The following is a 230686-nucleotide window of genomic DNA, read 5'->3' on the forward strand; positions in this document are numbered from 1 at the left end:
CACCTGCACCACCGACACCAACGGCCTGTGCACCCGCACCGTCGAAACCGGCACCTACTACTGGCGCGAAACCACACCCCCCAACGGCTACGACCTCCCCGACCCCAACACCTTCGGCCCCCTCACCCTCACCGAAACCAACACCGACACCGGCGTACAGATCGAAGCCGCCAACACACCCACCAACCAACCCCAACCCACCACCGGCGAAGTCCGCGTCAGAAAAACCGACGCACAAACCGGCGCCACACTGACCGGCGCCGTCTTCGAACTCTGGAAGGAAACCAACAGCACACCCGGCCTCCAGACCACCGGCATCAACCCCGACACCCGACTCGACGGTACCTGCACCACCGACACCAACGGCCTGTGCACCCGCACCGTCGAAACCGGCACCTACTACTGGCGCGAAACCACACCCCCCAACGGCTACGACCTCCCCGACCCCAACACCTTCGGCCCCCTCACCCTCACCGAAACCAACACCGACACCGGCGTACAGATCGAAGCCGCCAACACACCGAGCCAGGTGCCGGGCACCGAGGGCACCATCAAGGTGGAGAAGACCGACGCCGAGAACGGCACGCCCCTCGCGGGCGCGGTCTTCGAGCTGTGGCGGGAGAGCAACGGGGTGGCCGGGCTGCAGACCTCAGGCGTCGACCCCGACACCCGCGTCGGCCAGGACTGCTCCACCGACGTCCGGGGCGGCTGCACCTTCGACGACCTCGCGCTCGGCGCGTACTACCTGCGTGAGACCGCCGTGCCCGAGGGCTACCGGCTGCCCGGCAACCCGGTCAGCGGCCCGCACGAGCTGACCGCGGCCAACGTCGAGCAGGGCATCACCGTCCGGCTCGTCAACCGGCGCGACGAGGACCACGACGGCGGTCACGACGGTGACCATGACGGCGGCCACCACGGTGGCTACGGCGACTACGGCGACTACGGCAAGGGCTACGGAGACGAGTAGCGGCACGTTCGGCACCCCTCCCGGCGCCGCCGGGGAACGCCGGCCGCGGGGCACCCGTCCCCGCGGCCGGCGTCCGCGTTCCGGCGGCCGGCGGACCCGTGCCGGCGTTCAGCGTTGCCGGTCGTGCCGGACGGCGCTCGGTGCCCCGGCGGCGGGACCGGCACCGGCGGCCGGGGTGCCGTCGACTCCGGGCCCCGGGGCCCGGGCCGTGCCGTCGCCGGTACCGCTCTCCGGGGTCCGGGAGGGACCCGTGATCCGTGTCAGGTCGGTCATGAGGGAGGCCAGCCAGGCCGTGGTCGCGTAGTAGCGGCGTGGAGCGCCGGAAGGTTCCGCGGCGAAGGCCGCCGGGGTCGGATCGACCGGCGGGATCGGCATGACCGGGGTGTCGTCCCCGGGGTCCAGCGCCGCCGAGACCAAGAGCATGCGGCCCGCCACCCGCTCCCCCAGCGCGCCGGCCGACTCCGCCGCGGCGGGACCCAGCGCGGTGAGCGGGGGCTCCAGCAGCCGGGCGGAGCCCCACAGGGTGTGGTGCCCGGCGATCAGCGTCGCCTGCCAGTCCACGACCGGCGGCGGCCCCGTCCCGCGCCGCGGTCCGCCGAGGGGCGGCGGCTCGCTCTGCAACTGCGCGTAGGCGGACTCCGCGAGGACGACGGCGTGTTGCAGCGACCGGCGGCCGGGCACCTCCGTCCGGGCCGCCGCCGTCGCGCCGCCGGCCACGGACGCGCTGGTCGCCATCACGATCTCCGCCGCCCTGCGCATGAGTTCGGCCCCCGCACGGTGCATCTCGTCATGGGCGCCCCGGGGCCAGGCGAGCACGCCGCAGACGACGCCGATGACGCTGCCGACCAGCACGTCGAGCACCCTGACCTCCGCCAGCCGCCACGTCGGCTGCGCGAGCTGAGCGAAGACGAGCGCCACGAGCACGGTGAACAGTCCCTGTGCCCAGCCCGTGCCCTTGACCGGCCCCACCGTGAAGGCGAACAGCATCCACACCGGCAGCAGGACGGCGTAGACGGCGGTGTCGGAGCCCACCAGGAGCAGGATTCCGGCACTCACCACGGCCCCGGCCAGGGTGCCCGCGAGCGCCGGGCGGATGGTCGACCAGGTCTCCCCCAGCGTGGTGCGGGTGAGGGTGAGCGTGGCCAGCATGGCCCAGAAACCGTGCGGCAGGGTGTCCAGCCCGGCCACCAGCCGGACCGCGGTCAGGGCCAGCGCCATCCGCACCGCGTTCTGGAAGAACACGGACCCGCGCCCGGCGTGGCCGCGCATCCGGTGCCACCACAGGACCGGGGCCCGGCTCCCGGCGTACCAGAAGCGGCCCGCCTGCGCCTGCGCCTGCGTCGAGGCGTGGCGGCCGTGTACCGCCAGGTCGGCGGCCGCACCCATCGCGAGCGCCGCGTCGGCGATCTCCAGCACGGCGGCGTGGCGGCGCAGCACGGCGGGCGGGAAGCCGGCGGGCCGTGCGGCCCCGGCGGGCGGGGGCGACGCGTGCGCCGGGGCGGGAGGCGGGCCGGCGGACAGGCCGGACAGCCCGGCGCGCGCCGCGGCCAGCTCCTGCTGCCGGGCCGCGGGGGACGTACCCGTGCGCAGGCAGCGGACGGTCGCCGCCGACAGCCGGGCCACGGCGTGCAGGACGGCGGCGACGCCGGGGGTCGTTCCCGGTGCCGGCTCGGTGGGAACGCCGGGGACGGTTCCCGGTACCGGCCCGGCGGGGGCGCCGGGGACGGTTCCCCGTGTCGGCCCGGCGGGCACACCGGAGGCCGTTCCCGGTACCGGCCCGGCGGGCACACCGGAAGCGGTTCCGGGTACCGGCCCGGCGGGCACATCGGAAGCTATTCCGGGTACCGGCCCGGCGGGGACGCCGGGCGGCGTCCGTGGCGGCTCGGCGGGCAGTTGCGCGAGTCTGCTGAGCAGGGTGCGGGCGGCCAGGCCGGTGTGGGCGAGGGCGCGGTCGCGCACCCCGGGTCCGGCCGGGCGTTCCGCGTCCGGCACGTCGAGCGGCCGCAGCGCCTGACCCGCGGCCCGGGCCGCACGGACGTCGGCTTCCGGCAGGGCGTGCGGGGACGCCGCGAGACGGACCGCGCAGTGTTCGGCGGTCAGGGCCGCCCGGGCGGCCCGCTCCCGGTACGGCGGCGGTCCCGGCTCGCGCAGGAGCAGCACCTCGGCGGCGGCGAACAGGAGCACGCCCGTGGTCGTACCGACCAGCCGTTCGGCGAGCGAACCGGGATCGTAGGGCGGGAAGGACGGCAGGATGTACAGGAGTTGGAGGCCGGGGGCGGCCCCGGCCGGGCGGGGTCCGCCCACGGCGGCGAAGGCCAGCGCGAAGCCGATGACCGACATGCCGACGACGGCGCTCCAGGTCCGCACCGACAGACAGGTGCCGGCGACGACCAGGACCCAGCACACCGGCACCAGGCGCAGGACCGTCCTCGCCCTCTGCCGTCCGGTGCCGGGGATCCGGGCGAGCCCGCCCAGCGCCACCACGCTGAACAGGGCGTACGTCGCCGCCACGGGGCGGCCGAGGCCGTAGCGGAAGGAGCAGAAGCCGGCTGCCGCGACGAGCGTCACGCGCAGGGCACGACGGCCGGGGGCGGCGTAGGCCGCCGGCAGCCGAGCCCCAGGTACACCCCGCACCTCTTCAGGATCACCCGTCCCGCGGCATCCGGCACCTGGGATCACGGACCGACGGCACGGTGGGGGACGGAGGGACGGCCGCGCGGCCGGACATGCGGAAGGCAAGGAGGCCACCCGCGCTCCTTGCCACTCTCAACGTATAGCGCACCGGGGGTCTTGCGGCAAGACCCCCGTCGTACCGCAGAATCGGCCGCCGAAGCCGCTCTCCGGACCCCCGCCCGCCCTGCTCGTGGTGGCGGCGCGGGCTCCGCCCGGCACCGCGCCCGCGACCGCGTACCGGCACCCGCCCGGCGCGTCCGGCACCCGGCCCGCACCACGAGAACCGCAAGAGCCAAGTACCGCAAGTACCGCAAGAACCGCAAGAACCGCGGCAGCTACGAGAACCACGAAGCCACCAACGGCCTCATCGGAGTGAATGACGTGAACCCCGCCCTGCACGCCAGTGCGTTCGACCTTCCCCAGCGCCTCGCCCCGAAGGCCGATCCGGCGTTGATCGCCGCGGACGAGGAGCACTTCGCGGCCGTCGCCGAGTGTCTCGAACGGTCGACGGCCGAACTGACCGAACGGCTGGCCGCCGAACGCAGGGCGCCCGGCGGCCGGGGCCGGCAGGCGATGGACCGGGACGCGGAGATCCACCGGCTGACCGCACGGCTGCGCACCCTGCGCCGCTTCGGTCTGGACCTGTGCCTCGGCCGCATGGTCCCCGAGGACGGCGCCGACCCCGTGTACGTCGGCCGGCTCGGGCTCACGGACAGCGCGGGCCGCCGGCTGCTGGTCGACTGGCGCACGCCCGCGGCCGAACCGTTCTTCGGTGCCACCCACGCCGACCCGATGGGACTGGCGAGCCGCCGCCGGTACCGCTGGACCGACGGCCGGGTCGGCGACTACTGGGACGAGGTGTTCACCGAGGACGGACTGGCCGGCCATGCCGCGCTCGACGACCAGTCCGCCTTCATCGCCGGCCTCGGCGCCAGCCGCTCGCCGCGGATGCGGGACGTGCTCGGCACCATCCAGGCGGACCAGGACGCCGTCATCCGGGCGGACTCGCGCGGAGCCCTCGTCGTCGACGGCGGGCCGGGCACGGGGAAGACCGTGGTCGCCCTGCACCGCTCCGCCTACCTGCTGCACTCCGACCCCCGGCTCGGTCACCGGCGCGGCGGTGTGCTGTTCGTCGGGCCGCACCGGCCGTACCTGGCCTACGTCGCCGACGTGCTGCCCGGCCTCGGCGAGGAGGGTGTGCGGACCTGCACGCTGCGGGACCTCGTCGCCGAGGGGGCCGCGGCCACGACCGAGGCCGACCCGGAGGTGGCCCGGCTGAAGTCGTCGGCGGACATGGTGCGGGCCATCGAGACGGCCGTCAGGTTCTACGAGGAACCGCCCGCCGAGGGGATGACGGTCACCACCCACTGGTCGGACGTCCGGCTGACCGCCGACGACTGGGCCGTGGCGTTCGGGGCGGCGGAGCCCGGCACCCCGCACAACGAGGCCCGCGAACAGGTACTGGAGGAGCTGCTGGCGATCCTGGCGGACCGGCACGACGGCGACGCACCGCCCGAACTTCTGCGCAGGTCGCTGCTCGGGAACCGGGAGCTCATGGCGGCCCTCGACCGCGCCTGGCCGCTGCTGGAGGCGGCCGACCTCGTGGGAGACCTGTGGTCCGTACCCGCCTACCTCCGGATGTGCGCCCCGTGGCTCGGCCGCGAGGAGGTCCGGCTGCTCCAGCGCGCGGACGCCCGGGCGTGGACGGTGTCCGACCTGCCGCTGCTGGACGCGGCGCGGCAGCGGCTCGGCGACCCGCGGGCGGCACGCAGAGCGCGACGGCGGGAGGGCGTCCTCGCCGCCCAGCGCGCACGCATGGCGCAGGTCGTCGACAACCTGATCGCGGCCGACGACGACGGCGAGGGCCTGATGACGCAGCTCCGCCGGGCGGACTTCCAGCGGAACCTGGTGGACGAGTCCGAGCTGTCCGGTGTCGAACGGGACCTGCTCGCCGGGCCGTTCGCGCACATCGTGGTGGACGAGGCACAGGAACTGACCGACGCGGAGTGGCAGATGCTGCTGCTGCGCTGCCCGTCCAGGAGCTTCACCGTCGTCGGGGACCGCGCGCAGGCCCGGCACGGGTTCACGGAGTCGTGGCGGGAACGGCTCGGCCGGGTCGGGTTCGACCGGATCGAGTCGGCCTCCCTGAGCGTCAACTACCGCACGCCGCAGGAGATCATGGCGGAGGCCGAGCCGGTCATCCGGGCCGTGCTCCCGGACGCCAACGTGCCGACGTCCGTCCGCTCCGGCGGCGTGCCCGTCGTGCACGGTGCCGCCTCGGAGCTGCGCTCGGTCCTCGACGCGTGGCTCGGCTCGCGGGCGGACGGGACCGCCTGCGTCATCGGTGATTCGTCCTACCGCGGATCGCCGAGGGTACGGTCGCTGCCGCCGGAGCTGACGAAGGGGCTCGAATTCGACCTGGTCGTCCTCGTGGACCCGGAGCGGTTCGGGGCGGGGGTGCAGGGGGCGGTGGACCGCTACGTCGCGATGACCCGGGCGACCCGGCGGCTCGTCGTCCTGCACAGCTCCTGACACCGCACCGGCCCCGAGGACGGTGGCCGCGCATGCCCTCCCGACGCGGTGACCCGGCGGTCTGCGCCGCCCGGGCCCGCACGGGCCGCCGGAGGACACTCGTGGCCGGCGTGCGAGGGTGGCGCCGGTGCGGACGGGAGTCGTCGGCCACCGGGGGCCGCCGCGCCATACTGGGGGGCCGTCCGGCCGACGCCCGGCCGAGGGGCATGGAGGGAAAGACTGTGATCAACCGGGTGCGGCAGTTGCGCAAGCAGCGGCTGATGACGCTGGAGGCGCTGGCCGAGCGCGCCGGCGTCACCAAGAGCTACCTGTCCAAGGTCGAACGCGGCCGGAGTGTCCCGTCGATCGCCGTCTGCGCCTCCCTCGCCAAGGCCCTCGGTGTCCCCCTGGACCACCTCTTCGCCGACACCGAGGAACCGGCCGAGGTCACCGTCACCCGGGCCGGGGAACGCCGGCCCCTCACCCCCGGCGACGACCCCGGCACCCGCTACGAGGGCATGGCGCTCGAAGCCGGGACCAAGAGCATGACCCCTTTCATGCTCCACCCCCCGCACGACGCCGACCACGCCCCCTTCCGCGACCACCCCGGCGAGGAGTTCATCTTCGTCCACCAGGGGGAGGTCGAGCTGATCCTCCCGTCCCGCACCATCACCCTGCGCCCCGGGGACTGCGCCTACTTCCAGGCCACCACCCCCCACAAGGTCCGCTCCCTAGGCACCGAGCGCGCCGCGCTCCTGCTCCTGGTCGCCGACGACCCAGCGCATCCGGACGCTCCGCGGGCGCCGCACTCCCGCCTTCCCTGAGCCACGAGCGCGCGTCGACGCCCGCACGTTCAGGTCTCCTGGTGATCAGCGCGCTCCGCCGTCGCCTGAGGTGTCGTCCGCGCACGCGCGGTGACACGGCCCGCCCGTCCCGAACGCCGGTCAAGTCGGGTGGGCTCGGGGCGGCTTGACCGTCCCGCACGGCTTCCGCCGTCCCGGGCACCGCTTTCGGCCATCCCCCGTGCCTTCCTTGCTCGCAGGAAACCAGGTGTCCTATGGTGAACGACGTTTCCTGAAGCGCCGCGTTCCCCGGCGCACGGACGCGGGGCCCGGCGACGGTCCGGGCTCCGGAACTGGAGCAGAAAATGGCAAGCACCCTGCGAGATCCGAAGGACGTACTCGTCGACCGCGCCCGGCGGCAGATGGACGGCCTCTTCGGCGACCTGGAGCTGACCACACGGCAGAAGGTGGCCCTCACCTGCCGTATCGCCCACGACGGCGGCCACGACTCGGGGCTCGCCGGCCAGATCAGCGCCCGCGGGCGGGAGCCCGGCACCTACTACACCCAGCGCCTGGGACTCGGCTTCGACGAGATCACCGAGGACAACCTGCTCCTGGTGGACGAGGACCTCCGGGTCCTCGAAGGCGAGGGCATGCCCAACCCGGCCAACCGCTTCCACTCCTGGATCTACCGGGTGCGCGAGGACGTCAACTGCATCGTCCACACGCACTCGCTGCACACCGCGGCCCTGTCGATGCTCGAAGTCCCCCTCGTGGTCTCCCAGATGGACACCACCCCGCTGTACGACGACTGCGCCTTCCTCCAGGAGTGGCCGGGCGTGCCCGTGGGCAACGAGGAGGGGGAGATCATCGCCGCCGCCCTCGGCGACAAGCGGGCCGTCCTCCTCGCCCACCACGGCCAGCTCGTCACCGGAGCCACCGTCGAGGAGGCGTGCAACCTGGCGCTGCTCATCGAACGCGCCGCGCGCCTCCAGCTCCTCGCCATGTCGGCCGGCACCATCAGGCCGCTCGACCCGGCACTCGCCCGGGAGGCCCACGACTGGACGTCGACCGACCGGCGCGACAAGGCGAACTTCGCCTACCACGCGCGCCGGGCGCTGCGCGGCCATCCCGACTGCGTCGACGTGGAGGCGGTCGCCGCATGCCTCTGAAGGGCATCATCGCCTACCCCGTGACCCCCTTCGACACCGCCACCGGCGAGGTCGACCTCACCGCGCTGGGCCGGCTCACCGAGGAACTGGTGGCGGCGGGGAGCCACGCCGTCGCCCCGCTGGGCAGCACCGGTGAGAGCGCCTACCTCCGCGAGGCCGAGTGGGACGCCGTGTGCGAGACCGCCGTGCAGACCGTCGACCACCGGGTGCCCACCCTGGTCGGCGTCTCGCACTGGAGCACGGAGGGCACGGTCCGCCGGGCGCGCGTGGCCGCCCGCCACGGAGCCACCGCGATCATGGTGCTCCCGCAGGTCTACTGGAAGCTGACGGAGGCCGAACTCCGGCGGCACTACGCCACGGTGGCGGCCGCCACCGACCTGCCGGTGATGCTGTACAACAACCCGGGCACCAGCGGGGTCGACCTGCTGCCGGAGACCGTGGTCGCGCTCGCGCGTGACATCCCCAACCTGACGATGGTCAAGGAGAGTTCCGGCGACGTGGCCCGCTTCCGCGCCATCCGGGAGCTGTCCGACGGCACGCTGTCCGTCTACAACGGGAGCAATCCCGTCGCGCTGGAGGCCTTCCGCTCGGGCGCCGCCGGCTGGTGCACGGCGTCGCCCTGCCTGGTGCCGCGGTGGGCCCTGGAGCTGTACGCCGCGGCGACGGCCGGGGACGACGAACGCGCCGACGCCCTCCTGGCCGAGCTGCTGCCCTTCCTGGAGTTCATCGTCGGCCACGGCCTGCCGCGGGCCGTCAAGGCGGGGCTGCGGATCCAGGACCGTCCGGCCGGCGATCCCCGGGCGCCGCTCATGCCCCTGCCGGAGGAGGAGACGGCCCGACTGGGGGCGATGCTCGGACACCTGGCGGCGCATCCCCTCGTACCGGGCGCGGCCACCGGCACCACGGCACCCGCCGGCTGAGAATCCCGCGCCGGGGCTCCGGTCCGGCGCCCGTGGTGCCGCCCGGCGCCACGGGCGGAGACCATGCCCCCGGCCACTGCCCGAGTACCGGTGGGCTCCGGGGCCTTCTGCCCGGCGGGGAGATGGCGTGCCGTCCCGTCCGCCCGGTGGACCGGCCCCGCGGCGCGGCCCGCCGGGCGGACGGGGCCGAACGGCCGATCGCCCTCGCGTCTGCCGTGCGTTCCCGGCCCCCACCGGCACACTTGACGGCCCGTGACATCCGCGACCGGAAGGGATCCCGTCCGCCCATGCAGATCGACCTGACAGGACGCACCGCACTCGTCACCGGCTCCACCCAGGGCATCGGCGCGGCCATCGCCGTGGCCCTCGCCCGGGCCGGGGCCCGGGTGGGCATCAACGGCCGGGACGAACGGCGGGTGAACGAGAGCGTCGAGGCGCTGGCCCGCCAGGCGCCCGGCGCGGAGCTGGTGCCGGTGGCCGCCGACGTCTCCCGCGACGAGGGCGCTGCCCGGGTGGCGGAAGTGCTGCCGCGAGTGGACATCCTGGTCAACAACCTCGGTATTTTCGGCTCCGCCGACCCGTTGGAGATCACCGATGACGAGTGGCGGCGCTACTTCGAGGTGAACGTCCTCGCCGCCGTGCGCCTCACCCGGCTGTACCTGCCCGGCATGACCGGGCGAGGCTGGGGGCGGATCCAGTACGTGGCGAGCGACTCGGCGGTCGTCATCCCGGCGGAGATGATCCACTACGGCATGTCGAAGACCGCGCTGCTGGCGGTGAGCCGCGGATTCGCCAAGAAGGCCGCCGGCACGGGCGTGACGGTGAACTCGGTGATCGCGGGGCCCACGCACACCGGAGGTGTCGAGGAGTTCGTGTACGAACTCGTCGACCGGGACCTGCCCTGGGACGAGGCCCAGCGCACCTTCATGCGCGAGCACCGCCCGCAGTCGCTGCTCCAGCGGCTGATCGAGCCGGAGGAGATCGCCCACATGGTCGTCTACCTCAGCTCCGAGCAGGCGTCGGCGACGACCGGCGGGGCGCTGCGCGTCGACGGCGGATACGTCGACTCGATCCTCCCCTGACGGGTCCCGGGCGCGGCGGGTTGCCCGAACGGGCACCGCAAGCACTGTCGGTGACCGGATTCACCGCGCCCCGTGCCCGGTTCCTTTCTTTAACCAACCGGTAAATCAACGGTCTGTAAAACGACGCCTCGACGGACGACCCGGATAGTAGGCAAGAGGGGTCACCAGGAGGGCTGTTGACAACGTTGGCCTGGACAGATACCGTCTCAATCTGCTATAAGCATTCAATCTTAATTCCTGTGACTCGACCAGCGAAGCTCGGGACTCGACCGGCAAATCCGCAGAACGCCTCGAATCATTCTCGGCCAGCAATTGGCCGAAACCATTCGCTCCACCCTTTCGGGCGCCCGGCAACCGTACCGGCGGTAAGCACCGGCACATCAATGCCGACCGCCATATGGACCCCCCGGTACGCGGTGAAAACGGGAGACCAGAGGATGCCACGCCTCTCGCGCGGGGCCGCCGACAGACCGCCGGCAGCCTCCCCCGCGGATGCCATGCCGACGGCCACACGCCGCCGACCAGGGGAGGAACCGATCCGGCGCGCCGCCTTTGCGGCGGTACCGCCACTCTCACAGACTTTTCACGAACCGTCGCGCGAGGCCGGCTCGTCACGCGGAATACGGGGCACGATCCGGCTCGGAGAAAGAATCCAGGGGGGATCCTCAATGCATCTTTTCGGCCGAATACGAGAACTGCAGGCTCTGACCGAGGCGTTCACCGACACCATGCGGGGAAACGGCCGACTGGTGATCATAACCGGGGGTCCCGGGTCTGGGAAGACCCAGTTGGTACATGAATTCCTCACCACGCTGAACAGCACAGACGCGCAGGTACTGACCGGTACCGCCGCCACGGCGGAACGAGATCGGCCCCTGGGGCTGGTGGGGCAATTACTGGGCAACGCCGAGGCGGAGTGCGCGATATCACACCGGGTGTCCCACGAGGTGAACGGACCGGCGGGGAACGGCCGCCCCCTCGGCTCCGCAGGGCACACCGTGCCCGACCCCACCGCGGACGGTTCGGCCGACACGCTCCTGCGCCTCGCGCAGGGTGAACGCCCCCTGGTCGTCGCCGTCGACGACGCCCACGCCATGGACCCGGCCTCCCTGCGGACACTCGTCCACCTGCTGCGCCTCGGCCGCTCCCGGCGGGTCCTCGTGGTGTGCGCGACGTCGGGCCACTTCGGCGAGGTGCGCTCGGCCGCCCACACGGAACTCCTGCGCCAGCCCCACCGCCGGGTACGCCTGGCCCCCCTGTCCCAGGCGAGCGTCGGCGAACTGCTCACCGCACAGACCGGACGGGCCCTGCCCGACGCCGTCCGCACCGCCTACCACCGGGCCACCGCGGGCAGCCCCCTCCTGCTGCACGCCCTGCTGGACGACAGCACGGGCTTCGGCCCCGAGATCGGCCCGCCCGTCGCCGGCGCCGCCTACCGCCAGGCCGTCCTCTCCCTGCTCCACCGCGGCGAGGCCGGGCACACCCGGGTGGCCCGGGCACTGGCCGCGCTCGGCCCCCTGGCCCGCACCCTGCCCGTCGCGGAACTGGCCGGGACCTCCCCCGTGGTCACACAGGAAGCCGTCGACACCCTCAACTCGGCGGGTCTGCTGGACGGTCACGCCTTCCGGCACCCGACCGGGGCCGCGGCCGTCCTGGAGGACATGGACGCCGCCGCCCGCGCGGGACTCCACGGCCGGATCGCCGACATGCTGTATCGTTCCGGCGCCCCCGCCGACGAGGTGGCGCACCACCTGTGCGCCGCCGGTCTCGTCCCGCCCCGGTGGGGCGCGCAGGTCCTGCGCACCGCCGCGGAACAGGCGCTGGCCGCGGACGACGTGGAGCGCTGCGCCGACTACCTCGGCCTGGTCCTGCGCGACTGCTCCGACGAACGCGAACGCCACGCGCTGTCCGTCGCCCTGGCACGCGCGCAGTGGCGCACCAACCCGGCGGCGGCCGGCCCCCACCTGGAGCCGCTGCGGGAGGCCGCGCTCGACGGCGGCCTGAGCATGCGGGACACCGCCACCGTCCTGCGCTACCTGCTCTGGCAGGGCGACACCGAACTGGCCGCCCGGGCCGTGGCCACGCTCGTCCGCGTCCAGTCGCCCGCCGACGCCCAGATCGTCGCGGAGGTGGAGTTCGTACGGCAGTGGTTCTACGGCGTCTCGCTCCCCGGCAAGGGCACCCCCGTGTCCGGCCTCGACCCGCGCCGCCGCCCCGTGACCGCCGACGGCGGCGGGCTGGCCGCACGGGTCGCGGTGCTCGTCGGCGGCGACGCCACCGACGAGTCCGCCGCGGCCGTCGCCCAGGCACTCCAGGGGCACCGGCTGGACCACCTGAACCTGGAGATGGTGGCGATGTCCCTGCTGGCGATCGCCCACGCGGACCGGCCCGGCCTCGCCGCCGCCGCCTGCGACGCGCTGCTGGAGTGCGCCGTGGAACGCCGGGCGACGACCTGGCAGGCCCTGCTCGGCGCCATCCGCGCGGAGATCGCCCTGCTCCAAGGGGACATGACCACCGCCTCGCAGGGCGCCCTGGCCGCCCTCGGCACCCTGCGCGCCCAGAGCTGGGGCGTCCTCATCGGCCTCCCGCTGTCGACGGCGATCTCCGCGCTCACCGCCCGGGGCGCCTGCGACGAGGCCGAGGAACTCCTCAAACACGACGTGCCCGAGCCGATGTACCACACCGTGTTCGGCATCCAGTACCTGCGGGCCCGCGGCCACCACCACCTGGCCACCGAACGGCCCTTCGCGGCGCTCGGCGACTTCGAGACCTGCGGACGGCTGCTGCGGGAGGGCAACCCCAGCCTGCAGAAGGGCATCCCCTGGCGGTCCGACCTGGCCCTGGCCAACCTGCGGATCGGCAAGGCCCGCACCGCCCGGGAGTGGGCCGAGGAACAGCTGCGGCTGCCCGGCGGCCACAGCTCCCGCGCCCGTGCCATGGCGCTGCGGCTGCTGGCCGCGACCTGCAAGCCGCACCGCCGCGCCTCGCTGCTGCGCGAGTCGATCGACCTGCTCAAGACGTGCGGCGACCGCTACGCGCTGGCCCAGGCGTACGCCGACCTGTCGGCGGCGCACTACGAGCTCGGCGAGTACGCGCGCGCCCGGCTGGTGGCCCGGCAGGCGGCGCGGGAGGCCGAGGCGTGCCGCATCGAGTCGCCGGTCGACGCGCACCTCCTGGAGGACCCGGCGCGCCCGGAGACGGCCGAGGCCGAGGGCGGCCCGGCCATCCTGAGCGACGCGGAGTGCCGGGTCGCCGGGCTGGCCGCGCTCGGGTACACCAACCGGGAGATCAGCACCCGGCTGCACGTCACGATCAGCACGGTGGAGCAGCACCTCACCCGCGTCTACCGCAAGCTGAACGTGGCCAGCCGTTCGGAGCTGCCGTCGAAGATGCTGGAGCACCGCATCCCCAAACTGTCCGACCGGTGGGCCGGCACCCACTCGTCCGCGGGCTGAGCGGTCCGCGGCTCCCCCCTCGGCGCCGCACGGCGCGGCCCCGCCGGTGACACCACCGGCGGGGCCTTGCCGAGTCCGGCCCGCCGGAGCCGGGGCCGCCCCGCCGGAAGCGGTGCGGCCCCGGCGGGGTGACGGCCCGGGACGCCCGGTGGGTGCGCCGGGCCGTCGCCGGTCCACGGGTACCGGTCTCAGTCGAGGGCGCCGAGCTCGTCGTCCAGGATGCCGAACAGTTCGTCGGCCGTGGCCGCGTCCAGCCCCGCCCCGCCGCCGTGCCCGGTCCCGGGCTCCCGCCACTCGCCGGTGCCGTCCCACCGGGCGGTGAGGGTGCGCAGCCGGGCGGCCACCCGGGCCCGCTGCTCCTCGTCCGGCGCGGCCGACTCCAGCGCGTCGGCCAGCACCGCCTCCAGGCGCACCACCTCGGCCTCGATGTCGACGAGGTCGCCGGCGGGGTCGCCGCCCAGCTCGGTGAAGAGGTGCCTGGCCAGGGCGTCGGAGGTCGGGTAGTCGAACGTGAGGGTGGTGGAGAGCCGCAGGCCCGTGTCCGCGCCCAGCCGGTTGCGCAGCTCCAGGGCGGCCAGCGAGTCCACGCCCAGGTCGCCCAGCGGGCGCAGCGGGTCGACGGCGCCGCCGGAACCGTGGCCGAGGACGTCGGCGACATGGCCGCACACCGTCTCCACCAGGAGTCGGAGTCCGTCGGCCGCGCCCAGCCGGGACAGCCGCAGGGGAAGCGGTTCGGCGGCCGCCGGGGCCTCGGCGGCCGTGCGGGCGGTGCGCCGTGCGGCCGCGGGGGCGAGACCGCGCACCAGGGCGGGGGCGTCCGCGGTGACCTGGACCCGGACCGGCAGGAGGAGGGCCCGGTCGGTGGCGGAGTCGCCGCCGGCGGCCAGCGCACGGTCGAACAGGGCCAGCGCGCGCTCGGCCGGCAGCGGCAGGATGCCGTCGCGGGCCAGCCGGCGCAGCTCGGTCTCGCCGAGTCCGGCCGCCATGCCCTCCCCCGTGTCCCACAGCCCCCAGCCCAGCGACAGGGCCGGCAGTCCCTCGGCGCGGCGCCGCGCGGCGAGGGCGTCCAGGAAGGCGTTGCCCGCCGCGTAGTTGGCCTGTCCCGCCGCGCCCAGGGTGCCGGCGGCGGAGGAGAACAGGACGAAGGCGGCGAGGCCGAGGTCGCGGGTCAGTTCGTGCAGGTGCCAGGCGGCGTCGGCCTTGGGACGCATCACCGTCTCCAGCCGCTCGGGCGTGAGGTCGCCGAGGAGCCCGTCGTCCAGGACGCCGGCGGCGTGCACCACGGCGGTCAGCGGGTGCCCGGCCGGTACGGACGCCAGCAGGGCCGCCAGTTCGGCGCGGTCGGTGACGTCGCACGCGGCGACGGTCACGGTCGCGCCCAGGGCGCCGAGTTCGTCCAGGAGGCCGGGGTCCGCCAGGCGGCCGGCGCGGCCGGCCAGCAGCAGGTGGCGCACGCCGTGCCGGGTGACCAGGTGCCGGGCCAGCAGCCGGCCGAGGCTGCCGGTGCCGCCGGTGACGAGGACGGTGCCCGCCGGGTCGAGGGCAGGCGCCGGGGCCTGCCCGGGCTCCTCGGCACCGGTCAGTTCCGGCACGTACGCGGTGCCCGTCCGCAGGACGAGTTCCGGGGCGCCGGTGGCGACGGCGGCCGGGAGGACGGATTCCGAGGCCGGGTCGCCGTCGGTGTCGGCGAGCACGAACCGGCCGGGGTGCTCGACGGCCGCCGCCCGGACCAGGCCCCAGACCGCGGCCTGCGCCGGATCGGGCGCGGCACCGGCGGGAACGGCGACGGCGGACCGGGTCAGGACCACCAGCGGCGCGTCGTCCGGCGCGTCGGCGAGGTCCCGGCGCAGGGCGTCGAGGGCCCGTACGGCGGTCGCGCGGGCCACGGCGGGCAGTGCGGCGCCGGGCTCGGGGCCGGCTGCGACGGTCAGGGTGCGGGGCGCGGGCGCGGCGACGCCGGTGGCGAGGGGCAACTCGGTCCACCGCACGCGGAACAGGTCGCCGGGCGCGGGCGCCGCCGCGTCGAGCTGCTCGGCGGTCACCTGGCGGATGCGCAGTGACGCCACCTCGGCCACCGGCGCGCCCGTGCCGTCGTACAGGCGCAGGGTCAGGTGGTCGGGGCCGTGCGGGGTCAGGCGCAGCCGTACCGCGGTGGCCCCGGTGGCGTGGAGGGTGACGCCCTCCCAGGAGAAGGGCAGGGTCATCACGGTCGGGTCCTGGCCGTCGAGCAGGTCGATGGCGTGCAGGGTGGCGTCGAGCAGCGCCGGGTGCAGTCCGAAGCCGGCGGCCGCGTCGGCGTCGGGCAGGGCGAGTTCGGCGCAGACGTCCTCGCCGAGCCGCCAGGCGCCGCGCAGGCAGCGGAACGACGGTCCGTAGTGGTAGCCCTGTTCGGCGAGGTGGTCGTAGGTGCCGCCGACGTCCACGGGGACGGCGCCCGCGGGCGGCCAGTCGGTCACGGCCGCCGGTTCGGGCGCGGTGCGCGGGGCCAGGACGCCGGTGGCGTGCCGGGTCCACTCGCCGTCGGCGCCCTCCGGGCGGGCGTGCACCGTCAGCCGCCGGTACCCGTCGGCGTCCGGGGCGGCGGCGACGACCTGGAGGTGGACGGCGCCCCGCTCGGGCAGGACCAGGGGCCGTTCCAGGGTGAGTTCGGCCACCTGCGGGCAGTGGGCGCGGTCGCCGGCCTGGACGGCCAGCTCGACGAAGGCGCTGCCCGGAACGAGTACGACGCCCGCGACGGCGTGGTCCGCGAGCCAGGGGTGGGTGGCCAGGGAGAGGCGGCCGGTCAGGGCCACGCTGTCGTCGCCGGCCAGCTCCAGGGCCGCGCCGAGCAACGGGTGGCCGGCCGGTGCCTGGCCGAGGCCGCCCGCGTCGGCGACCGCCCCCGGTTCGTCGTCCAGCCACAGCCGCCGCCGCTGGAAGGCGTAGGTCGGCAGGTCGGTACGGCGGGCGTCGGTGCCGGCGAACACCCGCTGCCAGTCGACGGGGACTCCGCGCACCTGGGCGGTGCCGAGCAGGAGCGCGAAGGTCCGCTCCTCGTCGCGGTCCCGGCGCGAGGCGGGCGCGAACACCACCCGTTCGGGGTCGGCCACGGCGTGCGCGCCCATGGCCGACAGGACGGCGTCGGGGCCGAGTTCGAGGAAGGTGCGCACGCCGTCGTCCTCCAGTGTGCGGACGGCGTCGCCGAAGCGGACCGCCTCGCGGACGTGCCGGGCCCAGTACGCGGGGTCGCACAGCTCGTCCTCGCCGGCGCGGGCCCCGGTCACGTCGGAGACCACGGGGATCGCGGGCGGCGCGTAGCGCAGTTCCCGGGCGGTCTTCTCGAACTCCGCCAGCATCGGGTCCATCAGCGGGGAGTGGAAGGCGTGGCTGACCCGCAGCCGCTTGGTGCGGCGGCCGGGGAAGGCCTCGGCCACGGCCAGTACGGCCGCCTCGGTGCCGGAGACGACGACGGCACGGGGCCCGTTGACGGCGGCGACGGACACCTCGGGGCCGAGGTGGGGCAGCACCTCGTCCTCGGTGGCGTCGACGGCGAGCATCGCGCCGCCCTCGGGCAGTTCCTGCATGAGCCGGCCGCGTGCGGTGACCAGCCGGGCGGCGTCCGCCAGGTCCCAGACCCCGGCCACGTGCGCGGCGGTCAGCTCGCCGATGGAGTGGCCGGCCAGCCAGTCCGGGCGGACGCCGTACGACTCCAGCAGCCGGTACAGGGCCGTCTCGACGGCGAACAGGGCGCTCTGCGTGTAGAGGGTGCGGTCGAGGAGGGCCGCCTCGGCGGTGCCGGGCCCGGCCCACATCACGTCCCGCAGCGGGCGGTCGAGGTGGGTGTCGAGCGCCTGGCAGACCTCGTCCAGTGCCTGCCGGAAGGCGGGGTGGGCGGCGTACAGGCCGCGGCCCATGCCCGTTCGCTGGGCGCCCTGGCCGGTGAAGAGGAAGGCGGTCCTGCCGCCGGTGGGGCGGCCGCGGACCACGGTGTCGGCGGCGGAGCCGTCGGCCAGCGCGGCCAGTCCGGCGAGGAGTTCGTCCCGGTCACGGGCGACGACCGCGCCCCGGTGGGTGAGGGCGGCGCGCTGCGTGGCCAGGGAGCGGGCGAGGTCGGGCAGCGGCCGGTCGGCGACCGCGCGCAGCCGTGCGGCCTGCGCGGCCAGGGCTTCGGGGGTGGCGCCGGAGACCACGAGCGGCAGCACCGGGGCCGGTGCCGGGTCCGGGCCGGACGCCGGTTCCTCGGCCGGTGGCTCCTCGATGATGGTGTGGACGTTGGTGCCGCTGATGCCGAACGAGGAGATCCCGGCGCGTCGCGGACGGTCCGTGGCGGGCCACTCCCGCTCCTCCGTCAGCAGACGCACCTGGCCCGCCTCCCAGTCCACCTGGGACGACGGCCGGTCCACGTGCAGCGTCCGCGGCAGCACACCGTGCCGCATCGCCAGCACCATCTTGATCACACCCGCCACACCCGCCGCCGCCTGCGTATGACCGATGTTCGACTTCACCGACCCCAGCCACAACGGCGCATCCGGCGCCCGGTCCTGACCATACGTCGCCAGCAACGCCTGCGCCTCGATCGGATCACCCAGCGTCGTCCCCGTCCCGTGCGCCTCCACCACGTCCACGTCCACCGCCGACAACCGCGCCGCCGACAACGCCTGCCGGATCACCCGCTGCTGCGACGGACCGTTCGGCGCCGTCAACCCGTTCGACGCACCGTCCTGGTTCACCGCCGAACCCCGCACCACCGCCAGCACCGGATGCCCCAGACGCCGCGCGTCCGACAACCGCTCCAGGACGAGCATGCCGGCGCCCTCGGACAGGGCCGTGCCGTCCGCCGCGTCGGCGAAGGACTTGGCGTGGCCGTCGGCGGCGAGGTTGCGCTGCCTGCTGAAGTCCACGAACGTGTCGACGGTCGACATCACGGAGACACCGCCGGCCAGCGCCAGGGTGCACTCGCCCTGCCGCAGCGCCTGCGCGGCCAGGTGCAGCGCCACCAGGGACGAGGAGCAGGCGGTGTCGACGGTGAGGGTCGGGCCCTCCAGGCCGAGCGCGTAGGCGACCCGGCCGGAGGCCACGCTGCCGAGGCTGCCGTTGCCCAGGTAGTCGCGGACGGCCTCGGGAACGCGGTGCAGCCTGCTGCCGTAGTCGTGGTACATGACGCCGGCGAAGACGCCGGTGCGGCTGCCGCGCACGGCGTGCGGGTCGATGCCGGCCCGCTCCAGCGCCTCCCAGGACGTCTCCAGCAGCAGCCGCTGCTGCGGGTCCATGGCGAGGGCCTCGCGGGGGCCGATGCCGAAGAAGTCGGGGTCGAAGTCGGCGGCGTCGTGGAGGAATCCGCCGGACCGGGTCGAGGAGTGCCCCGCCTTGCCCGGCTCCGGGTCGTAGAGTCCGGCCAGGTCCCAGCCGCGGTCGGCGGGGAAGGCGCCGATGCCGTCACCGCCCTCGGCCAGCAGCCGCCACAGGTCCTCGGGGGTGCCGACCCCGCCCGGGTAGCGGCAGGCCATGGCCACGATGGCGATCGGCTCGTCCGCCTCGCGTACGGCGGCCTCGGTGGCGGACTCCGCCTGCTCGCCGAGGAGTTCGGTCCTCAGGTGCCCGACGAGCGCGTCCGCGTCGGGGTAGTCGAAGACCAGGGTGGCGGGCAGGCGCAGGCCGACCGCGGTGCCGAGGCGGTTGCGCAGTTCGACCGCGGTCAGCGAGTCGAAACCGGACTCGCGGAAGGAGCGGCGCGGGTCGAGCACCATGTCGCCGCCGTGTCCGAGCACGGCGGCGACGTGGGTGCGGACCAGTTCCAGCAGGGCGGCGTCGCGTTCGGCCGGGCCGAGGGCGGCCAGCCGGCCGGCGAACGACGAGGCGTCCTGGCGGACGGCGGCGGTGCGGCGGGGGCGGGCGGGCACCAGGCCGCGCAGCACGGCCGGGACGTCGGCGGCGCGGCGCAGCACGGCGAGGTCCAGGCCGACCGGGACCAGCAGCGGCTCGTCCGCGGCCAGGGCGGCGTCGAGCAGCCGCAGGCCGTGCTCGGTGCCGAGGGGCCGCACGCCGGCCCGCGCCATGCGTGCCACGTCGGCGTCGGTGAGGTGGGCGGTCAGTCCGGTGCGCTGCTCCCAGAAGCCCCAGGCGAGGGAGTGCGCGGGCAGGCCGTGGGCGCGGCGGTGGGCGGCCAGCGCGTCGAGGTAGGCGTTGGCGGCGGCGTAGCCGGACTGGCCGGCGCCGTCGACGGTGCCGGCGGCGGAGGAGAACAGGACGAACGCGGCGAGGCCGAGGTTTCGGGTCAGCTCGTGCAGGTGCCGGGCGGCGTCGGCCTTGGGACGCAGGACGGCGGCGAGGCGCTCGGGGGTCTGGTCGGTGATCAGTCCGTCGTCCAGGACGCCGGCGAGGTGGACGACCGCGGTCAGCGGGCGGTCGGCGGGCGTCCGGGCGAGGAGGGCCGCCAGTTGCTCCCGGTCGGCCGCGTCGCAGCGGGCCACGGTGATCTCCGCGTCCAGGTCGGCGAAGTCGTCCGCGGCGGTGCCGCTGCGCCCGGCCAGCACCACCCGGCGCACCCCGTGCCCGGTGACCAGGTGCCGGGCGACCAGGGCGCCGAGCACTCCGGTGCCGCCGGTGATCAGCACGGTGCCGTCCGGGTCGAGGGACGGCGTGCGGTCCCCCGGGGTGGCACGGGCCAGCCGCGGCACGTGCACCGTGCCGCCGCGCAGGGCGAGTTGGGGTTCGCCGCTGGCCGCGGCGGCGGCCACCGCGGCGGCGGTGTCGCCGTCGGGGCAGTCCACGAGCACGAAACGGCCGGGGTGTTCGCCCTGCGCGGCCCGGACCAGGCCCCACACGGCGGCGCCGGCGAGGTCGGTCACGTCCTCCGTGCCGACCGCCACGGCGCCGCGGGTGAGGACCAGCAGCCGGGCCGACGCGGTGCGTTCGTCGGCCAGCCATCGCTGTACGGCGGTGAGCACCCGCTCGGTCGCGCGGTGCGCGTCGCCGGCCGGGTCGTCGCCGCCACCGGCCGGGAGCACCGTCCAGTCGGGCACGCGGTCCGGGACGTCGGCGCCGAGGACGGCGTGGTCGGGTGCCGGTGCGCCGGGCACGGGCAGGGCGGGCCAGTGAAGCCGGTACAGGTCGGCCGGGGCGGTGGCCGGGGTGAGCGCGGCCGGGTCGACCGGCCGGGAGACCAGGGCCTCCACCTCGGCGACGGGGGCGCCCGTGGGGTCGGCGAGCTGGACGGAGAGCGCCTCGTCGCCGTGCAGCCGTACCCGCAGGGCGGTGGCGCCGGCCGCGTGCAGCGAGACGCCGGTCCAGGAGAAGGGCAGCCGGGCGGTGTCCTGGGCGTCGGAGCCGAGGCCGTCGGCGTGCAGCGCGGCGTCGAACAGGGCCGGGTGCAGGGCGAATCCGCCGCCCTCACCGGGCAGTTCGACCTCCGCGAAGGTCTCATCGCCGCGGCGCCAGGCGGCGCGCAGGCCCTGGAAGGCGGGCCCGTAGTGGTAGCCGAGCGCGGCCAGCCGGTCGTAGGCGTCCTCGACGGGCAGGGGGTGCGCGCCCGGGGGCGGCCAGGCCGTGAGGTCGAAGGCGGGCGGGGCGGTGCGCGGGGCGAGCAGTCCGGTGGCGTGCGGGGTCCAGGCGGTGTCGTCCGCGCCCTCGGGGCGGGAGTGCACGGTCAGCGCGCGGTGTCCGGTGCCGTCGGCTGCGGCCACGTGGAGCTGGAGCCGGACCGCACCGCGTTCGGGCAGCACCAGCGGTGTCTGGAGGGTGAGTTCGGCCAGGTGCTCGCAGCCGAGGTCGTGGCCCGCGCCGAGCGCGAGCTCGACCAGGGCGGTGCCGGGCAGCAGGGTGGTGCCGGACACGGCGTGGTCGGCCAGCCAGGGCTGGGTGGCGGCCGAGAGGCGGCCGGTGAACAGGGTGCCGCCATCGGCGACCGGGACGGCCGCGCCCAGCAGCGGGTGGCCGGTGGTCTCCAGGCCGGCGGCGGTGACGTCACCGGTGCCGGCGGACCGGCCGAGCCAGTAGGTGTCGCGCTGGAAGGCGTAGGTGGGCAGGTCGGCGGGGCGTACCGGCAGGCCGTCGAAGACGGGCGACCAGTCGACCGGGAGGCCGGCCGTGAACGCCTCGCCCAGGGCTGCCAGGACGCGCTCGGGGCCGCCGTTGTCGCGTTGCAGCGAGCCGAGGCCGGTGACGTCGGCGCCCGCGGCGTCGGCGGTCTCCTCGACGCTGTGCAGGAGCACGGGGTGCGGGCTGCACTCGACGAACACCCCGTACCCGGCCTCCAGCAGGGTCCGCGTGGTCGGCTCGAACAGCACGCTCTGGCGCAGGTTGGTGTACCAGTAGCCGGCGTCCAGGCCGGTGGTGTCGAGCCGGGCGCCGGTGACGGTGGAGTAGAACGGCACCTCGGCGGGCCGGGCCCGCACGCCGGCCAGGTCGGCGAGGAGCCGCTCCCGGATCGACTCGACGTGGGCGCTGTGCGAGGCGTAGTCCACCGGGAGCCGCTTGGCGCGGCCGCCGCCCGCGACGATCGTCTCGCGGAGCGCGTCGAGGGCGTCGGCGTCGCCGGACAGCACCACGGAGGAGGCGCCGTTGACGGCGGCCACCGAGACCCGGCCGTCGTGCTCCGCGAGGAGCTCGCGCACCCGGGCCTCGGGCAGGGCCACCGACATCATGCCGCCGCGGCCGGACAGTCCGTCGGCGATGGCCCGGCTGCGCAGGGCCACGACGCGGGCGCCGTCGGCGAGGGAGAGCGCGCCGGCCACACAGGCCGCGGCGATCTCGCCCTGGGAGTGGCCGATGACGGCGGCGGGCCGGATGCCGTGCGCGCGCCACACCTCGGCGAGCGACACCATGATCGCCCACAGCACGGGCTGGACGACGTCCACCCGCTCCAGGGGCCGCCGGGCGCGCACGGTCTCCAGCAGGTCCCAGTCGGTGACGGGGGCGAGGGCCGCGGCGCAGTCCGCCATGCGCGCGGCGAACGCGGGCGAGGTGTCGAGCAGGTCGGCGGCCATGCCGGCCCACTGGGAGCCCTGGCCGGGGAAGACGAAGGCGATGCGGGACTCCCCCGCCGGCCTGCCGCGCACCACGTTGGGCGCGGTGCCGCCCTCGGCGAGCGCGGTCAGGCCCGCGGTGAGGGCGGGCAGGTCGGCGCCGGTGACGACGGCCCGTTCGGTCAGGGCGGCGCGCCCGGTGGCGAGGGTGTGGGCGATGTCGGGGACGGGGTCGGGGGCCGTGCCGAGGTGGTCGAGGAGGAGGCGGGCCTGGGCGGCGAGGCCCTGTTCGCCCTGGCCGGACAGCACCAGCGGCAGGGGCCCGGTCCAGGCGGGCTCGGCCGCCCGCGCCTCGGGCTCGGGGGCGGCCTCGACGATGACGTGGGCGTTGGTGCCGCTGATGCCGAAGGAGGACACGGCGGCGCGGCGGGGCTCGCCGGCGTCGGGCCAGTCACGGGCCTCGGCGAGCAGTTCCACGGCGCCCGCCGTCCAGTCGACCTGGGACGTGGGGCGGTCGGCGTGCAGGGTCCTGGGCAGCCGGCCGTGCCGCATGGCCATCACCATCTTGATGACGCCGGCGACCCCGGCGGCGGCCTGGGTGTGCCCGATGTTGGACTTCACCGAGCCGAGCCACAGGGGTTCGGCGCGGTCCTGGCCGTAGGTGGCGAGCAGGGCCTGGGCCTCGATCGGGTCGCCGAGCGGGGTGCCGGTGCCGTGGGCCTCGACGGCGTGCACCTGGTCGGGCCGGAGGCGGGCGTTGGCGAGCGCGGCCCGGATGACACGCTGCTGGGAGGGGCCGTTGGGGGCGGTCAGGCCGTTGGAGGCGCCGTCCTGGTTGACGGCCGAGCCGCGCACCACGGCCAGCACGCGGTGCCCGTTGCGGCGGGCGTCGGAGAGCCGCTCCAGCAGGAGCAGGCCCACGCCCTCGCCCCAGCCGGTGCCGTCGGCGCCCTCGGCGAAGGACTTGCAGCGGCCGTCCTCGGCGAGGCCGCGCTGCCGGGAGAAGTCGATGAAGGTGTCGGGGGTGGACATGACGGTCACGCCGCCCGCGAGGGCGAGGCCGCACTCGCCGGTGCGCAGCGCCTGCACCGCGAGGTGGAGGGCGACGAGCGAGGAGGAGCAGGCGGTGTCGACGGTGACGGCCGGACCCTCCAGGCCGAGGACGTAGGAGACGCGGCCGGAGGCGACGCTGCCCAGGTTGCCGTTGCCGAGGTAGCCCTCCACGCCTTCGGGGACCTCGGTGAGCCAGCTCCCGTAGTCGTGGTACATGACGCCCGCGTAGATGCCGGTGCGGCTGCCCTTGAGGCTGTGCGGGTCGATCCCGGCGCGTTCGAACGCCTCCCAGGCGGTCTCCAGCAGCAGGCGCTGCTGCGGGTCCATGGCGAGGGCCTCGCGCGGGCTGATGCCGAAGAACCCGGGGTCGAACCCGGCCGCGTCGTACAGGAACCCGCCCTCGCGGACGTGGGTCCTGCCGGGGGCGTCGGGGTCGGGGTCGTAGATGCCCTCGGTGTCCCAGCCGCGGTCCTCGGGGAAGCCGCCCACGGCGTCCGTGCCGGTGTCGACCAGCCGCCACAGGTCCTCGGGGGTGCCGACGCCGCCGGGGTAGCGGCAGCTCATGGCGACGATCGCGACGGGCTCCTGCGCCGCCTCGGTGATCTCGGAGTTCTGCCGGCGCAGCCGCTCGTTCTCGAGCATTGACTCGCGCAGCGCCTCGACGATCTGCTCGACGGATGTGTCCACGGTCGGTGTCGCTCCCTGCTGGCTCGGCGGCGCTGGTGACGCGGTGGAGGGTGCGCCTGGATCGGGGTGGTGGCCCGGCGCCGGACGCGGCGCGTCGTCCGGGGCCGGGGGCGGGGTCACTGGCCGCCGCTGCGGTCGAGGGCGGCGCGCACCAGGTCGGCCACGGCCATGGACTTGATGTCCAGGGCGCGGTCGGGGGCGGGCTCCGGGGCCCGCTCGGACAGCTTCAGCAGGCTGTCGAGCAGGCCGGCCTCGCGGATGCGGGCGACGGGGATACGGGAGATCAGGGTGTGCAGTTCGTCGTCGCCGCGCCCCGCCGCGCCGTCGGCGGTGTCCCCGGTGTCCGGCAGGAGCCGTTCGAGGAGGTGGCCGGCGAGCGCCGCCGGGGTGGCGTAGTCGAAGATCAGCGTGGACGGCAGGCGCAGTCCGCTGACCGCGTTCAGCCGGTTGCGCAGTTCGACGGCGGCGAGCGAGTCGAAGCCCAGCTCGGTGAAGGCGCGGCGCGGCTCGACGGCGGCGGGTCCGGCGTGCCCGAGGACGGCGGCGACCTCGGTGCGCACGGCTTCCAGCACGGTGTGCTCGTGGTCGGCGGCGGGCAGTTCGGCCAGCCGCTCCGCCAGGCCGCGAGCCTGGTCGTCGCGGCCGGGGCGGACGCCGGCGAGGGCGCGCAGGACGGGCGGGAGGTCGTCGCCGCGGCGGCGCAGGGCGGCGGTGTCCAGCCGTACGGGCACCAGGGCGGGGGCGCCGCAGGCCACGGCGGCGTCGAACAGGTCCAGGCCCTCCTCCGGGTCGAGCGCGCCGATGCCGGAGCGTTCGATGCGCTGGACCTCGGCCGCGTCGAGGGCGGCGCCCATGCCGCCGCCGGACCACAGGCCCCAGGCGAGGGAGGTGGCGGGCAGGCCGAGGGCGGCGCGGTGGCCGGCCAGGGCGTCCAGGAAGACGTTGGCGGCGGCGTAGTTGCCCTGGCCGGAGGCGTCCAGGGTGCCGGCGGCGGAGGAGAACAGCACGAAGTGGGCGAGTTCCCGGTCCTTGGTGAGTTCGTGCAGGTGCCAGGCGGCGTCCGCCTTGGGCCGCAGGACGGTGTCGAGGCGCTCGGGGGTGAGCGAGGCGATCAGTCCGTCGTCGAGGACGCCCGCGGTGTGCACGACGCTGTCGACGGGGTGCGCGTCGAGCAGGGCGGCGAGCGCGGTGCGGTCGGCGACGTCGCAGGCGACGATCCCGGCGTCGGCGCCGGCCGCCCGCAGGTCCGCGAGCAGCCGGTCGGCGCCGGGTGCCCCGGGGCCGCGGCGGCTCGTGAGCACCAGGCGGGTGACGCCGTGCCGGGTGGCCAGGTGGCGGGCGACCAGGGCGCCGAGTCCGCCGGTGCCGCCGGTGACGAGGACGGTGCCCCAGGGCCGGGCGGCCGCCGGGGAGTCGTCGGCGCGGGCCAGGCGGGGGGCGTGGGCCCGGCCGTCCCGCCAGGTGACCTCCGCTTCCCCGGAGTCGAGGAGGGCGGCCAGCGCGGCCCGGTCCGGCACCGGGCCGTCGGGCGCGGTCCGGCTGACGAGGAGGATGCGGCCGGGGTCCTCGGCCTGCGCGGCCCGTACCAGTCCGTGCACGGCGGCGTCGGCGAGGCCGCCCCCGGTGAGGACGACCAGCGTCGAACCGGCGTACCGCTCCCCGGCCGACCACTCCCGCAGGGTCTCCAGGGTGCGGGCCAGCAGCTCCCGCACCGTGCGGGGCAGTCGCGCGCCCTCGGTGTGCGGGGCGGTGGCGGGCAGGATCACCACGTCGGGCACGGTGTCGCCGAGCGTGCCGAGCCCGGTGTGCGCGGGCGCGCCGAGGCCGAGATCGTCGTCGCCGAGGACCGCCCAGGTACGGCGGTCGGGGCGGCCGGCGGTCTCGGGCAGCGGCTCGTCGGTGACGGTGTACAGGTGGCGGCGGCGCCGGGTGAGCCGGTCGGCGGTGACCGGGCGGGTGACGTACGACGCGACGGTGGCGAGGGGCCGGCCCTCGGTGTCCGCCAGTTCGATGCGGGTGCCGTCGGGGCCGGGGGTGACCCGGACGCGGGCGGCGCGGGCGCCCTGGGCGTGTGCGGTGACCCCGGTCCAGGCGAAGGGCAGCGCGAGGGCGCCGGACGGCTCGCCGGGCGCGTCGTCCAGGAGGGAGGTGACGTGCAGGGCGGAGTCCAGCAGTGCCGGGTGCAGGGTGTGCCGGGCGGCGTCCTGCTCGGTGCCCGCGGGCAGTTCGAGTTCGGCGAGGAGGGTGTCGCCGTGGCGCCAGGCCGCCCGTACGCCGCGGAACACCGGGCCGTAGTCGTAGCCCTCGGCGTGCAGGCGCGGGTAGAGCCCGGTGACGTCGAGCGGGGCGGCGCCGGGCGGGGGCCAGGCGGCGGACGCGGCCGGGGCCGGGGTGGCGCGGTCGGTGAGGGCGCCGGTGGCGTGCCGCGTCCACTCCTCGTCGGCGGGTGCGTTCTCGGGGCGCGAGTGGATCTCGACGGTGCCGTCGGTGCCGGCGGCGACCTGGAGGCGTACGGCGGTGTCCGCGTCCAGCACCAGCGGGCTGTGCAGGGTCAGTTCCTCCAGGACCGGCCGCCCGGTGAGGCGTCCGGCGTGCAGGGCGAGGTCGACCAGGGCGGCGCCGGGCACCAGGACGGTGCCGAGCACGGCGTGTTCGGCGAGGACCGGGTGGGTGGCGGTGGAGATGCGGCCGGTGAGCAGCAGGCCCCGGTCGCCGGGCAGGTCCAAGCGGGCGCTGACCAGGGGGTGGCCGGCGCCGGCGAGGCCGTGTCCGGCTGCGTCGCCGGCCGCGGCGGTGGCCGTGGGCAGCCAGTAGGGGCGGTGGTCGAAGGCGTAGGTGGGCAGGTCGGCGGGGCGGCCGGCGTACCCGTCGTACAGGACGGACCAGTCGACGTCCGCGCCGCGGGTGTGGACGGCGGCCAGGGCGGCGAGCAGGCCGGGGAGCTGAGGGGTGTCCTTGCGGGCGGTGGGGACGAAGGCGGTGCCGTCGGCGTCGGGCAGGCAGTCGGGGCCCAGGGCGGTGAGGACGGGGGCGGCGCCGAGTTCCAGGAAGGTGTCGGCGCCCTTCGCGGCGAGGGCGGCGACGGCGTCCGCGAAGCGCACGGTGTGCCGGACGTGCCGTACCCAGTAGTCGGCGGAGCCCAGTTCGGCGGCGGAGGCCGGGGCGCCGGTGAGGGTGGAGACGATCGGCACCTCCGGTTCCGCCGCCTCGATGCCGCTCATGACCTCCCGGAACCCGGCCAGCATGGGTTCCATGCGCGGGGAGTGGAAGGCGTGCGAGACGCGCAGTCTGCGGGTGGTCGGGAAGCGGGCGGCGACCGCGGTGACGGCGTCCTCGTCGCCGGAGACGACCACGGCGCGCGGGCCGTTGACGGCGGCGATCGCGCACCGCCCGTCCAGCAGCGGTGCGACCTCCTCCTCGGTCGCCTGTACGGCGATCATCGCGCCGCCTGCGGGCAGTTCCTGCATGAGCCGGCCCCGGGCGGCGACGGCGGTGACGGCGTCCTGGAGCGACCACACGCCCGCGACGTGCGCGGCGGCGAACTCGCCGACGGAGTGGCCGGCCAGCCAGTCGGGGCGCAGGCCGAAGGACTCCAGCAGCCGGTAGAGGGCGACCTGCGTGGTGAACAGGGCGGCCTGGGTGTAGGCGGTCTGCTCCAGGGTCTCGGCGTCGTCGCCGAGGACGACCTCGGCGAGCGGCCGTTCCAGGTGCTTGTCGAAGAGCGCGGCGACGCGGTCGAAGTGCTCGGCGTAGCCGGGGAAGGCGTCGTACCAGTCGCGGCCCATGCCGGGGCGCTGGGCGCCCTGGCCGGAGAACAGGTAGGCCAGGGTGCCGTCGGTGACGGAGCCGGTGACGAGCAGGCCGGGTGCCTCGGCGCCGCGGGCCAGGGCGTCCAGCGCGGTGGCGGCCTGGTCGGCGCCGGTCGCGAGGAGCACGGCGCGGTGCGGGTGGGTGGCGCGGGTGGTGGCCAGGGCCAGGCCGAGGTCGGCGGGGGCGGTGCCGGTCAGCTCCCGCAGGCGCCGGGCCTGGCCGCGCAGGGCTTCGGGCGACCGGGCGGAGACGGGGAGCGCGAGGAGCGGCGGGGCGGTGGCGGGGTCGGCGGCCGCGGGCTCCGGTTCGGTGGACTCCTCCAGGATGACGTGGGCGTTGGTGCCGCTGATCCCGAACGAGGACACGCCCGCGCGCCGGGGCCGGCCGGCCCGGGGCCACGGCCGCTGTTCGGTGAGGAGGGCGACCGCTCCGGTGCTCCAGTCGACCTGGTGCGAGGGCTCGTCCACGTGCAGGGTCTTGGGCAGGACGCCGTGGCGCATCGCCATGACCGTCTTGATGATGCCCGCGACACCGGCGGCGGCCTGGGTGTGCCCCATGTTGGACTTGACGGAGCCCAGCCACAGGGGTTCGGTGCGGTCCTGGCCGTAGGCGGCGAGGAGGGCCTGGGCCTCGATCGGGTCGCCGAGGGTGGTTCCGGTGCCGTGCGCCTCGACGGCGTCGACGTCGGCCGGGGTGAGTCCGGCGGCGGCCAGCGCGGCGCGGATGACGCGCTGCTGGGAGGGGCCGTTGGGGGCGGTCAGGCCGTTGGAGGCGCCGTCGGAGTTGACGGCGGAGCCCCGGACCACGGCGAGCACGCGGTGGCCGCTCCGGCGGGCGTCCGAGAGGCGCTCGACGACGAGCATGCCGGCGCCCTCGCCCCAGCCGGTGCCGTCGGCGGCCGCGGCGAAGGACTTGCAGCGGCCGTCGGCGGCCAGTCCGCGCTGCCGGGCGAAGTCGACGAAGGTGTCCGGTGTCGACATGACGGTGACGCCGCCGACCAGGGCGAGGTCGCACTCGCCCTGGCGCAGGGCCTGGGCCGCCAGGTGCAGGGTGACCAGCGAGGAGGAGCAGGCGGTGTCGACGGTGACGGCCGGTCCCTCCAGGCCCAGGGCGTAGGCGACGCGGCCGGAGACGACGCTGCCGAGGCTGCCGTTGCCGAGGTAGGCGGCGAGGTCCTCGGGGACGTCGGCGAGCCAGGTGCCGTAGTCGTGGTACATGACGCCGGCGAAGACACCGGTGCGGGTGCCGCGCAGGCGGTGGGGGTCGATGGAGGAGCGTTCCAGCGCCTCCCAGGACACCTCGAGCAGGATCCGCTGCTGCGGGTCCATGGCGGTGGCCTCGCGGGGTCCGATGCCGAAGAAGCCGGGGTCGAACTCGGCGGCGTCGTACAGGAAGGAGCCCTCGCGGGTGTAGGTGCGGCCCGGGGTGCCCGGCTCCGGGTCGTACAGCGCCTCGGTGTCCCAGCCGCGGTCCGCCGGGAAGCCGCCGACCGCGTCGGTCCCGTCGGCGACGAGCCGCCACAGGTCCTCCGGGGAGCGGACCCCGCCGGGGTAGCGGCAGCCCATGCCGACGATGACGATCGGGTCGTCGTCGGCCGTGGCGCGGGCGGCGGGGGCGGCGGTCGCCCGCTCGCCGGTGCCGAACAGCGTGTCGCGGATGTGGGCGGCGAGGGCCCGGGAGGTGGGGTGGTCGAAGACGAGGGTGGCGGGCAGCCGCAGTCCGGTGCCGGTGTTGAGGCGGTTGCGCAGTTCGACGGCGGCGAGCGAGTCGAAGCCGAGGTCGGTGAAGGCGCGGCCGGGGTCGACGGCGGACGGGCCGTCGTGCCGGAGCACGGCCGCCACCTCGGTGCGCACGAGGTCCAGCAGGGCGCGGTCGCGGTCGGCGGGGGGCAGCGCGGCGAGCCCGTCGTGCGCGGGCCGCGCGGGGGCGGTGCTCGCCGCGGTCCGGCGGGCGGCCGGGCGGACCAGGGTGGTCAGCAGCGGTGGTACGCCGTCGGGGCGGCGGCGTACGGCGGCGGCGTCGATCTCCACCGGCACCAGGTGGGGTGCGCGGGTGCGGAGGGCGGCGTCGAACAGCTCCAGGGAGCGTGCGGCGGTCAGCCCGGGGACGCCGTGGCCGGCGATGCGCTCGCGCGCGGTGTCGTCGAGGGCGGCGCCCATGCCGCTGTCGGTGGCCCACAGCCCCCAGGCGAGCGCGGTGGCCGGCAGGCCGAGGGCGGCGCGGTGCTCGGCGAGGGCGTCCAGGTAGGCGTTGGCGGCGGCGTAGTTGCCCTGGCCGGGGCCGTCGAGGACGGCGGCGAGGGAGGAGAACAGCACGAAGCGGGCGAGGTCGCGGTCCCGGGTCAGCTCGTGCAGGTGCCAGGCGCCGCGGGCCTTGGCGTGGAAGACCTCGTCCACCATCGCGTCGGTAAGGGTGTCCACGATGCCGTCGCGGACCGTGCCGGCCGCGTGGACGACGGAGTCCACGGGGTGGGCGTCGAGGAGCCGGCGCAGCGCCTCGCGGTCGCCCACGTCGCAGGCGGCCACGGTGACCTCGGCGCCGAGCGCGGTGAGTTCGGCGTGCAGTGCGGGTGCCGTGCCCCGGCGGCTCGCGAGCACCATGCGGCGCACGCCGTGGGCGCGGACCAGGTGCAGGGCGAGCAGGGCGCCGAGGCCGCCGGTGCCGCCGGTGACGAGCACGGTGCCCCAGTCGGCGGCGGGTTCCTCCCCGGCCGGCTGCGCGGTCAGCCGTGGTACGGCGAACCGGCCGTCGGCCAGGGAGAGTTCGGGTTCGCCGGTGGCGAGGACGCGGCGCAGGTCGGCGTCGGAGGGCAGGGTCTCGTGCTCGACGAGGACGTGGCGGCCGGGGTTCTCGGCCTGGGCGGAGCGGACCAGGCCGCGGACGGCGGCGTGGGCCGGGCTGCCGGGCGGGGTGACCACGACGAGCCGGGTGGCGGAGGTCCGTTCGTCCGTCTGCCAGGTGCGTAGCAGCCGCAGGACGTGGTGGACGTGGGCGCGCGCGTCGTCGGCGGCGGCGCCCGCCGGGCCGGGCACGCGGTGCACGACGGCGTCCGGGACGGGGCCGTCGAACAGGGCGTCGGCCCCGTCGGCCGCGCCGTCCAGGGTGGCGATGCGCAGGGGTGCGGTGGTCGCCGGTCGGGGGTGCGGCGACCACCGCACGGCGTACAGGACATCGCTGTCCGGTACGGGCCGGGAGGTCAGGGCCTCGATGTCGGCCACCGGGGCGCCGGTGGTGTCGGCGAGGCGGACGCCGATGGTGTCGCCGCCGCCGCGGGTGATCTTGACGCGGAGGGCGGCGGCGCCGGTCGCGTGCAGGGTGACGCCGCTCCAGGCGAACGGCACGAGCACCTCGGGGCGCGGCGGGGCGCCGAGGTCGGCGGCGTGCAGCGCGGCGTCGAGGAGCGCGGGGTGCAGCCCGAACCCGGCCGCGTCGGCGGCGGTGTCCTCGGGCAGGGCGACCTCGGCGTAGACGTCGTCGCCGTGCCGCCAGGCGGCGCGCAGGCCCTGGAAGGCGGGCCCGTACCCGTAGCCCTGGCCGGCGAGGTCGGCGTAGACGCCCGTGGTGTCGAGCGGCCGGGCGTCCGGCGGCGGCCAGGTGGTCGGGTCCGGCGCGGCGGCCGGGGCGGTGGCCGTGGCGGTGAGGACGCCGGCGGCGTGCTGGGTCCAGGGGGCCGCCTCGTCGGGGCGGGTGTGGACGGTGACGCCGCGGCGGCCGGAGGCGTCGGGTTCGCCGACGGCGACCTGGACGGCGACGTCCTCGTCGGGGCGCAGCACGAGCGGGGCGCCGAGGGTCAGTTCCTCCAGGGTGTGCGCGCCGGCGTGGTCGCCCGCGCGCAGGGCGAGTTCGACGAAGGCGGTGCCGGGGAACAGCACCCGTCCGGCGATGACGTGGTCGGCGAGCCAGGGCTGGGTGCGGGTGGAGAGCCGCCCGGTGAGGACGACGCCCTCGGCGCCGACGGCCACCACGGCCGCGAGCAGCGGGTGGCCGGCGGGGAGCTGGCCGAGGCCGGCGGCGTCGGTGGCGGTGCTCTGCTCCAGCCAGAAGCGGCGCCGCTGGAACGGGTAGGGCGGCAGGTCGACGCGGCGTCCGCCGAGGCTCGTGAAGTGCCGCCGCCAGTCGACGGGGACGCCCCGGGCGTGGGCGGCGGCGAGCGCGGTGAGGGCCTCGCGCGCCTCGGGCCGCTCGCGCCGCAGCACCGGCAGGAAGGCCGTGCCGGGTGCGTCGGTGCAGTCGGGGCCCATGGCGGACAGCACCGCGTCGGGGCCGATCTCCAGGAACGTGCGCACCCCGCCGTCGGCGAGCGTGCGCACGGCGTCGTGGAAGCGGACCCGGGCCCGGACGTGCTCCACCCAGTACTCGGGGTCGCCGAGTTCGGAGGTGACGGGGGCGCCGGTGACGGTCGAGACGACCGGCAGCCTGGGCTCGGCGTAGTCCAGGACGTGGGCGATCCGCCGGAACTCGGCCAGCATCGGTTCCATGAGAGGCGAGTGGAAGGCGTGGCTCACCCGCAGGCGCTTGGTGTCGTGGCCGCGCGCGGCGAGTTCGGCGGCGATGCGCTCCGCGTCGGCCGCGTCGCCGGAGACGACGACGGCGGCGGGCCCGTTGACGGCGGCGATGCCGGTGCGCTCCGTGAGCAGGGGCGTCACCTCGTCCTCGGCGGCGCGTACGGCGATCATGGCGCCGCCCTCGGGGAGCCGCTGCATGAGCCGGCCGCGGGCGGCGACCAGGATCGTGGCGTCCTGGAGGGTGAGGACCCCGGCCACGTGGGCGGCGGCGATCTCGCCGACGGAGTGCCCGGCGAGCTGGTCCGGGGCGAGGCCCCAGCTCTCCAGCAGGCGGTACAGGGCGACCTCGACGGCGAACAGGGCGGGCTGCGCGTACTCGGTGCGGTCCAGCAGCGCGGCCTCGGGGGTGCCGGGCGCGGCGAACAGGACGTCCTTCAGCGGCCGGTCCAGCAGGAGGTCGAAGTGGGCGCAGACGTCGTCCAGGGCGCTCTCGAACGCGGGGTGGGCGGCGGCGAGTTCGCGGCCCATGCCGGGGCGCTGGCTGCCCTGTCCGGTGAACAGGAAGCCGAGTTCGCCGTCGGCGCGCGCGGTGCCCGGTGTGGCGCCGGCGGCCAGGTCGTGCAGGGCGGCGCGGAGTTCGGCGCGGTCGGCGGCGACGAGGACGGCCCGGTCGGGCAGGGCGGCCCGGGTGGTGGCCAGCGAGTGGGCGAGGTCGAGGGGGTCGGCCGTGTCCACCAGGGGCAGCAGGTCGGCGGCGCGGGCCCGCAGCGCGGCCTCGCCGCGGGCGGACAGGGCGAAGGGCAGCGGTGCGCCGCCGGGCCGGAACGGGCCGTCGGCCCCGGGGGCCGCGCCTTCCGGAACACCCGGTGCTTCCGGCACGTCCGGTGCTTCGGGTGCGCCGCCGTCCGCCGGGGTCCGGCGCCGGGCGGGGACTCCGGCCGCGGGCTCCCGCGGCTGCGGGGCGTCGTCCTCCGCGGGTTCCGGCTGTTCCAGGATCACGTGGGCGTTGGTGCCGCTGACCCCGAACGACGACACGCCCGCCCGCCGGGGCCGGCCGGCCCGGGGCCAGGGGCGTTCCTCGGTGACGAGTTCCACCGCCCCGGCCGACCAGTTGACGTGCGGGGTGGGCGCGTCGACGTGCAGGGTCGCCGGTATCCGCCCGTGGCGCATGGCGAGGATGGTCTTGATCAGGCCCGCGGCGCCGGCGGCGGCCTGGGTGTGCCCGAGGTTGGACTTGACCGAGCCGAGGAGGAGCGGCGCGTCGGCCGGGCGGCCCCGGCCGTAGGTGGCGAGCAGCGCGGTGGCCTCGATGGGGTCGCCGAGGCGGGTGCCGGTGCCGTGCGCCTCCACCACGTCGACGTCGGCGGCGGTGAGGCCGGCGTCCGCCAGCGCGCTGCGGATCAGCCGCTGCTGGGAGGTGCCGTTGGGCGCGGTCAGGCCGTTGGACGCGCCGTCCTGGTTCACGGCGGAGCCGGCCACGACGGCCAGCACCCGGTGCCCGTTGCGGCGGGCGTCGCTCAGCCGCTCCAGGACGAGCACGCCGACGCCCTCGGCGAATCCGGTGCCGTCCGCGGCGGCGGCGAACGCCTTGCAGCGGCCGTCGGCCGCGAGACCGCGCTGCCGGCTGAAGGCGGTGAAGACGCCGGGGCCGCCCATCACGGCCACCCCGCCGGCGAGCGCGAGCGAGGACTCGCCCTGCCGCAGCGAGCGGCACGCCAGGTGTACGGCGACCAGGGAGGCGGAGCAGGCGGTGTCGACGGTGACCGCCGGTCCTTCGGCGCCGAGCACGTAGGCGACCCGGCCGGAGATGACGCTGTTCGCGTTCCCGGCGAGCAGGTAGGCGTCGAGGCCGTCCGGGGCCTCGTGCAGGCGGGGGCCGTACTCCTGGATCTCGGCGCCGAAGAACATGCCGGCCGGGGTGCCGCGCAGCGCCGTGGGGTCGATGCCCGCGTCCTCCAGTGCCTGCCAGGAGGTCTCCAGAACGAGCCGCTGCTGCGGGTCCATGCCGAGCGCCTCGCGCGGGCTGATGCCGAAGAAGTCGGCGTCGAACTCGGTTGCGGTGTCGAGGAATCCGCCGCTGCGGACGTAGGTGCTGCCGGGCACCTCGGGGTCCTCGTCGTAGAGGGCGTCCAGGTCCCAGCCGCGGTCCTGGGGGAACCCGGACAGCACCTCGCCGCCCTCGGTCAGCAGCCGCCACAGGTCGGCGGGCGAGGAGATGCCGCCGGGGAACCGGCAGCCGATGCCGACCACGGCGACCGGTTCGTCGGCGGGGCGGCCGGCGGCCGGTGCGGGGTGCTCACGGGACTCGGGCTCCCGGCCGTTCACCTCGGCGAGCAGCCGGGCGGCCAGCTCGTGGACGGTCGGGCAGTCGTAGGCGAGGCCGACGGGCAGGTCGAGACCGGTGTGCTCGGTCAGCCGCCGGTGCAGGTCCACCGCGGCGAGCGAGTCGAGTCCCTGGGCCGCGAAGGGGGCGGCCGGGTCGAGGGAGTCCACGGTGCCCGGCCGGGCCGCCTCGATCGCCTCGGTCACGGCGGTCCGTACCAGTTCGGTGACCAGCCTGCGGTGCTGGGACGGTACGGCCGTGGCGAGCCGCCGTGCCAGAGCTGAGTCGTGTCCGGGCCCGTTCATCCACGCATCTCCACTTTCGGCCGACACCGGTTTTCCTCACCTTTTTCCACACCGTAGTGACGGCCCCCGAAAGGCCACACCCTTAACCACCCCTAGGGGTGGGCGAGTTCGGGATCGCGGGTGCCGTCGGGGTCGTGCCGGTCGTAGGAACGGCGCACGTACGACAGGGATTCGAGCAGTTGCGCGGAGGTGATGGCCCGGGCCGGGCGTACGTCGGCGATACCGTTCAGCGGCATCTTCCCGATGTCGGCCCAGGCCAGCCGGCCGTCCGCGCCGATATAACTCCGGCTGAACCCGGCATTGTCCGGATGCAGACAGTAGGGAACGTCGAGGCGCCCTTCGGCGAAGGCCCTCAGCAGGGCCGCGCCGAGGTCGTCGTCGAGCTCCAGCACCCCGTCGACCAGCGCGGACGCCTCGGCGTACGTCTGGCTGCCGGTGCCGTCCAGCGGGGCGCGCGGGGTCCGCGCGGCGACCGCGGCCGCGTGTTCCAGGGCGGCGACGTTCTCGGCCACGGTCGGAATGCGGCGGGATTCCGCGACGGTTTTCACGATGAGCCGCTCGGAGCCGCTGGCGACGGCCAGTTCGGCCGCTTTCCCGAGCAACCGGTGGGCGCCTTCCGGCGTTTCCGGATACAGCCCCATGTACGCGTAGACGACGACGTGCCATTCGGTGTCCGGAAGGTGTCGCGCGCACAGCGCGCGCAACGCGGCCACCGCTTCGGCGTCCTGGCGCGGATCGGTCTGCTGGGCGTAGCTCACCGAAATGCTCCGGATGCCGTGCCGGCGGAAGAACAGGGCCTCCAGGAGGCTGACGGCGACGAGCAGGCTGGGCGGGCAGAGCTGGCCGAGCACACAGCCGCCGAAGGTCTCCAGGTGCGGTTCGGCGCCCGCCTCCCGCAGCCCGGCGAGCAGGGCGCAGGAGTCGGCCCAGTGGGCGACGGACTCGCGCAGCGGTACCCGGCCGTAGGGCAGGCAGTAGGAGACCGGGCCGCCCTCGGAGGCGTCGAGCCCCACGGCGGTCAGCGCCCGGAAGATGTGCTGGGGCGCGGCCGAGCCGTGCCGGACCTGTACCGGGAACCCGGGGCCGTGGATGCCGTCGAGCACCCGCAGCGTGGTGGCCGTGTCGTGGCTCGCGATCGGGTAGCCGTTGAGCGCCACGCCCTCCAGGACGGCCAGCTCGGCGGACTCCAGGTCGCCGACCCGGGTGTAGCTGTCCAGGGTGATCGTGCCCACGGTGGTCGCCGCGGCGCTCCGGGTGGCCAGCAGCCCGGCCCGCATCAGTTCCGGGCTGCTCATCCCCATCCGGGGCTGGACCACCAGGTGGCCGGCGTCGTGAGCCCGGCGCACGAACGCGCCGAACCCGACGCCGGTCACACCAGGGCCCGCTGCGGCAGCGTCGCGAGCATCCGCAGGAACGCGGCCACGCCCTCGGCGCTGTCGTCGAACACCGCGTTGTACCCGGCGGCGCGCAGCGCGGCCACCTCCGTGTCGCCGCAGGGGCCGGCGATGCCGAGCTTGCCGCCGATGACGGCGGGCACGACGGCGAGTTCGGGGTGCTCGCGCAGCCGGGTGACGGTGCGCATGCCGTCGTGGTAGCCGTGGCCGTTGACGGTGCTGACCACGATGAGCGCGGGGCGGTGGGCGAGGGCCTCGGCGATGAGCAGGTCCTCGGGGACGCAGGGGCCGAGGTTGACGACGCGCTGCCCGTGCTCCTCCAGCAGGAGCTGGAGGTAGACGAGGTTCCAGGTGTGGGAGTCGGAGATGCCGCCCGCCACGAGGACCGGCTGGTCGCCGGTGGCGGGGGTGGTGGTCGGGTAGGGGCTCATCACAGGGCCTGTCCGTGTTCGTAGGTTCGGGAGTGCTCGATGCGGGAGACGGACACCAGGCCGGCGCCGCGGACGACGATCTCGGCGGGCGCGGGCCTGCCGAGGAACATCAGGAGGCTGGCCGTGGGGCCGTAGGCGCCGGCGTTGGGCACGGTGAGTAGGTCGCCCGGGGCCGGGTCGGGCAGCGGGACGTTGCGGCCGAGCAGGTCGCCCGGGGTGCACAGCGGTCCGGCGAGGTTCGCGGGCGTGCCGCCGGTGTCCACGGACTCGTGCGGTTCGACGGACACGGGCAGGATGCGGCCGAGGCCGGACATGCCGCCGAAGGTGTTGATGCCGGCGTCGAGGACGGCGTAGCGGGTGCCGCGGCCGTCCTTGACGTTCACGACGGAGGTGAGCAGGGTGCCGCTGTCGGCGACCAGGTAGCGGCCCGACTCGCAGGCGATCCGCGGGGCGCCGCCGCGCCAGCCGGGGAAGTGCTCGTCGAGCGCCTCGGTGAGTGCGGCGCGCAGTTCGCCGTAGACCGGCCGCTCGCCCTGGACGGCGTACGGTGCCGCGAAGCCGCCGCCGATGTCGAGGAGGCGGAAGGTGACGCCGAGCTCGTCCTGGAGGGCGGCGGCGGTGGTCAGGGTGTGGCGGAACTCGGCGATGAGGCTCGCCTCGTCCTTGGCGTTGCTCAGCGGGAAGAAGTGCAGTCCGGCGATGCGGGTGCCGGGCACGTCGCGCAGCTCGGCGGCGAGGCCGGGGAGGGTCTCGCTGTCGAAGCCGAACTGCGAGGGGACGCCCGTCATGCGGATGCTGGTGGCCGCCGCGCCGGTGGCGTTGTTGACCCGGATCAGGCAGTCGGCGGTGAGGTCGAGCGCGCGCGCCGTCTCGCCGACCCGGCGGAGGTCGCCGGGGGACTCGGTGGAGAACAGGCGGACGCCGCGCGTCATGGCCTCGGTCAGTTCCTCGGTGGTCTTGCCGGGGCCGGTGTAGAGGATCCGGTCGCCGGGGAAGCCGGCCTGGAGGACGGCGTCGAGCTCGCCGACGGAGCTGATCTCGGCGCGGCAGCCGCGGGCGCCGCCGGCGCGCAGTTCGCGCAGCAGTTCGGGGTGCGGGTTCGCCTTGGCGGCGTAGAACACCTCGACCTCGTCGGGCAGCGCGGCGAACAGGTCGTCGCGGGCCGCCGCCACCCGGTCCAGGTCGTAGACGTAGGCCGGGGTGCCGAAGCGCCGGGCGAGCTCGGAGGGGCCGGTCACGGGGTGGTTCCTTCCAGGAGGCGGGCGAGCCGCTTGCGGTCGTGCTTGCCGTGCGCGGTGAGCGGCAGTTCGGCCACGACGCGGCTCGTACCGGGCACCTTCGCGGGCTCCAGCCGCAGCGAGAGTTCCTTCAGCAGGGCGTGCGGGTCGATGTCGCCCTCCACGAAGACCGCGAGGGGGCGGCCCTCGGCGGGCGGCAGGACGGCGGCGGCGCGGACGCCGGGGACGTCGGTCGCGGCGGCCTCGATCTCGGTGGTGCTCATCCGCACGCCCTTGTGCTTGAACATGTCGTCGCGGCGGCCCTCGTAGTAGAGGAAGCCGTCCTCGTCCACGTGGCCGAAGTCGCCGGTGTGCAGCCGGAGTCCGCCGTCGGGGGCGGGGCGGAAGGCGCGCGCGGTCTGCTCGGGGGCCCGCCAGTAGCCGGGCATCACGTGCGGGCCCTCGACCACGATCTCGCCGGTCTCCCAGGGCGGCAGCGCCCGGCCCTCGTCGTCCACGGCGAAGGCGCGGGTGCCGGGCAGCGGGCGGCCGACCGAGTCGGGTTTGGCGTCCTGGTAGGCGGGCGGGAGCACGGAGACGCGCTTGCACTCGGTCTGCCCGAACTGGATGACCACCTCGGCGCCGGGGAACGCGGTGCGCAGTCCGTCCGCGGTGGTCTTCGCCAGAGCGGCCCCGGTGTTGGTGAACATGCGGACCCGGGACTCCCGGCTCGGTTCGCGTTCCGCGAGGGTGCAGATCATGGTGGCCAGGGACGGCACGATCGGTACGACGGTGGCGCCGGTCTCCCGGATGCGGCGCAGCAGGACCAGGTCGGACTCGCCGTCGGCGAGCACGATCTCGCTGCCCGCGGCCGTGGTCATCAGGACCTTGTACAGGCCGTAGTCCCAGGAGATGGGGAAGCGGCAGAAGACGACGTCGTCGGGGCGGTAGCCGAGTTCCAGGTCGATGGCCTCGGTGGCGAAGACCATCCGGCCGTGCGGGCAGATCACCGCCTTGGGCGCGGCGGTCGAGCCGGAGGTGTAGACGAGGACGGCGATGTCCTCGGGGCCGACCTCGGCGCCGCCGGAGCGGGCCTCGCGGGCGCGCAGCGCGGCGATCTCCCGCCAGGCGCCGTCGAGGCCGAGGACCGGGACGCCTGCGGTGAGGCCGGTGATCCGGTCGACCGCGGGGTCGGTGACGACGACGAGGGAGGGTTCGGCGTTCTCGACGACCGCCCGCAGGTGGTAGTCCTTCATGCCGGTGTTGACGGGGACCAGGACGGCGCCGCGGCGGGCGGTGCCGTACAGCAGCGCGACCAGTTCGCGGGTGCTGGGAAGCTGGACGAGGACCCGGTCGCCGTGGCCGATGCCCCGCTCCTCCAGCCATGCGTCGACGGCGTGGCTGTGCGCGGCGAGTTCCCGGTAGGTCCAGCGGCCCGCGCCGTCGGTGACGGCCGGTGCGCCGGGGTGCGCGGCGGTGGCCTCGTCGAGCAGGTCGTGCACCCGGGCGTCGGTGCGGGGCTGCGCTGTGGGTTGACCGTTCACTGCGACTCCTGCCGCCTTTCGTGTGCGCCGTCGGCTCCTGCGGGCTGCCGCATGGCCGCGGCCCGGGAGGCGAGCTTCCTGCGGTCGGTCTTGCGGTTGGCGTTGAGCGGGAACGCGTCCAGGTGGTGGTAGGCGCGCGGGACGACCGCGGCCGGCAGCACCTCCCGCAGGTGCCGGGCGAGCCGGGCGGGCGGCACGGCGTCGCCGGTGTGGAAGACGGCCAGTTCCACGGTGGCGTCGACGGGCACCGCCACGGTGACGGCGTCCTCGACGCCCGGGCAGGTGCGGGCGGCGGCGTCCACCTCGGCCAGTTCCACCCGGATCCCGTGCACCTGGACCTGTGCGTCCTGGCGGCCGAGGTAGAGCCAGCCGCCGTCGCCGGCGCGCCGGACGCGGTCGCCGGTGCGGTAGAAGCGGTGGCCGTCGCGCTCCAGGAACCGGCCGGCGTCGTCCGCCGGATCGAGGTACCCGGTGGTCAACTGGGGTCCGGCGATGCAGAGTTCGCCCTCGTCGCCGGCGGTGGGCGCGCCGTCGGCGTCCAGCAGCAGCGTCCGGTGGCCCGGGTGGACGGCGCCGATGGGCACCATGTCGTTCAGGTACCGTCCGGGGGTCCAGCGCTGGGCGGTGACGGTGACGGTGAGCTCGGTGGGGCCGTAGAGGTTCTCCAGCGCCGCGCCCGGTGCGGCGGCGGCCCAGTCCTCGGCGTCCTTGCAGCTGAGCGCCTCCCCCGCGAAGAAGCTCCAGCGCAGCGGGGACAGCGCGCCCGGCGCGAGGCCGCCGGTGCGGCGGACCAGGGTGATGGCGCTGGGGGTGGAGAACCACACGGTCATCCGCTGCTCGGCGACGAACTCCGGCAGCCGGGCGTAGGCCCTCGCCGGTACGGGCACGACGGTGGCCCCGGCGCCCCAGGCGCAGAAGAGGTCGAACATCGCGCAGTCGAAGTTGAGGTCGAAGGTCTGCGAGAACACGTCGTGCGGCCCGAAGTCGTACCGCCGGTCGAGCAGCCCGAAGTAGTGGGCGGTGTTGGCGTGGGTGACCGGCACGCCCTTGGGCCGGCCGGTGGACCCGGAGGTGAACAGCACGTAGGCGGTGTCGGAGGGCCGGGCGGGCATGGGCGCCTTCAGGGCGCTGTCCGCGTCGAGGGGGATCACCGGCATCGGCGCCCCGCCGGACGCGCACAGCGTGGGCAGGCCGACGCCGTCCGCGTGCAGCGCGGCGAGCGCGGCCCCGCAGTCGTCGTCGGCGAGCAGCGCGCCGACCCCGGCGGCCTCGATCATCCGCCGGGTGCGGGCCGCCGGGAAGGCCGGCTGGAGCGGTACGACGGTGACGCCGCTGTACAGGCCGGCCAGCAGGGCCGTGTACGCCGTGGGTCCCTTGCCGGCCAGCACGCCGACCGGGACCGGCCCGTCGGGCAGGGCGGCCAGCAGCGAGCCGGCCAGGACCAGGGCGCGTTCGTGCAGTTCGCGGTAGGTGAGGTCGACGCCGTCGGCGCGCAGCGCGGGCCGGTCCGGGGCGAGGGCCAGGCCGCGCGCGAACCGGCCGGCCAGCGTGCCGTCCATGGTGGGGTCCACGGTGGCCGCCGTCAGCTCGCGGTGCTCTGCAGCATGCCCCGCAGGGTGTCCCACAGCACTCCGGCGGTGCGGAAGGTGTCCATGGTGAGCGCGCTGTCGAGGAAGCGGACCTGGTAGGCCTCCTCCAGGGTGCCGAGGAGCTGGACGGTGCCGAGCGAGTCCAGGCCGAGGTCCTTCAGCTCGGACTCCGGCGTCAGTTCCTCCTGCGGCGGCAGGAAGGGCAGGAAGGGGCGCAGGGTCTGTTCGAACCGGTCGTCCCACATGAGGGGCCTCCAACGAGTCGGGCGGGGGTCAGGCGGCGCGCGTGCGGCGCCGGGGGGTCATCGCCAGCCGCGGCTGTGCGGCGACGACGTCGAAGTCGCGGATCGTGCGGGGGACCCGGCCGAAGAGGCTGTCGGGCCCGGCGACGCACAGGCGGCGCACACCGGCGTCCTTCAGGGCCGTGGTGACGCTCGGCCAGTTCATCGGGTGGTCGAAGCCGTCGAGCAGCATGGTGCGCACCTCCTCCCCGGTGCGCAGCAGCCGGCCGTCCTGGTCGGCGACGACGGGCAGCTCGGGGTCGGCGAAGGAGTAGCGGGACACCACCTCGCGCTCGGCCTTGTCGCGCAGCGGGCGGAACGCCGAGGCGTGCATGGGCGGCCGCATGGTGTACAGCGGGAGACTGCCGATGCCGCGCAGCCTCTCCTGCATCCAGCTCACGCGGTGCTCGGAGAGGGAGACCATGTAGAAGCCGTCGTCGATGTGGCAGGAGATCTCGTGCCACTCCCCCGCCTCCGTCAGCTCGGCGAGGATCGCGTCGAGGCCCTCGCGCGGGGCGCGGACGAAGGAGAGGGTGACGACGTCCCGGTGCTCCTCGGCGAAGTACTCCTCCAGGCACCGGGCGATGTCGGCGGTCAGGCGGACGGCGTCGGGCAGCTTCAGGGCGCCGGTGTAGGCGAGGGCGGCCTTCTCGCCGAAGCTGGGCCCGGCGACGACGGCGGGTTCCACGCCGAGGTGCTCCCGGGCCCAGTGGGCGCAGGCCAGGCAGTTGACGAGGAAGGCGACCTGGGCGGCCTCCGAGTAGTCGCCCGGTGCGGTGCGGAAGGCGTCCACGAGGGAGTAGCCGAGCGCGTCGTCGGCGACGGCGACCAGGTCCCGGGCGATGGGGTTGGCCACCATGAACCGTCCCACCTCGGCGAACGGGACGGGGCCCATGCCGGGGAAGACGAGTGCGGTGTCGTGTGCCATGGCGGGGTTCCCTCTCGCCGGGTCTTCGCGGGTCACAGGCTCTTGAGGAAGTCGGTCAGCACCTCGCGGAACCGCTCGGGCTCCTCCAGGTGCGGGAGGTGGCTGGACTCCTCGAAGATCTCCCAGCGCGCTCCGGGGACGTGGTCGTGGTAGGGCTGGACGACGGCCGGTGTGGCCTCGTCGTGGCGGCCGCTGATCAGCAGGGTCGGCGTGCGGATCCGGTGCAGCTCGTCGACGATCGACCAGTCCTTCAGGGAGCCGATGACGTGGAACTCGTTGGGCCCGTTCATCGCGTAGTAGACGGTCGGGTCGTTGTAGATCTCCATGAAGGAGGACAGGAAGTCGCGGGGCCAGGGCGTCAGCCGGCACACGTGGCGGTCGTAGAAGACCCGCATCGCGGCCAGGTACTCGGCGCTGTCGTAGGTGCCCGCCGCCTCGTGCCGGAGCAGGGCCGCCTGGGTCTCCGGCGGCAGCTCGGCGCGCAGCCGCGCCATCTCCCGGAGCCAGATCGGGTAGGAGGCGGGCGCGTTGGCGACGACCAGTCCGCGCAGGCCGGCCGGGCCGGTCATGGCGTGCCGGGCGCACAGCGGGCCGCCCCAGGACTGGCCGTACAGCACGTAGTCGTCGGCGATGCCCAACCGGTCGACCAGGTTGGCCAGTTCCCGCTCGAACAGCTCGACGGTCCAGAACTCGGCCCCCTTGCCGGGGAGATGGGTCGAGCCGCCGTTGCCGAGCTGGTCGTAGTGGACCACGGGCCAGCCGTCCTCGGCGAGCCGGGCGAGCGGCAGCAGGTAGTCGTGGGTGCTGCCGGGTCCGCCGTGCACCGCGACGACCGCGGGCCGTCCCGCGCCGAGTTCGCCGGTCACCCGGTACCAGGTCCGGTACTCCCCGAAGGGGACGGTGCCCTTCGCGCTGGCTTCCGGGGACACGCTGATCACCTCTGCTCGGCTGCGGTACGCGGTGTCGGCCGGGGGAAGGGGCGCCGGCCGGGACTCGGGGGGCCGGTGCCGGGAGCGCTCCGCCCTGGGTCCGCAGCCGACGCTAACCGGCACCGGGGTGCCACCGGACCCCTAACCGCCCCTAGGCGGTGCCGGGCCCGGCAGGGGCTCCGGGGCCGGCCGCGGCCCGCCCGGCCCGGGCGCGGGGCCGTAGGGGCGCCTAGGGGTTGGGTGCTGGTGGGCGGCTGCCTAGCGTGCGGGGGGACGGCCGACAGCGCCGCACCGGCGCCGAGCCCGGACCCGCTTCCGGTCCGGCGCGTCCCCGTTCCCTCCCGTGCGAAGAGGACCCCATGACTGCACCTGCCGAACCGGCCGACGAGGCCGCGCCGCCGGAGTTCCCGATGCGGCGGGCCTGTCCCTTCAGCCCGCCGGCCGCCTACGCGGGGCTGCGCGAGTCCGAGCCGGTCTCCCGGGCGCGGCTGAAGGTCAACGGCAAGCCCACCTGGCTGGTCACCCGGCACGACCTGTACAAGAAGCTGCTGGGCGACGACCGGGTGAGCGCGAACCTGAAGCTGCCCGGGTACCCCCTCCAGGTGCCGGTGCCGGAGGAGGTGCTCCAGGCGGTGCCGCTGACCTTCCTGTCCATGGACCCGCCGGACCACACCGTGCAGCGCCGCATGCTGGCCCCGGAGTTCAGCGTCCGCCGGATGCGCGAACTGCGCGACCGGGTGCAGCAGATCGTGGACCAGCAGATCGACCAGATGCTCGCCAAGGGCGACGGCGGCCCGGTCGACCTGGTCACCGCCCTCGCGCTGCCGGTGCCGTCCCTCGTCATCTGCGAACTGCTCGGCGTCCCCTACGAGGACCATGCCCGGTTCGAGGAGTGGGCGTGGGCGATCATGAACCACGACATCAGCGAGGAGGACCGCGGTCTGGCCCACTACGAGCTGGACCGGTACGTGGACGGGCTGGTCACCGCCAAGGAGAGCGAGCCGGGCGACGACATGATCAGCCGGCTGATCGAGTTCAACCGGCGGACACCGGCGGTGGAGCACTCCGACATCGTCAGCATGTCCAAGCTGATGCTCGTCACCGGGCACGAGACGACCGCCAACATGATCGCCCTCGGGGTGCTGGCCCTGCTGGAGCACCCCGACCAGCTCGCCGCGCTGCGCGCGGAGCCGGAGCTGATGCCGAAGGCGGTGGAGGAACTGCTGCGCTTCTTCTCCATCTCCGACGCCGGCACCGCGCGGGTCGCCATGGAGGACATCGAGCTGGGCGGGGTGACCATCCGGGCCGGCGAGGGCATCCTGCCGCTGAACAACGCCGCCAACCACGACGAGCGCGTCTTCCCCGACCCCGACCGGCTGGACGTCCGGCGGGAGGCCCGCAGCCACGTGGCGTTCGGGTACGGCGTGCACCAGTGCATCGGCCAGAACCTGGCGCGCCTGGAGCTGGAGGTCGTGTACTCGACGCTGCTGCGCCGCGTCCCGACGCTGCGGCCGGCCGGCCCGGTCGAGGAACTGCGGTTCAAGGACGACGCCATCGTCTGGGGTCTGTACGAGCTGCCCGTCACCTGGTGACGGCGGCCCCGGCTCCGGCCGCCCGCGGTCCCCTTCCGTCACCGACCCCGTTCGAAAGGCAGTCATGACCCAGTCCGCCGATGCCGTGCCCGAGACGGGGTCGCCGCTCCAGCGGTTCCCGATGCGGCGCACCTGCCCGTTCAGCGAGCCGCGCGAGTACGCCGAGCTGCGCGCCGACAACCCCGTGGCGCGCGCCGCCCTGAAGGTGAACGGCAAGCCGACCTGGCTGGTCACCCGGCACGAGCACGTCCGGCAGGTGCTGGGCGACAGCCGGGTGAGCTCCAACCTCAAACTGCCGGGCTACCCGCACCAGTTCCACATCCCCGAGGAGATGCTGGCGCAGGTCCGCCTGATGATGCTCAACATGGACCCGCCCGAGCACTCCGCCCACCGGCGCATGCTCATCCCCGAGTTCACCGCCCGGCGGGTGCGCGAGCTGCGCCCGCGCATCCAGCAGATCGTGGACGAGCACATCGACGCGATGCTGGCCGCGGGCGGCCCGGTCGACCTGGTCACCGCCCTCGCGCTGCCGGTGCCGTCCCTCGTCATCTGCGAACTGCTCGGCGTCCCCTACGAGGACCATGCCCGGTTCGAGGAGTGGTCGGCGGCGATGATGAACCACGACCTGAGCCCGGCCGAGTACGGCGCCGCGGTGCAGGCCCTGGACGCGTACCTGGACGAGCTCGTCACCCTCAAGGAGAGCGAGCCGGGCGACGATCTGATCAGCCGATTCCTGGAGAAGAACCGTACCGAGCAGGTCGCCGACCACACCGACGTGGTGACGATGGCCCGGCTGATGCTGGTCGGGGGCCACGAGACGACGGCCAACATGATCGCCCTCGGGGTGCTGGCGCTGCTGCGCCACCCCGAGCAGACGGCCGAGCTGCGGGCCGACCCCGCGCTGCTGCCGGGCGCCGTCGAGGAGCTGCTCCGCGTCTTCTCCATCTCCGACTCGGGCACGGCCCGGGTGGCGGTGGAGGACATCGAGGTGGGCGACGTCACGATCCGCGCCGGCGAGGGCATCCTCGCCCTGAACAACGCCGCCGACCACGACGAGGCCGTCTTCCCGGACCCGGGCACCCTCGACATCCGCCGCAAGGAGGCCCGCAGCCACCTGGCCTTCGGCTACGGCATCCACCAGTGCATCGGCGCCAACCTCGCCCGGGTGGAGCTGGAGGCCGTCTACGGCACGCTGCTGCGCCGCATCCCCGGCCTGCGGCTGGCGGCCGAGCCGGAGGAGCTGCGGTTCAAGGACGACGCCATGGTCTACGGCGTCTACGAACTCCCCGTCACCTGGTGACGGCCGAACCGAACGGAGTCACCCTCATGCGTGTCAGCAGCGAGCGCGACCGGTGCGTGGGCTCCGGCCAGTGCGCGCTCCTCAGCCCGGAGGTGTTCGACCAGGACGACGACGGTCTCGTCCTCGTCCTGCGCGAGGAGCCCGCGGAGGCCCTGCGCGCGGAGGTCCTCCAGGCCGTCGACCTGTGCCCGTCCCGGTCGATCCGGGTGGACGGCTGACCCCGGCCGGCCTGGCGTGACGCCCCCGTGGGAGAGGGTTCCCCCGGGGGCGTCCGCCGTCGCCGCGCGCGTCGCCGGACCCGTCCGCGGAGGTCAGGTGAGGCGCTCGCCCCGGTCCGCCGGGTCCGCCCCCTCCTTGGAGTGCCGGGGCCGGGCGGCGGCGACCGGGCGGAGCGGCGGCCCCGCCAGGACCCGGAGACCGGCGAGTACGCCGCCCGTCACCAAGGCGGCGCGGCCCTCCTCCCGGCCGGCCGGCCTCAGCGCCGCGCCGAGGACGGGCAGGGCGACGCAGAGGGCCGCCGGCAGTGCGGCCCAGACCCAGCGGGTGCGCGGTTTCCAGCCCGTGGCATTCCCGGACTCCGCGAACGCCTTGCGTACCGCACCGCGTACCCCCCGCCGGCGTTCCTTGACGCCTCGGCCGGTCCGGAGCACGACCCGGGAACCGCGGAGCCATCGCTTCCGCATCCGGGGGCAGGCGGCCGGGCCCGCCCCGCTCAGCCGTCCTGCCCGGCGGCGGGGCGCGGTCCCGCCAGCGACTCGGCCTGCTCCGTGAAGCGGGGCAGCCACTGCTCGTAGGAGACACCGGCCAGGAGACGCAGGGCCGCCTCGGCGTCCTGGCCGACCGGGGTGTGCAGCGGGGTGCCGGGGTCGTCGGCGGCGGCGACGACCGCGCGGGCCGCCTCGGCGCAGTCGGCGGCGCCCTCCGCGACCCGGCCGAGGAACCGCGTCAGCCAGGCGTGGTCCGCGGTGTACGGACCGGACGCGGACGGCTGCTCATCTCCCTCGACGGCGACGGACTCGCGCCGGATGGCGGAGGCGAAGCTGCCCGGCTCCAGGCACACCACACGGATGCCGTAGGGCCGGACCTCCGCCGCCAGGGCCTCGCTGAGCGCGCCCAGGGCCGCCTTGCTCGCCGCGTAGAACCCGCCGTACGGGACGGCGAACGTGCGGCCGGCGAGGGAGGAGACGTTCACGACGACCCCGCCGCCCGCGGCGCGCATCCGGGGCAGCACCGCGCGGGTCACCCGCAGGGCGCCCCAGAAGTTGGTCTCCAGCAGGGCGCGCGCCTGGTCCAGATCCATCGTCTCGACGGGCCCGGTGCGGTCGACGCCGGCGTTGTTGACCAGGACGTCGACCGGCCCGTGCCGGTCCTGGACCGCGGTGACGGCGGCGGTGACCGAGGCGTCGTCGGTGACGTCCAGGCGGGGGACGTCGAGGGTGAGGTCCTCGGCGCGGGCCCGCCGCAGCAGTTCGCCGGCCCGTGCGGGGTCGCGCACGCAGGCGTGCACGCGGTCGCCGCGCCGGGCGAAGGCCAGCGCGGTCTCCAGGCCGATGCCGCTGCTGCACCCGGTGACGAGGACCGCCGTCACGCCTCGGCCGCCTTCCGCGCCAGCAGGTCCAGGACCGCCTTCTGATGGGTGGTCAGGTAGAAGTGTCCGCCCGCGAAGACGTGGAACTCGGACGAGGTGTCCGTGTGGCGCGACCAGGCGCGGGCCTCCTCCACGGTGACCTTGGGGTCGTCGTCGCCGACCAGGCTGACGATCGGGCAGCGCAGGTTCGGGCCCGGCTCGTACACGTAGGTCTCGGCCACCCGGTAGTCCGCGCGGATCGCGGGCAGTGCCATGCGGATCAGCTCCTCGTCGTCGAGGATCGCCGAGTCGGTGCCGCTCAGCTCCCGCATCTCCGCGACGATCCCGTCGTCGTCGCGCCGGTGGACGGTCTCGTGGCGCCGGCAGGAGGGGGCCCGGCGCGCGGAGGCGACCAGGGCGCGCGGGACGACGCCGTGGTCCCGCTCCAGCCGCCGGGCGACCTCGAAGCCGAGGGTCGCGCCCATGCTGTGGCCGAAGAGGACCAGGGGCCGGTCCGCCCACGGCAGCAGGACGGAGGTGACCTGGTCGGCGAGTTCGCCGATGCTGGTGGCGCACGGCTCGTGGCGCCGGTCCTGACGCCCCGGGTACTGCACGGCGAGCACGTCCACGGAGGCCGGCATGCCCGCCGACACGGGCCGGTAGAAGGATGCGGCGCCGCCCGCGTGCGGCAGGCACACCAGCCTGGCCGCCGCGTCCGGGCGGGGGTCGTAGCGGCGGATCCAGAGGCGGTCTTGCTCGGCGAGGGCGGTCATCGGGCGGGCGTTCCCTTCCTGGCGGCGGCTGCGCGGCGCAGGGCGCGCGCGGGCCCCAGCAGTCTCACGGGCGGCGGGGGCGTCCGGACACCCCTACCCGCCCCAGCGGGGGTGCTCAGGCGTTGAGGTAGGCCAGCACCGCGAGCACCCGGCGGTTGCTGTCGCTCGACGGCGGCAGCATCAGCTTGGTGAAGATGTTGGAGATGTGCTTCGCGGCCGCGCCCTCGGTCACCGTGAGCCGCTGGGCGATCGCCGTGTTCGAGCAGCCCTCGGCCATCAGCTCCAGCACCTCCCGCTCCCGTGCGGTGAGCGCGGCGAGCGGTTCGTCCCGGGCGTGACTGGTCATCAGCTGGGCCACCACGGCCGGGTCCATGGCCGTTCCGCCGGCCGCGACCCGGCGCACGGCGTCGATGAACTGCTCGTCGTCGAGGACGCTGTCCTTCAGCAGGTAGCCGATGCCGCCGGTGCCGTCGGCCAGCAGCTCGCGGGCGTACATCTGCTCGACGTGCTGGGAGAGGACGAGGATCGGCAGGCCCGGCCGCTCCCGGCGGGCCCGCAGGGCGGCCTGGAGGCCCTCGGTGGTGAAGGTGGGCGGCAGCCGTACGTCGACGATGGCCACGTCGGGGCGGTGCTCGGTGAGCGCGGTGGCGAGGTCCGCGCCGTTGTCGACCGCGGCGGCCACCTCGAAGTCGTACGCCTCCAGCAGCTGGGTGATCCCCTGCCTCAGGAGGAAGAGGTCTTCGGCGAGGACAACGCGCACGGCAGCTCCATCTCGATCACGGTCGGACCGCCCGGAGGACTGTCGATCTCCAGGACGCCGTCAAAGGATGCCAGCCGGCGGCGGATGCCCTCCAGACCGCTCCCGGCCGACACGTCCGCGCCACCGCGGCCGTCGTCGGTGACCCGGGCGTGCAGCACGTCCTCCTCGCGCCAGGCGACGACCTCCACCCGCCGGGCGTCGGCGTGCTTGAGGGTGTTGGCGAGCAGTTCCGAGACCGCGAAGTAGACGGCGGACTCGACCGGGTCGGGCAGTCTGCCGGGCAGGTCCACCACCACGGTGACCTGCAACGGGCTGGCCAGGCCCAGCGCGCGCAGGGCATCGGCCAGACCCCGTTCCGCGAGGACCGGCGGGTGGATGCCGTGGACCAGGTCGCGCAGTTCGCGCAGCGCCTGCACGGAGGAGGTGCGCGCCTGCCGCAACAGCCGCCGCGCCTCCTCCGGGTCCTGGCCCATCTTCCGGTCGACGGCGCCGAGTTGCAGACCCAGGCTGACTAGCCGGGCCTGCGCCCCGTCGTGCAGGTCGCGTTCGATGCGGCGCAGCTCGGCGGCCTGGATGTCCAGCGCGCCGGACCGGGTCTCGGACAACTGCTGGACCCGCTCGGCCAGTCGGGACCGCCGGGTCGGGCCGAGCAGGAAGCGGACGAAGTAGGCGTGGCCCCTGAGCACCAGCGGGCTCAGGAGGACCCAGCCGGTGAGCACGACGAGGGCGAGCAGCGCCGCGGCCAGGGCGGCCGGCCAGCTGCCGACCGTGACGAACGCGTACCAGCGGCCCCCGCCGCCCTCCGCGAGGGGCCGCCACAGGCCGCAGGCCAGGAACAGCCCCTCCCCCGCGTAGTACAGCAGGGCGGCCGGGACGAACCCGGCCAGGCCCAGCACGCAGTTGAGCAGCAGCCACAGCAGGTCCCGCCAGGTCGCGGGGTCGGCGAGGATCCACTTGCAGCGGCGCATCCAGCCGACGATGTCCCGCTCGATCTCCTCCGGTTCGGGCCGGTAGGGCCGCTCCACCGGGACGCCGGAGCGGGCCGCCGCGCGCCGGTTGAGGTCGCACAGCCACCGCACCGCCCGGGTGCAGTACGGCAGTGCGAGGAAGCCGAGGCCGATCACGGAGATGCCGACGAAGTAGGCCGTGGTGACGAAGAGGACGACCGACAGCAGGGCTCCGGTGGCGAGGGCCACGCCGACCAGGGTGTCCGAGGCGGCCCGGCCGAAGCGGCCGCGCCAGGTGACCGGCACAGTCTTCATGCCCTCATGCTCCCATTCCCGGGCGCCGCGTGGAGCGGGGCCGCCCCCGCCCGGGGGGAGCGGGGGCGGCCCGGTCAGGAGGTCGGTCACGTGGCCTTCACCGTGTCCACGGCGGGTTCGCGCATGCCGCGCCAGGACGGCAGCAGGGTGGCGCCGAACACCAGGACCAGCGACCCGCCGACGATCGCGAGGTAGGTGCCGACGGAGCCGGAGGGCAGGTACGAGTCGCTCTTGACGAGGCTGTAGGGGACGATGGTCGTCGCGGAGGCGAGGGTGCCGAGGACGGTGGCGACGACGGCGATCAGGACGCCTTCGACGGTGAGCATGCCGAGCACCTGGGCGCGAGTCGCGCCGGTCAGCCGCTGGAGGCCGAACTCCGCCCGCCGTTTCCGGGTGACCGACACCAGGGTGTTGACGACCGTGATCGCGGCGTACCCGACGATCATGGCGACGATGGTGTAGTTGGCGGACACCAGGATCTGCTGGATCTGGTTGTTCCGGCCCGCCAGGGAGGAGCTGTCGTCCAGTTCGGTGCCGGGCAGCCGGGCGGCCAGCGCGGCCAGGCGCCGGTGGACCTCGGTGCCGTCGCCCCGGTCGGCGCGGACCAGGAGCTGGTGCGGCAGCCCGTCGGCGGTGTGCGGGGCGAGGGTCGTCGCGGGCATCGTCAGGTACGGCTGCTTGGGGTTGTCGGCGTACAGGGCCACGACGACGGGGCGTACGGCGGTGCCGTCGCCGAGGTGCATCGGCAGCCGGTCGCCGACCCCCACGCCGTACGCGCCGGCCTTCTTCTCGGACAGGGCCACGGTGTCCCCGCGCAGGCGGGTGAGGGAACCGGCGACGGTCGGCAGGTCGAGGCTCTGCCGCACGCCGTCGGCCGAGACGCCGCGCAGGTCGACCTGGGCCGGGCCGTCCGGGCGGTCCACGAAGCCGCGGCTGGTGACGAACTCGGAGACGGCGGCCACACCGGGCGTGGCGCGCACCTGTCCGGCGACGCCGGGGGCGAAACCGCCGGTCGTGGAGTCGAGGACGTAGTCGGCGAGGATGTTGCGGTCGTAGGAGGTCCGGGAGACGTGGTCCTCGGTGGACTGCATGTAGAGGGTGCCGGTGGCGATGCCGATGAGCAGGACGATCGGCGCGACGGCGCCCGCCATGCGGACGTTGGCGGTGGCGGCGTTGCGCAGCGCGAGCTGACCGGACAGCCCGGACAGGGCCCGCACGGGCAGCCGCAGCAGCGCCACCATGGCCTTGGTGATGCCGGGGGCGAGCAGGGCGAGGCCGATGCAGAACAGCACGGAGGCGGGTCCGGCGGTGCTGGCCAGGGTGGGGCCGTCCTCCATCACGGTGGCGGTGGCGACGGCCAGGCCGATGCCGTTGACCAGGAAGAACAGCGCCAGCACCAGCCGGGGCACGGTGAACCAGCGGGTGCCGGCGGTGGCTTCGGCCAGGGCGGCGACCGGTTCGGTGCGGGCGGCGCGCCGGCCCGCGAAGCGGGTGGCCCCGGCCGCGGCCAGCACGGTGACGACGGCTCCGACGGCCATCGGCATCCAGCCGGCGTGGTAGACGATGGCCGACGACACCACGCCGCTGGCCGTCAGCACGCCGAACAGCATCCTGCCGATGGCGTATCCGGGCAGCAGGGCCAGCAGGACGGAGCCCACCGACAGGACGGCGGTCTCGGTGAGGATCATCCGGCGCAGCTGCCGCGGGGTCGAGCCGACGGCGCGCAGCAGGGCCATCTCGCGGGCGCGCTGCTGGAGGGAAAGGCCGAGGGTGGAGGCGACGCCGAACATCACGATCAGCACCACGGAGGAGCCGAAGACCGCCGCGAGGATGACGACGGTGCGGCGGCTGGAGAGGGTGCCGGGCAGCTCGGCCAGGCCGCGGCGCTCGCCGGTGAGCACCTCGGCGCGGTCGCCGACCGCGGCGCGCACCGCGTCCGCCACGGTGGCGGTACCGGTGCCGGGTGCGGGCAGGACGCCGATGGAGTCGATCCGGCCGCCGGCGAGGGCGCTGGCCTCGTCGTCGGTGAAGAACACGGCGGCGTCCGGGTTGCGGCCGCCCCGCTGCTCGGCGGTGCCGGTGACGCGGAACCGGCGGGCGGTGCCCTGGACGACGATGTCGACCGTGGACCCGGGACGGGCGCCGGCGCGGCGCGCGAGTTCCGAGTCGAGGACGACCTCGCCGCCGGCGGCGGGGGACGCACCGGCGGCGAGGGTATAGGGGGTGAGCCGGGCGGCGGCCCAGCCGTGGCCGTAGGACTCGGCCTTGCCGGTCAGCGGCGCGCCGTCCTTGAGGACGGTGGCCGGGAAGGACACGTCGGGTACCGCGGCGCGCACGCCGTCGGCCCGGGCGACCGTGCCGACCAGAGCGGGGTCGATGCGGTGACGCTCCGTCAGCGCGGTTTCCCCGTAGCTCTGTTCACCGGTGACGACGACCGGGGCGCCGGCCAGACGCTGGGGGTCGGCCGCCATCCGGACGCCGGTCTCCATCAGGCCGCCGCAGCCGATGACGATGGCGGCGCCGAGAAACATGGCGAGGAAGGTCGCGACGAAGCTCGTCCTGCGGAACTTCAGGGTGCGCAGTGCCAGGCGCCACATCAGTACCCGCCTCCCGAGTGCTGGGTCGCGGACTGCCGGTGGCCGTCGTCCTCCCAGGCGCCGAGCCGGGTCATGCGGGCGGCGACCGCGTCGGCCGTCGGCCGGTACAGTTCGCCGGCGAAGGCGCCGTCGGCGAGGAACACCACGCGGTCGGCGTAGGAGGCGGCCACCGGGTCGTGGGTGACCATGACCAGCGTCTGGCGGGCGGTGTCCACGGACTCGCGCAGCAGCGCCAGCACGGAGGCCGCGGTGCGGGTGTCGAGGGCGCCGGTCGGCTCGTCGGCGAAGACCACGGCGGGCCGGGTCACCAGGGCGCGGGCGATGGCGACGCGCTGCTGCTGGCCGCCGGACAGCTCGGACGGCAGGTGGCCGAGCCGCTCGGCCAGGCCCACGCGCTGGACCACGGTGCGGATCAGGTTCCGGTCGGGCCGCTGTCCGGCCAGTTGCAGCGGCAGCGTGATGTTCTGCATGACGGTCAGCGCGGGCAGCAGGTTGAAGGACTGGAAGATGAAGCCGATGCGGTCGCGGCGCAGCTTGGTCAGCCGGGTGTCGTCGAGGCCGGCGAGGTCGGTGCCGCCGACGGTGACCGTGCCGGAGGTGGGCTGCACCAGTCCGGCGGCGCAGTGCAGGAAGGTGCTCTTGCCCGACCCGGACGGGCCCATCACCGCGGTGAAGCTGCCGTCGGCGAAGCTCACGGTGAGCCCGCGGAGCGCGGCCACCTGGCTGTCGCCTCGGCCGTAGGTCTTCGACACGGCGTCCAGCCGTACCGCCTCCGACCGGCGGAGGTCCTGTGAAGTGTGCACTGGGGCTCCCCTATGAGATCTCGCGCTTCCCGCGCGGTGTCTGCGGTCCACATTAGGAACAGTGCGGGTCCCGGCACATTGGCATTGTCCGGCCGGTTCGAGGTAGAGGTTTCTCCACCCCGGTACGGCAGATTCCGGCAGTCGCCCGGTGAACACCGCGGCCGCCGCGTCAAGGGGGCGAAAACTTCCCCCGCCGGGATAAGGGATACCACCCCTGTCCGAATATCTGACTCCCCTTCCCGCAGATCGGTTGGCACCAGTGCCCTGCGGCCTGCGGGCGGGTACCGTCGAGGAGTCGCAAGAATCCACGGAAGATGGGAAGTCGCATGACCAGGAGGCCTGGCCCCGAGCTGACCGCGCAGGTCCGGCCCGACGGATATCTGGAGCTGTTCAGCCGGCGTACCGGCAGGCGGCACCGGTGCGGTCCACGTGGCACGACGATGTGGCTGGCGCTCCAGCGGAGCGACTGGGAGCCGGAATTGGCGGCGGACGAAATCTCGCTGCGATTAGGTGTCGATCCGGACAGTATCCGATGTGATATCGAGGCATGGGCGGCGCATTTCCACGAAGCCGCCAGGTGAACGAAGCCGCCAGGTGAACAAAGCCGCGGGGCACGGACGGCCTTTCGGCCGCCGTGTCCCGCGGCATGTTCCGCACGGCCCGGCCCGCCGGATTCCCGCTCGCGCCGGATATCCGCCCGTGCGGGAGCCGCTTCGCCGGCCCGGTGTCAGCCGGCCGCCAGGCGGGGCAGCCACGCCTCGATCGCCGCCGCGGTGGACTCCGCGCGGTCCTCCAGGATCGTGAAGTGCGTGCCGGGTACGTCGACCGGCTCGTGCTCCGCGGGCCAGGCGGCCCGCCAGTCGTCCGTCCCGGCGCCGGTGGCGAAGGACTCCTCGGGCCGGACGAACAGCACCGGCGCCGTGAGGGCGCCCGGCGGGCAGTGCTGGATGAGGTCGCTGTAGCGGCTCATCGCGGCGAGGCGCGCGGTTCCGAATCCGCCGAGGGACGACTCACGGGCCAGCATGCCGTCGAACATCTGCCGCCACAGCTCGTCCTTGCCGTCGTCCCCGGGCAGATAGGTGTCCAGCAGCACCACCCCCGCGGCCGGCTGCCCGGTCTTCTCCAGCACCTCGGCCGCCGCGTGGGCGAACTGGCCGCCGGAGGAGTAGCCGACGAGCACGTACGGCCGCCCGTCCCGGCAGGCCCGGCGGACGCCCTCGACGACCGCCTCGACCACCGCGTCCACGGTGAGCGGCAGTGGTTCGCCGGGGCCGAAGCCGGGCACCGTGGGCACCAGGACGTCGCGGCGGCCCTGGAAGTGCCGGGCGAACCGGGCGTACTGGTGGGCGCCGCCGAGCGCCATCGGCGAGGGCAGGCAGACGAGCCGCGGGGAGGCGTCGCCCCGGGCCGGCCGCACCGGGTCGGCGAGGTCGCCGAGTTCGGCCAGCGAGGAGAAGCCGGGGAGGATCCCGGCGACGGTGCGCAGCAGGTCGACGGCCTGGTCCATGCGCCCGTCGGCCGCCGCGCGCCGCACCAGTGCGCTGACCGAGGCGAGGTCGTCCGCGCCCCGGTCGTCGGCGCCCCGCTCACCGGCGCCGGCGGCGATCCGTTCGCGCAGGGCGGCGGCGAGGGCGGCCGGGGTGCGGTGGTCGAAGACGGCGGCGGCGGGCAGGGTGGTGCCCACGGCGTCGCCGAGGGCCGCGCGCAGCTCGGCCGCGGAGACCGAGTCCATGCCGATCTCCAGGAAGAGCGCGTCGGCTTCGACGTCCTCCGGTCCGGCGTGGCCGAGGATGGCGGCGGTCCGGGCCCGGACGACGTCGGTCAGCAGCGCCTCCTGCTCGGCCGGCGGGGCGCCGGCCAGCCGCTGCCGCAGGGACGCGCTCTCCTCGGGGCCGTGGGCGGCGGACACCGGCTCGGCGGGCGGTACGGCGCCCAGCGGCACGTCCGCGTCGATCCAGTACCGCTGCCGCCGGAAGGCGTAGGTGGGCAGTTCGGCACGGGCCGTACCGGGGAAGAGGACGGCCCAGTCGGGGGCGAGGCCGTCGGTGTACAGCCGGGCGAGGCCCGAGGCGAGGGTGACGGCCTCGCTCCCGCGGCGCCGGCCGAGGGCGACCAGGGTGGCGCCCTCGGTCTCCGCGCACTCGCGGGCCAGACCGGTCAGGACGGCGTCGGGGCCGAGTTCCACGAACCGGCCGGCGCCCCAGGCGGCGAGGGCGGACACGGCGTCGGCGAACCGGACCGTCTCCCGCACGTGCCGCACCCAGTGCCCGGGGTCGCGCAGCCGCTCCGCCTCGGCGAGGCGGCCGGTGAGGGCGGACACCAGCGGGATGCGGGGCTGATGATAGGTCAGTTTCTTGGCGACGGACCGGAACTCGTCGAGCATGCCGTCCATCAGGGGCGAGTGGAAGGCGTGCGAGACGGCGAGCCGCTTGGTCTTCGCGAACCCGCCGGCGGCGGCGAGCACCGCCTCCTCCTCCCCCGAGAGCACCACGGCGGACGGCCCGTTGACCGCGGCGAGCCCGACGCGGCCGTCGAGCAGCGGCCGTACCTCGTCCTCGGTGGCCTGTACGGCGACCATCGCACCGCCTTGGGGCAGTTCCTGCATGAGCCGGCCGCGGGCGGCGACCAGGGTGCAGGCGTCGTCCAGGTCGAGGACGCCCGCGACGTGGGCGGCGGCGAGTTCCCCCACGGAGTGCCCGGCCAGCACGTCGGGCCTCACGCCGAAGGACTCCAGCAGCCGGAACAGGGCGACCTCGTAGGCGAACAGGGCGGTCTGCGCGTACCGCGTGCGGTGCACCGCGTCGGCGTCGTCACCCGCGAGCACCCCGGCCAGGTTCAGGCCGACGCGGTCGGCGACGGCGTCGAAGGCGGCGGCGAACACCGGGTATCGGGCGCGCAGTTCGAGGCCCATGCCGAGGCGCTGGGCGCCCTGTCCGGTGAACAGGAACGCGGTGCGGGTCCCGGGCCGCGCCCGGCCGGTCACGGCCGTCGCGCCGGGCGCCCCGGAGGCGAGGGCGCGCAGGCCGGCCAGGAGTTCGTCGCGGCCGGTGCCGGTGACGGCGGCGCGGTGGGCGAAGGCGGTGCGCCGGGTGCCGAGGGCGCGGGCGACGGCCGCCGGGTGCAGTCCGGGCCGGTCGGCCAGGAACGCGTGCAGGCGCTCGGCCTGCGCGGGGAGGGCCTGGGCGGACCGGGCGGACAGCGGCCACACGACGGCCGGGGCGTCGGGCTCGGCGGCGTCCGCCGGCGGCCGGTCCCGCGCGGGCGGTTCCTCGATGACGGTGTGCGCGTTGGTGCCGCTGATGCCGAACGAGGAGATCCCGGCGCGCCGCGGACGGTCCGTGGCGGGCCACTCCCGCTCCTCCGTCAGCAGACGCACCTGGCCCGCCTCCCAGTCCACCCGGGACGACGGCCGGTCCACGTGCAGCGTCCGCGGCAGCACACCGTGCCGCATCGCCAGCACCATCTTGATCACACCCGCCACACCCGCCGCCGCCTGCGTATGACCGATGTTCGACTTCACCGACCCCAGCCACAACGGCGCATCCGGCGCCCGGTCCTGACCATACGTCGCCAGCAGCGCCTGCGCCTCGATCGGATCACCCAGCGTCGTCCCCGTCCCGTGCGCCTCCACCACGTCCACGTCCACCGCCGACAACCGCGCCGCCGACAACGCCTGCCGGATCACCCGCTGCTGCGACGGACCGTTCGGCGCCGTCAACCCGTTCGACGCACCGTCCTGGTTCACCGCCGAACCCCGCACCACCGCCAGCACCGGATGCCCCAGACGCCGCGCGTCCGACAACCGCTCCAGGACGAGGACGCCCAGTCCCTCGGAGAAGCCGGTGCCGTCCGCGTCCTCGGCGAAGGAGCGGCAGCGGCCGTCCGCGGAGAGGGCGCCCTGCCGGCTGAACTCGACGTAGGTGCCCGGCGACGCCATGACCGTCACTCCCCCGGCCAGCGCCAGCGTGCACTCGCCCTGCCGCAGTGCCTGCGCGGCCAGGTGCAGTGTGACGAGCGACGAGGAGCAGGCGGTGTCGACGCTGAGGGTCGGGCCCTCCAGGCCGAGCGCGTAGGCGACCCGGCCGGAGACGATGCTGCCGGAGCCGAAGCTGCCGAAGTAGTCGTGGTACATGACGCCGGCGAAGACACCGGTGCGGCTGCCGCGCAGCGAGGCGGGGTCGATGCCGGCGTCCTCCAGCGCCTCCCAGGCCCCTTCGAGCAGCAGCCGCTGCTGCGGGTCCATGTAGAGGGCCTCGCTCGGGGCGATGCCGAAGAAGGCGGCGTCGAACTCGCCCGCGTCGTGCAGGAATCCGCCTTCGCGGGTGTAGGAGCGGCCGGGGACGCCCGGGGTCGGGTCGTACAGGTCCGGGTCCCAACCGCGGTCGTCGGGGAAGGCGGTGATGCCCTCCCGGCCGTCCGCGACCAGGCGCCACAGGTCCTCCGGGGAGCGGACACCGCCCGGGTAGCGGCAGGCCATGCCGACGATCGCGACCGGCTCCCGGGCGGCGGCGGTCAGCGCGCGGTTGCGTTCCCGCAGCCGCTCGATCTCCTTCAGCGAGGCGCGCAGCGCCTCGACCATCCTGGTGTCCGGCTTCTCGGACTCGGCCATGGTCCTCTTCCTTGTCGCGGGCGTCGCGGGAGTCGCGGGCGTCGTCACAGGGCGTCGTCGTCCTCGACGAGATCGTCGAGGGCCATGCTGATCAGGCTCTCGGCGTCCATCGTGTCGATCGGCGCGGGGCCGGGGCCGCCGGGTTCCGCCGGCTCCGGCGCGGGCCGCAGTCCGGCGAGTTCCAGCAGCCCGTCCAGCAGGCCTGCGTCGCGGAGCCGGGCCACCGGGATGGCGGCGAGCGCCGTCCGGACGGTGTCGTCCTCGTCGGCGCGCGGGGCGCCGCCGGGGGTGCGCGGGGCCAGCTCGGCGGCGAGGTGGCCGGCGAGCGCGCCCGGTGTCGGGTGGTCGAAGACGAGCGTGGCGGTCAGCCGCAGGCCGGTGGCCGCGTTGAGCCGGTTGCGGAACTCGACGGCGGTCAGCGAGTCGAAACCGAGGTCCTTGAAGGGCAGTTCGTCGTCGAACTGCTCGGTGCCGAGCACCGACCGGGCCTCGTCCCGGACCAGTTCCAGCAGTCGTGCGCCGCGCTCCTCGGCCGCGAGTCCGGCCAGTTCCCGGCGCAGGGCCGAGGCGGCGGCCGGCGCACCGGGCCCGCCGCGGCGCGGTGCCCGCACCAGGGAGCGCAGCAGCGGGGCGACGCGGGCGGCCTCGCGGGGGGCGAGGTCGAGCCGGGCCGGCAGCAGGACCGGCTCGGCGCGGCCGGCCGCCGCGTCGAACAGGGCGAGTCCGGCCTCCGCGTCCAGCGGGAGCACGCCGCCGGCGGCCATGCGGCGGGCGTCGGTGCCGGCGAGCCGGTCGGCCATGCCGCCGCTGCCCGCCCAGGCGCCCCAGGCGAGCGAGACCGCGGGCAGGCCGAGCGAGCGGCGGTGCGCGGCGAGCGCGTCGAGGAACGTGTTGCCCGCGGCGTAGCCGGACTGGCCGGGGCTGCCGAGCAGGCCGGCCGCGGAGGAGAACAGCACGAACGCCGTCAGGGGCCGTTCGCGGGTCAGTTCGTGCAGGTTCCAGGCGGCGTCCAGCTTTGGCCGCAGCACCGCGTCCAGCCGCTCGGGGGTGAGCGAGGTCAGCACGGCGTCGGCGAGGACGCCCGCGGTGTGCACGACGGCGGAGACCGGGTGCTCGTCCAGGACCCGGGCGAGGGCGGTGCGGTCGGCGGCGTCGCAGGCGACGACGGTGACCTGTGCGCCGAGCGCCGTCAGTTCCCCGCGCAGCTCGTCGGCGCCCGGTGCCGCGGGCCCGCTCCGGCTCAGCAGCACCAGCCGCTCCGCGCCGTGCGCGGTGACCAGGTGCCGGGCGACCAGCCGACCCAGGGCGCCGGTGCCGCCGGTGACGAGGACAGCGCCGGAGAGACCGGCCGGGGTCCGCTCGGCCAGCCGCGGGGCGCGCACCAGCCGGGGGACGCTCACCGCGCCGTCCCGCAGCGCGAGCTGGGGTTCACCGGAGGCGACCGCGGACGGCAGCAGGCGCCGGGAGGCGTCCGAGGCGTCCAGGTCGACGAGGACCAGGCGGTCGGGGTGTTCGGACTGGGCGGAGCGGATCAGGCCCCACGCGGTGGCGGCACCGGGGTCGGTGACGTCCCCGGGACCGTTCGCGCCCCGTGTGGCCACGACCAGGGTGGTGTCGGCGAACCGGGTGTCGGCCAGCCAGTCCTGGACGCGGGTGAGCAGCGCGCCGGCGCCCGCCCGTACCGCGTCCGGGCCGGCCCCGCCGGCGTGCACCAGGAGCAGGGTGTCGGGGTGCTGTGCGGCGGCCTCGGTGAGGTCGTCGGCGACGCCGACCTCCGCGACCTCGCCGGCCAGGGCGCCGGCCAGCTCCTCGCGGCCGGGGCCGAGCACGGTCCACCGTCCGGCCTGCGGGGCCGCGGGCACCGCGAGGGGCAGCCAGTCGAGGGCGAACAGGTCGTCGTGTCCGCCCGCGGCGGCCGCGGCGATCCGCTCCGGGTCCACCTCGCGCAGCGTCAGCGACGCCACGCGTGCCACCGGCCGGCCGGTGGCGTCGGCGGCCTCGACGCGTACCGCGCCGCTGCCTGCCGGGGCGATCCGCACCCGCAGGGCGGACGCGCCCCGTTCGTACAGCCGCACCCCGTCCCAGGCGAACGGCAGGGCCAGGCGCTCCTCGGCACCCGTGCGCAGCCCGATGGCGTGCAGCGCGGCGTCGAACAGGGCCGGGTGCAGGCCGTAGCCGGCGGTGTCGGCGGGGACGGCGACCTCGGCGTACACGGTGTCGCCGTGCAGCCAGGCCGCGCGCAGGCCCTGGAAGCGGGGGCCGTACTCGGCGCCCAGCTCGGCCAGCCGCTCGTAGACGCCGTCCAGGTCGGCCGGGTGGGCGCCCGGCGGCGGCCAGGCGGTGAGGTCGGGGGCGGGCTCCGCGTCGTCGGGGCGCAGCAGGGCGGTGGCGTGGGTGGTCCACGGGTCGCCGTCGGACCCGGCGGCGTACACGCGGAAGGCGCGGGCGCCGGTCGCGTCGGGCTCGCCGACCGTGCACTGGAGGCGGACGGCGCCGTCCTCGGGCAGCACCAGCGGTGCGGTGACGGTCAGGTCCTCCACCGTGCCGCAGCCGACGGGGGCCCCGGCGGCCAGGGCCATCTCGGCGAAGGCCGTGCCCGGCAGCAGCGGCACACCGCCCACGGCGTGGTCGGCCAGCCACGGCTGCTCGGTGAGCGAGAGCCGGCCGGTGTAGAGGGTGCCGTCGGCGTCGGCGAGTTCGACGGCGGTGCCGAGCAGCGGGTGGCCGGCGGCCGGCCGGGACGGCGCCGGGTCGCCGGTCGTCCAGTAGCGGGCGCGCTGGAAGGCGTAGGTGGGCAGGTCCGATCCGTCGCGGTGGGGCAGCAGGGGCGTCCAGTCGACGGGGCGGCCGTGCACGTGGAGGGTGGCGAGCCCGGTGAGCAGGGCCTCGGTCTCCTCGCGGTCCTTGCGCAGCAGCGGTACGACGGCCGTGCCGTCGGGCAGGCACTCGCCGGCCGCGGCGGTCAGGGCGCCGCCCGGGCCGACCTCGGCGAAGTGCCGGGTGCCGGCCTCGTGCAGGGCGGTGACGGCGTCGGCGAACCGGACGGCCGCACGGGCGTGCCGCACCCAGTAGCCGGGCGTGGACAGCTCGTCGGGGGCGGCCGGGGCGCCGGTCAGGGTGGACACCAGCGGGATGCGCGGCGTGCCGTACGACACGGACGCGGCGATCTCGTGGAACTCCTCCAGCATCGGCTCCATCAGCGCCGAGTGGAAGGCGTGGCTGACGGCCAGCTCCTTGGTGCGCTCGAAGCGGGCGGCGAGCGCGCGGGCCGGTCCGGCGGGGCCCGAGACGACGACGGACGCGGGCCCGTTGACGGCGGCGATCCCGACGCCGTCGCGCAGCAGGGGCGCGACCTCGTCCTCGGCGGCGCGTACGGCGATCATCGCGCCGCCCTCGGGCAGGGCCTGCATCAGCCGTCCCCGGGCGGCGACGAGGGCGCAGGCGTCGGCCAGGCCGAGGACGCCCGCGACGTGGGCGGCGGCGAATTCGCCGACGGAGTGCCCGGCGAGCAGGTCGGGGCGGACGCCGAGGGACTCCAGCAGCCGGTACAGGGCCACTTCCACGGCGAACAGGGCGGGCTGGGTGTACTCGGTGCGCTCCAGCAGCTCGGCGGAGTCCAGGACCTCGGCGAGCGGGCGGCCGAGCAGCGGGTCCAGGTGGGCGCGGACCTCGTCGAGGGCGGCGGCGAAGGCGGGGAACGCGGCGGCGAGGCCGGTGCCCATGCCCGGCAGCTGCGAGCCCTGGCCGGAGAAGAGGAACGCGAGCCGGCCGTCGGTGGCGCTGCCGAGGGCGCCGCCGCCGGGCGTGCGGCCCTCGGCCACGGCGCGGAGGCCCGCGGCCAGTTCGCCGGGGGTGCGGCCGAGGACGGCGGCGCGGTGGCCGAGCCGGGTGCGGGCGTGGGCCAGCGCGCCGGCGAGGCGGTGCGGGTCCGGGTCCGGGGTGGCGGACAGGTGCTCCAGCAGCCGGGCGGCCTGGGCGCGCAGGGCGTCCGGGGTGTGGCCGGAGAGCAGGAGCGGCACCGTGCCGGTCGCGGGGGCGCCGGTCGGCCCGGCGGGTTCCGCGGCCGGCGGGGCCTCGATGATCACATGGGCGTTGGTGCCGGAGATGCCGAAGGAGGAGACGCCCGCGCGGCGCGGGCGGCCCCGGTCGGGCCAGGGGCGGTTCTCGGTGAGCAGGCGGACGCCCGCGCCCTCCCACTCCACGTGCCGGGAGGGGCGGTCGATGCCGAGGCTGGCGGGCAGGGTCTCGTGGCGCAGGGCCTCGACCATCTTGATGACGCCTGCCACGCCCGCGGCTGCCTGGGTGTGGCCGAGGTTGGACTTGACCGAGCCGAGCCACAGCGGGTCGTCCTCGGTGTGCTCGGCGCCGTAGGTGGCGATCAGCGCCTGGGCCTCGATGGGGTCGCCGAGGGTGGTGCCGGTGCCGTGGGCCTCGACCACGTCGACGTCGGCCGCCCGGACCCCGGCCGCCTCCAGGGCGCGGCGGACGACCCGCTGCTGGGCGGGGCCGTTGGGGGCGCTGATGCCGTTGGAGGCGCCGTCCTGGTTGACGGCGGTGCCGCGCAGCACGGCGAGGATCCGGCGGCCGTTGCGGCGGGCGTCGGAGAGCCGTTCCAGGAGCAGGACGCCGGCGCCCTCGCCGAAGCCGGTGCCGTCGGCCGCGTCCGCGAAGGGCTTGCAGCGGCCGTCCCGGGACAGGCCCCGGTGCCGGCTGAACTCCACGAAGGTGCCCGGGGTGGCCATGACGGTCACTCCCCCGGCCAGCGCCAGGGAGCAGTCGCCCTGGCGCAGCGACTGGGCGGCCAGGTGCAGCGCCACGAGGGAGGAGGAGCAGGCCGTGTCGACGGAGAGCGTCGGCCCCTCCAGGCCGAGGGTGTAGGCGACGCGGCCGGAGACCACGCTGCCGGAGCCGAAGCTGCCGAAGTAGTCGTGGTACATGACGCCCGCGAAGACGCCGGTGTCGGAGCCGCGCAGGGTCGCGGGGTCGATGGAGGCGCGTTCCAGCGCCTCCCAGGAGGTCTCCAGCAGCAGTCGCTGCTGGGGGTCGGTGACCTCGGCCTCCTCGTCGTCCATGGCGAAGAAGGCGGGGTCGAAGTCGGCGGCGTCGTGGAGGAAGGCGCCGTTGCGGGTGTAGCTGGTGCCGGGCCGGTCCAGCGTCGGGTCGTACAGGCCGTCGACGTCCCAGCCGCGGTCGTCCGGGAACTCGCCGACGGCGTCGCGGCCTTCGGCCACCAGCCGCCACAGGTCCTCCGGCGAGGCGATGCCGCCGGGGAAGCGGCAGCCGATGCCGATGACCGCGATCGGTTCGTCGGCGGCGCCCCGCCGGGCGGTGGCGGGGGCGGGCGCGGCGGCGAGGGTGCCGGTGAGTTCGCCGAGCAGGTGCCGGGCGAGTCGGGCGGGCGTGGGGTGGTCGAACACGAGGGTGGCGGGCAGGCGCAGGCCGGTCGCCGCGGTGAGCCGGTTGCGCAGTTCCACGGCGGCCAGGGAGTCGAAGCCGAGTTCCCGGAAGGCCAGGGTGCGGCCGACGTCCTGCGCGGAGCGGTAGCCGAGGATGGTCGCCACGTGGCTCTGCACGAGTTCGGTGAGGAACGGCTCGCGCTCGGCCTCCAGCAGCCCGGCGAGCCGGTCGCGCAGCGCGTCGGCGCCGCCGGCCCCGCCCGCCGCGGTGGCCGCGCCGGTGCGGCGTACCGGGACGAGGGCGCGGAACAGCGGTGCCAGTTCCGCGCCCTGCGCGCGCAGGGCGGCCTGGTCCAGTTTCACCGGCAGGACGGCGGGGGCGGCGGTGCGCAGGGCGGCGTCGAACAGGGCGACGCCCTCCTCGGTCTCCAGGGGGGCGACACCGCCGCGGGCGATGCGGGTGAGATCCGTGGCGTCGAGGGTGCCGGTCATGCCGCCGGCCTGTGCCCACAGGCCCCAGGCGAGCGAGTGCGCGGGCAGTCCGAGGGCGCGGCGGTGCACGGCGAGCGCGTCCAGGTAGGCGTTGGCGGCGGCGTAGTTGGCCTGGCCCGGCGAGCCGAGGGTGGCGGCGGACGAGGAGAACAGCACGAACGCCGACAGGCCGAGGTCCGCGGTGAGTTCGTGCAGGTTCCAGGCGGCGTCGGCCTTCGGCCGGAACACCGTGTCGAGGCGCTCCGGGGTCAGGGAGGCGAGCACGCCGTCGGCGAGGACGCCGGCGGCGTGCAGCACGGCGGTCAGCGGCCGGTCGGCCGGTACGGCGGCCAGGACGGCGGCGAGCGCGGCGCGGTCGGCGACGTCGCAGGCGGCGCTGGTCACCTCGGCGCCCAGCGCGGTGAGTTCGTCGACCAGGTCGGCGCCGGCACCGCCGCGGCTGACCAGCAGCAGGTGCCGGACGTTCCGCTCGGTGACCAGGTGCCGGGCGACGATCCGGCCGAGGGCGCCGGTGGCGCCGGTGAGCAGGACGGTACCGGCGCCCAGGCCACCGGTGCCGGACTCGGCGGTGCCGGGCTCGCCGGTGCCGGGGGCCGGGGCCGTCTCCTCGGCGGGGACGCGGGTCAGCCGGGGCACCAGCCAGGCGCCGTCCCGCAGGGCGAGGTGGGGTTCGCCGGTGGCGACCGCCTCGGCGAGCCGCTCGGCGGCGGGCTCCTGCGGGGCCTCGGCCTCGACGAGGACGACGCGGCCGGGGTTCTCGGACTGGGCCGAGCGCACCAGGCCGCCGACCGCGGCGCCCGCCGGGTCGGTGCCGGTGACCACGACGAGCGTGCGGTCGTCGTCGGCGAGCCGGTCGCGCAGCCCGGCCAGGACCGCGTCGACGGCCGCCCGGGCCTCGGCGGCGCTCACCCCGGCCGGGGCCCGCAGCACGTCCGGTGCCCCGGCGGCGGCCGTGGCGGTGGCCGCGGGCGCCGGCACCCAGTCGACCCGGTACAGCGCGCCCGCGCGGGCCGGCCGTGCCGCCTCCTGGAGGACTTCGGTCCGCAGCGGGCGCAGGGTGAGCGACTCGACGGTGGCGACGGGCGCGCCCGTGGGGTCGGCGAGGGTGAGGGAGACGGTGCCCTCGCCGGTGGGCCGGACGCGCACGCGCAGCGCGGTCGCGCCGGTGGCGTGCAGCCGTACCCCGGACCAGGCGAAGGGCAGCAGGGCCTCGTCGCCCGCCGCGTCGGTGAGGCCGACGGTGTGCAGGGCCGCGTCCGACAGCGCCGGATGCAGCCCGAAGCCGTCGGGCGCCGCCTCGGTGGCGACCTCCGCGTACAGGCCGTCCTCGGCGCGCCAGGCGGCCCGCAGGCCCTGGAACAGCGGCCCGTAGCCGAGGCCGAGGGCGGCGAGTTCGTCGTACAGGCCGTCCAGCGGTACGGGCTCGGCGTCCCGCGGCGGCCAGGCGGTGAGCGGGTCGGCGGCCACCGGGAGGGTGCCGGTCGGCGCGAGCAGTCCGTCGGCGTGCCGGGTCCACGGCAGTTCCTCGTCGGGGCTCTCCGGGCGCGACCAGACGGTGACCGGCCGGGTCGCCCCCTCGGGTGCGCCGACGGTGACCTGGAGCTGGACGGCGCCGTGATCGGGCAGCACCAGCGGGGCGTGCAGGGTGAGTTCGGCGAGGTCGCCGCAGCCGACCTGGTCGCCGGCGCGCAGCGCGAGCTCCAGGTGGCCGGTGCCGGGGAAGAGGAGCCGGCCGCCGACCCGGTGGTCCGCGAGCCAGGTCTGGGTGCCCGGCGAGAGCCGCCCGGTCAGGACGGCGCCCTCGCTGTCCGCGCGTACCATCGCCGCGCCGAGCAGGGCGTGGTCGGTGGGGTCGAGGCCGGCGGAGGTGACGTCGGCGCCGGTCGCGGTGGAGTCGAGCCAGTACCACTCGCGCTGGAAGGCGTAGCCGGGCAGCGGCACGCGGCGCGGGCGGTGGCCCTCGGCGACGGCGGCCCAGTCGACGTCCGCGCCCCGGGTGAACGCCTCGCCGAGGGAGGACAGCAGCCGGTCCCGGCCGCCGTCGTCCCGGCGCAGGGAGCCCACGGCGGCCACCGCGTCGTCGGTCTCCTGGATGCCGACGGTCAGCACCGGGTGCGGGCTGGACTCGATGAACAGCTGGTGGCCGTCGGCGACGGCGGCGCGCACCGCCTGCTCGAACAGCACGGTGCCGCGCAGGTTGGTGTACCAGTACCCGGCGTCGAGTTCGGTGGTGTCGAGCGGGCCGCCGGTGACGGTGGAGTAGAACGGCACCCGGGTGGCGCGCGGTTCGATGCCGGCGAGGACCTCCGCGAGCCGTTCGCGCAGGGTCTCGACGTGGGCGCTGTGGGAGGCGTAGTCCACGGGCAGCCGCTTGGCGCGGACCTTCTCCCGCCGCAGCGCGGCGAGGAGTTCGTCGAGGGCGTCGGAGTCGCCGGACACCACCGTGGAGGCGGCGCCGTTGACGGCGGCGACCGAGAGCCGGCCGTCCCAGGTGGCGAGCCGGGCGCGGACCGCGTCGGCGCCCTCGCCGACCGACATCATGCCGCCGGAGCCGGAGAGGAGTTCGGCGATGGCCTGCGAGCGCAGCGCGACGACCCGGGCGCCGTCCGCCAGGGACAGGGCGCCGACCGCGCAGGCGGCGGCGATCTCGCCCTGGGAGTGGCCGATGACGGCGGCGGGGACGACGCCGTACGCGCTCCAGGTGTGCGCGAGCGAGACCATCACGGCCCACAGCAGGGGCTGGACGACGTCCACGCGGTCCAGTTCCCCGCGCAGCTCGGCGGCGAAGTCCCAGTCGGTGTACGGCGCGAGCGCGGCGGCGCAGTCGGCCATGCGCGCGGCGAACACCGGGGACTCGTCCAGCAGCCGGGTGGCCATCCCGGACCACTGGGAGCCCTGGCCGGGGAAGACGAACACGGGCCGGGCGCGGCCGGCCGCGGTGCCCTCGGCGAGGGTGCGGGCGGTGGTGCCGTCGGCCAGCGCGGCCAGCGCGCCGCGCAGTTCGGCCGGGCCCGCGCCGGTGATCGAGGCGCGCTGCGGGAAGCGGGCGCGGGCGGTGGCCAGCGTCCAGCCGATGTCGGACGGGTCGAGGCCGGGGTGCGTGTCGAGGTGGCCGAGGAGGGCCGCGGCCTGCCCGGCGAGCGCGGCGGGCGTCCGGGCGGTGAGCAGCCACGGCACGGCGAGGCCCGCGGGGCGCTCGCGCGGGGGCTCGGCCGGGGCGGGCGGGGCCTGTTCGAGGATGACGTGGGCGTTGGTGCCGCTGATGCCGAACGAGGAGACGCCGGCCCGGCGCGGGCGGTCCGCCCGCGGCCAGTCCCGCTGCTCGGTCAGCAGGCGCACGTTCCCGGCGTCCCAGTCGACCTTGGTGGAGGGCTGGTCGACGTGCAGGGTCCGGGGCAGCGCGCCGTGCCGCATCGCCATGACCATCTTGATGACGCCGGCGACGCCGGCGGCGGCCTGGGTGTGCCCGATGTTGGACTTCACCGAGCCGAGCCACAGCGGGGCGTCGGCCGGCCGGTCCTGCCCGTAGGTGGCGAGCAGCGCCTGCGCCTCGATCGGGTCGCCCAGCGTCGTGCCGGTGCCGTGCGCCTCGACCACGTCCACGTCGGCGGTGGTGAGGCGGGCATTCTCCAGGGCTTCGAGGATGACGCGTTCCTGGGAGGGGCCGTTCGGGGCGGTCAGGCCGTTGGAGGCGCCGTCCTGGTTCACGGCGGTGCCGCGGACGACGGCGAGGACCTCGTGGCCGTTGCGGCGGGCGTCGGAGAGCCGTTCCACGACCAGGACGCCGACGCCCTCGCCCCACACGGTGCCGCCCGCCGCGTCGGCGAAGGCCCGGGTGCGGGCGTCGGCGGCGAGCGCCCCCTGCCGGCTGAACTCGATGAACGTCTCCGGGGTGGCCATGACCGCCACGCCGCCGACCAGGGCGAGGGAGGACTCGCCCTGCCGCAGCGACTGGGCGGCCAGGTGCAGCGCCACCAGGGAGGAGGAGCAGGCGGTGTCGACGGACAGCGACGGCCCCTCCAGGCCGAGGGTGTAGGCGACCCGGCCGGAGATGATGCTGCCGGAGCCGAAGCTGCCGAAGTAGTCGTGGTACTGGACACCGGCGAACACGCCGGTGCGGCTGCCCTTGAGGGCCTGCGGGTCGATGCCCGCGCTCTCCAGCGCCTCCCAGGACGTCTCCAGCAGCAGCCGCTGCTGCGGGTCCATGACGAGGGCTTCCTTGGGGCTGATGCCGAAGAAGGGGGCGTCGAACGCGCCCGCGTCGTGCAGGAACCCGCCCTCGCCGACGTAGGAGGTGTCGGGGCGCTGCCGGGCCGGGTCGACGATGCGGTCCACGTCCCAGCCGCGGTTGCCCGGGAACGCGGTGATGGCGTCGGTGCCGTCGGCGACCAGCCGCCACAGGTCCTCGGGGGTGCGGACGTCGCCGGGGTAGCGGCAGGCCAGGCCGACGATCGCCAGCGGCTCGTCCGCGCGCGCCGTGCCGCCGCGCCGGCCGGTCCCGCGCGGTGCGGTGCGGGCGCCGCCGACCAGGGTGGCGAGGTGGGCGGCGAGCGCCTCGGGCGAGGGGTGGTCGAAGACGAGGGTGGCGCTGAGCCGCTGGTCCAGTTCGGCGGAGAGCGCGTTGCGCAGCTCGATCGCGGCGAGCGAGTCGAAGCCGAGTTCCTTGAAGGCCCGGTCGGTCTCGACGGTGTCCGGGCGGGCGTGCCCGAGCACGGCGGCGACGTGGCCGCGGACGGTGTCCAGCAGCGCCTGGGCGCGTTCCTCGTCGCCCAGGGCGGCCAGGCGCGCGGCGAGGCCGGTGCCGGTGCCCTCGGCGGCGGCCGCCCGGCGCACCGGGCGGCCCGCCAGCGCGCGCAGGACGGGTGCGACCGCGCCGCCCTGGGCGCGCAGCGCGGGCAGGTCGAGGCGTACGGGTGCCAGGGCGGGCCGGCCGGCGCGCACGGCCAGGTCGAACAGGGCGGTGCCCTCCTCGGCCGTCAGCGCGGTCATGCCGCCGCGCGTCATGCGGGCGCGGTCGCTCTCGTCGAGGGAGCCGGTCATGCCGCCGTCCGGGGCCCACGGCCCCCACGCCAGCGACAGCGCGGGCGCGCCCTGGGCGTGGCGGTGGGCGGCGAGCGCGTCCAGGAGGGCGTTGGCGGCGGCGTAGTTGCCCTGTCCCGGGGCGCCGACGGTGCCGGCGACCGAGGAGAACAGCACGAACGCCGTGCCGTCCCCGGCGAGTTCGTGCAGGTGGAGGGCGCCGATCGCCTTCGGCGCGAGGACCGTGTCGATGCGTTCGGGGGTGAGCGAGGAGACCACGCCGTCGTCGAGGACGCCCGCGGCGTGGACGACGGCGGTGAGCGGATGCGCGGCCGGGAGGCCGGCCACGACGGCGGCGAGGGCGTCCCGGTCGGCGACGTCGCAGGCGTGGGCGGTCGCCGTGGCGCCCAGGCCGGCGAGTTCGGCGACCAGTTCACCGGCGTCGCCGGACCGGCTGAGCAGCGCGAGGCGGCGGACGCCGTGGGCGGTGACCAGGTGGCGGGCGAGCACCGGTCCGAGGCCGCCGGTGGCGCCGGTCAGCAGCACGGTGCCCTCGGGGTCGGGGGCGAACCCGGGCGCTCCCGCCGGGACGTCGGCGCGGACCAGGCGGGCGGCCCGGGCGGTGCCGGCGCGCACCGCGAGCTGCGGTTCGCCGGAGGCGAGGGCGGCGGGCAGGACGGCTCCGGCGTCCGTGCCCGGCTCCAGGTCGAGCAGCAGGAACCGGTCCGGGTGCTCCGTCTGCGCGGATCGCACCAGGCCCCACACGGCCGCCCCGGCCAGGTCCGGGACGTCCTCCCCGGCAACGCTCACCGCGCCCTCGGTGACGACGGCGAGCGGGCGCGGGTCGTCGTCCTGGAGGGCCGCGAGGGCGGTGTGCAGCGCCTCCCGTACGGCGGTGGCGTCCGTGCCCGGGACGGTGCGCAGCACCCGGTGCCCGGCGTCGGGGGCGTCGGCGGCCAGGGGCAGGGGCTGCCAGTCGAGGGTGAACAGGGCGTCAGCGCCGGTGGCGCGGGCATCGCGCAGGTGGGTGAGCGGGCGGGAGGCGAGGGAGGCGACCGTGGCGACGGGGGCGCCGGTGGCGTCGGCGAGGTCGACGGCGAAGGCGTGCGGGCCGGTGGGCACCAGGCGGGCGCGCAGCACGGAGGCGCCGACGGCGTGCAGGGTGACGCCCGCGAACATGAAGGGCAGGCGGGCGGTGTCGTCGGCGGACCCGTCGCCGAGCAGGGCCAGGGAGTGCAGGGCCGCGTCGAAGGCGGCCGGGTGCAGGCCGAAGCGGGGGGCGTCGGCGGCGGGCCGCTCGGGCAGCCGCACCTCGGCGTACACCTCCTCGCCCAGCCGCCAGGCCGCGGTCAGGGCCTGGAAGCCAGGCCCGTACTCCAGTCCGGCGGCGGCGTGCCGCTCGTACAGGCCCGCGGTGTCGAGGGGTTCGGCGTCCTCGGGCGGCCAGGCGTCCAGGCGGGTGCCCGGGGTGCCGGTGCCGTCGGTGAGGAGGCCGGAGGCGTGCAGGGTCCAGGGGTCGTCGGCGGGCAGGCTCTCGGCGCGGGCGTACACGTGCACCGTGCGGGCGCCGGAGGCGTCGGGGGTCCCGACGGCGACCTGGACGCGCACCCCGTCGTCCGGGGGCAGCACCAGGGGCACCTCCAGGGCGAGTTCCGCCAGGTGGGCGCGGCCGACCTGGTCGCCCGCGCGGACGGCGAGTTCCACCATCGCGGTGCCGGGGACGACGACCCGCCCGCCGACGACGTGGTCGGCGAGCCAGGGGTGGGTGCGCACCGACAGCCGGCCGGTGAGCACGGCGCCGTCGGAGTCGGCCAGCATCGTGGCGGCGCCGAGCAGGGGGTGGTCGGCCGGGTCCAGGCCGGCGGAGCCGACGTCGCCGACCGGTGCGGCCGTCTCGGGCCAGAACCGTTCGCGCTGGAAGGCGGTGGTGGGCAGGTCGACGGTGCGGGCGCCGGTGAACAGCGCGGTCCAGTCCACGGCCGCGCCGCCGGTGTGGAGCTGTGCCAGGGCGGTGAGCAGCGTCTCGGTCTCGTCGCGGTCGCGGCGGCCGGCGGCGGCCAGCACGGCGTCGGTGTCCGTGCCGTCGGTGGCCAGGCACTCGCGGGCCATGGCGGTCAGCACGGCGTCCGGGCCGATCTCCAGGAAGCGGGTGACGCCCTCGGCGGCGAGGGCGCGTATCCCGTCGTGGAAGCGGACCGCCTCGCGGACGTGGCCCACCCAGTAGTCGGGGGTGGCGATCTCCTGGGTGGCGAGGGTGCCGGTGACGCCCGAGACGACCGGGACGGAGGCGCGGTGGAAGGTCAGGGTCCGCACGACGGACCGGAACTCGTCGAGCATCGGTTCCATCAGCGGCGAGTGGAAGGCGTGCGACACCTTCAGCCGGCGGCTCTTGGCGAAGCGGGCGGCCACCGCCTCGGCCTCGGCGGTGTCGCCGGAGATCACCACGGAGTCGGGGCCGTTGACGGCGGCGATGCCGACCCGTCCGGTGAGCAGCGGCCGCACCTCGTCCTCGGTGGCGCGCACGGCGATCATGGCGCCGCCCTCGGGCAGTGCCTGCATGAGCCGGCCGCGCGCGGTCACCAGGGCGGTCGCGTCCTCGAGGTCCAGCACTCCGGCGACGTGGGCGGCGGCGATCTCGCCGACCGAGTGTCCGGCCAGGTGGTCCGGGGTGAGCCCCCAGGACTCCACCAGCCGGTACAGGGCGACCTCGAAGGCGAACAGCGCGGTCTGGGTGCGGGCGGTGCGGTTCAGCGGTCCGGGGTCGTCGCCGAGGACGAGGTCGCGCAGTTCGGCGTCGCCGGTCAGCGCGCAGATCTCGTCGAAGGTGCGGGCGAACACCGGGAAGCGGGCGTGCAGTTCCCGGCCCATGCCGGCGCGCTGCGCGCCCTGCCCGGTGAACAGGAAGGCGGTCTGGCCCTTGCGGACCCGGCCGAGGGCCGCGCCCCGGCCGCCCTCGGCGACACCGGTCAGGGCCGCGCGGAGGGCGTCCCGGTCGGCGCCGAGGACCACGGCACGGTAGGGGTGGGCGGTGCGGGTCGCGGCCAGGGAGTGCGCCACGTCCACCGGGTCGGCCCCGCCGGTGGCGGCGGCGAGCCGGGCGGCCTGTTCCCGCAGGCCGCGCTCGGTGCGGCCGGAGATCACCCACGGCAGCAGCGGCGGTGCCGTGCGCGGCTCGGGCTCGGCCGGTTCCGCGGCGGGGGCCTCCTCCAGGATGGTGTGGGCGTTGGTGCCGCTGGCGCCGAAGGAGGAGACGGCGGCCCGGCGCGGGCGGCCGGGGTCGTCCCAGGGCCGGTTCGCGGTCAGCAGCCGCACCCGGCCCTGGCCCCAGTCGACCTTGGTGGACGGCGCGTCGGCGTGCAGCGTGCGGGGCAGCACCCGGTGCCGCATCGCCATGACCGCCTTGATGATGCCGGCGACGCCGGCGGCGGCCTGGGTGTGCCCGATGTTGGACTTCGCCGAGCCGAGCCACAGCGGGGCGTCGGCCGGCCGGTCCTGCCCGTAGGTGGCGAGCAGCGCCTGCGCCTCGATGGGGTCGCCCAGCGTCGTGCCGGTGCCGTGCGCCTCCAGCAGGTCCACGTCGGCGGGGCCGAGCCGAGCCGCGGCCAGCGCGGCGCGGATGACGCGCTGCTGGGACGGCCCGTTGGGGGCGGTCAGGCCGTTGGAGGCGCCGTCCTGGTTGACGGCCGAGCCGCGGACGACGGCGAGGACCTCGTGGCCGTTGCGGCGGGCGTCGGAGAGCCGCTCCAGCACGAGCATGCCGGCGCCCTCGCTCCAGCCGGTGCCGTCGGCCGTGTCGGCGAAGGACTTGCAGCGCCCGTCGGGGGCGAGGCCGCGCTGCCGGGAGAAGGCGATGAAGTTGCCCGGCGTGGACATCACGGTGGCACCGCCCGCGAGGGCGAGGCCGCACTCCTTGTCGCGCAGGGCCTGGACGGCGAGGTGGACCGCGACGAGCGCCGAGGAGCAGGCGGTGTCGATGGTGACGGCCGGGCCCTCCAGGCCCAGGGTGTAGGAGATGCGGCCGGAGATGACGGCGGCCAGCACGCCGGTGCCGAGCGCGGACTCGCTGTCCGGGGTCCGCGCCAGCAGGTCCTTGTAGTCCTGTCCGTTGGTGCCGGCGAACACCCCGACGCGGGCGCCGTGCACCGAGTCGGGGGCGATCCGGGCCCGTTCCAGGGCCTCCCACGACACCTCCAGCAGCAGCCGCTGCTGGGGGTCCATCGCGACCGCCTCGCGGGGGCTGATCCCGAAGAAGTCCGGCTCGAACCCGGCCGCGTCGGCGAGGAAGCCGCCGCGGGTGACGTACGTCCTGCCGGTGGCGTCCGGGTCGGGGTCGTAGAGCGCGTCGACGTCCCAGCCCCGGTCGCCCGGGAAGTCACCGATGGCGTCGGTGCCGTCGTGGACGAGCCGCCAGAACTCCTCGGGGGTGGTCACGCCGCCGGGGAAGCGGCAGCTCATCCCGACGATGGCGATGGGTTCCCGGTCCTGGGTCTCCACCTCGCGCAGCCGCTGCCGGGTCTGGGCCAGGTCGGCGGAGACCCGCTTGAGGTAGGAGAGCAGCTTTTCGTCGTTGGTCATCGGGTGTCGCCACTCCTGTGCGAAGAGGTGGACCGCGGTGGGGCCGGGGTGTCGTAGGAGGGTCGGCTCACGCCGAGCCGAGTTCGTTGTCGATGAAGGCGAACACGTCGTCGGCGGAGGCGTCCTCCAGTCGTCCGGCGACGACGCCGGAGTCCTGGCCGAGGGTCTTGTTCAGGTCGGTGAGCAGCGACTGGAGGCGGGTGGTGACGCGGCTCTGCTCGATGTCCTCGGCGGTGAGTCCGCCGAGCCGGGCCGCGACCCGTTCGAGTTCGGCGACCACCGAGTCCACGGAGGTGTCGGCGCCCGCGAGTTCGGCGCCCAGGTGTTTGGCGAGGGCGGCGGGGGTGGCGTAGTCGAAGATGAGCGTGGCCGGCAGCGGCACCCCGGCGGCGCCGCTGATCCGGTTGCGCAGGTCGACGGAGGTGAGGGAGTCGAAGCCGAGGTCGCGGAAGGCGGTGGCCGGCTCGACCGCGTCGGCGCTCGCGTAGCCGAGGACGGCGGCGGCCTGCCCGCACACCAGCTCCTGCAGGGCGCGTTCGCGTTCGCCGCCGGTGAGGCCCGCGAGCCGCTCGGCGAAGCCGTCGGCCGCGGCGGACTCGGCGGGGCCGGCGGGGCCGCGCCGGGCCTCGGGCAGGGCGGACAGCAGGGCGCTCGGCCGGGACGAGGTGAAGGCGGGCGCGAACACGGACCAGTCGACGTCGGCGACGGTGACGGTGGTGTCTTTGCCGTCCAGGGCCCGGCGCAGCGCGGTGAGGGCGCGGCCGGGGTCGAGGAGGGACATGCCCATCGCGCGGGCGGCCGAGCGGACGGTGCCGTGGGCGGCCATGCCGTCGCCGCCCCACGGTCCCCAGGCGACCGAGGTGGCGGGCAGCCCGGCCGCACGCCGGTGTTCGGCGAGGGCGTCGAGGTAGGCGTTGGCGGCGGCGTAGTTGGCCTGGCCGGCGCCGCCGACGGTGGCGGTCAGCGAGGAGAACAGCACGAACGCCGACAGGTCCCGGTCCGCGGTGAGTTCGTGCAGGTGGCGGGCGGAGTCGGCCTTGGCGGCGAGGACACCGGCGAACCGTTCGGGGGTGAGGGCGTCCAGGACGCCGTCGTCGAGGACGCCGGCCAGGTGCAGCACCGCGGTGAGGGGGTGCTCCTCGGGTACGGAGTCCAGCAGCCCGGCGAGGGCCCGGCGGTCGGCGACGTCGCAGGCGGTGAGGGTCACCCGGGTGCCGGTCTCGCCTAGTTCGCGGACGAGGTCGGCGGCGCCCGGGGCGTCCGCGCCGCGCCGCGAGGTCAGCAGCAGGTGGTCGGCGCCCTCGGCGGCGAGCCAGCGGGCGACGGCGGTGCCGACGGCGCCGGTGGCGCCGGTGACCAGCACGGTGCCGGACGGCTTCCAGGGGGCGCCGGGGCGCGCCGGGGCGTGTTCCAGCCGGCGGCCGTAGGCGCCGGAGTCGCGGATCACGACCTGGTCCTCGCCGCCCGGGTCGCCGAGGAGCGCGGCCAGCCGGGCGAGGACCTGTCCCCCGGTCTCGGCGGGCAGGTCGACCAGTCCGCCCCAGCGGTCGGGGTGTTCCAGGGCGGCGACCCGGCCGAGGCCCCACACCCCGGCCTGGTCGACGCCGGTGACGGTGGCGGCGCTCCCGTGGGCGACGGCGTCGCGGGTGACGCACCACAGCGGGGCGGTGATCCCGGCGTCCCCGAGGGCCTGCACGAGGACGGCGGTGGCGGCGGGCGCGCCGGCGGGCGCCGTCAGGGACAGCACGCCGTCGACGGCGCCGCGGCCGGCCAGCAGCCCGGCGAGGTCGGCGCGGCCGGCCGGGTCCGGCACCGCGAGGGTGTCGACGGTGAGGCCCCGCTCGGTGAGTCCGGCGAGGACGGCCGTGGTCCACGGGTCGCCGGCGGCCGGCACGACGGCCAGCCAGCGGCCGCCGGACGCCGGGGTGGCGGGGGGTGCCAGCGGCTCCCAGGCGACGCGGTAGCGCCAGCCGTCGGCGGTGGCGTTGGCCTGCCGCTGCTCGTGCCAGGCGGCCAGGGCCGGTACGACGGCGGCGACGGACGTCTCGTCGGCGACGCCGAGCGTGGCGGCGACGGCGGGCACGTCCCGGTCCCGGACCAGTTCCCAGAACGGGTCGGCCGCGTCACCGCCCGCGCGGGCCGCCGCGGAGCGCTCGGCCTGGAGGATGGGGGCGTCCTCCCAGTGCCGGTCGCGGCGGAACGGGTAGGTGGGCAGGTCGACCTTGCGGCCCCCGGGGAACACGGCCGTCCAGTCGGGGCCCGTGCCGGTCAGGTGCAGCCGGCACACGGCCTCGACGAGGGCGGCGTCCTCGGCGCGGTCGCGGCGCTGGGTGCCGATGACGTCGGGGACGACGTCCTGCGCCAGGTTGGTGAGGATCGAGTCGGGGCCGACCTCCAGGAAGCGGGTGGCGCCCTCGGCGGCCAGCGCGGTGACCCCGTCGTGGAAGCGGACGGCCTCGCGGACGTGCCGGACCCAGTAGTCGGGCGAGGTGAGTTCGGCGGCGGGGCGGCCGGTGACGTTGGAGACGACCGGCAGGGCGGGCTCGTGGAAGGTGAGGCCCGCCAGCACCTCGCGGAAGGCGTCGAGCATGGGGTCCATGCGGTGGGAGTGGAAGGCGTGCGAGACCTTCAGCCGGGTGGACTTCTCCACTTGCGCGGCGACGGCGAGCACGGCGTCCTCGTCGCCGGAGACGACCACCGCGCGGGGGCCGTTGACGGCGGCGATGTCGACGCCGTCGGTGAGCAGCGGCACCACCTCGGCCTCGGTGGCGAGCAGGGACACCATCGCGCCGCCCGCGGGCAGTTCCTGCATGAGCCGGCCGCGGGCGGCGACCAGGGCGACCGCGTCGGCCAGGTCCAGGACGCCGGCGACGTGCGCGGCGACGACCTCGCCGATGGAGTGCCCGGCGAGCAGGTCGGGGCGGACGCCCCAGTGCTCCAGGAGCCGGTACAGGGCGGTCTCGAAGGTGAAGAGGGCCGCCTGCGTGTACATGGTCTGGTAGAGGGGCGAGGTGGCCGGGTCGGTGTCCTCGGCGAACATGACGTCGCGCAGCGGACGGTCCAGATGCGCGTCGAAGGCGGCGCAGATCTCGTCGAAGGCGGCGGCGAAGACCGGGAACGCGCCGTGCAGGGTGCGGCCCATGCCGGGCCGCTGGGAGCCCTGGCCGGAGAACAGGACGCCGAGCCGGCCGGGTTCGGGGGCCGCCGCGGCCGGGTGGCTGCCGTCGGCGACGGCGCGCAGAGCGGCCAGCAGTTCGTCGCGGTCGCGGCCGGTGACGGCGGCCCGGTGGGGGAAGACGGCACGGGTGGTGGCCAGCGTGTGGCCGACGTCGTACGGGTCGAGGTCGCCGGCGGCCGCGAGCAGCCGTTCGGCCTGTCGCCGGACGGCGTCGGGGCCCTTGCCGGACAGCACCCACGGCACGACGGGCAGCGCGGCGCGCTCGGGGGCCACCGCGTCGGCCGCCGCGGGGGGCGCCTGCTCCAGGATGGTGTGGGCGTTGGTGCCGGAGATGCCGAAGGAGGACACGCCCGCGCGGCGGGGCCGTCCGTCGGGGGTGTCCCAGGGCTCCGGCTCGGTGAGCAGCCGGATCTCGCCCGCGGTCCAGTCGACGGCGGTGGAGGGCCGCTCGACGTGCAGGGTGCGGGGCAGGACGCCGTGGCGCATCGCCATGACCATCTTGATGACGGCGCCGACGCCGGCCGCGGCCTGCGGGTGGCCCATGTTGGACTTGATGGAGCCGAGCCGGATCGGCCGGTCCGCGGGACGGTCCTGCCCGTAGGCGGTGATGACGGCCTGGGCCTCGATGGGGTCGCCGAGGGTGGTGCCGGTGCCGTGCGCCTCGACCGCGTCGATGTGGTGCGGGGCGAGCCGGGCGTCGGCGAGGGCCTGCCGGATGACGCGGACCTGGGCGGGACCGCTGGGCGCGGTCAGGCCGTTGGAGGCGCCGTCCTGGTTGACGGCGGAGCCGCGGACGACGGCGAGGACCTCGTGGCCGTTGCGCAGCGCGTCGGACAGCCGTTCCACGAGCAGCATGCCGGCGCCCTCGGCCCAGGCGGCGCCCGCGGCGTCGTCGGAGAAGGAGTGGCAGCGGCCGTCGGGGGACAGGGCGCGCCGCTCGCTGAACTCGATGAACATCTCGGGGCTGGCCATGACGGCGGCGCCGCCCGCGAGGGCCAGGGAGCACTCGCCCTTGCGCAGCGACTGGATCGCCGAGTGCAGCGCCACCAGGGAGGAGGAGCAGGCGGTGTCCATGGTGACCGCGGGACCCTCCAGGCCGAGGGTGTAGGCGATGCGGCCGGAGACGATGCTGCCGGAGATGGTGCCGCCGATGTAGTCGTGGTGCATGAGGCCGACGAAGACACCGGTGGGGGTGCCCTTCATCCTGGTGGGGTCGATGCCGGCCCGCTCGAACGCCTCCCAGGTGACCTCCAGGAGCAGCCGCTGCTGCGGGTCGGTGCCGGGCGCGTCCTTGGGGCTGATGCCGAAGAACGCGGGGTCGCACTCGGCGGCGTCGTGCAGGAAGCCGCCGTGGCGGACGTAGCTCTTGCCGGGGGCGCCGGGCTCGGGGTCGTAGATCGCCTCGACGTCCCAGCCGCGGTCGGTGGGGAAGTCGGTGACGACGTCGACGCCCTCGTCGACGACGCGCCACAGGTCCTCGGGGGTGCGCACCCCGCCGGGGTAGCGGCAGCCCATGCCGATGATGGCGACGGGCTCGCGGTCCTGCTCCTCCAGCTCCCGCACGCGGCGGCGGCTGCGCTCCAGCTCGGTCGTGGCCCGCTTGAGGTAGTCGCGGAGCTTGCCGGCCGTGGCCGAGTCTTCCATCACTGGGCTCCCAGTTCGTTGTCGATCCTGGCGAAGAGTTCCTCGTCGCTGGCCTCCCGGAAGTCCTCCGGCCGCGTGGGCGCGACGGTGCGTCCGTGGGTGTCCTGCCAGCCGCGCAGCAGCGCTTCGAGGCGGGCGGTGACACGGCCGTGGCTGCCGCCCTCGTCGGGCAGGGCGTGCAGCGCGGTTTCGAGGCGGTCCAGCTCGGCCAGCGCGGACCGGGTGAGGTCGGCCGGTCCGGGCACGAGCGCGGTCTTGAGGTGGGCGGCGAGGCCGAGGGGGGTGGGCTGGTCGAAGACGAGCGTCGCGGGCAGGGTCAGGCCGGTGGCGCCCGCGAGGAGGTTGCGCAGTTCCACGGCGGCGAGCGAGTCGAAGCCCATCTCCTGGAAGGCGCGCCCGGGGTCGACGGACTCCGGCGAGGGGTGGCCGAGCACTCCGGCGACATGGGTGCGGACCAGTTCCAGCAGGGCGCGGTCCCGGTCGGCGTCGGCGAGGGGGGCCAGCCGGTCGCGCCAGTCGTCGGCGGGCGCGCCGGCGGCGGGCGCGGGTCCTGGCCGCCGGGCGGGCCGCACCAGGCCGCGCAGCAGCGCGGGCACGCCGTCGGGCCGGGCGCGCACCGCGGCGGCGTCCAGGCGGACGGGCACCAGGACGGCGTCCTCGCCGCCGGGGCCGGCGTCCAGGGCGCGCAGGCCCTGCGCGGGGGTCAGCGGCGGCAGGCCGAGCCGGCGGAGCCGTTCCAGGTCGGCGGCGTCGATGCCGGCGCTCATGCCGCCGCTGCCGGACCACAGGCCGTAGGCGAGGGAGACGGCGGGCAGGCCGAGGGCGCGGCGGTGGGCGGCGAGGCCGTCGAGGAAGGTGTTGGCGGCGGCGTAGTTGGCCTGGCCGCCTCCGACCAGCAGGCCCGCGGTGGAGGAGAGCAGGACGAAGGCCGACAGGTCCGTGTCCCGGGTCAGTTCGTGCAGGTTCCAGGCGGCGTCCACCTTGGGCCGCAGCACCCGGTCGACGCGGTCCGCGTCGAGGGTGGCCAGCACGCCGTTGTCGACGACGCCGGCGGCGTGCACCACGGCCCGTACGTCGTGCTCGGCGAGGAGCGCGGCCAGTTCCGCACGGTCGGCCGCGTCGCACCGGGCGAGGGTGACCTCGGCGCCGGACTCCGCGAGCTCGGCGCGCAGTCCGGCGGCGCCGGGGGCGTCCGCGCCGCGCCGGCCGGCCAGCAGCAGGCGCCGTACACCGTGCTCGGTGACCAGGTGCCGGGCGATCAGGGCCCCGAGGCCGCCGGTGCCGCCGGTGATCAGGACGGTGCCGTCGGGGTCCCAGGCGGGCGGCACGCCGGGCTTGGCACGGGCCAGCCTCGGCACCCGCACCTCGCCGTCGCGCACCGCGACCTCCGGTTCGCCGGAGGCGAGCGCGACGGTGAGGGCCGCGGTGAGCGCGGGGGCGGGCTCCGGTGCCGGGCCGGCGTCGCCGTCGGCGTCGAGGAGCAGGAACCGGCCGGGGTTCTCGGCCTGGGCCGCGCGCACGAGCCCGTACAGCGGGGCGTGGCCGAGGTCGCCGGTGCGCAGCAGCACGGCGAGCCGGCGGCCGGCGCAGCGCTCGTCGTCCAGCCAGGCGCGCAGGGTGTCCAGTACGGCGGTCACCCGGGTCCGGACCAGCCCGGGCAGGTCCGGCTCGGCGTCCGGGGTGCCCGGCACGGCCAGGACCACCAGCTCGGGCACCGGGCCCGCGGCGAGCAGGGCGGCGAGTCCGGCGTGCCGGGGCGCACCGGGACCGAAGCCGTCGGGGCCGGTGTCCGCCGGGCGGCCGTCCCCGGGGCCGCTGCCCGCGAGGCCGCACACGGCGAGTGCGGGGAGGCCGGCGGCGGAGGCCGGGGCGGGGGCCGGGACGAGGTCGACCCGGTACAGCGGGTCGTCCCCGTCGGCGGCGAGCTGCTCGGCGGAGACGGGCCGGGCCACGAGGCTGCGCACGGTGGCGACGGGCGCGCCGGTGGCGTCGCCCAGGGTGAGGGTGACGGCGTCGGCGCCGGACGGGGTCAGCCGCAGGCGCAGGACGTCGGTGCCGGCCGCGTACAGGGTCACCCCGCCCCAGGCGAACGGCAGCACCGCCTGGCCGCCCGGGAGGTCCAGCAGGTTGACGTGCAGGACGGCGTCCAGGAGCGCCGGGTGCACGCCGAACGCGGCGGCGGTGGCGCGGGCGCTCTCGGGCAGGGCCGCCTCGGCGAACAGCTCGTCCCCGCGCCGCCACATGGCGCGCAGGCCCTGGAAGACCTCGCCGTAGCCGTAGCCGGTGCCGGCCAGTGCGGGGTAGAGGCCGTCCAGGTCGACGGGTTCGGCGTCCCGGGGCGGCCAGTCGCCGAGGGCGGCCGGGCCGTCCTGGTCCTCCAGGGTGACGACGCCCGCGGCGTTGCGGGTCCACGGCGCGTCGGGGGTGCCGGCGGGGCGGGACCAGACGGTCAGCTCGCGCCGTCCGTCGCGTTCGCCGCCGACGGCGACCTGTACGGCCACTGCCCCCTGCTCGGGCAGGATCAGCGGTGCGTGCAGGGTGAGTTCGTCGACGGTGCCGCAGCCGGTGCGTTCGGCCGCCTGGAGGGCCATCTCGACGAAGGCGGTGCCCGGCAGCAGTACCGTGCCGTGCACGGCGTGGTCGGCGAGCCAGGGGTGCGAGGCGCGGGAGAGCCGTCCGGTGAGGACCGCTCCCCCGGTGTCGGGCAGGTCGGTCGCGGCGGTCAGCAGCGGGTGGCCGGTGGCGCTCTGACCGAGGCCGTCGGCGTCGCCGGCGCCCGCCCCCGCCTCCAGCCAGAGGCGTTCGCGCTGGAAGGCGTAGGTGGGCAGGGCGGTGTGCCGGGCGGCGTGCGGGGCGAGGAACGCGGCCCAGTCCACGTCGGTGCCGGCCGCGTGCAGCCGGGCCACGGCGGTGACGAGGTCGCGTTCCTCGTCGCCGTCGCGGCGTGACGCGGCGACGGTCACGCTGTCCCCGGGCAGGCAGTCGGCGGCCAGGGCGGTGAGGGCCGCGTCGGGGCCGACCTCCAGGAACGCCCGGACGCCCAGCTCGTGCAGGGCGGTCACGGCGGGGGCGAAGCGGACCGGGCGGCGCACGTGCTCGACCCAGTACTCGGCCGTGGCCAGGCGGCCGGGGTCGGCGAGGGCGCCGGTGAGCGTGGAGACGACCGGGATCCGCGGCGGCTGGAAGGAGCACCGGGCGGCGGCCTCGGCGAAACCGGCCAGCATCGGTTCCATCAGCGGCGAGTGGAAGGCGTGCGAGACCTTGAGCCGCTTGCCGTTGCCGAAGCGGGCCGCGAGGGCGTCCACGGCGTCCTCGGCGCCGGAGACCACCACGGAGCGCGGGCCGTTGACGGCGGCGAGGCCCACCCGGTCGTCGAGGTACGGGGCGACCTCCTCCTCGGTGGCGCGCAGCGCGGCCATGGCACCGCCCGCGGGCAGGGCCGCCATCAGGGTGCCGCGCGCCAGCACCAGCCGGACGGCGTCCGGCAGGGAGAGCACACCGGCCGCGTGGGCGGCGGCCAGTTCGCCGACGGAGTGCCCGGCGACGTAGTCGGGGGTGACGCCCCAGGACTCCAGCAGGCGGTACAGGGCGACTTCGCCGGCGAAGAGGGCGATCTGGGCGTAGTCGGTGCGGGTCAGCAGGTCGGCGTCGGTGTCGATGACCTCGGCGAGCGGGCGCGGCAGGGCCGGGTCGGCGAGCGCGCACACGGCGTCGAAGGCCTCCGCGTACACCGGGAAGGCCCGGTGCAGGGCCCTGCCCATGCCGGGCCGCTGCGCTCCCTGGCCGGTGAAGAGGAACGCGGTCCGGCCGCCGACCGGGGTGAGCGGGGTCGCGGCGGTGAGCCCGGCGAGCAGTTCTCCGGTGTCGCGGCCGACCGCGACGGCGCGGTGCTCGAAGCGGGCGCGGTCGGTGGCCAGGGACAGGGCCAGGTCGGCCGGGCGGGCGCCGGGGTGCGCGTCGAGGTGCGCGCGCAGCCGCGCGAGCTGCGCGGTGAGCGCGGCGCGGGTACGGCCCGAGACGATCCAGGGCAGCCAGGCGCCGTCCCGCGCGGGCGGGTTGGCGCCGGCCTCGTCCGCGTCGCCGTCCGCGGCCGGGTCCGGTCCGGCGGGCGGCTCTTCGAGGATGACGTGGGCGTTGGTGCCGCTGATGCCGAAGGAGGAGACGGCGGCGCGGCGGGGCCGTCCGGTGGCGGGCCACGGGCGCCGTTCCACGGCCAGTTCGACGGCGCCCGCGGTCCAGTCCACCTGATCGGTGGGGGCGTCGACGTGCAGGGTGGGCGGCACCTCGCCGTGCCGCATGGCGAGGACGGTCTTGATGACCCCGGCGACGCCCGCGGCGGCCTGGGTGTGCCCGAGGTTGGACTTGACCGAGCCCAGCAGGAGCGGTTCCGTGCGGTCCTGGCCGTAGGTGGCGAGCAAGGCCTGTGCCTCGATGGGGTCGCCGAGGGAGGTGCCGGTGCCGTGCGCCTCGACCACGTCGACGTCGGCGGCGGTGAGTCCGGCGCCGGCCAGGGCCTGCCGGATGACGCGCTGCTGTGACGGTCCGTTGGGCGCGGTCAGGCGGCTGCTGGCGCCGTCGGAGTTGACGGCGCTGCCCCGGACGACGGCGAGCACCGTACGGCCGTTGCGCTCGGCGTCGGCGAGCCGTTCCAGCAGCAGCATGCCGGCGCCCTCGCCCCAGCCGGTGCCGTCGGCCCCCGCCGCGAACGCCTTGCAGCGGCCGTCCGGGGCCAGTCCGCGCTGCCGGCTGAAGTCGACGAACGTCTCCGGGGTGGACATGACGGTGACGCCGCCGGCGAGGGCGAGCGAGCACTCGCCGGACTGGAGCGCGCGCACCGCCCAGTGCAGGGCGACCAGGGAGGACGAGCAGGCGGTGTCGACGGTGACGACCGGGCCTTCGAGGCCGAAGGTGTAGGCGACGCGCCCGGAGGCGATGCTGGCGGCGCTGCCGTTGGCGAGGTAGCCGTCGAGGTCGTCGGGCACGGAGGCGAGGCGGGTGGCGTAGTCGTTGTACATCACGCCCGCGAACACGCCGGTGCGGCTGCCGCGCAGCGAGGCGGGGACGATGCCGGCCCGCTCGAACGCCTCGTGGGAGGTCTCCAGCAGCAGCCGCTGCTGCGGGTCCATGGCGAGGGCCTCGCGGGGGCTGATGCCGAAGAAGTCGTAGTCGAAGTCGGCGGCGTCGTGCAGGAATCCACCGGTGCGGGCGTAGGTCTTGCCGGGCCGCGCCGGGTCGGGGTCGTAGAGGGCGTCCACGTCCCAGCCGCGGTCGGCGGGGAAGTCCGTCACCGCGTCGGTTCCGGACGCGACCAGGTCCCACAGCTCCTCGGGGGTGGTGACGCCGCCCGGGTAGCGGCAGCCGATGCCGACGACGGCGACCGGGCCGTGTGCGCGTCGCTCGTTCTCGCGCAGCCGTCGCCGGGTCTCCCGCAGTTCCGCGGTCGTCCGCTTGAGGTAGTCGAGCAGTTGCTCTTCGTTGTTCACCAGCGCGCCATCCGATCGAGATCGAAGTGAGGGCCTGGGCCGCGCGGATCGCCTCCGGACGGTTTCCGGTCCGCTTCCCCTCCGTTCTCGGAGGCTAGGCAGCGGGCGACGACACGGGACACCCCTACGGCCCCCAGGGGCCCCCACGGGGGGTTAAGGGGTCGTGGGGACCAGGGGGTCGGGGCTTGGGAGCCCGGGGGGGGTGAGGGCCAGGGGAACGCTCCGCGTGCGGTACGGCGGGGGTCGGCCGCGCCGAGCCCCGCCGTGGCGCACGCGGGAGGGGACGGCGCGGGGCGCGGGTGCCGCGTGCGGGGTGCGGGGTACGGGGTGCGCGGACGCTACGGTGGCGCGGGCGACCCCCTTCTGTGTTCGCCGGCCGGTGGCGTCCTCGGCGCGCCGGGTACGGGTCGTCGCGCGGCGCGCGTCCGCCGTGCGTGTGGTCGGCGACGGGCGGGCGCGGCGGGGACGGCGGCGGACCGCGTTCTTCACGCGTGATCACGCCGGATGCCGCGGCCGGATTCGGGATCCGGCCGCGGCATCCGCCTCTCAGGGCACTCCCAAGGCCCGCCGGCCGAGTGCCCTTCATCGGCGGGCGGACACGGAGCCGAACGGGTGGTTCGCTCCCGCCGGGCCGCGGACACGGTGTGCCTCACGGGCGCGGTGGCGCGGGCGCCGTCCGACGCGGCAGCCGCGGCGGCGAGGGGACCGCGCCCGAACCCGCCCGGCGAGCAGGGTCCGTCGGCGGACGCCCGCGCCGGGGTGCACGGCCGCATGCGTACCGTGCGTGAGAGGGTGACGGGAGCAACGGGTGACGGGCGGGACGGAGCACCTCATGGACTGGCGTGGGTTCGCGGAGCAGATGGCTTCCCTGGCGCGGTCGCTGCCGGCCCAGACGTCGGTCGAGGACACCCTGCGGTGCATCACGTCGGCGGCGACCGATCTGGTGGAGGGCTGCGACGCGGCCGGCATCCTCGTGCTGCACGGCACGCAGGTGGAGTCCCTCGCGCCCACCGACCAGTTGGTCGTGGACAGCGACCGGCTCCAGGAGCGGCTGCGGGAAGGGCCCTGTTTCGACGCGGCCCGCACCCGGACGGGCGAGCGGGTGTTCCGGATCGCCGACTTCACGGACGAGCAGCCCCGCTGGCCGGCCTACTCCCCCGCGGCCCGCAGTCTGGGGGTGGGCAGCATGATGGGGTTCCTGCTCTTCACCGAGGACGAGGATCTCGGCGCGCTGAACCTCTACTCGCGCGACGCCGGCGCGTTCACCGGCAACAGCGAGACGGCCGGCTGGCTGCTGGCCTCCCACGCCGCCGTCGCGTTCTCCAGCGCACGCACCCACGCCCAGATGCGGCAGGCCGTCGACACCCGTCATGTGATCGGCGAGGCGATGGGCATCCTCATGGGCGGTCACGGACTCACCGAGGACCAGGCCTTCGACGTACTGCGCCGCTACTCGCAGGAGAGGAACGTCAAGCTACGGGAGGTCGCCCGTCTGGTGTGCGAGCAAGGCGGCCTGTGACGGGACGGCTCCTGCCCCCGTGACCGCCCGTGTCCCCCGCCGTGTTTCAGCCAGGACCCGGCTCCGATTCGAACTGGTGACCGCCGCCCGCGCGGGTCCGGTGGAGGGCGGTACGGCGGCGGCGGGCGCTCGGGGGCGCCGCCCGGGGCACGCGCCGGACCCGCCGTACTGCCTGCGGGAACGGTGGGCCGCGCACACCGTGCGGCGGAGCACGCCAAGGGCACGGCATTGCTGTCCACCCGGGGGCCGGGCAACGTTCGGGCAATGTTCGGTCAAGATCTCCGCACGGATTCCGGTGGCAGGATATCGGCGACCGTTCTCCGCCCCCCACACCACCGGATTGACGTGGCTTGTACCGGAACTGCCCACCGACCGCCCGCGGCCCGCGCGGGAGGAGTTCCAGGGCGCCCGGCACGGCTTCCGCGTCCCCGCGGGTCTCCACGCGGAACTGCGCGCGACGGCCGGCCGTGCGCGCGCCACCGTCTACGGCCTGCTGCTCGCGGCGTACGCCGTCACGCTGCACCGGGTCACCGGCGCGCTGGACCTCGTCGTCGGCGCCCCCGTGGACGAGCGCCGGGGACCCGGCGACGAGGCGCGGATCGGCTTCTTCATGAACACCCTGCCGCTGCGCCTGCGGCTGCGCCCGGGCTGGACGTTCGCGGAGACGGCCCGGCACGCGGGCGAGGTGCTCAGCGGTGCGCTGTCGCACGACGTGCCGTTCGGGGACATCGTGCGGGAGGCCGGCCCGCCCCGGCTGCCGGGCCGGACGCTGCTGCGCCAGACCGCCTTCTCGCTCCAGCCGGCCGTCGCGGGGGGCCGCCGGGCGGGACGGCTGACCGTCACCCCGGCCGCCCCGGACGACTTCGGCATCGGGGTGTCGCCCCTCGAACTCAGCCTGCACCTGCGCGAGCAGGACGGCGAGCTGCTCGGCTGCCTCGAGTACCGCACCGGCCTCTTCGACGCCTCGACCGCGGCCCGGTGGGCCGTCGCGTTCCAGGAGGCGGTCCGGCAGGCCGCCCGCGAACCGGACGCGCTCACCGTCACCGCCGCTCCGGCACCCGCATCGGCACCGGAGACCAACCTGACGGACAGTCAGCTCGCGCTCTGGTTCGGCAAGAGGACGGCGGGAGACGTACGGCTCTACTACGAGAACGTCACCGCTCTCTACACCATCGAGGCCCCGCTCGAACACGGGCGCTTCCAGCGGGCGTTCCAGAAGCTGGTGGACCACAGCGACGCGCTGCGCAGCACCTTCCACGAGGTGGAGGGCGTCCCGGTGCGCCGGGTGGCCGAGGCGGTCCCGGCCCCGGTGGAACTCGTCGACCTCGGCGGCGAACCGGATCCCGCGCGGGCCGCCCTGCGCTGGGCGCGGCGGCGCAGCGCACCGGGCCTCGACCCGGCGCGCCGCGTCTTCGACACCGCCCTACTCAGGCTGGGCGACACCCGGTTCGCCTGGTACCTCGACGTGGACCACCTGGTCTCGGACGCCTGGTCCATGTCCCTGTTCCTGCGCACCCTGTCCGCGTACTACGAACTGGACCGGCGGGGACGGCTCGCCGACGCCGTCCCGCTGCCGCCGTTCCAGGCGTACGTCGACCACGAGCGCTCACCGGACGGCGCGGTCCGGCGCGCCAGGGCGGAACGGCACTGGGCCAGGGCGCTGGCCGAACCGGTCGAACGGCCGGCGTTCTACGGCCGGGAGGACGACGCGGCGGGCACCACCCGCACCGCCCGGCTCACCGTCGACCTCGGCACCGCGCGCAGCGCCCGGCTGTCGGAGTTCACCCGCGAGGAGGGCCACACCTCGCCCGCGGTCGCCGCCCTCTTCGCCTACCTCCACCGCGTCGGCGGCGGCGAACCACTGCGCGTGGGAACACCGTTCGCCAACCGGCCCGCCGAGTTCCGCGGCACCGCGGGCCTGTTCATGAACGTGCTGCCCCTCCAGGTCAGGGTCACCGGTGACACCCCGCTGCGGCTGCTCGCCCGGGAGACGCAGCGGTCCTTCCTGGACGCCGCCCGCCACCAGGACCACGTGCCCCGGCACCGCGGCGGCACCCGCCTCTACGACGTCTACCTCAACTACCAGAACGCGGTGTTCGAGGGGTTCGGCGGCAGCGTCGGCTTCGACCTCCTGGACACCGGGCACTCGCCCGACCGGCTCACCCTCCAGGTCCGCGAGCTGCGCCGACGGCCCGGCGCACCGTCCCGCTTCGTGCTGGACTTCGACTTCAACACCGCCTGCTTCGACGACGCCCAGCGGGACCGCACCACCGGCCACTACCTCGCCCTCCTCGACGCCCTGCTGAACCGGCCCGACGACGCCGTCTCGGCCGCGCCGATGCTCTCCGACGAGGAGCTGAAGCAGCTCGCCTCCTGGAACGACACCGCCCGGTCCTACGACCTCGGCACACCGCTGCACGCGCACGTCGAGCGGCAGGCCCGCCGTACCCCCGGCGCACCCGCCGTCGTCTTCGAGGAGCGCACCCTCACGTACGCCGAACTCGACGCGGCGGCGGACCGGCTGGCCCGCCGCGTCCGCCGGGCCGCCGGGGGCCACCGCTTCCCGCCCGGCACGACGGTGGCCGTGCACATGGAACGCTCCCTGGAACTGGTCGTCAGCCTGCTCGCCGTCCTCAAGGCGGGCGGCGCCTACCTCCCCCTCGATCCGGCCGCACCCGCCGAGCGGCTGGCGTTCATGCTCTCCGACGCGGGCGCCGCACTGGTGCTCACCACCGGGGCGCCCGAGGAGGTCCCCGGCGGCGCCCCGGTCCTGCGGGTCGACCTCACCGCGCCCGCGGAACCCGAACCCGCCGACGCGGAGCCCGCACCCGCCGAAGCCTGGTCCGAGGCGGCCGTGGAGCCCGGCCGGCCCGCCTACCTCATCTACACGTCGGGGTCCACGGGCACGCCCAAGTGCGCCGTGCTGACCCACCGGGGCATCTGCAACCGCCTGCTGTGGATGCAGGAGGCGTACGCCCTGACCGCGCGGGACACGGTCCTGCAGAAGACGCCGTTCACCTTCGACGTGTCCGTGTGGGAGTTCTTCTGGCCGCTCATGACCGGGGCGCGGCTCGTCGTGGCACGCCCCGGGGGCCACCGGGACCCGGGCTACCTGGCCGAGGTGATCCGCCGGGAGTCGGTGACGACCGTACACTTCGTCCCGTCCATGCTGCGGGTCTTCCTCGCCGACCCCGCGGCCGCCCGCTGCGGCTCGCTCCGCCGGGTGATCGCCAGCGGCGAGGCGCTGCCCCCCGACCTCGTCGGGCGGTTCTTCGACGTCTTCCCCCCGTCCGCCGTCGAGCTGCACAACCTGTACGGCCCGACCGAGGCCTCCGTCGACGTGTCGGCGTGGCGGTGCCGCCCCGAGGACGCGAGGGGCCCGGTGCCCATCGGCCGCCCGGTCGCCAACACCACGCTCGACGTGCTCGACGGCCGGCTGGCCCCGCTGCCCCCCGGCATCCCGGGCGAACTGCACATCGGCGGGGTGCAGCTCGCCACCGGATACCGCAACCGCGACGAGCTGACGGCCGAGCGCTTCGTGCCCGACCCGCGCCGGCCCGGCGGCCGGCTGTACCGCACCGGCGACCTGGTATGCCAACGGCCCGACGGCGCACTGGAGTTCATCGGCCGGGCGGACGGGCAGGCGAAACTGCGCGGCTACCGCGTCGAACTCGGCGAGATCGAGGCCCGGCTCGCCGCCCATCCGTCCGTGCGGGCCGCCGCGGTGCACCTGGCCGACGACCGCCTCGTGGCGTACGTCGTGCCGGCGGACGGCACCGAGCCGCCCGGGCCGCGGGAGCTGCGCGCGTTCCTGGAGCGCTCCCTGCCGGACCACATGGTGCCGCCCGTCTTCGTCCCGCTGGCCGACCTGCCCGTCACGGCCAACGGCAAGCTCGACCGCGCGGCGCTGCCGGCGCCCGCCCCGGCCCCCGGCGCCCCGGCCGGCCCGGCGCGGACCGGGCTCCAGCGCACCGTCGCCGATCTGTGGGCCGGGCTGCTCGGGCGCGAGGCGGACGCGATCGGACCGGACGACGACTTCTTCGAGCTCGGCGGCCACTCGCTGCTCGCGGCGCGCCTCATGGCGGCGGTGGCCCGCCGCTTCGGCACCCGGCTGCCGCTGACCGCGCTCTTCGAGGCGCCCACGGTGGCCCGGTTCGCCGAGCTGATCGAGGCGGCCCCCGAGCACGCGCTGCTCCTGTCGCTGCGCGCGCCGGTCGCGCCCGCGCCGCTCTTCCTGCTGCACCCCGCGGGCGGCGACGTGATGGCGTACCGGCAGCTCGTCGCCCTGCTGCCCGGGGGGCGGGAGGTGCTGGGCATCCGCTCCCGCGCCCTGACCGGCGCGGCCGAGGCCGGCACCCTCGCCGAGATGGCCGCCCGGTACGTGGACGCCGTCCGGGAACGCCGGCCCGCCGGCCCCTACCACCTGGCGGGCTGGTCCATGGGCGGCGCCCTGGCGGTCGAGGTGGCGGCCGGTCTGGAGGCCGCGGGCGAACGGGTCGCCCTGGTGGCGCTACTGGACTCGTCCGTCCCCGGGGAGGGCGAGAGCGACCCGCTGCTGGCACCGGCCGTCGCCCTGGCGGACGCGCTGCCCGGGCTCGACGTCACCGCCCGGGACACCGCGGGGCTGCGCGAGCGGCTGCGCGGACTGCCCCTCCGGGAGCGGCTGGAGCTGCTGGCCGGCTGGGCCGAGGAGCGGGGCGCACGGATCCGTCCGGCCGAGGGGCTCCTCCGCCAGGCGGAGCTGGCCGAGCGGCACGAACGCCTGGTCCTCGCCCACCGGCCGTCCGTCGTCGACGCCCCGCTCACGCTCTGGTGGGCCCGCGAACGGCTCCGCGAGCCCCGCGCGTCCTGGGCCGCGCAGACCCGCGGCGGTGTCCGCGAGGAGGCCACCCTCCCCGGGAACCACTTCACCCTGCTGCGCCCGCCGCACGTCGCCGAGGTCGCCCGGCGGCTGGCGGCGGCCCTCGACACGTCCGAGCGAACCGTCCCCGAAGAACGACAAGGAAGTGAACATCCGTGACCTCTGCGCAAGCCAATCAGGGGACCGCTTCACCACAGACGTCCGGCCCGCCCCCGGGCACTCCTCCCCTCGCGGTCGCGGCCGGGCTGCTCACCGTCTTCCTGTGGGCCTCGGCGTTCATCGGGATCCGCGCGGCGGGCAAGGACCTCGACCCCGGCCCGCTGACCCTGGCGCGGCTCTTCATCGGCGCGGTGCTGCTGGGCGTCGTCGTGCTGATCCGCAGGGTCCCGCTGCCGCCCCGGTCCGACCTGCCGCGGCTCTTCCTGTGCGGACTGCTGTGGTTCGGCGCCTACAACGTCGCGCTCAACGCCGCCGAACAGCGCATCGACGCGGGCACCACGTCGATGATCATCAGCCTGGGGCCGGTGCTGATCGCCGTGCTGGCCGGGTTCCTGCTCGAGGAGGGCTTCCCGCGCCCGCTCGTCGTGGGCGGCGCGGTCGCCCTGGCCGGTGTGGTGCTCATCGGTTTCGCCACCTCCAGCAAGGGGCTGGAGGCCGGCGCGGGCAGCGCGCTGGCGCTGCTGGCCGCCGCGGCGTACGCGGGCGGCGTCGTCACCGAGAAGCCGCTGCTCGGCAACAGTTCGGCGCTCGTCATCACCTGGCTGGCCTGTGTCGTCGGCGCCGTGCTCTGCCTGCCGTTCCTGCCCCAGCTGATCGGCGACCTCCACCACGCGAGCGGCAAGTCGATCGGCTGGACCCTGTACCTCGGGGTGTTCCCCACCTCGGTCGCCTTCACCACCTGGGGATACGCGCTGGCCCGGTCCACCGCGGGGAAGATGGGCGCGCTCACCTACCTCTCCCCGCCCATCGCGGTGACCCTGGCCTGGCTGATCCTCGATGAGACGCCGCCGTGGCTGGCGGTGGTGGGCGGCGCGCTGTCGCTCGCCGGTGTCGTCTACAGCCAGCGCAAGAAGTGAGCGGCCCATGACGGCGGCGCTGACCGTCGCGGTCGCGGAGACGGCGCGGCTCCTCGCCCTGCCCGGGGCGGACACGCCGGTCCTGACCGCCGCGGAACACCGCCGGCTCGCCGCCGTGCGCTCCGGGCGGGCACGGGCGGACTTCCTCGCCGCGCGCCTGCTGGCCCGGCTGTGCGTGGCCCGGCGGACCGGCGCGCGGGCCCGGCACGTCGTACTGGAGCAGTGCTGCCCGCGCTGCGCGGGGCCGCACGGCCGGCCCCGCGTCCGGGGCTCCCGGTGCGCGGTCGGCTTCTCGTACGCGGACGGGGTGGTGGCGGCCTGCGCCGCCGATCACCCCGTCGGCATCGACATCGAGCGGCTGCCCGGACCGGCCGCCCGGGACGGCGCACCGGCGCTCGGCGGTGCGCGGCACTTCCTGACCCGGGGTGAGACGGACCGCGTCCGCGGATCGCCCGCGCCCCACACGGCGTTCCTGCGCATCTGGGTGCGCAAGGAGGCACTGGTCAAGCTCACCGCGCAGGGACTGCCCGGCATGGCGGGCCTCGACCTCACCCACCTGCCGTCGCACCCCGCCCGTCCGGACCGGCCGCACCGGATCGGCCGGCACCTCCTGTACGACCTGCCCGACCTGCCGTCCGGCGTGCTCGGCGCGGTCGCCGTCACCTCTCCCGGCCCTCCGGCCCGGCCCGGCTCCACCGCCGCCCGCGGCATGCAGTCGCTCACCCTCGACGACCTGATCGGCACCCTCGCATCCCAGGGAGAAGAACCATGACCGAGGTACAGCCCCAGCCCGAGAGCGTGATCCCGGACGCCCTGACCACCGTGCTGCTCGGGCACAACGCCTTCCAGTTCACCCGTGCCGGGGTCGAACTCGGACTCTTCGACCTGCTGGAGCGCGGTCCCGGCACCTCGCGCGAGCGGATCGGCGCCGAACTGGGCCTCGCCGAACGCTCCCTGGACATCCTGCTGCTCGGCGTGACCTCGCTGCGGCTCGTGGAGCGCACCCCGGACGGCTACACCAACGCCACCTCGATCTCGGCCCTGTTCACGGGCGGGCACTGGGAACTGGTCAAGGCGGTCATCGGGTTCGAGGCGTACGTCACCTACCCGGGCCTGGTCGACTTCACCGAGTCGCTGCGCGCCAACAGCAACATCGGCCTGCGGCGCTACCCGGGCGACGGCGCCACCGTCTACCACCGGCTCAGCCAGGACCCCGAACTGCTCAAGGTCTTCTACCACTTCATGGGCACCTGGTCGGCCGTGGCGAGCAAGCACCTGATCAAGTACGGGGACTTCAGCTCCTCCCGGCGCATCCTCGACGTCGGCGGCGGGGACGCGACGATGGCCATCGCGGTGGCCGGCGCCCATCCGGACGTCGAGGTGACGGTCCTGGAGATCCCGAAGGTGGTCGACCTCGCCCGCCAGCGGGTGGCGGAGGCGGGACTCGCCGACCGGGTGAAGGTCGTCGAGGGAGACATCTTCGCGGGTGACTACCCCGAGGGGCACGACACGGTGACGTTCGTGCACCAGCTCCAGATCTGGCCGCAGGACCGCATCCGCGTGCTGCTGGGCCACGCGCACGCCGTGCTGCCGGCGGACGGCCGGGTGCTGATCCTGAACTCGATGTCCGAGGACGACTACGACGGCCCCCTCATGGCCGCCCTGGCCAGCCCGTTCTTCGCGGCGGTCGCGGGTGAGGGCGGGATGCTCTACTCCTGGGAGGGCTACGAGAAGTCGCTCAAGGAGGTCGGGTTCGACCGGGTGACCCGCACCCGCTGCACCGAGGCCATCACCCCGCACGGCATCATCACGGCGGTCAAGTGACCGGGCGGGAGCTCGCCCCGGACCTGCTGGCGGACCTGGTGCGGCTGCGCGAGGACCTGCACCGGGAGCCGGAACTCGGGCTGGACCTGCCACTGACCCAGGCCAAGGTGCTCGCCGCGCTCGACGGGCTGCCGCTGGAGATCACGACGGGCACGGCACTGTCCTCCGTGACCGCCGTGCTGCGCGGCGGGGCCGCAGGACCCGGTACCGGCGACCGCCCCGTCGTCCTGCTGCGGGCCGACATGGACGCGCTGCCGCTGACGGAGACGAGCGGTGTCCCCTACGCCTCGAAGACCGCGGGCCGGATGCACGCCTGCGGGCACGACCTGCACACGGCCATGCTGGTCGGCGCGGCCCGGCTGCTCGCCGGGGCGCGGGACGGACTGCGCGGTGACGTGGTCCTCATGTTCCAGCCGGGCGAGGAGGGGCACCACGGCGCGCGGCTGATGATCGAGGAGGGGGTGCTGGACGCGGCCGGACGGCGCCCCGACGCGGCGTACGCGGTGCACGTGGCGTCCTCGATGCTCCCGGCCGGAGTGCTGCTGACGCGCAAGGGCCCGCTGCTGGCGGGGGGCGACGTGCTGAACGTGACCGTGCGGGGCCGGGGCGGCCACGACTCGCAGCCGCACCTGCTCAAGGACCCGGTCCCGGCCGCGTGCGAGATGACCCTGGCGCTCCAGACCTTCGCGAGCCGGGGCTTCGACCCCTTCGACCCGGTGCTGCTGTCGGTCGGCAGCATCCACGCGGGGACGTCGGCGAACATCATCCCGGACGAGGCGGAGCTGAGGATCGGGGTCCGGACCTTCGGGCCGGGCGCCAAGGCCAAGGTCCTCGACGGGGTGACCCGGGTGGTGGAGGGCGTCGCCGCGGCGCACGGGGTGACGGTGTCGGTGGACCACGCCATGGACTACCCGGTCACGGTCGTCGACCCGGACGAGGCGGACTTCGCGGCCGGCGCGGTGGACAGGCTGCTGGGCCCGGGGCGGCTCGTCTGGTCGCCGAACGCGCTGAGCGCCTCGGAGGACTTCTCGTTCGTCCTGAACCAGGTGCCGGGGGCCATGCTGTTCCTGGGCGCCTGCCCGCCCGACCGCGACCCGGCGAAGGCGAGCTTCAACCACAGCCCCGACGCCGTGTTCGGGCACGAGGTGCTCGGGGACGGCGCCCGGCTGCTCGCCAGCCTGGCCGAGGAGCGGCTGGCTGACCGGTGCCGGAGCGGGCCGCGCGCTCGCGGCTCGGGGTGCGGTTCAGTCCCGCACCCCGAGCCGCGAGCGCAGTTCCCGGTTCTCCTCCTCCAGTGCCACGATGCGCTCGTACACCTGTTCCAGCGCGCCGGAGAGTTCGGCCTCGGAGAAGCGGGGGGTGATGTGCTTGGCGCAGTTCCAGGCGAAGCCCTCGACCCGGACGACCACCAGCGCTTCCGCCTGCCCGTCGGTGCGTGCCTCACCGGACCGGCCGCGTACGTCCTCGAACGCGCCGGCGTCCCGGATCTCGGCCCGGCCGAGGACCTTCAGCCGGGTGCGGTGCGCGTAGTCCATGAAGAACAGCGACACCCGGTCGTTGCCGCGGATGTTCCCGGCCGTGATGTACTGCCGATTGCCGCGCACGTCGAGGAAGGCGAGCGTCCCCTCGTCCAGGACGTGCACGAAGCCCGGCGGTCCACCGCGGAACTGGATGTACGGCCAGCCGGTCTCGCTCACGGTGGCCAGGTAGAAGCCGTCCCGGGCCCCGATGAACGCGGTCTCGGCCGCACCCAGGGGATCGGCGTGCCCGGTGTCCCCGGCGAGGAGCCGCTCCATGGCGGTGACGCTCCCGCGCTCCTCCTGCACACGTCGCACGTTCCGGGTGAAGGCCACCTGGGCGTACCGGCTCATGCGCTTCCTCCATTGCAGGGAAGAACGACTCGGCGAGCGAAGAGAGACGCGGATCTCACCTTAGTTCGAATGCCCGGGGTGGCTCCACGACTTCCGTGAACACTGGATGACGGCGGTCGCGGGGCCGTACGGGCACATGTCCCGGCGGTCACCGGCGTGCCGCCGTCCCGGCCCGGCGGGTGCCGCGGCGGCCGGACCCCGGCACGTTCCGCCCCGGTGCGGTGGTGGCGATGTGCTCGACTTCGGGTACATGTGTCAATGGCCGCTGTACGGTGGGCGGGTGGGGCACACATGGTGGGCCGGTCGTCGCAGCCGGGAATCCCGGCGGCGGCGGGTGACTCACCGGGTCCGCCCCTGCGAGGCGCGACCGGCCGATACCGAGGCCGGGGTGGTCCGTCGGTCGGGTGTTTGCCCTTCACCAACGGTGAAAACCGGTCGACCCGCCCGTATCATCCAGGTGATGCACCGTCAGGAGCGGAGAGAAAAGATGCCGGAAAGCACTGCACCCGTCACGGAGTTGGCTTCCCAGTATGTCAGCCAGGTGACCCACGACCTCGAACGCAACCTCAAGGAACAAGAACGCATCACGGCCGAGATCGCGACCCTGCAGGAGCAGTTGGCGGGCCTCCAGCACGATCACGCCATCCTGCTGAACATGCAGCAGGCGCTCGGCATCGCCGCGGCGGCCGGCGGCACGATCGTGCCGCCCCCGCGCGGGAAGAGCGGTGCCGCGCCGCGCGGTGAGGGCAAGGAGCCGGCCGCGAAGAAGCCCGCGGCCGGCAAGAAGCCGGCGGCCCGGAAGTCCGCCGCGGGAAAGGCCACGGCCGGGAAGCCGGCGGTCAAGAAGGCCTCGGTCCCGAAGGCGGCGGCTCCGAAGGCTGCGGCCGCGAAGTCGGCCTCCGACGCCGGGCAGCCCACGCTCATCGAGCTGGTCCGCCGGCACCTGGGCGAGCAGAGCGAACCGCGCTCCGCCGCCGAGGTCACCGAGGCGCTGGGCCAGGCACATCCCGACCGCGGGATCCAGACCAAGGTCGTCCGGACCACCCTGGAGAATCTCGTCGCCCGCAACCTCGCCCACCGCAGCAAGCAGGGTTCGTCCGTCTTCTACACCGTGCAGGAGCAGCCGGCCGAGGCCGCGGCCGGGAAGCAGGAGGAGGGCGCCGAGGTCGCCGGATGACGCGGGGCGCCTCCCGGTCCCGTCACCGGCCCGCCGTGCCGTCGGCCCGGTGACGGGAGCGGACACACCCCGGCAGGCCGTCCGCCGGACGGCGGCACCGGCGCCGGTGCGGGTGCGAGAGAGAGGCGCTCGCCAGGCCGGCGGCACACCACCGGGCCGGTGCCGCCGCGAACGGTGGCACCGGCCCGGACGGGTGTGGCCCCCCTCAGCCGGCCGGCCGGTCCGTGGCGTCGAAGCTGGCGAAGTAGGCGGCGATCATGTCCTCGTCGGCGTGGCCCTGCGCCGCTGCCCGCTCCAGGCGCTCCGCGCTCGCGGCGGCCACGTCCAGGCGCACACCGTGCTCCTCGCCCGCCCGCACGATGAGCCGGGCGTCCTTGGCGGCCGTGGCCACCGCGAACTGGGGCGGGGTCAGCCGGTCCTCCAGGACGAGGGCCGACTTGGCGCGCAGGTACCCCATGTCGAGCGGTCCGCCGCCGATGGCGTCGAAGAAGTCCTGCGGGTCCACACCGAGTCCGCGCGCCAGGGCCAGCACCTCGCCGGCCGCGGCCGTGGCGGCGATGACCCAGCTGTTGGCGACCAGCTTCAGCCGGGTCGCGGTGCCGGCCGCGCCGTCCTCGCCGGTCCACACCGTCCGGGCGCCCACCGCCTCGAACACCGGTGTCACGGCGGCCCGGTGCTCACTCGGGCCGGCCGCGAGGACCAGGAGCTGTCCGGCCTCGGCCGGCTGGCGGGTGCCCAGCACGGGCGCGTCGAAGAAGACCAGGTCGTGTTCGCGGGCGAACGCGGCGAGTTCGTCGACGCCTTCGATACCGGCGGTGGTGGACTGCACCCAGGCGGCGCCGGAGGCCAGCGCGGGCGCGGCCTCGCGCATGACCTCCAGGACGGCCGGACCGTCGTAGAGCATGGTCAGGACGACATCGGCGCCCTCGACGGCCTCGGCGGGGGTGTCGGCGACGTGCGCGCCGTCGGCCGCGAGGGGTTCGGCCTTGGCGCGGGTGCGGTTCCAGGCACGCACGGTGTGTCCGGCCCGCACGAGGTTGCGGGCCATCGCGGCGCCCATGATGCCGGTGCCCAGAACGCTCACGGTCGGCTTGTCGGTCATGTCGTCAACTCCCTGGGAGATGCGGGGCTACGGGCGGTCCGGGCCCACCCGGGCACCCGGCCGCCGAACAGATCTTCCACCAGCCGGGCGCGCGGCGCGCACAGGCACTCCCCCGGCGTGCCGCGGCCGGCTGCCGGACACCTGACACACACCCGCTGCGGACCGGTGATCGGGCCTCCGGCTGTCCAGCGGTGCGGCACACCCGTACCGTGGCACGGTGACGACTCAAGTGATCGTGCTCAACGGCGGTTCCAGTGCGGGGAAGACCGGGATCGCGCGCTGTCTGCAGACCGTACTGCCCGGCCCCTGGCTGGCGTTCGGCATCGACGCGCTCGTCGACGCGCTGCCCCCGGCGCTGCGCGGGCCGGACGGCGGGATCGAGTTCGGCGCCGACGGCGGGGTGCACGTCGGGACGGGCTTCCGGGAACTGGAGGCGGCCTGGATGGCGGGGATCGCGGCGACGGCCCGCGCGGGTGCCGGGATCGTCGTCGACGACGTCTTCCTCGGCGGCGCGGACTCCCAGCAGCGGTGGCGCACGGCCCTGGACGGGCTGGCCGTGCTGTGGGTGGGCGTCCGCTGCGACCCCGCGGTGGCCGCCGGACGGGAGACGGCCCGGGGGGACCGGCCCCCGGGCATGGCCGTGTCCCAGGCGGTCCTGGCGCACCGGGGGGTGTCGTACGACCTGGAGGTGGACACGACCCGCGCCGAGGCCCTGGAGTGCGCGCGGATCATCGCGGCCCGCGTCGGCTGACACACCGGCACCGTCCACGGGCGGCCCCGGCTTCGTTGCCGGGCGGGCGACCGCCGCTCACCCGCGCTCCGTACCCTCCTCCCCCGAGTCTGGGCCCGCGGGCGGGCGGTGTGCATCCGGCTCCCGCGGGACGGCCGCGGGCACCGGTACGGTCGCGGCCGTCCCGGAGTGCTCCGGCCACGGCCGGCCCGCGTCGGCTGACACACCGGCACCGTCCACGGGCGGCCCCGGCTTCGTTGCCGGGCGGGCGCCCGCCGCTCACCCGCGCTCCGCGTTCTCCTCCCCCGTCCCCGGGCCCGCGGGCGGGCGGTGTGCATCCGGCTCCCGCGGAACGGCCGCGGCCGTCCCGGGGTGCCCCGGCCACACCGGCGCGGCGGACGCGCCCCGCCCCCACGGCGGCGGCACCGGGGAACCGGGGCCCGCATGCCCCGGCCACGGCGCGGGCGGCGGGAACCCGGCGGCGTAGGGGTGTCCCGGCGCGGCCTCCCGGGGCCGCGGGGCCGGGGCGGTGCGCTCCGGGCCGCGGCGGCGCAGCCACCACGCCACGGCCGCCGTGTACAGCGCGACGCCGAGGACGTCGAGCACGACCACCTGCCAGGCCGCGTCGGCCGCGGTCTCGTCGGCGGCCAGCCCGCCGACGACGGCGGCCGAGGCACCGAAGGCGAAGAGGTTGTTGACCGCGTGCAGGGCGATGGACGCCTCCAGTCCCCCCGTGCGCCAGGTCAGCCAGCCCGCGCACATCCCGAACACCACCAGGTCGGCGAAGCCCCACGGGGTGCCCCAGCCGTGGGCGGCGGCGAACAGGAGGGCCTGCGGGAGCATCGCGCCCCACGGCGAACGCAGGAAGGCCCCGGCGGTCTGCGTCAGCCAGCCGCGGAAGACGTACTCCTCGGCCGCCGCCTGCAACGGCACCAGCACCAGCAGCATGGCCAGGGCCCGGCCGAAGGCCGGCCAGCCCACCCACCCGCCGTCCGCCCCGGCGGCGTCCGCGGGCAGCAGGAGCATGCCGCCCATGGACAGCGCGACGACCGGCACGGCGGTCAGCAGGCACAACGCCAGCCAGCGCACGCGCAGTCGCCCGGTGACGGACGACACCGTGCCCGCCGGGCGCCGCCCGATCCAGCGCACGGTCAGCAGCAGCACGGGTATGCCCACGGCGATCGAGAACAGATCCGTGGCCGTCTGCGCGACGGGGCCCAACACGGGCCAGCCGTCGGCGTCCTGGCGGTATCCCCGGGCCGATCCCAGCGCCGCCAGCAGGACCATGAGGACGACCAGGGCGACGACGTAGCCCACGGCCAGGACCAGGGTCCCGGCCAGCGGGCGCCACCAGGTGTGCCGCGGGGACAGCCGGGCCAGGCGGTGGTAGGCGAGCGAGGGCTCGGGGAGCGGGGGGTGTGTCATGCCGTCAGCCTGCCGAAGTCACCTCGCGCGTGCCATCGGCCCTGGGCAGGACCGGCGTCTCCATCTCTGGTTGGGGTCCCTGCCCGGGGTGGGGTGCGGGCCTCCGCCCACGGGCCGGTGTGTGCCGCACGGCCGGCGCCTACGCTCGTCGGCGAGATGGAGACGACACGCAACTGGTTCCTGCCCCTGCTGACGGCGGCCGGGCAGGGCGTCATGCTGTGGTGCGGAGTGGGCCTGGACGGCACACCGGGCACAGCGGTCCTGGCCGGCGTCCTGTGCGCGCTGGCCCTGGAGACGGCGGCCCTGTCCCGGCGGCGCACCGCACCCCTACGGAGCCTCGCCTGCACCCTCGGCGCCCTGGTCCTCGGCGGGCTCTCGGCGCCGGACGGCTATCTCGGCGTGGGCCCGCTGATCGCCCTGTACTCGGTCGGCGTGCGCTGCCCCGTGCCGGTGACGGTGCGGGCCCTGGCCGCCGCCGTGGGCGTCGAGTGGGTGCTTGCCGCCGTGCAGGAGGGCCCGCACGCCGCCCTGCTGTCCGTCATGGCCCTCGCCCTGGGCATGTACCTGGTGTGCGCGGGGCTCGGCGAGGCCCGGCGCCGGTGGCTCGCCGGGCGGCTGACCGCGGCCCGCCGGCTGGCCGGGGCGGAGGACACCCGGCGGCGGGCGGGCGAGCGGGAACGCCGGCGGCTGGCCAGGGAACTGCACGACGTGAGCGCCCACCACCTGACGTCGGTCGTGGTGACCGTCGACGCCGCGCGCAGGCTCGCGGACAGCAGACCCGACCTGGCCGCCGACGCGCTGTCGTTCGCGGAGCGGACCGGCACGGAGACCCTCACGGCGTTGCAGCGGCTCGTGGGGCTGCTGCGGGACGCCGACCGCCCGGACGACCGGCCGATGAGCGGCCGGATCGAGGAACTGGTCGCGTCGTTCGGCCGGTTGGGCCGCCCGGTCACCGCGCGGGTGCCGGCGGACCTGGCCGGCCCGGCGGCCGAGGCGGTCCACGGCATCGTCCGCGAGGCCCTCACCAACGCGCTGCGGCACGCGCCCGGGGCGGCCGCGCGGGTGCTCGTCCGGCGGACGCCCGGCGCGCTCGAACTGACCGTGGAGAACGCGCCGCCGCGGTCCGCTCCGCACGGCACCGGAGGTCTGGGGGCGGGGCGCGGAGTGGCCGGGATGCGGGAGCGGGCCGCCGCGGTGGGCGGTGAGCTGACCGCCGGGCCCACCCCGGACGGCGGCTGGCGGGTCCGGGCGACACTGCCCGACGGTGCCGGGCCGCGGCGGCCGGACGGCGCCGGCCGGCGCCGGGACGTGCTGCGGGAGCAGCGGTTCGCCGACCCCTTCCTGGCGCTGGCCGCGCTGGTGCTCTCCGTGGCCGGCGCGCTGGCCGTGTCGGAGGACTGGCCGGCGGACGCCCGCGGCGCCACGCTGCCGGCGCTGCCGGTGGTGTGCGCACTGCTGGGGCTGCACGCGCTGCCGCTGGTCTGGCGCAGGCGTGCGCCCCGGGCCGTGTTCCTCGCCGTGCTCGCGACGGCCTGGCTGGGGCCGTCGGCCGTCGTCCTGGTACCGCTGTCGTCCGAGGCCGCCCAGCTCCTCGCCGCCGGAATGCTCGTCGAGGTGCCGGCCGTGTACACGGTCGCCGCCTACGGGCGGGGTGCGGCCCGCACCTGGCCCGCCCCGGTCGCCGCGGCGCTCGGGGCGGGCTGTGTCCTCACGGCCGTCGCCGGTGCCGACGGGTCGGTCGGGAGCGCCCCGGCGGGTCCGGGCGAGGCCGTGCTGACGGCGTTCGCCGGCTCCGTCCTGCTGGCGCTGGTGTTCTTCCCCGTGTGGGGCGCGGGGGTGTTCGTCCGGCGCCGCCGGCTGCGGGCCGTGGCCCGTGACGACTTCGCGTTCGCCGGGTCCCTGTGGCAGGCGGACCTGGCCGCCGAGGCCGAACGGCGGCGGCTGGCGGGCACGTTGCGCGACGCTGTGCTGACGCGCACCCGCGCGCTGGTCGACGCGGCCCGCCGCGGCGACCTGGCGGAATCGGCCGACGCGGCCCGGGCGGCGCTCGCCGCGATGCGGGAGATGCTGCACGGCCTCGGCGGCGACGAGGACGGGGACGGCGCGGCCGGCCGCCCGCTCGCCCCGTCGCCCGCCGCGGCGGACCTGGACGCCCTGTGCGGTGCGCTGCGCGCCGCGGGCCGTGACGTACGGCTGCGGGGTCTGCCGGAGGCCACCCGCGAACTGCCGCCGTCCGTGCAGGTGTCGGTGTACCGGATCGTCGAGGCGGTGCTCGGCGCCGGTGATCCGGGACCGGCCCGGGTGACCCTGCGACGGCGGCGCGGCACCCTGCGCATCACGGTCACCGGGGTGCGGCTCGCCGTCGCGGGACCGGTCGCCGAACGCCTGCGGGTGCGGGTGGGCGCGGGTGAGGGCCGGATGGTGTGCGACCCTGCCGGTACGCTACGGGTGTCGTTGCCGGCCGGGGTCGCCCCGGCCCCCGCCCAGGAGGTGTCCCCGTAGCCGTACGTGTGATCGTCGTCGACGACCAGGCCGTGGTGCGGGCCGGGTTCGCCGCCATCGTGGCCGCGGAACCGGACCTGACGGTGGTGGCCGAGGCCGGTGACGGCGCGACGGCGGTGTCGCTCGCCGCGGCGGAGGGGGCGGACGTCGTCCTGATGGACATCCGGATGCCGGGCATGGACGGGCTCACCGCGACCCGTCTGATCACCGCGCCGGCCGGCGGCCCGCGGGTGCTGGTGCTCACCACCTTCGACCTCGACGAGTACGTGTACGAGGCCCTGCGCGCCGGTGCGTCCGGGTTCCTGCTGAAGGACGCCCGGCCCGAGGAACTGCTGTCGGCCATCAGGGTCGTCGCGGACGGCGACGGCATCCTGGCGCCCGCCGTCACCCGCCGCCTCATCGGCACGTTCGCGCGCGGTGCGGCGATCCCGGCGGCCGCGGCCCCCGCACTGCTCGGCCGGCTCACCCAGCGCGAGCGGGAGGTCCTGCTGAAGATCGCGTCGGGGCTGAGCAACGCGGAGATCGGCGACGAACTCGGCGTCACCACGGGCACGGTGAAGAGTCATGTGAACGGCCTGCTGTCCAAACTGGGACTGCGCGACCGGGTCCAGGCCACGATCCTCGCCTACGAGAGCGGCCTGATCAGCCCGGGCGCGGCCCGGCGGGGCTGAACGCCCGCCCGGGCCGCCGCGGGAGCACGCCGGGTCAGGTCTCGTCCATGCGGCGCACGTCCTCCTCGTCCCACTTGCTGGTGTCGCGCGGCTGGGTGTAGGGCTCGGCCGTGGGCGGATGGCCGCCGGCGATGGCCCGCTGCCGCGCGGTCTCCGCGTCGAACTCCAGGCCGAGCAGGATCGCCAGGTTGGTGATCCACAGCCAGATCAGGAAGACGATGACGCCGGCCATGGTGCCGTAGGTCTTGTTGTAAGAGGCGAAGTTGCTGACGTAGAACGCGAACCCGGCGGAGGCCGCCATCCAGATGAACAGCGCGAGGAAACTGCCGGGGGTCAGCCAGGTGAACCCCTTGACCTTGGCGTTCGGGGTGGCCCAGTACAGGATCGCGATCATCAGGATGACGAGCAGGACAAGCACCGGCCACTTCGCGATCGACCAGGCGGTCAGCGCCGTGTCGCCGATGCCGAGCGCCTGTCCGGCACGGCGCGCCAGTCCGCCGGTGAAGACGACGATGAGCGCGCTGGCCGCGGCGAGGAGCATCAGCACCACGGTGACGCCGACGCGCACCGGGAGGATCTTCCACACCGGGCGGCCCTCGGGCATGTCGTAGACGGCGTTGGCGGCGCGTATGAAGGCGGCCACGTAGCCGGACGCGGACCACACGGCCAGGACCAGGCCGATCACCGCCACCACCGATCCGGTGCCGGCGCCGTTCTGCAACTGCCGTACGGACTGGGTGATGATGTCCCGGGCCGGGCCCGGGGCGAGGTCCTTGAGGTTGGCCAGCACCTTGTCCGTGACCGACGGGCCGGCGACGGCCAGCAGGGAGACCAGCACCAACAGGGCCGGGAACAGCGCCAGGACGGCGTAGTAGGTGAGGGCTGCGGCCCGGTCGGTCAGTTCGTCGTCGCGGAACTCGCGCAGTGAGCCCTTGAACGCCGCGGCCCAGGCCTGCCGGGGCAGCTTCACCGGGGTGTCCGGCGCCCGCCGTTCCACCTCCTCGCCGGGTCCCGCCTCCTCCGGTGCGGGGATATGCGGTTCCGGGGCCTCGTCGGCCGCCTGCCGGTGGTGTCGCCGTGGTAGGTGCAACTTCGCCATATCGCCCGGGTAACCCCTCAGGGCCTCCTCAAGCCCCCCGGCCTGCGACGACGCCCCCGTGCTCAGCCCCGGCCCCCGCTGAGGTTGCCCCACCGGGGGCCGATCCGCTTCCACTCGGCGTCCCACTCGGCCATGCGCCGCCGGATCAGCCGGTCGCGGACCAGCCGTCCGGCGCCCCAGACGAGCGTGCCGGCCACCGGGGCGGCGAGGGCGCCGGTGAGGGCCGCCTGGAGGTCGGCCGCGGTGCCGGCGAGGGGGGCGGGCACGATCCGCCCGGTGCGGTCGTCCGTCCAGACCGTCACCGGGCTTCCGGCGGGAGTGCCCGGGGCCACCTTCGCCCGGCCCGCGTGGTCCGCGCCGTCCGGGCCCGTCCAGCGCACGGCCGCCCACACCCGGCCGTCGTCGTAGCCGCTGCCGGCCGTCGGGGTCCGTGCCGCGGCTCCGGTGAGCACGGCGGACTCGGGGTGCGTCCCGGCCTGCCGCGCGGCGAACGCCGACTCCGAGCCCTGTGCCGCCAGCAGGCCCGCGCCGACCCCGGCGAGCAGGGCCAGCACCCAGCCGGCGAGGACGATCCAGGCCTCCACGACATCGCTGTGGCGCCTGAGCGGGTTGCGGCGCCACCGCCACAGCCGCACCCGGGTGACCGTCATGGGGGGTGTCCGTGTCATCGTCACCGCCTCCTAGCGCGCACCGGCGGCCCGGGACCGGGGCGGCCCGGCGTGTCCCGGACCCGTCCCCGGATCGAGCGTCACCCCACCATCGTGCACCCGTCCGCGCCGGAATTCCGCCGCAGGGCGGGCCCTACGACGGAGTCAGCGGCAGGTCGTCGGTGTAGGCGTTCACCGGCGGGGCGACGGGTACGGCGTCGCGGACGTCGAGGGCCGCCTCCGCGGCCCGGGTGCCCAGCGTGCCCCGCCCGTGCCAGGTGCCGGTGACCGCCAGCCAGGTGTCGGCGGGCGGCGCCTGCGTGCCGTACACGCGCACCTTGACCGTCTGCGAGTCCGCGGCGCAGCAGGAGAAGACGATGCGGGTCAGGTACCAGCCGCCGCCGTCGCCGGCCGGGGTGACGAATCCCGTCAGCCGGACGGCACGGCCCTGGAGGGAGCGGCTGCGGTCCTGCTGGACGCGCTTGGTGAAGTCGGTGAGGGTCAGCGGCACGGGTGAGGCCGCGGGCAGCGGGGCGAACGCCGCCTGCCGCGTGGCGACGGGCTTGGCGCCGGAGCGGGCCGCGGTGTAGGCGCCGAGCGCGGGCGGGGCGTAGCAGAGCAGGCTGATCGCGGGGAGGAAGAGCAGCCAGGCGACGCGCGGGGTGCGGGCGTGGTCGTGGCCGTGGCCGGACCCGCCGTCATGGTCCCGGTCGTGCGCGGAGTGCGCCTGGCCGTCGCCGGGGGCGGCCCGGCGCCCGTCGCGGGCGGCGGCCGCGGCCAGGCCGAGCAGCAGCAGGACGGCCCCGGAGGCGATCAGCGTCGGGCGCAGTCCCGCCTTGACGTAGCGCAGGTAGGTGTCGGTGAGGAGGGCCACGTGCAGCAGGCCGGCGCCGGTCAGCATCAGGAGCAGGGTCTGGACAGGGCGTCTCACAGCAGTGCGCCTCCGGTCAGGACGGCGGCGGCGACCGCCACGACGGTGGTCGCGGCGCTGAACCGCCAGGCGAAGGCGCGGCCGAAGGTGCCGGCTTGGAGCGCGATCAGTTTCAGGTCGACCATCGGGCCGACCACCAGGAAGGCCAGCCGGGCGGTCGGCGTGAAGCCGGTGAGGGAGGCCGCGACGAACGCGTCGGCCTCCGAGCAGACGGCGAGCAGCACGGCGAGGCCCGCGAGGAACAGCACCGACAGCCAGGGGGATCCGGAGAAGGTGTCGAGGACGGCGCCCGGCACGGTGACGTCGAAGGTGGCGGCGGCCATCGCGCCGAGTACGAGGAAGCCGCCGGCGTGCAGGAAGTCGTGCTGGAAGCCGAGCCGGAACTCGGTCCAGCGGCTGCGGCCGTGCCGGTGGCCGGTGTGCCGGTGGCGCAGCAGGGGGCGCAGCCACTCCTCCTTGCCGAGCCAGAGCCACAGCCAGCCCATCACGGCCGCCGTGGCGAGCGAGGCGAGGAGCCGGGCCGCGACCATCGCGGGGTCGCCCGGGAAGGCGACGGCGGTGGCGGTGAGCACCACGGGGTTGATCGCCGGGGCGGAGAGGAGGAAGGCGAAGGCGGCGGCCGGTGTCACCCCGCGGCGGATCAGGCTGCTCGCGACGGGCACGGAGGCGCACTCGCAGCCCGGCAGGACCGCACCGGCGACGCCGGCGACCGGTACGGCGAGCGCGGGCCGCTTGGGCAGCACCCGGGTGAAGAGGTCGGCCGGTACGAAGGCGTTGATGGCACCGGACAGCGCGGTGCCGAGGAGCAGGAAGGGAAGCGCCTGGACGGTGATGGCGAGGCTGACCGTGCGCCACGCCCGGACCGCCGGGTGGTCCAGCCACCCGGCGCTCGCCAGGAGCGGCAGGGCCGCGGCCGCGGCGGTGAGCGCGAGGGCTGCGCCGAGGGGGCGGGTCCGGGTGCGGCGCGCGGACGGACCGAGGGGTACGGCCGCCACGCCGTCCGTCACACCAATCAGGTCATCCGTTTTTTCCATGATCACTCCGGATGTCGGTGTCCGCCCGACGATAGGCGAGGAGGGCGGACCGGCCGCGCGTACACGCCGCCGCGGGGGCGGTCCGGGCGGCGCGATGCGCCTCATCGGCTCCCCCCGGACGCCGTCCCACCGCCGGTGGCACTTCTCACAACGGGGGCCGAAGGTGACGGGTGCCACGTCGCGAAACGCACTTGTTGTCTACGTTCGTGACCCATGTCGTCCCGCTCCCCCCGCACCGCACGGACCAAGGCCGGCGCCCTCGTGGCCGCGGCCGCCGCACTCGTCTCCGCCGGCCTGCTGCTCCCGTCCCCGGCGGCCGCCGCCACCCCCGCCACCCCCGCCCCCTCCGACCCGGCCCCGGCCCAGGTCACGGCCGCCGTGCTCGACCTGGACGCGGGCGGCCCCGCCGTGGTCCGGGGCCCGGACCGGGCGTACGACACCGCCAGCATCGTGAAGGTCGACATCCTCGCGACGCTGCTGCTCCAGGCCCAGGACGAGGGGCGGCGGCTCACCGCTCGGGAGCGGGACCTCGCCGAGCCGATGATCCGGCGCAGCGACAACGCCTCGGCCGACGCCCTGTGGCGGCAGATCGGCCGGGCCCCGGGGCTGGCGGCCGCCAACGAGCGGCTGGGGCTGACCTCCACCACGGGCGGGACCGGCGGCAGGTGGGGCCTGACCCGGACGACCGCCGGCGACCAGGTACGGCTGCTGCGGGCCGTGTTCACCCCCGGGAACCCGGCGCGGCCGGGCACCGGCGGCCTGGACGACCGGTCCCGCGCCTACGTCCGCACTCTGATGAGCGAGGTCGACCCCGGCCAGAGCTGGGGCGTGTCCGCGATCACCGGGCCGGGGTCCGCCAACGCGCTGAAGAACGGCTGGCTCCAGCGGAACACCACCGGTCTGTGGGACGTCAACAGCGTCGGCCGGGTCACGGCCGGCGGGCACCGGTACCTCGTCGCCGTCCTGTCCGACGGCAGCGCGTCCATGGGCGACGGGGTGCGCCTGGTGGAGCGGACGGCACGCTCGGCGGTCTCCCCCGGGCAGTGACAGCGGGGCGCCGTTCCGTCCGGCACGGCGCCGCCCGCGCTTTTCGGCGGCCCCGGAAGGGGCACGCGGTCGGGGTACGACTCCCGACCGGAGGACGGTGCCCACCATGGCCGAGTACGAACGCTCCCGCACGATGCCCGCGCAGCCCGAGCAGGTCTTCGACCAGGCGGCCAACGTCGACCAGCTCGACGCCTGGCTCCCCGACGCCCTGCACGTGGACGCCGGGGACCCGCCCGCCGTCACCGTGCACGAGGACCGCACCGACCAGGACACGGCCGCGCTGCTGCGCGCCGAGCCGGACCAGATGCGCCTGGAGTGGGGCACTCGCGGGCAGGGCACCTACACCGGCTGGCTCCAGGTGGCGGGCATCGGCGCCGGCGCCAGCGAGGTGACCGTGCACCTGTCCTTCTTCGAGGAGGGCCACGACCCGGGCGAGCAGGCGGTGTGCGACGCGCTGGACGGCAGCCTGCGGGCCCTGGAGGACCAGGTACGGCTGCGCACCGACAACGCCGCGGGCTGACCCCCGCCCGCGGCGCCCCGCCGCCCGTCCCGCTCCGGGGCGAGCCGGGCGGGGGCGCCGTGCCGGTCAGGCGGTCGCCGTCAGGGCCAGGGAGCCGGCCGCGAGCGCCAGGTACAGGAGCGGGAAGCCGATCGTGCGGAGGGCCCGGGCCCGGACGTGGACGCCCACCGCGCCGACGTAGAACAGGACCAGGCCGGCGCCGGCGGCGACGGCCGGTGGGCGCACGCCCAGCAGACCGAGCAGCAGCCCGGCCGCCCCGGCCGCCTTCAGCAGCGCCAGCGGGGGGATCGCGCGGCGCGGCACGCCGACGGCTGCCGAGTTGGCCAGGACGAACGGGGCACGGGCGAGATCGGCGGCGGCGATGCCGACGTTGGCCAGGACGGTGGCGCCGATGACGGCCGGATAGGCGAGGTTCATGCTGTCCACCCTCCGCGGAGCGGCGGCATGGCGTCCAATACCAGCGTCTATAACCTGTTGGAATGGACGTCGACTCGCGCCTGCTGCGTTCCTTCCTCGCCGTCGCCGAGGAGGGCAGCCTGGTGCGCGCCGCCGAGCGGGTCTTCGTGTCCCAGCCGGCGCTGACCAAGCAGATCCGGCAGCTGGAGAACCGGCTGGGGGTGCGGCTCTTCGAGCGCTCGCGCACCGGGATGGCGCCGACGGACGCGGGCCGGGAGCTCGCGCGCCGGGCTCCGGCGCTGCTCGCGGCCTGGGACGAGGCACTGCGCGCCACCCGGACCGCCGGCCGCCGCTCGGCCCGGGTGCTGCGCGTGGGGTTCCTGGCGAGCGCGGCCAACGAGGCGACCCCGGGCATCATCGCCGAGTTCGGCCGGCGCCGGCCCGGCTGGCGCGCCGAGCTGCGGCAGGCGGACTGGACGAACCCCAGCGCCGGTCTGGCCGACGGCGAGGTGGACGTGGCGCTGCTGCGGCTGCCGTTCCCGGGCCAGGAGGCGCTGCGGACCGAGGTGCTGTTCGGCGAGGAGCGGTGGGTGGCCCTGCCCGCCGGGCACCGGCTCGCGCAGCGGCCGGAGATCGCCTTCCGCGAGCTGTGGGACGAGCCGTTCGTGGCCGCGCCGCCGGAGACCGGCGCCTGGCGCGACCACTGGCTGGCCGCCGGGGAGCGCGAGGGCCGTCCGGTCCGTGTCGGCGCGGTCACCACGCAGCCGGACGACTGGCTGAGCGCCGTCGCCAACGGGTACGGCGTCGCCCTCGCGCCCGAGTCCGCCGCGCGGTTCTACGCCCGTCCCGGCGTCGTCTACCGCCGCGTCACGGGGGTCGGCCCGACCCATGTCGGCGTGGCCTGGGCGCCGGCCGACGACCGGAACCCCGTCGTGCGCGACTTCGTCCGCTGCTGCCTGGAGCTGACCCGCCCCTGATGACCCGCGGGCGCCGCGCCGCCGCCCCGGGATTCCGCGTCCCCCGCCGTGTCCGGCCCGCCTCCCCTGTACGGCCCAATGACGGTGCGCCGGAGGGGCGGGCGAGCGGGACGGGTGTGACCGTGGGGAGGGAAGCACGGACCACGAGTGGCGAGGAGAGGGCGCGGTGAACGGAGCCGTCGAGGGCTGTGCGCGGCTGAGTGCGGTGGCGGACGCCGTGCTGTACGAGGGGTACCTGCTCTACCCGTACCGCCGGTCCTCGGCGAAGAACAGGGTCCGCTGGCAGTTCGGCGTGCTGCTGCCCCGCGACTGGGTGGAGCGGGACGGACCCGTGACCCCGGGGCTCTCCGGCTCCGCCGACTCCTGGTACCAGCGCACCGAGTGCCTGCTGCGGGTGACCCGCGCCGACGCGGCCGTACGCGTGCGGGTGCGGTACCTGCAACTCCAGCACAAGCAGGTGGAGGCGGCCGACGCGGACGGGGGGCACCGCCCGGTCGAGTCGCTGCGGACGGCCGACGGGACCACCCTGCTGTCCTTCGAGGAGGCCGTGCCCCGCGAGGCCGAACTGGTGCTCACCCTCGACGAGTTGCTGCGGGGCGGGCGGACCGCCTCCGTGGGCGCGCCGGCCGGTGCGGAGTACGAGCCGCTGCCCGCCGGTGCGGGGCGGACGGTGCGCCGCCGCCGGGAGGTGCGGGCCCGTACGGCGGTCTCGGCCGAGCCCGTGGCCCCGGATCTGTACCGGCTGCGCGTGCGCACCGAGAACACCGGCGCGGCGCCGGACCCGCGGGCCCCGCGGAGCGCGGCGCTGGGACAGGCGCTGCTCGCCACGCACACCCTCCTCGCCGGGGAGGGCGTCGAGTTCGTGTCGCTGATCGATCCGCCGGCCGGCGCCGCGGCACACGTCCGGGGCTGCCGCAACGCGTTCACGTTCCCCGTGCTCGGCGGCGAGCCGCCGCGGGAGCCCGGCACGGACGGGGCGGCCGGCGCGTTCCTGCTCTCGGCGCCCATCATCCTCCCGGACCACCCGCAGGTGGCGCCGGAGAGCCCGGGCGACCTGCACGACGCGGCGGAGATCGACGAGATCCTGACGCTGCGCACGATGCTGCTGACGGACGAGGAGAAGGCCGAGGCGCGGGCCACCGATCCGCGGGCCGCCCGGATCCTCGACCGCGTGGACACCATGCCCCCCGAGGTCCTCGCCCGGCTGCACGGCACCATCCGCTCCCTGGTCCCGGCCGAGGCCGCGGCCCCGGGCCGGGCCGCCTGGTGGCAGGAGGGCGGTGACGACGGGCTGTCCCCGGCGACGGACACCGTGCCGGTGGACGGGGTGCCCGTCGGCGCGGGCAGCCGGGTGCGGCTGCGCCCGCGCGGCCGGGGTGCCGACGCCCAGGACATGTTCCTGGAGGGTCGCACCGCACGGGTCGCCGCGGTCTTCCACGACGTGGACGGCAGCGTCCACCTCGCCGTCACCGTGGACGACGACCCCGCCGCCGAACTGCACGGCTGGTACGGCCGGTTCCACTACTTCCGGCCCGACGAGACCGAGGTCCTCGACGACGCGGACGCACCGGGCCGCACCCGGCCGCCCGGGACCCGCTCCCCGCGGCCCCCGCGGCCCGCCGACCGCACCGGGCCGGGACGGTCCGATGCGCACGCCTGAGGCCGCGGCGCGGCGCCACCGGACGGCCGCCGCCCCCGACGAACTCCCCGCGCCGACCCTCGCGGCCCCGCCGGCCGCGGTGAGGAAGGTTGTCGCAACCGCTGCAACGGAGGCCCAGAGATGACCACACAGAGCGGTACCACCGAAGCCCGCGGCGAGCCCTCCCGCGCCGAGGCCCGCGAGGGCTTCGACGAGATCACCATCCTGTGGATCTCGGAGGGCATGAGCTGCGACGGCGACACCGTGTCGCTGACCGCCGCGGGCCAGCCGTCCATCGAGGACGTGGTGCTCGGACTCATCCCGGGCCTGCCGAAGGTGAACCTCGTCAACAAGGTCCTGTCGCCGAGCCTCGGCGGGGAGGACTTCCTCGCCCCGTACCGGGCCGCGGCACGCGGCGAGCTGGAACCGTTCATCCTCGTCATCGAGGGCTCCATCCCCAACCAGAACATCATCGAGGGCGACGGCTACTGGACGTCGTTCGGCAACGACCCGGAGACCGGCGAACCGCAGACGCTGAACGAGTGGATCGACCAACTGGCGCCCCGGGCCTGGGCGGTGGTCGCGGCCGGCACCTGCGCCACGTTCGGCGGCATCCACGCCATGGCCGGCAACCCGACCGGCTGCATGGGCCTCGCCGACTACCTGGGCTGGGACTTCAAGGCGCGCTCGGGCCTGCCGGTCGTCAACGTCCCCGGCTGCCCGATCCAGCCGGAGAACTTCATGGAGACCCTGGTCTGGACGCTCCAGCACGCCGCCGGTACCGCTCCCCCGCCGCCGCTGGACCACATGCTGCGCCCGCAGTGGCTGTTCGGGAAGACCGTGCACGAGGGCTGCGACCGGGCCGCCTACTACGAGCAGGGCGACTTCGCGAAGGACTACAACTCCCCCAAGTGCCAGGTGAAGGTGGGCTGCTGGGGGCCGGTCGTCAACTGCAACGTGCCCAAGCGCGGCTGGATGGGCGGGATCGGCGGCTGCCCGAACGTCGGCGGCATCTGCATCGGCTGCACCATGCCGAGCTTCCCCGACGCCTTCATGCCGTTCATGGACGAACCCCCGGGCGGCACGCTGTCGTCGATGGTGATCCGGCCGTACGGGGCGGTCATCCGGCGGCTGCGCGGCCTGACCAACGACATGGTGAACCACGAACCGAAGTGGCGTCACAACAAGCGCAAGCTGACCAGCGGTTACGACCCGCACTGGCGCGCCTGACGCCGGACCTCCCATCTCCCAACCGACGGCACCCACAGCGAGGGGCACCACCGCAGATGACCACCACCGCACCCCGGCCGACCGAGCGCAAACCGGCCCAGCTCGTCGACATGTCCTGGGACCCGATCACCCGGATCATCGGCAACCTGGGGATCTACACGAAGATCGACTTCGCCAACCGGGAAGTCGCGGAGTGCCACAGCACCTCGTCGCTGTTCCGCGGCTACTCCGTGTTCATGAAGGGCAAGGACCCGCGGGACGCCGGGTTCATCACCTCGCGGATCTGCGGCATCTGCGGCGACAACCACACCACCTGCTCCAACTACGCCCAGCAGATGGCCTACGGCGTCAAACCGCCGAAGCTGGCCGAGCACATCACCAACCTCGGCGAGGCGGCGGAGTACATCTTCGACCACACGATCTTCCAGGACAACCTGGTCTTCGTGGACTTCTGCGAGGCCATGGTCAAGGCCACCAACCCGGGTGTCCTGGCCCGCGCCGAGCGCACCGACGCGCCCCGCGGCGACGTGCACGGCTACCGGACCGTCGCCGACATCATGAGGGCCTTCAACCCCTTCGAGGGCGAGGTCTACAAGGAGGCGCTGAAGGTCAGCCGGATCACCCGGGAGATGTTCTGCCTGATGGAGGGGCGGCACGTGCACCCCTCCACGCTGTACCCGGGCGGGGTCGGCACGATGCCCCAGCCGAGCACCTTCACCGACTACCTCAGCCGGCTCATGCGCGTCATCGACTTCATCAAGAAGGCGGTGGCGATGAACGACGACGTCTTCGACTTCTTCTACGAGGCGCTGCCGGGCTACGAGGAGGTCGGCAGGCGCCGCGTCCTGCTCGGCTGCTGGGGCGCCTTCCAGAACCCGGACGTCGTCGACTACCGCTACGCGACGATGAACGAGTGGGGCCGGGCGATGTACGTCACGCCGGGCGTCATCGTGGACGGCGAGCTGGTCACCAACAACCTGATCGACATCAACCTCGGCCTGCGCGTCATGCTGGGCAGCTCGTTCTACGAGGACTGGGTCAACGAGGACCCGTTCGTCACCCACGACCCGCTCGGCAACCCCGTCGACATGCGCCACCCGTGGAACCAGACCACCGTGCCGGTGCCGCAGAAGCGGGACTTCGAGGGCAACTACAGCTGGGTGATGAGCCCCCGCTGGCACCACCGGGAGACCGGCGAGCACCTCGCCCTGGACACCGGCGGCGGCCCGCTCGCCCGGCTGTGGTCGACCGCGCTGAGCGGCCTCGTCGACACGCCGTACGTGAAGGCGAGCGGCGGCGCCGTCCGCATCACCCTGCCCAAGGGCGAGAAGCTGCCGGAGACGACCCTGGAGTGGCGCATCCCGAAGTGGAGCAACACCATCGAACGGGACCGCGCCCGGCCCTACTTCATCGCCTACGCCGCCGCCATGGCCCTGCAGTTCCTGGAGGAGGCCATGGGCATGCTCAGGAGCGGCGACACCAAGGTGTACGAGAACTTCGAGGTGCCGGACGAGGCGATCGGCTGCGGCTTCCACGAGGCGGTGCGCGGTGTCCTCTCGCACCACCTGGTGATCCGGGACAAGAAGATCGCCAACTACCACCCGTACCCGCCCACCCCGTGGAACGCCAGCCCCCGCGACATCCACGGCACCCCGGGGCCGTACGAGGACGCCGTCCAGGGCCAGCCGATCTTCGAGGAGAACGGGCCCGACGAGTTCAAGGGCGTCGACATCATGCGCACCGTGCGCAGCTTCGACCCCTGCCTGCCCTGCGGCGTCCACATGTACATGGGCAAGGGCAGGACGCTCAGCACCGTGCACTCGCCCACGTACGGGGCCGACCATGGCTGACGCGGCCCCGCGGCTGCCGGACCCGGCGGTGGAGGCGCGGCTCGCCCGTCTCGACGAGGTGCTGGCCGCCCTGGAGACCACGCCCGGCCCGGCACTGGAGGCGGTGCGGCTGCTGACCGAGGTCTACGGCGAGGCGCTCGCCCGGGTGCTGGACCACGCGCCGGAGCCGCTGGGCGAGCACCTCGCGGCGGACGAACTGGTCGGGCACCTGCTGGTGCTGCACGACATCCACCCCGAGCCGCCCGAGCGCCGGGCCGCCCGCGCCGTGGACCGGCTGCGGCCCGCGGTCCGCGAGCACGGCGGCGACCTGGTGTGGGAGGGCGTCGACGGGCAGGTGGCACGGGTACGGCTGAGCGGCGGCGGCGGGTGCGGTTCCGGCTGCGGCGGCGGCTCGCCGGACGTCGCCGGGGCCGTCCGGGACGCCGTCCTCGCGGTGGCACCGGAACTGGAGTCGGTCGAGGTGGTGACCGCGGAGCGCAGGGCGGCTCCGGCGTTCGTGCCGCTCGGCACCATCAAGCGCCGGGCCGCGGCCCGGGAGGCGCGGTGAGCGTGGACGGGGCCCTGTCCCGGGTGATCCGCTCCGCCGCCGGCCGCGCCCGCCGGTCCGGGTCCGCGCTGTGCGAGCTGTGCGCCGCCCGGGTGGCCGAGGAGCACCCCCACCTGTACGACACCGCCCCCGGGGAGGTGCGGTGCGTGTGCGGGCCCTGCTCGGTGCTGTTCGCCGGCGACGGGACGGGCGAGGGCCGCTACCGGCTCGTGCCCCGGCGCCGGCTGCGGCTGCCGCCGGTCGACACCGGGGTGCTGGGCGTGCCGGTGGGGCTGGTGTTCTTCGTCCCGGGCTCCGGCGGCACGGTCACCGCGCAGGGGCCGAGCCCCGCCGGGGCCATGCGCTGGGAGGTGGACGCGGCGGCCTGGCGGCGGCTGGCCGCCGCGGAGCCGCGGCTCGCCGGGATGACCCCGGACGTCGAGGCGCTGCTGGTGAACACCGTGCGCGGCCTCGACGAACACTGGATCGTGCCGGTCGACGACTGCTACCGGATGATCGCCCTGGTCCGCCGCGAGTGGCAGGGGCTCTCCGGTGGCGGCCGGGTCTGGCCGGCCGTAGAACAGTTCTTCAGGGAGCTGACCGAGCGGTCCTGAGGACCCGGAAGGAGACCGGACATGGGCAGCATCCGAGTGGGCCGGCCCCAGGCCAAGCCCGACACACCCTCCCACGTGCGCGGGCTGCACCAGGGCAACAGGGGCCCGTACAAGCACCAGACCGGACACCATGAGGACGGCAGCTCCGACGCCCGCCGCTCCACCGGTGTCCACTGGAAACGGCATGACGCCCTGGTGGAGGACATGCCGAACATCTCGCCGGGCTGAGAGAGCAGGAAGTGACGCCATGAACATGGCCATGAGAAGACGCAGGACCGGGCGGGCGGGGTTCTCCGGACGGCAGCTGCTGGTGGCGCAGGCCGCGCTGGTCGGCGGCGTGGTCGCGGCCCTGCTGGTCAAGGAGCTCCCGGGCATCGTGCGCGAGCTGCGGATCTACCGGATGACCGGCGGGCTGCGCGCCCACCGGCGCTACCCGTGAGGCCGGCGTGCACGAACTGTCGATCGCGAACGCGATCGTGGAGCAGGCCGGGGAGATCGCCCGTGCGGACGGCGCCGGTGACGTGTCGTCGGTGACCGTCCGGGTCGGCGAACTGGCGGGTGTGGTGCCGGACGCGCTGCACTTCGCCTTCGAGGTGGCCCGTGACGGCACGGCCCTCGCCGCGGCCCGGCTCGTGGTCGAGCAGGTGCCGGCGCGGGCCTGGTGCGGGGAGTGCGCCGAGGAGTTCGCGGTCGGCATGCCCCCGTTCTTCTGGTGTCCGCGCTGCGACCGGCCGTCGCGGGAGCTGCGCAGCGGACGCGAACTGGAGATCACCGGCGTGCTGTCGTGACCGGCCCCGCCCGCTCGGCGGGGCCGGTCACGCTCCGGGCGGCGGTCAGCAGATGCGGGGCAGTTGCTCGCCCAGCGGCAGGTCCACCACCCGGGTGCCGCCGAGACCGGTGGCGACGACCACCATGCCCGGGTGTTCGGCCACGCACTCGCCGATGAGCGCGGCCCCGGTGCCCTGCGGGTGGGCGCGCATCGCGGCCAGCACGGCCTCGGCGTGCCGCGGGGGGACGAAGGCGACGAGCCGGCCCTCGTTGGCCACGTACAGCGGGTCGAGGCCGAGGAAGCCGCAGGCGTTGGCCACCTCGTCCGGGACCGGGACGGCCCGCTCGTGCAGCCGGACGCCGGTGCCCGAGGCGCGGGCGATCTCGTTGAGCGAGGCGCCGAGGCCGCCGCGGGTGGGATCGCGCAGCACGTGGACGTCCTTGGTGACCGCCAGCATCGCGGCCACGAGGTCCGCCAGCGGCGCGGTGTCGGAGGCGATCTCGACGCCGAACTCCAGGCCCTCGCGGACGCTCATGACCGCCACTCCGTGCAGGCCGATGGGCCCGTTGACGATGACGGCGTCGCCCGGCCTGGCGCGCTGCGGGCGGATGTCGACGCCGTCGGGGACGAGGCCGACGCCCGCGGTGGTGACGTAGACGCCGTCGCCGCGCCCGGACTCCACGACCTTGGTGTCCCCGGTGGCGACGGTGACGCCGGCCGCCTCGGCCGCCGCGCCGACGGCCCACGCGATCCGCTCCACGACGGCCAGTTCCACGCCCTCTTCGAGGATGAAGGCGGTGGACAGGTACGCGGGCCGGGCGCCGCTCATCGCCAGGTCGTTGACGGTGCCGTTGACCGCCAGGTCGCCGAGGCTGCCGCCGGGGAAGAACAGCGGGCGTACGACGTGGGAGTCGGTGGAGAAGGCCAGCCGGGCGCCGCCCAGGGCGAGGACGGCCGAGTCGGTGAGGGCGGCCAGGGTCGGGTTGCCGTAGGCGGGCGCGAAGACCTGCTCGATCAGTTCCGCGGACAGGGCGCCGCCCCCGCCGTGGCCCATGACGACGACCGGCTGGTAGCGCAGGGGGGCGGGGCAGGTCCAGGCGGCGGGGTCGACGGCCGGTCCGGCCGGCTCCGCCGTCGCTTCGGTGGCGAGGTCAGCCAACGGGGTTCATCTCCTCGCGCGGGACGCGGGGTCCCGGCCGGTCGGGGCCGCCGGTCATCCGGCGGTACAGGTGGTAGGCGGCGCAGGCGCCCTCGCTGGAGACCATCGTGGCGCCGAGCGGGGTGCGCGGGGTGCACTCCTTGCCGAACGCCTCGCACTCGGTCGGTTTGATCAGTCCCTGGAGGACCTCGCCGGCCCGGCACACGGCGGGTTCCTCGGTGCGGATGCCGGTGACGTCGAAGCGGTGCTCGGCGTCGTAGGCGCGGAAGGCGTCGCCCAGCCGCCAGCCGCTGGCCGGGATGCGGCCGATGCCGCGCCAGTTGCGGTCGGTGACCTCGAACACCTCCTCCAGCATGCGCAGGGCCGCCGGGTTGCCCTGCTCGCGCACGGCCCTCGGGTAGGCGTTCTCCACCCGGTGCTCGCCGCGTTCCAGCTGGTGGACGGCGCGGCGGATGCCTTCGAGGATGTCCAGCGGTTCGAAGCCGGTCACCACGACCGGTACGCGGTGCCGCTCGGCCAGTTCCGGGTACTCGGCGGTGCCCATCACGCTGCACACGTGGCCCGCGGCGAGGAAGCCCTGCACCCGGCAGGCGGGGGCCGTCATGATGGCCTCGATCGCCGGGGGGACGCGGACGTGGGAGACCAGCAGGCTGAAGTTGTCCAGGCCGAGCCGGCGGGCCTGGTGCACGGCCATGGCGTTGGCGGGCGCGGTGGTCTCGAACCCGATCGCGAAGAACACGACCTGGCGGCCGGGGTTGCGGCGGGCGAGGTCGAGGGCGTCGAGCGGTGAGTACACCACGCGGACGTCCCCGCCCTCCCCTTTGACCCGGAACAGGTCCCGGTCGGTGCCCGGGACGCGGAGCATGTCACCGAAGGAGCAGAAGATCACGTCGGGGCGGGCGGCGATCTCCAGGGCCTTGTCGATGACGTCCAGGGGTGTCACACACACCGGGCAGCCGGGCCCGTGGATCAACTCGATATCTTCGGGCAGGAGTTGGTCGATGCCATGGCGGATGATGGAGTGCGTCTGGCCGCCGCAGACCTCCATCAGGGCCCAGGGCCGGGTGACGGTGGCCCGGATCTCCTCCAGCAGCCGGCCGGCCAGCTCGGGGTCGTTGAACTCGTCGATGTACTTCACCGGGCCTCACTCCCGTTCTCCTGCCGGGCCGCCTGTTCCCAGGCGTCCCCGAACTCCTCGTCCAGCAGCCCCAGTTGTTCGAACAGCTCCAGGGACGCGCGGGCCGACTCCTCGTCGAGGCGCTGCAGGGCGAAGCCGACGTGGACGATGACGTACTCCCCCACCCGCACATCGGGCAGGTACTCCAGGCACGCCTGTTTGCGTACTCCGCCGAAGTCGATCAGGCCGGTGAGCGGATCGGCGCGCTGGTCGATGGACACGACCTTGCCGGGCACTGCCAGACACATGGGTCACTCCGTCTCGTGGTTGTTCGCTGTTCCCGCGACCATGAGCTGGCCGAGCGCCAGCCCGCCGTCGCCCGGTGGGACCTCGCCGTGCCGGAGGACCGTGAACCCGTCCCGCGTGAGCTGGGCGGAACACTCCTCGTCCAGCAGGGCGTTGGCGAAGACCCCGCCGGTGAGGGCGACGCTCGTCAGTCCGGTCGCCGCGCGGGCCCGGCGGCAGACGTCCGCCACGGCGCGTGCGACGCCGCGGTGGAAGCGGGCCGCGAGCACCGGGGCGGGGGTGCCGCGGGCCTGGTCGTCCACGAGCGCGGCGAGTGCAGGCGCCGGGTCGATCCCGCCGCCGGCCTCGTGGCCCGCTCCCGCGGCCCGGAATCCGAAGGGGTAGCCCTCCGTGCCGTCGCCGGCCGCCGCCAGCGCGGCCGCCTCCAGTTCCAGGGCGGCCTGGGCCTCGTAGCCGGCGCGGTGGCAGATGCCCACGAGGGAGGAGACCGCGTCGAAGAGCCGTCCCATGCTGGAGGTCGGGACGCAGGCCGTCCGCCGTTCCAACTGCCGCCGCAGGACCGAGCGTTCCGTTTCGGAGCAGGCGGCGACGCTCGGCAGGCCGGGCCGCCAGGGCAGTCCGGCCGCCCACAGCCGGGCGAGCGCCAGCCGGCACGGGTTGGCCACACCGGCGTCCCCGCCGGGCAGCGGGGCGGGGACCAGGTGGGCGAAGCGCCGGTGGCCGGTGTAGTCGGCGAGCAGGATCTCCCCGCCCCACACGGTGCCGTCGTCGCCGTACCCGGTGCCGTCGAAGGCGACGCCGATCACCGGTGTGGTGCCGTCGAGGCCGTGCTCGGCCATCGCGGACGCGACGTGGGCGTGGTGGTGCTGGACCAGCACGGGCGCGCCGGCGCCGAGCCGTGCGGCGGTGGCGCGTGCCCGCCGCGCCGAGTGGTAGCCGGGGTGCCGGTCGGCCGCCACCCGGCGCGGGACGACTCCGGTGAGCCGGGTGAGGTGGCGTTCGGCCCGCTCGGCGGCCTCCAGGGCGGCCAGGGCGCCCATGTCGCCGATGTGCGCCCCGAACCAGGCGAGGTCGCCCTCGCCCAGGCAGGGCGCGTTCTTGAGGTCGCCGCCGACCGCGAGGGTGGGCCGGACGGGGAGCGGCAGGCGCAGCGGGCGCGGGACGTAGCCGCGGGAGCGGCGCAGCACCTGTTCGGTGCCGTCGGGCCGGACCCGGAGCAGGGAGTCGTCGCAGAAGGCGGCGATGGGCCGGTCGTGGGCGAGCCAGGCGTCGGCGAGGCCGGCCAGCCGGGGCAGTGCCTCCGCGTCGTCGGTGACGATGGGCTCGCCGGAGCGGTTGCCGCTGGTCATGACCAGCATCCGCGGGCCGGGAGGGTCGCCGGGCAGCCCGAACAGCAGGGTGTGCACGGGGGTGTAGGGCAGGAGGACGCCGACGTGCGGGCTGCCCGGGCAGACCTGGTCGGCGAGGCGGGGGCCGTCCGGGGCCGGGCGGCGGCGCAGCAGCACGATGGGGCGGCGGGGGCCGGTGAGAGCGGTCCGTTCGGCGTCGGACAGGACCGCGAGCCGCCCGGCCGCGGCGAGGTCCGCGCACATCACCGCGAACGCCTTGCCGCCGCGTTCCTTGCGGGCGCGCAGGGCGGCGACGGCGCGCGGATCGGTGGCGTCGCAGGCCAGGTGGTAGCCGCCGACGCCCTTGACGGCGACGATCCGCCCGGCGGCGAGCAGCGCCCGTGCCGTCGCGAGGGCCTCGGCGTCCCGGGCCGGGCGGACGCCGAGGCCCGCGGCCGGGGTCAGGGTGAGGCGCGGTCCGCAGTCGGGGCAGGCGACGGGCTGGGCGTGGAAGCGCCGGTCGGCGGGGGCGCCGTACTCGCCGGCGCAGGCCGGGCACATCGGGAAGCCGGCCATGGTGGTGGCGGCCCGGTCGTAGGGCATGCCGGTGGCGATGGTGTAGCGGGGCCCGCAGTGGGTGCAGGTGACGAAGGGGTGGCGGTGCCGGCGGTCACCGGGGTCGGCCAGTTCGCGCAGGCAGTCGGCGCAGGTCGCGGTGTCGGGCGGGAGCTGGGTGCGCCCGGCGGCCCGCTCGGTGGAGCGGATGCCGAAGGGTCCGCTCTCGCCGGTGGCGGCCAGGTCGAGGCGGTCGATGCCGGTGACGGTGGCCAGCGGCGGGGGCTCGGCGGCCAGCAGGGCGCAGAAGCGGTCGACCTCGTCCGCCGGGCCCTCGACCTCGATGAGCACGCCGTCGCCGGTGTTGCCGACGAACCCGGCCAGGTGGAGGCCGGCGGCCAGGCGGTGCACGTGGGGGCGGAAGCCGACGCCCTGGACGGTGCCGCGGACGGCGAGCCGGCGGCGGACCGGTGCGGCGGCGGGGGCGGTCATGCGACGGGGGCGGTCGGTGCGTGGTGGTGGCCGTGCGGACGGGGGGCGAGGGGCGGCCGGTGGGCGGGGGCGCCGTCATGGGCGGCGAGGGCCCGCTCCAGCAGCGTGCCGACTCCGGCGCCGGTGCGGGCGCAGGACCGTACGATCTCCACGCCCGGGTTGACCTGGTGCACGTTCTCGTGGAAGAGGCTCTCGTCGAAGCCGGCCGGTCCGGCGAGGTCGGTCTTGGTGATCACGACCAGGTGGGCGGAGCCGAACGCGGTCGGGTACTTCAGCGGTTTGTCCTCGCCCTCGGTGACCGCCATCAGCACGACCCGCAGGGTCTCGCCGAGGTCGTACGCGGCCGGGCAGACGAGGTTTCCGACGTTCTCCACGAAGAGCACCGCGGTCCCGGACGGCAGCCAGCCGTCCAGTTGCCCGCGGACCTGGCGGGCCTCCAGGTGGCACAGCCCGTCGGTGAGCAGTTGCCGGACCGGGGCGCCGGAGCGGGCCAGCCGGGTGGCGTCGTTCTCGGTGGCCAGGTCCGCGGTGAGCGCGGCCACCGGGACGCCCTGCCGTACGGCGCCGGCCAGGACCCGGCCGAGCAGTTCGGTCTTGCCGCTGCCCGGGCTGGACAGCAGGTTGACCAGGGTCACGCCCTGCCGGGCGAGATCGCCGCGCAGGGTCGCGGCCAGGTCGTCGTTCTTCGCGAGGACGGCCTGTCTGACGTCGGACCGGCACATGGGCGCTGCTCCTCGGGTGCGGTGGCGGGGCCCGGGCCGCGTCCCGTGCGGCCCGGGGGCTCAACGATCCTCGGGTCCGCCGGGCGTGATGCCGGGCAGCGCAGCCGGGCGGGGGGTGCGGGATTCCATCGGGCGGCCCAACGCCGGCAGGGGGCCGGCGGGGTCGGCGAGCAGGGCGGGGACGAGGACGTGCAGCGCGTCCACCGCGCGGGCGACGGCGTCCCGGACCGGTGCGCTGAGTCCCGGCAGGAGGTCGTCGTCGCTCGGCAGGACGGCGGGTTCGCAGGCGAGCACCAGGACCCGGGGCAGCGGTTCGTCGCCCAGGTGGGCGGCGAGGGCCAGCACCTTGGCGGGGTCCATGCCGTGTGCTTCGGGCGGGACGCCGCCGTCGGGGGGCGCGGCCTCGATCAGGGAGAGGGTGCCGGGGCGGTGGCCGCGCGCGGCGGCGTCGACCAGCAGGGCGGTGCCGGGGCCGGACAGCAGGTCGTAGGCGAGGTCCAGGCCGCGGATGCCGTAGTCGCGCACCCGTGCCCCGGGCGGCAGCGGGCGGTGCTCCAGGGCCCGGATCACCTCGGGGCCGAAGGCGTCGTCGGCGAGGAAGATGTTCCCGACACCGGCCACCAGCAGGCCCGGTGTCACCGGAGGTCCCCGGTGACCGGGGCGAGCGGCCGGACCGGGCCGCCCGGTGTCTTGCGGACGAAGGCCGAGCGCAGGGCGTGGTACGGGGCCCCGGGGTCGAAGAACACGGCGCGCATGCGGGCCAGTTCGTCCTCCCGGTACCGGGCCAGGGGCCGTTCCCGCTCGTCGGCCGCGCGGGCGGCCCGCTTCCCGGCGAGTCGCCGGTCCAGGTCCGGTGCGGCGGCGAGCCGGGCCGCCAGCCGCTCGGTCCCGGCCGCGAAGTCCCCCGGCGCGGCGGGCACCAGCCGGTCCACCAGGCCGAGCCGTTCGGCGGTCGCGGCGCTGACCGGCAGTGCCTCGGTGGTGAGCCGGGCGGCCGTTTCCGCGCCGGCGCGGCGCGGCAGGGTGTGGGTCCAGAACTCCGAGCCGTACAGGCCCATGCGCCGGTAGTGCGGGTTGAGGACGACGCCGGTGCGGCACCACACCTCGTCGGCGGCGAGGGCGAGCATGGCGCCGCCCGCCGCGGCGTTGCCGGCGAGCGCGGCCACCACCAGCCGGTCGGTGGTGCGCAGTACGGCCTCCACCAGGTCGTCCATGGCGACGAGGTTGGCCCAGGACTCCGCCGCCGGGTCGGGGGCCGCCTCGATGACGTTGAGGTGGATGCCGTTGGAGAAGAAGTCCCGGGAGCCGCCGAGGACGAGGACGCGGGTGGGGCGGGTGAGCGCCTCGGTGTAGGCGGCGAGGAGCCTGCGGCACTGGTCGGTGCTCATCGCGCCGCCCGGGAAGGAGAAGGCGAGGAAGCCGACGTCGCCGTGGTGCCGGTAGCGGATGTCGGTCCAGGTCCGCCGTCCCGGTGGGAGGTGCGCCGGGACGGGGGCGTCGGGGAGGACGAGGCCGGGCGCGTACCCGGCGAGGACCGAGGCGGCCGGCCGCCGGAAGGGCGCCGGGTCGCCGGAGTTCCTGCGGGGGCGCAGTTCGGGGATCCAGACGGCGCCGTCGCGGGTGGCCCGGCAGACGGCGCCCGCGCGCTGGGCCAGCAGGTCGCCGGGCCGGCCGCGCAGCAGGTCCTCGGGGTGCCCGCCGTGCAGGAACACCTCGTGGCCGAGGAGTTCGTCGAGGACGCCGGGCTGGGAGTCGGCGCAGCGCAGCTTGCGCAGGACCGTCTCGGTGCCGTCCCGCTCCCAGTCGATCCGCCGGCGCTCCTGGCGGAAGGCGCCGCGCCGGACGACGGTGACCGAGTCGTCGGTCTGCGGGAGGGGTTTGTGGTCGCCGCCGGCGTAGCGCCGTACGGCGGTCAGGACGGCGGTGACGGCGGCGTCGGAGGCCTCGTTGCGGTACAGGTCGCTCTTGCCCACGGGCGGGACGGGGAACGGCTCGGCGGCCCAGACCGGGCCGGCGTCCATCGCGGCCTCGGCCTCCAGCACCGTCACGCCCCAGTGCGCGGCCCCGCCGGAGACGGCCCAGTCCAGGGAGGAGGGGCCGCGGTCGCCCGGCGGGCCGGGGTGGACGATCAGGCAGGTGTGCTCCCGCCACACGTCCTCGGGCAGGGCGGTCCTGAGCATGGGCGCGACGATCAGGTCCGGGCGCCTTTCCCCTACCGCGGCCCGGACCGGGTCGGGGCCGTGGACGGCCAGGACGGCGTCCACCCGGTGCCCCCGGTCCGTCAGTTCGGCGTACAGGCGCTGCGAGAGGCTGTTGAACGCGCTGGCGACGAGCAGGATGTCCATGACGCGGCATCGTCGCCGCCGCGGGGGGTGCCGGGAAGGACCGCGGCGGCGTTTCGCCGGGGCCGGTCAGGTCTCTTCCTCCATCCGGATCGCACGGCGCAGGTCCTCGACGACCTGGCCGCGCTCGTCGCCGTGCGCCTCCAGCAGGGCCGCGGCGATGGCGTCGAGCTTGCGCTGGACGGCGTGCTCGGCGCGCATCTCGGCGTTCTTCAGCAGGGCGAGGAGCAGCAGGGCGACCGCCGTCATGGACTCGCCGGCGAGAAGGAGCAGCTCCAGGGGCAGGCGGGCGGCGTGGGCGGCGGCGAAGAAGGCGACGAGCAGCAGGCAGAACAGGAAGAACGCCGGGGAGCTGGTGAAGTTCGAGGCGTACTCGGCGAACTGCTCGAACCGGCCGCGGCGGGCGCCGCCGCGGTGCACGGGGTTCTGGAAGGTCATGACCGGGCCCTTCCCGCGGTGGGGGGCCGTACGGGGGACGGCCCGCCCGTGACCGCGGTACCCCGCGCGGCGCCGTGCGACACGGGGCACCGCCGGGGCCGCGGGGCTCAGGCGGCGACGGCCCGTCCGGGGGCGAGCCGGTCGAGGAGCTGCTCGCGGTGCAGTCCGGCGACGGGGGCCAGCAGGTCGGGGTGGCGGAGCAGGGCCGCGGCGCGGCGGTCGCCGTCGTCCGGGGCGAGCAGCCGGCGGAACTGCGCCGGTGCGGCCGCGCCGTGCCCGTCCCCGGCGAGTGCGGCGACGGCCGGCCCGGCCAGCGCGGCGTCGGTGAGCAGCACGGCGGCCCAGCTGGCCACGACCTCGTCGACCCAGGTGCGCCAGGCCCAGTCGTCGGCCGGGTGGCCGTCGGCCCGCTCGCCGCCGGTGACCCGGTCGAGGCGTTCCGCGCCGCCGGGGCCTGCCATGGTGACCAGGGCGGCGTCGATCTCGGTGGGGTAGCGCAGCCGGGCGGCGACGGTCACCGCCTGCTGGGCCTGCGCCTCGCACAGTGCGGAGGAGAGCGCGCCGCCGCAGGACGGGTAGGCGACCGTCAGCCAGCGCGTCGTCGCGGCTATCACGGGAGACAGATCAGTGGGCACAGCCGGACCGTCCGAGGGGGAAGGGGAACAGGGCCGCACGCAACGGTAGCCGGGCGCCCGGACCGCCGGGGAGGGGGTGCGAACCAGGTCATATGTGACCTGACGCACGCCCGGCGCGGTCCGTCACGGACGGCGTGCGCCCGTGGCGGTGTCCGTGGCCGCGGGCCGCCGCCGGACCGCCGCGGCCGGCGGCCGTTCCCGCAGGGCTCCGTAGGCGACGAAGTAGGCGGGCAGGCGGCGCAGCAAGGGTGTCCCGGCCAGCAGCCGGGCGACGCGACGGGCCCGGTCCGCACTGCCGAGGGGCGGCTCGCCCCGCAGCACCGGCGCGATGAAGCGGGCGTGGGCCGCGCGCTGGAGCGTCTGCGTGAGGACCGTCGGGGGACGGCGGCGGCGCTGCACGGCGCGGACGTCCCGCGGCCCCACGGCGCCGCGGCGGAGCGGCTCGGCCAGGTGGCGGGCGGCGGCCACGGCGTCCTGCACGGCGAGGTTGATGCCGATGCCGAAGACCGGGGACATGGCGTGCGCGGCGTCGCCGATGCACAGCAGGCCCGGGCGGTGCCAGCGGCGCAGCCGGTCCAGGTGGACGTCGAGCAGCTTGACGTCGTCCCAGGAGTCCAGGGTCCGGGTGCGGTCGGCGATCCAGGGGACCGCGGCGGCGAAGGCGGCCCGGAACCGGTCCAGGCCGTCCGCGCGGCGCTCGGCGTCGGTGCCCTTGGGGATGAGCGCGGCGCACTGCCAGTAGTCCCCACGGTCGATCATCGCGGTCAGGAAGCCCTCGCCCGCGCCGCCGACGAGGCCGGCCGGGTCGCCGTCCCGCCGGGGCAGCCGGAACCACCAGGCGTCCATCGGGCAGGCGAAGCGGCGCAGTCCCAGTTCCGGCCGGGAGCGGGCCAGGGAGCCGCGGCCGTCGCACGCGACGGTGAGGACGGCGCGCAGTTCGCCGGTGCGGCCGTCGGAGGTGCGGTAGCGCACCCCGGTGACGCGCCCGGACTCGGTCAGGAACGAGGTCGCCTCGGTGTTCGTCAGCAGCCGGAAGGACGGCTCGCGGCGGGCCTCCTCGGCGAGCAGGTCCAGCAGGTCCCACTGGGGCACCATGGCGACGTAGTCGTAGGGACCGGGCAGCACCGACAGGTCCGCGACCGTCAGGGGGGAGCGCCCGGCGCCGGCCGGCAGCCCGATGGTGCGCACCCGGCGCTGGGGCAGCCGGGCGAAGGGCTCGGCGAGGCCGAGTTCGTCCAGCAGCGCCAGGGTCGACGGGTGGACGGTGTCGCCGCGGAAGTCACGCAGGAAGTCGGCGTGCTTCTCCAGGACGGTCACCGCGATCCCGGCCCGCGCCAGCAGCAGCGCGAGCACCATGCCGGCCGGGCCGCCCCCCACCACACAGCACGTGGTCTTCTCACTCATCGTCCCGCCCTTCCGCAGAGCAGCCCCAATAATTCATCGTGTGATGAATATAGGTCTCCCCGGGCCGCCCGGCAAGCGCACGTGCCGGCCCGGCACCGCAGGGAACCCGGCCGGCGCCCGTGGCAGGGCCGGCATGTCCGAGGAGGTCCGGGAGGTCTCATGACGGACGACGCCGCGCGCTACGACGGGCGGGACGAGGTCCCGCTCGGCGGTTACGCCGCGCTCGCCTCGCTGTTCGCGGCGGGCGTGGGCACCTTCGCGCTGGTGGCACGGCGCCAGGGGGTGCGGCTGCCGGAGGAACTGCCGCCCTGGGACGTGGCGCTGCTGGGCGCGGCGACGTACAAGACGTCGCGGTTGCTCACCAAGGACAGGATCACCGGCTTCCTGCGCGCGCCGTTCACCCGCCGGGCCGACGAGGGCGAGGCGGGCGAGGTCCTGGACGAGCCCCGGGGCAGCGGCTTCCGGCGGGCCGTCGGCGACCTGGTCGCCTGCCCGTTCTGCACCGCGGCGTGGACCGCCGGCGCGCTGGTGTGCTCCTACACGGCCGCCCCGCGGCTCACCCGCCTGGTCTGTGCGGCGGCCTGGGCGCGGTGACCCTGTCGGACTGGCTCCAGTACGCCTGGACGGCCACCCAGGAGAAGACCGAGGGATGATCCGGGGCCGCCCGCGGTGCACCGGCCGGTACCGACCGACCGCCCTCCGCACGGCCGGTCATTCCTCGTCGGCGGTGTTCACCTCGATGTCGAGCACCCCGTCGTCGTGGAACAGCTCCGACGCCAGCCGGGCGGGGTCCCCGGCGCCCTCGAGCTGCAGCAGCACGCGCGCGGCGTCGTCCGTGCGCCCGGGCAGGCGTTCCACCTTGACCTGGAGTATGCGGAAGCCGCGCCGGGTGCAGGTCTGCATCAGGCGCGGCAGCAGTGCCGTACCGGTCCGGTAGGTGAGGCGGGCCTCGAAGGTGGCGGCGGCCGCGCCGGGAACACCCCGGGAGGACAGCAGCGGGTAGCCCCGGACCACCAGGAAGTGCAGGGCGGTCACCGCCAGCGCGAGGACCGGCAGCCCGCCCCCGCAGGCCATGCCGACGGCACAGGTCAGCCATATGGTGGCGGCCGTGGTCAGGCCCCGCACGGCGTCCCGTCGTACGAAGATGAGCCCGCCGCCGATGAAGCCGATGCCCGAGACGATCTGCGCGGCGACCCGGGAGGGGTCGAAGGAGACGTTCTCCAGGCCGAGCACCGCGGTGAACCCGTGCTGGGAGACCTCCATCATCAGGGCGCTCGCGATGCCGACCAGCGTGTGGGTGCGCATCCCCGCGCTCTTCTGCTGGGACGCGCGCTCCCAGCCGATCAGGCTCGACAGCAGCAGCGCCAGCCCCAGCTCGGCCATCTGCCGCGGTCCCTGCCCGTTGTGGAGGTCCCACAACGGCGCCGCCAGTCCCGCGTCCTGCATGCACACCTCGCACGTCGGTCGGCCGTCGTCCCGCTGCCGACGCGTACCCCGCCGACGCGCCGCCGACGCGCCGCCGACGCCCGCCCGGCCGGATCGCGCCCGCCGGTGACCGGACGCGCGGGCGGGTACTCGGAGGCTGACGCCACGCCCGCCGGACGGGCGTGCCGTCAGCACTCCGTGCGAAGGGACCGGTCCCATGCGGCACGACGAGATGATCGGAAAAGTACAGGCGCTGGCCCAGTTGCCCGACCGGGGCACGACCGAGCGGGCCGCGCACGCGGTGGTGAGCACGCTGTCGGAGCGGCTGCCGGCCGGGCTGGCCCGGCACGTGGCCGCCCAGTTGCCGCCGGACATGGCGGCGGCCATGCGCGAGGGGACCGATGCGTCCCCCGGCCGGGACGCCGGCACCGCCTGCGAGCGGTTCGGGCTGACCGCCTTCGCCGGGCGCGTCGCCGCCCGCGCCGGCACCGACGAGGACACGGCGCTGCGGGAGGCGGCAGCGGTCCTGGAGGTGCTGGACGCCGCCCTCGCGCCGGAACTGACCGAGCGGATGGCGGGTGCGCTCCCCGCCGACATCCGCGAGCTGCTGCCGGTGGGCCGCGCGACCCAGGAGACCCCGGACACGGGAACGAGGTGACGCGCGGCGGGAGCGGGTGACCGGCGCGCGGGGGCGGGTGCGTCCGCTGGGGCGGGTGCGTCCGCTGGGGCGGGTGCATCCGCTGGGGCAGCTGGGCCGGTACGCCCGACTGAGGCCGGTGTGCCCGATGAGGCCGGTACACCCGCTGGGGCCGGTAAGGAGGCTGAGGCCGGTACGGAGGCCGGGCGGCTCTGCCGGGCCCGCCGAGGCGGCCCGGCGTGCGGGCCGCCTCCCTGAGTGACGCGTGCGGGCGCCCCGCCCGCGTGTGCGCCCGGGCGAGCGGCCGCCCGGCCCCGGGAGACGCTCAGCGCCGGCCGGCCCGCCTCGGTCGGCGGTGCCGGGAGCGACGGACCCGCGGCGGCCGCAGGACCCAGCGGTCCTCGACCTGGTCCAGCCCGAACAGCAGCACCGCGAGGACGGGGAACAGAAGAACCGCGACGGTGATCACTGGAGGTTCCCCTCCCTGCTGCCGACGACACCGGGCGGGTGCCCCCGGCCCCGCGGGTCCACCTGTGGTGCTTGTGAAAGTCCTGTGCTCGCGCCGCGTCGCAGGTGGGCGGGGGGGTGCCTCCGGTGTGACGGCCGTACCGGACGGTGCGCCCGGCGGGGCGGCACAGGCGGGCGCCGGCCGCAGCCCCCGGGACCGCGGTGGAACGGCTTGCGCGGTACGGCCGTCACCCGTCCGGGCCCACCGGGCGGCGCCCGCTTCCCCGCCGCGGACGCCGTCGTACCGGGGGCGGGCCCCGGGCGGGCGAGCACACGGCCGCGCCTCCCGCGCGCGGTGTGCTTACGGTGCTGTCGAGGTGACCGGCGGTGACGACCCGGCGGCCGGGGTGGCGGGAAGGAGGCGGGAGCGGTGGTGGGCGATGCGCGCCGGCGAACGGCGGGGCGGGGCGGCCGGCGCCGGGCCGGGGGCGTCGTGCTGGGCAGCCGGCCGGCGTACTCCGTACGGCTGCCCGCCCCGCCTCCCCCGGGACCGCCGGCGCCGCCGGGCGAGCGGACGGTGCCCTGGCTGCGGGTGGCCGCGGCCTACTCCTGGCGGCTGATCCTCGTCGGCATCGTCGTCTACGGCGTCTTCAGCATCCTCGGCAGCTTCCAGCTCATCGCCGTCGCGTTCTTCCTCGCGCTGGTCGTGACCTCCGTGCTGCGCCCGCTGACCGATCTGCTCGCCCGGTTCCTGCCGAGGCCGCTCGGCGTGGCCGTGTCGCTGGTGGGCAGCCTCCTCGCCCTGATCGCCCTGATCGCGCTGGTGGCCGGCTCGGTGGCGAGCCACTCGAAGCAACTGGCCGAGGAGTTCCGCGGCGGAGTCCAGCGCGTCCAGGAATGGCTCCAGGGACCGCCGTTCCGGCTCGGCCCGAACGCCCTGTCCGGACTCCAGCACCAGGTGGCGGAGTACGTCTCCGCACACCGGACGTCCCTGCTCAGCAGCGCGGTCGACGAGCTGGGCCGGGTGGTGGAGCTGGTCACGGGCGGCGCGCTGGCCCTGTTCGTCTCCGTCTTCTTCCTCTACTCCGGCGAACGCCTGTGGGCCTGGGCACGCGACCGGCTGCTGCCGAGCGGCGCCCGCCCGGTGTGGGACCGGGCCGGCCGGGCGGCCTGGCGGACGTTCGCGGGGTACACGCGCGGCATCATCATCGTGGCCGCCACCAACGCGGTGCTGGTCGGCGTCGGCCTGCTCGTCCTGCGGGTACCGCTCGCGCTGCCGCTGACGCTGCTGGAGTTCTTCGCCGCGTTCGTGCCACTGGTGGGCTCTCCGGTGGCGCTCGGGGTCGCCACGGTCGTCGCGCTCGCGGGCCGGGGCCCGCTGACGGCCGCGGGAGTGCTGGTGCTGATCGTCGTGATCGGCCAGCTGGAGGGGCACGTGCTGCATCCGCTGGTGATGAGCTGGGCGGTGCGGCTGCACCCGCTCGTCGTGGCCGTGTCGGTCATCGCGGGCAGCATCGTCGCGGGGGTGATCGGCGCCGTCGTGGCGGTACCGCTGGTCTCGGTCGTCTGGGCGGTGCTGAACGCCCTGCGCGCGCTGCCTCCCTGACGCCCGCGCGGGTGACCCGTGTGACGCGCGGCACTGCCCGCCGGGCGGACGGGAGGCGGACACCCGGCATGAGGTTGTCCCGCCGGTGGCACCCGGTCCGGCGTGCGTGGGATACGGATGACCTGGCAAGGAGTACGGCAGGACGCGGCGGGCGCGGTGCGTGCCGCGCGGCGGGCCTGGGCGGGACCGGGCCGCGAGCGGGACCTCGCCCTCCAGGCGCTGAAGGCGGCGCTGGCCGCGTGGGTGGCCTGGGCGGTGGCGGGGTGGTGGCTGAAGGCGCCGGTGGCGTTCGTGGCGCCGTGGGTCGCGGTGGTGCTGGTCGAGTCGACCGTGTACCGGTCCATCGCGCGCGGGCTCCAGCAGCTCGGGGCGATCGCGGCCGGCACGGTCACGGCCACCGTGGTCGGCCTGCTGCTGCACGACGCGGTGGCCGCCATGGCGATCGTGCTGCCGCTCGCGATGCTGCTGGGCCAGTGGCGGCGCCTGGGCAGCCAGGGCATCTACGCGGCCACCGGCGCCCTGTTCGTGCTGACCAACGGGTCCGTCAGTGTCACGACCTCGGCGGCCCGGCTGGGCGAGTCCCTCTTCGGCGCGGCGGTGGGCATCGCGGTGAACGCGCTGATCCGGCCGCCGCTCTACCTGCGCGACACCGAGGCCGTGCTGCAGGACGCGACCGAGGAGGCCCACGACATCCTGCGCGACGTCGCGGACGGCCTGGCCGCGGGACGGTGGGACGCCGAGGAGGCCGGCGACTGGCACGAGCGCGCCCTGCGGCTGCGCCGGCTGGTGGAGCGGGCCCGCCAGACGGTCGAGTGGAGCCGGGAGAGCCTGCGCGGCAACCTGCGCCGCCGCCGCGGCGGCGGGGTGACGCTGCCCGGGACGGGCTTCGACGACGCGATCGTGGTGCTGGACTACGCGGCCGTGCACACCACGGAGGTGACCCGCACGGTGCTGGAGGCCACCGCCGAGGACCGTGCGCAGACCCGGCCGCACCCCGGGCCCGCCCGCCGGTACGCGACGTTCCTGTGCCAGACCGCGCACGCCCTGCGGCTGTACAGCAACAGCCGGTTCGGCGACTCCCGCGAGGACGAGCTGCGCACGGCCGTGCGGGACCTGCGCGGCACGCTGACGGAGCTGCGCCGGGACCTGGCCCGTTCCACGTCGGACGATCCCGACGAGGTCGCCACCTACGGCGCGCTGCTCGCCCAGGCCCACCGGCTGGCCGGCCGGCTGCTCGTCTCGGGGGCCTGACCGCCGCGGCCCGGCCGCGCGGCCGTGGCCCGCGGCCCGCTCACCCGGTGGGCGGGGCGTCCCCCGGCTTACGGATCTCGAAGACCGCCGGGCCGACGGCGAGGACGCCGTCGGTGAGCGGGCGGCAGCGCACTCCCCCGCCGCCCCGCAGGGCCCGCTGGGCGCCGGGACCGAGGGTGGTGTCCATCCAGGCACAGGGCCGGGCCGCCCTGCGGACCTCCAGTTCCACCGGCCCGTGGCCGCAGTCGAGGAAGACCGTCGTGCCGACGCAGGCGTCGATGTCGACCCCGCGCAGCAGGACGTTGCGCCGGGTCCGCAGCAGGTCGGCGGGGTACGGCGACGGCAGCCGCTCGGCCGCCATGAGGGTGACGGACGCGTTGCGGTGGGCGGGCCGGTTGAAGTACCGGTCCCCGACGATGCCGAGGCCCGCGCGGACCTCGGCCCGGGTCACGCGTTCCGCGGGCGGCAGCTCGGGCGGGCCGTCGCCCGGCCGGCCGGAGAGCCGGTGCACCGGGGAGACCAGCAGCTGGAGGATTTCGACGTGCGGCACCCGTCGAGCCTAACCAAACTGCCGGCCGCCTCGCCGCGGGTGCGCCATGCCGCCGGGGCGGGGTCGGTCAGACGTCCGGCTGCCACTCGAACAGCAGGATCGTGGCGTCGTCCCTGAGCCGGCTGTCCTGGCTGTCCAGCAGCGAGTGGATCAGGCGCCTAAGCGTCTCGGGCGCGATCTCGCCGGTGGCGCTGGCCCGGATGACGTAGTCCGCGAACCGTTCGAGACCGAGGAGCCGGCCGTCGAGCATCCGCGCCTCGGTCACGCCGTCGGTGTAGAGCAGCACCCGGTCACCGGGCCGGAGCCGCATCCCGTGCACCCGGCGGTCCCGTGCGGAGAGCAGCGAGCGCAGGCCCATGGGCGGGTCGGCCTCGCGGGCCATCGCGTCGACGACCAGCCGCTGATCGCGGATCAGCAGCGGTGCCGGATGGCCGCAGTTGCTCCATTGCAGCGTGCCGGTGGTGAAGTCGAGCTGGGCGAGGATCCCGGTGCAGAACTGGTCCGGCAGCCACCGGGCCAGTGCCTGGTCCACGCTGTCCACGAGGGAGCACAGGTCGGCGTCGCCGCGCCGGGCGCTGCGGCACGCGGCCAGGGCGACCGCGCTGGTCAGCCCGGAGAGCAGGTTGTGTCCCATGGCGTCGAGGACGACGGTGTGCAGGGACGTGTTCGTCAGGGAGTGGTCGAAGGCGTCACCGCCGATGTCGTAGGCGGGTTCGAGGACCGCCGTGGAGACGACCTGGCGGTTGCCGATGGTGCGCGGGGGCAGGAAGGCGCGCAGCATCTCGGCGGGCAGGCGCATCTGGGCGGTCCGGGTGCGCCGGACGAAGGAGTCCATGTAGGCGCGCTTGGAGGACACCATCATCGCGAGCAGGGCGGCCAGCGCCCGCCCCTGGCGCAGCGAGTCCGCGGTGAGCGTCCAGGCGTGGACGGCCAGGACGCCGAGCCGTTCGGCGCCGTCCAGCAGCGGGAACCACGCCGTCACCCCGTCCCGCTCGGACTCCTCCACGCGCAGCGACTGGGTGCGGTAGCACCAGCCGGCGAGCGTGGCGTCGATGTCCAGGCTCGCGGTCACGTCGGTGAGCGGCACCAGGTGCCGCTGCTGGAGATCGGCCAGGTAGACCACGGCGTGCCGCACGCCGAGCGACTTGGCGCAGTGGGCCACGGCGCTCGCGAGGTCCAGTGTGCAGTGGTCGGGATCGGCGAGGAACCCCTCCAGCGGCGCCCCGCCCGGTTCTGCGGTCACCTCTCCACCACCACCCAGGGACGTCGGTCGTCCCGAGCAGTCTCCTCTCGTGCCCCGCACCGCGCAGCCCCGGTTCACCCGCCCGGGTCGGGCGGGTGAACCGGGGCTGCCTCTTCCGCGGCGCACGAGGCGGCCGCCGGGCGCGACCGGCTCCCCCGTGACCGGTCGCGCCCGCAGCCGGTGCTCCTTGCGGGGTCCCGGCCCCGGGAGCGGTCCGGCGGGAGCCTGCGGTCAGGCCAGTGCCTCCAGGAACGCGGCCAGTTCGGCGTTGAAGCGGGCCGGGTTCTCCATGTTCGGGTAGTGGGCCGTGCCGGGGATGCCGACGGTGCGGCCGTCGGGCACGAGTTCGGCGAGCCGGGCGCTCATGGCCAGGTGGTCCGGGGACTCCAGGTCGCCGGCGACGGCGAGCAGGGGGACCTCGATGCCCGGGACGCGCTCCCAGGTCCGGGTGACGGGGACGCGGTGGTCGGGCTCGTCGGGGGTGTGCTTGCTCAGGGTGCGCAGGGCCGTCTGCCGCAGCAGGCGCAGTACCTCGGGGTCGACGTCGGCGAGGTCCCGGTGCGGGCCGGCGGCCCAGAGCAGGTAGGCGTCGGCCCAGCCGGCCAGGGCGCCGGCGGCCAGGGCGCCGTTCTGGGCCGCGATCGTCTCCAGCACCCACCGGTCCGCGAAGTCCGGCTCGCTGGTGCCGGCTCCGCAGACCACGAGCGCGCGGACCAGTTCGGGGTGTTCCAGCGCGCAGTCCACGGCGATGCCGCCGCCCATCGACAGTCCGACGAGCACGGCGGGGGCGGCGTCGAGGCCGCGGAGCAGCTCGGCGAGGTCGTCGGCCTGCCGGAAGGGCCCGGTGGCGTTGTCGGAGGCACCGTGCCCGCGGGCGTCCCGGGCGATGACCCGGTGGGTCGGCGCGAACGCCCGGAACTGCTCCTCCCACATGGTGTGGTCGGTGAAGCCGCCGTGCAGGAACACGAGGGGGGTGCCGGAGCCCGCCTCGCGGTAGGCGAGGCTGCCGTCGGAGGTCGGGAGCATGCGGACGGGCGTGGATGCAAGATCGACAGTCATGAAATCAGGAAGACTCGGCCGAACGCCTCTCCGAAGTCTTCGGCCTGGTCGGCCCGCTCTACCGGCGCGTCCACCGCAAGGTGGAGGAGGCCGCACCGATCGAGGGCCTGTCGGTCGGAGTCCGCGCGGTGCTCGACCTGCTGCGCGCGCAGGGGCCCATGACGGTCCCGCAGATGGGCCGGGCGCAGGCGCTCAGCCGGCAGTTCGTGCAGCGCATGGTGAACGACGCGGCACGGCAGGACCTGGTCGAGAGCACCCCCAACCCGGCGCACCGCCGGTCCTCGCTCATCCGGCTCACCGACCCGGGCCGGGCCGCGATCGGGGCCGTACGGGCCCGCGAGCACGCCCTGCTGCGCCGGGTCGACGGCACCGTGACGGCGGCGGACGTCGACGCCTGCCTGCGGGTGCTCGGCGCGATGCACGCGCTGTTCGACGACGTCGACGTCGACGTCGACTGAGGACGGCCGCGGCGCTCAGCCGGTGGCGAAGTCCGCCAGCCTCTCCTGGGAGCCGTTGAAGCGGTCGCGGTCGCCTACCGTCGGACCGGTGGAGGTGTACTGCCACATCGTGTACGTGGACCAGCCGGCCGGCAGCGTGCCCACCGTCGAGGCGTAGCGCGCGATCCAGAGCGGGTTGGCGGCGCCGAACCCGGCGTGGTCGCCGGTGCACTGGACCCACCAGCTGGTGGCCGTGTAGATGACCGCGTCCCGGCCGGTGCGGGACTTGTAGCGGCCGAGGAAGTCGCGGATCCATTTGGTCATGGCGCTCTTGGACAGCCCGTAGCAGGCGTCGCCGTACGGGTTCCACTCGATGTCGAGGACGCCGGGGAGGGTCCGGCCGTCCTTCGACCAGCCGCCGCCGTGCGCCAGGAAGTAGTCGGCCTGGGCGGCGCCGCCGGCCGTGTCGGGGGTGGCGAAGTGGTAGGCGCCCCGGACCATGCCGCTGTCGAAGGAGCCGTCGTACTGCTGGGTGAAGGAGGGGTTGGTGTAGTACGTCCCCTCGGTGGCCTTGGTGTACGCCCACCGGACGCCGCTGTTCCACAGGGCGGGCCAGTCGACGGCGCCCTGGTGGCTGGAGACGTCCACCCCCTCGGTCTGGGTGGCGCGGGATACGGGGGGCGGGGCGCCGGAACTGCCGTCGTGGGCGAGGACGCCGATGCCCATGTAGGCGCTGCCGCGGTCCGGCGCGCCCCCGGTCGGGTCGGACACGGCCTCGGGGCCGGACAGGAACACGAGCAGGCCGGTCAGGGCGCCGGTGAACAGGCAGCGGCGGGACCGGCCGCGGAAGCGGGGTATGGAGTTTCGCACGGACTCCATCTGACCCGGGGCCGGGCCGTCGCGCACCCCGGGTTCCTCCCGACGGGCGCGTCCGCGGCCGGTGTTGACCCGTGTGGGTGCCCGTCACCACCCGGCCGGGTGATGACGGGCGCACGCGGGGCGGGGCCGCGCCGCGGGCGGCCCCGCGCGTCACGCCGGGCGCAGCGTCATCAGCACGGCCCGGAGCCGGGTGCCGTCCGGGCCCGGCCAGCCGGTGGCGACGTGGCCGAGCGCGCCCCGCGGCGGCAGCGGCGGGTCCTCGTCGACGGGGCCGAGGACCCGGTGGACCTCCAGGACCGCACCGCCGGGGACCGGCACGCGCGTTCCGTCCCGGTCGTCGGCCGGCGCCGGGGTGAACCCGGCCGGGGTGAGCGGGGCGCCGGTGCGGGAGCGGGTCACCTCGTGGTCCGGGGTGTCGCTGATGCTCTGGGCCATCGCCTGCGCCCGTCCCTCGATCAGTGCCAGCGTCTCGGCGACCAGCACCGGGTCGTGGAAGCCGTCGTAGGCCCAGCGCTTGCCCAGCACCCCGTGCTCCATCGTGCCGAGGAGGGCGTGCTCGGCGCCCGCCAGCGGCGCGCCGCGGTAGGTGAGCGGGACCAGGTAGGCCGTCCGCCGCGGATCCGAGGTGTCGGTGGCCACCATGAACTCCATGCCCACCTCGCCCTCGGGGTCGTCCAGGCGGAAGCCGCCGGACCTCTCCAGCACCGGGGCGGGCCCGCCGCGGTACCACGGGCGTCCGGGCAGCCAGCCGGTGAGGAGTTCGGTCTTCGTCGGCGTGAGGGTGGTCTGGTGGATGACGGCCATGCCGGTGCGCCTCCCGTTGCTCGGATGTGGCTCTCGTCAGCCTGCCACACCGCCCCCGCCGGCCAGCGCCGGGGTCAACGCGGCCCAGGGGTTGGGCGGTTCGCCCGTCACCGGGCCGCTGACCGCCGCGCCCCGCTCGCGCGCGGTGCGCACGGCGAGCGGCACGAGCGCCTCGGGGACGCCGTAGACGAGGTGGCAGAACCGGTCCGGCGGGTGCCGCGCGGTCCAGCCCGGCCGGACGTACGACGACACGTACGTGCTCCAGTGCCCCTCGAAGGTGACGGTCAGGTCGGCGAGCCGGACGTAGCCGGGCGCCGGGTGGACGCCCGGGTTCAGGACGACGGTCCCCGCGCCGCACCGCCGCAGGTCCCGCACCAGCCGGCGGCAGGCCGGCAGCCCGTCCGCACCGGCGGTCACCTGGTCCAGGAAGCAGCCGTCGACCGCGTACCAGTCCCGGTGCCGGCGCATGTCCTCGGTGATGCGGTCCCGGTCCCGGACGCCGTAGTCGGTGTCGACGTAACCGAGCAGCCGGGCCCCGGCCGCGCGCAGGGCCCGGGCGGCGGCCGTGAAGGCGGGGTCCGGGGCGGCGCCGGGGCCGCTCGCCGGGTTGAGCACGACCGCGTAGGTGCGGTCCGCCGCCGCGATCAGCCGGTGCCAGGCGCCCGGGTCCTCGGCCGGGTGGACGTACAGGGGTACCAGCAGGCTCACGGCACCCGCTCCGCGGTGGCCCCCCACAGCGCGGCGAGGGCGTCGTCGAGACCGTGCACCGGGCGCCAGCCGAGGGCCCGGGCCGCGGCGGTGATGTCCGAGCACTGCCACGACACCTGCGCCGAGCGGGCGGAGCCGCCCGCGCCCTCCTCCAGCGTCCCCCGGAACCCCGCGTGCCGGGCCAGGCCGTGCGCCAGTTCCCGTACCGGTGCGGCCGTTCCGCCGCCGATGTTCAGGACGGACGGCAGCGGCCCGGGCATCGTGACGGCGAACTCCACCGCGCGGGCCACGTCGCGCACGTCGACGAAGTCCCGGTGGGCCGAGAGGTCGCCGAGGCGCAGCACCGCCCCGGGGTCCCGGCCGGCCGCGCGCAGCAGCCCGGCCAGCCGGCCGGGCAGGCTCGCCGCGGGCGCTCCCGGGCCGACCGGGTTGCCCACCCGCAGCACCACTGCGTCCAGGGCGGCGCAGGTCACCGCGGTCGTGCCCGCCAGTTTGGTCGCGCCGTAGGGCGTGACGGGGCAGGCGGGCGCCGACTCGGCGACCGGTCTGCCCGGTGTGCCCGGGCCGTACTCGGCGGCCGAGCCCAGGTGCACCAGGCGGGCCGTGGGGGCCGCCTCGCGCAGCGCCGCGCAGAGCGCCGCCGGGCCCCGGGCGTTGACCTCGGCCAGGGTCACGGCGTCGCCGCCGGTGGCGCCCGCGCAGTTGACGACGGCGTCGGGTGCCGCCGCCGCGAGGGTCCGGGCCAGCCGCTCCGGCCGGTCGGCCGCGAGGTCGACGGCGAAGGCGGCGGTGGCGGAACGGCCCCCGGTGAGGACGTGCGCGCCCGGCAGGGCGCGCAGCCGCTCCGCCACGTGGCGGCCCAGGTAACCGGTGCCGCCGAGGACGAGAATGCGCATGCGGTGTTCAGGCTCCCTTGAGCAGCAGGGACTTGCGGCTGGTGAACTCGGCGTTGGCCCGGTCGTAGTCGTCGGGCCGGCCGATGTCCAGCCAGTACCCGTCGAAGTCGTAGGCGTGCGGCGGGTTCTGGGTCTTCAGCAGGTCCAGGACGAGTTCGTCGAAGCCGAGCGGCAGGCCCGCGGTGTAGCCGTCCAGGGTGGTGCGGCTGAGGCCGTAGACCCCCATGGAGACCCGGTAGTCCATGCTGGGCTTCTCGGTGAACGCGACGACCTTGCTCGCGTCGGTGGTGAGCACGCCGAAGTCGATGCGCACCTCGCGGGCGTAGGTGGCGATGGTGAGCGGGGCCGCCGTCTCCCGGTGGCGGCGCAGCACGTCGGCGTAGTCGAGGTCGGTGAGGACGTCGCCGTTCATCACCAGGAACGTCTCGGGCAGCCGGTCCTTGAGGTTGAGCAGCGGGCCCATCGTGCCGAGCGGGCTCTCCTCGGTGGCGTAGTCGATCCGCATGCCCCACTGGGAGCCGTCGCCGACGTAGGCGCGGATGATCTCGCCGAGGTGGCCTATCGCGATGGTGCAGTGGGTGAAGCCCGCGGTCGACAGCTGGCGCAGCACGATCTCCAGGATGGCGTGCTGGTCGCCGATCGGGACGAGCGGCTTGGGCAGCGCGGTGGTGTAGGGCCGCAGCCGGACGCCCTTGCCTCCCGCCAGGATCACTGCGTGCATGGGGCTCCTCCTTCGTTGGGTGGGGGCCGTGCCGGACGGCTCAGATGTTGTAGATGCCGGTCTTGTAGCGGGCGAGGTTGGCCGGGTCGCGGAAGAACTCCACGGTGTGGGCGAGGCCTTGCTCCAGGGTGTGTCCCGGCTCCCAGCCGGTGGCGGCGGCGAGCCGGGTGGCGTCGGCGACCAGCCGCATCACCTCGGAGTTCGCGGGCCGGATGCGTGCCGGGTCCTCCCGGACGTCGAGGGGGGTGTCCATGACCTTGCCGATCAGCGCGACGAGGTCGCCGACCGAGATCTCGCCGCCCGTCCCGGCGTTGAAGGTCCGGCCGACCACCTTCTCGGCGGGCGCGGTGCCGACGGCGAGGAAGGCCTGCGCGGTGTCCTTGACGAAGGTGAAGTCCCGGGTGGGCCGCAGGTCGCCGAGGGTGATGGTGCGCTCCCCCGCGGCCACCTGGCCGATGACGGTCGGGATGACCGCGCGCATGGACTGGCGCGGCCCGAAGGTGTTGAACGGCCTGAGGGTGACGACGGGGGTGCCGAAGCTGGCGTGGTAGCTGTCGGCGAGCCGGTCGCCGCCGGCCTTCGACGCGGCGTACGGGGACTGGGTGTTGATGGGGTGGTCCTCGGTGATGGGCACGGTCTGCGCGGTGCCGTAGGTCTCGCTGGTGGAGGTGTGCACCAGCCGGGGCGTGCCCAGCGCCCGCACCGCCTCCAGGACGTTGAGGGTCCCGGTGACGTTGGTCTCCACGTAACTGTGCGGGGCCTGGTAGGAGTACGGGATCGCGATCAGGGCGGCCAGGTGGTAGGCGGCGTCGGCGCCGTCGAGCAGGGCGCGGACCGAGCCGGGGTCGCGGACGTCGCCGAGGACGATCTCCACCTGGTCCAGGACGTCCGGGGCCAGGGTCTCCAGCCAGCCGTAGGAGGAGAAGGAGTTGTACTGGGCCATGGCCCGGACCCGGTGGCCGGAGGCGACCAGGGCTTCGGTGAGGTGCGAGCCGATGAAGCCTTCGGCTCCGGTGACGGCGGCGAGCGGTGCGGCGGAGGTCAACGCGGGGTCCTTTTCGGTGGTGTGGTCGAACGGGGACGGCGTCACGCGTGCCGGGCGGGCCGGCCGAGCAGCGGCAGCGCGTACGCCACCAGGCCCAGGACGGCGGCGCCGCAGCACAGCGGCAGGGCGGCGGGGCCGGGTGGCAGGCCGAGCGCCGGGACCGCGCCGGCGACGGCGGCGGCGGTCAGGCAGAGCACGGCCGGCGGCCAGGCGGCTCCGAACGCCTGGAGGAGCAGCGCGGTCCACAGGGTGGCCGCGAGCAGGAGCAGGGTGGCCGGGGCGGCGCCGGTGAGGTAGGCGGCGGGCAGCAGCGGCAGCAGGTAGGCGCACAGGCAGCCGCCGAGCACGGCGGCGGACCGCAGCAGGAAGGCGGCGGGCGTGGCGGTGGAGCGCAGGGCCGCCACGGACAGGCCCCGGTAGCGGTACAGCAGCCACTCGGCGGGGCCCATGCTGAGTGTCAGCACGATCACCGCGTACGGTTCGCGCCGCCCTTCCAGCAGCACCAGCACGCCCGCGGCCAGGCCGAACAGCCCGTACGGCAGGGACCACAGCGGCCGGGGCCGGGGGCCGCCGGACGCGGCGGGGGTGGCGAGGGCGCCGCGCAGGACGTGGGCGGTGCCGGCCAGGGTGGCGAGCAGGGCCAGCAGGGGCAGGCCGGTGCGCAGCGCGGGTCCCGGTTCCCACCAGGGCAGTGCGGCGGCGCCCGCGAGCAGCGGGGAGAGCGCGGCGAGCAGCAGCCGTTCGCGGGCCAGGACCAGCAGGACACCGGCCGCGGCCAGGTACAGCGACTGGGCGGCCGTCGCCAGCAGCACCGGGGTGCCGCCGGCCAGCGGGGCCGCCGCGGCCGTGGCCAGGGCCGCGCCCAGCGGCGCGCCGGTCAGCAGGGTGCGGCCGGCCTCCCGGCGGCCGGTCGCCATGCGCAGGTGGGCGCGGTGGCCGAGCGCCTGGCCCCACGCCCAGGAGACGAGGCCGGCGGTGATCAGCGCGCCGGCGTGCCGGCCGGGGTGCCACAGGGGCGCGGTGAGCAGGTAGGCGAGGCCGGGCAGGGCGAACAGCACCCCGCGCAGCAGGCAGCGCACGGTGTCCGGGCGCCAGGGGTCGGCCGCCGGGGCCGGCTCCGGGTAGGTCCGCGGCACCTGCTCGTAGAGGGCGGTGGCGAGCGAGAAGAGGTTGGGGTGGCCGTAGCGCGCCCTGATCTGCTCGGCGGTCAGGCCCTCGGCCTCCAGCAGGGCCGCCACCTCGTACGGGTGCACGGCGGGGCCGATCCGGTCGGCCAGGTCGGCGGCCAGCAGGCTCACCGCCTCCGGGCCGGGAAGGGGACCGGGCAGCCTGATCGACAGGGTGTGGTGGTCGCGGCGGGCGGGTGTCCCGGCGAGCCGCAGGGCGAGGGTGTCCTGTCCGTCGCCGGGTTCGAGTGCCATGGGCCCGCTCATCCGGCCAGGCTTCCGGCGGCGATCCGCGGCTGTCGCCCCTGGGCGGCCGGGTCGGTGAACGGACGGGCGTGCCAGGGCAGTTCGAGGTAGATGGAGCGGAAGGTGTCGATGGTCCGGCGCAGCGTGAACCGCTCGATCACGCGCAGCCGGGCCGCCTCTCCCATCGCCGTGCGCCGTGCGGGGTCGCCGAGGAGTTCCAGTGCCGCCGCCGCCATGCGGGACGGGTCGCGCGGTGGCACGACGAGTCCGCTGTCGCCGACGGCCTCCCGGACCCCGCCGACGTCGGTGGAGACGGTGGCACGGCCGCAGGACATCGCCTCGATGAGGGTGAACGGGAAGCCCTCGCTGATGCTGGAGAGCATCACGACGTTCCCGGCCGCGTAGGCGTCCTTGATGTCGTCGACGCGGCCCTCGAAGGTGACCGCGTCCGCGTGTCCCAGTTCGGCGGCCAGGGCCGCGCAGCGCTCGCGGTACGCCTCGCCGCCGCGGGGCGTGCCGCCGAAGAGCCGCAGCCGGGCCTCGGGTATCCGCCCGCGGACCAGGGCGAAGGCGCGGATGAGGGTCTCCAGGTCCTTGATGGGGTCGACGCGGCCGGCCCAGCTCAGGGTGGGCACGTCGGGCTCGGGGCCGGCGGCCGGGAAGGCGGCCGGGTCCACGCCGTTGTAGACGGTGCGGATGGCCTTCGGGTCGGCGCCGCCCTGCTCCTCCCAGAGCCGGTTGTAGCGGTTGCCGGGGGTGATCAGGGAGGCTCGGCGGTAGCTCTCCTCGGCCAGCAGCCGGAAGAAGCCGAGGACGACGGCCTTCACCGGCCAGCGGTAGGGCGCGGTGCGGTAGCCGAGGTAGCGTTCGCGCAGGTAGACGCCGTGTTCGGTGAGCAGCAGCGGGATCCCGTCGCGGTCCAGTCCGGCCAGGCCGGGCAGCACCGCGACGCCGCCGCTGACCGCGTGGGCGACGCCGTGCCGGGGCGCGGGCGCGGCGAGCGGCCGCAGCGCGTGCTCCAGCAGGGCGGTGGCGGTGACCGCGTCGTGCACGGTGGGCCGGGCCTCCCGGACGGCCAGTCCGGGGCGGTTCCACACTCCGGCGAGGATCGTGATGGCCCGGTCGCCGCGCAGGAACGGGCTCAGCGCGCCGTCCGCGGCGGCCCTGGCCATGGTGTAGAGGGCGGGCGGGAACTGGTCCTCGGCGCGCGGGTCGAGCAGCGCGGTCAGGAAGCGTTCGTAGGCGGCGGCCAGGCGGTTCAGGGCCCGGCCCCGGGGCGGGCGGCCCTCGGGCGGCGCGCCCCACATGGGGACGGACAGCACGCTGTGGACGTGGTCGGGCAGGTCGTACACGGCGCTCTCGCGTCCGGTGCCGGTGACGGCGATGACGTCGAAGTCGAGGTCGGGCATGCCCTGGACGAGCTGGTCGCACCAGACGCTGACGCCGCCGTGGCTGTGCGGGTAGGTGCCTTCGGTGAGCAGGGTGACATGGGCCGCGCCGGTGCGGCGCGCGCCGTGGTGAACGTGCATGGATGGAGCTCCGCGGCCGAGGTGTGGGGTGGTCGTGCGGGCCCCGGCCGCCGGTGGGCGGCCGGGATCCGGGCCCGTCCGGCCGCCTCCCGCCGCCGGTGCGGCGGGAGGGGCGAGCGGGCCCTCGGGCGGTGCTCCGCTCAGCTGTCCGAGGTGTACGGAACCTGCGCGGTCACGCCCGCCGGGACCTTGGTGCCCGGGGCCGGGGCGGTGGCCGCGGCGGTGCCGCCCGCGGTGCCGGCCGGCGCCGGGGTCCCGGAGGCGGGCAGGGTGAAGGTCAGCGCGCTGCCGCCGGAGGCGGTCCAGCCGGAGCGGGCGCCCGCGTAGGCGGTGCCGAAGTCGCTGCCGCCGGCGGTGGTGCCGGTGGGGAGGGTGGCGGGGACGGCGGTGCCGCCGGGGCCCTGCACGGTGACCGTGTCGCCGATGCGGTAGGCGGTGACCTGGCCGGCCTGCACGGCGGTCTTCCAGGCGGCGCGGCGCTGGAGTTCGGCGCCGATGGCCTTCATCCGGAGGTTCACCACGGGGGTGTTGTCCGCGAACAGGGTGTCGTAGCTGTTCAGTACGCCGTTCAGGACCGGGTAGGCGATGCGGTCCTCGGCGAGGTTGGACTGGTGGATGAAGTGCGGCTTCGGGTCGTTGGACAGGACGTGTCCGAGGTCGATCCGGGTCTCCAGCGGCACGATGTGGTCGGTGAAGCCGGTGGCGGTGTCCAGCGGGGCCGGCAGGCAGGTGGTGGTGGCCGGGTTGTCCTCGCAGATGCCGCTGCCGCCCTGGGCGCGGCTGGTGTACAGCCAGTTGTACTCGTCGACCTGCTCGGCGGCGCGGCCCGCGTTGTAGAAGAGGTTCATCGGGTAGCGGGAGACCGTGGTGGCCGGGCCGACCTGGCGCTGCTCCGGGTCGCGGGAGTTGTCGGAGGCGATCCACCGGACGCCGTTGTCGGCGAGCGCGAGGGCCAGGTTGGGGTTGTCCTGGGGCTGCTGCGGGAGGATCTTCAGCCCGGAGTGCTCACCGGTGACCAACTCGTCGGTCTCCAGCGGGAGTCCGGCGACCTGGCCCCAGAGGCGGTTGGTGGCGATCTCGCCGCCGATCGTGGCGCGGCTGACCCACTTGGTGCCGCCGCCGGGGTTGGTCTGGCACGTCCACGGCACGACGGTGACGTTCTGCTCGCACCCGAGGAAGGCGTGGGTATAGGTGTGGTTGACCCAGCGGAACCGGTTGCGGTCGGCGATCAGCTTGTCGGCGAGCTGGTCGACCCCGTCGTTGTCCGCGCGCTGGTCGTCGCTGCCGGCCCCGTTGTAGACGAGGTCGAGCGTGAAGCCGCGGCTGTTCTGCCAGGTGGTGGCGTAGTCGACGTCCGCGGTGGTCATCCGGATCGGGTCGGGCGTGCCCGCGCCGTTCACGCAGTCGACGTCGCCGGGCGTGCAGTTGAGCCGGGTGTCCCAGCGGTCGTCCGCGGCGAACACGTCGTCCACGTGGACGGCGAAGTAGTTGCGGGAGGCGCCGAGGTGCACCCCGCCGGTCATCCACTCGACGATGCCGCGGGCCAGCAGCCGGAACTGCTGCTGGTAGCGGTTGTAGACGAAGGTGACGACCAGCTCGCGCCGTCCGTCGTGGCGGTACTCGCCGACCAGGGATCCCTGCCGGGTGGTGCCGGGCACGGTGGCCTGCACGTACGGGGTGAAGTCGGCGCCGGCGGCGGGTGCGGAGAGGTAGGCGTAACTCTCGCCGATGGCGGGCGAGTTGTCCTCGAACGGCACGGGTCCGTCCAGGTAGCCGAAGGGGCCGGACCGCCCCGCGGCGGTGACCTGGGCCTGGACGCCGTCGATGCTGCCCGAGTAGCCGTCGGGCACGGGGACCTGGAGGCCGACCTGGGGCCGGGCGTAGGTGTAGGCGTCGACCTGCGGGATCGCGTACGCGCTCTCGTAGGCGGCGAGCGCGGCCATCTCGTTCGAACCGGCCGCGAACGGGTTGTCGTTGGGCAGGACGACGGCCTGGAACTTGGCGCGCGGCCGGCCGCCGACGGTGTCGGCGAGGAACGCCGCGTCGATGGTGGGCCGGTCGGAGCGCGTGAGGTCGACCTTCGTGTACGGCGTTCCGGCGGTGTCGAGTTCGGCGGCGATGGCGTCGGTGGCCGGGCCGCCGTCGCTCACCACCAGGACGCGCAGGTCGATGCGCGGTGCTGTGGTGTCGGCCTGAGCCGGGCCGGCCTGCAGGCCGAGCGCAGCGGTGAGCGCGCCCACCGTCAGCGCGGTGGTGCGTATGGTCCGCTTCATGCGGTGATGTCCCCTCCCCGGGCAGGGGTGAGTACGGCTCCCGCGGAGCTGACGCACCCCCTCGCGCGACGCCGGCGTCCCCCTCAGAAGCCGTTCGTCGACGCATCCGTCACACCACATAGTGATGCAACTGTGTAGCTGTTGTGGTCGAGTTACGAAACCTGACGGAAAAGTGCAGGTGTCCGATCGCCTCACGGAGCAACCCCGCACGGCGTTTTCCCGTCGGCACCGTGCGGTGGGCGGCGACTCGGAGGGGGCCGGCCCGGCGGGTTCCGGCCGTTGTGCGCCGTACCGGCGGACCGTGGCCGGTCCACCGGTACGACGCGCCGCGGGCCGTTCCGCGCGGACTCCCCCGCGGACCGCCGGATCCGGTCACCGGGAGCGCGGACCGGGGTGGCCGTCAGGCGCAGAGCACCCGGGTCTCGGGCGTGTAGACCGGACCGCCGCTGGTGTTGGTGCTGTCGCTGAACTCGGCGTAGTAGTACGAGTAGAAGCCGATGTTCCCGTTGCAGCCGGAGTCGTCGGCGACCCGCAGGGTCAGCGTGACGGTGCGGCTCTGACCAGGCGGGATGGTGGAGCCGTAGTTGCCGCCGAGGTTGCTCGGACCGGTTCCGGAACAGGGGGTGGCGCCGCTCGCCGTGGCCAGGCTGCACCCGGTGAAGCTGTACTTCAGGTCCGGGCGCTGGGTGGTGAGCCAGGTCGGGTCGATGGTCTGGTACACGAACCAGATGTCGTAGGTCCGGTTGTTGGTGAGGGTCATCGACAGTTTCACCGTGCCGCCGGGCGTGGTGGTGGCGGAGTCGGTGGTGAAGGTCAGCGCGGCCGGCCCGGGGTCGGCGCTCGCGCTCGGGGCCAGGCCGAAGACGGCGAGGAGGAAGGCGAGGACGGCGGTGAGACCGAGGCGTCTCGGCAGAGAAGATCGCATGGGCCGGGAGGCTAGGCAGGCACCTTGCACGGCGTCTGCACCACGGCCGGGGGCCCGCACCGGAAATGGCCGAAAGTGATCGCCTTGTGAAGACCCTGCGGAGGTGCTGTGACGACGCTTCACGCAGCGTATCCACGCATGCCGGAGGTGAGGGACGGGAGGGAACCGGGGGCTCCGGTGGGCCGGTGGGATCCCGGCCGGTATTGGCGCGGACGAGACGCCCGCACGGCGGCGGAACGCGGCACCCCGCTTGTGGTGGGGGGCCGTTCTCGGCCAAGGAGGGCTTTCCGGCCGAGGGCGCCGGACCCGCCCCGGGACCGCGGGGCGCGCCCGGAAGGCGTCCCCGCGGCCCGGGCCCGGCGGCCGGGCGCGGTCAGCGGGCCGCTCGGGAGTGCGCCTGCTCGAAGGCGGCGAAGGCGGCCTCCTGGCGCCACTCGAGACGGGCCTTGGCGCTCTCCAGCAGCAGGCGCCGGCAGGCCGCGCCGCGCACGGGCAGGCCGGGGCGCTCGGTGCGGCACGCGGGCACCGGGCGGTACCCGGTGGCGGTGGGGTTGCCCTGCCACAGGCCGGCTCCGGGCAGGAAGCCGTACTCCAGCGAGGCGCGGGCGAGGTCCTTCAGCTCGGGGTACCCGAGGCCGTAGGTGGCGGCGGCGTACTGGTACTCGTGGCTGATGTCGATCCGGGACACGCCGGGGTCGTCCGTCGCGAGCACGACCGGGACGCCGTAGCGGCGGTAGAGGCCGAAGGGGTGCTCGGAGCCCTTGACCCCGAGGATCTGGGCGTTGCTGGAGAAGGGCACCTCGACGGCGACCTCGCGCTCCGCCATGGTGCGGGCCGTGCGCCGCCAGTCCTTCTCGTGGACGAGGTCGACGCCGTGCCCCACCCGCTCGGTGCGGGCGACGTCCACCGCGTCCCCGATGTGGAAGGACAGGTCCTCGGGCTTGACCAGTCCGGGCCACAGCTCGCCCGCGTGCAGGGTGACGTGGGCCTTCGGGTACTGGGTGCGCAGGTACCCCACCATGCGCATCTGGAGGCCGTAGTTGCGCAGGGAGCTGTCCCAGTCCTCGGGCTGGACGAGGTTCACCGCGACGAACCGCGGGTCGGCCTCGGCCAGCCGCATGCCGAGGGCGAGCTGGGTGAAGACCCGCTCCGGCGAACTGCCGCGGGACGCCTGGGAGATCCAGCGGACGGTGAGCCCGCAGGCGGGCCGCGCCCGCGAGGTGCCGCAGTGCTCGGCGGCGCGGAACTCGGCGTCGCCGTCGTCGGCCTCGGCACGGGCCGCGGCGACCAGCGCGTCCAGCTTGCCGCCCGCGGTCAGCTTCCGGTGCAGGGCGGCGAGGTCGTCGTCCCAGCCGACCTGGGCGGCCAGCGCCTTCGCGCCGTCGGAGGCGGGCGTGACCATCGTCTCCAGGTAGGACTGGTTGTTGCGGACGACGGTGTCGGCGACCTCCGCGAGCAGCTTGCCGCGGTGCCGCCAGGTCACCTCGCCGAACTTGTCGAAGGCGGCGAAGAAGTGGTCGTGACCGCTCTGGCCGGGCGGGAAGTCCTGCATGGACCAGGCGCGGATCACCGCGGCGCGGAAGGCCGGGTCGGTGCGCGCGTCGGCGGCGGGGCGGTTGCCGGCGCCGCACGGCGGGGGGACGGCGGCCAGCGTCGCGGTGTCGACGCACAGCCCGTCCTCGGCGGCCAGCCCGATCAGGTACTCCGTGGAGACCGCGCCGGAGAGGTGGTTGTGCAGGTCCCCGCCCTTGGGGAGCTGCCGGAAGAACGCGCGCAGGGCCGCGGGTCGGTCGCGCAGCGACCGCAGGTGGTCGTCCGTGCGCCCCTCCGCCGCCGTGGTCTGCCGGGGCTTCGGCGCGGCGGGCGAGCCCGCCGGACGCGCCGGCTGGGCGGCGGCCGGCAGGGCGGACAGGAGGGACAGGACACTGAGGGTGCCGACCGCGGCCGGAACGACCCGGCGGCTCAGGGCACTTCGACGTTGCGTCACAGGGGCATGTTCACGGACGGATCATGGCGACGAGCCCCGATACGGCGGCCACCCGCCGGAGAGCACCCGACCGAGTGACGGACGGGCCCGTGCTTGCCGCTTCCGCGGCCCCTCCTCCCCGGTTCGTCACGACCCGTGGGAGACGTGATGGCTGTGTGATGCAACTGTCAGGGCATGACGGGCGTGACCGGGGGTATCCGCCCAGCGTCTGCGAAACATCGGCGACGCACCAAGGAGGCGGCACAGATGCTCATGGCACACCCGGCGGTTCTGAAGGACCTCATCGCCCAGTACGAGGCCCTCACCCTGCTGGGAGCCGAGGAGAGCTCCCAGGCCAGGCAACGGCTCGCGGACATCTCCTACACCCTGTGTGTGGCCACCGGCACCCGCGACGTCGACATGGCCCTCATAGCCGCCCGCCACCGCCTGTCCGGCGCCCGCCCGGAGGACGACTCCCTGCTCCAGTCCGCCGAACTCCAGGCGCCCGCCGAACGTGTGGCGTCCCCCGGGATCCGGGCGTCCGTCCCGCAGCCGTCCGCCCTCGCGGCGCCCGCGCTCCCGGCGGAGCAGGTCAGCGGCGTCTGAACCGGTTCTCCCCCGCGGCCGCCGTTCCCGCCTCCCCCCCCTGGAATCGTCGGTTCCGGCATCTGGCCGACGGTGCCTACCGGGCGGTATACAGACCCGGTCGAACGCGCGGGGACCGTCGCCGGACTCCGCCGCAGCGGGCGCAGGGGGAGGATGCATGACGCACGAGACGCCGTCGGCGAACCGGGTGCGGGGCCGGCGGCGCTCCGCCGTGCTCGGGGTGGTGCTGGGCGGCTGCGCCCTGGTCGCCACCGGTACCGCGCCCGCCACGGCGCACCCCGCCGGGCACGGCCGGGAGAGGACCTACGTCGCGCTCGGCGACTCGTACACCTCGGGCCCCGGCATCCCGGCGCAGGTCGACCCCGGCTGCGCCCGCTCGGACCACAACTACCCCTCGCTGGTGGCCGCCCGGCTCGGCACGTCCGCCTTCACCGACGTGAGCTGCGGCGGGGCCACGACCGCCGAGATGTGGCGGGCCCAGGGCACCCACCCGCCCCAGCTCGACGCCCTGGACCGGCGCACGGACCTGGTGACGCTCCAGATCGGCGGGAACGACGTCGGCTTCGGCTCGATCATCGGCACCTGCGCCCGCCTCGCCGCCCAGGACCCGGCCGGCAACCCCTGTGAGCGCTTCTACCGGGCGTCCGGCCACGACGAGCTGACCTCGGCCGTCGTGCGCACCGCGCCCGAGGTCGACCGGGTGCTGCGCGAGGTGCGCGCCCGGTCGCCGCACGCCCGGGTGGTCGTCGTCGGCTACCCGGACCTGCTGCCCGACGACGGCAGCGGCTGCGCCCCGCAGGTGCCGTTCGCCCGGAAGGACTTCCCCTACCTGCGCGATACCGAGAAGCGGCTGAACCTGATGCTGCGGCTGGTGGCCGGCGTCAACCGGGCCGAGTACGCCGACACCTACGGTCCCACCACCGGCCACGACATGTGCAAGGCACCGGCGGACCGCTGGATCGAGCCGCTCCGGCCCGCCTCCCCCGCGGCCCCGGCGCATCCCAACGCCCGGGGCGAGGCGGCCATGGCGCAGGCCCTGCCGGCCCGGCTGGAGCACGGGCGCGGGCGGGGCTGAGCCCGCGAGGGCGGCCCCCGCAGCCGGGGGCCGCCGCCGGCCGGGTCAGGCGCCGAGCGCGCCCAGCACGACCGCCTGGGCCTCCTCCTGCACCCGGGCGAGGTGGTCGGCGCCGAGGAAGGACTCGGCGTACACCTTGTAGACGTCCTCGGTGCCCGAGGGCCGGGCGGCGAACCAGGCGTTCTCGGTGGTCACCTTGATGCCGCCGATCGCCGCGCCGTTGCCGGGGGCCTCGGTGAGGACGGCGGTGACCGCCTCTCCCGCGAGCGTGTCCGCGGTGACCTGGGCCGGCGACAACTTGGCGAGCAGCGCCTTCTGTTCCCGGGTGGCGGGGGCGTCGATGCGGGCGTAGGCGGGGGCGCCGAAGCGGGCGGTGAGCCCGGCGTAGTGCTCCGAGGGGGTCCGGTCGGTGACGGCCGTGATCTCCGCGGCGAGCAGGGCCAGGATGATGCCGTCCTTGTCGGTGGTCCACACCGAGCCGTCGCGGCGCAGGAAGGAGGCGCCGGCCGACTCCTCGCCGCCGAAGCCCAGCCGGCCGTCCGCCAGGCCGTCCACGAACCACTTGAACCCGACCGGCACCTCGACCAGCCGGCGGCCGAGGTCGGCGGCGACCCGGTCGATCATCGTGGAGGAGACGAGGGTCTTGCCGATGCCCACGGAGTCCGGCCACCGCTCGCGGTGCCGGTAGAGGTAGGAGATCGCGACGGCGAGGTAGTGGTTGGGGTTCATCAGGCCCGCGTCCGGGGTGACGATGCCGTGCCGGTCGGCGTCGGCGTCGTTGCCGGTGGCGATGCGGAAGCGGTCGCGCTGCTCGATGAGGGAGGCCATCGCGTACGGCGAGGAGCAGTCCATGCGGATCCGGCCGTCCCAGTCCAGCGTCATGAAGCGCCAGGTGGGGTCGGTGTGCGGGTTGACCACCGTCAGGTCGATGCCGTGCTGTTCGGCGATCCGGCCCCAGTAGGCGACGGAGGCGCCGCCGAGCGGGTCGGCGCCGATGCGCACGCCGGCCGCGCGGACGGCGTCCAGGTCCAGCACCTCGGGCAGGTCGCCGACGTAGGCGCCGAGGAAGTCGTACCGCCCGGTGGTGTCCGCGGCGAGCGCGCGGGCGTAGGGCAGCCGGCGCACCTCCTTCAGGCCGCCCGTGATGATCTGGTTGGCCCGGTCCTGGATCCAGGAGGTGGCGTCGGAGGCGGCCGGGCCGCCGCTCGGCGGGTTGTACTTGAAGCCGCCGTCGGCGGGCGGGTTGTGCGACGGCGTGACGACCACGCCGTCGGCGAGGCCGGAGGTGCGGCCGCGGTTGTGCGTCAGGATCGCGTGCGAGACGGCCGGGGTGGGCGTGTAGCCGTCCGCGGCGTCGACGAGCACGCTCACCTCGTTGGCGGCGAAGACCTCCAGTGCGGTGGCCTTCGCCGGTTCCGACAGGGCGTGGGTGTCGGCGCCGAGGAAGAGCGGGCCGTCCGTGCCCTGTGACGCGCGGTACTCGCAGATGGCCTGGCTGGTGGCGGCGATGTGGTCCTCGTTGAAGGCGCTCGCCAGGGACGAGCCGCGGTGCCCCGAGGTGCCGAACGCCACCCGCTGTCCCGGGTCGGCCGGGTCGGGGTGCAGCGTGTAGTACGCCGTGACCAGCCGGGCCACGTCGACGAGATCCTCGGGACCGGCCGGCCGGCCGGCGCGCTCGTGCGGCATGAGTGGGTTCCTCCGCATCGGTGGGGGTGGTTCGCTCACCACCATTTTCCCTCGTCAGGGCCACACCATGCGAGTGCGCCCGAGCGGCGGGAACGGGCCTGCGGCCCGGTGCGCGGCACGTCCGCGACATCCGGGCGGCGCCCTCGCGCGACCCCCGGCCGCCCCCGGGGTCTCAGTGCCGCCGGGCCGTCTCGCGGTCCCGCTCGCGCGTGTAGGTGTACAGCTCCTTCGAGGTGGCGATGAGCTCGCGCCGCTCCTCGGGCGTACCGACCATCGGCTGCGAGCCCTTGAGCGGCACCTGGGCGCTCTCCGGCAGGAACCTGACGGTGACCAGGCCGATGACGCCGGCCAGCATCAGGTAGTAGGCGGGCATCAGGTCGTCACCGGTGGTGCCGACCAGCGCGGCGGTGACCAGCGGGGTGGTGCCGCCGAACGCCGCGACGGCGATGTTGAAGCCGATGCCCATGGCCGCGTAGCGGACGGCCGTCGGGAAGAGGGCGGGCAGGGTGGCCGCGCTCGGCGCGGCGAAGCAGGCCAGCAGCGTGCTCAGGATCAGTACCCCGAGGATCGGCGGCCAGGTGCCGTGCGCCTTGATCAGGAGGAAGGCCGGGACGGCCAGCACGATCATCGCCGCGGCGGCGACCGCGTACAGCGGGCGGCGGCCCACCCGGTCGCTGAGCCGGCCGAGGAAGGTGATCAGCACGACGATCCACACCATGCCGACGAGCACGAGGAGGTCCGCCGAGCCGCTGGAGCGGTGCAGGGTCTCCGTCTGGTAGGTCGGCAGGTACCCGGTGACCATGTAGTTGGTGACGTTGTAGAGCAGCACCAGGCCCATGCAGACGAGCAGGGGCCGCCAGTGGTTGCGGACGATGTCCTTGAACTCGCTGCCCGCCGACTCCTGCGCGAGGGACTTCTCGTGTTCGTCGAGCTGCTGCTGGAAGGCCGGGGACTCCTCCAGCTTCATCCGCATGTAGAGGCCGATCACGCCGAGCGGGCCTGCGATCAGGAACGGGACGCGCCAGCCCCAGGAGAGCATCTGGTCGTCCGACAGGGCCAGGTTCAGCACGGTGACCAGGGCGGACCCGAGGGCGTAGCCGACGAAGGTGCCGAAGTCGAGCCAGCTGGACAGGAAGCCGCGCCGCCGGTCCGGGGAGTACTCGGCGACGAAGGTGGTGGCCCCGCCGTACTCGCCGCCGGTGGAGAAGCCCTGCACCATGCGGGCCAGCAGGAGCAGTACGGGGGCGGCGATGCCGATGGTGGCGTACCCGGGGATGACACCGATGGCGAAGGTGCCCACCGCCATCATGATCATGGTGGTGGCGAGCACCTTCTGCCGCCCGATCCGGTCGCCGAGCGGCCCGAAGACCAGCCCGCCGAGCGGCCGGACGACGAAGGCCGCGGCGAACGTCGCGAACGAGGAGATGACCTGGGCCGCCGGCGAGGCGCCCGGGAAGAAGACCTTGCCGATGGTCGCGGCGAGGTAGCTGTAGACGCCGAAGTCGAACCACTCCATGCAGTTGCCGAGCGCGGAGGCGCCGACGGCGCGGCGCAGCAGCGGGGGCTCGACGACCTGGACGTCGTCCTTGCGGAAGGCCCCCCGGTTGCGGCGGATCCTGCGCGCCAGTTCCTCGCGGACCTGGTGCGGCAGCAGCGCCACGGCCTTCGGTTCCCGCGCCGTGCTCCGGGCGCCCCGCTCCTCGCCGGACGTCGCGTCCCCGCCGGGCATCACACCGCTCACGAGCGCCTCCTTCCTCTCGACTCCGCGATCACCGCCTGCCCCGCGCGCGCATTCAGAAACGGAACCGCTCAATCCGATCCGGGACGGCGGTTGGACTTGCGCGGTGCCGGGGAGCAGGGTGGACGGGCCCGTGCGCACCCGCAGGGGCCCCTACGGCACCACCCGGAGAAGACCCGATGACCTACGTCGCCGACCCCGCTCGCTACGACGGCACCATGCGCTACCGGCGCACCGGCCGTTCCGGACTCGACCTGCCGGTCCTGTCCCTGGGCTATTGGCACAACTTCGGCGACGACCGCCCGTTCGAGACCCAGCGCGAGATCGCGCTGCGCGCCTTCGACCTCGGGATCACCCACCACGACCTGGCCAACAACTACGGTCCGCCGTACGGGGCGGCCGAGAGCAACTTCGGACGGCTGCTGCGCCGGGACCTCGCGCCGTACCGGGACGAGCTGGTGATCTCCACGAAGGCCGGCTGGGACATGTGGCCCGGCCCCTACGGTCAGGGCGGCGGCTCCCGCAAGTACCTGCTGGCCTCGCTGGACCAGTCGCTCCGCCGGACGGGCCTGGACTACGTCGACATCTTCTACTCCCACCGGCTGGACGCGAGCACGCCGCTGGAGGAGACGATGGGCGCGCTCGACACGGCCGTCCGCCAGGGCAAGGCGCTCTACGTGGGCATCTCCTCGTACGACGCCGAGCGCACCCGGCAGGCCACCGCGATCCTGCGCGACCTCGGCACCCCGCTGCTGATCCACCAGCCGTCGTACAGCATGCTGAACCGCTGGATCGAGACCGACGGCCTGCTGGACACGGCCCAGGAGGAGGGCTTCGGGGTCATCGGCTTCACGGCGCTCGCCCAGGGGCTGCTCACGGGCCGCTACCTGGAGGGCGTCCCGCAGGACTCGCGGGCCGCGCGCGGCGGCTCGCTGGACGCCTCCGCACTGACGGAGGAGATGCTGGGCCGGCTGCGCGCGCTGAACGGCATCGCGGCCCGGCGCGGGCAGACCCTGGCCCAGTTGGCGCTGGCCTGGGCGCTGCGCGACGAGCGGGTGACCTCGCTGGTCATCGGCGCCTCCCGGGTGGAGCAGCTGGAGCAGAACGTGGCGGCCCTGGAGAACCTCGCCTTCACCGACGAGGAACTGGCCGAGATCGACGCGTACGCGACCGAGGGCGGCGTGGACCTGTGGCGGGACGCACGCCTGGGCAATCTCGACTGACCGCGCTTCTGTGACGTAGCTCACAGACGTAAGGGAAAAGTACGACATAATGGAAGCCGCACGGACAGCGTTGTCATCCTCGTCCCCGCGACGTCCCCAGCGACTTCAAGGAGCCGCTCACCGCATGGCGTACGGATCCCACCGCAGCCCCCTCCTCCCACCCCGCCCCGATCTGGGCCGCGCCCGCGGCTGCGAGCAGTGCCTCGGCTGGGGCACCGTCGTCACCCGGGACGGAGGGCACGAGCTGTGCCCCGCCTGCCAGCCCGCCCCCGCCGGCGGGGAGGCGACGACCCCCGGCACGTAGCACCACCCCCCTGCCCGGCCGACCCGTTTCCCACGGCCGATCGTTACCCGGTTAAGCTCCGGGTAATGAATTCACCAAGGGATGTTCAAATCCGGGCAGGGGGGCTCTCATGACCGCCGCACGCACCAGCAGGACGCCGTTGCCGGGCATCGGCGTCCGGTACGACCTGGCCACCCGCGAGCACCGCCAGGTGTCGGTGGTGGCCCACCGGGACGGTTCGCGGACGCTGAGCGCCTACGAACGCGACGATCCCGACGCCTGCGCGCTCTCGGTCCGCCTCACCGGGCAGGAGGCGGAGGCCCTGGTGGACGCCCTGAAGCCGACCCACCACAGCCCCACCCTGCTGTCCACGACCGAACTGGGACTGGTGGCCGAGCGGATCGAGCTGTCCGGCGCCTCGCACTGGAACGGGCGGCTGCTCGGCGACACCCGGATGCGCACCGAGACCGGCGTGTCGATCGTGGCCGTCCTGCGCCGCGCCGAGGCGATCCCCTCCCCCGGCCCCGGCTTCCGGCTGGTCGGCGGCGACACGCTGATCGTCATCGGTACCCGTGAGGGCGTCGACGCGGCGGCCGTGATCCTCGGTCGGGAGTGATCCGCGTGCATTCCTCCGCGGTCTTCCTGATCGAGTTCGGCGCCATCATCCTCGGCCTCGGACTGCTGGGCAGGCTCGCCGCCCGCCTGCGGTTCTCCCCCATCCCGCTGTACCTGCTCGCCGGGCTCGCCTTCGGTGAGGGCGGGCTGCTGCCGCTCGGGGCCAGCGAGGAGTTCGTGGCCGTCGGCGCCGAGATCGGCGTGATCCTGCTGCTGCTCATGCTGGGGCTGGAGTACACGGCCGGCGACCTGGTCTCCAACCTCAAGACCCAGTACCCGGCCGGGATCGTCGACGCCACGCTCAACGCCCTGCCGGGCGCCGCCATGGCCCTGCTGCTGGGCTGGGGCCCGATCGCCGCCGTCGTCCTGGCCGGCATCACCTGGATCTCCTCCTCCGGCGTCATCGCCAAGGTCCTCGGCGACCTGGGCCGGATCGGCAACCGGGAGACCCCGGTGATCCTCAGCATCCTGGTCCTCGAAGACCTGTCCATGGCCGTCTACCTGCCCGTCGTCACGGCGCTGCTGGCCGGCACCGGGTTCGCCGCGGGCAGCGTCACCCTGGCCATCGCCCTGGGGGTGGCCGGCCTGGTGCTGCTGGTGGCGGTGCGCTTCGGCCGGCACATCTCCCGCTTCGTCTCCACCGACGACCCGGAGAAGCTGCTGCTCGTGGTGCTGGGCCTGACGCTGCTGGTGGCCGGTGTCGCCCAGCAGCTCCAGGTCTCGGCCGCGGTCGGCGCCTTCCTGGTCGGGATCGCCCTGTCCGGCGAGGTGGCCGAGGGCGCCCACAACCTCCTGGCACCGCTGCGGGACCTGTTCGCGGCGGTGTTCTTCGTCTTCTTCGGCCTGCACACCGATCCGGCGAGCATCCCGCCGGTCCTGCTGCCCGCGCTCGCCCTGGCCGCCGTCACCACCCTCACGAAGATCGCGACCGGCTGGTGGGCGGCCCGCCGCGCCGGAATATCGGTCAAGGGCCGGTGGCGGGCCGGCGGCACCCTGGTGGCCCGGGGCGAGTTCTCCATCGTCATCGCGGGGCTCGCCGTCACCTCCGGCATCGACTCCGACCTCGGCCCGCTGGCCACCGCCTACGTGCTGATCCTGGTCGTCCTCGGCCCGCTGACCGCCCGGTACACCGAGCCGCTCGCCCGGCGGCTGACCGGCCGCACGGGCCGCCGCACGCCGCCGGAGGCCGAGCCCGCCGCGGACACCCCGGTGCCGGACCAGGCCCCGGCCCCCCACCCCTGACCGGACCCCTGGGCCCGGCGGCAGGGACGTACGGTGGAGGCATGTCCCCTCCCCTCCCGGGGCCGCTGGCCCATCTGGAGCCGCTGCTCGGTCACTACGGCTACTGGGCCGTGGGGGCCGTCGTCTTCGTGGAGGACTTCGGGGTCCCCGCGCCCGGCGAGACGATCCTGCTCGCGGCCGGTGTGTACGCGGGCGCCGGAGAGCTGAACATCGTGGCGGTGGCGGTCATCGCGTTCCTCGCGGCCGTCGCCGGGGACAACCTCGGCTACCTGATCGGCCGGCTCGGCGGGCGGGCCTTCGTGCACCGCTGGGGCCGGTACGTCCTCCTGACGCCGAAGCGGTTCGAGGCCGCCGAGGGGTTCTTCACCCGGCACGGCGGCAAGATCGTGACGGTGGCCCGGTTCGTGGAGGGCCTGCGCCAGGCCAACGGCATCATCGCGGGCACGACCGGCATGCACTGGCGCCGCTTCCTGGCCTTCAACGCCCTCGGCGCGGCCCTGTGGGTCGGGCTGTGGACGTCCCTGGCCTACCTGGCGGGCAGCCACATCACCGCCGTGTACGACGAGATCCGGCGCTACGAGGTGTACGTCCTCGTCGTCGCCGCCCTCGTCGTCGCGGGGCTGGTCGCACGGCACTTCGTGCGCCGCCGCCGCGAGCGCTGACCGGCACCCGGACCGGCTCAGCCACCCGCCGGCCGGTGCCCGTGGGTGTGCAGGTACTCCAGCGCGTCCTGCACCACGGTGCGCCGGTACCAGGACCGCCAGGCGGCCAGGTCCCGGGCCAGGCCGTCCAGGGCGGTCCGCTGGCTGCCGGAGAGCCAGGCGCCCGGCACCGCCCGGTGCACGGTGATCGCCCCCGCGCAGTCCCCGCGCTCCGTGAGCAGGGGGACCGCGTACAGGGCGCGGCTGCCCGCAGCGAGGGCCGCCCGGCCGACCGGGTGGCCCGCCAGGGCCGGATCGGCGGCCACGTCGGGGACGGCCACCGGCCGGCCCGCGGCCCGCGCCCGCGCGCACGGCGCGGGCGGCCCGCCGACCAGGGCGAGGCAGTCGCGGTACGGCGCGGCCAGGCCGTGGTGGGCCTCCAGGACGAGCGCCTCGTCCTGGACGGCGTCGCTCAGGTGGATCTCCGCCGCGTCCGCGTCCGCCAGCGTCACGGCCGTGTAGACGGCGGCCCCCAGCATCCGGCGGCGGTCCCGCGGATCGACCGGTGCGGCGCTGTCCCGCAGGCCGGGGGGCGGCGGACTGTGCCGGCGGCCCGGGAACCACTCCCGCGCGCTGCGCGGGGGCGGCGCGGTCACCACCGCCGAGGCCAGCACCCGCAGGGGCACGTTGTGGTGCTGGGAGCCCGCGCGCAGCAGGGCGAAGGCGGCGGCGGGGCCGGGCAGGCCGTAACGGGCGATCAGGATGCCCTGGGCGATGCCGATGGTGCCGCTGGTGCGGACCTTGGCCCGCAGCCCGAAGACCTCGGCCGGGGTCTTTGCTCAGGCGTCGTCCCGCACGGCCGGACCCGCCGGTGCCGGACCGGCGGTGCCCATGGCGGCGAGTGCGCCCTCCAGGCTGCCGCAGAGCCGGATGCCCGGCAGCGGCGCGGTCGTGAGCGCCCCGCGGACCCGCGGGGAGGCGCCGGCGACCAGGACGGGGGCCGACCGGTGGCGGGTGTGGGCGTCCAGGGTGGCCACCGCCGTGCTGCTCAGCCGGCACACCTCGGACATGTCCAGGACCAGCCGCAGACCGCGCTCGTCGGCCCGCCGCAGCCGCAGCCCGAGTTCCCGCCCGAGGACCCCGGCGGCGTGCGCGTCGATGCTCCCGGCCAGTCGGAGCACCATCGCCCGCCCGGCCGGCGGCTGCACGATCACCCTGCCGCCCCGCTCCACACCACCACCTTGTGCCCCGGCGCCGCCCGGGGGCAAGCCGCCGCGTCGGCGGGTCCACCGGCGGGCGGAGCGGGTGCCGGGGAGCACCGCGGGCGCCGCGCGCGCCGGTTCCTCCGCTGTACGCCATCTGATGCGCTCCTGGGTGTTACCTGCGGGTAATCGCGGATGGTTTGATGTGCGGCGCCACTCCGTCCCTTCCTCCACCGGGAGAACCAGTGACGCCCTTCGCACCCCGCCGCGCCCTCGCCGCGACCGTGCTCGCACTCGCCCTGCCCACCGCCGCCCTCGCCGCCCCGGCACCGGCCGCCGCGGCCGAGTCCGCACCGGCGCTGCGGGTCCTGACGTACAACACCTTCCTGATGAGCAAGAACCTGTACCCCAACTGGGGGCAGGACCACCGGGCCGCGGAGATACCGAAGGCGTCCTTCTTCCAGGGCAACGACGTCGTCGTGCTCCAGGAGGCGTTCGACAACTCGGCGTCGGACGCGCTGAAGCGGGCGGCGGCGGCCCAGTACCCCCACCAGACCCCGGTGGTGGGACGGGCCCGCGACGGCTGGGACGCGACCGGCGGGGCGTTCTCCGCCACCACGCCCGAGGACGGCGGGGTCACCGTGCTGAGCAAGTGGCCGATCCTGCGCAAGGAGCAGTACGTCTACAAGGACGCGTGCGGCTCCGACTGGTGGTCGAACAAGGGCTTCGCGTACGTGGTGCTGAACGTCGGCGGCGCCCGGGTGCACGTCGTCGGCACGCACACGCAGTCCACGGATTCCGGGTGCGGCGCGGGCGAGGCGGCGCAGGACCGCAGCCGGCAGTTCCGGGCGATCGACGCCTTCCTCGACGCGAAGAAGATCCCGGCGGACGAGGAGGTCCTGGTCGCGGGCGACCTCAACGTCGACTCGCACGGCGCCGAGTACGCCTCGATGCTCGCCGACGCGGACCTGGTCGGCGCCGACGTCCGCACCGGGCACCCCTACTCGTTCGACACCCGGGAGAACTCGATCGCCCGCGACCGCTACCCGGACGACCCGCGCGAGGATCTGGACCACGTCCTCGCCCGGGCGGGCCACGCCCGGCCGGCCCGCTGGACCGACGAGGTCGTCAAGGAGCAGTCGGCGCCCTGGACGGTGAGCAGTTGGGGCACGTCGTACACGTACACGAACCTCTCGGACCACTATCCGCTGCGGGCGTACGCCGGCTAGCGCGGGGCGCGCGGACCGGTCCCCCGGCGGCGGGGGCCGGTCCGCGCGGCACACTGCCGTCGGCCGCGCGCGCACTTCCGTCCGTTCTGCCGAGGTTTGCCCGGCGCCGGAGGGGCAATGCGAAGAGCGAACGAAGACCCCGTCGAATGTTGGGATGTGACACGCGATGGCCGGCAACGAGAAGGCCAAGGGCAAGGCCGAGCAGGCCAAGGGCAAGGCCAAGGAGGCCGTGGGCCGCACCGTGGGCAACGAGCGCATGGAGGCCGAGGGCCGCATGGAAGGCGCCCGCGGGGACGCCCGTCAGGCCAAGGAGAAGGCGAAGGACACCTTCAAGCACTGAGGCGTGCGCCGAATTCGGCGACGGGTCCGGTGGTCCGCGGGGGCGGATCCCGGGCCCGTTTCGCTGTGCCGGTGCGGGCGCCGGCGCCTCCCGCACCGCGCGCCGGCAGGCATTCGTGCGCATCCGGAGGATTCCTCGTAAACCCCCCTTTGGCCGGACGCCCAGCGGGTAGCCGACCCGGGACGGAACGACCCGCCGTGCACAGGAACGGACCCTGACCCCAGAGGAATAGGGCAACGAGTATGGACATCCCGCTCAGGACCCACGCGACGACGCGGGGCCGCCCGGCGCTCGCGCGCTACAGCCGCACCTGGGAGACCGGCGTCTCCCGCATCGCCGAGGCGCGGGAGGCCGTCGCCGCCCTGCTGGCCCGGGCCCGCCCGGCGCCCGGGCGCCGCCCGCTCCAGGATGCCCAGCTCATCGTCAGCGAACTCGTCACCAACGCGACCAAGCACGCGCCCGGCCCGTGCGCGCTGGGCCTGGAACTGCTGTCCGGCGCGACCGAGCTGCGCATCACCGTCACCGACACCTCACCGGAGCCGCCGCGCCGCCACCTGCCCGACCCCCGGCGGATCGGCGGCCACGGCCTGCACCTCGTGAACGCGCTCTCCCGCGGCCTGGAGGTGACCCGGCTGACCAACGGCAAGCGGATCACGGCCACGGTGCCGCTCCTCCCCGCGGCGGCCGGCTGACCCGCCCGGCCGCGGCGGGTCAGGCGACCCTGATGCCGACGATGCACGTGTCGTCGTCGGTGTCCGACCTGCTGTAGGTGAGCAGCCGGTCGAGTTGCTGGTCCAGCGTGCTGGGCGCCGACCGTGCCGTGTCCAGCAGATGGGACAGCGACTCCTCCACGGAGCGGTCCCGGCGCTCGATCAGGCCGTCCGTGTACATCAGCAGGGTGTCCCCCGCGGCGAGCTGCGTCTCCGTCTCCTCGTAGCGCGCCTCCGGCACCGCGCCCAGCAGCAGGCCCTTGACCGGGGGCAGCGCGGTGGCGTCGGCCTCCCGCACCAGCACCGGCGGCAGGTGGCCGGCCCGGGCCCAGCGCAGGATCCGCCGCTCGCCGTCGTACAGGCCGCACACGGCGGTGGCGGTGACGGCACCGGTCAGATGGTGGGCGACGATGTTCAGCCAGGACAGCAACTGCGCCGGCCCGGCACCGGTGACCGCGAGGCCGCGCAGCGCGTTGCGCAGGACGACCATGCTGGTCGCCGCCTCTATGCCGTGCCCGGCGACGTCACCGACGCAGAACAGGACGAGTCCGGAGGGCAGCACGACGGCGTCGTACCAGTCGCCGCCGACCAGGTGCTCGGTCTCGGCCGGCCGGTAGCGCACCGCCACCTGGAGACCGGGCACCCGCAGCGGGGCCTGGGTCGGGGGCATGATGGCGTGCTGGAGCTGGAGGGTGAGCCGGTTGCGCTCCACCGCCTGCTGTTCGGTGTGCGCGAGCTGGTCGCGGGTGGCGGCCAGGGCGACCTCGGTCCAGTGCTGGGCGGAGATGTCCTGGTAGGCGCCGCGGACGACGAAGAGCTGGCCGGCGGTGTCCAGGACGGGCTCGGCGACCACCCGCATGTGCCGGGTGACGCCGTCCGGGCGCAGCAGCCGGAACGCGGCCGAGGCGGGCCTGCGGTGGTGCAGCACGGTGCGCAGGAAGCGGCCGAGGGCGACGGCGTCGTCCGGGTGGGCGTGCGCCGGCAGCTCCTGGAGGGCGACCGGGGGGCTGGTGGCCGGCCGGCCGTAGAGGCCGAACAGCTGGCCGTTCCAGGTGATCTCGCTGGTGAGCAGGTTCTCCTCGAAGCCGCCGATCCGGCCGAGCCGCTGGGCGTGCTGGAGCAGGCTGGCGAGGCGCGCGGTCTCGTCCTCGATGCGCCAGATCAGCAGGACCGCCCCGCCGTGCCGGCTGACGCTGATGTCGGCGACGGCGGACAGCGGCACCTGGTCGACCAGGGCGGTCAGCCGCATCCGGTGGGCGCGGAACGGCTCGCCGGTGGCGTACACCCGCTCCACGCGCTGGAACAGCTCGCCGGTGCCGGCGGCCATCGGGTAGGCCTCCAGCAGCAGGGCGCCGCCCACGACGGCCCGGGGCCGGCCCGCGGGGTCCAGGAAGCGGCTGTTGACGTGCTGGATGCGGAAGTCGACCAGTTGCCCGGCGGCGTCGAGGTGCGGCACCAGGACGAGCGCCGGGTCGTGCAGCCCGTCGGCCAGGTCCATCAGCTCGACCACGTCGGGCAGCACCTTGGGCTCGGAGCCCGCGCCGGCCGGCCGGCCGAAGGTCTCCAGGGTGTGCGCGCACAGCTCGGCGAGGGCCTCCACCTGCCGGACCACGGGCCGGGGCAGCGGGGCCTCCGGCTTGGCCCAGGCGATCTCCAGGACGCCGTGGATCCGGCCGCCCGTCCCGGACGGTACGGCGATCCGCGCGCCGTCGGCGTACTCGCGCCGGCCGATCGTGGGCAGCCCGGACTCGGCGAGCGAGGGCAGCCACTGGCCGTCGGGCTGGGTCAGCCCGCGCCGGGCCACGGTGGCCACGTCGGGCGGCACGTACCGCCAGCGGGCGGCCTCGCCGAGGGGGAAGCCGGCGCTGCCCGCGAGGGTGAGGGAGCCGTCCGGGCCGGCCGCCCAGATCGCCACGGCGACCGCGCCGAGGGGGCGCAGGGCGTGTTCGAGCAGCGAGTCGGCCATCGCCTGGGTGTCGGGCGCGGCCAGGACACCGCTCTCGGCGGCCCGCAGCCGGACGGCCGCGGAGTCCTCGACGGGTTCGGCCGGGTCCGCGGCGACGGACAGGAACGCCTCGGTGACTTCCGAGACGCGGTCCCGGGCCGCCTGGTTGATGACGTCCACCGCCAGTTCCAGCGGCGTGACCTGCGCCTGCTCGGTCAGGTCGGCGAGCTGGCGGGCGGCCTGGGCGGGGCCGCAGCCGAGCCGTTCGACCAGGATGCCCTTGGCCAGCTCGATCAGGGCCCGGCCCTCCGCCTCGGCCTGCGCCACCCGCACCTCACGGCGCAGCCGTTCCACGGTGGCGGCGAGCCGGCCCACCGGGGTGGTGGCGGGCGGGTCGGGCAGCACCACCTCGACCCGCGCGTCGGGCAGCCCGGGCGGTCCGGCGGATGTCTCCGGGCCGGCGGACGGTTCGTGCGTGGTCACCTGTTCCGGACTCCTCGGCCGGTGGACGGACGAACGCGCCGCGCCGGGCTCATGCGGGGAGCCAGCGTCGGACACAGGCGATGAGGTCATGGGTGTCCACCGGTTTCGTGACGTAGTCGCTGGCGCCCGAGGCGATGCTCTTCTCCCGGTCGCCCTGCATGGCCTTGGCGGTCACGGCGATGACCGGCAGGGTCGCGTACTGCGGCATCCTGCGGATCTCCGCGGTGGCCGTGTAGCCGTCCATCTCGGGCATCATCACGTCCATCAGGACGAGTTCGACGTCCGGGTTGTTCACCAGCGTCTCGATGCCCTTGCGCCCGTTCTCGGCGTGCAGGACCCGGAAGCCGTGCAGTTCCAGGATGCCGCTGAGCGCGAACAGGTTCCGGGCGTCGTCGTCGACGACGAGGACGGTCCGGCCGCGGGTGTGTTCGTCGATCAGGTGCGGCGCGGTGCGCGGGAGTTCGTCCCCGCGGACCAGGGTGAGCACCTCACCGGGCTCCTCCGCCGCCAGGTGCAGGGCGATCCGCTCGCGCAGCTCGTCCAGGCTGTACAGGTACTCGGGCGAGCCGACCGCCGGGGCCTCGGCGACCGGCTCGGTGCGCTGCGAGCCGTGCACCAGCACCGGCACGCTCGTCAGCGCCGAGTCGCCGCGCAGGGCCTCGAGGAAGCGGGCGGACTCCCCGTCGGGCATGCCGAGTTCCACCACGACGCAGTGGCAGGGTTCGGCGGCGAGGGCGCCGGCCGCCTCCTGGGCGCCGACCGCGGTGATGATGTCGACGGGGGTGCCGCCGCCGTCGGCGCGCGCGTGCTCCAGGTCCCGGACCACGCTCTCGGCGACCAGGGTCAGCAGCCCGCGCGGACGCTCCTCCACGACGAGCAGGCGGCGCGGGCGTTCCCGCCGCGCCGTGGCCGGGGGCAGCTCCGGGGGCAGGTTCCGGCCGGGCGTGCCGTCGGTGATCTCCCGTTCGGCCTTGGGGGCGGGCCGGCCGCCGCGCACGTGCTCCTCGAAGTCCGGCCGGGCCACCGGCAGGTAGAGGGTGAAGGTGCTGCCCTTGCCGGGCGTGCTGTCCACGGTGACGGCGCCGCCGAGCAGGTGGGCGATCTCGCGGGTGATGGACAGGCCGAGCCCGGTGCCGCCGTACTTGCGGCTGGTGGTGCCGTCCGCCTGCTGGAACGCGCCGAAGATGGTCTCCAGCTGCTGCTCCGGGATGCCGATGCCGGTGTCCTTGACCCGGAACGCGACGACCGCGCCGCCGCGGACGACGCCTGCGGGCACGTCCCCGTCGGCGGCGGGTTCGACGCGCAGTTCGACGCCGCCCTGCTCGGTGAACTTCACGGCGTTGGAGAGCAGGTTGCGCAGGATCTGCCGGAGCCGGGAGTCGTCGGTGAGCAGGTCGGCGGGGGCGCCGGGCGCCGTGGCGACGGTGAACTCCAGGCTCTTCTGCGAGGTCATCGGCCGGAAGGTGGCCTCGACGTACTCGATGAGCTGCCGCAGCGGGACCCGTTCCGGGGTGACGTCCATCTTGCCGGCCTCGACCTTGGACAGGTCCAGGATGTCGTTGATGAGCTGGAGCAGGTCCGAGCCGGCCGAGTGGATGATGCCCGCGTACTCGACCTGCTTCGGGGTGAGGTTGCGGGACGGGTTCTGGGCCAGTAGCTGGGCGAGGATGAGCAGGCTGTTGAGCGGGGTGCGCAGCTCGTGGCTCATGTTGGCGAGGAACTCGGACTTGTACTTCGAGGCGAGCGACAACTGCTGGGCGCGCGCCTCCAGTTCCTGCCGGGCCTGCTCGATCTGGAGGTTCTTGGCCTCGATGTCCCGGTTCTGGTCGGCCAGCAGCGACGCCTTGTCCTCCAGCTCCGCGTTGGACTGCTGGAGTTCCTCCTGCCGGGCCTGCAACTCGGCCGAACGGGACTGGAGTTCACTGGTCAGGCGCTGCGACTCCTGGAGCAGTTCGTCGGTGCGCGCGTTGGCCACGATGGTGTTGACGTTGACGCCGATGGTGTCCACGAGCTGCTGCAGGAAGTCCCGGTGGATCTGGGTGAACCGGGTGACCGAGGCCAGTTCGATGACGCCGAGGACCTGCTCCTCGAAGACGATCGGGAGCAGCAGCAGCGCGGTCGGCTCGACCTGGCCGAGTCCGGAGGAGATGGTGACGTAGCCGGGCGGCAGCTCGTCCACCGCGATGGTGCGGCGGCTGCGCGCGGCCTGGCCGACCAGGGAGCGGCCGAACGGGATGCGGGCGGGCCGGGGGTCCTCCTCGGGCCGGCCGTAGGAGCCCACGAGCCGCAGCTCGGGCCCGGACGCGCCCTCCTCGGCGAGGTAGAAGGCGCCGTACTGGGCGGACACCTGCGGCACCAGCTCGTCCATGATGAGCTCGGCGACGACGGGCAGGTCGCGGTGGCCCTGCATGAGCCCGGAGATCCGCGCCAGGTTGGTCTTGAGCCAGTCCTGCTCCTGGTTGGCCTGCGTGGTCTCGCGCAGGGACTCCACCATGGAGTTGATGTTGTCCTTGAGGTCGGCGACCTCGCCGGAGGCGTCGACGGTGATGGACCGGGTCAGGTCGCCCTCGGCGACGGCGCTGGCCACGTCGGCGATGGCGCGGACCTGCCGGGTGAGGTTCCCGGCGAGTTCGTTGACGTTCTCGGTGAGGCGCTTCCAGGTGCCGGAGACGCCCTCGACCTCGGCCTGGCCGCCGAGCCGGCCCTCGGTGCCCACCTCGCGGGCCACCCGGGTGACCTCGTCGGCGAAGGCGGAGAGCTGGTCGACCATCGTGTTGATGGTCGTCTTCAGTTCGAGGATCTCGCCGCGCGCGTCGACGTCGATCTTCTTCGACAGGTCGCCCTTGGCCACGGCGGTGGTCACCAGCGCGATGTTGCGCACCTGGCCGGTGAGGTTGTTCGCCATGGAGTTGACGTTGTCGGTGAGGTCCTTCCAGGTGCCGGCCACGTTGGGCACGTGCGCCTGGCCGCCGAGCCGGCCCTCGGTGCCCACCTCGCGGGCCACGCGGGTGACCTCGTCGGCGAACGCCGACAGGGTGTCCACCATGGTGTTGATCACGTCGGCGAGGGCGGCGACCTCGCCCTTGGCCTCGACGGTGATCTTCTGGGAGAGGTCGCCCTTGGCGACGGCGGTGGCGACCTGGGCGATGGAGCGGACCTGGCCGGTGAGGTTGGACGCCATGACGTTGACGTTGTCGGTGAGGTCCTTCCAGGTGCCGGCCACGCCGCGCACCTGTGCCTGGCCGCCGAGCCGGCCCTCGGTGCCCACCTCGCGGGCCACCCGGGTCACCTCGTCCGCGAAGCCCGAGAGCTGGTCCACCATCGTGTTGATGGTCGACTTCAGCTCCAGGATCTCGCCCCGCGCGTCCACCGTGATCTTCTGCGACAGATCGCCCTGCGCCACCGCGGTGGCCACCTGGGCGACGTTGCGCACCTGTGCCGTCAGGTTCCCGGCCATGAAGTTGACCGAGTCCGTCAGGTCCCGCCAGGTGCCCTTGACGCCCTTGACGTCCGCCTGGCCGCCGAGCCGCCCCTCGGTGCCCACCTCGCGGGCCACCCGGGTCACCTCGTCCGCGAACGCCGAGAGCTGGTCCACCATCGTGTTGATGGTCGACTTCAGCTCCAGGATCTCGCCCCGCGCGTCCACCGTGATCTTCTGCGACAGATCGCCCTGCGCCACCGCGGTCGTCACCTGGGCGACGTTGCGCACCTGCGCCGTCAGGTTCCCGGCCATGAAGTTGACCGAGTCCGTCAGGTCCCGCCAGACACCGGCGACACCGGGCACCTGCGCCTGACCCCCCAGGCGGCCCTCCGTGCCGACCTCGCGCGCGACCCGGGTCACCTCGTCCGCGAAGGCCGACAGCTGGTCGACCATCGTGTTGACGGTCTCCTTCAGCTGGAGGATCTCGCCGCGCGCGGGGACGTCGATCTTCTGGGACAGGTCGCCCTTGGCCACGGCGGTGGCGACCTGCGCGATGTCGCGCACCTGGGTGGTGAGGTTGCCCGCCATGGCGTTGACGGAGTCGGTCAGGTCGGCCCAGGTGCCGGAGACGCCGGGCACCTGCGCCTGGCCCCCCAGGGTGCCTTCCGTACCCACCTCGCGGGCCACCCGCGTGACCTCGGAGGTGAACACGGACAACTGGTCGACCATGCCGTTGAAGACGGTGGCGATGTCGCCCATGAGTCCGCTGGAGTCGTCCGGCAGCCTGGTGCCGAAGTCCCCGTCGCGCACCGCGGTGAGTCCCGCGAGCAGTCTTCTCAGTTCGTGGTCACCCGGGACCGCCTCGGTCGTCCCGGTCGCCTTGCCGGCCATGCGCACCCTCGTTCCGCTCCCCAAGAGCCCTCGTGCGAAGGACTCGGAACCATTGCCGGGCACGCGGCCTGCCCCGGCGACTGGTGTGTGCATTTCCGCAGTTCACGGAAGTGCATGATGAGAAAAATACGTCGCAGGGTAACCCAGTTCCGGGGCCGGGGACAAAGCGATCGGCCGAGCTTCGGCGGTCTCGGGGCCGTCGGGTGCGCGAGGTGGTACAGGGGCGCCAGCGGGGTATACGGAGGGGTTCGGCCCGCACCCTGGGCAGGGTCCGCCGCGCCGGGATCGTGGCGCGGGGGCGGTCGCGGCGGACGGGGGGGCGCGAACAGCCCCGCGCCGGTTCCGGCGAACGGCCGCCGGGGGCCGTGACCGGTCCGGTCCGGGCGAGCGGAGTCCGGGCACCCGTGCCACGCTCGAAGGGAGGCACCGGGCGGGATCGCGACCGCCTGCCCGCCTTCCCCGCCGGGCCGTGCGGGGGCCGTCCCGGGCGGACACCGGTGGCGGCCCGGCGGTGCGGGCCGCCGCGGGCGGAGGAGTCACGAGCGAGGAGGCACGGCATGGGCGACGGCGCTGAGGGCCACCGGAACCTCCTGTACGGACCGCAGCCGGACGTGGCGGGGGCGGCCGGCTATCCGGACGCCCCGCCGCGGATGGGTTTCTTCACCGACACCTCCGTGTGCATCGGCTGCAAGGCGTGCGAGGTGGCCTGCAAGGAGTGGAACGCGGTCCCCGAGGACGGCCTCGAACTCACCGGCATGTCCTACGACAACACCCAGGGCCTCGGCGCCGACACCTGGCGGCACGTGGCCTTCATCGAGCAGCGCAAACCCTTCGGCGGGCAGGAGCCCGGGGTCGCGCACGGCGGCCCTGACGATCGTGACGACCGTGACGACCACGAGGACGTCGACGTGTTCGCGGCCGCTTCCCGGCTCGGCACGGACGCCGCCCCGCCCGGTCCGGGCGCCACCGCTCCCCCGCCGCACCAGGCACCCCCGGGCGCCCCCGCGGGGGAGATCTCCCCGATCTCCCCCGACGGCCGCACCGAGCTGCGCTGGCTGATGGCCTCCGACGTGTGCAAGCACTGCACGCACGCGGCCTGCCTGGACGTGTGCCCCACGGGCGCGCTGTTCCGCACGGAGTTCGGCACGGTCGTCGTCCAGGAGGACGTCTGCAACGGCTGCGGCTACTGCGTGCCGGCCTGCCCGTACGGCGTCATCGACCAGCGCGAGGACGACGGCCGGGCGTGGAAGTGCACGCTCTGCTACGACCGGCTGGGCGTCGGCATGGAACCCGCGTGCGCCAAGTCCTGCCCGACGGACTCCATCCAGTTCGGCCCGCTGGAGGAACTGCGGGAACGTGCCCGCACGCGGGTCGCCCGATTGCACGCGTCCGGAGTGACCGACGCGCGCCTGTACGGCGAGAGCCCCGACGACGGGGTGGGCGGCGACGGGGCGTTCTTCCTGCTGCTGGACGAGCCGGAGGTCTACGGCCTGCCGCCGGACCCGGTGGTCACCACCAGGGACCTGCCCGACATGTGGCGGCACGCCGCGCTGGCCGCCGTCTCGCTGGCCGCGCTCGCCTTCGGCAGCTTCGCCGGGAGGACGCGATGAGCGGATCCGACGTCACACGGGACGGCGTGGAGCACGCGCGGCCCGACCGGGAGGCCGTGACGGGCGCGCACGCCGGGCGCCGCCGGCGGCGGCGCGGCCGGGGCGAGCAGCCGATGGTGCCGGACGCGGAGTTCTCGTCGTACTACGGCAAGCCCATCCTGAACAAGCCGACGTGGCGGCCCCTCGACATCGCCGGGTACCTCTACCTGGGCGGTCTGGCCGGCGCGTCCTCGCTGCTGGCGGCCGGGGCCGGGCTCACCGGACGGCCCGCCCTGGCCCGGCCGGCGAAGCTGGCGGCGGCCGGTGGCATCTCGCTGTCGCTGGTGGCGCTCGTGCACGACCTGGGGCGGCCCGGCCGGTTCCTGAACATGCTCCGGGTCTTCAAGCCGACCTCGCCGATGAGCGTGGGCTCGTGGCTGCTGAGCGGGTACGCGCCGCTGGCGCTGGCCGCCGCGGCCACCGACCTGACGGGCCGCTGCCGCGCGGCCGGCTCGGCGGCCACGGTGGGCGCCGCCGTCCTCGGTCCGGCCGTGGCCACCTACACGGCCGTGCTGATCGCGGACACCGCGGTGCCGTCGTGGCACGAGGGCTACCGGGAACTGCCGTACGTCTTCGCCGGTTCCGCGGCCACCGCCGCCTCCGGTCTGGCGCTGGTCGCGGCGCCCACCGGGCAGGCCGGCCCGGCCCGCCGGCTGGCCGTGCTCGGCGCGGCCCTCGAACTGGGCGCCTTCCAGGCGATGAAGAAGCGCATGGGCCTGCTCGCCGAGCCCTTCGAGCAGGGCAGGGCGCACCGGCTGCTGCGCGCCTCCGAGGCGCTGGGGGCGGGCGGAGCGGCGCTGGCCGCGCTCTCCGGCCGGCTGCGGGACCGGCACGTGTCGACGGCGGCGGGGGTGGTGGCGGGGGCAGCCCTCCTCACCGGCTCGGCGGCCCTGCGCTTCGGGGTCTTCCACGCCGGTGTGGCCTCGGCGGAGGACCCCAGGTACACGGTCCTCCCGCAGCGGGAGCGCCTGACGGACCGCGGAGCCGGCCAGCCCGCCGGCACCGATTGAACTTCGATGGGACCCTCCTCGCGCTCGGCGTCGCCGGGCACCTGGGCGTGGCCGCCGTCCCCTCCCCCGACGACGGGGTGGAGGTCGTCGGCGCGCTGGGCGCCGCGGTCGCCTGCGCGGCCTTCGTCCTGCCGGTCCTCGTGCTGCCCGGTCTGCTCCGCAAGGCGACGGAGTCGCGGACCGGGATCGCCGGGGTGATCTGCCGGCCGTCGTCGACGACCTGGACCTGCTGCTCGCGCGGAGCGGGCTGTCGGTCGGCGAGTTCGCCGACGCCGTCGGCATCACCCCCGCCAGCGCCGCCGTCCTGAAGAACGGGCGCGCGAAGGCCGTGCGGTTCACCACCTCGACGCGATCTGCCGCACGCTCGGCTGCCGGCCCGGCGACGTCTGCGCCGGGTGCCGGACGAGGAGGCGGACCGCTCCCCCGGCTGACGGCCCGCCCCCGCGGCCCGCCCGCGGCCGCCTCGGAAGGGGCGGGCCGCGGCGTCAGGCCCTGGCCGTGCTCACGGGGTGACGTCGACGCGGTACGCCAACGCGGTGACGTTCAGGTCGCCGTGGTCGACCCACTGCGGGAACCGCAGCGTCTTGTGACCGGTGGCGGCCGGCGGGGTGACCCGGAGATAGGACGCGCGGACGGCGCCGGAGGTACCGGTATTGGCGTGCGTCCACGCTATGACCGCCTCGGCGCTGCGGCCCTTGCGCAGGGTGAGGGTGGTCTTGGCCGGACTCTGGGCGTACCAGGTGTCGCCCCAGTGGGTGGTGGAACGGAGCGTCCGGTGCGCGCCGTTCTCCAGGCCGAGGCCCGGGAAGCCCCGCAGCAGGCAGGTGCGCGCCCCGGTGTTCTTGAGCTTCACCACCACGCCCTGGTGGTTCATGCCGCCGGCCAGCGTCCGGCCGAACGAGGCGCTCAGGCCGGACACGGAACAGGTGGGCGTCGCGGACGCGGCGCCGGCCGCGCCGGCGCCGGCCATGCCCAGTCCGGCCGCGGTGGTCACGGCGAGCGTGGCGCGCAGTACGCGCCGGCGCCGGCCGGTCCGGGGAGCCGCGGCGGTGGCGGTCGTGCGGGTCTGCTCCTGATGGGTCATGGTGAGCTTTCTTCCCTTCCGTCCGATGGGCTTCGTGAGTCCCCTCGCTCACAGGTTGTGATGCGAACGACGGCGGAGAAGTTCGCGTTCCGCCGGACTTGGCGCGAATCGGGCGGTCCGCCGGCCCGCCCCGCCGCGCCCCGGGAGCCGTCGCGGGAGGCCGGCGTTTCGGGGCCGGGGCCGGGGGTACCCCGGCCGCACCCGGCAGCACGGACGCGGGAGGCGAGGCCGCATGCCCAGCAGGAGCGAGGTGCTGCGGCTGCTCGCCGCCGGGCTCGACTACGCACAGGCCGGGCGGCGGCTCGGCGTGCCCGCGGGGCAGGCGTTCCTCATCGCGACCGGGCGGCCCGCCGACGGGGGCGGCGCGCTCAGCGCCGAGGAACGGCGCCGGCCGGGCATGCGGGAGGAGTCCACCCAGCACCTGTCGAACCCGCCGGCCGTCAACCCCACGGGCAAGGAGACGGTCCGCGACTGGCTGCGGGAGCGGGCCGGCCGGGACGATCCGCTGCGGCAGGCCGCCCGGTCCCGTGACGCGCTCCCCGAGGGCGAACGCGCCCCCGAGGACGTCCGCGAACTCACCGGCCTGCTGACGCGCGACCACGACCGGGTGACGTCCCTGGTCAAACAGCTGAAGGCGGTTCCGGGCCCGGCCGAGGGCGGCTCGGCGGCCCAGGTGGCGCGCCGGGAGTCGCTGGCCGGCCTGATCGCGCAGGCGCTGGCGAGCCACGAACCGGCCGAGCAGCAGTACCTGTGGCCGGTCGTGCGGGAGGCCCTGGCCGACGGCGACCGGCTCGCGGACCAGGCGCTCCGGCAGGAGGACGAGGCCGCCCGCACGCTCGCCCGGCTGGTGCGCGCGGCACCGGACAGCGGGGAGTTCGACGAGGTGGCGGAGCGGCTCACGGACCAGCTGCGCAAGCACGTGGCGTTCGAGGATGCCGTCTTCGACCGGCTGCGGAAGACTGTGTCCGAGGAGGAACGGGAAGGGCTCGGCGCCGAGGTGGCACGGGCCTGGAGGGCGGCGCCGGCCAGCCCGCGCCCGCGAACCCCGCAGGGCCCGCCGTCGGACCGGGCGCGGGACCGGGCGGGTGGACGACCGGCGGACCGCCGGGGAACCGAACGGGAGGAGTGAGGACCGTGGGCGTACGCACCTGGATCGACTCCTGGCCGGTCTACCGGCAGCTCACGGGCTCCGACCCGCTGGGCAGGGGGGCCGCCGCCAAGAGCGGGCCGAGCAAGCGGCTCGGTCCCCGCGTGGCCACCGCCGACCGGGTGGTGAAGTCGGTCTGCCCGTACTGCGCGGTCGGCTGCGGCCAGAACGTGTACGTCCAGGACGAGAAGGTCGTCCAGATCGAGGGCGACCCGGACTCCCCCGTCTCCCGGGGCCGGCTCTGCCCGAAGGGCGCGGCCAGCCTCCAGCTCACCACCGGTGACGCCCGCGTGCGGCAGGTCCTCTACCGGCGTCCGCACGGCACCGACTGGGAACGCCTCGACCTCGACACGGCGATGGACATGATCGCCGACCGGGTGATCGCGGCCCGGCGCGCGGGCTGGCAGTGGGAGGTCGACGGCACCCGCACCCGGCGCACCCTCGGCATCGCGAGCCTCGGCGGAGCGACGCTCGACAACGAGGAGAACTACCTCCTCAAGAAGCTGTTCACCGCGCTCGGGGCGATCCAGATCGAGAACCAGGCGCGCGTTTGACACTCCTCCACCGTTCCCAGTCTGGGAACCTCGTTCGGACGCGGCGGCGCGACCACCTTCCAGCAGGACCTGCAGAACGCGGACTGCATCGTCATCGAGGGCTCGAACATGGCCGAGTGCCATCCGGTCGGGTTCCAGTGGGTGATGGAGGCCAAGGCGCGGGGCGCGAAGGTGATCCACGTCGACCCGCGGTTCACCCGTACCAGCGCGCTCGCCGACGTGCACGTGCCGCTGCGCGCGGGCACGGACATCGCCTTCCTCGGCGGGATCATCAACCACGTGCTGGGCGAGGAGAAGTACTTCCGCGACTACATCGTGGCCTACAGCAACGCGCCGATGATCCTGCGGGAGGACTTCCGGGACACCGAGGACCTCGCGGGCCTCTTCTCCGGGTTCGACGCCGGCAGCCGCTCCTACGACAACACCACCTGGCAGTACGAGGGCTCCGAGGTGCAGGCCGCCTCCGGCCAGCGCGACCAGGCGTACGACAGGCGCACCCGGGGCGGCAGTTCGGTCTCCGAGGCGGCGCGCGGCGAGGCGCACGGCTCCGGCGGCCCGGCCCTCGGCAAGGGCGAGCCGGAGCGGGACGACACCCTCACCCATCCCCGGTGCGTCTTCCAGGTGCTGAAGCGGCACTACGCCCGCTACACCCCGGAGATGGTCGAGCAGGTCTGCGGGGTGCCGCGGGACCTGTTCCGCCAGGTCTGCGAACTGGTGACGGAGAACTCGGGCCGGGAGCGGACGACCGCCTTCGCCTACGCGGTCGGCTGGACGCAGCACACCGTCGGCGTCCAGTACATCCGCGCCGCCGCCGTGCTGCAGACCCTGCTCGGCAACATCGGCCGTCCCGGCGGGGGCATCCTGGCCCTGCGCGGGCACTCCTCCATCCAGGGCTCCACGGACATCCCGACCCTGTTCAACCTGCTGCCGGGATACCTGCCGATGCCGCACGCGCACCAGCAGGAGGACCTGGACGACTACGTCCGGGGCGAGGCGGCGCAGAAGGGCTACTGGGGCAACATGCGGGCCTACATGGTGAGCCTGCTGAAGGCCTACTGGGGCGCGGCGGCGACGCCGGAGAACGACTTCTGCTTCGACTACCTGCCGCGGCTGACGGGCTCCCACTCGACGTACGAGACGACGATGGCCCAGCTCGACGGCGTCTGCAAGGGCTACTTCCTGGTCGGTGAGAACCCCGCGGTCGGCAACGCCAACGCCAAGCTGATGCGGCTCGGCATGGCCAACCTGGACTGGATGGTCGTCCGGGACTTCTCCCTGATCGAGTCGGCGACCTGGTGGAAGGACGGCCCCGAGATCGAGACCGGGGAGCTGCGCACCGAAGACATCGGCACCGAGGTGTTCTTCCTGCCGGCCGCCGCGCACACCGAGAAGGACGGCAGCTTCACCAACACCCAGCGGCTGCTCCAGTGGCACCACCAGGCGGTGGAGCCGCCCGGTGAGGCGCGCAGCGACCTGTGGTTCGCCTTCCACCTGGGCCGGATCATCCGGCGCAAGCTGGCCGGCTCGGCCGACGAGGCGGACCGCCCGCTGCTCGATCTCACCTGGGACTACCCGACGGAGGGCCCCCGGGCGGAGCCCGACGCGGAGGCGGTCCTCGCGGAGATCAACGGCTACGACGCCGAGGGCGGTCCGCTGGCGTCCTACGAGCAGCTGAACGCGGACGGCTCGACGGCCTGCGGCTGCTGGATCTACTGCGGGGTCTACGCCGACGGCGTCAACCAGGCCGCGCGCCGCAAACCGGGCCGGGAGCAGAACTGGGTGGCGAACGAGTGGGCCTGGGCGTGGCCGGCCAACCGCCGCATCCTGTACAATCGCGCCTCCGCCGACCCGGACGGCAAGCCGTGGAGCGAGCGCAAGGCGCTGGTGTGGTGGGACGAGGACGAGGCCAAGTGGGTGGGCCACGACATCCCCGACTTCGCCGGCGACAAGTCGCCGCACCACCGGCCGCCGCCCGGCGCGAAGGCCGCCGAGGCCCTGTCCGGCACGGACGCCTTCATCATGCAGGCCGACGGCAAGGCCTGGCTGTACGTGCCGTCCGGACTGACCGACGGGCCGCTGCCCGCGCACTACGAGCCGCAGGAGTCGCCGTTCCCGAACCTGCTGTACGACCAGCAGCGCAACCCCGTGCGCCAGGTGATGCGCTCGCTCCCCGACAATCGCTACCAGCCGAGCGGCGGTGAGCCGGGCGCGGAGGTGTTCCCCTACGTGGCCACCACCTACCGGCTCACCGAGCACCACACGGCGGGCGGGATGTCCCGCTGGCTGCCGTACCTGGCCGAGCTGCAACCGGAATTCTTCTGCGAGGTGTCCCCGGAGCTGGCCGCCGAGCGGGACCTCGCGCACACCGGGTGGGCGACGATCGTCAGCGCCCGGGGCGTGATCGAGGCGCGGGTCCTGGTCACCGACCGGATGGCGCCGCTGACCGTGCGGGGACGCCGGCTGCACCAGGTGGGGCTGCCCTACCACTGGGGCCCGAACGGCTACAGCACCGGGGACGCGGCCAACGAGCTGCTGCACCTCTCCCTGGACCCGAACACGCACATCCAGGAGGCGAAGGCGTTCACCGTCGACATCCGGCCGGGGCGGCGCCCGCGCGGTCCGGCGGCCACGGCGCTGGTGCGGGCGTACCGGGTGCGGGCGGGCATCGACGAGCACACCGGGACGGAGCCGTGACCGGTCCCGTCCGGTGTCCCGGTGTCCCGGGGCCCGCCGGGGCCCGGCCTCGCGCGGCCGGTGTCCCGGCGTGGAGCGGCGGGCGGGCTACCTGAGCACGAGGGAGTGCGGTCCGCGCGGCACGAGTTCCCCGACGACCGGCGCCCCGGGCACCTCGCCCGCGACGAGCAGGCCGCCGGAGGTCTGCGCGTCGGCGAGCAGCAGCCGGGTCTCCTCGTCGGTGTCCCCGAAGTCGGTGTACGGCGCCACCCATTCCAGGTTGCGCCTCGTGCCGCCGCTGACGTAGCCGTCGCGCACGGCTTCCCGGGCGCCCTCCAGATAGGGCACAGCGGCGGTGTCGACCACGGCGGTCACCCAGGAGGCGCGGGCGAGCTTGTGCAGGTGGCCGAGGAGGCCGAACCCGGTGACGTCGGTGGCGCACGCGGCCCCGGCGGCCAGCGCGGCCTCGGACGCCTCCCGGTTGAGCGCCGCCATCGTGGCGACGGCGTGCGCGAACCGCTCCCCGGTGGCCTTGTGGCGGTTGTTGAGGACCCCGACGCCCAGGGGCTTGGTCAGGGACAGCGGCAGCCCGGGCCGGCCCGCGTCGTTGCGCAGCAGCCGCTCGGGATCGGCGAGGCCGGTGACGGCCATGCCGTACTTGGGCTCCGGGTCGTCGACGCTGTGCCCGCCGCCGACGTGGCAGCCCGCCTCCGTGGCCACGTCCAGTCCGCCGCGCAGCACCTCGCGGGCGAGGTCGAACGGGAGCCGGTCGCGCGGCCAGGCGAGCAGGTTGACGGCGAGCACGGGCCGGCCGCCCATCGCGTACACGTCGGACAGCGCGTTGGCCGCGGCGATCCGGCCCCAGTCGTAGGCGTCGTCCACGACCGGGGTGAAGAAGTCGGCCGTGCACACGACCGCGGTCCCCCGGTGCGTGACCACGGCCGCGTCGTCGCCGGTGGCGAGGCCGACGAGCAGCGGGGTGTCGCCGCCGGCCAGGGGCGGCGCGGTGAGCCCGGCGACCACCTCCTCCAGTTCGCCGGGCGGGATCTTGCAGGCGCAGCCGCCGCCGTGGGCGAACTGCGTCAGCCGTACGGTGTCCTGACGTGCCGGTGTCGATGTCATGATCCTGGTCTCCCGGAGCAGTAGCCTGGCGAGCGGTGGAGGCGTGTGGGTGCCTGGTGGCCCTCCCGGTCTTCAAAACCGAGGTGCCCGAGGATCTCGGGCAGGCGGGTTCGATTCCCGTCCGCCTCCGTCCCCCGCCTTCGTGCGGCAGCGCCGGCGCTGGTCGTCGACGCGCTCCGTGTGCCCCCGGGCGTCCAGGAACTCCAGCAGCGGCACGGCCACCCGGCGGGTGGTGTCCAGGGCACGGCGCGCCTCGCCGAGGGTGAACGGCTGGGGCAGTGCGCGCAGGACGGCGGCGGCCTCGGTGTCCGCGCCGGGCGCCAGCACGATCCCGTCGGCGATCCGGAGCAGCGCTCCGGCGTTCGCCGCGGCCGCCAACGCCCGCCGGTCGAGGCCGAGTTCGGTGAGCCGCCCGGCCTCCGGGGCGCGGAAGGGGGCGCGGGCGAGGTCGCGGCGCAGGGCGTCCACGGCCGCGCGGACCGGTGCGGGCAGCGCGGGCCGCTCTGCGTCCGCCGGGTGCAGGCGGCCGCGGCGGGCCCGGAGCCGGGGCTGCGCCGCGGCCAGCGCGTCGACCAGGGCACGGTCCGGCAGCCCCAGCAGCCGCCGGGCCGCCTCGGTGGGCAGGCCGGGCTCCAGCGGGTGGGCGCGGGCGTACCGGCCGGCCTCGGCGGCCAGCCGGTCCTTCAGGGTCTCCCAGTACGCCGCGTCGGCCAGCCAGTCCCCGGCGACGGGCCCGACGGGGCCGCGCTCGTCCGCGTCCTCGGAGCCGGGTGCGGCGGGCGGCACGACGCCCATGGCGAGGAGGTCGGCGCGCCGGACCAGGCGGCGCCTGCGCAGTTCGGCGGCGGCGTCCGGACGGCCCGTCATGTCCGCGAGTTCGGCCGCGCGGGCCCGGCCGGCGCCGCGCCGGGCCAGCCGGGGCGGCCGCACGTCGAGGACGGTGACCGCGCACGGCGTCCGGCCGCCGCCCGGCTCGCGCAGCACGGCGCGGTCGCCGACGCGCAGCGGCAGCCCCCGGCCGAGGGTGAGCCGCGCGGTGTCCGCGCCGAGCGGGCGGACGGCCACCGGGACCGCGGCGGTGCCGATGTGCAGGGTGACGGCACGGGGCAGGTCGGCCGCGGGCTCTCCGGCGACGCGTGCGTCGATCACCTCACCGGTCAGCCAGCGGTCCGGGGTCAGCAGCACCTGGCCGCGGCGCAGAGTGCCCTCGCCCCGGCCGTGCACGTTCACGGCCACGCGGGCCACTCCGGCGACGGACTCGCGATCCTCGTGCAGGCTCTGCAGCCCGCGCACCCGCAGTACGGCCGCGCCGTCGCCGGTGACGAGCCGGTCGCCGACGCGCAGGGTGCCCGCGCCCAGCGTGCCGGTCACCACGGTGCCGTGACCGCGGACGGTGAAGGCCCGGTCGAGCCACAGGCGGACGTCGGCGCCGGGGTCGGCGGCGGGCAACCGCTCGGCGAGCCGGTCCAGTTCGGCGCGCAGCTCGTCCAGACCCGCGCCGGTGACCGCGCTGACGGCGACCGACGCCACCTTGCCCAGGGAGGTCGCGGCGAGGCGCTCGACGGCGTCGGCGCGTACGGGCCCGGGGTCCGCGAGGTCGCTGCGGGTCACCGCGAGGACGGCGTGCCGGACGCCGAGCGCGTCGAGGACGGCCAGGTGCTCCTCCGACTGGGGCTGCCAGCCCTGGTCGGCGGCGACCACGAACAGCACCGCGGGCACGGGCCCGACCCCGGCCAGCATGGTCGCGACGAACCGCTCGTGCCCCGGTACGTCCACGAAGGCGAGGGGCTCCCCGCCGGGGCCGGGCCGCGTCCACACGAAGCCCAGGTCGAGGGTGAGGCCCCGGCGGCGCTCCTCCTCGTAGCGGTCGGGTTCCATGCCGGTGAGGGCGCGGACCAGGGCGGACTTGCCGTGGTCGACGTGGCCGGCGGTGGCGAGCACGCGCATCACGGCCGCCCTTCCGCCGCGCCGCCCGCCGCCGGGCCGGCCTGCCCGGCCGCCGCGGACCGCACGGCCCGCGCCAGCCGCCCGTCGTCCTCCGGCGGCACCGCTCTCAGGTCCAGCAGGCAGCGCCCCGCCTCCAGGCGGCCGACCACGGGGACGCTGCCGGTGCGCAGGGCGGCGGCGTACGGCTCGGGCAGGGACAGGCCCGCGCTGGGCAGGGTGACCCCGGGCGCTCCCCCGCCGCCGACCGTGGCCGCACAGGTGACGGCCCGTACGTCGATCCCGTCGGCGGCCAGCGCGGCCGCGAGCCGTCCGGCCCGCTCCCCGAGCCGGGCGGGGTCCGCGGTGAGAGCGAGGGCGGTGGGGGTGGGCGGGCCGGTGAGGGTGGCCTCCAGCGCGGCGAGGGTGAGTTTGTCGACGCGCAGGGCGCGGGCGAGCGGGTGCCGGGCCAGGGTCCGGACCAGGTCCTGGCGGCCCAGCAGGAGTCCGCACTGGGGTCCGCCGAGCAGTTTGTCGCCGCTCGCGGTGACGAGCGCGGCGCCCGCGCGGAGCTGGGTGCCGGCGTCGGGCTCCTCGGGCAGTCCGGGGTGCGGGGCGAGCAGCCCCGAGCCGATGTCGGCGACCACCGGGACGCCGAGTCCGGCGAGCTCGGCGACGTCGGCGGCCCGGGTGAAACCGGTGATGCGGAAGTTGGACGGGTGGACCTTCAGCACGAATCCGGTGTCGGGGCCGATCGCCCCGGCGTAGTCGGCGGCGGTCGTGCGGTTGGTCGTGCCGACCTCGCGCAGGCGCGCGCCGGTGGAGACGAGCAGGTCGGGCAGCCGGAAGCCGTCGCCGATCTCCACCATCTCGCCGCGGCTGACGACGATCTCCCGGCCGGCCGCGAGGGCGGTGGCGGCCAGGACGAGCGCGGCGGCGCCGTTGTTCACCACGTGCGCCGCGCCGGCGGCCGGCACGCGCTCGTGCAGCGCGGCGAGCGCCGAGCGCCCCCTGCGGGCCCGTACACCGCTCGTCAGGTCGAGTTCGACGTCCGTGGGCCCGGCCGCCTCGTGCACCGCCTGCCGGGCGGTGGCGGACAGCGGGGCCCGGCCGAGATTGGTGTGCAGCAGCACCCCGGTGGCGTTGATCACCGGGCGCAGGCCGCTCGCCGTGCCGGGCAGCAGGTCCAGGGCCGTCCGCGGGACCTGCTCCGGCGTGATGCCGCCCGCGCGGGCCCGTTCCTGCGCCTGCCGCACCGCGGCCTTCACCCGGGACACGCCGAGCCGGTCCGCGGCGGCGGACAGCCGGGGGTCGCGCAGCAGCGCGTCGGTGCGCGGGATGCGGCGGCGCGCGTCGTCCGCGGCCGGCCGCCGTCCGGGGTCGTCCGGCACGGCCGTCTTCCCCGTCGTGTCCTCGGCCGTCCGGCCGGTCAGCGGCCGCTGTTCCATCGCGCCCCGTCCCTCCCGGTCCGGCCCCGCGCCACCGCGGGTCCGCCCATCGTCTCCCAGTGCCCCCGGCGCGCCGGCCGACACGCCGGGAGGCGCGTTGGCGGCGGGCCCGGTCCGGGTACCCGGCGCCGCATGAGCGATCACGACGACGACCGGGACCGGCAGGACGAGAACAGGCCGGCGGCCGGGCCGGCCGCGTGCGGGTGCCGTGCCCCCGGCGGCGGGCGCGCCGCCGAGCCGGGCGGCCACCCGTTACCGGCCCGGCGCCGCCGCGCCGCCGAGGCGCTGGCCGCCGTGGACGCCCCTCCGGGCATCGTGGGGGGCCGCGACGGCCGCCCGCCCGCCGGGCCGGGGGGCTCCGGGGGGCCAGGCGGACCGGAAGAAGGGGATGAGGGGCCGTCGGACGGGCCGCACCGCTGACCCCGCCGGGTCGGCTCACGGCGCTCCGGTCGGCCGCGGCCCCTCGTCGGCGCCGCCGGTGTCCCTGGGGGCCCGGGGCGGCGGGGCCTCGCCCGCGGTGAGGTGTTCCAGGACCTCGACCAGTTCCTGGCACGCCCGCTCCACCGAACGCCGGGTGTTGACCTGCTCCGTGATCACGGCCGACAGCAGCAGCGCGGTCAGCGCCATGGCGCCGTTGAACGCCTGGAGCTTCATCATGACCTCGGTCCGGCTCAGCGCCGCGAACGCCCCGACGCCGTCCGTGGCGGCGACCGTGGCCGCCACGGAGGTGACCAGTGCGACGAGCACGCTGCCCACCAGCTGGAACCGCAGGGCCGCCCAGATGATCAGCGGGTAGACGAGGAAGAGCAGGCTGAGCGTGCTGTAGGCGGCCAGCGGTACGAGCAGGCAGGTGGCGGCGGCGAGCGCGGTCGCCTCCTTCCAGCGGCCCAGCGGCGGCGCCCGGCGCACGCGGTGCAGCCTCAGCAGCAGCGGGGTGACGATCAGGACGCCCATCGCGTCGCCCACCCACCAGGCCAGCCAGACGGGCCAGAAGCTCCGGGCGGCCAGGCTGCCGGTGAGGACGAGGAGGCCGACACCGATGGTCGCGCTGATCAGCATGGCCGCCAGCGCGGCCAGGAACACCAGGGCGAGTCCGTCGCGCAGCCGGCCCAGGTCGGTGCGGAAGCCGGCCCGGCGCAGCAGCAGGGCCGCGCACAGGGGTGCGGCGGTGTTGCCGACGAGGAGGCCGAGCACCCAGACGTCGGGGACGGTGAGGGACAGTACGGAGAGGAAGGCGCCGAGCGCGACGCCGGGCCAGCAGCGCAGTCCGAGGACCAGCAGGGCGGCCAAGGCGACGCCGGTGGCGGGCCAGAGCGGGGTGACCACGGCTCCGTCGACGGTCAGCTGGCGGACAAGTCCGAGCCGGGCCGCCGCCCCGTAGCAGGCGGCCACGGCCAGGACCTGGACGGCGTACCCGCCCGGCCGGCGCAGCTCCTCGTCACCCACCACACGAGCCATCTCACACCGGGGCCCACGGCACGGCGAGGCGAAGCAGGCTCCCGTCCGGCCCTATGGCTGAATTCCCGGCCCCGGTCGGCGGCGTGCGGGCGGCACCGGACGCCGCACGGACCGTACGACGCGGTGCCGCTCCGCGGTGGGGGCGTACGGCGCGCGGGACACGAGGCGCTTCAGGGCCGGGCGCACGGGTCGTCGAGGCCGATGACCAGTACGGCCGCGTCGTCGTCGTGGCCGATGCTCTCCGCGCCCTTGATCACGGCCGCCGCGAGCGCGTGGCTCGCCAGTCCGGCCACCGCGGCGATGCCCGCGAGCCGTACCACCTGGTCCAGACCGTCCTCGATGTGCAGCGACGGCCCCTCCACCACGCCGTCGGTGAGCAGGACGAAGACCCCGCCGGTGGTGAGCCGGTGCCGGGTCACCGGGAACGCGACGCCCTGCTGGATGCCGAGCGGCGGGCCCCCCGCGTCGTCGACGACGCCGGACCTGCCGTCCGGCGTGGCCCACACGAAGGGGATGTGGCCGGCCCGGGCGCTCTCCAGCACCCCGGTGGCGGGGTCGAGCCGCATGAAGGTGCAGGTGGCGAAGAGGTCGCCGCCCAGGGAGAGCAGCAGGTCGTTGGTGCGGGCCAGCAGCTCCCCCGGGGCGCCGGTGACGGAGGCGAGGGCCCGCAGTCCGGCCCGGACCTGGCCCATGAAGGCGGCCGCCTCGATGTTGTGGCCCTGGACGTCGCCGATGGACAGCCCGATCCGGCCGTCCGGCATGGTGAAGGCGTCGTACCAGTCGCCGCCCACGTTGAGGCCGAGGTTGGCCGGGGTGTACCGGACCGCCAGGTGCAGGCCGGGGGCGGCGGGCAGGTCCCGCGGGAGCATGCCCCGCTGCAGGGCCACGGCCAGCTCGACCTGGGTGCGCTGGAGTTCCGCGCGTCGGCGTGCCTGGGCGGTGAGCGAGCCGAGCCGGGCCAGCAGCTCGTCGCCTTCGTCCGTGTGGCGCTTGCGGGGCATCGATCACTTCCGGCGGGACGGTGGCTCCCGTAGGGCCTGTCGCCTGCATGTTCGGCAAACGCCTCGATTTTACCCAAACCGGATGATCGCGCCCCGTCGTCAGCGGACCTCGGAGTCGATGCCGGTGATCACCGCGGGGCCGAGCGGTGCGCTCCCCTCGTCCAGTCCCGCGTCCCGGAGCGCGGCGTCCGCGAGCCGGCGCGCCTCCTCCTCCGCGTGCGGTCCCGTGTCCGCGTCGACGGTCAGACGGAGGGTGAAGGTGTCGTCCTCGTTGACCTTGAGCACGTCCAGGTCTTCGGCGCTGCCCATGCGGGTGCCGTGCGGATCGGCGGGCCGCAGCGCCCGTACCAGCCGGGTCCGGGTGTCGGCCTCGATCCCGGTGGTGAAGGTGCCGGGGACGCTGATCACGTACGTCGTCATGAGACGGTCCTTTCCTTGGGCGTCCCCCGTCTACCCCGTATCGCGGGCTTCGCACCGCGGGCCGGTGCCGGGCGGGCACGGCGGCGCGTCCGCTCCGATCCAGCCGTCGAGCGCGCCCATGAAGCCGTCGAAGTCGTCCCGGTAGACGCTGTGCCCGGCCCCTTCGACCGTGCGGACCTCGAAGCCCCGGCGCTTCAGCTCCTCTCCCAGCCCGGGCCGTACGAGTTCGCCGGCGCCGGCCAGCACCACCAGGGAGGGCACCACCGGGCGGGCCGGTGTCCGGCCGACCGCGTAGATGCCCGGCAGCACGCGGGCCGTCTCCGGGTCCCAGTCGGTGAGCGTGGCCATCTCGACGTCCACGTCGACGTCGTCCCAGCGCGGGTTGAGGCTGCGGATCATCGTGCGGGGCGCGGTCTTGAAGACGGCGAAGTACGGGGACACCTCGACCAGTTTCTCGCGCATGTCCCAGGCCGGGTCGCAGTAGACGGCGCGGGCGGGCGCCAGCCGTTCGGCCGCCCCGGCCAGTGCCAGGGCCCCGAGCGAGTGGGCGATCGCCAGCTCCGGCCGCTGCGGCAGGCTCTCGACGAGGTCGTCGGCCCAGGTCTGCGGGGTGTACTCGCCCCGGCCGCTGCGGCCGTGTCCGCGCAGGTCCACCCCGATGACCCGGTACCCCTCGGCAGCGAGGACGGGGGCCACGCGGTGCCAGGTGCGGTGGTCGGACATGATCCCGTGCACCAGGACGGCGATCCGGTCGCCGGTGCCCCACTCGTGGGTGTGCAGCCTCATCGACAGTGTCTTCCCCAGCGTCTCCCCCGTCGGACCTCGTCCGATCATGTCACCGGGCGGGGCCGGTATCCACTTCCGGCGGCCGGCGGGTGCGCCGTCGGAGGGGGCCGGGGCCGACTCCGGCCCACAAAATCAATGTGGTTATCATATGAGCGCTGCCTAGCTCGAAAGATGGATCCGTGACTGTCAACGACGACTCGTTCACCAACTGGAAGATCCGCGAGGAGATCGCGGAGTCGATGATCCCGCTCATCGGGAAGCTGCACCGCGAGCGGGACGTCACCGTCCTGCTGCACAGCCGCTCCCTGGTGAACAAGTCGGTGGTCAGCATCCTCAAGACCCACCGCTTCGCCCGGCAGATCGCCGGGGCCGAGCTGTCGGTCACCGAGACCATGCCGTTCCTCCAGGCCCTGACCGCCCTGGACCTCGGGCCGTCCCAGATCGACCTCGGCATGCTGGCCACCCTGTACGCGGCCGACGAGCGCGGTCTGAGCGTGGCCGAGTTCACCGCCGAGGCCGTCGCCGGCGCCACGGGGGACGACAAGATCGAGCGCCGCGAGCCGCGCGACGTCGTGCTCTACGGCTTCGGCCGCATCGGCCGCCTCGTCGCCCGCCTGCTGATCGAGAAGGCCGGCTCCGGCAACGGCCTGCGGCTGCGGGCCATCGTCGTCCGCGGCGGCGGCGCCCAGGACATCGTCAAGCGCGCCTCGCTGCTGCGCCGCGACTCCATCCACGGCCAGTTCCAGGGCACGATCACCGTGGACGAGGACAGCAGCACGATCGTCGCCAACGGCAACGAGATCAAGGTGATCTACGCCGACGACCCGTCGCACGTGGACTACACCGAGTACGGCATCCGGGACGCCATCCTCATCGACAACACCGGCAAGTGGCGTGACCGCGAGGGCCTCTCCGGCCACCTGCGCCCCGGCATCGAGAAGGTCGTGCTGACCGCGCCGGGCAAGGGCGACGTCCCGAACATCGTGCACGGCGTCAACCACGACACCATCAAGCCGGACGAGCAGATCCTGTCCTGCGCCTCCTGCACCACCAACGCGATCGTGCCGCCGCTGAAGGCGATGGACGACGAGTACGGCGTGCTGCGCGGCCACGTGGAGACGGTCCACTCGTTCACCAACGACCAGAACCTGCTGGACAACTACCACAAGTCCGAGCGCCGGGGCCGCTCCGCGCCGCTCAACATGGTCATCACCGAGACCGGTGCCGCGTCCGCCGTCGCCAAGGCGCTGCCCGACCTCAAGGCGAAGATCAGCGGCAGCTCGATCCGCGTCCCGGTGCCGGACGTCTCGATCGCGATCCTCAACCTCCAGCTGGCCCGCGAGGCCACCCGCGAGGAGGTGCACGACTACCTCCGCGAGGTGTCGCTGACCTCGCCGCTGAAGCGCCAGATCGACTTCACCACGGCGCCCGACGCGGTCTCCAGCGACTTCATCGGCTCGCGCCACGCCTCGATCGTGGACGCCGGCGCGCTGAAGGTCGACGGCGACAACGCGATCCTCTACCTCTGGTACGACAACGAGTTCGGCTACTCCTGCCAGGTCGTCCGGGTCGTCCAGCACGTCTCGGGCGTGGAGTACCCGACGTACCCGGCCACCGCGGTCTGACCCGGCGGTCCGGCACCCGGGGAGTCGGCCCTGACCGGGCCGGGGCGCGTGCGTGCGCTCCGGCCCGGTCAGGGCTGTGCGCGTGCTATCCGTGCCACGGCCCCGTCACCGCGAACGTGGTGCCGGGGGTGTAGCAGTTGACGAACATCGTCCGCCCGTCGGGTGCGAAGGTGACTCCGGCGAACTCGCCCCACTCGGGCTCCGCCGCCGTCCCGATGTTCTGGCGGCCCCGGGCCATCGCGTACACCTCGCCCTCGCGGGTCAGGCCGAAGACGTGCTGCGCGCCGTTGCCGTCCTCGCACACCATCAGGCCGCCGCCGGGGGCCAGGCAGATGTTGTCCGGGGATTCGCCGGGCAGCCGGACGTCGGTGTCCGGCCCGAACACCACGACCAGGGTCAGCCGGCGGCGGTCCGGGTCGTAGCGCCAGACCTGCCCGTAGTGGTCGGCGCCCGAGCCGTCCGCGCTCCGGGCGAAGGACGACACGAAGTAGACGCGGCCACCGCCCCAGTAGCAGCCCTCCAGCTTCTGCGCGTGCGTGATGCCGCCCCGGCCGTAGTCCTGCAACCGGGTCGGTTCCGAGCCGGCCGAGGGGTCGGGGACGTCGATCCACTCGACGCCGTCGTAGTGCGCGCCGGCCTCCCGGACCGTCGACAGGTCCGGCACCCCCGGCACGCGCATCGCCTGGAGCCGGCCGCCGGCGCGCAGCGATCCGACGCCGCCCAGCGGCTTGTCGGGCAGGAAGCGGTAGAAGAGGCCGAAGGGCTTGTCGAACGCGTCCTCCGTCTCGTAGACGACACCGCCTCGCGGGTCGACGGCGACCGCCTCGTGCTGGAATCGGCCCATCGCGGTCAGCGGCACCGCGCCGGTGCGGTACGGCTCGGTGGGGTGGACCTCGAAGACGAAGCCGTGGTCCTTGGTGTAGCCGTTGGTCCCCGCCCTGTCCTCGGTCTCCTCGCAGGTCAGCCAGGTGCCCCAGGGGGTAGGGCCGCCCGCGCAGTTGACCGCCGTACCGGCGACGGCGACCCGCTCGGCGAGCACGCGGTGGCGGGCGTCCAGCGTCAGGGCCGTACAGCCGCCCTTGCCCGCCGGGTCGTAGGTGAGACCGGGGACGGCCGGGACCGGGACGGCGGCGGTGACGCGGTTCTCGTGGTTGCGGACGAGGTGGGTACGGCCCGCGCGGCCGGCGAAGGCGGCCATGCCGTCGTGGTGGGAGGGCACCCGGCCCTCACCCGACCGGAGCGGGTCGCCCTCGCGGGAGAGCACGGTGTAGCGGAAACCTTTCGGCAGGTCGAGCAGGCCGTGCGGATCGGGGACGAGCGGGCCGTACCCGGCGTGCCCCTGATTCAGGGCGGCGGCGGTTCCCGCGAAGAGCTCGGACAGGGACCCGGTGAAGGCGATGCCCACTCCCAGGGCGCTCGCTCGGGAAAGGACCTGACGGCGCGTTGCGGACATGCGGCGACAACCTTCCTGCTGGCGGACAGGAACTGCGACCCGCCGTGTCTATCACCTGGTGCGGGCCCCGGGAACCACGCGCGGGGCACGTGTCACCCCCGTCCGGCCGTCCCCGCGGGCCCCGGCGGCGCCTGCCGCGTGCCGCGCGGGAGCGGTACGGCGGTGCGGGCGGCCCCGGCACGGGCATACCGCTACGGCCCGGCGACGCTCCAGGTGCGCGAAACCCAGGTGCGCAGGTGGGGAGCCTGGGCGACGAGATCGCGGTACGCGTCCGTGGCGGACCCGATCACCGTCTCCACGACGTCTTCGGTGACGGCGTCCGGGCGCCAGGCCAGGACGTAGCGGCACCACAGCGGCGAGCCCGCCAGCGGTTTGACCACGACGTGCGGGATCGGCCGCAGCGTCGGCTGCACCAGGGACACCCCGAGTCCGTCGGCGATCATGCTCTGGAGCTGGACCTGGTCGCCCAGCCACTCGTGCACGGTGACCGGCGCGAACCCGGCCGCCGAGCAGGCCTCGTAGAACACCCCGGGCCAGCCGGCGCCGTCGTCCGGGGTCACGAACCAGGCGTCCTCGGCGAGGTCGGCGAGCTGCACCTGGGGGCTCTGCCGGAGCCGGTGCCGGGCGGGCAGGGCGACGAACGTCGGCTCGGTGACGATCCCGCGGTGCCGTACTCCGGCCGAGTGCCGCAGTTCCATGCCGGGGTAGTCGGCGGCGATGGCGGCGTCCACCGTCCCCTCCTCCAGCAGTTCCACGATCCGCGCGGAGGAGTAGACGCTGGTGACCGCGATGGCCAGCTCCGGCAGCCGGGCGCGGACCCGGGAGACGGTACCGGGCAGCACGGGCGAGTTGGTCGCGGCCACCCGCAGGGTACGGCGGGCGCGGGCCGGGGGCGGGCGGTGCCCGATCGCGGCGGCCCGCGCGAGGACGTCCCGGGCCTGCTCGACGACCTCGGCGCCGTACCGGGTCGGCCGGACCCCGCTCGGGCCGCGTTCGAAGAGCGGCTCGCCCAGGTGGCGCTCGATGCGCCGGAGCTGGGTGCTCACGGCCGGCTGCGAGTAACCGAGTTGCGCGGCGGCGCGCCCCACACCGCCCGCGTCGGCGATCGCGCACAGCACCCGCAGGTGCCGCAGCTCCAGCTCCATCGGTCCGCTCCCCCCGTTCACTCCCTCGGCCCGGCGCCCCGCGCCCGTTCGCCTCCGCCGCCGAAGCGTTCCACGGCCCCCCGCAGGGCACAAGTCGCTGGTCGCCGGGGTGCGGAGGACCACACGCGACCACCGCCCGCACGCGGTGGCGCGGCGGCGACTCGGGGCGGCGCCGGGCCGCCGAACGGGGCCCGGGGGCGGGGGCGAGTCGCGGGGTCGGCGGGTCCGGCCCCGCGCGACCGAGGACGGGCGACGGACTCGGGGCCGGTGACCCCTACGGCCCCTCCGGTGGCCGTCTCCGGTCCGGTGGCAAGCCGACGGCCCACCCGGGGCCGGTGGGCTCCCGATGGTCCGCCCGAGATCGACGGACCATGGCGGCCCACCGAGGGGGACCACCCCCGGGCGGCCTCCCCGGGGGGACGCCCAGGGCTCTCGTAGCCGCTGGACGCCCGGCGGCCGTGGCAGACCGCCGGGGGAACCGCGCCCAGGTGACTGACCTGACCGCGCTCGGGGAGGCCTGCCGGCCCACCCTGGACCGGTGGGCGCCCGGCGGCCCGTCGCGGCCCGCCGACTACGGGATCCAAGGCGACCCATCCTGGACCAACGGACACCCGACGCCCCGAACGCCCCCGCTCAGGTGCCCCGCCCGAGCGCCCCACCCGGGGCGGCCCCACCCGAAGCAGTCCGCCCCGGACGCCCCGCCCGCAGGGACCGGTGTCCCCGTGGCCGAGGGGGCCCGGTCAGTGGCGGCCGAGTACCTCCGCGGCCCGCATGAACCCGTCCGCGCCGTGGCCGAGGCCGATGACGCGGCGGGCCAGGCCCTCCGCGGCCCGCATCACGCCCGCGTCGATGCCGTGGGACTCGGAGACCTCGACGACATGGGCCATGGTGGAGACGGCCGAGGTGATGGGGTTGATCTCTCCGGAGTACGTGCCGTTGTCGGCGTCCTCCGCGAAGGTGCCGAACAGCGGCGGCAGGATCGCGCCGATGCCCTGGGCGAAGGGGGCCAGTTCCCGGGCCGTCACCCCCTCGGCCCGGGCGATCGCCACGGCGTGCGCGTACCCCGCCATGGCGGTCCAGAAGATGTCGAGCAGCGCGATGTCGAAGGTGGCGGCCCGGCCGATCTCCTCCCCCAGGTGGGTGTGCGTCCCGCCGAGCAGTTCCAGTACCGGCCGGTGCCGGTCGTAGAGGTCGCGCGGACCGCTGTGCAGGAAGACGGCCTCGGGGGTGCCGATGCTCGGGGCCGGTGTCATGATCGCCCCGTCCAGGTATCCGAAGCCGTGGTCCGCCGCCCACCGGGCGCCGTCCCTGGCCCGGTCCGGGCGGTCGGCGGTCAGATTCAGGACGGTACGGCCCTTCAGCGCGCGGGTGACCTCCGCACGGCGCAGGAGGGCGTCGGCGGCGTCGTAGTCGACCACGCAGACGGCGACCAGATCCCCCGCGGACACGGCCTCTTCGGGCGAGGCGGCACCGGACGCCCCCTGCTCCGTCAGCTCCCGGTCCCTGCCCGGTGTGCGGTTCCACACCGTGGTCCGCAGGCCGGCCGCGAGGAACGCGCCCGCCAGCGAGCGGCCCATGGGGCCGAGCCCGAGCACGGTGACGGCAGGAAGATCCGAGGTGGTGGACATGTTGCAACTCCCGAAAGTGATCAGTGTGTGACGAGGACGAGCGGCCGGACGGCCGCGGGAGACCGAAGAGGACGCCGATGACGCGCAGCCGTGCCCAGGACCCGAACGTCTGCGGAGTGACCGCCGCGATCGCCGTGATCGACGGCAAGTGGAAGACGTGGCTGCTGTGGCTGCTGGAGTCCGGGCCGCAGCGGCCCGGTGAACTGCGCCGCCGGATGCCGGGGGTGAGCGAGAAGGTGCTGACCCAGGCGCTGCGCGAGATGGCCGAGGACGGCCTCGTGCACCGGGAGGTGCACGACGTGCTGCCGCCGAAGACCGTGTACTCGCTGACCGGATTCGGCCGCGACCTGACCGCGGCGCTGGGCCCCCTGGCCCACTGGGGGCACCGCCGTCTGGACCGGCTCCGCGAGCACGAGGCCGTGTCCTGAGGCGCTGCCGTCGTCCCCTCCCTTCCGGTCCGCGGCGGCGCCGGCCTCGGTGAACAGCCTCTCCCGGCCGGCGGGGACTGCCAAGTACCCACAAATAAGTGGGTGTTCGGCGGCCCCGGCACAGCGCCGGTGCGGTGGGCCGCCGCCCGCCGCGCACCGAGACCCCCACCCCGCTTGCCTAAAGCCTTTAGGGAACTGCATAATCCATTACGGCAGAGTGACGGGAGCGGAGCGATGGTGCGTGCGGGACTGACCACGGAGCGCCTGGTGAGAGCCGGCACGGAGCTGGCCGACGAGGTCGGCTTCGAGCAGGTCACGGCCTCCGCCCTGGCCCGGCGCTTCGACGTCAGGGTCGCGAGCCTGTACTCGCACGTACGCAGCACCCAGGACCTGAAGACCCGGATCGCCCTGCTCGCGCTGGAGGAACTGGCGGATCTCGCCGCCGCGGCGCTGGCCGGCCGGTCCGGTAAGGACGCCCTCGGTGCCTTCGCGAACGTCTTCAGGGACTACGCCCGCGCCCACCCCGGCCGTTACACGGCGGCCCGCCACCCGCTGGACGACGAGACGGCCGCCGGCAGCGCGGGGGTCCGGATCGCCTCGCTGACCCGGGCGATCCTGCGCGGCTACGACCTGTCGGAGCCGGACGGGACGCACGCGGTCCGCCTGCTCGGCAGCGTCTTCCACGGCTACATCAGCCTGGAGGCGGCCGGCGGCTTCAGTCACAGCGCGCCCGGCTCCGACGAGTCCTGGGCCCGCATCCTGGACGCCCTCGACGCCCTGCTGCGCGACTGGCCCACCCGCCCCTGACGGCACCTCCCCCGGAAACACCCCCTGGAAGCACGGACGTACACGATGCACACCACCCCCCTCACCGCCGGCCTGGTCCGCGGCGCCCTCGACCTGGAGCGCACGGAGCACGGCCTGCTGCCGCACCGCCTGCCCGCCCGGGCCCGCGCCCAGTGCGCCGACCCGCAGCTCGCACTGGCGGAGGCCCAGCCCTCCGGCGTACGGGTGGCCTTCCGCACCCGCGCCACCACGGTCGAACTGGACACCCTGCCGACCAAGCGCGTGTACCCCGGCGCGCCGCCCCGCCCCGACGGTGTGTACGACCTGGTCGTCGACGGGCGCCCGGCCGGCAGCGCCTCCCTCGCCGACGGCAGCACCCTGACCGTGGACCTGGCCACCGGCACCTCCGAGCACCGGCCCGGTCCGGTCGGCACCGTGCGCTTCACCGGCCTGCCGGACGCCGCCAAGGACGTGGAGATCTGGCTGCCGCACAACGAGACGACCGAACTCGTCGCGCTGCGCACCGACGCGCCCGTCGAGCCCGTGCCGGACCGCGGCCGCCGGGTGTGGCTGCACCACGGCAGTTCGCTCAGTCACGGCTCCGACGCGGCGACCCCCACCGCCATCTGGCCGGCGCTCGCCGCCGCCCGGGGCGGGGTGGAACTGATCAACCTCGGGCTGGGCGGCAGCGCGCTGCTCGACCCGTTCACCGCCCGCGCGCTGCGCGACACGCCCGCCGACCTGATCAGCGTCAAGCTGGGCATCAACCTGGTCAACACGGACCTGATGCGGCTGCGCGCGTTCGGCCCCGCCGTGCACGGCTTCCTCGACACCGTGCGCGAGGGCCACCCCGGCGTCCCGCTGCTCGTCGTCTCGCCCGTGCTGTGCCCGATGCACGAGGACACCCCCGGCCCCACCGCCATGGACCTCTCCGCGCTGGCCGAGGGCCGGGTGCGGTACCGGGCCGCCGGGGACCCGGCCGAGCGGGCGGCCGGGAAGCTCACCCTGGGCGTCGTACGGGAGGAACTGGCCCGGATCGTGCGCGAGCGGTCCGCCGAGGACCCCGCCCTGCACTACCTGGACGGCCGGGAGCTGTACGGTGCCGCCGACTTCGCGGAGCTGCCGCTGCCCGACGGCCTCCACCCCGACACCGCCGGGCACCGGCGGATCGGCGAGCGGTTCGCGGAACTGGTCTTCGCGGCGGACGGCCCGTTCACGGACCGCGCCGCCTGACCGGAGGCGGCCGGCTCACTCCAGGTGGGCGAAGACGACCAGGTTGTCGGTGTAGTCCCGCGCCGTGTGGTCGTAGTCCCCGGCACAGGTGATGAGCCGGGCCTCGGGGCGCGACGCGTCCGCGTACACCCGGTCGCTGGGGAAGTCGTCCTTCGGATAGGTCTCGGCGTGGTCCACGACGAAGTCCGCCGTGCTCCCGTCGGACCGCTCCACGGAGAACCGGTCGCCCGCCTCCAGTTCGTCGAGGTTGGCGAAGACGGCCGCCGAGGTCACCGTGTCCACGTGCCCGGCGATGATCGCGGTGCCCGTCTCACCGGGCGAGACCCCGTCGGCGTACCAGCCGACGAGGTTGGTGTCGGCGGCGGGCGGCGGCTGCAACTGGCCCGAGGCGCCGAGGACGAGGGTGGTGAAGGGGGCGTCCACGGAGATCTTGGGGATGCGCAGCCGGGTCGGCGTGGACCGGGGCAGCGCGGCGCGGGTCTGCCGCGGCTCGGCCGTCGGGGCGGCGCCGGCGCCCGCGGCCCGGTGCGCCTCGGGCTTGCCGTCCGGCTCGTGATGACCGCCGAACATGTTCACGGCCAGGAAGACGGCCGCCACACCCCACAGCGTCAGCCGCCCGCCGCGGCCGGAGCCCATGGTGGTCGTGGGGGAATCTGCTGCCATCGGACACCACCTCACTCGGTCACGGCAGCGCGGAGTCGGTGCGGGGGAAGGAGGACGGGGCCCCGGTGTCCGGGGGCGCAGGGGGCGCGGGCGGCCGACACGGCCGGCGCGTCGGCGGCGTCCGCAGCCCCTGCGGCGCGGCGGCCCGTCAGGACGCCTGGGTGGCGGCCTTCCTGCGGCGCAGCGCGTACGCGCCGGTGGCGCCTACGGCGAGCACGGCGAGTCCGCCCGTGGTGACACCGGGCGTGGCGAGTCCGCCGCCACCGGTGTGCATGCCGCCGCGCGGCTTCTCGCGCTCGTCGTCACCCCACTCGCTCTTGTCGCCCCTGCCGCCCTTGTCCCCCTTGCCGCCGCCCTTCTCGCCCTTCTCCTCGCCGCCGCCTCCGTCACGGCCGCCCTTGTCGCGGTAGCTCTCGGGGTCGAACCGGCTGTCGTCCTCCCCGCCCGAGTCGTCGCGGTGGACCGTGGCGAGCGCTCCGCCACCCGTGTGCATTCCGCCGCGCGGTCCGTCGTGTCCGCCCCCGCCTCCCCGCTTGCTGCCGTAGTCGTTGTCTTCGTCGTTGCCGGATCCCTTGCCTCGGCCGGAGCCGCTGTCGTCCTCCTTGCTGTACGAGGAGTCGCCACGGCCGCCGTCGTGCTCGGCCGGAACGGCGAACGCGGCGACGGGCGTCGCGAAGGCGAGGGCGGCCGCGGTGGCCGCCGTCGCCAGGAGCGTGCGGGCAGAGCGCATAGTGATGTCCTTCCGCCGTGACCGGGCAGCCGATACCTCATCAGCTGAAGGGACCCGGCCTCGACATGAACCACCGTCAGCGCCGGGCCCGGTTTGCACCATCCGGGCCGCCCAGCCGTGTCAGCACGCCACCCGTCTGCCCCAGCGCGCCCGCTTCGCGGCCCCCCGTCCGGCCCAGTCCCCGTCCCGGCGCCGCGCCCGCACGGGTGAGCACCCCGTACCCGAGGAGGGCCGGCGGTCCGGTCGCCGCCCCCTTGTTATGACAGCCGTCATAGCGCAGGCTGGTGCCGGACGGCACGGCGGGGACACAGGACGGGAGAAAACGGTGGCCGACACGATGGCGCGGGCCCTGTGGGAGCGGTACGAGCCGGTGCACGGCCTCGTCTACTTCACCCCCGAGGCGCACCGGGCGGCCGAGGACCTGGGGATGCGCGGGTTCTGGATGGGTTACTTCGCGCTGCGGGCCGCCCCGCTCGGCGCGGCGCCCCCCGCCGTGGTGGCGAGCTGCTTCTACGTCTTCCACCCCGCGCGCGTGGCCCGCGCCCTGCCGGACGCCTGGGCGCACGCCGCTCCGGCACAGGTGCTCGCGGCCCGCCGGCAGGCGATGGACACGGCCATGACCCGGCTGTTCGGGGCGGACACCGTCGGCTCCGCCGCGTTCGCCGAGGCCGCGGACCTGGCGTGGGAAGCCGCCGCGGCGGCGGACACCACGGGCCGGGTGCTGGCCGCCGCCAACCAGGCGCTGGAGCGCCCGGAGCGGCCGGCCGCCCGGCTGTGGCAGGCCCTGACGACCCTCCGTGAGCACCGCGGGGACTCCCACGTGGCGGTGCTGGTCAGCCTCGGCATCGGGCCGGTCGAGGCCATGGTGCTCAAGGCGGCGGGCGGCGAGTCCGACGGGGCCTTCCTGCGCGAGACCCGCAAGTGGCCGGAGGAGGACTGGGCGGCGGCCGTGGCGCGGCTGCGCGCGGACGGCCGGCTCGCGGCGGACGGCTCGCTCACGCCCGCGGGACGGGCGGTGCGCGCGGAGGCCGAGGCGCTCACCGACGCCGCCGCCGAGGGGCCGTGGGCCGCGCTGGGCGCGGAGCGCGGTGAGCGCCTCGCCGCACTGCTGGACCCGCTGGCCCGCACGGTGTGGGCGTCGGGTCTGTTGCCCCCGGGGAATCCGGTCGGGCTGACCCGGGTGGCGTAGCGGGCCGGCCGCCGCGGTCCCCCACCGGCCGGCCGGGAGGAGCGCGGGCCGCGACGGAACCCGGCCACCACCCGCTCTCCCGGCCGAGCCACCGCCCGCCTTTCCCGCCCGTTCACCGCCACCCCCGGCCCGTTCGCCACTCCAGCCCGGCCTGCTCGCCGCCCCAGTCCGGTCGGGCACCGCGACGGTCGCCATTCCGGCCCGGTCACCGCAGGACCCGCCCTTCCGGACCGTTCGCCACCCCGGCCGGCACCTCGGCGCACGCCGTCCCGGCCCGGCCACCGCGAGGCCCGCCCTCGCGACCCGTACGCCACCCGCCCTCTCGGCCCATGCACCGCCCCGGCCCGACGGGCACCGCGGCGCCCACTGTCGCCGCCCGGCCACCGCGAGCCCCGCCCTCCCTACCCGTTCACCACCCCGGCCGGACACCGCGGCGCACGCCGTCCCGGCCCGGGCGGGGCCCCTTCCGGTCGCTCCGGCTCCGGTGCCGGGGCGGTCGTAGGCGGACAGCGTTCCCGCCGGGGCCGAAGTTGTCCGATAACGGCCCTGCCAACGGCCGAAGTGCCCGACAGCGGGCCCCGTTCGGGGGCCGTACCCTGGGGCCGTGGTCAACCCAGACGAGGATCCGGGGCGGGCGGCGGCCCGGCTCACCGGGCGCCCGGTGAGCGGGGTGGCGCGACCGTCGGGCTCGCCCGCGCAAGTGCTCCTGGACGGCGGGACGCCGGTGATGGTCAAGCGGGGCGACGGCCCGGGGGCGGTACGCGCGGAGGTCGCGGGACTGCGCTGGCTGGCCGCCGCGGGCGCGGTCCGGGTGCCGGCGGTGCTCGGGCACGACGAGACGTGGATGGTGACCGAGCGGGTGCCGACCGGGTCGCCCGGCCCGGACGCGGCACTGCGTTTCGGCCGGGCGCTGGCCGCCCTGCACGCGTCCGGGGCCCCGCACTTCGGGTCGCCGCCGCCCGACGGGCCGCGCGACGCGTACATCGGCCTCGCCCCCATGCGCAACACGCCGGGCACGGACTGGCCGGACTGGTACGCGGAGCACCGGGTCCTCCCCTACGTGCGTGCCGCGGCCGACCGCGGCACGCTCCGCCCGGCCGAGACGGCCCTCTTCGAGCGGGTCTGCGCCCGGCTGCCGGAGCTGGCGGGCCCGGCCGAGCCGCCCGCGCGGCTGCACGGCGACCTGTGGAACGGGAACGTGCTGTGGGGGGCCGACGGCGAGGTCCGGCTCATCGACCCCGCGGCGCACGGCGGGCACCGGGAGACCGACCTGGCGATGCTCCGGCTGTTCGGCTGCCCGCACCTGGACCTGATCCTGGACGGCTACCGGCAGGCCGCGCCGCCGGCCGACGGCTGGCGCGGCCGGGTGGCGCTGCACCAGCTCTTCCCCCTCCTGGTGCACGTGGTGCTGTTCGGGCGCGGGTATGCGGAACAGGCGCTCACCGCCGCCCGGGACGCGCTCACGTCGTGAGACGGCGGCGCCGGGACGCAGCCAAACGGCCTCGTACGGCGTCCTTCCTTGCGACGCCCGCGACGGTTCCGCCCGGGGCCATGATCACGGAGCGTAAGGAAACCAATCATCCGTTCGATTCGTATAAGGACGTGAAAGCCTAGTCAGGGAGAGCCCATGCAACCGTTCACGCTCAACTACGCGCGCCCCGCAGTGCAGTTGGACGCCACCGCTCCGTACGCGTACGACTCCGGACTGCAGTTGAACGTCCTCCCGGACGGGCGCATCGCCGCCACCGACCAAGCGACCCTGAGAGCCCTCGGAACCACGACCTCGACCGCCGGTTCCAAGACGCACTTCGACGACTGAGCAGCGGACCGCGGACGATGACCGTGCTCATCCTGACCAGTCGGGAAGACGTGACGGCGGACATGGTGGTACTCCACTTGCGGGAGACCGGCGTGCCCGTCGTCCGCTTCGACCCCGCCGATCTGACCGCCGGGGTGGATCTCTCCGTCGAGTACGGGCAGGGCGCCTCCCGAGGGCGCCTGTCGGCCGGCGGGCGCCTGGTGGACACGGACGGCGTGCGCTCCGTCTGGGTGCGCCGGCCGGGCGACCCGGCCGCCCGCGCCGGCCAGCCGTCCGGCTGGCTGACCGAGGAGTCCTCGCAGGCGCTCTACGGCATGCTGCGCAGCACCGGCGCCCGCTGGATGAACCACCCGGACGCCGCCCGCCGCGCCCGGCACAAACCCTGGCAACTGCACCTGGCGCAGGGCAGCGGCCTCGCGGTGCCGGCCACCCTCATCACGACGTTCCCGCGGGCGGCGCGGGAGTTCGCGGGACGCTTCCCGGACCTGGTGGTCAAGCCGGTCTCCGGGGCCCACCCGCAGGAGCCGCCGCGAGCGGTGCCGACCAGCCGGGTGGCGCCGGACGCCGACTTCACCGCGGTGGCCTTCGGGCCGACCCTGCTCCAGCGGCGGGTCGCCAAGCGGGCCGACATCCGGCTCACCGTCGTCGGCCGCACCCTGCTGGCCGCGCGCAAGCCCGCCGCCCCGGACGCCCACCCGGACGACGTGGACGTCCGCTTCACCCCCTCGGTCTCGCCCTGGCTGCCCGCCGAGGTGCCGCCACGCGTCGCCGAGGGCGTCCTGCGCTACATGGCCGGTGCGGAACTGGCCTACGGCGCCTTCGACTTCGCGGAGGACGCCGACGGCGTCTGGTGGTTCCTGGAGTGCAACCAGTCCGGCCAGTTCGGGTTCGTGGAGCTGGACACCGGCCAGCCGATCGCCGCGGCCATCGCGGGCTGGCTCGCCGGCCGGGGTGACGCGGACCACAGGTGTGCGGACGGCGACCGGGGCGCAGCATCCTGAGGGTGCGGGGAACGGTTCGGAGAAGGGAACGCGACATGCGCATCGGACTGCTGGGAACCGGCCCGTGGGCGAGGACGACGTACGCCCCCGCCCTCGCCGCCCACACCGGCCTGGAGTTCGCCGGGGTGTGGGGGCGCAGGCCGCAGGCGGCCGCGGCGCTGGCGGAACGGTACGGCACCGCCCCGTACGCCGACGTGGACGCGCTGCTGGCCGACGTGGACGCGGTGGCGGTCGCGCTGCCGCCGTCCGTGCAGGCCGAGCTGGCGGTGCGCGCGGCCGGTGCGGGCCGGCACCTGCTGCTGGACAAGCCGCTGGCGCTCTCGGCCGCCGCGGGACGGGCCGTCGTGGCGGCGGTGGAACGGGCCGGGGTCGCGTCGGTGGTGTTCTTCACCGCGCGTTTCCAGAAGGAGCCGGAGGCCTGGATCGAGGAGCAGGCCGCGGTGCCGGGCTGGTTCACGGCGCGGGCCCAGTGGCTCGGCGCGGTGTTCACGGGCGACAGCCCGTTCGCCGCCTCGCCGTGGCGGCGGGAGAAGGGCGCGCTGTGGGACGTGGGCCCGCACGCCCTGTCGGTCCTGCTGCCGGTGCTCGGCGACGTACGGCAGGTCGTCGCGGCGGCACCCGGCCCGGCCGACACCGTCCACCTGGTGCTCGACCACGCGACCGGCGCGTCGAGCACGCTCACGCTGAGCCTGACCGCTCCCCCGGCGGCGGCCGGAGCCGGGGTGGAACTGCGCGGGGAGGCGGGCGTGTCGGTCCTGCCGGAAGCCTCGGAGGGAGCGGTCCCGGCGCTCACCCGGGCCGCCGACGCGCTGCTGCGGGCCGCGCGCACGGGCCGCCCGCACCCCTGCGACGCCGCCTTCGGCCTGCGGGTCACCGAGATCCTGGCCGCGGCGGAGGCCCGGCTGGCCGACGGCACACGGTAGGCGGCGGCTCCGGCGGGCCCGGGACGGCCCGCGGGGGCGGACTGCGGCGCCGCGGGGCGGACCGGCGCGCGGTGTGCGGGGCGCCGGGGGCGGCGTAGCTTGGGGATGTGGGATCGGTGCGCGACTGGTCGTCGCGCGGGGACCGAAGGCATCGCGGCTGGCTGCGGGGCGCACCGCCGCCGTGGTGGGTGCGCGTGCTGCCCGTCATCCTGCTGGTGGCCGTCGGCACGGCCGCGCTGGTCACCCCGCACGCGCGCGACCTCGGCTTCCTGCTGGGCGCGATCCCCCCGCTGGCGGTCCTGTCGTACGGCCCGCTGGCGACCGGCCTCCTCGGCCTGGGCGTGGTCGTGGCGCTGAACGTGCCGGCCACCCACCTGAACCGCCCCGGCAACACCGATCTGCTCACCATCGTGTTCGTGGTCACGCTGAGCGTGTTCGTGTCCTACGTGCGCAGCCACCGCGACGCCCAGCTCGACACGGAGCGGGCGATCGGCGAGGCGGTGCAGCGGGCCGTCCTGCCGCCGCTGCCCGACCGGGTCGGGCCGGTCCGGTGCGCGACCTATTACCGGGCCGCGCAGGACGGGACGCTGGTGGGCGGGGACTTCTTCGACGTGCGGGCGGGTCCGTGCGGGGTGCGCGCGGTGATGGGCGACGTGCAGGGGCACGGGCTGCGGGCGGTGGCCACGGTGGTGTCGCTGCTGGGCGCGTTCCGGGAGGCCGCCCTCGACCAGCCGGACCTGGAGTCGGTGGCGGCCCGGCTCGACCGCCGGCTGGCGCTGGACTCGGCGGACCGGCGGCACGCGGAACTCTTCGCCACGGCCCTGCTGGTGGAGTTCGCCGAGGACGCGGCCGCGGCGCGGGTGCTGGCCTGCGGTCATCCCGCGCCCGTCCTGCTGTCCGCGGGCGAGGCCCGCGAGGTGGCGGTCGCGCCGGGCCCGCCGCTGGGCCTCGGGATCGACGGCGGGGAACCACCGAAGGAGGTCACCGTGGCGCTCGGTCCGGACGACCGGCTTTTTCTCGCCTCGGACGGCGTGTGGGAGGCCCGGAACGCCGGTGACGCCTTCTACCCGCTGCCGGAACGGCTGGCCCTGCTGGCCGCCACGCCGTCCGCCGAGCTGCCCGAGTCGGTCTGGGCGGACCTGACGCGGCGGCACTACACGGTCCGCGACGACGCCACCATGCTGGTGCTGGGCCGCGAGCCGCCCGGCGGCTGAGCCGGGCCGGGCACCGTCTCAGCCCACGTCCCACAGGAAGCGGTGGGTGTGGATGCCGAAGTAGGGGAAGGAGCGGATCTCCCGGACGCCCTCGACGGGGCGCACCACGTCGTTGACGAAGTCGAGCAGGGCCTTGGGCGTGGCGGCCACCACCTCGGCGAAGAGGTCGAAGCCGCCCGAGGTGAGCACCGAGTAGACGACCTCGGGGCGGTCGGCGAGGGTGTCGGCGACGGTCCGGGGGTCGCCGTCGACGCCGATGCCGAGCAGGGCCATCGCCTGCCCGCCCATGGCCATCGGATCGGTGACCCCGACGACCTGGACGGTCCGGGAGTCCAGCAGGCGTTGCAGGCGCTGCCGGGCCGCCGAGGCGGACAGCCCGACCCGGGGCCCGAGGTCGGCGTAGGCGATGCGGCCGTCGGTCTGGAGTTCGCGCAGGATGGCGCGGTCGATGTCGTCCATTTCTCCCGGTCTCCCGGTCTCCTCTCAGCCGGCCAGTTCGGCGAGCGCGGCGGCGAAGACCTCGGTGTGGGTGTCGACGTCCCGTTCGGTGGTGTCCGGGCACATCAGCGCCATGTTGTGGAACGGCGTGAGCAGGATGCCCCGGTTGGCGAGGTAGAGGTGGAGGAAGTCCTCCAGCTCGGCGTCGGCGGCCGCCGCGGACTCCGTGCCGGTGCGCGGGGCCGGTGCGGTGAAGCGGTACTCGGTGCGGGCCCCGAGCCGGCTGACCGACCAGGGCAGCCGGTGGGCCTCGATGCCGGCCCGGACGCCCGCCTCGAAGCGTTCGGCGAGCGCGCTCATGCGGGCGAACGCCTCGTCGGTGAGGACGTGTTCGAGGGTGGCCCGGACGGCCGCGACCGACAGCGCGTTCCCGGCGAGGGTGCCGCCGACCCCGCCCATGTCGACGAGGTCCAGGTCGGTGCGGGCCAGCAGGCGGTCGGCGAGTTCGGCGGACAGCCCGTAGGCGCCGGCCGGGATGCCGCCGCCGATCGCCTTGCCGATGGTGAGGACGTCGGGTTCCAGGTCCCAGGCCGCCGTGCAGCCGCCGGGTCCCGCGGAGAAGGTGTGCGTCTCGTCGTTGATCAGCAGGGTGCCGTACCGGCGGGTGAGGTCGCGGACCCCGGCGAGGTAGCCGGGCTCGGGCAGCACGATGCCGATGTTGGTGAGGGCGGGTTCCATGAGGACGGCGGCCACGTCCCCGTGGGCCAGTTCCCGCTCCAGCCCGGCGAGGTCGTTGAACTCGGCGACCCTGCTGGTCTGGGTCACGTCGCAGGGCGCGCCGACGTTGCCGGGACGGGCGGTGCCGGTGCCGTCCGGGCCGGTGACGATCAGCGACTCGTCCACGCTGCCGTGGTAGCAGTAGCTGTTGACCAGGATCTTGGACCGGCCGGTGACGGCCCGGGCGAGCCGGATCGCCCAGCGGTTGGCGTCGGTCGCGGTGAGCGAGAAGCTCCAGCGCGCCGGCCCGAACCGCCGGGTGAGTTCGGCGCCCACCCACTCGGCGTCCTCGGTGGGCAGCATGGCGGTGGCGCCGCCCTGCTCGGCGAAGCGCCGCTGGACGGCCTCGGTGACGGCCGCGGGCGAGTGGCCGGCCATGGCGCCCGTGTCGCCGAGGCAGAAGTCGATGTACTCGTGCCCGTCGACGTCGGTGATCCGTGCGCCCCGCGCCCCGGCCAGGTAGCGCGGGAAGGCACCGGCGGTCTTGTTCATCCAGGTCATCGGCACCCGGCCGAAGAGGTGCCCGGCGCGCGCGTAGGCCGCGCGGGAGCGCGGGTTGCGGCGTTCGGCCTCGGCGCTCTCGCGCGTGAGCAGGTCGTGCAGACGGGCGCGGTCCATGGGACACCTCGACGGAGACGGCGGTGGAATGCCGTGAGACTACGGCGGGAAAGTGCTGCTTCTCAAGAGTTGACACTCGACTCAGTTGCGAGGACGACGGAATCATGTGTTCGGGCGGCGGATGGGCACGGATGGCGGGCCTGTCACCCCGCCCCCGGCGACGAACGAGCGCACGGTCTTCGAACATTTCGCCACAAACGCCATGCCGCGCCACCCCTTCCGCCGCGTAGAAATATCTACAACCATGCAGATGCCGGGTGGGTGTGCGGCCGCACGACGTGCCCGGGCGCGACCGTTCCCTGCGCTCGGGCAGGCGGGCGAGGACAGCTCGGAGCAGAGTGCATGGCGAACACGGTGTGGATGCGGGGCGTGGAGTGGCTGGCGGCGTCGGCGGCGGACCCGCGCGCCTGCAAGTGGGAGTGGGACCACGGCGAGGGCGTCGCGCTGCTGGAGGCCGGCCGGTTCTGGGACCTGCTGAGCGTGCCCGTCCGGCTGGGGCTGCTCACCCTGGACCTGCTGTGGCGGCCGTCGCTGCCGGTGCCCGGGCCGACGCTGGTGGACACGGCCGCGGGCCGGGTGGGGTTCCTGCTGCCGCCGGACCCGTCGGGCGGCTGGGTGGGCGCCGGCCTGCGGTACGCGGCGAAGGGCTCCTGGGTCGCCGTACCGCCGCCGTACCGCCCGGCCCGCTCCCTGGAGTGGCTGGTCCCGCCCGACGGCACCGGCTCGCTCCACCCGCCCGGCGCCCTGGAGGACGCGCTGCGGCAGGCCAACGGCGCGCTGGCGGTGCTCGCACCGTCGCGCGGCCGGTAGCGGCCCGTGCCCGCGTGCCGGGCGGCGTCAGGCCGGGTCTTGGCTCCGCCGGCGGCCCGAGGGGGGAGTGGGCCGCCGGCGGAGACGCCGCGCCCGGGGCGGGGGGACGGCCCCGGGCGGCTCACAGGTCGAATGCCCCTTGGTCCGCGAGGTACGCAGACGAATTCCGGACAGCTTCGGGCCGCCCGCCCGCACGCCGGATCACCGCCGGCCGGAGGACGGCCGGCGTCCGGCGGGACCGGGGGTGCGCGTGGGGCCCCGTGGGACGGCATAAGCTCGACGGGTGGCCAAGTACTTCGACGTGCACCCCGACAACCCGCAGCCGCGCAGCATCGCGCAGATCGCCGACGCGGTGCGCGGGGAAGCGCTCATCGCCTACCCGACCGACTCGTGCTACGCGCTCGGCTGCCGGCTGGGCAGCCGGGACGGCATGGACCGGATCCGCTCCATCCGGCGGCTGGACGACCGCCACCACTTCACGCTGATGTGCCGCGACTTCGCGCAGCTCGGCCAGTTCGTCCGGGTGGACAACGACGTGTTCCGGGCCGTCAAGGCGTCGACGCCCGGCAGTTACACGTTCATCCTGCCGGCCACCCGCGAGGTGCCGCGCAAGCTGATGCACCCGAAGAAGAAGACCGTGGGCGTGCGCATCCCCGACCACGTGGTGACCCAGGCGCTCCTGGCGGAGCTGGGCGAACCGCTGCTTTCCAGCACGCTGCTGCTGCCGGACGAGGCGGAGCCGCTGACCCAGGGCTGGGAGATCAAGGACCGGCTCGACCACGTGGTGGACGCCGTGGTCGACTCGGGCGAGTGCGGCACCGAGCCGACGACCGTGATCGACTTCTCCGGCGGCGAGCCCGAGATCGTGCGGCGGGGCGCCGGGGACGCCGGCCGCTTCGAGTGAGCGCGCGGAACACCGCGGGCGGGTGCGCCGTCCCGGCGTGACAGCATGGGACGCGGCCGCGGCGCCGGGCGCCACCGCGGCTCGCCGACCCCGAGGGAGGACCTTCCCACCATGACCGACGTCCAGGGAAACGTTGTCGAGATCCCGACCGAGGACGGTGTCGCCGACGCCTACCTCGTCCGTCCCGCCGACGGCCGGCCCCACCCGGCCGTGCTGTTCTACCAGGACGCCTACGGGCTGCGGCCGCACCTGCGGTCCATGGCGGACCGGCTCGCCGCCGCCGGGTACACGGTGCTGGTGCCGAACGTCTTCTACCGGCTCGGCCCGGCACCGGTCCTGGAACTGCCCGAGTTCATCGACCCGGGCGCCGACCCGACCATCTGGGAGCGGCTCGGGCCGATCGTGGCCGGGCTGACGCCCGACCTGGTCGAGCGGGACGCGGACGCCTACCTCCGCCGGCTGGCCGACGACCCCCTGACGGCGGCCGGCCCGGTGGCGCTGACCGGCTACTGCATGGGCGCCCGGCTGGCGCTGTGGACCGCGGGCGCCCACCCGGACCGGGTCGCGGCGGTGGCCGGCTTCCACGGCGGCGGACTCGCCACCGACGCCCCGGACAGCCCGCACCGGGAGGCCCCCCGGATCACCGCGGAGCTGTACTTCGGGCACGCCGACGAGGACCCGTCCCTCCCCCCGGAGCAGGCGGCGCGCTTCGAGGAGGCCCTGACCGCCGCCGGGGTGCGGCACACCTGCGAGGTCTACTCGGGGGCCCACCACGGCTACACCCAGGCGGACACGCCCGCCTACGACCGGGAGGCCGCCGAGCGGCACTGGGTGGCGCTGCTCGGCCTGCTCGGGCGCACCTTCTGACATGACGCGGCCCCGCACCCGGGGAACGGGGTGCGGGGCCGCGCCGGTGGGGGGTGCTCAGCCGGTCGTCAGGGACGTGTCGTCCACGACGAAGCTGGTCTGGAGCGAGGCGTCCTCGACGCCGTTGAACTTCAGCGTGACCGTCGAGCCGGCCAGCGAGGACAGGTCGAAGGTCTTCAGGCTGTAGCCGGAGGCCGCGTTGGCGTTCGAGTACGTCGCGAGCGTCTTCGAACCGGCGGTCACCGTCAGCTTGTCGTAGGCGGTGCTGCCGCTCTCCGCGGTGTCGATGTGCAGGTAGAAGGACAGGGTCGCCTTGCAGCCCGCGGGGATCGTCACCGACTGGGACAGCGAGTCGGTGTGCGTGGAGCCGTAGCCGTTGAGCCAGGCCTTGTAGGAGCCGCCGTGGGCCGGCTGACCGCTGTCGGTGGTGATGACGCCGCTGCTGGCGGTCCAGCCGGTGTTGCCGGACTCGAAGCCCTGGTTGGTGAGCAGCTGCTGCGAGGTGCAGCCGCCGCCGGTCGGGCTGACCGTCCAGGAGAAGGTCGTGGTGCCGGTGGCGCCGGTGGAGTCGGTCACCGTGACGGTGGTGCTGTTCGAGCCCGCCGTGGTGGGCGTGCCGGAGATCAGACCGGTCGAGCTGTTGATCGACAGGCCGGCCGGCAGACCGGAGGCGCTGTAGGTCAGCGCGCCGCTGTTGGTGCTGCTCGCCTGGATCTGCAGGCTGACGGCGGTGCCGACGGTGGCGGACTGGCTGCCCGGGTTGGTGACCGTCACCCCGTTGCTGGGCGGGTTGATGTGGCTGCCGACGTTGATGCCGGCGAACGCGTTGCCCACCCCGGCGTACTGCGCGGAGTTGGTGCCGTACAGCGCGGTCGCGGCGTTCAGGGCCGCGGTGCGGGCGGCGGCGTAGTTGGTGCTGGACGTCATGTACGACGTCAGCGCCTTGTACCAGATCTGGAGCGCGGCGGCCCGGCCGATGCCGGTGACGGCGACGCCGTCGGAGGTCGGGCTGTTGTAGGTCACGCCGTTGATGACCTTGGTGCCGCTGCCCTCGGACAGCAGGTAGAACATGTGGTTCGCCGGGCCCGAGGAGTAGTGCACGTCCAGGTTGCCGACGCCGGAGTACCAGCTGTCCGCCGACCCGCCGTCCTTGCTCGGCTTGTCCATGTAGCGCAGCGGCGTGCCGTTGCCGTTGATGTCGATCTTCTCGCCGATGAGGTAGTCACCGGGGTCCGAGCTGTTGTTGGCGTAGAACTCCACGCCGGTGCCGAAGATGTCGGAGGTGGCCTCGTTCAGGCCGCCGGACTCCCCGGTGTAGTTGAGGCCGGCGGTGTTGGACGTGACACCGTGGCTCATCTCGTGGCCGGCCACGTCCAGGGAGGTGAGCGGGTCGGCGTTGCCGGAACCGTCGCCGTAGGTCATGCAGAAGCAGCTGTCGTCCCAGAAGGCGTTCACGTAGGCGTTGCCGTAGTGGACGCGGGAGTAGGCGCCGACGCCGTCGTTCTTGATGCCGCTGCGGTTGAAGGTGTTCTTGTAGAAGTCCCAGGTCTCCTGCGCGCCGTAGGCGGCGTCCGCGCCGGCGGTGGCCGCGTTGGACGTGGTCCCGTTGCCCCAGGTGTCGCTGGTCTGCGAGAACAGGGTGCCGGTGCCCGACGTGGCGCGGTTCAGGTTGTACGTCTTGTGGCCGCCGCGCGTCGCGTCGGTCAGCGTGTACGTCGAACCCGACTGGGCCGTGGTGAGCGTGACCTGGCCGCTGTACTGGGTGTTGCCGACACCGGTGTCGACGGCCTGGTAGCGGTACAGCTCCTTGCCGGTGGTGGCGTCGGTGACGACGTGCAGCCGGCTGGGCGTGCCGTCCTCCTGGAGGCCGCCGATCACCGTCTCCCAGGCGAGCTTCGGGGTGCCGTCGCCGGCCCAGATCACCTTGCGGGCGCTGTCGGTGGTGGCCTTCCTGGCGTCCAGGGCCCGCGCGGTCTTCAGCGCCTTGGTCTGGGCGGCGGCCTTGGTGAAGGTCGCGGTGGTCGAACGCACCTGGATCTTGTGCTTGTTGTTGAAGGTCGTGCTCACGGTCCCCTTCGCCAGCGAGGCGGGCGGGGTGTGCACGACGAGGTCGCCGCCGAGCACGGGCAGGCCGGCGTACGTGCGCTCGTAGCGCGTGTGCACGGTGCCGTCGTTGTCCTTGACGACGTCCCTGACGACCAGCTTCTCCTGCGCGCCGAGGCCGAGGGTGCGGGCGGTCGTGGCGGTCCGCTGCTGGGCGCTCTTGATCAGCGCCTGGTGCTGGGCCGGGCTGAGCTTCGCCTCCAGGCCGCCGGTGCGCAGCGGGCCGGGGTGGGGGGCGGCCGGGGCGGCGGTCGCCGGGACCGCCTGGAGGCCGACGGCGAGGAAGGCCGCGGTGGACGCCAGGGCGGCTCCGACCATGGCGCTCTTGCGGGGAAGTGATCTGTGGGGTCTCACTCGTACTCCTCCTGCTGCGGCCGCGGATAAGCGGCCGGTGACAGACGGGCAGACGGGTCTGCTGCCCGGGTGAGCTGCGCTGTGCGGGACGTGATCCGTGAACCGGTGGGGTGGACCAGCACGCGGAGGGAGAATGGCAGCATTGACCAAGCCATGTCACCCAGCGGCCGGTCATTCGAGGGTTTTCCCTATCGCTCCGTCCGGCCCGACCGCCGGGTCCCGGCCGTTCTCCGCCCCGCCCCCGGCGGGCCCCGCTCCCCCGCCGGCCGCGCCCCGCGCCCGAACCGGGAGGTGGGGAGCAGGTGTTCGGACGTAGGTTGGGCCGTGGCTGATCCACGCCATGGCTGAAAGAAGGACACGACCCATGACCGATCCGGCGACGGCGCCCGAGCCGGCGAAGCACCACACCATCGACACCTCGGTGCCGCACTCGGCCCGCATCTGGAACTACTGGCTCGGCGGCAAGGACAACTACCCGGTCGACGAGGCGGCCGGCGACGCGTACACCGACGTCTTCCCGGGCATCGTCACGATCGCCCGCGGCAGCCGCGCCTTCCTGCGCCGCAACATCGCGTACCTGGTCTCCGAGGCGGGCATCCGGCAGTTCCTGGACATCGGCACGGGGCTGCCGACCGCGGAGAACACCCACGAGGTGGCGCAGCGGCTCGCCCCGCAGGCGCGGATCGTCTACGTCGACAACGACCCGATGGTGCTGGCCCACGCCCGCGCGCTGCTCTACTCCTCCCCCGAGGGCGCGACCGCCTACATAGACGCCGACGTCACGGACCCGGACCTCATCCTGGCGAGGGCGGCCGAGACGCTGGACCTCACCCGGCCCACCGCGCTCGTCCTGAGCAACATCCTGGGGCACGTGGCCGACTACGACCGGGCGCGCTCGATCGTGGACCGGCTCATGACGGCCCTGCCGTCCGGCAGTTACCTGTCCGTCAACGACGGCTCGCGCGGCGTCGACCCGGCCTTCGAGCACGCCCAGGACGCCTACAACAACAGCGGCGCGGTCCCGTACAACCTGCGCACGGTGGAGGCGATCACCGGGTACTTCGACGGTCTGGAACTCGTCGAGCCCGGCGTCGTCCCCGTCACCCACTGGCGCCCGGAGCCGGGTTCGCCCTCCCCGGAGGTCGTCGCCGAGCACGGAGGACTCGCCCGCAAGCCGTGACCGCCCCCGCCGCCGGCGGTACGGCCACCGCCTCCCCGGTCGCGGAGGCGGTGGCCGGGCGCCCGCGCACGCGGCCGGGGCGCGGTGCCGGGGCTGGGCGCGCGGGGCGACCGCCGCGCATGCTCTTGCCCCGTCCGGCGCCGGCCCCGCACCGGCCGGGGACCCTAGAGCGCGGGACCGCCGGTGTTGCGGATCATGCGCTGGAGCACCTTCAGGGCGACGACGTAGTCCGCGTCGTCGATGCCCTCGTGGATGCGCTCACGGATGGCCGGGGCGTGCCGCTTGAGGGCGGTGCGGGCCTCCTCCCCGGCCGCGGTGATGCCCAGCCGCCCGTCCCCGTCCCGGGTGAGCCACCCGCGCTCCAGCAGGTCCTCCGCCTCGGCCGCCAGGTCGTCCTCGGGGCGCAGGTAGTCGCTCATCACCGCCTCGAGTTCGGGGACGGTTCTGCCCCGGCCGTCCGGCCAGAGGTCGTTCGGCGACAGGTTGCGCAGCAGCCAGAACCCGGGCTGGGTGAAGCCCAGTTCGGCCTGCCGGGCCCGGGTGAACGCGATGAGCGCCTCATAGGCGACCCCGGTCCAGTACGCGGCCGGCTGGGCGGCGAGTTCGGCGTCGGAGAGCGGCTGCAAGGTCATGTGCGGTACCTCCTGCGGTGATCACTGACACCGGCACCGTAAAACCTCGACCAAGGTGTAGAGCAAGGGCCGTCCGAGGGCAACGGGGCGCGAGCGTCCGCCCGTTGGGCTGTGACCCGCCGTTCCGCCCCTGACCGGGCCGTTGTTACCGTGCACCGCGTGTCTGACTCCTCACGCGATACCGCCCAGGGCGCCGGCTGGGGCGCGGCCGAACCCGGCACGTACGGGCGGCTGATGCCCCCGCACACCGAGAAGCTGTCGTGGCTCGACCCCCGCGTCCTGTGGGCCGCCCGCAACGGCGTCCTGGCGTCCTGGTTCGGCGACCCGACCGGGCGGACCCGCGGCCGCTGGGTGGCCGCGGCGGGGGCGCCCGCCGACAAGCTGATCCGGCGGGACGTTCCGGAGCGGTTCTCCTTCATGGTCATCGGGGACACCGGTGAGGGGGGCGACTGCCAGTACTCCGTCGTCCCCGGCTTCCTGAGGGCGGGCCGGGACTCGGACTTCGCGGTGATCGCCAGTGACGTCATCTACCCCGTCGGCAGCACCGACGACTACGGCGACAAGTTCTTCCGGCCTTACCGGGACTACCCCGCGCCCATCTACGCGGTACCGGGCAACCACGACTGGTACGAGGACCTCGGCGGCTTCATGCGCGTCTTCTGCGGCGACACCCTGCCGCTCGGTCCCGAGCCCGCGGCCCGCCCCCTCACCCGGGCCTGGTGGCGCTCCCTGCTGTGGCACCGGGCCCGGCCCGCGGACTCGCAACGGCTCGCGGAGGCACGGGCGTTGCGGTCGGCGCCGGGCCAGCAGGCCGTGCAGCCGGGGCCGTACTGGGCGATCGACGCGGGCCCCGTGCGGATCGTCGGCATCGACACCGGGCTGCTGGGCACGGTCGACGCCGAACAGGGCGCCTGGCTGCGGGAGGTGTCCAAGGGCCCCCGGCCGAAGATCCTCGTCACCGGATCGCCGCTGTACGTCGACGGCGAGCACCACCCGTGCCCCATCGAGGGCGGCGGCACGGTCGACGCCGTCGTCAGGGACCCGGAGCACCACTACGTGGCGGCGATCGGCGGCGACATCCACAACTACCAGCGCTACCCGGTCACGGTGGACGGCCGCACCATCCAGTACGTCGTGGCGGGCGGCGGCGGGGCGTTCATGCACGCCACGCACACCATCCCGCGGGTGTCGGTCGGCGGCGTCACCGAGCGCGACTTCCGCTGCTACCCGCTGCGCGGCGACTCGCTCGCCTTCTACAGCCACCTGTACGGCCGCCGGCTGCGGCTGCGCCGCTTCTTCCGCCTGACCGAGGCGGAGGCCACGGCCGTCATCACCGAACGGCTCGGCATCGAACCGGCCCGCGCCCCCGGGCCGGACGCCCGGGTCACCCGGCGCACCCGGCTGGTCGCGGGCCTCCTCGGCACCGGCCGCCGGCCCGACCGCCCGGCCCGGTTCCGGCTGCCCGTGCGCAAGGTGTACACCCGGTTGTTCTCGCCGTCCTCCGCCACCTACAGCCCGCCGTTCTTCAAGTGCTTCCTGCGGCTGGACGTCGCTCCGGACGCCGTACGCCTGCGCTGTTTCGCGGCGACGGGCAACCTCGCCCAGGAACTCGATCCACCGGTCGAGGACGAGGTGGTGATCCCGCTGCCGCGGGCCGCGGCGAACTGATCACACGGTTGTCACATTGACCTGCCAGAATCGGGCAGAGCCGACACACGACCGTTGGAGGAGCCGGTGCCGCCCACCCCCCGCCCCCTGCGCAAGCTGGGTTTTCTCACCATCGGTCTGTTCGACCCGGCGGACCCGGGCCGGGGCCACGAGTCCACGCTGGAACTGATCGAACTGGGTGAGCGGCTGGGGTTCGACACCGCCTGGGTCCGCCACCGGCACCTCCAGTACGGCATCTCGTCCCCGGTTGCCGTGCTGGCCGCCGCCTCGCAGCGGACCCGCCGGATCGAGCTGGGCACGGCGGTGACACCGCTCGGCTGGGAGAATCCGCTGCGCCTGGCCGAGGACCTGGCCACGGTCGACGTCCTGTCCGGCGGCCGGCTGAACCCGGGGGTCAGCGTGGGCACTCCGATCCACTTCGACCAGGTCAAGGACGCCCTGTACCCGGACACCGCGGACGCGGAGGACTTCGGCTACGAGCGGGTGCGGCGGCTGCTGGACCTGGTGCGCGGCGCACCCGCCACCGGCTTCAGCGGGACGGAGGGGATCGAGACCTACGCGGACGTCGTCCAGCCGCACTCCCCCGGCCTCGTGCGGCGGCTGTGGTACGGCGGCGGCAGCCTCGCCTCGGCGCGCTGGGCCGGGGAGCACGGGATGAACTACCTGACCAGCAATGTCGTCAAGGCGGAACAGCCGGACGGGACGCCCGACTTCGAAGGGATCCAGCTGTCCCACATCCGCGCGTTCCGGGCGCACCACCCCGACGGCGACGCGGCCCGGGTCTCCCAGGGTCTGGTGGTGATCCCGACCGACTCCGCGACGGACGCGCAGCGCGCCAAGTACGAGCGGTACGCGGCCGGGCGGCTGCCCCGTACCGCCTCCCCGCAGGGCCCGGCGCGGCTGCTGTTCGCGCCGGACCTGGTCGGCACGTCGGCGGAGCTGGCCGAACGCCTGCGGGCGCACGCGGCCTTCCGCGAGGTCGAGGAGGTGGCCTTCGCGCTGCCGTTCACCTTCGAGCACGCGGACTACGTGCAGATCCTGACGGACATGGCGCAGCGGCTGGGGCCCGCGCTCGGCTGGCGGCCCGGCGGCTGAGTCACCACGCGCCCGCCGCCGGGCCGGTGACCGGCTCGGACGGCCGCCCGTCCACGCCGACGGGCACCTGTGTCCGGACACGACCGCGTGGGAACGTCCTGGCCGGCGCCGGGGAGCGCCACGAGCTCCGGGCGACCGACACGGACGACGCGTGACGGCCGTGCGGAACCGGCCGGGACACCGGGGCGGGCCGCCGCAGGGCCGGGCGGGCGCCCGGACCGGCCGCTGTCGGGGCCGGTCGCTGCCGGGGCTTTTGCGGATCATCGGGTTCCGGCCCCGGGGCGGCGGTCGCGCCTCTATCTTCGCGGCGACATCCGCTAGCGTCCCAGGAGGCTCCCCGTATGCGCATCGCACTCCGTACCGCCGTCACCGGCGTGGTGACCGCTGTCACCCTCCTCCTCTGCGGCCCGGCCGGGGCGACCCCGGCGGGCGCCGGCGTCACGGCCCGCGACCTCGCCCGCACCACCGTCGGCGGCACCGACTACATCCTGCGGGAGATCACCGTCCCGCCCGGTCAGAGCACCGGCTGGCACTACCACGACGGCCCGCTGTACGGCGTGGTGAAGCAGGGCACCCTCAGCCACTTCGCCTCCTCCTGCGCCTCGGACGGTGTCTACCGCACCGGCGAGGCGATACGCGAGCCGGCCGGCGGCGACCGCGTCCACATCGGCCGCAACCTGGGCGCCACCCCGCTCGTCCTGGAGGTGCTGTACGTGCTGCCGCACGGCTCCCCGTTCTCCGAGGACGCGCCGAACCCGGGGTGCGCGTTCCAGTGATCGGCTGATCAGCCTTCCGGCAGCGGCTGCTCGGCCCAGATGGTCTTGCCCGCGGCGGTCTGCCGGCTGCCCCAGCGCTGGGTGAGCTGCGCGACGAGCAGCAGCCCCCGGCCGCCCTCGTCGTAGGCGTGGGCCCGGCGCAGGTGCGGGGAGGTGGAACTGGCGTCCGACACCTCGCAGATGAGGGCCCGGTCGCGGATCAGGCGCAGTTGGATGGGCGGTTCGCCGTAGCGGATGGCGTTGGTGACGAGTTCGCTGACGACGAGTTCGGTGACGAAGGCGGCCTCCGCCAGCCCCCACGAGGCCAGCCGCTCGCCGGCCGCCTGCCGGACGACCGCGACCTGGGCCGGGTCGGGCGCCACGTCCCAGGTGGCGATCCGGTCGGCGCCGAGCGCGCGGGTGCGCGCGAGGAGCAGGGCGACGTCGTCGACGGGCTGGGCGGGCAGGACGGTCTTGAGGACGGTGTCGCACAGGGCGTCGAGCGAGCCGGCGGGTGCCCCGAAGGCCCGGAGCACCTCGTCGGCCGCGCCGTCGGGGTCCCGGTCGCGGTAGTCGATCAGGCCGTCGGTGAAGAGGGCGACGACCGAGCCCTCGGGCAGCTCCCGTTCCGCGGCCTCGAACGGCAGCCCGCCGACGCCGAGCGGCGGCCCGGCGGCCAGGGGGAGCGGTTCGACGGTGCCGCCGGGCAGGATCACGGCCGGGGAGGGGTGGCCGGCGGCGGCCGCGCACAGGCGGCGGGAGACGGGGTCGTAGACGGCGTACAGGCAGGTCGCGCCGAGTTCGGCGACCTCCTCGCCACTGCCGTCGGCGGCGAGGTGGATGACCAGGTCGTCCAGGTGGGTGAGGAGTTCGTCGGGGGGCAGGTCGACATCGGCGAGGGTGCGCACGGCGGTGCGCAGCCGGCCCATGGTGGCCGAGGACTGGATGCCGTGGCCCACCACGTCGCCCACGACCAGCGCGACCCGGCCGCCGGAGAGCGGGATGACGTCGAACCAGTCGCCGCCGACGCCGGCCAGGGAGCCGCAGGGCAGGTAGCGGTGGGCGACCTCGACCGCGGCCTGTCCGGGCAGGCCGCGCGGGAGCAGGCTGTGCTGGAGGGTGAGGGCGGTGGAGCGTTCGCGGGCGAAGCGGCGGGCGTTGTCGAGGCAGACGGCGGCGCGGCTGGCGAGTTCCTCCGCGAAGACGGCGTCGTCGGGGCCGAAGTCCTCGTCGGGGTGGGCCATCCGCACGAAGACGGCGATGCCGAGGGTGGTGCCGCGGGCCAGCAGCGGCACCGCGATCATGGAGTGGTCGCCCTCCCGGAAGCGCCTGCCCTCGGGGGAAAGGCCGTTGCGCTCCTCGAGCCACGCGTCGAACTCGGGCTCCCCGGCCCGGCCGAGCACCGCGTGCCCCTCGCGCAGGGCCCGGACGGGCGGCAGCGCCGGCCGGAGGACGTGGGTCTCGCCGAGCCCCAGGGCCGCTCCGGGCGTGCCGGGCCGGGTGGAGCCGTGGGCGACGCGGCGCACCTCGACGTCCCTGTCCGGCAGGGCCGGCGGCTCCTCCGCGCCGAGCACCCAGTCGAGCAGGTCGACGCTCACGAAGTCGGCGTACCTCGGGACGAGGAGTTCCACCAGTTCCTCGGCGGTGCGGGCGACGTCCAGGGTGGTGCCGATGGCCACGGACGCCTCGTTGAGCAGGGCGAGGCGGCGCCGGGCCCCGTACTGCTCGTTGTTGTCGAAGGCGGCCGTGCCGACCGCGGTCAGCTCGCCGGTCTCCGCGCGCAGCGGCCACATCTCGATGCTCCAGAGGTGCTCCCGGTTCACCGAGGGGGCCGCGGCGAAGCTCTCGTAGCGCACGGGCCGGCCCGTCTCGGCGACCTCGCGCAGACGGCGCAGGAAGCCCCGGTGGTAGTCGGCGTCGCCGACGGTGTCCTGGTAGGGGCGGCCGTTCAGCGCGGTCTCGGGGACGCCCATGACCTCGCAGGCGGCGGCGTTGACGCGCAGGTAGCGCTGCTGGAGGTCGAAGACGGACATCGACACGGACGCCTGCTCGAAGTTCCGGCCGACGAGCCGGGGCCCGGGCGGGTCGGCCGTGACGACGTGGCCGGCGGGCGTGCCGTCGGCACCGGCGACCGGGCAGGCCGTGACGGCCAGCTCGATCCGGTGGCCGTCGCGGTGCCGCAGCGCGACGGTCGCGGAGCCGGCGGTGAGCGCGGCGCCGGGAAGGGGCTCCGCCAGCAGGTCCGCCGCCGGGCGGCCTACCACGTCGCGGGCCGGGTGGCCGGTGAGCAGCCGTGCGCCCTCGCTCCACCCGGTCACCCTGCCCAGCGCGTCCACGACCGCGACGGCGGCGACAGGCTCCATATGCCCAAGGATGTTCCGATTGCCCCGGTGTATCAAGCCGCGGGGCCCCCGCCTCACCCCCGGTGGGCGCGCAGGGCCGCAAGGGCCCGGTCGGCGTGGGTGTTCATGCGCAGTTCGCTGCGGACGACCTCCAGGACGGTACGGTCCCGGGCGATCACGAACGTGGCGCGTCTGGTCGGGAGGAGGGAGACACCGCGCCTGACGCCGAACCGCTCGCGGACCGTGCCGTCGGGGTCGCAGAGCAGCGGCATGCCGAGGCGGTGCCGGGCCGCGAACCGCTGCTGCCTGTCGGCGGTGTCCCCGCTGATCCCGGCGGGCCGGGCGCCGACGGCGGCGAATTCGGCGGCCAGGTCCCGGAAGTGGCAGGCTTCGGCGGTGCAGCCGGGGCTGAGGGCGGCGGGGTAGAAGAAGAGGACCACGGGCCCCTCGGCCAGCAGCCCGGTGAGCCGGCGGGTGGTGCCGGTCTCGTCGGGCAGGGCGAAGTCCTCGACCCGGTCGCCGACGCGGACGCGCCCGGTCACGACCGCCCCTCCGCGTCGCGGGCCACCGAGCGCGCCCACAGCACGAGGGGCACCTGGAGCGGCATCCGGGCGAACGCCGCCGCCTTGAGCGGGGCGGGCCGGTGCCGCCAGTCCGCGGCCATCCGGACGTTGGCCGGGAACACGCCGACGAAGAAGGCGGCCGCGGCCCTGGCGGCGGTCCCGCGCGTCCGGGGTACGGCGACGGCGGCCGCCAGCGCCAGTTCGACGGCCCCGCTGCCGTACGTCCAGGCGCGGGGCGGGCCGGGCAGTCGCCGGGGGATCATCGCGTCGAACGGCCGGGGGACGGCGAAGTGGGCGGCCCCCGCGGTGGCCAGCAGACCGGCGAGCAGCAGGGGTGAGCGTTCGGACCGGGGCACGGTTCCTCCTCTGGTGGCCTGCCGCCGGATATTACTGGACGGTAAGCCTCCGGGCGGCCACTCACGCGGAATCGGACGGCGGGCCGCCGGGCCGCACCGACAGACGGCCACGACGACGACCGCTCGACGCGAGGCCGAAAGCGCTGACCGGCCCCCATTCTCGTCGTGTTGACGATATGCGACCTTCCCCGTTATCGTCTCACTGACGAAATCAAGGGGGGCCCACCATGGCCGACATCACCCGGCGCTTCGGCTGGCGCCATCTGCGCTCCGCGCCCACCGCCCACATCCGCCACCACGAGCGCGGCCGGCTCGTCCACGACGGCCGGGGGCTCAGCTTCTGGTACCGGTCGCTCTCGGCGGCCCTCTCCGAGGTGCCGGTCGACGACCGGGAGCTGGCCATGGCGTTCCACGCCCGTACGGCCGACTTCCAGGACGTCACCGTGCAGGCCACCGTCACCTACCGGATCAGCGACCCGGCCGAGGCGGCGAACCGGCTCGACTTCTCCGTGGACCCGGACACCGGGAACTGGCGCGGCGCTCCCCTGGAGCAGATCGCCACCCTCCTGACCGAGACCGCGCAGCAGCACACGCTGCACGTACTGGCCCGCACCCCGCTCGCCGCCGCCTTGGTGGACGGTGTCGCCGCGGTCCGGGACCGGGTCGCCGCCGGCCTCGCCGCCGAACCCCGCCTCCCGGCCACCGGCATCGACGTCGTGGCCGTGCGCGTCGTCGCGATCCGGCCCGAGGCCGAGGTGGAGCGCGCCCTGCGCACCCCGGCCCGCGAGCAGATCCAGCAGGAGGCGGACCGGGCCACCTACGAGCGGCGGGCCGTCGCCGTCGAGCGCGAGCGTGCCATCGCCGAGAACGAACTGGCCAGCCAGATCGAACTGGCGCGGCGCGAGGAGCAGTTGGTCGACCAGCGCGGCACCAACACGCGTCGCGAGGCCGAGGAGAAGGCGGTGGCCGACGGCGTGCGGACCGAGGCCGAGGCGGCCCGCAAGGTCCGCCTGGCCCACGCGGACGCCGAGGCCGCCCGGGCGGCGGGCGCGGCGCGCGCCGAGGCCCAGGCCGCCTGGCTGCGGGTGCACGGCGAGATCGACCCGGCCACGCTGCACGCGCTGGCGGCGACCCGGCTGGCGGAGAACCTGCCGCGGATCGAGAGCGTCACCCTCTCCCCCGACGTGCTCACCGGACTCCTCGCCAGGCTCGGGCGCCCGGAAGGCCGGGCGGACGCGTGAGCCTGGCGCCGCGGGCGGTGCTCGTGCACCGCAGGACCGAGTACGAGGAACTGCTCGCCCGGCACGGCACGCACGGGCAGGCCGCGTTCTTCCTGTCCGGCCGGGGCCGCTCGATCGACGAGGTGGCCCGCCGTCACGACGCCACCCGGCGGGCGCTGCGGGACGTGGCCTCGGCGGTGCCGCTCACCTGGCGCAGTTCGTGGGTGGAGCGGGCGGACCTGGACCGCTTCCTGTTCGCGCCCGAGGACGTGGTGGTCGTGGTCGGGCAGGACGGCCTGGTCGCCAACACCGCGAAGTACCTCTCCGGGCAGCCGGTGGTGGGCATCGACACCGATCCGGGGCGCAACCCGGGCGTCCTGGTCCGGCACCGCTGCGCCGACGCGGCCTCCCTGCTGCGCGCCGCGGTCGCCGCCGGGGGCCGGGCGGAGGAGCTGACCATGGTCGAGGCGGTCGCCGACGACACCCAGCGCCTGCTCGCGCTGAACGAGATCTACCTGGGCCCGCCGGGCCACCAGACGGCCCGCTACCGCCTGGGCACCGGCGGCGGGACCGGCCGGGACCCGGGCGAGGCCCAGGCCTCCTCCGGGGTGCTGGTCGGCACCGGCACCGGCGCCACCGGGTGGCTGCGCTCCCTGTGGCTGGAGCGCGGCGGCACCGTGCCGCTGCCCGCGCCGCGCGACCCGCGGCTCCTGTGGTTCGTGCGCGAGGCCTGGCCGTCGCCCGCGACCGGGACGTCGCGGGTCGCCGGTGAGCTGGGGCGGGGTCAGGAGCTGCGGCTGACCGTGGAGTCGGACCGGATGGTGGTCTTCGGCGACGGGATGGAGGCCGACGCCCTGGAACTGACCTGGGGCCAGAGCGTACGGCTGGGCATCGCGGCGACGTCGCTGCGGCTGGTGACGTGACCACCCCGGACGCCGACCATGGCGGGGCAGTCACCGGAGTGGCCGCGCCCGGTGGCGCGGCGCGGGTTACCCGGCGTCCCGGGCGGGCAGGAGGCCGTCGAGCAGCGCGCGGACGCGGCGCTCGATCTCGTCCCGGATCGGCCGGACGGCCGCCAGGCCCTTTCCGGCCGGGTCGTCGAGGCGCCAGTCGAGGTATCGCTTGCCGGGGAGGACGGGGCAGGTGTCCCCGCAGCCCATCGTGATCACCACGTCCGAGGACCGCACCGTGTCCGTGGTGAGCACCTTGGGGATCTCGGCGGAGATGTCGATGCCCGCCTCGGCCATCGCGGCGACCGCGGCGGGGTTGACCGCCGCGGCCGGGGCGGAGCCGGCGGACCGGACCTCGACCCGGTCGCCCGCGAGACGGATGAGCCAGGCGGCGGCCATCTGCGACCGGCCGGCGTTGTGGACGCAGACGAACAGCACCGACGGCTTCGGCTCGGCGGCGGGGGCGGTCTCAGACACGGGCGGAACCTTCCGGCGCGGGCCGCGCGGAGGCGGTGGAGGGGGTGTTCGGGAAGCAGCGGCGGGCGGCGAGGGCGACGTACACCAGGCCGATGAGGACCGGGACCTCGATGAGGGGGCCGACGACACCCGCGAGGGCCTGGCCGGACGTCGCGCCGAAGGTCGCGATGGCGACCGCGATGGCCAGTTCGAAGTTGTTGCCGGCGGCCGTGAACGCGAGCGTCGTCGCCCGCGGGTGGTCCAGGCCGATGGCGCGGCCCAGCGCCATGGAACCGGTCCACATGAGCGCGAAGTACACGAGCAGCGGCAGCGCGATCCGGGCGACGTCCCAGGGCTTCGAGGTGATGGCGTCGCCCTGGAGGGCGAACAGCACGACGATGGTGAACAGCAGTCCGTACAGGGCGAACGGGCCGACGCGCGGGATCAGCTTCGTCTCGTACCAGCGGCGGCCCCTGGTCCGCTCGCCGACGCGCCGGGTGAGGTAGCCGGCCAGCAGGGGGACGCCCAGGAAGACGAGGACGCTGCGGGCGATGTCCCACACCGACACGTCCAGGCCCGTCCGTCCGAGCCCGAGCAGGCCCGGAAGCACGGACAGGTAGAACCAGCCGAGCAGGCTGAACGCCAGAACCTGGAAGACGGAGTTCAGGGCCACGAGGACGGCGGCCGCCTCGCGGTCACCGCACGCGAGGTCGTTCCAGATGACGACCATCGCGATGCAGCGGGCCAGGCCGACGATGATCAGGCCGGTGCGGTACTCCGGGAGGTCCGGCAGGAGGAGCCAGGCGAGGGCGAACATCAGCGCCGGGCCGAGGATCCAGTTGAGCAGCAGCGAGGGCAGCAGCAGGCGCCGGTCCCGGGTGACGGTGCCAAGCCGGTCGTAGCGGACCTTGGCCAGCACCGGGTACATCATCACCAGCAGGCCGAGCGCGATCGGCAGCGAGACGCCGGTGACGGTCACCTTCGCCAGGGCGTCGCCCAGGCCGGGTACGAGGCGGCCCAGGCCGAGGCCGACGGCCATCGCGACCAGGATCCACACGGCCAGGTAGCGGTCGACGAACGAGAGCCGGGCCGCGACGGGCCCGGCCTGCGGCGGGGTGCTCACGACGCGGCCCCCGGGGCCCCGGCGGGCCGGGTCAGGACGGCGGCGAGCCGATCGGTGGCCGCGGGGACGAGCCGGTAGTACACCCAGGTGCCGCGCCGTTCGGAGTCGACGAGCCCGGCCTGCCTCAGCAGCTTCAGGTGGTGGGAGATCGTCGGCTGCGACAGGTCGAACGCCGGGGTCAGGTCGCACACGCAGACCTCCCCGCCGGCCCGCGAGGCGATCATCGACAGCAGCCGCAGCCGGACCGGGTCGCCGAGCGCCTTGAACACCTTCGCCAGGTCGGCGGCCCGCTCCTCGTCCATCGGCGCGGCCAGCACGGCCGGGGAGCAGCCGTCCTCCTCCCGGCCGAGCACGACCGGCTCTTGATTCGACATACCTCTATGTTGACGAACTTCGATCCAGGACGCAAACAGGTGCCGCCCGGGCCGCGTCACCGTGGACACGCGGGGCCGTCCGTCGTCATGGCCGCGTCTTGTGCGCGAACACCCACCGGTTGCCCTCCAGCGCGTCGTTCGGCTCGGGAAGGGGGCCGCGGCCGTGCCGGCGGGCGTGGTCGAAGGGGGTGTGCACCGAGGTGGACCAGCCCCTGGCCGTCAGGTCGCCCGCGGAGTCGGGCCGCGGCCCCCTGTCGAAGAGGTTCAGCAGGTCGATGCCGATCTGTTCCCGCGTCGCCGTGTAGATCGCGCTGTCGCGGTACGCCAGCAGGTCCTTCTCCAGTTTGGCCTCGTAGGCCAGTGCGCCGCCCCCGGTGGTCAGCCGGTCCACCGCGTCGATGAGGTGGGTCTCGGCGGGCCCCGGCAGGTAGAAGAGCAGCCCCTCGGCCAGCCAGACGCTCGGTGCGGCCGGGTCGAAACCGGCGGCGGTCAGCGCGGTGACCCAGTCGTCGCGCAGGTCGGCCGGTACGGGAACGCGCTCCGCCCGGGGAGCGGCGGCGGGCAGATCCGTGAGCACCCGGTTCTTGAAGTCCAGCACGCCCGCCCTGTCGATCTCGAAGACCACGCAGTGCGGCGGCCAGTCCAGCCGGACGGCACGGGTGTCCAACCCCGCCCCCAGCAGGACGATTTGGCGGGCCCCCATTCGGGCCGACCGGAGGACGAAGTCGTCGAGGACCCTGGTCCGCAGGCCGAAGTAGCGGGCGAACCGCCCCCACAGCGGGTTGCCTTCCCCGCCCCGGACCTGCTGGATGCACACCGGCCAGTCCGCGCACGCCGGGGCGGCCCGCACGAAGTGTTCCGCGTAGACGTCCCTCGCCAGGCTGTCGGGGCGGTGGGTCTCGATCGCGCGGGCCGCGGCGACCAGGAGGGCGGTCAGCCCCACGCCCGCGTCCACCCCGTCCGCGTCCGCGGGCCGCGGCGCCGGTCCGGCGCCTCCGTCGCCGGGGCCGGGGGCCGCGGGGCGCCCGCTCGTCGGATGCGGTGCGTCCGCGGTGCCGCGTGCTTCGCTCAACGGTTTCTTCCTTCCGGGAGCAGGACGGGTTTGACGACGCGACCCGCTTCGCAGTCGCGTTCGGCCTCGTTGACGCCGGACAGCGGGTAGGTGCGGATCAGTTCGTCGAAGGGGAAGCGCCCGGCCTGCCACAGCCCGGCCAACCGGGGTATCAGCAGGCCGGGCACCGCGTCCCCTTCGCAGATGTGGCGGATGGCGCGGCCCCGGTCGAGCGTGCCCGGTTCCAGCGGCAGCGCGGTGTGCAGCCGTGCCACCAGGCCGAGAGTGCCGGTGGGGCGCAGTGACCGGAGCGCGTCGTTGATGAGCGGGGGCGAGGCCGTGGTGTCCAGCGCGTACTGCGCGCCGCCGCCGGTCAGCCGCCGGATCCGCTCGGGCAGTGCGGTCGTGGTGGCGGGCAGCGGGACCGCGCCGAACCGCTCGGCCAGGGCCAGCCGCCCGGGGTGCCGGTCGACGGCCACGGTCAGCGCGCCCGCGGCGGTGGCCGCCATCACCGCGGCCAGGCCCACCGCTCCCGCGCCGAAGACCGCGAAGGTGTCGCCGGGACCGGCGCCGAAGGTGTTCAGCACGGCTCCGGCGCCGGTGAGGAAGCCGCAGCCGAGCGGGCCGAGCAGTTCCAGGGGCAGGGCGGGGTCGACCCGGACGGCGTTGCGGGCCGGGACGAGCGCGTACTCGGCGAACGAGGACTGGCCGAACCACCGGGGTGCCAGTGCTCCCCCGGTCGCGTCGGTGAGCCGCGGCGCGCCCTCCCCGCGTCCGCCGTACAGGTTGAGGGCGGCGAAGGAGTCGCAGTAGGCGGGGGCCGCGCCGAGGCAGTTCCGGCAGTGTCCGCAGGAGTCGAAACTCAGCACGACGTGGTCCCCGACACCGATCGTGGTGTCCGGGCCGCCGCCCGTGCCCACCACCACCCCGGCCCCCTCGTGGCCGAGCACCGCCGGCAGCGGGCTGCGGCCGGCCGACCGGCGGACGGCGAGATCGGTCCGGCACATCCCGCAGCCCGCGATCTCGACCAGGATCTCGCCGGCGGCGGGTTCCGTGCGCAGGGTCACCTCCTCGACCGCGAACGGGTCGTCGTACGAGCGCAGTACGGCCGCCCGGAACCTCATCGTCCTTCCTCCTGCCGGCGGTGCACGACGAACGGCCGGAGGTTGCCGTAGAGCCCCCACGGTCCGCCCGCGACGCCGACACCACTGTCCTTGATGCCCGCGAAGGGCTGGGCGAGGGACAGTTCGGCGTGGTGGTTGATCCAGGCGGTACCGCATTCGAGCCGGTCGGCCACCGCCTCGGCCCGGTCGAGATCGGTGCCCCAGACGGAGCCGCCCAGTCCGAAGCCGGTGCCGTTGGCCGCGTCGACGGCCTCGTCGAGGCTCCGGTACGGCAGCACGGGCAGGACCGGCCCGAACTGCTCGCCGGTCACCACCGGGCTGCCGGCCGGGACGTCGGTGAGGATCGTGGGGGCGAAGAAGTGGCCCGGCCCGGCCAGCCGGTGTCCGCCGGCCGCCGCCCGGGCGCCGCCCGTCAGGGCCTGCTCCGTGACCCGCTCGACCCGGGCCAGTTGGGGGGCGTTGCAGACCGGGCCCATGTGGGTGCCGGGATCGAGGCCGGCTCCGACGGTGACGGTCTTCGCGCGCTGGGCGAGCGCTTCGACGACCTCGGCATGGAGCCGGGCCGGGGCGTAGACGCGTTTGACCGCCATGCAGACCTGCCCGCAGTTGCGGAACGCGGCCCAGAACAGCCGGTCCGCGATCCGGTCCACCTCGACGTCGTCCAACAGCACGGCGGCGTCGTTGCCGCCCAGTTCCAGGGTGATCCGGGCGAGCGAGGCGGCCGCCGCGGTGGCGACGGCCCGTCCGGTGGACACCGAGCCGGTGAAGGTGACGTGGCGGATCCCCGGATGGGAGGCGAGGCGGGCGCCGAGGGGTTCGCGGCCGGTGACGACGGTCAGCACGTCCTCGGGCAGGACGGCGGCGAGGACGGAGCCGAGCAGCCGGGTCGCGAGGGGGGTGAACGGGGACGGTTTGAGGACCATGGTGTTGCCCGCCGCGAGCGCGGGCGCGATCTTGGCCGCCGCGAGTTGCAGCGGGAAGTTCCACGGCACGATCGCGGCGACGGGTCCGAGGGGGCGCCAGCGGATCTCGCTGTGTACGGGCCGGCCGTCGGTGATCCGCCGGGTCTTGAGGGCGAGGCCGGCGAAGTAGCGCAGGCGGGCCGCCATGCGGGCGACCTCCGCGTGCGACTCGGCCAGCGGCTTGCCCTGTTCCCGGGTGAGCAACCGGGCGAGGCCGTCACCGGCCGCTTCCACGGCGTCGGCCGCCGCGAGCAGCGCGGTGGTGCGGGCGGCGGGGTCGGCGCGCCAGCCGGGCCAGGCCCGGTGGGCCCGTTCGACCACGGCGTGCAGTTCGTCCGGCTGCTGGTCGGGGACCTCGTCGAAGGTCTGTCCGGTGGCCGGGTCGACGACGGCGAGGGACGTGGCCGGGCGACCGGGGGCGTGCCCGGGCTCGGATGTCGGCATGCCGGCGGTCAGTTCGCGGCGGCGACGCCGGCCGCGTGCTCCCGGGCCTGCCGGTCCATCTCCGCCCGGAACGCGGCGACCAGATGGGGCCGGATCCTGCCGGCGTTGCGGTCGCCGCCCTCGCAGACCGCTCCGCGCACGCCCACGATGTCCGGGCCGATGCGGGTCAGCGGGCCGAGGTCGGCCTGTCCGACGCTGCCGGCGAGGGCGGCGAGCAGGCCGGCCGCGTGGGCGGACCGGACGAACTCGGCGCAGACGTCCGCGGGGACATGGTCGAACAGCCGCGTCCCGTCCTTGATCGCGGTGTCGAGCATGGCCGCGTCGGCGCCGGAGCGAGCGGCGATGCCGGGCAGGGCGAGCGGGTTGACGCAGCCGATGCGGTGGGCATCGGCGTAGCCGGAGGCGACGACGAGCGCTTCGGGACGGTGGTCCTTCACCGCCCGGACGACCGCGCGCATGACCTCGATGCCCTGGTCGGGCGTCGTGCACCCGTAGAGGCCGACCTTGATGTACGTGGCGCCGGAGACGACCGCGCCGAGCGCGGCCTGGGCCACCGTGCCGGGCTTGTACGGGACGTCCCCGACGGTGGCGGAGACCGGCTTGTCCGCCGGGACCGCGTCGCGGATCTCCCGGATCACCCAGGGGAAGTTCGCGCCGAGGGAGCCCTCGTCCGGCTTCTTGACGTCGACGATGTCGAGGTGCTCGGCCGCCTTCGCACAGTCGAGGGCCTCCTCGACGCCGTCCGGGGAGATGAGAAGCAACACCACGGGCTCCTTCCGCCGCGGGCCCGCCCGTCCGAGGGGCAGGGGGATGCGGATCACCTGGTTCATGTGCGGTGTGCTCATCATTTCCACCACCCGCGAGCGCCGGTAGAGCGTGCGGAGTGCTCGCGGGGCGCGCGTGACCACGTGCAGTGCGCCGCGCACACCAACCTGCCCGGTAGCCCGGGCTGTTTCTGGACAGGCACACGACGTCGATGAACGCCCGTCCTCCCCATGCCGTCTCCCTCACCGACTACGCCATAGGGCGCGTAGCTCCCATCCGCGGTGAAATCGCCGCTCCCCTCACAGAAAAGGACAAGCCTGGTGTTGATGATCTCGAAGCGACGTTCTCTGCGCACGGCCGTCGTCGGTGCCCTGGGCGCCGTCTCCCTCGCTCTCGCGGGCACCGCGACGGCTGCCACCGGCACGCCCGCGCACCCCGCGCCGGCCGCCGCCGCGGCCCGGGAGGCCCGGGCCGCGATCACCGCCACGCCGTCGGTCACCTCGGTCCGGGCCTGGGAGTTGTTCCGGGTCACCGGTAGGACCACGGGCATCGCGGCGGGCAGCGCGGTGACCCTGCAGCAGAAGCAGCGCGGTGCGTGGGTCTCCCTGCCCGCGTCCGCCCCCGTGTCGCGCGACGGCTCCTACTCGCTGGGCGTCAAGCTCGGCCTCAAGGGCAGGAACGACCTGCGCATCGTCGACGGCGGGACGGCCTCCCCGGTCTTCCGGGTCACGGTCCGCTGAACCGCGCCGCCCGCCGGCCCGGCCGGGGTGAACCGCCGCGCACCGAGTGGTGGTTCACCCCGGCCGAGGGGCGGTCTTCGCGTGCGGACCGCCGGGCGGGATCCGGGCGAGGTCAGGCGCCGCCTTCAGCGGTCGGCGAGGGCCCGGATCTCGGCGGTGATCAGTGCGGGGTCCTCCTCGGCCATGAAGTGGCCGCAGGAGACCGTGCGGTGCCGCAGGTCCCCGGCCCACGCGCTCCACAGCCCCTGCGCGTGGTAGCCGAGCGCGGCGCCCCAGTCCTGCTGGAGGACGGTGACCGGCATGGCCAGCCGGCCGCCCGCCTCCCGGTCGGCGGTGTCGTGGTCCACGTCCACGCCGGCGGAGGCGCGGTAGTCGGCGACGATGGACGGCACGGCCGCCGCCGACGCGGCGAGGTAGTGGGCGCGGACGTCGGCGGGGATCGCGTCCGGGGCGTTCGTCCAGGCGTCGAGGAAGTACCCGAAGAAGTCGTCGGCGGACGCCTGGATCATCCGCTCCGGCAGGCCCGGGGGCTGGGCGGTCAGGTAGAGGTGGAAGCCGACCGCGCCGGACACCCCGTGCAGGGCGTCCCACATGTCGAGCGTCGGCAGGACGTCCAGGAACAGCGCGCGGGAGACGGCGTCCGGGTGGTCCATCGCGGCGCGGAAGGCGACCAAGGCGCCGCGGTCGTGGCCGGCCAGGGTGAAGCGGTCGTGCCCCAGTGCGGCGGCGAGGCGGACGATGTCGCGGGCCATGGTCCGCTTGGCATAGACCTCCGGTCCGGTCGGCGCGGGCTTGTCGCTGGCGCCGTAGCCGCGCAGGTCCGGGCAGATGACGGTGTGGTCGGCGGCGAGGGCGGTGGCGACGTGCCGCCACATCAGGTGGGTCTGCGGGAAGCCGTGCAGCAGCACGACCGGTGCGCCGGTGCCGCCGACGGCGGCGTGCAGCGTGACGCCGTCGCCGACCGGCACGTGGTGGCGGGTGAATCCGGGGATGCCCGGGTGGCTCATGGTGACTCCTGTGGCGCGTGGCAGAGTGGGCGTCCGAGGACCCCGGTGGTCCGGGGTGTCCGGGGACGCCCCCAGGCTGGGGGCCTCGGATCAGCGATCGATGAGTGGACGGGCGGCGCCCCGGGGGACGGCGCCGCCCGTGAGGGGACCGTGCCGTGGGCGTGCAGTTCGGAGTGCTGGGGCCGGTCGCGGCCTGGGATTCCGGTGGCGCGCCCCGCCCGCTCGGCGCGCCCCGCCACCGGGAGGTGCTCGGCCGGCTGCTGATCGCCCGCGGGCGGGTGGTCCCTGTCGGCCGGCTCGTGGCCGACCTGTGGGAGGACGAGCCCCCGGCCGGCGCCGTCGGCGCGGTCCGCACCTTCGTCGCGGCGCTGCGCCGCGCCCTGGAACCCGGGCGCCCGCCCCGGCAGCCGTCCCGCCTGCTGGTCACCGACGGTCCCGGCTACGCGCTGCGCGCCGGACGCGACGCGGTGGACGCCTGGCGGTTCGAGGACGGGGCCGCGCGGGCGGCCGGGGCCCCGCCGCACGCGGCGGTCGCCCTCTGGGACGAGGCGCTCGCCCGGTGGCGCGGGCCGGTCCTGGCCGACTTCCCCACCGCCGCGTGGGCCGCGGCCGAGCAGGCCCGGCTGGAGGCGCTGCGGCTCGACGCGGTCGAACGGCGCGCCGACGCCCTGCTGGCCACCGGCGCCGCGCGGGACGCCGTCGTCGGCCTGCGCGCCCACGTCGCCGCGCACCCCGGGCGGGAGGACGGCTGGGTCCTGCTGGCGACGGCCCTGGACCGGTCCGGCCGTCGCGGCGAGGCCCTGGCCACCCTGCGGGACGCCCGCCGGGCGCTGGAGCGCGCCCACGGGTCCGGCGGCGGAGCCGCGCTGGCGCGCGCCGAAGCCCGGATCCGCGGCCGGGCCGCCGACGCCGCGACCGAGCCGGCCGGGGTGGCGGACAGCGTCTGGGACCGTACGGCCGCCGCGTGGGACCGCTCGGTCCCGGCCCGGTCCCAGGCCCGGCTGCACGCCACCGCCGGTCTGCTGCGGGACCTCGCGGTGACCGGCGCCGACGGCCTGGCGGAGGCCCGCGAGCACCGCCGGGCCCTGGTGGCGGCGGCCGAGGCGACCGGGGACACGGAGCTGGCGGCCCGGATCATCGGCGCCTACGACGTCCCGGCGGTGTGGACCCGGGCCGACGATCCCGGGGACGCGGGCGAACTGGCCCGGGCCGCCGCGGCCGCCGCCGCCCGGCTCGGCCCCGACGGGCCACCCGTGCTGCGCGCCCGGCTGCTGTCGGTCATGGCGGTCGAGTCACGCGGCGACGCCACCGCCGACGCGCCGCTCCCCCGGGCGGCCGACGCGCCCACCGCCGAACCATGGCGGCTGCGCGCCGAGCGGGCCGCGGTGGAGGCCGTCCGCCTCGCCCGGCGCGTCGAGGACCCCGCGCTGCTCGCGTTCGCCCTGAACGGCGCCTTCATGCAGTCGTTCGCCACCTGCGGATCGGCCGCCCGCCGCGAGGGCCTCGGTACCGAACTGACCCGTCTGGCCGTCGGGCACCACATGCCCGGTCACGAGGTGCTGGGGCGTCTGGTCCGCCTCCAGGCCCTCGCCGGGCTCGGCGACCTCGCGGCGGCGGACGCGGAGGCCGAGGAGATCGACCGGCTGGCGCACCGCAACGAACGGCCGCTCGCCACGGTCTTCACCTCCTGGTACCGGGCCCTGCGCACCTGCGAGACCGACGGCTGGACGGCTGCCCGGCCCCGCTACGCGCGCCTCCTCGCGGAGAGCGCGGACTGCGGTATGCCCGGCCTCACCCGGGGCGCGGCCGTCCTGGTCGCGCTGGTCCCGGTGCTGCGGGGCGACGCCCTGCCCGACCCCGGCGACTTCGCCCGCCTCGACGCCGGCCCGTACCAGCCGTGGCTCGACCCCCTGCTGCTGGCCGCGTCCGGCGCCGCCGAGCGGGCCCGGCTGGCGCTCTCGGCGGTGCCCCGGCCGCCGCACGACCTCCTCCAGGAGGCCCTGTGGTGCGTACTCGCCCGGGCTGCGGCGGCCGTGGGGCACCTGCCGGTCCTGCGCCGCGCCCGCGACGAACTCGCCGCCGCCGCGGCCGAGACGGCGGGCGCGGGCAGCGGCCTGGTCTCCTACGGCCCGGTCGCCCGCCACCTGCGCGCCGCCGACACGGCTCTCGGCGCGACCCGGCCCGCCCCCGCACGTCCGGCCGACGGCGACGGGTAACGGCGGGCCTGGTCACCCGGCCCCGCCGGGCAGACCCCGGTACTCAGGGAGCCGGACGCGGGTAGCCGCGCCGACCTCGCGGGCAGGTCGTCGTCGGTGACCCCAGCCGCGGGCGAACCGCCGACACGGCTCTCTGCACGGCCCGCACCGCCCCCGCTCGTCCGGCCGACGGCGACGGGCAACGGCGGGCCTGGTCAGCCGGCCCCGCCGGGGACACCCCGGTGCCCTGGGGAACCGGACGCGGGTGGCCTCGCGGGCAGGCCGTGATCACAGCCGCGCCGTACCCGCCCGCGCGGGGCGGGCGCCGAGGGGAGGGTCAGGCCGCGACGAGTTCGGCCCAGCGGGTGATCCCGCCGGGGTGGACGCGCAGCCCGTGCCGCGTCGCCAGGACGTGGACGATCGCCTCGCCCCGGCCGTGCTCGTCCGGGTCGATCCCGGCGGGGGCCTGCCCGGCCGGCCGTACGGCCCCCGCGTCGGTGACCTCCACCCGCAGGGTCCCGCGGGCGCCACCCGCCCACGACAGCCGCAGCTCGGCCGGGGGCCTGGCGTGCACGATCGCGTTGGTGACCAGTTCCGACACCACGAGCAGCGCGTCCTCCACGAGCTGCGGGCACACCCGCCACTCGGCGAGGAGCGCCGCCACCCGTCGGCGTACCACCGAGACGGCACCGGCGGCGGGCGGCACCGGGCACACGTGTTCGTACGCCGCCCGGAGCAGCGTGTCGAGCTGTGCCGCCATGTTCTCTCCCGATGGTGAGTGCCGCCGGTCCGGCGCCGTGTCCCCGCGCGTTCCCGGGCCTCGGAGCAAGCTAGGAAGACACACCGGCGCCGGTCAATCAGCCGGGGTCGGCATTACCGAACGCCCTGTGCCCACGGCGTCCCCCGGCTCCGCAGGGCGAAGGGCGCGCGGCGGTAATAAGCTCGGCTCATGGCCGGCCCAGTCCAGTCGATCGAACGGGCGGCGGCGATCCTGCGCCTGCTCGCCGGTGGGCCCCGCCGACTCGGGCTCGGCGAGGTGGCGGCCTCGCTCGGGCTGGCGAAGGGCACCGCGCACGGCATCCTGCGCACGCTCCAGCACGTCGACTTCGTCGAGCAGGACGCGGCGACCGGGAAGTACCAGCTCGGCGCGGCCCTGCTGCACCTCGGCACCAGCTACCTGGACGTGAACGAGCTGCGCTCGCGCTCGCTCAACTGGGCCGACGCGCTCGCGGCCCGCAGCGGTGAGTCGGTCCGGCTGGGGACCCCGCTGGAGGGCCAGGTCCTCGTCGTCCACCACGTGTTCCGGCCCGACGACAGCTTCCAGACGCTGGACGTGGGAGCGCTGCTGCCCCTGCACGCCTCCTCGATGGGGAAGGTGCTGCTGGCCTACGGGACCGCGGTCGCCGCCGAGCCCGGCCGGGCGCCGGAGCTGGAGGCGTACACCCGGCACACCCTGGTCGACCCCGACCGGCTCTCCCGGGCGCTCGCCGCGGTCCGGGAGGTCGGGTGGGCCGCCGAGATCCAGGAGATGAGCATGGGCGAGGCCGGGCTCGCCGCGCCGATCCGGGGGCACGGCGGGCTCGTCGTCGGAGCCATCGGGCTGTCGGGGCCCGTCGAGCGGATCTGCGACAGCCGCAACCATCCCCGGACGGGCCTGATCAGCCTGCTCAGGGAAGCCGCCCGGGCGATCTCCCGGGAGCTGGGAGCCGCCCGCTGGTAGGCCAGGAAAGCCGCCCCTCGACCCGTCGGAAGGCAGACCCGATCATGGCAGAACGGTACGTGATGTCCGTCGACCAGGGCACCAACTCGACCCGGTGCATGCTGTTCGACCATCACGGACGGCTGGTCTCGGTCGCCCAGCGGGAGCACCGGCAGTACTTCCCCCGGCCCGGCTGGGTCGAGCACGACGCCGTGGAGATCTGGCAGAACCTGCGGCGCGTCGTGCCCGAGGCGCTGTCCGCCGCGGGCGTCGACTTCGCGCAGGTCGCCGCCGTCGGCCTGGCCAACCAGCGGGAGACGACGGTGCTGTGGGACCGGCGGACCGGCGTCCCGCTGGGCCGGGCCATCGTCTGGCAGGACACCCGCACGGCACCGCTGGTCGAGGAGCTGCGCCGGCGGCCCGGGGAGGAGTTCTTCCTGGACCGGTGCGCGCTGCCGCCCTCCACCTACTTCTCGGCGCTGCGCGTCCGGTGGCTGTTCGACCACGTCAAGGGGGCCGAGCAGCGTGCCCGGGACGGCGAGGTGCTGTTCGGGACGATCGAGAGCTGGCTGATCTGGAACCTCACCGGCGGCGCCGGCCACGGGCTGCACATCACCGACGCGACCAACGCCAGCCGCACGATGCTGATGAACATCCGCACCCTGGCGTGGGACGACGAACTGCTGGACCTCTTCGGCGCGCCCCGCGCGATGCTGCCGCGGATCCGGTCGTCCGCGGAGCTGTACGGCGAGGCCAGCGCGCTGCTGCCCGGCG

Annotated in this window: 163 protein-coding genes, 1 tRNA gene and 2 pseudogenes (1 of these 166 only partly in view); 75 read left to right on the forward strand and 91 right to left on the reverse strand. The window is 75.3% G+C overall.

From position 1 onward, the window contains the following. A partial coding sequence (locus ACZ4K2_RS03875; RefSeq protein ID WP_467769940.1) for an MSCRAMM family protein occupies positions 1 to 967 on the forward strand: 967 nt, incomplete at its 5' end. A gap of 108 nt (positions 968 to 1075) precedes the next feature. On the opposite strand, the gene ACZ4K2_RS03880 is transcribed toward ACZ4K2_RS03875, so the two are convergent. Beyond that, complete coding sequence (locus tag ACZ4K2_RS03880) at positions 1076 to 3601, reverse strand: FUSC family protein (protein WP_467470152.1); 2526 nt, start codon at positions 3599 to 3601, stop codon at positions 1076 to 1078. A gap of 420 nt (positions 3602 to 4021) precedes the next feature. On the opposite strand from ACZ4K2_RS03880, the gene helR reads away from it, so the two are divergent. From helR to ACZ4K2_RS03910, 6 genes are all read left to right on the forward strand, one after another. Continuing rightward, entirely contained in the window at positions 4022 to 6172 is a 2151-nt protein-coding gene (helR, locus tag ACZ4K2_RS03885) for an RNA polymerase recycling motor ATPase HelR (protein WP_467470154.1), read from the forward strand. 206 nt (positions 6173 to 6378) lie between these two features. After that, positions 6379 to 6975, forward strand: a complete 597-nt coding sequence (locus ACZ4K2_RS03890) for a helix-turn-helix domain-containing protein (protein ID WP_467470156.1) — start codon at positions 6379 to 6381, stop codon at positions 6973 to 6975. Positions 6976 to 7298: 323 nt separating this feature from the next. Continuing rightward, positions 7299 to 8105 (forward strand): aldolase, encoded by an 807-nt coding sequence (locus ACZ4K2_RS03895; RefSeq protein WP_467470158.1) that lies wholly within the window; start codon positions 7299 to 7301, stop codon positions 8103 to 8105. Further along, a complete protein-coding gene (locus ACZ4K2_RS03900; protein WP_467470160.1) occupies positions 8096 to 9025 on the forward strand; it encodes a dihydrodipicolinate synthase family protein in 930 nt (309 codons plus the stop codon). Before ACZ4K2_RS03895 ends, ACZ4K2_RS03900 begins: the two co-directional genes overlap by 10 nt. 287 nt (positions 9026 to 9312) lie before the next feature. Further along, a complete protein-coding gene (locus ACZ4K2_RS03905) occupies positions 9313 to 10107 on the forward strand; it encodes an SDR family NAD(P)-dependent oxidoreductase (RefSeq protein WP_467470162.1) in 795 nt (264 codons plus the stop codon). Positions 10108 to 10775: 668 nt separating this feature from the next. Next, positions 10776 to 13562, forward strand: coding sequence for an AAA family ATPase (locus tag ACZ4K2_RS03910; RefSeq protein ID WP_467470164.1), 2787 nt, complete (start codon positions 10776 to 10778; stop codon positions 13560 to 13562). A gap of 188 nt (positions 13563 to 13750) precedes the next feature. On the opposite strand, the gene ACZ4K2_RS03915 is transcribed toward ACZ4K2_RS03910, so the two are convergent. From ACZ4K2_RS03915 to ACZ4K2_RS03960, 10 genes are all read right to left on the reverse strand, one after another. After that, positions 13751 to 24244 (reverse strand): SDR family NAD(P)-dependent oxidoreductase, encoded by a 10494-nt coding sequence (locus tag ACZ4K2_RS03915; RefSeq protein ID WP_467470165.1) that lies wholly within the window; start codon positions 24242 to 24244, stop codon positions 13751 to 13753. Between the two features lie 116 nt (positions 24245 to 24360). Next, positions 24361 to 35187, reverse strand: a complete 10827-nt coding sequence (locus ACZ4K2_RS03920) for an SDR family NAD(P)-dependent oxidoreductase (protein ID WP_467470167.1) — start codon at positions 35185 to 35187, stop codon at positions 24361 to 24363. A gap of 92 nt (positions 35188 to 35279) precedes the next feature. After that, a complete protein-coding gene (locus ACZ4K2_RS03925) occupies positions 35280 to 36560 on the reverse strand; it encodes a methylaspartate mutase (protein ID WP_467470169.1) in 1281 nt (426 codons plus the stop codon). Next, a complete protein-coding gene (locus tag ACZ4K2_RS03930) occupies positions 36557 to 37012 on the reverse strand; it encodes a cobalamin B12-binding domain-containing protein (protein WP_467470171.1) in 456 nt (151 codons plus the stop codon). The genes ACZ4K2_RS03925 and ACZ4K2_RS03930 overlap by 4 nt, the downstream gene beginning before the upstream one ends. Further along, positions 37012 to 38250: a type III PLP-dependent enzyme domain-containing protein gene (locus tag ACZ4K2_RS03935; protein WP_467470172.1), complete on the reverse strand. Its 1239-nt coding sequence runs from the start codon at positions 38248 to 38250 to the stop codon at positions 37012 to 37014. The genes ACZ4K2_RS03930 and ACZ4K2_RS03935 overlap by 1 nt, the downstream gene beginning before the upstream one ends. Then, on the reverse strand, positions 38247 to 39773 hold the full coding sequence (locus ACZ4K2_RS03940) for an AMP-binding protein (RefSeq protein ID WP_467470174.1): 1527 nt from the start codon (positions 39771 to 39773) through the stop codon (positions 38247 to 38249). Before ACZ4K2_RS03940 ends, ACZ4K2_RS03935 begins: the two co-directional genes overlap by 4 nt. Continuing rightward, a complete protein-coding gene (locus ACZ4K2_RS03945) occupies positions 39770 to 41332 on the reverse strand; it encodes an amino acid adenylation domain-containing protein (protein ID WP_467470176.1) in 1563 nt (520 codons plus the stop codon). Before ACZ4K2_RS03945 ends, ACZ4K2_RS03940 begins: the two co-directional genes overlap by 4 nt. Before the next feature lie 23 nt (positions 41333 to 41355). Beyond that, positions 41356 to 41607, reverse strand: a complete 252-nt coding sequence (locus tag ACZ4K2_RS03950; protein WP_467470178.1) for a phosphopantetheine-binding protein — start codon at positions 41605 to 41607, stop codon at positions 41356 to 41358. Between the two features lie 28 nt (positions 41608 to 41635). After that, positions 41636 to 42571: an ACP S-malonyltransferase gene (locus tag ACZ4K2_RS03955; RefSeq protein ID WP_467470180.1), complete on the reverse strand. Its 936-nt coding sequence runs from the start codon at positions 42569 to 42571 to the stop codon at positions 41636 to 41638. Positions 42572 to 42603: 32 nt separating this feature from the next. Next, positions 42604 to 43500, reverse strand: coding sequence for a proline iminopeptidase-family hydrolase (locus tag ACZ4K2_RS03960; protein WP_467470182.1), 897 nt, complete (start codon positions 43498 to 43500; stop codon positions 42604 to 42606). Between the two features lie 359 nt (positions 43501 to 43859). Between ACZ4K2_RS03960 and ACZ4K2_RS03965 the strand changes: the two genes are divergently transcribed. The 3 genes from ACZ4K2_RS03965 to ACZ4K2_RS03975 all read left to right on the forward strand — a co-directional run bounded on the left by ACZ4K2_RS03965 (position 43860) and on the right by ACZ4K2_RS03975 (position 46610). After that, the gene (locus ACZ4K2_RS03965; RefSeq protein ID WP_467470184.1) at positions 43860 to 45092 is read left to right on the forward strand and encodes a cytochrome P450; all 1233 of its coding nucleotides are present in this window, start codon (positions 43860 to 43862) and stop codon (positions 45090 to 45092) included. A 64-nt stretch (positions 45093 to 45156) separates the two neighbouring features. Then, positions 45157 to 46392: a cytochrome P450 gene (locus tag ACZ4K2_RS03970; protein ID WP_467470186.1), complete on the forward strand. Its 1236-nt coding sequence runs from the start codon at positions 45157 to 45159 to the stop codon at positions 46390 to 46392. Between the two features lie 26 nt (positions 46393 to 46418). Further along, positions 46419 to 46610 (forward strand): ferredoxin, encoded by a 192-nt coding sequence (locus ACZ4K2_RS03975; protein WP_467470187.1) that lies wholly within the window; start codon positions 46419 to 46421, stop codon positions 46608 to 46610. Between the two features lie 93 nt (positions 46611 to 46703). Here ACZ4K2_RS03975 and ACZ4K2_RS03980 read toward each other — a convergent pair whose 3' ends face one another. From ACZ4K2_RS03980 to ACZ4K2_RS04030, 11 genes are all read right to left on the reverse strand, one after another. Continuing rightward, positions 46704 to 47042 carry a hypothetical protein gene (locus ACZ4K2_RS03980; protein WP_467470189.1) on the reverse strand — a complete coding sequence of 113 codons (339 nt, stop codon included), beginning with the start codon at positions 47040 to 47042 and terminating at the stop codon, positions 46704 to 46706. Positions 47043 to 47104: 62 nt separating this feature from the next. Further along, the gene (locus ACZ4K2_RS03985) at positions 47105 to 47980 is read right to left on the reverse strand and encodes an SDR family oxidoreductase (protein WP_467470191.1); all 876 of its coding nucleotides are present in this window, start codon (positions 47978 to 47980) and stop codon (positions 47105 to 47107) included. Further along, positions 47977 to 48732 carry a thioesterase II family protein gene (locus tag ACZ4K2_RS03990; RefSeq protein WP_467470193.1) on the reverse strand — a complete coding sequence of 252 codons (756 nt, stop codon included), beginning with the start codon at positions 48730 to 48732 and terminating at the stop codon, positions 47977 to 47979. Before ACZ4K2_RS03990 ends, ACZ4K2_RS03985 begins: the two co-directional genes overlap by 4 nt. Before the next feature lie 115 nt (positions 48733 to 48847). Continuing rightward, a complete protein-coding gene (locus tag ACZ4K2_RS03995; RefSeq protein WP_467470195.1) occupies positions 48848 to 49492 on the reverse strand; it encodes a response regulator in 645 nt (214 codons plus the stop codon). Continuing rightward, complete coding sequence (locus tag ACZ4K2_RS04000) at positions 49456 to 50754, reverse strand: sensor histidine kinase (RefSeq protein ID WP_467470197.1); 1299 nt, start codon at positions 50752 to 50754, stop codon at positions 49456 to 49458. Before ACZ4K2_RS04000 ends, ACZ4K2_RS03995 begins: the two co-directional genes overlap by 37 nt. An 86-nt stretch (positions 50755 to 50840) precedes the next feature. Further along, positions 50841 to 53351, reverse strand: a complete 2511-nt coding sequence (locus tag ACZ4K2_RS04005) for an FtsX-like permease family protein (RefSeq protein ID WP_467470199.1) — start codon at positions 53349 to 53351, stop codon at positions 50841 to 50843. Next, positions 53351 to 54154: an ABC transporter ATP-binding protein gene (locus ACZ4K2_RS04010; RefSeq protein WP_467470201.1), complete on the reverse strand. Its 804-nt coding sequence runs from the start codon at positions 54152 to 54154 to the stop codon at positions 53351 to 53353. The genes ACZ4K2_RS04005 and ACZ4K2_RS04010 overlap by 1 nt, the downstream gene beginning before the upstream one ends. A 727-nt stretch (positions 54155 to 54881) precedes the next feature. Beyond that, complete coding sequence (locus ACZ4K2_RS04015) at positions 54882 to 58763, reverse strand: type I polyketide synthase (RefSeq protein WP_467470203.1); 3882 nt, start codon at positions 58761 to 58763, stop codon at positions 54882 to 54884. A gap of 44 nt (positions 58764 to 58807) precedes the next feature. Then, entirely contained in the window at positions 58808 to 74245 is a 15438-nt protein-coding gene (locus ACZ4K2_RS04020; RefSeq protein WP_467470205.1) for an SDR family NAD(P)-dependent oxidoreductase, read from the reverse strand. A gap of 67 nt (positions 74246 to 74312) precedes the next feature. Then, the gene (locus tag ACZ4K2_RS04025) at positions 74313 to 79067 is read right to left on the reverse strand and encodes a type I polyketide synthase (RefSeq protein ID WP_467470207.1); all 4755 of its coding nucleotides are present in this window, start codon (positions 79065 to 79067) and stop codon (positions 74313 to 74315) included. After that, a complete protein-coding gene (locus tag ACZ4K2_RS04030) occupies positions 79067 to 84550 on the reverse strand; it encodes a type I polyketide synthase (protein ID WP_467470209.1) in 5484 nt (1827 codons plus the stop codon). Before ACZ4K2_RS04030 ends, ACZ4K2_RS04025 begins: the two co-directional genes overlap by 1 nt. Positions 84551 to 85382: 832 nt before the next feature. Between ACZ4K2_RS04030 and ACZ4K2_RS04035 the strand changes: the two genes are divergently transcribed. The 6 genes and pseudogenes from ACZ4K2_RS04035 to ACZ4K2_RS04060 all read left to right on the forward strand — a co-directional run. Beyond that, complete coding sequence (locus ACZ4K2_RS04035; RefSeq protein ID WP_467470211.1) at positions 85383 to 86069, forward strand: ANTAR domain-containing response regulator; 687 nt, start codon at positions 85383 to 85385, stop codon at positions 86067 to 86069. Positions 86070 to 86409: 340 nt separating this feature from the next. Continuing rightward, positions 86410 to 91089, forward strand: a complete 4680-nt coding sequence (locus ACZ4K2_RS04040; protein ID WP_467470213.1) for an amino acid adenylation domain-containing protein — start codon at positions 86410 to 86412, stop codon at positions 91087 to 91089. After that, a complete protein-coding gene (locus tag ACZ4K2_RS04045) occupies positions 91086 to 92006 on the forward strand; it encodes a DMT family transporter (RefSeq protein WP_467470215.1) in 921 nt (306 codons plus the stop codon). Before ACZ4K2_RS04040 ends, ACZ4K2_RS04045 begins: the two co-directional genes overlap by 4 nt. Before the next feature lie 7 nt (positions 92007 to 92013). Beyond that, complete coding sequence (locus ACZ4K2_RS04050; RefSeq protein ID WP_467470218.1) at positions 92014 to 92778, forward strand: 4'-phosphopantetheinyl transferase family protein; 765 nt, start codon at positions 92014 to 92016, stop codon at positions 92776 to 92778. Further along, complete coding sequence (locus ACZ4K2_RS04055) at positions 92775 to 93830, forward strand: methyltransferase (RefSeq protein ID WP_467470220.1); 1056 nt, start codon at positions 92775 to 92777, stop codon at positions 93828 to 93830. Before ACZ4K2_RS04050 ends, ACZ4K2_RS04055 begins: the two co-directional genes overlap by 4 nt. Before the next feature lie 38 nt (positions 93831 to 93868). Continuing rightward, positions 93869 to 94957, forward strand: a pseudogene (locus ACZ4K2_RS04060) (M20 metallopeptidase family protein); the annotation flags it as partial. A 117-nt stretch (positions 94958 to 95074) separates the two neighbouring features. On the opposite strand, the gene ACZ4K2_RS04065 reads toward ACZ4K2_RS04060, so the two are convergent. After that, positions 95075 to 95701: a pyridoxamine 5'-phosphate oxidase family protein gene (locus ACZ4K2_RS04065; RefSeq protein ID WP_467470481.1), complete on the reverse strand. Its 627-nt coding sequence runs from the start codon at positions 95699 to 95701 to the stop codon at positions 95075 to 95077. Between the two features lie 487 nt (positions 95702 to 96188). On the opposite strand from ACZ4K2_RS04065, the gene ACZ4K2_RS04070 reads away from it, so the two are divergent. After that, a complete protein-coding gene (locus ACZ4K2_RS04070) occupies positions 96189 to 96878 on the forward strand; it encodes a hypothetical protein (RefSeq protein ID WP_467470222.1) in 690 nt (229 codons plus the stop codon). Between the two features lie 205 nt (positions 96879 to 97083). Here the strand turns inward: ACZ4K2_RS04070 and ACZ4K2_RS04075 are convergent, their stop codons facing one another. Then, positions 97084 to 97980, reverse strand: a complete 897-nt coding sequence (locus tag ACZ4K2_RS04075; RefSeq protein ID WP_467470224.1) for an NAD(P)-dependent oxidoreductase — start codon at positions 97978 to 97980, stop codon at positions 97084 to 97086. Between the two features lie 217 nt (positions 97981 to 98197). Here ACZ4K2_RS04075 and cpt point away from each other — a divergent pair, with 217 nt between their 5' ends. Beyond that, entirely contained in the window at positions 98198 to 98731 is a 534-nt protein-coding gene (cpt, locus tag ACZ4K2_RS04080) for a chloramphenicol phosphotransferase CPT (RefSeq protein ID WP_467470225.1), read from the forward strand. A gap of 258 nt (positions 98732 to 98989) precedes the next feature. Here the strand turns inward: cpt and ACZ4K2_RS04085 are convergent, their stop codons facing one another. After that, positions 98990 to 100135 (reverse strand): lysostaphin resistance A-like protein, encoded by a 1146-nt coding sequence (locus ACZ4K2_RS04085; protein WP_467470227.1) that lies wholly within the window; start codon positions 100133 to 100135, stop codon positions 98990 to 98992. Positions 100136 to 100291: 156 nt separating this feature from the next. On the opposite strand from ACZ4K2_RS04085, the gene ACZ4K2_RS04090 reads away from it, so the two are divergent. Further along, positions 100292 to 102637 carry a sensor histidine kinase gene (locus tag ACZ4K2_RS04090; RefSeq protein ID WP_467470229.1) on the forward strand — a complete coding sequence of 782 codons (2346 nt, stop codon included), beginning with the start codon at positions 100292 to 100294 and terminating at the stop codon, positions 102635 to 102637. A gap of 8 nt (positions 102638 to 102645) precedes the next feature. After that, a complete protein-coding gene (locus ACZ4K2_RS04095) occupies positions 102646 to 103308 on the forward strand; it encodes a response regulator (RefSeq protein WP_467470231.1) in 663 nt (220 codons plus the stop codon). 34 nt (positions 103309 to 103342) lie between these two features. Here the strand turns inward: ACZ4K2_RS04095 and ACZ4K2_RS04100 are convergent, their stop codons facing one another. From ACZ4K2_RS04100 to ACZ4K2_RS04115, 4 genes are all read right to left on the reverse strand, one after another. Next, positions 103343 to 104407, reverse strand: a complete 1065-nt coding sequence (locus ACZ4K2_RS04100; protein WP_467470232.1) for a YihY/virulence factor BrkB family protein — start codon at positions 104405 to 104407, stop codon at positions 103343 to 103345. A 62-nt stretch (positions 104408 to 104469) separates the two neighbouring features. After that, positions 104470 to 105075: an Rv1733c family protein gene (locus tag ACZ4K2_RS04105; RefSeq protein ID WP_467470234.1), complete on the reverse strand. Its 606-nt coding sequence runs from the start codon at positions 105073 to 105075 to the stop codon at positions 104470 to 104472. Between the two features lie 133 nt (positions 105076 to 105208). Then, positions 105209 to 105985, reverse strand: coding sequence for a TIGR03943 family putative permease subunit (locus ACZ4K2_RS04110; protein WP_467470236.1), 777 nt, complete (start codon positions 105983 to 105985; stop codon positions 105209 to 105211). Beyond that, the gene (locus ACZ4K2_RS04115; RefSeq protein WP_467470238.1) at positions 105982 to 107019 is read right to left on the reverse strand and encodes a permease; all 1038 of its coding nucleotides are present in this window, start codon (positions 107017 to 107019) and stop codon (positions 105982 to 105984) included. The genes ACZ4K2_RS04110 and ACZ4K2_RS04115 overlap by 4 nt, the downstream gene beginning before the upstream one ends. Positions 107020 to 107232: 213 nt before the next feature. Between ACZ4K2_RS04115 and ACZ4K2_RS04120 the strand changes: the two genes are divergently transcribed. Both ACZ4K2_RS04120 and ACZ4K2_RS04125 read left to right on the forward strand, forming a co-directional pair. After that, positions 107233 to 108066: a serine hydrolase gene (locus ACZ4K2_RS04120; RefSeq protein WP_467470240.1), complete on the forward strand. Its 834-nt coding sequence runs from the start codon at positions 107233 to 107235 to the stop codon at positions 108064 to 108066. 106 nt (positions 108067 to 108172) lie between these two features. Continuing rightward, the gene (locus ACZ4K2_RS04125) at positions 108173 to 108586 is read left to right on the forward strand and encodes an SRPBCC family protein (protein WP_467470242.1); all 414 of its coding nucleotides are present in this window, start codon (positions 108173 to 108175) and stop codon (positions 108584 to 108586) included. 66 nt (positions 108587 to 108652) lie between these two features. On the opposite strand, the gene ACZ4K2_RS04130 is transcribed toward ACZ4K2_RS04125, so the two are convergent. Continuing rightward, positions 108653 to 109003 (reverse strand): DoxX family protein, encoded by a 351-nt coding sequence (locus ACZ4K2_RS04130; protein ID WP_467470244.1) that lies wholly within the window; start codon positions 109001 to 109003, stop codon positions 108653 to 108655. Positions 109004 to 109065: 62 nt separating this feature from the next. Here ACZ4K2_RS04130 and ACZ4K2_RS04135 point away from each other — a divergent pair, with 62 nt between their 5' ends. From ACZ4K2_RS04135 to hypA, 9 genes are all read left to right on the forward strand, one after another. After that, positions 109066 to 109959, forward strand: coding sequence for a LysR family transcriptional regulator (locus ACZ4K2_RS04135; protein ID WP_467470245.1), 894 nt, complete (start codon positions 109066 to 109068; stop codon positions 109957 to 109959). A 166-nt stretch (positions 109960 to 110125) separates the two neighbouring features. Beyond that, the gene (locus ACZ4K2_RS04140) at positions 110126 to 111619 is read left to right on the forward strand and encodes a hypothetical protein (RefSeq protein ID WP_467470247.1); all 1494 of its coding nucleotides are present in this window, start codon (positions 110126 to 110128) and stop codon (positions 111617 to 111619) included. A 120-nt stretch (positions 111620 to 111739) separates the two neighbouring features. Then, entirely contained in the window at positions 111740 to 112828 is a 1089-nt protein-coding gene (locus ACZ4K2_RS04145) for an NADH-quinone oxidoreductase subunit B family protein (RefSeq protein ID WP_467470249.1), read from the forward strand. Positions 112829 to 112884: 56 nt separating this feature from the next. After that, positions 112885 to 114678 (forward strand): nickel-dependent hydrogenase large subunit, encoded by a 1794-nt coding sequence (locus ACZ4K2_RS04150; protein WP_467470251.1) that lies wholly within the window; start codon positions 112885 to 112887, stop codon positions 114676 to 114678. Further along, complete coding sequence (locus ACZ4K2_RS04155) at positions 114671 to 115225, forward strand: NifU family protein (RefSeq protein ID WP_467470253.1); 555 nt, start codon at positions 114671 to 114673, stop codon at positions 115223 to 115225. Before ACZ4K2_RS04150 ends, ACZ4K2_RS04155 begins: the two co-directional genes overlap by 8 nt. Beyond that, a complete protein-coding gene (locus ACZ4K2_RS04160) occupies positions 115222 to 115818 on the forward strand; it encodes a DUF5947 family protein (protein ID WP_467470255.1) in 597 nt (198 codons plus the stop codon). The genes ACZ4K2_RS04155 and ACZ4K2_RS04160 overlap by 4 nt, the downstream gene beginning before the upstream one ends. A gap of 21 nt (positions 115819 to 115839) precedes the next feature. Beyond that, the gene (locus tag ACZ4K2_RS04165; RefSeq protein ID WP_467470257.1) at positions 115840 to 116046 is read left to right on the forward strand and encodes a hypothetical protein; all 207 of its coding nucleotides are present in this window, start codon (positions 115840 to 115842) and stop codon (positions 116044 to 116046) included. Between the two features lie 19 nt (positions 116047 to 116065). Beyond that, positions 116066 to 116257, forward strand: a complete 192-nt coding sequence (locus ACZ4K2_RS04170; protein WP_467470259.1) for a hypothetical protein — start codon at positions 116066 to 116068, stop codon at positions 116255 to 116257. A 7-nt stretch (positions 116258 to 116264) separates the two neighbouring features. After that, on the forward strand, positions 116265 to 116606 hold the full coding sequence (gene hypA / locus ACZ4K2_RS04175; RefSeq protein ID WP_467470261.1) for a hydrogenase maturation nickel metallochaperone HypA: 342 nt from the start codon (positions 116265 to 116267) through the stop codon (positions 116604 to 116606). Between the two features lie 45 nt (positions 116607 to 116651). Here hypA and hypE read toward each other — a convergent pair whose 3' ends face one another. The 10 genes from hypE to ACZ4K2_RS04225 all read right to left on the reverse strand — a co-directional run bounded on the left by hypE (position 116652) and on the right by ACZ4K2_RS04225 (position 127085). After that, on the reverse strand, positions 116652 to 117746 hold the full coding sequence (hypE, locus tag ACZ4K2_RS04180; protein ID WP_467470263.1) for a hydrogenase expression/formation protein HypE: 1095 nt from the start codon (positions 117744 to 117746) through the stop codon (positions 116652 to 116654). Then, positions 117739 to 118884 (reverse strand): hydrogenase formation protein HypD, encoded by a 1146-nt coding sequence (gene hypD, locus ACZ4K2_RS04185; RefSeq protein ID WP_467470264.1) that lies wholly within the window; start codon positions 118882 to 118884, stop codon positions 117739 to 117741. Before hypD ends, hypE begins: the two co-directional genes overlap by 8 nt. Beyond that, positions 118881 to 119171, reverse strand: a complete 291-nt coding sequence (locus ACZ4K2_RS04190) for a HypC/HybG/HupF family hydrogenase formation chaperone (RefSeq protein WP_467470267.1) — start codon at positions 119169 to 119171, stop codon at positions 118881 to 118883. Before ACZ4K2_RS04190 ends, hypD begins: the two co-directional genes overlap by 4 nt. A gap of 3 nt (positions 119172 to 119174) precedes the next feature. Further along, positions 119175 to 121544 carry a carbamoyltransferase HypF gene (hypF, locus tag ACZ4K2_RS04195; protein ID WP_467470269.1) on the reverse strand — a complete coding sequence of 790 codons (2370 nt, stop codon included), beginning with the start codon at positions 121542 to 121544 and terminating at the stop codon, positions 119175 to 119177. Then, on the reverse strand, positions 121541 to 122266 hold the full coding sequence (hypB, locus tag ACZ4K2_RS04200; protein WP_467470271.1) for a hydrogenase nickel incorporation protein HypB: 726 nt from the start codon (positions 122264 to 122266) through the stop codon (positions 121541 to 121543). Before hypB ends, hypF begins: the two co-directional genes overlap by 4 nt. A 60-nt stretch (positions 122267 to 122326) precedes the next feature. Next, positions 122327 to 122905: a hydrogenase maturation protease gene (locus ACZ4K2_RS04205; RefSeq protein ID WP_467470273.1), complete on the reverse strand. Its 579-nt coding sequence runs from the start codon at positions 122903 to 122905 to the stop codon at positions 122327 to 122329. Further along, positions 122902 to 124611, reverse strand: a complete 1710-nt coding sequence (locus tag ACZ4K2_RS04210) for a hydrogenase maturation protein (protein WP_467470275.1) — start codon at positions 124609 to 124611, stop codon at positions 122902 to 122904. The genes ACZ4K2_RS04205 and ACZ4K2_RS04210 overlap by 4 nt, the downstream gene beginning before the upstream one ends. A gap of 66 nt (positions 124612 to 124677) precedes the next feature. Continuing rightward, positions 124678 to 125046, reverse strand: coding sequence for a hypothetical protein (locus ACZ4K2_RS04215; protein WP_467470277.1), 369 nt, complete (start codon positions 125044 to 125046; stop codon positions 124678 to 124680). Positions 125047 to 125153: 107 nt separating this feature from the next. Beyond that, entirely contained in the window at positions 125154 to 125681 is a 528-nt protein-coding gene (locus tag ACZ4K2_RS04220; RefSeq protein ID WP_467470279.1) for a hypothetical protein, read from the reverse strand. Between the two features lie 123 nt (positions 125682 to 125804). After that, complete coding sequence (locus ACZ4K2_RS04225; protein WP_467470281.1) at positions 125805 to 127085, reverse strand: FAD-dependent oxidoreductase; 1281 nt, start codon at positions 127083 to 127085, stop codon at positions 125805 to 125807. A gap of 159 nt (positions 127086 to 127244) precedes the next feature. Here ACZ4K2_RS04225 and ACZ4K2_RS04230 point away from each other — a divergent pair, with 159 nt between their 5' ends. Then, positions 127245 to 127679 carry a DUF1360 domain-containing protein gene (locus ACZ4K2_RS04230; protein WP_467470283.1) on the forward strand — a complete coding sequence of 145 codons (435 nt, stop codon included), beginning with the start codon at positions 127245 to 127247 and terminating at the stop codon, positions 127677 to 127679. 117 nt (positions 127680 to 127796) lie between these two features. On the opposite strand, the gene ACZ4K2_RS04235 is transcribed toward ACZ4K2_RS04230, so the two are convergent. Then, positions 127797 to 128531 carry an MgtC/SapB family protein gene (locus tag ACZ4K2_RS04235; RefSeq protein ID WP_467470284.1) on the reverse strand — a complete coding sequence of 245 codons (735 nt, stop codon included), beginning with the start codon at positions 128529 to 128531 and terminating at the stop codon, positions 127797 to 127799. Positions 128532 to 128727: 196 nt separating this feature from the next. On the opposite strand from ACZ4K2_RS04235, the gene ACZ4K2_RS04240 reads away from it, so the two are divergent. Next, on the forward strand, positions 128728 to 129168 hold the full coding sequence (locus tag ACZ4K2_RS04240; protein ID WP_467470285.1) for a DUF2267 domain-containing protein: 441 nt from the start codon (positions 128728 to 128730) through the stop codon (positions 129166 to 129168). A 304-nt stretch (positions 129169 to 129472) separates the two neighbouring features. Here ACZ4K2_RS04240 and ACZ4K2_RS04245 read toward each other — a convergent pair whose 3' ends face one another. After that, positions 129473 to 129616 (reverse strand): hypothetical protein, encoded by a 144-nt coding sequence (locus ACZ4K2_RS04245; protein ID WP_467470287.1) that lies wholly within the window; start codon positions 129614 to 129616, stop codon positions 129473 to 129475. 408 nt (positions 129617 to 130024) lie between these two features. Between ACZ4K2_RS04245 and ACZ4K2_RS04250 the strand changes: the two genes are divergently transcribed. Further along, positions 130025 to 131200, forward strand: a complete 1176-nt coding sequence (locus ACZ4K2_RS04250) for an AI-2E family transporter (protein WP_467470289.1) — start codon at positions 130025 to 130027, stop codon at positions 131198 to 131200. Between the two features lie 117 nt (positions 131201 to 131317). After that, positions 131318 to 132451: an FUSC family protein gene (locus ACZ4K2_RS04255; protein WP_467470291.1), complete on the forward strand. Its 1134-nt coding sequence runs from the start codon at positions 131318 to 131320 to the stop codon at positions 132449 to 132451. Positions 132452 to 132491: 40 nt separating this feature from the next. Here ACZ4K2_RS04255 and ACZ4K2_RS04260 read toward each other — a convergent pair whose 3' ends face one another. The 3 genes from ACZ4K2_RS04260 to ACZ4K2_RS04270 form a co-directional block, all read right to left on the reverse strand. Next, the gene (locus ACZ4K2_RS04260; RefSeq protein WP_467470293.1) at positions 132492 to 133001 is read right to left on the reverse strand and encodes a molybdenum cofactor biosysynthesis protein; all 510 of its coding nucleotides are present in this window, start codon (positions 132999 to 133001) and stop codon (positions 132492 to 132494) included. 67 nt (positions 133002 to 133068) lie between these two features. Next, positions 133069 to 134244, reverse strand: a complete 1176-nt coding sequence (locus tag ACZ4K2_RS04265) for a PP2C family protein-serine/threonine phosphatase (RefSeq protein ID WP_467470295.1) — start codon at positions 134242 to 134244, stop codon at positions 133069 to 133071. Positions 134245 to 134475: 231 nt separating this feature from the next. Then, a complete protein-coding gene (locus ACZ4K2_RS04270) occupies positions 134476 to 135303 on the reverse strand; it encodes an alpha/beta fold hydrolase (protein WP_467470297.1) in 828 nt (275 codons plus the stop codon). A 44-nt stretch (positions 135304 to 135347) separates the two neighbouring features. On the opposite strand from ACZ4K2_RS04270, the gene ACZ4K2_RS04275 reads away from it, so the two are divergent. Further along, on the forward strand, positions 135348 to 135761 hold the full coding sequence (locus ACZ4K2_RS04275; protein ID WP_467470483.1) for a MarR family winged helix-turn-helix transcriptional regulator: 414 nt from the start codon (positions 135348 to 135350) through the stop codon (positions 135759 to 135761). 15 nt (positions 135762 to 135776) lie between these two features. Here ACZ4K2_RS04275 and ACZ4K2_RS04280 read toward each other — a convergent pair whose 3' ends face one another. The 11 genes from ACZ4K2_RS04280 to ACZ4K2_RS04330 all read right to left on the reverse strand — a co-directional run bounded on the left by ACZ4K2_RS04280 (position 135777) and on the right by ACZ4K2_RS04330 (position 148919). Continuing rightward, positions 135777 to 136619: a lysozyme gene (locus tag ACZ4K2_RS04280; RefSeq protein WP_467470485.1), complete on the reverse strand. Its 843-nt coding sequence runs from the start codon at positions 136617 to 136619 to the stop codon at positions 135777 to 135779. Between the two features lie 150 nt (positions 136620 to 136769). Then, positions 136770 to 137423, reverse strand: coding sequence for a maltokinase N-terminal cap-like domain-containing protein (locus ACZ4K2_RS04285; protein ID WP_467470299.1), 654 nt, complete (start codon positions 137421 to 137423; stop codon positions 136770 to 136772). Positions 137424 to 137459: 36 nt separating this feature from the next. Next, entirely contained in the window at positions 137460 to 138131 is a 672-nt protein-coding gene (locus ACZ4K2_RS04290; protein ID WP_467470302.1) for a spherulation-specific family 4 protein, read from the reverse strand. Then, a complete protein-coding gene (locus ACZ4K2_RS04295) occupies positions 138128 to 139027 on the reverse strand; it encodes an NAD-dependent epimerase/dehydratase family protein (protein WP_467470304.1) in 900 nt (299 codons plus the stop codon). The genes ACZ4K2_RS04290 and ACZ4K2_RS04295 overlap by 4 nt, the downstream gene beginning before the upstream one ends. A 7-nt stretch (positions 139028 to 139034) precedes the next feature. Continuing rightward, positions 139035 to 139748 (reverse strand): nucleotidyltransferase family protein, encoded by a 714-nt coding sequence (locus ACZ4K2_RS04300; RefSeq protein ID WP_467470306.1) that lies wholly within the window; start codon positions 139746 to 139748, stop codon positions 139035 to 139037. Between the two features lie 40 nt (positions 139749 to 139788). After that, positions 139789 to 140793, reverse strand: coding sequence for a GDP-mannose 4,6-dehydratase (locus tag ACZ4K2_RS04305; protein ID WP_467470308.1), 1005 nt, complete (start codon positions 140791 to 140793; stop codon positions 139789 to 139791). 41 nt (positions 140794 to 140834) lie between these two features. Beyond that, positions 140835 to 142226, reverse strand: a complete 1392-nt coding sequence (locus ACZ4K2_RS04310) for a hypothetical protein (RefSeq protein WP_467470310.1) — start codon at positions 142224 to 142226, stop codon at positions 140835 to 140837. Next, positions 142223 to 143734 (reverse strand): GT4 family glycosyltransferase PelF, encoded by a 1512-nt coding sequence (pelF, locus tag ACZ4K2_RS04315; RefSeq protein ID WP_467470312.1) that lies wholly within the window; start codon positions 143732 to 143734, stop codon positions 142223 to 142225. The genes ACZ4K2_RS04310 and pelF overlap by 4 nt, the downstream gene beginning before the upstream one ends. 140 nt (positions 143735 to 143874) lie before the next feature. Further along, positions 143875 to 146007, reverse strand: a complete 2133-nt coding sequence (locus ACZ4K2_RS04320) for a hypothetical protein (protein ID WP_467470315.1) — start codon at positions 146005 to 146007, stop codon at positions 143875 to 143877. A gap of 400 nt (positions 146008 to 146407) precedes the next feature. After that, positions 146408 to 146932: a hypothetical protein gene (locus tag ACZ4K2_RS04325; protein WP_467470317.1), complete on the reverse strand. Its 525-nt coding sequence runs from the start codon at positions 146930 to 146932 to the stop codon at positions 146408 to 146410. Positions 146933 to 147305: 373 nt separating this feature from the next. Next, positions 147306 to 148919 carry an adenosine deaminase family protein gene (locus ACZ4K2_RS04330; protein ID WP_467470319.1) on the reverse strand — a complete coding sequence of 538 codons (1614 nt, stop codon included), beginning with the start codon at positions 148917 to 148919 and terminating at the stop codon, positions 147306 to 147308. A 246-nt stretch (positions 148920 to 149165) separates the two neighbouring features. On the opposite strand from ACZ4K2_RS04330, the gene ACZ4K2_RS04335 reads away from it, so the two are divergent. Then, positions 149166 to 149504, forward strand: a complete 339-nt coding sequence (locus ACZ4K2_RS04335; RefSeq protein WP_467470321.1) for a DUF5133 domain-containing protein — start codon at positions 149166 to 149168, stop codon at positions 149502 to 149504. 157 nt (positions 149505 to 149661) lie between these two features. Next, complete coding sequence (locus ACZ4K2_RS04340; RefSeq protein ID WP_467470323.1) at positions 149662 to 150579, forward strand: SGNH/GDSL hydrolase family protein; 918 nt, start codon at positions 149662 to 149664, stop codon at positions 150577 to 150579. A 45-nt stretch (positions 150580 to 150624) separates the two neighbouring features. Here the strand turns inward: ACZ4K2_RS04340 and pgm are convergent, their stop codons facing one another. Both pgm and proP read right to left on the reverse strand, forming a co-directional pair. After that, positions 150625 to 152265 (reverse strand): phosphoglucomutase (alpha-D-glucose-1,6-bisphosphate-dependent), encoded by a 1641-nt coding sequence (gene pgm / locus ACZ4K2_RS04345; RefSeq protein WP_467470324.1) that lies wholly within the window; start codon positions 152263 to 152265, stop codon positions 150625 to 150627. Between the two features lie 172 nt (positions 152266 to 152437). Next, the gene (proP, locus tag ACZ4K2_RS04350; protein ID WP_467470487.1) at positions 152438 to 153994 is read right to left on the reverse strand and encodes a glycine betaine/L-proline transporter ProP; all 1557 of its coding nucleotides are present in this window, start codon (positions 153992 to 153994) and stop codon (positions 152438 to 152440) included. Positions 153995 to 154182: 188 nt separating this feature from the next. On the opposite strand from proP, the gene mgrA reads away from it, so the two are divergent. The 5 genes from mgrA (at position 154183) to ACZ4K2_RS04375 (ending at position 158028) form a co-directional block, all read left to right on the forward strand. Continuing rightward, positions 154183 to 155226 carry an L-glyceraldehyde 3-phosphate reductase gene (mgrA, locus tag ACZ4K2_RS04355; protein ID WP_467470326.1) on the forward strand — a complete coding sequence of 348 codons (1044 nt, stop codon included), beginning with the start codon at positions 154183 to 154185 and terminating at the stop codon, positions 155224 to 155226. 124 nt (positions 155227 to 155350) lie between these two features. Continuing rightward, complete coding sequence (locus ACZ4K2_RS04360) at positions 155351 to 155530, forward strand: hypothetical protein (protein WP_467470328.1); 180 nt, start codon at positions 155351 to 155353, stop codon at positions 155528 to 155530. 109 nt (positions 155531 to 155639) lie between these two features. Next, positions 155640 to 156125: a cation:proton antiporter regulatory subunit gene (locus ACZ4K2_RS04365; protein ID WP_467470330.1), complete on the forward strand. Its 486-nt coding sequence runs from the start codon at positions 155640 to 155642 to the stop codon at positions 156123 to 156125. 5 nt (positions 156126 to 156130) lie between these two features. After that, positions 156131 to 157366, forward strand: a complete 1236-nt coding sequence (locus ACZ4K2_RS04370) for a cation:proton antiporter (RefSeq protein WP_467470332.1) — start codon at positions 156131 to 156133, stop codon at positions 157364 to 157366. Positions 157367 to 157407: 41 nt separating this feature from the next. Then, positions 157408 to 158028: a DedA family protein gene (locus ACZ4K2_RS04375; RefSeq protein WP_467470334.1), complete on the forward strand. Its 621-nt coding sequence runs from the start codon at positions 157408 to 157410 to the stop codon at positions 158026 to 158028. A gap of 17 nt (positions 158029 to 158045) precedes the next feature. Here the strand turns inward: ACZ4K2_RS04375 and ACZ4K2_RS04380 are convergent, their stop codons facing one another. Together ACZ4K2_RS04380 and ACZ4K2_RS04385 are read right to left on the reverse strand one after the other, a co-directional pair. Next, positions 158046 to 158819, reverse strand: coding sequence for an ANTAR domain-containing protein (locus ACZ4K2_RS04380; RefSeq protein ID WP_467470489.1), 774 nt, complete (start codon positions 158817 to 158819; stop codon positions 158046 to 158048). Positions 158820 to 158846: 27 nt separating this feature from the next. After that, the gene (locus ACZ4K2_RS04385) at positions 158847 to 159221 is read right to left on the reverse strand and encodes an STAS domain-containing protein (RefSeq protein ID WP_467769941.1); all 375 of its coding nucleotides are present in this window, start codon (positions 159219 to 159221) and stop codon (positions 158847 to 158849) included. A gap of 191 nt (positions 159222 to 159412) precedes the next feature. On the opposite strand from ACZ4K2_RS04385, the gene sph reads away from it, so the two are divergent. The 3 genes from sph (at position 159413) to ACZ4K2_RS04400 (ending at position 161470) form a co-directional block, all read left to right on the forward strand. After that, positions 159413 to 160438 carry a sphingomyelin phosphodiesterase gene (sph, locus tag ACZ4K2_RS04390; protein ID WP_467470338.1) on the forward strand — a complete coding sequence of 342 codons (1026 nt, stop codon included), beginning with the start codon at positions 159413 to 159415 and terminating at the stop codon, positions 160436 to 160438. A 166-nt stretch (positions 160439 to 160604) separates the two neighbouring features. Further along, positions 160605 to 160778, forward strand: coding sequence for a CsbD family protein (locus ACZ4K2_RS04395; RefSeq protein WP_467470340.1), 174 nt, complete (start codon positions 160605 to 160607; stop codon positions 160776 to 160778). Between the two features lie 242 nt (positions 160779 to 161020). After that, positions 161021 to 161470: an ATP-binding protein gene (locus tag ACZ4K2_RS04400; RefSeq protein WP_467470341.1), complete on the forward strand. Its 450-nt coding sequence runs from the start codon at positions 161021 to 161023 to the stop codon at positions 161468 to 161470. Between the two features lie 19 nt (positions 161471 to 161489). Here the strand turns inward: ACZ4K2_RS04400 and ACZ4K2_RS04405 are convergent, their stop codons facing one another. Beyond that, complete coding sequence (locus tag ACZ4K2_RS04405; RefSeq protein WP_467470343.1) at positions 161490 to 164006, reverse strand: SpoIIE family protein phosphatase; 2517 nt, start codon at positions 164004 to 164006, stop codon at positions 161490 to 161492. Continuing rightward, positions 163966 to 168228: a HAMP domain-containing protein gene (locus ACZ4K2_RS04410; protein WP_467470344.1), complete on the reverse strand. Its 4263-nt coding sequence runs from the start codon at positions 168226 to 168228 to the stop codon at positions 163966 to 163968. The genes ACZ4K2_RS04405 and ACZ4K2_RS04410 overlap by 41 nt, the downstream gene beginning before the upstream one ends. Positions 168229 to 168785: 557 nt before the next feature. Here ACZ4K2_RS04410 and ACZ4K2_RS04415 point away from each other — a divergent pair. Genes ACZ4K2_RS04415 through ACZ4K2_RS04425 form a run of 3 tightly spaced genes read left to right on the forward strand, consistent with a single transcriptional unit; the run spans position 168786 to position 171195 of the window. Next, a complete protein-coding gene (locus ACZ4K2_RS04415; RefSeq protein ID WP_467470346.1) occupies positions 168786 to 169838 on the forward strand; it encodes a 4Fe-4S dicluster domain-containing protein in 1053 nt (350 codons plus the stop codon). Next, complete coding sequence (nrfD, locus tag ACZ4K2_RS04420) at positions 169835 to 170887, forward strand: NrfD/PsrC family molybdoenzyme membrane anchor subunit (protein ID WP_467470348.1); 1053 nt, start codon at positions 169835 to 169837, stop codon at positions 170885 to 170887. The genes ACZ4K2_RS04415 and nrfD overlap by 4 nt, the downstream gene beginning before the upstream one ends. Further along, on the forward strand, positions 170884 to 171195 hold the full coding sequence (locus ACZ4K2_RS04425) for a hypothetical protein (protein WP_467470350.1): 312 nt from the start codon (positions 170884 to 170886) through the stop codon (positions 171193 to 171195). The genes nrfD and ACZ4K2_RS04425 overlap by 4 nt, the downstream gene beginning before the upstream one ends. Before the next feature lie 194 nt (positions 171196 to 171389). Here ACZ4K2_RS04425 and ACZ4K2_RS04430 read toward each other — a convergent pair whose 3' ends face one another. After that, entirely contained in the window at positions 171390 to 171971 is a 582-nt protein-coding gene (locus ACZ4K2_RS04430; RefSeq protein ID WP_467470352.1) for a DUF4232 domain-containing protein, read from the reverse strand. Between the two features lie 232 nt (positions 171972 to 172203). Between ACZ4K2_RS04430 and ACZ4K2_RS04435 the strand changes: the two genes are divergently transcribed. Further along, complete coding sequence (locus tag ACZ4K2_RS04435; RefSeq protein WP_467470354.1) at positions 172204 to 173100, forward strand: hemerythrin domain-containing protein; 897 nt, start codon at positions 172204 to 172206, stop codon at positions 173098 to 173100. A gap of 5 nt (positions 173101 to 173105) precedes the next feature. Beyond that, on the forward strand, positions 173106 to 176366 hold the full coding sequence (fdh, locus tag ACZ4K2_RS04440; protein WP_467470356.1) for a formate dehydrogenase: 3261 nt from the start codon (positions 173106 to 173108) through the stop codon (positions 176364 to 176366). Positions 176367 to 176453: 87 nt separating this feature from the next. Here fdh and selD read toward each other — a convergent pair whose 3' ends face one another. Next, positions 176454 to 177467 (reverse strand): selenide, water dikinase SelD, encoded by a 1014-nt coding sequence (gene selD / locus ACZ4K2_RS04445; RefSeq protein ID WP_467470358.1) that lies wholly within the window; start codon positions 177465 to 177467, stop codon positions 176454 to 176456. Positions 177468 to 177504: 37 nt separating this feature from the next. Here selD and ACZ4K2_RS04450 point away from each other — a divergent pair. Continuing rightward, a tRNA-Sec gene (locus tag ACZ4K2_RS04450) sits at positions 177505 to 177597 on the forward strand. 35 nt (positions 177598 to 177632) lie between these two features. Here the strand turns inward: ACZ4K2_RS04450 and ACZ4K2_RS04455 are convergent. The 6 genes and pseudogenes from ACZ4K2_RS04455 to ACZ4K2_RS04480 form a co-directional block, all read right to left on the reverse strand. Continuing rightward, a pseudogene (locus ACZ4K2_RS04455) lies at positions 177633 to 179414 on the reverse strand (SelB domain-containing protein); the annotation flags it as partial. After that, positions 179414 to 180838 carry an L-seryl-tRNA(Sec) selenium transferase gene (gene selA, locus ACZ4K2_RS04460; RefSeq protein WP_467470360.1) on the reverse strand — a complete coding sequence of 475 codons (1425 nt, stop codon included), beginning with the start codon at positions 180836 to 180838 and terminating at the stop codon, positions 179414 to 179416. The gene selA and the pseudogene ACZ4K2_RS04455, both read right to left, overlap by 1 nt. 435 nt (positions 180839 to 181273) lie before the next feature. Next, entirely contained in the window at positions 181274 to 182296 is a 1023-nt protein-coding gene (locus ACZ4K2_RS04465; RefSeq protein WP_467470361.1) for an MASE1 domain-containing protein, read from the reverse strand. Positions 182297 to 182466: 170 nt separating this feature from the next. Next, positions 182467 to 183297, reverse strand: a complete 831-nt coding sequence (locus ACZ4K2_RS04470) for a PP2C family protein-serine/threonine phosphatase (protein WP_467470362.1) — start codon at positions 183295 to 183297, stop codon at positions 182467 to 182469. 99 nt (positions 183298 to 183396) lie between these two features. Next, positions 183397 to 183717, reverse strand: coding sequence for a hypothetical protein (locus ACZ4K2_RS04475; protein WP_467470364.1), 321 nt, complete (start codon positions 183715 to 183717; stop codon positions 183397 to 183399). Positions 183718 to 183747: 30 nt separating this feature from the next. Then, positions 183748 to 184503 (reverse strand): alpha/beta fold hydrolase, encoded by a 756-nt coding sequence (locus tag ACZ4K2_RS04480; RefSeq protein WP_467470366.1) that lies wholly within the window; start codon positions 184501 to 184503, stop codon positions 183748 to 183750. A 179-nt stretch (positions 184504 to 184682) separates the two neighbouring features. Here ACZ4K2_RS04480 and ACZ4K2_RS04485 point away from each other — a divergent pair, with 179 nt between their 5' ends. Beyond that, a complete protein-coding gene (locus ACZ4K2_RS04485; protein ID WP_467470368.1) occupies positions 184683 to 186128 on the forward strand; it encodes a glyceraldehyde-3-phosphate dehydrogenase in 1446 nt (481 codons plus the stop codon). 85 nt (positions 186129 to 186213) lie between these two features. Here the strand turns inward: ACZ4K2_RS04485 and ACZ4K2_RS04490 are convergent, their stop codons facing one another. The 3 genes from ACZ4K2_RS04490 to ACZ4K2_RS04500 all read right to left on the reverse strand — a co-directional run bounded on the left by ACZ4K2_RS04490 (position 186214) and on the right by ACZ4K2_RS04500 (position 190354). After that, positions 186214 to 187581, reverse strand: a complete 1368-nt coding sequence (locus ACZ4K2_RS04490) for an alkaline phosphatase PhoX (RefSeq protein ID WP_467470370.1) — start codon at positions 187579 to 187581, stop codon at positions 186214 to 186216. 191 nt (positions 187582 to 187772) lie between these two features. Beyond that, complete coding sequence (locus ACZ4K2_RS04495) at positions 187773 to 188726, reverse strand: LysR family transcriptional regulator (RefSeq protein WP_467470372.1); 954 nt, start codon at positions 188724 to 188726, stop codon at positions 187773 to 187775. A gap of 740 nt (positions 188727 to 189466) precedes the next feature. Beyond that, on the reverse strand, positions 189467 to 190354 hold the full coding sequence (locus ACZ4K2_RS04500) for an NAD(P)-dependent oxidoreductase (RefSeq protein ID WP_467470374.1): 888 nt from the start codon (positions 190352 to 190354) through the stop codon (positions 189467 to 189469). 77 nt (positions 190355 to 190431) lie between these two features. On the opposite strand from ACZ4K2_RS04500, the gene ACZ4K2_RS04505 reads away from it, so the two are divergent. The 3 genes from ACZ4K2_RS04505 (at position 190432) to ACZ4K2_RS04515 (ending at position 192801) form a co-directional block, all read left to right on the forward strand. Further along, complete coding sequence (locus tag ACZ4K2_RS04505; protein WP_467470376.1) at positions 190432 to 190782, forward strand: winged helix-turn-helix transcriptional regulator; 351 nt, start codon at positions 190432 to 190434, stop codon at positions 190780 to 190782. Positions 190783 to 191016: 234 nt separating this feature from the next. Then, positions 191017 to 191589 carry a TetR/AcrR family transcriptional regulator gene (locus ACZ4K2_RS04510; protein ID WP_467470378.1) on the forward strand — a complete coding sequence of 191 codons (573 nt, stop codon included), beginning with the start codon at positions 191017 to 191019 and terminating at the stop codon, positions 191587 to 191589. A 45-nt stretch (positions 191590 to 191634) separates the two neighbouring features. Next, positions 191635 to 192801, forward strand: a complete 1167-nt coding sequence (locus ACZ4K2_RS04515) for a GDSL-type esterase/lipase family protein (RefSeq protein WP_467470379.1) — start codon at positions 191635 to 191637, stop codon at positions 192799 to 192801. Between the two features lie 15 nt (positions 192802 to 192816). Here the strand turns inward: ACZ4K2_RS04515 and ACZ4K2_RS04520 are convergent, their stop codons facing one another. Beyond that, a complete protein-coding gene (locus ACZ4K2_RS04520; protein WP_467470381.1) occupies positions 192817 to 193464 on the reverse strand; it encodes a class F sortase in 648 nt (215 codons plus the stop codon). Positions 193465 to 193612: 148 nt separating this feature from the next. Then, complete coding sequence (locus ACZ4K2_RS04525) at positions 193613 to 194194, reverse strand: hypothetical protein (protein ID WP_467470383.1); 582 nt, start codon at positions 194192 to 194194, stop codon at positions 193613 to 193615. Positions 194195 to 194519: 325 nt separating this feature from the next. Here ACZ4K2_RS04525 and ACZ4K2_RS04530 point away from each other — a divergent pair, with 325 nt between their 5' ends. From ACZ4K2_RS04530 to ACZ4K2_RS04555, 6 genes are all read left to right on the forward strand, one after another. Continuing rightward, entirely contained in the window at positions 194520 to 195383 is an 864-nt protein-coding gene (locus ACZ4K2_RS04530) for an SCO6745 family protein (protein ID WP_467470384.1), read from the forward strand. A 604-nt stretch (positions 195384 to 195987) separates the two neighbouring features. Beyond that, a complete protein-coding gene (locus ACZ4K2_RS04535; RefSeq protein WP_467470386.1) occupies positions 195988 to 196854 on the forward strand; it encodes a fructosamine kinase family protein in 867 nt (288 codons plus the stop codon). A 156-nt stretch (positions 196855 to 197010) separates the two neighbouring features. Then, on the forward strand, positions 197011 to 197202 hold the full coding sequence (tgmA, locus tag ACZ4K2_RS04540; RefSeq protein ID WP_467470388.1) for a putative ATP-grasp-modified RiPP: 192 nt from the start codon (positions 197011 to 197013) through the stop codon (positions 197200 to 197202). Between the two features lie 17 nt (positions 197203 to 197219). After that, on the forward strand, positions 197220 to 198203 hold the full coding sequence (gene tgmB / locus ACZ4K2_RS04545) for an ATP-grasp ribosomal peptide maturase (protein WP_467470390.1): 984 nt from the start codon (positions 197220 to 197222) through the stop codon (positions 198201 to 198203). A gap of 35 nt (positions 198204 to 198238) precedes the next feature. Beyond that, positions 198239 to 199126, forward strand: coding sequence for a Gfo/Idh/MocA family protein (locus tag ACZ4K2_RS04550; RefSeq protein ID WP_467470392.1), 888 nt, complete (start codon positions 198239 to 198241; stop codon positions 199124 to 199126). A 107-nt stretch (positions 199127 to 199233) separates the two neighbouring features. Further along, positions 199234 to 200340 carry a PP2C family protein-serine/threonine phosphatase gene (locus tag ACZ4K2_RS04555; protein WP_467470393.1) on the forward strand — a complete coding sequence of 369 codons (1107 nt, stop codon included), beginning with the start codon at positions 199234 to 199236 and terminating at the stop codon, positions 200338 to 200340. Positions 200341 to 200358: 18 nt separating this feature from the next. Here ACZ4K2_RS04555 and ACZ4K2_RS04560 read toward each other — a convergent pair whose 3' ends face one another. Together ACZ4K2_RS04560 and ACZ4K2_RS04565 are read right to left on the reverse strand one after the other, a co-directional pair. Continuing rightward, on the reverse strand, positions 200359 to 200799 hold the full coding sequence (locus ACZ4K2_RS04560) for an Lrp/AsnC family transcriptional regulator (RefSeq protein WP_467470395.1): 441 nt from the start codon (positions 200797 to 200799) through the stop codon (positions 200359 to 200361). Between the two features lie 24 nt (positions 200800 to 200823). Beyond that, on the reverse strand, positions 200824 to 202173 hold the full coding sequence (locus tag ACZ4K2_RS04565; RefSeq protein WP_467470397.1) for a transaminase: 1350 nt from the start codon (positions 202171 to 202173) through the stop codon (positions 200824 to 200826). A 342-nt stretch (positions 202174 to 202515) separates the two neighbouring features. Between ACZ4K2_RS04565 and ACZ4K2_RS04570 the strand changes: the two genes are divergently transcribed. The 3 genes from ACZ4K2_RS04570 (at position 202516) to ACZ4K2_RS04580 (ending at position 204754) form a co-directional block, all read left to right on the forward strand. Next, positions 202516 to 202983, forward strand: a complete 468-nt coding sequence (locus ACZ4K2_RS04570; RefSeq protein WP_467470399.1) for a hypothetical protein — start codon at positions 202516 to 202518, stop codon at positions 202981 to 202983. Between the two features lie 283 nt (positions 202984 to 203266). Further along, positions 203267 to 203887, forward strand: coding sequence for an L-threonylcarbamoyladenylate synthase (locus tag ACZ4K2_RS04575; RefSeq protein ID WP_467470401.1), 621 nt, complete (start codon positions 203267 to 203269; stop codon positions 203885 to 203887). A 111-nt stretch (positions 203888 to 203998) separates the two neighbouring features. Continuing rightward, a complete protein-coding gene (locus ACZ4K2_RS04580; RefSeq protein WP_467470403.1) occupies positions 203999 to 204754 on the forward strand; it encodes a dienelactone hydrolase family protein in 756 nt (251 codons plus the stop codon). Between the two features lie 57 nt (positions 204755 to 204811). Here ACZ4K2_RS04580 and ACZ4K2_RS04585 read toward each other — a convergent pair whose 3' ends face one another. Further along, positions 204812 to 207175, reverse strand: a complete 2364-nt coding sequence (locus tag ACZ4K2_RS04585; protein ID WP_467470491.1) for a M4 family metallopeptidase — start codon at positions 207173 to 207175, stop codon at positions 204812 to 204814. Between the two features lie 400 nt (positions 207176 to 207575). On the opposite strand from ACZ4K2_RS04585, the gene ACZ4K2_RS04590 reads away from it, so the two are divergent. After that, on the forward strand, positions 207576 to 208391 hold the full coding sequence (locus ACZ4K2_RS04590; RefSeq protein WP_467470405.1) for an SAM-dependent methyltransferase: 816 nt from the start codon (positions 207576 to 207578) through the stop codon (positions 208389 to 208391). Between the two features lie 164 nt (positions 208392 to 208555). Here the strand turns inward: ACZ4K2_RS04590 and ACZ4K2_RS04595 are convergent, their stop codons facing one another. Next, on the reverse strand, positions 208556 to 209023 hold the full coding sequence (locus ACZ4K2_RS04595; RefSeq protein WP_467470407.1) for a MarR family transcriptional regulator: 468 nt from the start codon (positions 209021 to 209023) through the stop codon (positions 208556 to 208558). Between the two features lie 159 nt (positions 209024 to 209182). On the opposite strand from ACZ4K2_RS04595, the gene ACZ4K2_RS04600 reads away from it, so the two are divergent. The 3 genes from ACZ4K2_RS04600 (at position 209183) to ACZ4K2_RS04610 (ending at position 212562) form a co-directional block, all read left to right on the forward strand. Next, the gene (locus tag ACZ4K2_RS04600; protein ID WP_467470409.1) at positions 209183 to 210691 is read left to right on the forward strand and encodes a metallophosphoesterase family protein; all 1509 of its coding nucleotides are present in this window, start codon (positions 209183 to 209185) and stop codon (positions 210689 to 210691) included. 66 nt (positions 210692 to 210757) lie between these two features. After that, the gene (locus ACZ4K2_RS04605; RefSeq protein WP_467470411.1) at positions 210758 to 211786 is read left to right on the forward strand and encodes an LLM class flavin-dependent oxidoreductase; all 1029 of its coding nucleotides are present in this window, start codon (positions 210758 to 210760) and stop codon (positions 211784 to 211786) included. Between the two features lie 341 nt (positions 211787 to 212127). Further along, positions 212128 to 212562 carry a cupin domain-containing protein gene (locus ACZ4K2_RS04610; RefSeq protein ID WP_467470413.1) on the forward strand — a complete coding sequence of 145 codons (435 nt, stop codon included), beginning with the start codon at positions 212128 to 212130 and terminating at the stop codon, positions 212560 to 212562. A gap of 8 nt (positions 212563 to 212570) precedes the next feature. Here the strand turns inward: ACZ4K2_RS04610 and ACZ4K2_RS04615 are convergent, their stop codons facing one another. The 3 genes from ACZ4K2_RS04615 to ACZ4K2_RS04625 are packed head-to-tail and all read right to left on the reverse strand — an operon-like array spanning position 212571 to position 215802. Then, positions 212571 to 214904, reverse strand: coding sequence for an ATP-binding SpoIIE family protein phosphatase (locus tag ACZ4K2_RS04615; protein WP_467470415.1), 2334 nt, complete (start codon positions 214902 to 214904; stop codon positions 212571 to 212573). A gap of 53 nt (positions 214905 to 214957) precedes the next feature. Next, on the reverse strand, positions 214958 to 215425 hold the full coding sequence (locus tag ACZ4K2_RS04620) for a peroxiredoxin (RefSeq protein ID WP_467470417.1): 468 nt from the start codon (positions 215423 to 215425) through the stop codon (positions 214958 to 214960). Further along, positions 215422 to 215802, reverse strand: a complete 381-nt coding sequence (locus tag ACZ4K2_RS04625) for a DoxX family protein (protein ID WP_467470419.1) — start codon at positions 215800 to 215802, stop codon at positions 215422 to 215424. Before ACZ4K2_RS04625 ends, ACZ4K2_RS04620 begins: the two co-directional genes overlap by 4 nt. A 227-nt stretch (positions 215803 to 216029) precedes the next feature. On the opposite strand from ACZ4K2_RS04625, the gene ACZ4K2_RS04630 reads away from it, so the two are divergent. Together ACZ4K2_RS04630 and ACZ4K2_RS04635 are read left to right on the forward strand one after the other, a co-directional pair. Beyond that, positions 216030 to 217043: an SPFH domain-containing protein gene (locus tag ACZ4K2_RS04630; RefSeq protein ID WP_467470420.1), complete on the forward strand. Its 1014-nt coding sequence runs from the start codon at positions 216030 to 216032 to the stop codon at positions 217041 to 217043. Next, a complete protein-coding gene (locus ACZ4K2_RS04635; RefSeq protein ID WP_467470422.1) occupies positions 217040 to 217945 on the forward strand; it encodes a hypothetical protein in 906 nt (301 codons plus the stop codon). The genes ACZ4K2_RS04630 and ACZ4K2_RS04635 overlap by 4 nt, the downstream gene beginning before the upstream one ends. 66 nt (positions 217946 to 218011) lie before the next feature. Here ACZ4K2_RS04635 and ACZ4K2_RS04640 read toward each other — a convergent pair whose 3' ends face one another. From ACZ4K2_RS04640 to ACZ4K2_RS04670, 7 genes are all read right to left on the reverse strand, one after another. Continuing rightward, positions 218012 to 218449 (reverse strand): arsenate reductase/protein-tyrosine-phosphatase family protein, encoded by a 438-nt coding sequence (locus tag ACZ4K2_RS04640; RefSeq protein ID WP_467470424.1) that lies wholly within the window; start codon positions 218447 to 218449, stop codon positions 218012 to 218014. Continuing rightward, positions 218442 to 219551, reverse strand: a complete 1110-nt coding sequence (arsB, locus tag ACZ4K2_RS04645) for an ACR3 family arsenite efflux transporter (RefSeq protein WP_467470426.1) — start codon at positions 219549 to 219551, stop codon at positions 218442 to 218444. Before arsB ends, ACZ4K2_RS04640 begins: the two co-directional genes overlap by 8 nt. Further along, positions 219548 to 219925 carry an ArsR/SmtB family transcription factor gene (locus ACZ4K2_RS04650; protein WP_467470427.1) on the reverse strand — a complete coding sequence of 126 codons (378 nt, stop codon included), beginning with the start codon at positions 219923 to 219925 and terminating at the stop codon, positions 219548 to 219550. Before ACZ4K2_RS04650 ends, arsB begins: the two co-directional genes overlap by 4 nt. Before the next feature lie 85 nt (positions 219926 to 220010). Next, the gene (locus ACZ4K2_RS04655; protein ID WP_467470493.1) at positions 220011 to 220868 is read right to left on the reverse strand and encodes a class I SAM-dependent methyltransferase; all 858 of its coding nucleotides are present in this window, start codon (positions 220866 to 220868) and stop codon (positions 220011 to 220013) included. Between the two features lie 125 nt (positions 220869 to 220993). Next, a complete protein-coding gene (locus ACZ4K2_RS04660; RefSeq protein WP_467470429.1) occupies positions 220994 to 222100 on the reverse strand; it encodes an NAD(P)-dependent alcohol dehydrogenase in 1107 nt (368 codons plus the stop codon). Next, positions 222097 to 223506 (reverse strand): aldehyde dehydrogenase family protein, encoded by a 1410-nt coding sequence (locus tag ACZ4K2_RS04665; protein ID WP_467470431.1) that lies wholly within the window; start codon positions 223504 to 223506, stop codon positions 222097 to 222099. The genes ACZ4K2_RS04660 and ACZ4K2_RS04665 overlap by 4 nt, the downstream gene beginning before the upstream one ends. Before the next feature lie 8 nt (positions 223507 to 223514). Continuing rightward, positions 223515 to 224270 carry a (5-formylfuran-3-yl)methyl phosphate synthase gene (locus tag ACZ4K2_RS04670; protein WP_467470495.1) on the reverse strand — a complete coding sequence of 252 codons (756 nt, stop codon included), beginning with the start codon at positions 224268 to 224270 and terminating at the stop codon, positions 223515 to 223517. Between the two features lie 327 nt (positions 224271 to 224597). Here ACZ4K2_RS04670 and ACZ4K2_RS04675 point away from each other — a divergent pair, with 327 nt between their 5' ends. Further along, positions 224598 to 225011, forward strand: coding sequence for a hypothetical protein (locus tag ACZ4K2_RS04675; RefSeq protein WP_467470433.1), 414 nt, complete (start codon positions 224598 to 224600; stop codon positions 225009 to 225011). A gap of 125 nt (positions 225012 to 225136) precedes the next feature. On the opposite strand, the gene ACZ4K2_RS04680 is transcribed toward ACZ4K2_RS04675, so the two are convergent. Further along, positions 225137 to 226018 (reverse strand): alpha/beta hydrolase, encoded by an 882-nt coding sequence (locus ACZ4K2_RS04680; protein ID WP_467470435.1) that lies wholly within the window; start codon positions 226016 to 226018, stop codon positions 225137 to 225139. Positions 226019 to 226173: 155 nt separating this feature from the next. Here ACZ4K2_RS04680 and ACZ4K2_RS04685 point away from each other — a divergent pair, with 155 nt between their 5' ends. Beyond that, on the forward strand, positions 226174 to 228234 hold the full coding sequence (locus ACZ4K2_RS04685) for a BTAD domain-containing putative transcriptional regulator (RefSeq protein ID WP_467470436.1): 2061 nt from the start codon (positions 226174 to 226176) through the stop codon (positions 228232 to 228234). A gap of 316 nt (positions 228235 to 228550) precedes the next feature. On the opposite strand, the gene ACZ4K2_RS04690 is transcribed toward ACZ4K2_RS04685, so the two are convergent. After that, positions 228551 to 228973 (reverse strand): ATP-binding protein, encoded by a 423-nt coding sequence (locus ACZ4K2_RS04690; protein ID WP_467470438.1) that lies wholly within the window; start codon positions 228971 to 228973, stop codon positions 228551 to 228553. 189 nt (positions 228974 to 229162) lie between these two features. Here ACZ4K2_RS04690 and ACZ4K2_RS04695 point away from each other — a divergent pair, with 189 nt between their 5' ends. Both ACZ4K2_RS04695 and glpK read left to right on the forward strand, forming a co-directional pair. After that, positions 229163 to 229933, forward strand: a complete 771-nt coding sequence (locus ACZ4K2_RS04695) for an IclR family transcriptional regulator (protein ID WP_467470440.1) — start codon at positions 229163 to 229165, stop codon at positions 229931 to 229933. Between the two features lie 44 nt (positions 229934 to 229977). Then, a protein-coding gene (gene glpK / locus ACZ4K2_RS04700; RefSeq protein ID WP_467470442.1) for a glycerol kinase GlpK crosses the window boundary here: on the forward strand, positions 229978 to 230686 show its 5' end (the start). Its footprint extends 806 nt past the window's final position; only the first 709 of its 1515 coding nucleotides appear in the window; the start codon lies at positions 229978 to 229980; its stop codon lies beyond the right edge, outside the window.

This window comes from Streptomyces sp. NPDC025833 (genome assembly GCF_055558055.1).

What these genes read in the sequence shown, in the direction of transcription:
- ACZ4K2_RS04150 (WP_467470251.1), top strand. Translation starts at nt 112,885, where the DNA reads ATGACCACCACCGCACCCCGGCCGACCGAGCGCAAACCGGCCCAGCTC.
- mgrA (WP_467470326.1), top strand. Translation starts at nt 154,183, where the DNA reads ATGACCTACGTCGCCGACCCCGCTCGCTACGACGGCACCATGCGCTAC.
- ACZ4K2_RS04500 (WP_467470374.1), bottom strand. Translation starts at nt 190,354, where the DNA reads ATGTCCACCACCTCGGATCTTCCTGCCGTCACCGTGCTCGGGCTCGGC.
- ACZ4K2_RS04335 (WP_467470321.1), top strand. Translation starts at nt 149,166, where the DNA reads ATGCTCATGGCACACCCGGCGGTTCTGAAGGACCTCATCGCCCAGTAC.
- nrfD (WP_467470348.1), top strand. Translation starts at nt 169,835, where the DNA reads ATGAGCGGATCCGACGTCACACGGGACGGCGTGGAGCACGCGCGGCCC.
- ACZ4K2_RS04660 (WP_467470429.1), bottom strand. Translation starts at nt 222,100, where the DNA reads ATGAGGTTCCGGGCGGCCGTACTGCGCTCGTACGACGACCCGTTCGCG.
- ACZ4K2_RS04405 (WP_467470343.1), bottom strand. Translation starts at nt 164,006, where the DNA reads ATGACCTCATCGCCTGTGTCCGACGCTGGCTCCCCGCATGAGCCCGGC.
- ACZ4K2_RS04325 (WP_467470317.1), bottom strand. Translation starts at nt 146,932, where the DNA reads ATGCGATCTTCTCTGCCGAGACGCCTCGGTCTCACCGCCGTCCTCGCC.
- sph (WP_467470338.1), top strand. Translation starts at nt 159,413, where the DNA reads ATGTGCGGCGCCACTCCGTCCCTTCCTCCACCGGGAGAACCAGTGACG.
- ACZ4K2_RS04065 (WP_467470481.1), bottom strand. Translation starts at nt 95,701, where the DNA reads ATGAGCCGGTACGCCCAGGTGGCCTTCACCCGGAACGTGCGACGTGTG.
- ACZ4K2_RS04190 (WP_467470267.1), bottom strand. Translation starts at nt 119,171, where the DNA reads ATGTGTCTGGCAGTGCCCGGCAAGGTCGTGTCCATCGACCAGCGCGCC.
- ACZ4K2_RS04055 (WP_467470220.1), top strand. Translation starts at nt 92,775, where the DNA reads ATGACCGAGGTACAGCCCCAGCCCGAGAGCGTGATCCCGGACGCCCTG.
- ACZ4K2_RS04470 (WP_467470362.1), bottom strand. Translation starts at nt 183,297, where the DNA reads ATGCCCCGCAAGCGCCACACGGACGAAGGCGACGAGCTGCTGGCCCGG.
- ACZ4K2_RS04525 (WP_467470383.1), bottom strand. Translation starts at nt 194,194, where the DNA reads ATGCGCTCTGCCCGCACGCTCCTGGCGACGGCGGCCACCGCGGCCGCC.
- ACZ4K2_RS04135 (WP_467470245.1), top strand. Translation starts at nt 109,066, where the DNA reads ATGGACGTCGACTCGCGCCTGCTGCGTTCCTTCCTCGCCGTCGCCGAG.
- ACZ4K2_RS04280 (WP_467470485.1), bottom strand. Translation starts at nt 136,619, where the DNA reads ATGGAGTCCGTGCGAAACTCCATACCCCGCTTCCGCGGCCGGTCCCGC.
- pgm (WP_467470324.1), bottom strand. Translation starts at nt 152,265, where the DNA reads ATGCCGCACGAGCGCGCCGGCCGGCCGGCCGGTCCCGAGGATCTCGTC.
- ACZ4K2_RS03905 (WP_467470162.1), top strand. Translation starts at nt 9,313, where the DNA reads ATGCAGATCGACCTGACAGGACGCACCGCACTCGTCACCGGCTCCACC.
- ACZ4K2_RS04105 (WP_467470234.1), bottom strand. Translation starts at nt 105,075, where the DNA reads ATGACACGGACACCCCCCATGACGGTCACCCGGGTGCGGCTGTGGCGG.
- ACZ4K2_RS04240 (WP_467470285.1), top strand. Translation starts at nt 128,728, where the DNA reads ATGCGGCACGACGAGATGATCGGAAAAGTACAGGCGCTGGCCCAGTTG.
- ACZ4K2_RS04560 (WP_467470395.1), bottom strand. Translation starts at nt 200,799, where the DNA reads ATGGACGACATCGACCGCGCCATCCTGCGCGAACTCCAGACCGACGGC.
- ACZ4K2_RS04300 (WP_467470306.1), bottom strand. Translation starts at nt 139,748, where the DNA reads ATGCACGCAGTGATCCTGGCGGGAGGCAAGGGCGTCCGGCTGCGGCCC.
- ACZ4K2_RS04100 (WP_467470232.1), bottom strand. Translation starts at nt 104,407, where the DNA reads ATGGCGAAGTTGCACCTACCACGGCGACACCACCGGCAGGCGGCCGAC.
- ACZ4K2_RS04120 (WP_467470240.1), top strand. Translation starts at nt 107,233, where the DNA reads ATGTCGTCCCGCTCCCCCCGCACCGCACGGACCAAGGCCGGCGCCCTC.
- hypF (WP_467470269.1), bottom strand. Translation starts at nt 121,544, where the DNA reads ATGACCGCCCCCGCCGCCGCACCGGTCCGCCGCCGGCTCGCCGTCCGC.
- ACZ4K2_RS03990 (WP_467470193.1), bottom strand. Translation starts at nt 48,732, where the DNA reads ATGACCGCCCTCGCCGAGCAAGACCGCCTCTGGATCCGCCGCTACGAC.
- tgmA (WP_467470388.1), top strand. Translation starts at nt 197,011, where the DNA reads ATGCAACCGTTCACGCTCAACTACGCGCGCCCCGCAGTGCAGTTGGAC.
- proP (WP_467470487.1), bottom strand. Translation starts at nt 153,994, where the DNA reads ATGCCCGGCGGGGACGCGACGTCCGGCGAGGAGCGGGGCGCCCGGAGC.
- ACZ4K2_RS04365 (WP_467470330.1), top strand. Translation starts at nt 155,640, where the DNA reads ATGACCGCCGCACGCACCAGCAGGACGCCGTTGCCGGGCATCGGCGTC.
- ACZ4K2_RS04435 (WP_467470354.1), top strand. Translation starts at nt 172,204, where the DNA reads ATGCCCAGCAGGAGCGAGGTGCTGCGGCTGCTCGCCGCCGGGCTCGAC.
- ACZ4K2_RS04610 (WP_467470413.1), top strand. Translation starts at nt 212,128, where the DNA reads ATGCGCATCGCACTCCGTACCGCCGTCACCGGCGTGGTGACCGCTGTC.
- pelF (WP_467470312.1), bottom strand. Translation starts at nt 143,734, where the DNA reads ATGCACGTTCACCACGGCGCGCGCCGCACCGGCGCGGCCCATGTCACC.
- ACZ4K2_RS03945 (WP_467470176.1), bottom strand. Translation starts at nt 41,332, where the DNA reads ATGGACGGCACGCTGGCCGGCCGGTTCGCGCGCGGCCTGGCCCTCGCC.
- ACZ4K2_RS04410 (WP_467470344.1), bottom strand. Translation starts at nt 168,228, where the DNA reads ATGGCCGGCAAGGCGACCGGGACGACCGAGGCGGTCCCGGGTGACCAC.
- ACZ4K2_RS04395 (WP_467470340.1), top strand. Translation starts at nt 160,605, where the DNA reads ATGGCCGGCAACGAGAAGGCCAAGGGCAAGGCCGAGCAGGCCAAGGGC.
- ACZ4K2_RS04230 (WP_467470283.1), top strand. Translation starts at nt 127,245, where the DNA reads ATGACGGACGACGCCGCGCGCTACGACGGGCGGGACGAGGTCCCGCTC.
- ACZ4K2_RS04475 (WP_467470364.1), bottom strand. Translation starts at nt 183,717, where the DNA reads ATGACGACGTACGTGATCAGCGTCCCCGGCACCTTCACCACCGGGATC.
- ACZ4K2_RS04585 (WP_467470491.1), bottom strand. Translation starts at nt 207,175, where the DNA reads ATGGTCGGAGCCGCCCTGGCGTCCACCGCGGCCTTCCTCGCCGTCGGC.
- ACZ4K2_RS04675 (WP_467470433.1), top strand. Translation starts at nt 224,598, where the DNA reads ATGATCTCGAAGCGACGTTCTCTGCGCACGGCCGTCGTCGGTGCCCTG.
- ACZ4K2_RS04400 (WP_467470341.1), top strand. Translation starts at nt 161,021, where the DNA reads ATGGACATCCCGCTCAGGACCCACGCGACGACGCGGGGCCGCCCGGCG.
- ACZ4K2_RS04310 (WP_467470310.1), bottom strand. Translation starts at nt 142,226, where the DNA reads ATGAGCGGGCCCATGGCACTCGAACCCGGCGACGGACAGGACACCCTC.
- ACZ4K2_RS03970 (WP_467470186.1), top strand. Translation starts at nt 45,157, where the DNA reads ATGACCCAGTCCGCCGATGCCGTGCCCGAGACGGGGTCGCCGCTCCAG.
- ACZ4K2_RS04075 (WP_467470224.1), bottom strand. Translation starts at nt 97,980, where the DNA reads ATGACCGACAAGCCGACCGTGAGCGTTCTGGGCACCGGCATCATGGGC.
- ACZ4K2_RS04005 (WP_467470199.1), bottom strand. Translation starts at nt 53,351, where the DNA reads ATGTGGCGCCTGGCACTGCGCACCCTGAAGTTCCGCAGGACGAGCTTC.
- ACZ4K2_RS04020 (WP_467470205.1), bottom strand. Translation starts at nt 74,245, where the DNA reads ATGACCAACGACGAAAAGCTGCTCTCCTACCTCAAGCGGGTCTCCGCC.
- ACZ4K2_RS04285 (WP_467470299.1), bottom strand. Translation starts at nt 137,423, where the DNA reads ATGGCCGTCATCCACCAGACCACCCTCACGCCGACGAAGACCGAACTC.
- ACZ4K2_RS04085 (WP_467470227.1), bottom strand. Translation starts at nt 100,135, where the DNA reads ATGACACACCCCCCGCTCCCCGAGCCCTCGCTCGCCTACCACCGCCTG.
- ACZ4K2_RS04320 (WP_467470315.1), bottom strand. Translation starts at nt 146,007, where the DNA reads ATGAAGCGGACCATACGCACCACCGCGCTGACGGTGGGCGCGCTCACC.
- ACZ4K2_RS04570 (WP_467470399.1), top strand. Translation starts at nt 202,516, where the DNA reads ATGGCGAACACGGTGTGGATGCGGGGCGTGGAGTGGCTGGCGGCGTCG.
- ACZ4K2_RS04025 (WP_467470207.1), bottom strand. Translation starts at nt 79,067, where the DNA reads ATGGAAGACTCGGCCACGGCCGGCAAGCTCCGCGACTACCTCAAGCGG.
- ACZ4K2_RS03955 (WP_467470180.1), bottom strand. Translation starts at nt 42,571, where the DNA reads ATGGCACACGACACCGCACTCGTCTTCCCCGGCATGGGCCCCGTCCCG.
- ACZ4K2_RS04115 (WP_467470238.1), bottom strand. Translation starts at nt 107,019, where the DNA reads ATGGAAAAAACGGATGACCTGATTGGTGTGACGGACGGCGTGGCGGCC.
- ACZ4K2_RS04590 (WP_467470405.1), top strand. Translation starts at nt 207,576, where the DNA reads ATGACCGATCCGGCGACGGCGCCCGAGCCGGCGAAGCACCACACCATC.
- ACZ4K2_RS04595 (WP_467470407.1), bottom strand. Translation starts at nt 209,023, where the DNA reads ATGACCTTGCAGCCGCTCTCCGACGCCGAACTCGCCGCCCAGCCGGCC.
- ACZ4K2_RS04270 (WP_467470297.1), bottom strand. Translation starts at nt 135,303, where the DNA reads ATGACTGTCGATCTTGCATCCACGCCCGTCCGCATGCTCCCGACCTCC.
- ACZ4K2_RS04255 (WP_467470291.1), top strand. Translation starts at nt 131,318, where the DNA reads ATGACCTGGCAAGGAGTACGGCAGGACGCGGCGGGCGCGGTGCGTGCC.
- ACZ4K2_RS04375 (WP_467470334.1), top strand. Translation starts at nt 157,408, where the DNA reads ATGTCCCCTCCCCTCCCGGGGCCGCTGGCCCATCTGGAGCCGCTGCTC.
- ACZ4K2_RS04680 (WP_467470435.1), bottom strand. Translation starts at nt 226,018, where the DNA reads ATGAGCCACCCGGGCATCCCCGGATTCACCCGCCACCACGTGCCGGTC.
- ACZ4K2_RS04215 (WP_467470277.1), bottom strand. Translation starts at nt 125,046, where the DNA reads ATGACCTTCCAGAACCCCGTGCACCGCGGCGGCGCCCGCCGCGGCCGG.
- ACZ4K2_RS04480 (WP_467470366.1), bottom strand. Translation starts at nt 184,503, where the DNA reads ATGAGGCTGCACACCCACGAGTGGGGCACCGGCGACCGGATCGCCGTC.
- ACZ4K2_RS04235 (WP_467470284.1), bottom strand. Translation starts at nt 128,531, where the DNA reads ATGCAGGACGCGGGACTGGCGGCGCCGTTGTGGGACCTCCACAACGGG.
- ACZ4K2_RS04225 (WP_467470281.1), bottom strand. Translation starts at nt 127,085, where the DNA reads ATGAGTGAGAAGACCACGTGCTGTGTGGTGGGGGGCGGCCCGGCCGGC.
- ACZ4K2_RS03910 (WP_467470164.1), top strand. Translation starts at nt 10,776, where the DNA reads ATGCATCTTTTCGGCCGAATACGAGAACTGCAGGCTCTGACCGAGGCG.
- ACZ4K2_RS04630 (WP_467470420.1), top strand. Translation starts at nt 216,030, where the DNA reads ATGGCCGACATCACCCGGCGCTTCGGCTGGCGCCATCTGCGCTCCGCG.
- ACZ4K2_RS04155 (WP_467470253.1), top strand. Translation starts at nt 114,671, where the DNA reads ATGGCTGACGCGGCCCCGCGGCTGCCGGACCCGGCGGTGGAGGCGCGG.
- ACZ4K2_RS04580 (WP_467470403.1), top strand. Translation starts at nt 203,999, where the DNA reads ATGACCGACGTCCAGGGAAACGTTGTCGAGATCCCGACCGAGGACGGT.
- ACZ4K2_RS04340 (WP_467470323.1), top strand. Translation starts at nt 149,662, where the DNA reads ATGACGCACGAGACGCCGTCGGCGAACCGGGTGCGGGGCCGGCGGCGC.
- ACZ4K2_RS04015 (WP_467470203.1), bottom strand. Translation starts at nt 58,763, where the DNA reads ATGGCCGAGTCCGAGAAGCCGGACACCAGGATGGTCGAGGCGCTGCGC.
- ACZ4K2_RS04550 (WP_467470392.1), top strand. Translation starts at nt 198,239, where the DNA reads ATGCGCATCGGACTGCTGGGAACCGGCCCGTGGGCGAGGACGACGTAC.
- ACZ4K2_RS03895 (WP_467470158.1), top strand. Translation starts at nt 7,299, where the DNA reads ATGGCAAGCACCCTGCGAGATCCGAAGGACGTACTCGTCGACCGCGCC.
- ACZ4K2_RS04125 (WP_467470242.1), top strand. Translation starts at nt 108,173, where the DNA reads ATGGCCGAGTACGAACGCTCCCGCACGATGCCCGCGCAGCCCGAGCAG.
- selA (WP_467470360.1), bottom strand. Translation starts at nt 180,838, where the DNA reads ATGGAACAGCGGCCGCTGACCGGCCGGACGGCCGAGGACACGACGGGG.
- ACZ4K2_RS04035 (WP_467470211.1), top strand. Translation starts at nt 85,383, where the DNA reads ATGGACTGGCGTGGGTTCGCGGAGCAGATGGCTTCCCTGGCGCGGTCG.
- ACZ4K2_RS04165 (WP_467470257.1), top strand. Translation starts at nt 115,840, where the DNA reads ATGGGCAGCATCCGAGTGGGCCGGCCCCAGGCCAAGCCCGACACACCC.
- ACZ4K2_RS04145 (WP_467470249.1), top strand. Translation starts at nt 111,740, where the DNA reads ATGACCACACAGAGCGGTACCACCGAAGCCCGCGGCGAGCCCTCCCGC.
- ACZ4K2_RS04515 (WP_467470379.1), top strand. Translation starts at nt 191,635, where the DNA reads ATGCACACCACCCCCCTCACCGCCGGCCTGGTCCGCGGCGCCCTCGAC.
- ACZ4K2_RS04650 (WP_467470427.1), bottom strand. Translation starts at nt 219,925, where the DNA reads ATGTCGAATCAAGAGCCGGTCGTGCTCGGCCGGGAGGAGGACGGCTGC.
- ACZ4K2_RS03950 (WP_467470178.1), bottom strand. Translation starts at nt 41,607, where the DNA reads ATGTGGGACGACCGGTTCGAACAGACCCTGCGCCCCTTCCTGCCCTTC.
- ACZ4K2_RS04520 (WP_467470381.1), bottom strand. Translation starts at nt 193,464, where the DNA reads ATGGCAGCAGATTCCCCCACGACCACCATGGGCTCCGGCCGCGGCGGG.
- selD (WP_467470358.1), bottom strand. Translation starts at nt 177,467, where the DNA reads ATGACATCGACACCGGCACGTCAGGACACCGTACGGCTGACGCAGTTC.
- ACZ4K2_RS04690 (WP_467470438.1), bottom strand. Translation starts at nt 228,973, where the DNA reads ATGGCGGCACAGCTCGACACGCTGCTCCGGGCGGCGTACGAACACGTG.
- ACZ4K2_RS03890 (WP_467470156.1), top strand. Translation starts at nt 6,379, where the DNA reads ATGGAGGGAAAGACTGTGATCAACCGGGTGCGGCAGTTGCGCAAGCAG.
- ACZ4K2_RS04490 (WP_467470370.1), bottom strand. Translation starts at nt 187,581, where the DNA reads ATGTCCGCAACGCGCCGTCAGGTCCTTTCCCGAGCGAGCGCCCTGGGA.
- ACZ4K2_RS03900 (WP_467470160.1), top strand. Translation starts at nt 8,096, where the DNA reads ATGCCTCTGAAGGGCATCATCGCCTACCCCGTGACCCCCTTCGACACC.
- ACZ4K2_RS04050 (WP_467470218.1), top strand. Translation starts at nt 92,014, where the DNA reads ATGACGGCGGCGCTGACCGTCGCGGTCGCGGAGACGGCGCGGCTCCTC.
- ACZ4K2_RS04495 (WP_467470372.1), bottom strand. Translation starts at nt 188,726, where the DNA reads ATGGAGCTGGAGCTGCGGCACCTGCGGGTGCTGTGCGCGATCGCCGAC.
- ACZ4K2_RS04090 (WP_467470229.1), top strand. Translation starts at nt 100,292, where the DNA reads ATGGAGACGACACGCAACTGGTTCCTGCCCCTGCTGACGGCGGCCGGG.
- ACZ4K2_RS04430 (WP_467470352.1), bottom strand. Translation starts at nt 171,971, where the DNA reads ATGACCCATCAGGAGCAGACCCGCACGACCGCCACCGCCGCGGCTCCC.
- ACZ4K2_RS04505 (WP_467470376.1), top strand. Translation starts at nt 190,432, where the DNA reads ATGACGCGCAGCCGTGCCCAGGACCCGAACGTCTGCGGAGTGACCGCC.
- ACZ4K2_RS04695 (WP_467470440.1), top strand. Translation starts at nt 229,163, where the DNA reads ATGGCCGGCCCAGTCCAGTCGATCGAACGGGCGGCGGCGATCCTGCGC.
- ACZ4K2_RS03920 (WP_467470167.1), bottom strand. Translation starts at nt 35,187, where the DNA reads ATGAACGGGCCCGGACACGACTCAGCTCTGGCACGGCGGCTCGCCACG.
- ACZ4K2_RS04415 (WP_467470346.1), top strand. Translation starts at nt 168,786, where the DNA reads ATGGGCGACGGCGCTGAGGGCCACCGGAACCTCCTGTACGGACCGCAG.
- ACZ4K2_RS04565 (WP_467470397.1), bottom strand. Translation starts at nt 202,173, where the DNA reads ATGGACCGCGCCCGTCTGCACGACCTGCTCACGCGCGAGAGCGCCGAG.
- ACZ4K2_RS04665 (WP_467470431.1), bottom strand. Translation starts at nt 223,506, where the DNA reads ATGCCGACATCCGAGCCCGGGCACGCCCCCGGTCGCCCGGCCACGTCC.
- ACZ4K2_RS04130 (WP_467470244.1), bottom strand. Translation starts at nt 109,003, where the DNA reads ATGAACCTCGCCTATCCGGCCGTCATCGGCGCCACCGTCCTGGCCAAC.
- ACZ4K2_RS03975 (WP_467470187.1), top strand. Translation starts at nt 46,419, where the DNA reads ATGCGTGTCAGCAGCGAGCGCGACCGGTGCGTGGGCTCCGGCCAGTGC.
- ACZ4K2_RS03965 (WP_467470184.1), top strand. Translation starts at nt 43,860, where the DNA reads ATGACTGCACCTGCCGAACCGGCCGACGAGGCCGCGCCGCCGGAGTTC.
- ACZ4K2_RS04170 (WP_467470259.1), top strand. Translation starts at nt 116,066, where the DNA reads ATGAACATGGCCATGAGAAGACGCAGGACCGGGCGGGCGGGGTTCTCC.
- tgmB (WP_467470390.1), top strand. Translation starts at nt 197,220, where the DNA reads ATGACCGTGCTCATCCTGACCAGTCGGGAAGACGTGACGGCGGACATG.
- ACZ4K2_RS03930 (WP_467470171.1), bottom strand. Translation starts at nt 37,012, where the DNA reads ATGAGCCCCTACCCGACCACCACCCCCGCCACCGGCGACCAGCCGGTC.
- ACZ4K2_RS04000 (WP_467470197.1), bottom strand. Translation starts at nt 50,754, where the DNA reads ATGAAGACTGTGCCGGTCACCTGGCGCGGCCGCTTCGGCCGGGCCGCC.
- ACZ4K2_RS04615 (WP_467470415.1), bottom strand. Translation starts at nt 214,904, where the DNA reads ATGGAGCCTGTCGCCGCCGTCGCGGTCGTGGACGCGCTGGGCAGGGTG.
- ACZ4K2_RS04360 (WP_467470328.1), top strand. Translation starts at nt 155,351, where the DNA reads ATGGCGTACGGATCCCACCGCAGCCCCCTCCTCCCACCCCGCCCCGAT.
- hypB (WP_467470271.1), bottom strand. Translation starts at nt 122,266, where the DNA reads ATGTGCCGGTCCGACGTCAGACAGGCCGTCCTCGCGAAGAACGACGAC.
- ACZ4K2_RS04295 (WP_467470304.1), bottom strand. Translation starts at nt 139,027, where the DNA reads ATGCGCATTCTCGTCCTCGGCGGCACCGGTTACCTGGGCCGCCACGTG.
- ACZ4K2_RS04070 (WP_467470222.1), top strand. Translation starts at nt 96,189, where the DNA reads ATGCCGGAAAGCACTGCACCCGTCACGGAGTTGGCTTCCCAGTATGTC.
- ACZ4K2_RS04510 (WP_467470378.1), top strand. Translation starts at nt 191,017, where the DNA reads ATGGTGCGTGCGGGACTGACCACGGAGCGCCTGGTGAGAGCCGGCACG.
- ACZ4K2_RS04210 (WP_467470275.1), bottom strand. Translation starts at nt 124,611, where the DNA reads ATGGACATCCTGCTCGTCGCCAGCGCGTTCAACAGCCTCTCGCAGCGC.
- ACZ4K2_RS04465 (WP_467470361.1), bottom strand. Translation starts at nt 182,296, where the DNA reads ATGGCTCGTGTGGTGGGTGACGAGGAGCTGCGCCGGCCGGGCGGGTAC.